Origin of the sequence: Streptomyces sp. NPDC032161, assembly GCF_040636995.1 — a bacterium.
In the GTDB taxonomy this organism is placed as follows: domain Bacteria; phylum Actinomycetota; class Actinomycetes; order Streptomycetales; family Streptomycetaceae; genus Streptomyces.
In genome coordinates this window covers 114,446-345,131 of record NZ_JBEZVN010000003.1, presented here as the reverse complement: position 1 = coordinate 345,131, position 230,686 = coordinate 114,446, and the positions used below count along the sequence as shown (strand labels likewise).

Genomic DNA, 230,686 nt, shown 5'->3' with positions numbered 1-230,686 from the left:
GGATCACCTCGGCCTCGATCTCACCGGCGGCCCGCTCGCCGGGACCCGCACGTCCGACGCCGGGACCCGGGTGCCCGGTCCCGGGAGCCGCACGTGCGGCGATCCGACGCGCACGTCCGACCGGACCCGTGCGCCCGCAGGGACCCGCGGCTCCCGGGGGGCCGGGATGCCCGCTGGGCGGTGCCGCTCCGGTGAACCACCCGCCCCTCACGGAAACGGAGCCACCCGACCATGAAAGACAGCAGCGGCCGGCTCGCGGTGACCGGCGCCGTCCACATCTGGCACGGCCGTGCGCCGCACACCCCGGACCCCGCCGACCTGGCCGTGCTCGACGACGAGGAACTCCGGCTCGTCCACAGCAGACGTGCCACCGTACGCTCCCACTACGCCCACGCGCACGCCTCGCTGCGCCGGGTCCTGGCCGATCACTACCTCGGCGGGCCGCCCGAGGCGATCCGGTTCGGACGGCATCCCTGCCCGCGCTGCGAGGACGGGAGGCACGGCCGCCCCCGGGTCCTCTCGCCCGCCACCGGAATGGAGTTCAGCCTTTCCCGCTCGGGGCCGTACTGGGCCCTCGCCGTGACCGCCGCCGGACACATCGGGCTCGACATCGAGAGCCGGGGCGACCTCGACGCGGACGCCCTGTCCGGCCTGGTGCTCTCCGGTCTCGTGCTCTCCGGCGGCGAGCGCGACCGGATCCGGGCCGCCGGACACGGCGACGCCCGGCGGGAACTCTTCCTCCGCGCCTGGACGCGCAAGGAGGCCGTGCTGAAGGCGGTCGGCGTCGGCATCGCCACCGACCTCAGCCGCCTGGACGTGCGCGTCGCCGAGCAGGGACCGGTACGCGTCGAGCACATCGAGCGCGACGACCGCTCCCACTGGCTCGTCGACGAACCGGAACTGGCCCCCGGACTCGTCGCCGCACTCGCCAGACGGGCGGACCGGCCCGGCCCCGTCGTCGTGCGGGGCGTCCCCTTCCGGCGGACGGGGAACGAGGTCCACGGCGCCATGGCCGTACCCGGGCCGAGCGGTGGCGGGAGCCCCCGATGACCCGGGAGAGTCCCTTCCGGCGGTTCCTGCCGCGCCCCGGGCCCGCATGCGGCTCCACTGCTTTCCGCACGCCGGGGGAGCCGCCAGCACCTTCCACGGCTGGGCGCGGCTGCTGCCGGAGTCGGTCGAGCTGGTCGCCGTCCAGTACCCCGGGCGGCAGGACCGCCACGACGACCCGGCGCCCGGTTCGCTCACCGGACTCGCGGAGGAGATCGTGGCGGACATCGACACGCCCTTCGACCGGCCCACCGTGTTCTTCGGGCACAGCATGGGCGCCGTCGTGGCTTTCGAGGCGGCCCGCCGTCTCCGGCCGCGCTTCCCCTCGCCGCCGGCCGCGCTCCTCGTCTCCGCATGCAAGGCACCCGGCGAACGCGGACCCCGCGGCCTGACGTTCGAGGAGGACGAGGTGCGGGCGTACCTCCGTGAACTCGGGGGCGAGGGCGCCCGGGCCCTGGAGGCCGACGAGGAACTGTGGCAGATCGCCTACCCCGTGCTCTCCGGGGACCTGCGGCTGATCGAGAAGTACCGCTACGCGCCGGGCGCCCCGCGTGGCCGACGGCTGCCGGGACGGCGAACCCGTCTCGCGACCGACCCGCTCGGCCGCCTCGACACCCTGGACATGCTGCCCGTCGAGGAGCGCGACGCCCTCGCGCGCCGGAACCGCACACCCGCTCCCGAGGTGACCGCATCCGTCCCGGAGCTGTTCGCACGGCGGGCCGCGGCCGTGCCGCACGCCACCGCCCTGGTCGCCGGCGACGCCACTCGTACCTTCGCCGGACTCGACGAGCACGCAGGGCGGTTGGCCCGTCGGCTGCGCGCACTCGGCACCGGTCCCGAGTCCGTGGTCGGGGTCCTGCTCGACCGCGATCTCGACCTCCCGGCCGCACTCCTCGCCGTGTGGCGGGCCGGTGGCGCCTACCTGCCGCTGGACCCGTCCTTCCCGCCCGACCGCATCGGGCGGGTGCTGGCGGACGCCGGTGCGGACGTCCTCGTCACCCGGGCGTCGCACCGCGAACGGATCGCCCCGGTCTTCACCGGACGGTTCGTGGTCACGGACGAGGAGCCGCTTGCGGAACCGGAGTCGGAACCGGCCCCGGAACCGGCTCCCGCGCCGGACCTGGACGGGCTGGCCTACGTCATCTACACCTCCGGTTCGACCGGCCGCCCCAAGGGCGCGCAGATCACCACCGGGGCCTCGCCAACCACGTCCGCTGGGCGGTCGAGGAACTCGCGTCCCGGGGCACCGGCGGCGGCGCGGTGTTCTCCTCGGTCGCCTTCGACCTGGTCGTGCCGAACCTGTGGGCGCCGCTGCTCGCCGGCCGGCCGATGCGGCTGCTGCCGCAGGACCTGGGCCTGGCCGAACTCGGCGAACTCCTCGCGGCGGGGGCCCCGTACTCCTTCCTGAAACTGACGCCCGGTCATCTGGAGATCCTCGCGAGCCGGCCCGCGCCCGAGCGGACGGCCGGACTCGCCGAACGCGTCGTGGTGGCGGGAGAGGCCCTGCCGGTGCGGCAGGCCGACCGGTGGGCCCGGGACCTGGGCCCCGGACGGCTGATCAACGAGTACGGGCCCACCGAGGCGTCCGTCGGCACCACCATCCACCCCGTGACGGCCCCGGTCACCGGCGAATCGGTGCCCATCGGACGGCCGCTGCCCGGGGTCACGGCCCATGTCCTCGACGACCGGATGCGCCTCGTGCCCGTGGGCGTCGTCGGCGAGCTGTACGTCGGCGGCACCGGTGTCGCGCGCGGCTACGGGGGCCGCCCCGACCTCACCGCCGAGTGCTTCGTACCCGATCCGTACGGCCCCGCGGGCGCCCGGCTCCACCGCACCGGCGACCTCGTGCGGCTGCTGCCCGGCGGGGACGTCGACTTCGTCGGCAGGCGCGACGGGCAGGTGAAGATCCGCGGCCACCGTGTGGAGACCGGCGAGATCAAGAGCATGCTCGACGACCATCCGGCCGTACGGGACTCGGTCGTGATCACCGTCGACGACGCCTCCGGCCGCGCGAGCCTGGCCGCCTACTGGGTGCCGGTCCCCGGAGCCGGGGACCCCGGCGAGCTGAGGGAGACGCTCGTCGCGCACTGCGCCGCGCGGCTGCCCGACCACATGGTCCCGTCGGCGCTCGCACCGATCGCCTCCGTCCTGCTGAACGCCAACGGCAAGCTGGACCGAGCCGCCCTGCCGCACCCGGACCGGGAGGCCCCGGACGAGGCGGTCGCCCCGCGCGGCGTCGTCGAGGAACGCATCGCGGAGATCTTCGAGGACCTCCTCGGCGGTCCGGCCGACTCCCACAGCCACTTCTTCCGGGAAGGCGGCAACTCGATCCTCGCCATCCGGCTCATCGCCGAGATCCAGCAGACCTTCGACATCGACTTCCCGACCCGGGCCGTCTTCGAAGGAAGCACCGTGGCCGAACTGGCACAGGTGGTCGAGGCGGAGGTGCGTGCCGAGATCGACCGGATGTCGCAGGAAGACCTGGAGACCTGGCATCCCTCGCCTGCGCACTCCGCGGCCGAGGACGAGCGCCCGCTGACCGGACCCGCCCGCCGCAGCAGCACCCGTCGCGGCCGTCCGTGTGCCGGCGTGGAGGCGGACGACGACCCCGGCCCGGCCGCGCGCCGTGCGCGGGCCTCGGATTCCCGCGTCCGGGAAGTCTCCGCGGGCGCAGGCCGGTAGCTCCGGCCCGTTCGTCGTCGGCCCGTGCACGGCGACCTCCGCACGGGCCGTGATTCCCTTCTTCCTCTTCTCTCCCCGAACTCGCCCGGCGCCGTCCGGCAGGCCGTGCGGGGCGCTGACGCATGCGCGCGATCGGGCGTTGTCAGTGGTCGCAACTATGTTCAGCAGTGTCCCGCCGACGTGGCGCGGAAAACCCCTTGGTGCATAGGAGATGGTGCGTTGTCAGTTCGGGAGAGGTCGAGCACGGCACGGGTCATACCGCCCGCCCGGCCGCGCAAGCTCGCCAAGGTTCCGTTCGTCGAGCTGGCCGACGGACGCTTGCAGGGCGTGGTGTCCAGCGGCTCGGACATCGCACGGGTCTATGTCTCGTCGGTCGCCGTCGGCACGTTCGCGTTCACCTGCAGCACCAACAACAACCGCCCCTGCGGCGGTGCGCGCGGCTCGTTCTGCAAACACATCGGGTCCCTGATCACCGAGGCGGTGCTTCAGTACGGCGCCGAGCGCGTCGCCCGCTACCTGAAGGCCGAGACGGGGGACGGGGAGCCGAGCGCGCAGACCATCACCGCGGGCATGACCGCGACGCGTCCGCCGCAGGGGGACACCGCGGCCGCCGCGTCCGTCTTCAGCCGGTTCCTGCGCCACCTGGCGTACCTGGAACTCGCCCCCACCACCGCGCCGTTGCCGGAGATGCAGTGGTTCCCGCCGACCAGGGCGGTGGCGTGATGCGTGCCGATCTGCTCGCCGAGACCATCACCGGGCTCGACGAAGCCCTTGCGGCCGTCGACGCCTTCGACCGGGTCCTCGTCACCGGGCTGCTCCGCCCGCAGCCCGCCCAGGCCACCGGCCTGGCGGAGCTGGCGAACGCCGTCGCGGGGACGCCGCTCGCCGCCCGGACCGCCGAGGCGGCGGAGAAGGCGGCGGCCGGAGCCGCCGGGGAGGACCACTTCATCGCCCTCGCCGCCGCCCGGACCGCACTCCTGGGCTCCGTCCACGACGCACTGATGACCCGCGTCGAGGAGGCGACCGGCCGTACCCGCGCCGAGGAGACCGTCGCCCCGGCCGACGGACAGCACGCGGCGAACCTGCTCGCCGCCGCCCGTTCGTGGCTGTCCGACCTGGCGCGTACCGGATGGCAGGGCATCGACCACGAGGTGGTCTCCGGGGCGGCCCAGGTCGTCTCCGCCATGCTCCCGGATCCGGCCCTGCGCCGCCCGGCGACGCTCCTCGACGGCTTCGCCGCCGAACTCGCCGCGTCCTGCCCGGGTGCCACCCTGGAACACATCCCGGAACGCCGCTGGGCCGACCTGTGGTCCCGTGCCCTGCTGCTGACGCTGCCCGGTGTGGCCGAGGCACCCGTGAGCGGTACGGCCACAGGCCGCCTCCTGCCCCTCGGCGTCGACCTCCAGGAGCACCCGACCGCCGCGCAGGCCCAGGTCCACGCGGTGTTCGAGCCCGCCGACGGCACCGCACCGCGCCTCGTGCGTGCCGCCGTCGCCGTACCCAAGCCCGACACCGTCGTCGGTGCCGGTGTGTGGCAGCTGCTGCGCCCGCACCTCTCGCTCCTGGCAGCCGCGGGCGAGGGCCGCTCGATGGACCTCACCGACATGCCCGTCACGGCCGAGGGCGACCTGATATGGAGCGACGAGCACGCCCGCCCGGGCGAGCCCGCCGACGTCTTCGCCACCGCCCGCGTCGCCCTGCCCACCGCCGCCGATCCGGTGACCACGCCGCTGGACCGGCACCCGGTGCGCATCGCCGTGCCCGTCTTCCTGGAGGGCTACACCGCCGGGAAGGGCGACGACGGGGCCCTGACGTTCACCGTCGCGGGGCACCCCCTTGCCGTCGACACCGACCGCATCCCGGCCGCCGGACCGCTGACCCCGGAGGCCGTGGCGGCGTCCGGCGCGTGCGTCGGACTGCTGCGCTGGGACGACGGATCGTTCAGCGTCCAGCCCCTGGCCGTCGAGACGACCGTGCGGAAGAAGACCGTCGCGCTCCACGCCGGGGGATGGGCCGGGGGTACGGCCGACAAGGCGGGCGCCAAGGCCGAGAAGGCCGCCACCGACGCCACGTCGGTGCTGCGGGAGCGAGCCGGAAGGCTGTTGCGGAAATGACCGGACGGACTCCCGGGACACGAGAACCCGACGACATGACCGGGGCGGAAGGCGACGAGACCCCCGCCGTGGACACCGACACGCCCCTTGCGACCCGACCGGGCGGCGGAGCCGCGACGCGAGCCGGGGACAGCTCTGCGGCGGACCCCGGCGGGACATCCGCGGCGGACCCCGGCGGGACATCCGCGGCGGACCCCGACGGAGATCCGGTGGCGAACCCGTACGACAACCGTCGCCAAGTCCTGTACTGGCGGCTCCTCGCCCGCCTCTTCGACCACGAGGAGCAGCCCACGCTGGAATCGGCGAGCCTCGCCGTCGTCGAGGACATCGGTCTGCCGTCCGCGCTGCTGGACCCGCAGGCATCCGTCGACTCGGTGGTGCAGCGCCACCCCGGTCTGGCCGACGAGCTCGACGGCCTGATGGCCCCCGTACCGGACGGCGCGGACGACGCCCCGGCCGAGGACGAGGACGTACGCGACCGGGCCGCCGAGGTACGGCGCGCGGCACTGGTGTCGAAGGTGCTGCTCAACGTCTTCGCCACCGGTTCCGGCACGGTCACCGCCGGACAGCTGGCGCGCTGGCAGTCCGACGCGGGCTGGCTGGAGCGCGCCCTCGGCTGCAGGCCCGGTGAACTGCGCGGTGGACGCGGCGGCGGCCGTACCGGCGGAGGCGTCGCGGGAGCCGGCGTCAGCCCCACCGGCACCGGCGCCCGGGGCACGAACCCCGACCTCAGCCGGCTCATCCCGGCCATCGGCCCGGAGCTGGGCGCACTCGAGGCGGACCTCGTCAAACGGATGCACCTGCGCGAGGTGCTCGCCGACCCCGCGCTCGCCGCCCAGCTCACCCCGAGCATGTCGCTGATCGAGCAACTGCTGCGGGACAAGAACAACCTCTCCGGCGTGGCCCTGGCCAATGCCAAGGCCCTGATCCGCCGCTTCGTCGACGAGGTCGCCGAGGTGCTGCGCACCCAGGTGGAGAAGGCGACGGTCGGAGCCCTGGACCGCTCCATCCCGCCCAAGCGCGTCTTCCGCAATCTCGACCTCGACCGCACGATCTGGAAGAACCTCACCAACTGGAGCCCCGAGGAGGAGCGGCTCTACGTCGACCGTCTCTACTACCGGCACACCGTCCGCAAGACGACGCCCCAGCGGCTGATCGTCGTCGTGGACCAGTCCGGCTCCATGGTCGACTCCATGGTCAACTGCACCATCCTGGCGTCCATCTTCGCCGGGCTGCCGAAGGTGGACGTCCACCTGATCGCGTACGACACACAGGCCCTCGACCTCACCCCCTGGGTGCACGACCCGTTCGAGACCCTGCTGCGCACCAACCTCGGCGGCGGCACGGACGGCACGGTCGCCATGGCCCTGGCCCAGCCGAAGATCGCCGAGCCCCGCAACACGGTCGTGGTGTGGATCTCGGACTTCTACGAATGGCGAAGCGAGCCGCTGTTCGAGAGCATGACCGCCATTCACCGCTCGGGCGCCAAGTTCATCCCGGTCGGCTCGGTGACCAGCTCCGGCCGCGCCAGCGTCAACCCCTGGTTCCGGGAGCGCTTCAAGGACCTCGGCACGCCGGTGATCTCCGGTCACATCCGCAAACTCGTCCACGAGCTCAAGACGTTCCTCACCTAGGTCCACCGAATCGACCGAATCGACCGACTCCAGGAACCGTCGAACGCGCCGGATCCACCGACTACGCCGGATCCACCGACTACGCCGGATCCGCAGAACCCGGCAACTTGCCAAGTCGCCAAGTTGCCAAGCCTGCCGAACATCATTGAGAAAGGCCCTGACATGTCCGACCTGTTGCGCGCCCCCGCCGAGATCAAGTACGCCGAGGAGCTGGACTGGCTGGAGTCCATCGACGACAACCCCAAGCCGTTCTCCTGGCGGTTGTCCCCGAAGATGGTCCGCCTGTTCATCCTGGGTTCCGAGCGCGCCGACGGCCTGGACCGGGAGATCTCCCAGAAGTGGTTCGGTGACCGCAGCTTCGTCGAGCGCTCCATCGTCACCCTGGCCTCCGACCGCGGCCTGCTGCTCATCGGCGATCCCGGCACCGGCAAGAGCTGGCTGGCCGAGCTGCTGTCCGCCGCGATCAGCCGCAACTCCACCCTGGTCGTGCAGGGCACCGCCGGCACCACCGAGGACCACATCAAGTACTCCTGGAACGTGTCCATGGTCATCGCCAAGGGCCAGTCCCGGGAGTCGATGATCCCCTCACCGATCATGACCGCGATGGAGACCGGCGCGATCGGCCGCTTCGAGGAGCTCACCCGTTCCACCAGCGACGTCCAGGACGCGCTGATCTCGATCCTCTCCGAGAAGTACATCTCGGTCCCCGAACTGGACAGCGACGGCATCGTCTTCGCCAAGCCCGGCTTCTCGATCATCGCCACCGCCAACAGCCGCGACCGGGGCGTCAACGACCTGTCCTCGGCGCTCAAGCGCCGCTTCAACTTCGTACGCATCCCCGTGGTGACGAACAAGAAGAGCGAGGCGGAGATCGTCCGCTTCCGCACCGAGGAACTGCTGCGCCGTCACCAGATAGAGCTGGACGTCCCGCCGACGCTGCTGGACGTGCTGCTGCAGAGCTTCGCGGATCTGCGCGCCTCGTCGGCGGCGGCCGGCAGCGACGACGAGAAGCTGGAGTCCGCGCTGTCCACCGCCGAACAGATCGGTGTGCTGGAGGACGCGATCCTGCACAGCAACTTCTTCGGCGAGCGCTCCCTGACCGCTCGTGCCCTGGCCTCCTCGCTCGTCGGGTCGCTGGCCCGGCGCGAGCCCGAGGACCTCGCCATCCTCAACAAGTACCTGCACGGCGTCGTCGAGCCCCGCAGCAAGGAGGAAGGCGGATCCTGGCCGGAGTTCCTGGAGGGCGGCCGCGACGCGATCGCCACCCTGTCATGAGCGCCGCCCACGAGGGGACCTTCGCGACACTGCGCACGCAGCTCCAGGAAGCCGCCGCGACGTTCGCCGACGGACCCGACGCCCTCGAAGGAATCCTCCTCGGCATCGTCGACGACGTCGACCGCGCGGTGCGCGAGCCGCTGGAGGTCTTCCCCGTCTGCCACCACTCACCCGCCTCGGCGACCGCGATGGCCCGCCGCCTGCGCGAGAAGCAGCCCAAGGTCGTCTACCTGGAGCTGTGCGAGGACATGACACCGCTGCTGACCGAGCTGCGCAACTGCCGCCTCCCGGTCGCGGTCCAGGCGTTCGCGACCGAGGTCGACGGCTTCCCCGCCGAGTGGTCCCCGCTGTCGGTCGTCGCTCCGATCACCGAGGCGTCGGCCGAGTACCAGGCGATCGCCTATGCCCTGGACACCCCCGGTGTCGAACTCGTCCTCGTCGACCGTTCCTCGGACCACGTCTTCCAGTGGGACCCGCGCGGCACGCGGACCGAGCATCCCGCCGACACGGACGCACCGCCGCCCACCGAGGAGGAGGCCGCGCTCCACGGCGACGCGGTCGGCGTGGAACTGGGCGACCTGCGCCCGCGCTTCGCCGAACTGGAGGAACACCTGCTGCGCCACGGCAAGGTGCGGCACTGGTCGGAGTGGTGGCACCAGTACGTCGAACTGCCGCTCGGCGACCGGGGCAGCGACCACGACACCTACCGCCAGGTCATGCTGCTGATCGGCAGCCTCTTCCGGCGCCTGGCACCCGGCGACTCCGACCGGGTGCGCGTGGACGAGGACCGTGAACGCCACATGTGGACCAGGATGCGTGAGCACCTGGCCGCGACCGGCACCGATCCCGCCGAATGCCTCTATGTCTGCGGCGCCTTCCACGCGGTCAGCCGCGTCGCGGAGTTCGGCGTCCACGGCACCGACACCTTCGAGATCGGCCCGCGCACCGCCACCACGTGGCAGTACGGGCTGATCCCGTCCAGCCACGCGGCGATCGAGGCGCAGTTCGGCCTCGCCGCGGGCTCGGTGTCGATCGCGGCGACGGTCTGGGCCAAGAACCTCAAGCGCACCGGCGTCAAGCCGTACCGCCTGGCAGGCCAGAACGGTACGAAGAAGGCGAAGCCCAAGAAGACCGCGGCCCCGGCGGCCCCCGCACCGACGGCGGCGGTCCCGGCCTCCGACAAGCTGACCGGATTCCTCCGGCGGCCACCCGTCCTGGACCGCCTGGACGAGGCCGAACTGCTCGGCTGGTCCGTGGAGATCGTGCGCGCCGCCCGCCGCAACGGCTACCTCGCCTCCACCGCCGATGCCATCGCGGTGTTCGAGACGTCGATCCTGCTGGCCGGGATGCGCGACCGGGCCAGGCCCACGCCGTACGACTTCCAGGACGCGGCGGTCACCTGCATCGAGAAGGACACCGTGCCGGGCCGGCGCGACGTGCGCCGCCTCGTCGAGATCATGATGGGTGGCGACCGTGTCGGACAGGTCGGCTACGACGCGCTGCCGCCCCTGGCACGCGACGTGCACGACCGGCTCGCGCCGCTGAACCTGAAACTCCAGCAACGCGGCGTACAGAGGGCGTTGCTGAACATCGCCGCACAGCCCGAACTGGAGCGGTGCTCCGATGTGCTGTGGATGCTGCGCCGCCTGATGCCGCACGGCGCCGCCCGGCCGATCATGGGCGAGCGGCGGCTCGGCGAACGTCCGATCCAGGAATCGTGGGACCTGGCGCTCGGCACCCACCAGCGGGCCCTCATCGAGCTCGGCTACGAGGGCGTCAGCCTCGAACAGGTCCTGGAACAGCGCCTGCGCCGCACGGCGTACGACCCGCAGGCCACCGCGGCGACCGTCCTCGCGACCGTCGAGGACGCGACCCTGTACCTGCGCAGCCGCCGCCTTGCCGACGAGCTGGGCACCCGTGCCCTGGAGGTGCTCTCCGCCGAACGCAGCGTCGACGACGCACCGGAGGTGCTGCGCCGGGTACGCGGGCTGCTGGCGTACTACCGCACCAGTGAGCCGGTGCTGCCGCCGTGGATCGAGTCCTTCGTCAAGGCGGGCTACGCGCACTACTGCACCCTGCTGCCCACGGCGTTCACCGACGACGACGCCACCGTCCGTCAGGTGGCGGCGATGCTGGGCTTCCTGTTCAGCATGGAGAGCCTGGCCCTGTCCCTGGGGTGCGACCGGGCCCAGCTGGAGCTGGCGGTCGCCCAGTCGCACCCGGAGGACCCGTCGAAGACGGCACTGTTGTGGGCGGCCCGGAACCACCTCGGGCTCCTCTCCCGCGCCGAGCTGCGGGCACGCTGCGACGAGCTGCTCGCCAACCCCCTGGTGGTGCCCGCCTATCCGCGCTACCTCAGCGGCTTCGTGCACGCCCTGGAGCCCGTCCCGGGCCTCACCGACTTCGTCGTGGAGGCGGTGTCGAACGCGTTCGGACGGCTGCCGGACCCGGTGCTGCTGCCCTGGCTGCCGACCCTGATCAGCACGTTGCGGACGAGCGGTACGGAGCTGGCCCCGCTGCTGATCCGCGAGGCCGGACGGATCTTCCCCGGCCGGCTCGCGGCCCTGGACGAGTGGGTCCCGCCGTGGCGGGCCCACCCGGAGCCGGAAGCCGTACGTCCGGTACGGGGCACGGCCGCGGCCCGGGGCGTCGCGCTGCTCGCCGCCCACCCCGCGACCTGCGATGCGGTGGCGAACCTGCTGGGCTGCGACGGGAGCTGGGAGACGGCGGAGACCGGCCCGTCGGGTGCGGCACTGGTCGGCCGTCACCCGGACACGGCGGTGGCGCTGGAGGCCCTGCTGGCGGGTGCGTGACGGCGGAAGGGCCCGAGATCGCCGGGGGACGTCCACCGGGCGGGGGAGGAGCGGGGTCCATGTCCCGGGCAACCGGGGCATGCGCGGGCTCCGCTCCCGGCCGGCCGCGATGTGGTCGAGCGCTGCTTGGCGCGGTTGAAGCAGTTCCGGGCCGCCGCGATCCGGTTCGACAAGCTCGCCGCCCGCTACTGTGCCGGTGTGGTCATCGCGTCCATAATCCTCTGGCCGAGGGACACCGGGAGCTGAGCGAACCGCAGCCGAGCGGGGCAGCGAGTACGTGCCCCGACACCGCTCCGGAGCTCCCGACCGCGGCCGTCAACATGCCTCTGCGGTGGGGAGGGTGTTCCCCTGGCTGCGGGTCAGCCGCCAGATCTGATCCTCGCCGGTCCCGGCCGGGGCGAGGCGCTCGGCAGGGCGGCGGAGGTGTTCGGTGAACCCGAGCCGGGCCGGGACGGCACCGCTGGCGCGGTTGGCCGGGTCGTGGACGACCTCGACGTAATCGACGCCGGAAAGGCGGAAGGCCTGGTCAACCAAGGCGCGGGCGGCCCGAGTGGCCAGGCCACGGCCGGTGGCGGCAGGGTGCAGCCAGTAGCCGATCTCACGGCCGTTGTCCGTGGTCTCCCCGCGCCGGAACAGCACGCAGGCGCCGACGATCGCCCCGTCAACCGTGATCGCGTAGGTGAACGCCTCGCCGCCGGCCCAAAGCTCCAGGCGGCGGGCCAGGAAATCGGTGGTCCTGGCCAGGCTGTGCTCAGCGACCCAGGGCATCCACGGGCGCAGGTGCTCCAGCGACTCCTCAATGACCCGGAAGAACTCCGGAAGGTCCGCCTCGCCGCTGAAGCGACGCAGCGTTAGGTCGCCCAGTTCGATCACCTGCTGTGGGAGGTCCATGCCAGGAGGATCGTGTGCGGGCACTACCGCCAGCAACAGGATTTCGAAAGCGTCAGTTGCCCTGGAGGCCGTGGCTACGGCTGCAAGGGTGGTTGGGTGGGCGTGGGTGCCCCACCTGGGGCGGGATGGGCTGCCCGGGTGTCGGTGATCGGCTCGGTCCGGCCGCCCCTCTTGGACGCTACGGCGCAGACAGCGAAGGTCACCCCGAGCAGACCGAAGATGATCGCCAGGTCACCTTTCGCCTGCATGTCCGCCTGCCGCGCCGCAACCTCCCTCTCCCAGAAGGCCGCATCTTTCTGCATGGTCGACTGGTGCTCAAAGAAACATTTGAAGAAGAGCTGATCGGGCGGGGTATCCGCCTTGATGTCGCAATCGGCGTCCTCGAAGAGATCTATCTTGCTGCTGTATTCGTCCAGCGGCTGGTCGGGCACCTTCGAGGCCACATCCAGTGCGACCGCCGACAAGATCACCGCCGTGATCATGCTGAGCATCGCCAATACGATACAAAATACGGTTCCGGCACTGCGCCCTTGGGATGACATGGCAGGGAGACTAACGGCAGGCATGAACCGCCGTCAGCCCAAGGGCCGTCCTTTACCGCCCGGCGCCCCCCCCCGGCGCGCTCCGGCCCGCCCCGGGGTTGGGGGGGCGTCCGCATACGCCCAGTATGCGGACGCCCCTCCGCCTTGCGATGCACCGCATCCGACGCCGCGCGCTGATCCACCAGGGATTACGGGAGAGCCCTTAGTACTCCAGTGCTCCAGTGCGGTTTCGTGATTTATCCAGCGGGTTCGTCGGCGGTTCGTCGTCGGTAGTGGCTGCGTCGGGCTGTTGCATGGTGGCGTCTGCGCCAGATGGACCAGTTCAGCAGCTTGGCCACGGTCATGGCCGGTGGGTCGAAGACGGCGGCGAGGAGGCGGCGGGTCTCCGGGACGGTCAGCGTGATCGGATGGCTGCTTCGGGCGGGCTGGTGCGTATCGGCGGGCCGTTGCGGTGCAGCGTCGGCGGCGAGGGCGGTCAGGAAGGTTCAGGGCGAGCGTGGCGAGCGTGATGTGCCGCTGCCAGGCCGTGGCGGGCAGGCGGTCGGCGAGGGTGTCCGCGCGGACAAGGGTGCGGCCGTGGTTGATCCTGACCCGCATCGAGCAGACGACGGTCATCACGTAGCCGACGCCGCGTGCTTCGAGGGCGGTCGGAGCCGGCCTGCCTTTCGGGCCGTCTCTCCCGCCATGCAGCCCTGAGGCAACTTCACGGCCCGTCCCCGGAACTCCGGGGTCATTCCAGGACGTTGACGTCCCCGGCGGTCCGGTCGGCGGTGGGGAGCGGGCGGTGGCCTTCGTCCCAGTGGTTGGACCAGGAGCACAAGCCGCAGGCGTACCGCCCGTCCAGCCCGTACACCTGGGCGTCGCAGCCCCGGCAGCGGGTGGTGGTGATCTCGGGGATTATCGCGACGGTCGGGGTGACGGAGGACCAGCCGCACTGGTTGGAACAGGTCCACGAGCCGTCGGGTCCCTGAGTCGCCGCCGCGCCGCAGTTTCCGCACGTCATGTATGGCCTCCGGGTTCTATGGCCTCCGGTACGGCCCCGTCGACCGGGGAGGACCCGGAGGGCGGCGCCGACTCCAGTGTGCCAGTGGACCGTTCCGCCGGGACAGCCCCGGCGGAACGGTCGGCCTGGCCGTCAGGCGGCGCCGAAGTCGCCGGCCTTCACGCCGGCCACGAAGGATGTGAACGCCTCCGCGGAGGCGCTCAGCACCGGACCGCCCGGGACCTTGGAGTCACGGACGGGGACGATGCCGCGCGAGGCGGCGAGGTTGGCGGCGACTTCGATGCAGGCGCCGCCGTTCTCGCTGTACGAGGACTTGAACCAACGGGGGGAGGGGGTGGTCACGGGGTTCCCTTTCGCAACTGGTTGATCACGGCCACGGATTCCGCCTGGGACATCGCTTCTGCCTGCAACTGATGGTATGCGGTCAGCAGCGGCACCACGGAGGGGCTTTCCCGCTCAAGCCGCCCTCGCTGCGCGGACTCCGCATAGGAGAGAAGGGCGCGGTTCTCCATCGTCAAGATGTACAAGGGCAAGCTGAGTGGGCGGCGGTCGCCCATGGTGAACGGCGCGACTTGGAGCACCGTGTTCGGCAGCGCGGCGAACTCGACCAGGCGAGCCAACTGCGCTTCCATGACTGCGGTGTTGCCCACGGGCCTTCTGAGGCAACTTTCGTCGAGTACCACGAACAGCAACGGTGGGGGCGTCCGGTCGAGGACCGCCTGACGGGAAGCCACGACTGCGTTTCGTTCGTCTCCCTGCTCGGGGGTGATCGCGCCCCGCTCGACCGCGCGAGCGGTGAGCGCCGATGCGTACTCCAGCGTCTGGAGTATCCCCGGAATGACACCGACCTCGTAGAGCCTGATCTCAGCGGCGCGTGCTTCATGGGTGACGTACTCCGGGAACCCCTCCAGCAGAGACGTCTGTCGGACGGCCCGGCTCTGGCGTTCGAGTCTGTCGCCGGTGCCGAACACTCGGTCAGCGGTTGCGGCGAACCGGCGGGTTGGAGGGCGGCGACCAGTTTCTACGGCGGAAATGTGCGTCCCGGAGCACCCCATGCGATGGCCCAGTTCGTCCTGCGTCCAGCCGCGCTTGTCGCGCAGGGTGCGTAAACGCTGGCCGAACGGCCGCGACCGGCGATTCCTCGGGGTCCAGCTCTTTGCGGTTCACCATCGAGACATCCAACTCTCTGAGCATTTCTTGCAAGTTGAAGACCGGCTGACTGTAGGTCACGCTGGGGCGCCTTGGTAGTGGGATCACTACGGAGAGGAGTGGCCCGTGTCCGTGAAGAACGGTGCCCCGAACGAACCAGAACCCCCGCCCCTCCCGGCCCCCGGCTCGCTCATGATGGACGTTTCGCAGGACCGTGTCGGCGAGTTCCGGGGCGAGTGGTGCGGCCGGTGGTCGCTGCGGCCCCTCGGTGGTGGAGTCGAGTGGACCGTCGCGCCCGAGGACGTGAGGCCGGCCGACCCGATAGAGCGGCTGCGTGCCGAGTTGGCCCGTGCCAACCGTCGTAGCCGCGGTGAGCTGCTGTGACGCGGCCGTTCCTCGCCGCGGCGTACGCGGGTGACTGCCGGACGGCCGCCCAATCCGGCGGGGCGTGTGTTTCGTCGCCCCGGCTCGCGCCGTGCCCGTTGCGGGTGAGGCCCCGGAAACCGAACGGTCCGGGCCCGGAGCCGGGCACCCCGTGGATTCCCCCGTACGTGTGAGGCCCATGCCTCTGCCCGTGCCCGATGCTGCCCGTGCCCGATGCGGCCTGTGCCCGATGCGGCCACTGAACGGCGTGCCTGGGCGTGTCATCCCTTTCAACGCTTCTTCCATCCATCCGCAGATTCCCCGCAGACCCCGCCGGTCGGCAGGAAGGAAGTCCGATGCCTCTCATGACGCCATACGTCGCGACACGCTCCACCGAACAGTCCGTGGGGGTACCGGAGTTGACGATCGAGTTCGCCTCCGGTGGGCCCCGGATCGCCTACCGCAGACCGCGTCCGGGGGACCGGGACCATCACGGGAATCTCTGGGTGCGCATGTCGGAGTCCACGGGCGGGCGCGTCCTGTACGACTGCATGAACGTGCCGCGGCAGCGTGCCTGCATGGAGAACCTGCTGTGCCAGGTCTGTGGCGGTCCCGCCGACCGGAACAAACAGGGCTGGTTGTTCCTCGACTGGAGGCGCCCGGACTCGCCCCCGACCCGGCCCGAGAGGTCCCTCACCTCCATGCCGCCCCTGTGCGCCGAACACGCCCGTGTCTCCGTCCGCCAGTGCCCGTTCCTCCGCAAGGCGGACTACGCCGTGCTGCGGGTGCGCAAACCCCAGCTCTACGGGGTCTCGGGCGCCGTCTACCAGCTCACCGACACCGGCTGGCGCGCCTCCGACAACGACGTACTCGCCCCCTACAGCCAACCCCGCCTCCCCGGCATGCTCGCCTCCCGTCTCCACCGCCGACTACGCGGCGTCACCGTCACCCGACTCCCCTGACCCGCCATCCGCGTCCACCGCCCCGGGGGAGAGTCGGCATGCCCGGTCCGTCAGTGTGCGGCGGCAGACCTTGCCGGTGGGACCGAGCGGCATGACGGGGACGTGGAGGAACCGCTCGGGCAGTTTGCGTTTCTCCAGACCTCTGTGCAGCAGGAAGGCGTTGAGATCGGTGAGGTCGGGGACGGGGGCGCCCGGTACGGGGCGCACGCAGACGCAGAGCCGTTCGCCCAGGTCCGGGTCGGGGACCGGGACGCAGACCGCCTCGGCGACGTCCGGGTGGTGGGCGAGTTCGCTCTCGACCTCGGCGGGGCTGATGTTGAGGCCGCCGCGGATCACCACGTTCCTGAGGCGGCCCAGGACGTACAGGCGCCCGTCGGGACCGATCCGGCCGAGGTCACCCGTGCGCACCCATCCGTCCGGGGTCCGGTAGCGGGCGTCGAGTTCGGGGCCGGCCAGGTAACAGAGCGGGGTCATGGGGCCCTTGGCCTGGATCTCGCCCGAGGCGCCCGGCGGCACAGGTGCGCCGTCGGCGCCGGTGATACGGATGTCCGCGACCGCCGGGTCCGGCCTCCCCACGCACCCGTCGTCGGTGCCGGGTGACCAGACCGTATGGCAGTTGACGCCGTCCGAGGAGCCGTACACGGTCAGCACCGGCCGTCCGAAACGCTCCGCGCACGCCCGCGCGGTGCCGTGCGGCAGTGCGGCACCGCTGGAGACGAGGGCCCGCAGCCCCGGGAGGTCCCCGGCCTCCGCCGGGCAGCCCTCGGTGAGGCGGCGCAGCATCGTCGGCACCCCGAACACATGGGTGGGGCGGTGGACGGTGAGCGCCCGCAGCGCCTCGGGCACCGAGAACGCCGGCAGGACGACGAGCGTGCCGCCGAGCCCGACGAGAGTGACGACACCGCACGACCCGAAGGAGGAACCGAGGGGTACGAGGACCAGATGGCGGCGCTCCGTCGCGTCCGGGTCGAGCGCCCTGAGGTAGGAGGCCCGGCCGCCGGCCATCGCCTGGTGGGAGTAGGCCACCATCTTCGGCGCGGTCTCGGTGCCGGAGGAGACGAGGACGCGGGCGGGCGCGTACGGGTCCACCGGGGCGGGCCGCCAGGAGTGCCGGGCCCGTTCGCCCAGCCAGCGGGTGCCGGTCATCTCGCGTTCGGTGCCGAACGCCACGTCGAGCAGCGGCAGTTGCGCGCACACGGCGACGTCCTCGGGGTCGGCGAGCACGGCGGCCCGCGCGCGGGAGCGCCCCAGCAGGGCCAGGGTGTCCCGGCTGCCGCCGCCCGGCGGGTACGGGAGGGCGACTGCCCCGATCGCGTACACGGCGAGTTCGGCGGCGATCGCGTCCCTGCCACCGGGCAGCCGCAACGCCACGATGTCCCCAGCCCCGAGCCCCGCCTCCGTGAACAGGGCGGCGATACGGCGGACTTCGGCGTCCAGCTCGGCGTAGTCGTGGCCGCCGCCGGCCGGGTCGCCGCTCTCCACGAGCGCCCGCCGCCGGGGGTGGCGGCGCACCTGCTCCCGGAACAGGCTGTAGAGGTCGAGGTCCGGGCACAGCCCCGCCTCGGCCCAGGCACGGCGTTCGGCGCGCGGTACGAGGTCGGGTACGGCCAGACCGGCCCGGGAGGCCCACACACCGTCGCGGCGGGCCCCTGGAACGGTCACGGGAGCGGTGAGCGTGCGGGCCGCGGCTTCCCGCACCGCGCCCGTCACGAGAACGTCCAGGGGCTGCGCACCGTCGCGTATCCACCGGGCGGGGCCGGGACGACGGCGTCCCGGAAGGCGGGGTCGGCGGGGAGGGCGCTCAGATCGGTGCGGACCTCGGTGGCGCCGAGCCCGGCCGAGCGCAGCCGCTCCCGCCACTCCCCGGTCGTTCGACTGCCGAAGCGCCCGGCGACGGCCCCCGGAGCGGCGTGCGCCGTCCCGGTGACCCGGGCGAGCGCGGCCAGGTCGGCGCGGGCCCGTTCGCCCAGGTACAGATGGCCGTCCGCCGTCCGCAACGGCAGTTCCAACGGCGACCACGCCGCGCGGCGTACGGGCGGACGCGGCACCAGGGCGGCGGCGGAGAGCAACGAGGTCTCGGCACGGACGCCGCTCCCGGTTCTCGCCCGCCGCAGGAGCCCGGCCACGACCGCGTGGGCGCAGACGAGACCGCCGAGGACGTCGGTCAGCGTCATGAGCGACGGCGCGGGCGGCTCCCCGGCCGGGCGCAGGGCGGCGGCGAGGCCGCTGCGGGCCTGGGCGAGGTAGTCGGTACCGATCGGGGTGTGCTCGGGCGGGTAGGCGTCCCCGAAACCGGATGCGCCCACGTACACCAGGTCCGGTCGCACCCGCCGCAGCCCCTCGTCGTCGAGACCGAGGCGCACATCGCGTCCGGGCGCCCAGTTGTGCACGAACGCGTCGGCGTCCGCGACGAGTTCGCACAGCACCGCACGGCCCTCGGCGGTACGCAGGTCGGCCTCGACGACGGCCTTGTCCGCGTTGAGCGCCGCATAGCGGGCGGAACAGCCGTCGGCCAGCGGCGGCAGCCCCCGCATCGGGTCGCCGCCCGGAGGTTCGACGCGAATCACCTCGGCGCCCAGCAGTTCCAGTACGTGCCCGGCGAGCGGGCCCTGGACCCGGCGGGTGGACTCGACGACCCGTATGCCGCTGAGCGGGAGCGCGCCCGGCGACGCGGGCCCGCCGCCCGGCCGGGGGACGCACGCACCGCCCGGTGCCGGTACGAGCCGTACGGGCTCCGGCAGTCCGGGCGGCACCGGGTCGTCGGACAGTGCGACCAGGCTGACGCCGCACGCCCGCGCGGCCGCGTGAAGGGCGTCGAGCGGGGCGGTACGGGCGGCCTCCCGCAGTTCCCCCGGCAGTACGCAGACGGCGGTCGCGAACCGCTGCTGGAACGGCGACCAGCCGCGCCCCGCCACCCGTGCGCTGATCCCGAGCCGCGCCCAGAACTGCCGCCACGCCTCGGGATCGAGGGTCTCCAGCTCGAAGGCCGCGCCCTCCGCCGACACGAGCGTCGCACCGCCGACGGCCGCGCCGGACGGAACGGGGATCCGTGGAGCGGCGGCCTCGTCCGGTGGGGCCGTGGCCTCGGCGAGGTACTGACAGAGTGCGAGCAGCGCCCCCTGCGCCGCGGAGGTCCGTACCTCGCGCAGCTCCAGCCCTCGGTGCCGGGCGAGCAGTACGGCGGACACGCCCTGGGCGGTGAGCACACCGGCCACGGTGGCGGCGTAGTCCACGGCGAGCGGGAGCGGCCCGCCGCCCGCCCTGCCGTGGACGTGCATGATCCCGCAGGCCGCCTGGACGGCGCCCTCCCCGTCGAGATCCTCGGCCACGGGCCCGGCCCAGTCGGCCGTACGGCGCACGGCGCGCGGTCCGGCGACCCCGGTGTCCCGGGTGTCTCCGGTGTCCTGGGCGTCTCCCGTGTCCCCGATGGTGTCGCGCAGCAGCCGTGCCGCCACCTCGCCGACGACCGACGGGGCGGCCGGAAGGGTGACGGGTGCGGGGGAGGGCGCGGAGAAGGCGATGCTCATCGGGGAGTTCCTCCGGGCTTCCGGCCCTGTGTCGAGTACAGGACGCTGGACGCCGCACGGAAGCCCGGATCGGTCATCAGCTCCCGAATACGGTCGAGTTGATGATCAGTCATCCCCTGGGCGAGGAGCCGGTCGCGCAGGTGATGCGTGTGGTGGAGCTGGAGTTGGAGGCTGGCCGATCCGGCGTGCCGCACCTCGACGTACGGGCGGACGTCGACCGCGACGAGCCCGGCCTCCCGCAGTGCCGCGGGGACGCGCCGGCCCCAGTGGGGGTCGCCCCCCGCGGCGCGCAGGGCGGCGGACTTGGCCGCGAGGAAGGCGGTGTAGAGCTGTTCGGACTCCGCGTCGGGGGCGAGCAGCGGGGGCTCGTAGGAGGTGTCGAACTCGTCGATCTGGAGCACCCCGCCGGGTCGCAGCGCACGCACGAGCCGGTCGAGCACCGCGCGCCGCTCCGGCAGGTGCTGGAGGACCAGGCGGGCCACCACGAGGTCGTAGTGGTTCTCGGGGAGCGGGTCGCGCACGATGTCGTGTGCGCGCACCTCCAGGTGCGGGGCGGGGGAGATGTGGCGCGGGTCGAGGTCGGTGGCGAGCACGGAGCCGCCGGGGCCGACGCGTCCGGCGAGCCAGCGGGCGACGCTGCCGCCGCCCGCGCCGACCTCCAGGCACGTCCAGCCCGGACCGACACCGGTGGCGGCGAGCCGGGGCAGGGTCACGGGGTCGTAGGCGGCGGCGAGGCAGCGGTGCTGCTCCGTGCTGTGCGGGGTGGCGTTGTCGAAGGCGTACCCGGGGTCGGGCCGGACCTGTTCCGGGGCCGCGGGCCGGGCCGATCCCGGATCGGGCGAGATGTGCTCCGGCCCGGGCTGGGCGGGGGTGGGGCGGGCGGCCGTCGGCTGCGGCACGGTGTTCTCCTCCGATGGGACTGGGACTCGATGGGGCTGGGACTCGATGGGGCTGGGGCTCGGTGGTGTGTCAGGTGGTGGTGGGGCTTGGCGCGGTGCGTGGTGAGCGGCGATCACACCCCGACAGGGGGATCACGAACCGGGCCCAAGCGGGACCGGATCGGGCCCGGGACGGACAGGGCCGGGCCCAGGGGGGACCCGGGTGCCGGGACAGAAAGGCCGAGCCCCGGACGGGCGGGCGTCAGGTCCAGCGGCCGGTGCCGCAGGTGTCGGAGTCGCCCGTGAGCTGCCGCAGCAGGGCGGCGCGCCGCACCTTCCCGGTCCCGGTGCGCGGCACCTCGTCCCAGGTGAGCACGACGGGATCGGCAAGCGGCGGGAGTCCGTCCGCCGCGGTCTTCCAGCGCGACGGGTCGAGGCACCCGTCCCGGGTGACGACGACGGGCAGCGGATCCTTGTCGTCCGGGCGGCCGAGGACGACGCATTCCAGCGCCTCGGGAAGCCGTTCCTCCAGCCGGTCCTCGGTCTCCAGACAGCTGATCCGGCCGGGGTTGTCGACCTCGCGGTCGAGCAGACGGACACTGCCGTCGCGGCGCAGCAGCCCGATGTCACCGGTGTTCCACCAGCCCTGGTGCTGCTTGTCGGCCCAGCGGTCCTCCTCGCCGACGTAGCCGAGGGCGAGGGCGGCGGTCCGGGCCTGGAGGAGCCCGGTCCGGCCGCGTGGCAAGGGCAGTTGGGTGCGCGGGTCGACCACGCGCAGCCGGGTCTTGACGGGGATGGGGCGGCCCAGGTCGCGGGCGGTGTCGGTACGCTCGCCGTCCCCCGGGGAACGGCGGGTGTGGAAGCGGAAGGTGAGCGGGCCCGTCTCGGTCTGGCCCCAGCCCTGCATCCACACCGGGTTCCGGCGCCGACTGGCCGCCAGGTAGGCGCGGATCGTGGGCGGGTGCACGGCGTCGTAGGTGCTGATGAAGAGGCGTACCCGCCGGAAGGCGTTGTCCAGGCGGCTGGTGAGTTCCTGGAGACGGACGTACGTGCTCGGCAGCGCCTCGGCGATGGTGGGCGGGTGTGCGCGCAGCAGCGGGTCGGCGGCGTCGGGGTCCGCCCCGGACAGCAGGACCATGGCCTCGGGGGCGCGCGAGAAGGCGACGCCCGTCCAGCAGAAGGTGCGCCCGTGCGCGTAGGAACCGGCGTGCAGCAGGGTGTCGTCACGGCGTACGCCGATGCCAGGGTAGGGGACGGCCTCGAAGCGGGCGAGCTTGCGGATGATCGTGCGCGTGGAGTGCACGACGAGCTTCGGCACCCCGGTGGTACCGGAGGTGTGGTTGATGACGAGCGGCTCGTCGTCGTGGCGGCGGCGGTGCACCGCCGGCCCCGGAGCGACATCGGCCAGCGGAACGGCGCGTGGTGCGGCCTCGTCCACGGTGAGCGTGGTGCCGACGAGGGAGGTGAGGTCGTTCCCGGTGGCCCGGCAGCGCTCCAGCAGTGCGGCGGAGGTGACGAGCACGGCCGGTTCGAGCCGGGCGAGGAGCGTGGCCAGGACCGCCGGTTCGAGCTGTCCGGAGAGCTGGGCGGGTACGGCCCCGGCGCGTACCGCCGCGCAGGCGAGGAGGTCGTAGTCCCAGTGGTTCTCCTTGACGACGGCCACGCGGTCGCCCGGGCGGGCCCCGGCTGCGGCGAGCCGTGCCGCCGTGGTGGCGACCAGGTCCGCGAGGGCGGGGACGGTCCAGCGGGTGCCGTCCTCGGGCGCGAGGTCCAAGGGCCGGTCGAGGTGGACGACGGTGGTGTGGCCGCGCTCCGCGGCCTCGTCGAAGAGCACACCCATGTCGTACGGTTTCACCGGGCAGTCTCCAACTGTCGTTCGGAATGGGTTCGTCGGGTGCCGAGGCGGCTGAGGACGCGGGAGGCCGCGAGGCTCCCGGAGCGTACGGCCCCTTCGGAGGCGGGCCGCAGCATCACCCAGTCACCGGCGTACTCCACGGGGCGCGTGCGGCGGCGCATGAAGCGTTCCCGCAGATGCAGCGCGCGCGGGGTGGCCTCCGGCAGAGCGTGCGGGAAGGCATGCACGAAGCTGTGCCGGGTGGCGCGGCCGAGTCCGGGCACATAGCGCTCGGCGGCGGCGATCAGCCGGTCCTTCGTCTCCGCCTCGGGGCACTCGGCCAGTCCCGGTACGGTCCCCGGGGCGGCCATGAGGGTGAGCAGCCCCCGGCCGTGCGGGGCGCGGCCGGGGTGTTTGACGTGGTCGGCGATGACGGCGGTCAGGACGTCCTCCTCGACGGCGGGGGTCAGCAGGAGATAGAGCGGGCGGCCGTCGGCGGTGGGGGCGAGGGGCCGGTCCAGCAGACAGCTGACCTTGAGCGCGGAGCTGAAGGTGCAGGCGCCGAGGAACTCGGCCTCGTCCGGCGGCGCTTCGGGCCGGAGCGCGGCGGCGAGCGGGGCCGGTACGGCGAGAACGGCGGCCCGGGCGGTCACCTCGCCGCCGTCGAGACGCAGCCGGGCCCCGTCCTCGGTCTGGACGACCTCGTGCACGGCGCGGCCGGTCTCGACCTCGACGGTGTCGGCGAGCCGCCGGGTGAGCAGGTCCATGCCGTCGAGGTAGGTGCGCCAGCCGGAGGGCGGACCGACCTCGGCGAGCAGGCTCAGCATCGGGGCGGCGGCGGAGCGGGCGGTGTCCCAGCCGAAGCAGCAGCCGACGAGCGGCTGGAGCAGGTAGTCGTGCAGATCGGGGTGGTAACGCCCGGCCACGGCGCGGACGGTGGCGGCGCCGACAGGGGTGTCGTGCGGCCGGTCCCCGTCGTAGCGGCGGCGGTCGCGGGCGATCCGGCCGAGCAGCCGGACGAGGTCGAGGCGGGCGGCCGGGCCGAGCCCCGCACCGCCGTCGACGAGGGCGGCGGGCCCGCCGACCCCGGGCCGGGCCCGGCCCTCGCGCCACACCGCGACCTCGCCGCCGATGCGGGGCACCTCGTCGTGGCGGACACCGAGACGGTCGAGGAGTTCCCAGGTGGCGCGGTAGCCCCGGGACGGGACCTGCTCGGCGCCCCGGTCGACGGTCCAGCCGTCGTGGCGGAAGCTGCGCATCCGGCCGCCGACCTCGCGGTGGCTCTCGTAGACGCGCACGCTCAGCCCGGCACGGCTCAGCTCGTGGGCGGCGGTGAGCCCGGCGGGACCGGCGCCGACGACGGCCACGTCCAGGTCGGGGGAGACGGGCCGGCTCATGCGGCCCCTGCCCCGACGAGGAGGTTCGCCACGACGAGGAGGACGACGCCCAGCCGGTGCACGCGGAAGCCGATGCGTCGCGCGGCCATGATGTTGTCGGCACGGAAGCCGGTGAGGTACTGCCGCAGCCGCAGGCACCCGGCCGGGAGCATGACGAGCGCGAACCACCAGGGGGCGATCCCGGTCGCCGAGGCGGCGACGCTGAGCAGGTACTCGGCGGCGGACAGGGCACCGATGAAGAGGGCGTTGCCGCGCGGCGAGACGAGGACCGCGACCGTGGGACGGCCCACGGCACGGTCGCCCTCGATGTCGTTGGTGTTGGAGTACACCCCGAACATGAGCGGCCCGAAGCCGAAGAGCACGCCCTGCACGAACAGGAAACCGCTGAACTCCCCGGTGAGCAGTCCGTACTGGGCGATGACGAGCACGAGCCCCAGGGCGGCGAGGAACGCCTCCTGGAAGCCGTGGTAACTGATCTTCAGCCCGTAGGAGTACTGGAGGGAGACGACGTAGAGCAGGCCCAGCAGGATCAGTGCCCACAGCGGGCGGTGCGGGGCGAGGGCGACGGTGAGCGCCCACACGACCGCCCCGGCCAGCGCGCAGACCCAGGCGAAACGGAGCGCCTCGCGCTCGCTGAGGGTCCCGGCGACGAGGGGCTTGCGCAGTTTGTTGCGGAGCGGGTCGTCGGGGCCGTAGTTGGCGATGTCGCTCCCGTCGCGGAAGCCGGTCACGTCGTCCAGCGCGACCATCGCCATGATGACGAGCACCTGCCCGAGCAGGAAAAGGACGAGCGTGGCGACGGACCGTCCGTCGAGACCGGGGCTCAGGGGCAGCAGCACGGCGGCGAGGACCACCGGGGTGCTCAGGTAGTAGTCGAACACGTCGAGCTTGCCCAGCCTGCGGTAACTGCGCAGCTTGCTCTCCGGCCGGGACGCGGCGGGCACTGCCCCGGCGCCGGCCGTGACGCTCTGTGTCATGGGTTCTTCTCGGTCCTTCGTGTCGTGTCGTGCCGTGTTGTTGTTGTGCCGTGTCGTTGTGCTGTGTTGTGTTGCATTGCCGTGTCGTTCGCCGTCGGCCCGCGGGTGACGGCGGACCAGCGGCGGATGTGCACAGGCATGTCCGGTACGGGACCGGGCGGATCCGGTTCGGGCCGGTGCTTGCCGGTTCGAGCCGAGCCGTGGTGCGGTCGGAACCCGGGCCGGGGCCCGGTGCCGGAGGCCCGTGGGCCTCCGGCACCGGTCTCAGCGTCCGGCCGCGAAGGCGCACACGCTGTCGGCGACGTGCTCCACCTCGGCGTCGCTCAGCAGGTGGTGCACCGGCAGCGACAGCGCGCGGGCGGCGGCGGCCCGGGCCCGGGGCCACTGTTCGCCGACGGGCGCGTACCGGGCGAAGGCGGCCTGCTCGGGCAGCGGCAACGGGTAGTAGACGTGGGTGGCGACCCCGGCGCGGTCGAGGTGGGCGCGCAACGCGTCCCGTTCCTCGACCAGCAGGGTGTAGACGTAGTAGCAGCGGCCGTCGCGGCCCGCCGGAGGCGGAACGATTCCCTGCCCGGCGAGCGGGGCGAAGCGCTCGGTGTAGTAGTCGGCGATCCGGGCACGCCGTTCGAGGCGCTCGGGGAAACCGTCGAACCGGTGCAGCTGGAAGGCCGCCTGTACCTCGTCGAAGCGGCTGTTGCGGCCGACGAGGTGGTGCACGAAGCGCTGCCGTCCGTCCTGCCCGTGGTTGCGCAGCATCCGTATCCGCGCGGCCAGCCGCGGATCACGGGTCACCACGGCGCCGCCCTCGCCCGGCATCCCGCAGGACTTCACCTGCACGAAGGAGAAGACTCCGGCATCGCCCCACAGCCCCGCGGGGGTGGAGCCGAGCACGGCCCCCTGGGCGACGGCCGAGTCCTCCACGAGCCGCAGCCCGTGGCGTCGGGCGAGGGCGGTGAAGCGCGGCATGTCCGCCATGACCGAGAACATGTGGGCCGGCATCAGCGCGGCGGTCCGGGGGCCGATGCGGCGCTCCACGTCGTCGGGGTCGACGACCATGGTGTGCGGGTCGATGTCCGCGAAGACCGGGGTGCCCCCGACGTTGACGACGGCGGCGGCCAGTGGGGCGCACCCGAAGGCGGGAACCACGACCTCGTCCCCGGCGCGCACCTCCATCGCGGTGAGGACGAGTTCGAGCGCGGAGGTGCCGCTGCCGCAGAGCACCACGTCGGGCGCGCCGAGGGAATCGCGCAGCACCCGTTCGAACTCCTCGGTGCGGGAGCCGAGGATGAAGCGCTGGGAGGGATCCAGGGCCACCTCGCGGAAAAGACCGATCAGTTCCTTCCGGTCGGCTTCGAAGAGCTTCCGGGGGAAGAACTCGACGCGGACCGGAGGCACATGGGCGGCGCCGACGGCCCCGACCCCGGCCCGGTCGCCCGCGTCCGCGCCGTCCGCGGCTGCGTCGTCGGCGTCCGGCGCTGCGGGGAGCGTGTCCGCGGTCTCCGTACGTCCCGCGGTCTTCGTACCTTCCGCCGTCTCTTTACGTCCTGCGGCCTCCGTACGTTCCGCGGCCGACACGTCGTCCGCCTCGACGCCCGCCTCGCCACGCACCTCTTCGGTAGTCCCGCGCCGGGTGTGCGGGACCTCCGGGGCGCGCGGGTTCTTGGGGGCCTGCCGTACGTAGAAATCGGCGACCGCCTGGCACACCCGGTCGATCTCCTCGGTGCCGAGGTCCGGGTACAGCGGCAGCGCCACGGCCCGTCCGGCGGCGGCCTCCGCGTGCGGGAACCGCCGGTCGCGGCAGTCGAGCTCGGCGAAGGCGGGCTGCCGGGGCAGGGGCACCGGGTAGTAGACCTCGGTCCCGATCCCGTGGGCGTCGAGATGGGCGACGAGGTCGTCACGGCGCTCGGCCTCGATCAGATAGACGTAGAAGACGTCGCGGTCGCCCCGCTCGGGCCGGGCGGTGGACCGGGGCAGCCGCAGCACACCGGGGATGTCGCGCAACCGCTCGGTGTAGCGGGCCGCCAGGGCTGCGCGGCGGGCGATGTCCTCCTCCAGCGTGGTCGACTTCGCCAGCAGGACGGCGGCCTGCACGTCGTCCATCTTGCTGTTCACCCCGGGCCGACTGCTCTGCGTGGCGATCGCCGGGAAGTTGTCGAGGGTGTGGCCGGCCCGTCCGTGGTGACGCAACGCGTCGACCGTGTAGGCAAGTTCGGGGTCGTCGGTGAGGACGGCCCCGGCGTCGCCGAGAGCGCCGAGGGTCTTGCTGGGGAAGAACGAGAGCACCCCGCCCGCCCCGAAGAGCCCGGCGTGCCGGCCGCCCCGCCGCATCCCGATCGCCTCGGCGCTGTCCTCCACGACCGTGAGCCCATGGGCCCGCGCCACTTCGCCGATCGCCGCCATGTCCGCCATCGTGTGGAAGAGATGCACGGGCATGACGAAACGGCAGGCCGGGGTGACCGCCTCGGCCAGGGCGCGCGGATCCATGGCGTAGGTGGCGGGGTCGATGTCCACGAAGCGGGGGACACCGCCCGCGAGGACCACGGAGGAGGCGGTAGCGAAGAACGAGTACGCGGGCACCAGCACCTCGTCGCCGGGGCGCAGCCCGCAGGCGCGCAGCAACAGCACGAGCGCGTCCGTACCGCTGTTCACGGCGATCGCGTACCGGGCCCCGGTGAGGGCGGACAGTGCCTTTTCCCATTCCGCGACCTGAGCGCCGTGGGAGAATTTCCCACTGTCGAACACGCACTCAAGATTCTGTTCGACCAGCGGCCACAGCCGTTGGAATCCCCTCGCCTGGGAGAAGAACGGGACGGGTGACGAGGACCCTCCGGGGTCCGGTGCTCCGCCCCGAATCCCTTGCCCTGCAAGGCTGTTGATCTCCAAACCCGCCCCCACCCTGACGTCCTTCCGATCCGCGGTGCACGTGGGATCAGCGTGGCCGAAGGGGAAACCCGACCGGTAGCGGAAACCCTTCCGCTTCACACTTTGCGGTGTTCATTTCCCACTTGGCTTGACGTCGGCGCGATGGTGTCGAAAAGGTCCGTGTAGAAATCCGTGCAGAAACACGCCGGGGACACCGGAGCATGTGCGTTCCGGCTGCCGGGAGCCCGTTCCGCTCCTTCGTCACCACCCCGTGCGACGGGCGCAGGACCATGGCAGCGCGCCGACACCGACTCCGACATCACACAGAACGACGGGCGGTCGCGCCGCCATGCCCGCCCCCTTCATTCGTTCCTTCCTTCCGTTCTTCCCTCCTCGAAGGAGCCACCTTGTTACAGCCCCTGGTCGTAGGACTCGGCCGCTCGGGAGCCGGACTGCACCTCAAGGCGCTCCGGAACCTGGCACGGTCCGGACAGATCCGGCTGGGACCGGTGATCGGCTGCGACCCGCGCCCCGACCTCGCGCGCGATCTGTCGGGCGTGGTCCTCACCACCTCACCGGAACAGGCCCTGCGCCATGTGCACGACCCGCGGACGACGGTCGCCCACGTGTGCACCCCGCCGCACGACCGGCTGCCGCTGGTGCGCGAACTGGCGGACCACGGGGTGAGACACCTGCTGATCGAGAAACCGATCGCCACCACCCGGGACGAGCTCTCCGACCTGCTCCGGCTGCGCGAGCGAGCGGACCTCCGACTGACGGCCGTCACCCACTGGCTGGCCGCCGAACTCACCACGCGGCTGCGCCGACTGGTGACGGAACAGCCCTACGGCCCCCTGCGGCGGCTCACCATCGACCAGGACAAACCGCGCTTCACCCGGTCGCTCGCCTCGGGCTCCCACCGCACCGCCCTGGAAGTGGAGATCCCGCACGCGCTCGCCCTCGCCGTACACCTCTGCGGTCCGGCCAAGGTCGTACGGGCCTCCTGCACCGAACTGCGCACCGACCACGAGGCGCGCCCGCACCTCGGCGGAGCACGGGTCGAACTGCACCACACCGACGGCGTCCGCACCAGACTGCGCTCGGACCTGACCTCGCCCGTCCGCCGCCGCAGCGCGGAGCTGGAGTTCCGGGACGCGACCGTCGTCGCGCACTACCCGGTCGGCGAGGACGACGACCACGCCCAGCTCCAACTTCCCGGCCGCGCGCCCCAGATCTTCCGCGACGACGCCCTCCTCGCCTTCTTCCACGCCGCCTACCAGGACTTCGCCACCGAGGATTCCCCCGGTTCTGCGCACGGGCACTTCGCCACCACCGCGGAAGCGGCCCGTCTCGTCTGCGAGGCGAAGGCCCTGCTATGACACACCGCCCCGCCACCCCCGACCCTTCGGTCCGTACGACCGCCGGCCCTCCGGCCGGCACGGCCCCCGCCCCCTCGGACCGCACGGCTTGCGAGCCGCTCGGACCGGTGGGCCGCCCGGTCCTGGCCGGCCTCACCGACGAGGCCGCCGCGAGCCTGGACGGCCAGCTCGCCGTCGTACGGACACTCGGCTGGACCGCGGTCGAAATCCGCTCCGTCGACGGCGTCCCCCTGGCCGAGCTCCCCCGCGACGCGGCAGGCACCATGGCCCGGCGCCTCGCCGAGTCCGGCACCCGAGTGGTCTGCCTCGCCTCCCGCATCGGCAACTGGGCCCGCCCCATCACCTCCGACTTCGCGCTGGACCTCGACGAACTGCGCGTCCTGGAGGAGTACGCGGACCTCCTCGACTGCCACCGCGTCAGAGTGATGTCGTACCCCAACGACGGGCTGTCGGAAGCGGAATGGGGCCGCAGGGCCGTCGAACGGCTGCGCCGCCTCACGAACCGCGCCGAGTCGGCCGGACTCACACTGCTCCACGAGAACTGCGCCGGCTGGGCGGGCGACGACGCGGAACGCGCCCTGCGTCTGCTGGAGGAGGTGGACAGCCCCGCCCTGCGCCTGCTATTCGACATCGGCAACGGAGTCCCGTACGGCTACCGGGCCGCCGGACTGCTGCGCCCGCTCCTGCCGTACGTGGACCACGTCCACGTCAAGGACGCCGTGCGCGACGCGGCGGGAGGCATCGCCTACACGCTGCCCGGCGACGGCGATGCCGAAGTCCGCACCTGTCTGCGGATGCTCGCGGAGGCCGGTTACGACGGCGCGTACTCCATCGAACCCCACCTCGCCGTGCGCCCCCACGAGGGCCTGGCACGGCCGGGCGAGGACGCGGCGGACCTCTTCGTCCGGGCGGGACGCCGCCTGGCGGAACTCCTGGACGCCCCGGCGGTACGCACCGCGGCGGACGACGCCCCGGCGGAGCACGGCCTCGGCGGGGGGACCCCGTGAACACACCCCTTCCGCCCTCGCCCCTCCTGCACGCGAGCGACCACGAACTCCTCCTGCGTCTGCTGGACCTGCCCACGGCCGGCCCCCTGGAAGGCCCGCTCGAAGGCTCCGTGGACGGCGGCACCGCAATCAGCGGCACCACGGTCGGCACCGACGGCGAACACCCCCTGCGCACCGCGCAGGAGCTCTACGCCGGGGCCGCCGCGCCCTGCGGGCTGCGCGTCGTGCAACACGCTCCCGCCGATCCGAGCTGGCTGGAACGCCCAGGCGTCCCCGTGGTGGTACGGGAGGCGGCCAGCGCGGACCCCGGCTTCCTCACCGCCCAGCCCAGCCTGTTGCTGCGCCTGGGGCCCCGGCTGCCGCCCGCCCGCACCGTCATGTTCAACGTGCACCTCGACACCGTGGCCGGCACCGAGCCGGTCCGCTTCGACGGCCGCCGATTCCACGGCCGGGGGGCCGTCGACGCCAAGGGACCCGCGGTGGCCCTGCTCGCCGGGATCCGGGCCGCTGCCGCCGCGCACCCGGCGCTCGGCCGGGACATGGCCGTCCTCGTGCAGGCCGTGGCGGGCGAGGAGGGCGGGGCGATGGGCACCTACGGCACCCGCCCGCTGATCGCCGCCGGTCACTACGGACGGATCAACGTCTTCTGCGAGCCGACCGGGCTGCGCTCCCTGCCCCGCGCGACCGCCGCCATGACGGCACGCATCACCGTCGAGGGCGAGGACGCCGTCGACGACCGGCCCGAGGCCGGACACAACGCCACCGTCCTGCTCGGCCACCTCGCCCAGCACCTGGCCCAGCGCCTCGACGGCGCCGTCCCCGGCACCCGCGTCTGCGTGGCCGGGCTGCACACCGGCGAACGCCACAACCGCGTCTACGGCACCGGCACCCTCCTCCTCAACCTCTCCTACGGCACCGGAGCCGACGGCGCACGGCTCGCCGCCGCCCTCACCGACGCCCTCGCCTCCGGACTGACCGCGTTCACCGAACGCTTCGGCGCCACCCACGCGTTCGCCCGCACCGCCGAGGACGCCACCCGGCTCGTCCGGTTGCGCTGGGACAAACGGGACCTGCCGGCCCTGCGCAACGGCGACCCGTGGGCCGAGGCACTGCTGAGCGCGGCCGGAGCCCTCCCCACACCCCCCGACGACCCCGGCTTCACCTGCGACGCGATCTGGGCGAGCGGGCTGCCCGGCACCCACACCACGGTCCTCGGCCCCGGCTCCCTGGACGCCAACCACGCACACGCACAAGGGGAGTTCATCGACCTCGACGACCTGGAGCACTTCGCCCGGATTGTCGCCCGCCTCCTGGGCGCCTTCGCCGAGGAGTCCGCCCGGCCCGATCCCGTCAACGCCCTCGTTCCCACCCAGGGGAACGTTCACCCGAAAGGCAGTACCACCGCGTGATGACCACCACCGTCCGTCAGGCCGGGGCGCCCTCCGTCCTCGTCGCCCACGAACGGCTGCTCGACGCCCTCACCGGCCTCTTCACCCGCCACGGCCTCCCCGCCGCCCGCGCCCGCACCGCCGCCGAGGCGCTCTGCCACGGCGAGTTGAGCGGATTTCCCTCGCACGGACTGTTCAACCTCGCCCGGCTCTACCTCCCGCTGCTGGAGTCCGGACGCTGCGACCCGCGCGCCGAACCCACCACCGTGACCGACCTCGGCGCCTGCGCCGTCATCGACCACCGGCGCGCCCTCGGGCTGTGGGCGGCGGCCGAGGCGATGGACGACGCCGTGGCGCGGGCCCGGAAGCACGGCATCGGACTCGTCGCCGTACGCGGCGGCACCCACTTCGGATGCGCCGGCTTCCACGCGGGGCGTGCCGCGGCGGCCGGAATGGTGGGCCTCGTGGCGAGCAACTGCGGAGGCCAACGGCTCGTCCCGGCCCCCCGCGGGGCGCTGCCGCTGCTCGGCACCAACCCCCTCGCCGTGGCCGCCCCCGCCCTCCCCGGCCACCCCTTCGTCCTCGACATGAGCACCACGGCCGTACCCACCGGCCGGCTCCGCCTCGCGGCACGGCACGAGGAACCGTTGCCGCCCGGATGGCTGGAGGACGAGCACGGCACCCCCGTCACCGACCCCGGAGCCTACGACCGGGGCGAGGCCCGGCTGCGCTGGCTCGGCGGGGCCCCGGAGACCGGAGCGTACAAGGGCTTCGGCCTCGCCCTGGCTGTCGAGGTGCTCGCCGCGGGGCTCTCCGGAAGCGCCACCGGGCCCGCCCCGCAGGCCCTGGCGGACGACGAGGAGTCGCGGGGGACCGACGACGGCATCGGCTTCCTGCTGCTCGCCGTCGACCCCGGACGGCTGCGCCCCGGCGACGGCTTCGCGGAGGCGATGCGGGAACTCTTCGGGACCGTCAACGCGAGCCCGCCCGCTCCCGGAACCGACGAGGAGGTCCGCTACCCGGGCTGGCGGGAGGCCGAACGGGCGCTCCACCGACGGCGCGAGGGCGTTCCGTTGCCCGCCTGGCTCCACGAGGAACTCACCGGCCTGGGCCTGTTCTACGCGGGGCACCCCCTGTCCGATTCCCCCCGTTCCCGGAACGCGGGGGGCGACCGCCCGTGACGGCCACCCGCGCGGCCCTCGGGGTGATCGGCCTCGGTGCCATCTCCCGTTACTACCTGGCCGCCCTGGAGCACTCCCCGCACTGGCGGCTCGCCGCGGTCTGCGACGCCCGCCCCGGCGTGCTGCGCCGGCACGGCGACGCGGTGCCCGGCTGGACCGACGCGGCCGCGATGCTGCGCGAGACCCCCCTCGACGGTGTGGTGGTCGCCGTCCCGAACGACGCCCACGCCGAGGTGTGCCGGGCGGCACTCACCGCGGGCGTACCGGTCTGCGTCGAGAAGCCGCTCGCCCTCACGGCCGCGCAGGGACGCGAACTCACCCGTCTGGCAGCCGAGTTCGAAACCCCGCTGCTGACCGCCTTCCACCGTCGTCACAACGACGCCTTCCTGGACCTGCGATCCGCCGTCACGGCCGCGGGCTCGCCCGTGCGCACGGTCCGGGTGCGCTACCTGGAACGCATCGAGGAACACACCCGAGGCGAGTCCTGGTACCTGGAGCCCGAACGGTGCGGTGGCGGCTGCGTCGCCGACAACGGGCCCAACGCCTTCGACCTCGTACGCCAACTGCTCGGCGACGTCGCACTGACGCACTCCTTCGTCGGCCGGGACGCCGCCGGGACGGACCGCACGGCCCACCTGCGGCTGCGGGCGGACGACGGAGCGGAGGCGGAGGTGCTGCTGGACTGGTCGTACCCGGGGGAGGCCAAGGACGTCACGGTGACTCTCGCGGACGGGCGCGCGCTCCACGCCGACCTGCTCGCCGGTCATCCGGGCTTCAAGGGTTCACTGTGGCACGAGTACGAACGGATCCTCGTGGAGTTCGCCGGACTCCGCACCACCACGAACAGGACCGGCACCGCCGACGGAACGGAAGGCGGAACCGGTGACGGCGCCGGGGGCGGCCTCGCCTGTCTCGACCTCGTCGCCGCGGCGTACGCGCGCGAGGCGGCCCGCCCGGACGCACCGCTCGTGCCGGAGCCGTCCCGGCGACCGGACAACAGCGAGGCCAGGGAGGCCCACGAATCCAGGGAGTCCAGGACATGAGGAACACCGTCGAGGACGGCCCCAAGAGGGCCGTGCGCGCCACCCTGGTCAAGGTGTTGCTGCACAGCCGTACGGACCGGGGCATGAGCCTGCTGGAGTGGGCCGGCCGCTGCGTGCGCGTCGGCGAGGTGCACGAGCTGGTGGTGACGGACCAGTGGGACCCGGTCGCGGGGGCCACGATCGACCGCGTCGGCTTCCTCGGCTTCGCCGAGATGGAGTGCGGCGGGGTGGTGGACCGCGGGGACGTGCTGCGGATCGGCGACATCGAGGTGGGGCCGGTGCTCGGCTTCGACGGCTGCCACTTCCCGAACCACTACAACATCCTGGTCCACAACCCCGTTCTGCTGACCGGGGCTTCGCTCGACCTGCGCCCGGAGTCCCCGGTCGTCTTCGGCGGGCAGCAGGCAGCGGCGGAGGGTGCGAAGGACTGAGAGGGGAAGGCCCAGGAGACCCGCGTCCGGGAGAGGCCGCCGGGAGATGCCGGGGCCGGTGGCCGGACGAGGAGTCCGGCCACCGGCCCCGGCCTGTGATGGACCGGACTCAGCCCAGCAGCTCGACGTCGAGGCGCCCGTAGTGGTACTCACGCACCACGCGCAGCAGCTCGTCCTCGCTCAGCTGTCCGTCACCGTTCGCGTCGATCTTGCTGAAGGTCTCGGCGGCCTCGGTACGCGGCAGACCGATCCCGGTGAGCCACGCCTCGAACTCGGTGGCGTTGAGCGATCCGTCGCCATCGCTGTCGGAGAGGGTGACGAGGGCCTTCACCACCGGCGAGAGGGCGCGGTTGAACGCCGCCTCACCCTCGGTGAACAGCAGCTGCTCGGTGGCCTGCAGGAAGCCCTGCTCGGAGATGCCCTCCTTGGCGCTGCTCCCGGACTGCTCGGCGAGGTGGGTGTAGAGGGCCTCGAAGGCGTTGTGCAGCGCCCGCACCCCGGGGGAGTCCGGCGTCGCGCCGAATCCGGAGACGATGCGGGCGGCCTCCTGCCGGAAGTCCTCCAGCTCCAGCAGGCCGTTGCCGTCCACGTCCCAGCGGGCGAAACGCTTGCGCAGCCGGTCCTTGGCCAGGGCATTGGTCATGTCTGTACTCCTTCTCATGTTTCTCGTTATCCGCGGTACCGCGTTGGCTGCGGTACCGCGTTGTCCGCGGCATCGCGGTGAAGAACCGGGTCCCGGTCATCGGCACACCGGGGAACGGGACCCGGCCGCGCACGCCGGACCGGCGTGCGAGCAGGGGGCCACCGCCCGGTACGGGGGCGGGGCACGGAATCCGGAACGCGCGCATGCGCGGGCCGGGTTCAGAGCGGGGTGACGAGCCGCCCGGCGAGCGCTCCCCGGGTGTCGAAGACGGGGCGGCCGCAGCGGCTCAACGCCTGGGGGTCGTAGCAGGCATGGGGCTGCAGGAGGACGACGAGGTCGGCGGTGCCGAGCGCCTCCTCCAGGTCGGTGGACCGGGGCAGTGGGGCGTCGCCCACGTGGAAGTGCTCCACGTACGGGTCGTGGTAGCCGACCTGGACCCCGGTCTCCAGCAGCCGGGCCGCGATGGCCCGGGCAGGTGTCTCGCGGGTGTCGGCCACGTCCGGTTTGTAGGTGACGCCGAGGAGCAGCACTCTGGCTCCCTCGGCCTTGACGCCATGGGTGTCGAGCAGTTCGAGCACCCGCCCGGCGACATGTCCGGGCATGGCGTCGAGCACTTCCCGGGCGGCGGCGAGCAAGCGGAAGGAGAAGCCCTGCCGCTCGGCCTCGACGGCGAGATAACGGGGATCGACAGGGATGCAGTGGCCGCCCACGCCCGGCCCGGGGGTGAAGCGGCCGAAACCGAAGGGTTTTGTCCCGGCGCAGTGCAGTACGTCCCAGACATCGATCCCGGCACGGCGGCAGTAGAGCGCCACCTCGTCGATCAGGGCGATATTGACATAACGGTAGGTATTTTCCAGAAGCTTGGCCATCTCGGCCTCGCGCACACCTTTTGCGAGGACGAGGTTGCGAATGAATCCGGAATAGAAAGCGACCGCGCGTCTCGCGCATTCAGGGGTGTATCCGCCGACTATTTTCGGCGTGTTCTCCACTCCCCATTCACGATTTCCGGGGTCAATGCGCTGAGGGGAGTAGGCGAGATGGAAATCCTGACCTGCGACAAGTCCGCTCCCCCTTTCCAGCAGTGGTTTGACGATGCCTTCCGTGGTGCCCGGATGGCTGGTGGACTCCAGGACCACGAGGTTTCCGGGAGCGAGGGCGCGGCCCACTTCCGCGGCGGCCTCCTCGATCGCCGAGAGGTCCGGCCCGCCGTCCGAGGTGAGTCCCGTGGGCACGCAGATGACCACCGTGCGCGCGCCGCTCAGGACGCCGGGGTCGGCCGTGGCGCGAAAGCCGCGCTCCAGCATCCCCGCGACCTCGTCGTCCGCGACGCCGCCGACATGCGAACGACCGGAGCCGAGACCGGACACGACTCGGCCGGAGACATCGAGCCCGACGGCCCGGATCCCGGCGGCGCAGGCGGCGCGGGCGAGCGGCAGCCCGACGTGCCCGAGCCCGACGACCACCAGCTCGGCGGGCCGGCCCCCCGGCGCCGGTAACGGCGTCTGCCGTGGCAGCCGGGCCGAGGGGGCCGCGGATGCGGCCTGTGCCGAGTCCTCCATCAGCCGGAGAAGCTGCCGCTGCCGGGCACGACATGGGCGCCGTGCCCCGGTTGCACGACCAGCCCGGGCGTCAGGCAGAGCGGGTCGCCGTGCACGGTCACCGGACGGTCGCTCCGGTTCACCAGCACATGGGAATCGACCGGGAGTTTGTGACAGCCCCGGGGATTCTCGTACACGGTCACCGGAGAGACCTCGGTGCGGAAAACTGCGACCTCACCACCGCTCGCGGGAGCGGCATGAGCCGCCGGTACGAATACGGAAAGCGCACCCGCGGTGGCGAGTACGGTTGCGACCCCGAAGCGATGCAATTTCCAACCTCCTGTAGCAGTGCGCACGAAGAGTTCGTGGACACTGGATATTTTGGGGCTCGCAGAAGGCTTTCACGGCCGCCGCAGGGGGATATGCACACGTATGGGTGACGGAATCCGGCAGCGACATCGGGCGGGAACGGCAGCCGCTACGCTCCGCTCCTTTTTGTCGTCCGGGCAGGCTTGTCGCCCGGGTGCCGGCCGAAGCCCGCCCATCGCTCTCGACAAGGAACGCCCTCATCCTTGAAGTCACCGACTGTCACTTGTGGTGATGACCCTTCGCATAGGGAGGAAACGTCATGAAACGCCGGATCGCTTCCGTCCTGAGCGCCGCGGTGCTCGCGGTCGGAGTCCTGGGCGCCGGTGCGCCATCGGCCGGTGCCGTGCCCGGAGGCTGCTCCTACGCTTCGTCGACCTACCGCCCGACCCTGCGGTACGGCAACACGGGGGTGGGAGTGAAGCAGGCCCAGTGTCTGTCGAACGTCTGGGGCGGCGTGCCGAAGCTGTCCGTCGACGGCACCTTCGGCAGCCGGACACTCACCAAGATCAAGTGGATCCAGGGATGCCACGGCCTGACCAAGGACGGCATCATCGGCCCCAAGACCTGGAACGTTCTCTACACCCCGGCTCCCGACTGCTACGACCCCTACCCGGGATAGACCCTCCCGTGGGCCGTACGTGTTGAACGTCGTCCCGCATCTCGTGAACGTTGTCCCGTACGCCTTGAACCGTGCTGTCGCGGCCGGTGGTACGGGCCGTCAGCGCCAGTCCGACGAGGCACTGGACGACCGCGAGCGCGATCAGTACGGCGAGCGGGGCGTCCCATCGGCCGGTGACCGAACGCAGCAGGCCGATGCCCAAGGGTCCGGCCGAGGCCACGAGATAGCCGGTGCTCTGCGCGAACGTCGACAGTGCCGCCGTCTCCTGCGCGCTGCGCCCGCCGGTCGTGATGACGGCCAGGACCAGTGGGAAGGCGCTCAGCCCCACCCCTGCCAGGACCGCCCAGAGCGCGGGGGCGGCGAGCGGGGCGAGAGCCAGCCCCAGGCAGCCGGCCACCAGCGAGGCGCCGACGAGGACGAACGCCGCCCGGAGCCGGCCGGCGCCGCGAGTGAGGGGCATCAGCGCGAATGTCGCGGGGATGCCGACGGCGAGGGTCAGACCCAGCATGGTGCCGGCCCGGGCGGAGCCGAGGCCCTGGTCCGCCAGCATGCTCGGAAGCCAGCCGATCACCGCGTAGCTGCTCAGGGACTGGAGTGCGAAGTACGCGGTGATCAGCATCCCCTGGCGGGTGCGGCCCATGCTCCACGCCGAGACCCGCTCGGTGGGGGTCCGGGCCTCCGCCGCGGGCTCCGGGGAACGCGGGCGGGCGGCCCAGACGGCCAGGGCGAGCAGTGCGGGCAGGGTCCACGCCGCCAGCCCCAGCGACGGCGAGCCGGCGAGGCCGGCGACCGGCACCGCCGCCGCGGCGGCCACGGACGAGCCGAGCGCCATCGCGACGGTGTACACCCCGGTCAGCCACGCCACCCGGTCGGGAAAGCGGTCCCGCACCACCGCGGGCAGCAGGACGTTGCACAGCGCCAGCCCCGCCGCACCGAGCAGGGTGCCGGTCAGCAGGGCCGCCGCGCCGGGCACGGCGCGCACGGCGAGTCCCGCGCACAGAGCCGTCAGCGCGAGCAGGACCGCCCGCTCGGTGCCCACGCGCCGGGCCAGCATGGCGCTGGTCGCGCCGACCGCCGCGAAGCACAGCGTCGGCAGCGTCGGCACCAGCGAGGCGACCACCGGGCCGAACCCGTCCTGGGCCCGCAGTTGTTCGAGGAGCGCCGAGGCGCTGCTGATCGCGAGACGGAGATTGAAGGCGATCAGCACGATGCCGACACCGGTCAGCCAGGCGGCACGGGCCGGGGAGGGGCGGGCGCGGACGTGACGGGGAGAGGGGTGAGTCGAAGGCATCTGCCAAACATAAAACGTCTGACCTTTGACGTCCAACCTTTTCCGATAGGCTGGCCGGGAGCCCGTACGGCGCCCCTGACACACGGAAGGCCCTGTTTCCATGGCCCTGGCCTCAGCTCGACGAACCGCGTTGGTGACCGATGTCATCGCAAGCCTGCGGGCCGAGATCACCTCCGGCCGCTGGCCGGTCGGCTCCCGCATCCCGCCCGAGCCCGTGCTCATCGAGCAGCTCGGCGTCGCCCGCGGCACCCTTCGCGAGGGCGTCCGTGCCCTCGCCCACGCGGGCCTTCTCCAGGTGCGGCAGGGCGACGGGACGTACGTCCGCGCCACCAGCGAACTCTCCGGCGCCATCCAGCGCCTCGACACGGAACTGACCGAGGTCCTGGAGGTCCGCCAGGCGCTGGACACACAGGCCGCCCGGCTGGCCGCCTCCCGCATGACCCCCGCCGCCCTCGACGACCTCGCCGCGCTGCTCGCCCGTCGCGCCGACGCCTGGGAGGACCGCGACCGCGACGCATGGCTGGACGCCGACCACGCCTTCCATCAGGCCGTCGCCGACACCACCGGCAACTCCCTGCTCAGCGACCTCTATGCCGCACTCGGACCGGCCCTGCGCCGGGCCATGACCTCCCACTGGTCGGACGACGGCTTCGACGGCGCGGACCCCCGCGGCCACGAGGACCTTCTGGAGGCGCTGGGCGCCGCCGATCCCGAACGCGCCGCCGCCAGCGCGACCGCCAACATCGATGCCACCGCACACTGGCACGACGCGTCCACACCGCCGCCCGGCGAACGAGACCGCGGATGAACAACGGCGGCCGGCCGCTCGTACGGACGGGGCAGCCTCTCCCGCACCGGTCCCGCACCGGTCCCGCACCGGGCGCGAGTCGTCGGGCACGAGCGGCAGGCGCGAGCGGCCGGCGCGCGTCGCAGCAACAGGACCTGAAAAAGCCTTCAGAACGGCCCCGACGGGCGTCGTAAGGTTGGCCCGGGCCATCGGCGACGGACCGCCAGGGACCTGATGGAGGACGCGTGCGCATAGCCATCACATCCGAGGACGGTGATTCCGGAGCCCTGCGCGAACTGCGCCGCTGGCTGTCCGAGGAGCCCGAACTCCGCGGACGGATCCGCGCGCACACGCCGGGGCCCCGCGGCCCGACACCATGGGGCTGGAGGCCGACGCGCTGCTCGCGCTGCTGGCACCCGGCGGCGTGGCGGCGGTCTTCGCCGGAGCGCTCGTCGCCTGGGTACAGACCCGCCGCGGCGACCAGACCGTCACCCTCACCCGGCCCGACGGGACCACGGTCACCGTCTCCACCACCCGCCTCAAAGGGCTGAACGCGGAGCAGAACGCCCGGTTCGTGAGAGAGCTGGCCGCTTCCCTGGACACGCCCCCGACCACGAATATCCGCCCCCGCCCGGCCCCGGACCGCCGACGACGAACCACCGGTTCCGCCCCGCCTGCCGTGACACGGGGAGCCGCCGGGACCAACGGCGCCAACGGGACCGATGACACCGCCGCGACCGCCGGCCCGGCGGGGCTCGCCGCGTCCGGCGCCCACGCCGTCCTGATCGGCAGTCACAGCCACGTACCCGGTTCCGAACTGCCCGATCTGCCCGCGGTCGCCACCACGCTCGACGACCTGGAGGCGGCCCTGCGGGACGTCTGCGGATTCGACCCCGAGCGAGTCGTCCGCGTCCCCGCCGACGCCGGCACCGAGGAGGTGATCGGCACGATCGAGCGCGTGGCGCGCCGTGCGACCGGCGCCGTGTTCCTCTGCTACGTCGGACACGGACCGCTGGGCCCCGGCGACGAGCTCCACCTCGCCACACACGCCACCCGCTCCCCGGAACAGATCTCCCGCGCCGTGCCCTACCACACGGTGCAGGGCCTGCTGGGCGAGTGCGCGGGCGGCGGCATCGTCGTACTCGACTGCTGCTGCTCCGGGCGGGCCGACGTCCCCTCCGGCAGCGGTGCACCCTACGGAGGCGGCGACAGCGGACTCGGAACCGCGGGCCGCTCCCGGGCCGCGCATCGTTCTGGGGCTGCGAGCCGACCACTACGGCAGCTGCCTCGCGCATCCTCCGCTCGTACGCGTACTGGAATGCCGTTCCTCGCGCACGCGCTGCGCGAGACCTGGCGAAGACGCAGCGGTACGACCCTGACGCTGGCCGGCTACCAGGCCACCGGCGGCATCTGGCACTCCATCAGCACGACGACCGAGCGCCTCTACCAGGACCTCGACCCCGGCGGGGCGGGACGCCCTGCGCGAACTGCTGCTGCGCATGGTCCATGTGACCGCCGACGGCGGCGACACCCTCGTACGGCGGAAGGTCGCCCCCGACGCCCTGCTGGACGGATTCTCGCCGCAGCGACGGCGCATCGTCGGCACCATCCGGGACCGTCTCGCCGAGGCCCGGCTGATCACCGTCGACGAGGACGGCGCGCAACTCTCCCACGAATCACTGTTGCGGTCCTGGCCCCGGCTGCGGCACTGGATCGACGAGGACCGCAGCGGCCTGATCGTGCGTCAGCGGCTCTCCGAGGCCGCGCGCGCCTGGGAGTCCGCGGGCCGCGCCCCGGGATTCCACCACCGGGGCAGCCTCCTGGAGGCCGCGCGAACTGGTGCGCGAGGAACGGCTCAGACACCGCCGACTGCCCCGGCTCGACGAGGAGTTCCTCGCTGCCAGCACCGAGGCCGACCGCGCCGAACGGGCCCGCGAAGCGCGCCGCACCCTGCGCCTGAAACAGGCATTCGGCGCGGTCGCGATCGCTCTCGTCCTGGCCCTCGTCGGCGGTGCCTTCGCCCTCCACCAGCAGGGTGTGGCGAAGGCGGAACGCAAGGCCGCCACGTACCGGGCCCTGGTCGCCGAGGCCACGGCCCGGCGCGCCGCCCAGCCCCGGCTCGCCCTGAGACTCGCCATGGCCGCGCACGCGTTGGACGCCACCGCCGAGACCCGGGCGGCAGTGACGGACACCCTCGTATCCAGAGCCGCCTGGCCGGCAGCTCCGCCCACGACGAACGGCAACCGCTGCTGAGCCCCGGCGACCAGATCCAACGGGTTTGAGCTGGCGGAGGTCTTGAGGGCTTTACACCGCCGGTTCCTCGCGTCCACCTTCCCGTCTCGCTTGCCGGACCCACACCGTCCGGTCGTACCGGTGCGTCCCGTCGTTGTCGGGGCTGCTCTCCACCAAACCCGGTCGTCCCATCGGGCCCGGCTGCCCCCAGCCTCTACCGCTCCGCTGCGACGGAACGGCGGCGCGGGTCTTGCATCCGCACACGGATCACAGCGCCTCGTGGCGCACGGTCTTTCACCTCCACTCGAACCAACAGCGCCTCACGGCGCAAACAGAAGCTGAGCCAGAACCATTTTTCGTGAACATTCCCAAGCCCGTCGACCTCCAGCTGCTGCCCAGAGTGCCGGACAAAGCTGCTGCTGAAAGTGAGGAAAGCCACACCCCGACATGGTCCCCCACGTCCGCTAAGGTCGGCTTAGACCCGCCCTGAACTGGGATTTTGCGTCGGCCGCAGCGATGTGACCGCCGCGGGTCCAGCCTTTCCTGGAGATTGCATGACCGATCTAGCATTTCGCTCCGCAGGGCAACTCGCCGCCGCCGTCGCGGCGAAGGAGGTGTCGAGCGTCGAGCTGCTCGACCACTACCTCGCCCGGGTGGAGCGGTTCGGCCCCCAGGTGAACGCCGTCGTAGCCCGGGACGAGGAGGGGGCGAGGGCCGCGGCGCTGGAGGCCGACCGCGCGGTCGCCGACGGCGAGCCGCTCGGCCCCCTGCACGGGGTCCCCGTGACGATCAAGGACAGTCTCGAGGTCGCGGGCATGCGGACCACCGGGGGTTCGACCCGCTGGGGACACCATGTCTCGACGCGGGACGCCGAGTCGGTCGCGCGGCTCAAGGGCGCGGGAGCGATCGTCTTCGGCAAGTCCAACATGCCGCCCGACGCCCGGGACTGGCAGACCTACAACGAGATCTACGGGACCACGAACAACCCGTGGGACCCGACCCGCGGTCCCGGCGGTTCGTCCGGCGGGTCCGCCGCGGCGGTCGCCGCGGGGCTGACCGGCCTGGAGCTCGGCGGTGACACGGCGGGTTCGATCCGGGTGCCCGCCCACTTCTGCGGCGTCTACGGGCTGCGCCCGTCGTTCGGGATCGTGCCGAGGTACGGGAGCGTCTCGGGACACGCTCCCGGGACACTGGCGGATTTCGACATGGCGGTACTCGGCCCGCTCGGCAGGCACGCCGACGACCTCGACCTCGGTCTCGACGTGCTCGCGGGAGCGGACCACGACCGCGCCCCGGCCTGGCGGCTGGAGCTGCCCGCAGCCAGGGCGAGCACGCTTCGGGAGTTCCGGGTCGCGGCATGGCTCGACGACCCGTTCTGCCCTGTCGACAGCGAGCTGGTCGCGATCATGCAGGCGGCGCTGGAAGCGGTACGGGCCGCAGGCGCCACCGTGGTCGAGGACAAGGGGCCGGTCGGCCTCGACGAGACGATGGACCTCTACCAGCCGTTGCTGATGGCCCAGAGCGGGCTGGTCGAGCCGGACGAGTCCTATGCCCGGCTCGTGGAGCTCGCCGCGACGGAGGGGGCCACGAGCGGGTTCGCGTCGGACCTGACGCTCCGCTTCCGTGACTGGCACGCGCTCGACGAACGTCGGCAGCACTCCCGCCGCCGCTGGGCGGAGTTCTTCCGCGACGTCGACGTGCTCCTCTGCCCGGTGAGCCCCACGGCCGCCTTCCCCCACGACCAGCAACCCGACCCCGGCTGGTCGGTCCGGACACTGCGGGTCGACGGCACCGACCGGCCGTACCGCGAGATGCTCACGTGGATGGCGCCCTCGTCGGTCAACCATCTGCCCGCGGCGGTGGCGCCCGTCGGGGCGACCCGGGAGGGGCTTCCGGTCGGCATCCAGGTGATCGCGCCCTATCTGCACGACCGCACCGCGGTCCGGTTCGTGCAGTGCCTCGCGGAGGTGATCGGCGGGTTCCGCCGTCCGCCGGGCTTCTGAGCGCCGCCGCCGGGCCGCCGGGCTTCTGAACGCCGTCACGGGTCGGCGGGTCTCCCGAGCGTCGCCGGGCCGGCGGCCCGCGGCGTGGCGGCCGGGCGGCCCGGTCACCGCGCCGTCGGCGCGGCTCGATCCGGCCTCCGCCCTGTCCGCGACGCGCCCGCCGATTCCCGCGGCCGACTCGCGCAGTCGAAGGCCGCGGGAGTCGGCCGTCGTCAGGCGCGGTGCCGGCCTCCGTCGTGGATCGACGACATCAGCAGTCGGTGGGTCTCGCCGTCGGCTGCCACGACGAGTCCGCGCCCCGCCCGGCCGACCGGGGCGCCGTCGATCCCGGTGACCACACAGCCGGCGGCCCGGCACAGGGCGATGCCGGCGGCGAAGTGGACGCTCTCGGAAAGGTCCCCGCCGTCGGTCACGTAGGCGGCGCGCTTCCCGGCGGCGACCCAGGTCAGTGCCAGCGTCGTGGACACGACGCGGGGCCGGAACCGCTCCACGAACCCGGGCTCGGCCAGCAGGTCCACGGCCCGGAATCCGGGCGCGTTGGGGAACGGCGGGTCCAGATTGACGTCCACGAGGCGGGTGGCGGCCGTGGGCACCAGTCGCGTGTCGACACCGTCGCGCCGCACCCGGGCGGTCTCACCGTCGGTGAGGAAGACCTCGCCGCCGAAGGGGTCGGCCACCGCCGCCGCACCACCCCGCAGCGCCACGTTGACGGCCACCACCATGGTGCCGGCGGCGTAGTTCAGCGTGCCGCACAACGGATCCACCAGCCACTGACGCGCGGCGTCGGACGCGCCCCGCCGCCCGCCCTCCTCCCCGAGCACCGCGTCGTCCGGCCGGGCGGCACGGATGACATCGAGGATCGCCTGTTCGGCCGCCACGTCGGCGGCCGTGGCGAAGTCCCCGGCGCCCTTGTCGACGCGGGCGAGCCGTCGGCCGTACATGCCCCGCACCACGTCCGCGCCGGCCCGGGCGGCGGCCGCCGCGACCCCGCGATCGTCAAGGTCCGCATATGAGTTGACCATGTCGCGCAGCATAGCGACGGCGATCCGGAGTCCTGCCCGAGCCGACCCGGCCCCCGACCGCACGCCGATCCAGTGGAGGATCCATTCCGTACGCTTGCGTAGTTCAGAGGCTGCCGATTTGTGCAGATTGCTGTTGCCCTGTTCTGTCAGGGCCACTTGCGGGGCATGACCCACGGCTCGCCCCTGTCGGCATTCCGTACCACAGCGAACGCGGTCGCACGACTGGCCCGGTCATCCCGGAGCCCGAGCGACCCCGCCGGCGGCGGCGATCCCCCGGCATTCGGGCGGACGACGCCACTTTCGAAACACGCTCCAGCGGGAGCCGACCGGTTCGGCCCGGTTGCTGAGGCTGAACTCGTGGTTAAGGGGTGCCCCGTAATCCCTGGTGGATCAGCGTGCGGCGTCGGATGCGGTGCATCGCAAGGCGGAGGGACGTTCGCATACTGGATGTATGTGGACGTTCCGACAACGCAGCGAGGTGCCGTAGCCGTCGTCGTGCGCCCCCAGGGATCACGGGCCAGCCCGTAGGGGCGACGGCCAGGCGTCACGCGAGGCCCGCCCATGCGTCGGCTCCGAAGGCGCCCTTCACGTCGGAGGCGATGGTGGTGGCGTCCACCCTGGCTCGCAGGGCGTACACGGTCGTCTTCCGCGCGCTGCGGACGCTGAGGTGGACCGGGTTGTCGCCCGGATGGTCCGCGAGGATGCGCTTCAGTTCTCTGACGGTCCGTTCGGTGATCCGGTGGGCGGGGAGGGCGAGCCGCACAGGGGGGTTCCCCCCATGCTCGGCGGAGGACACGTCCAGGACCGCCAGTTCCCTGCCGAAGATGTTCAGGGTTCCGTCCCGGTCTTCGATCCTGCCCTTGACGGAGATGACGTCGTCTTCGACCAGTGCGTGTTGCACGAGCTGGTAGGCGGCGGGAAAGAAGAGGACCTCGATGCCGGCATCACGGTCCGCGAGGTTCACGATGGCCCAGGCGTTGCCCTGCTTGGTCATCTTGAGCTGGATGCCGCTGATCAGTCCGGCGAGCTGTACATCCCCGGTGGTACGGCCGGAGGCGAGCAGTTCGGCGATGGAACAGTCCCGTGCCCTGGAGAGGATGTGCTCGGCACCGTCCAGCGGGTGGGCCGAGACATAGAGGCCGAGCATGTCGCGTTCGGCCGCCAGGAGTTGCCTGCGGGGCCACTCCGATTCGTCGACGGGGAAGTCGAGGCCGAAAGCCGGCGGTTCGCCGATCTCTTCGCCGCTCAGGCCGGCGAAGAGATCGTCCTGTCCGAAGCTCGCCGCTTTCTTGACGGGGACGATCGCGTCGATGGCGTCCTCGTGAATGGCAGTGAGCCCCTTGCGGGAACGCTCCAGGGAATCGAAGGTGCCGGACTTGATCAACGACTCCACAGCCCGTTTGTTCAGTGCGGGCAGGTCGGCCTTGTCGAGAAAGTCGGAGAAGGAAGTGAATTTCCCATTCCGGCGGCGCGCGTCGACGATGGCCTCGATGACGTTGTCGCCGACGTTGCGCACGGACCGCAGCCCGAACCGTACGTCGTCGCCGACGGCGGTGAACTCGGCGACGGACTCGTTCACGTCGGGCTGGAGAACGCGGACGCCGTTCTTGCGGGCGTCGGCGAGGTAGATCGCGGCTTTGTCCTTGTCGTCGCCGACCGAGGTGAGCAGGGCGGCCATATACTCGGCCGGGTAGTTGGCCTTGAGGTAGGCGGTCCAGTAGGAGACGAGGCCGTAGCCGGCGGTGTGGGACTTGTTGAACGCGTAGCCGGAGAACGGGAGCATGACGTCCCACAGGGCCTTGATGGCCTCCTCGCCGTACCCGTTGCCCCGCATGCCGTCGTGGAACTTGTCCCACTCCGCGGCCAGCACCTCCGGTTTCTTCTTGCCCATCGCACGGCGCAGCAGGTCGGCGCCGCCGAGGGTGTATCCGGCCAGCTCCCGGGCGATGGCCATGATCTGCTCCTGGTAGACGAGCAGATGGAAGGTGTTGCCGAGGATCGGCTCCAGTGCTTCGCGCAGTTCGGGGTGGATCGGGGTGATCTCCTGGCGACCGGTCTTGCGGTGCGCGTAGTTGGTGTGCGCGTTGGCCGCCATGGGGCCCGGCCGGTAGAGGGCGTTGACCGCGGCGATGTCCTCGAACCGGGTGGGTTCCATCTGCTTCAGCAGTACGCGCATGCCGCCGCCGTCGAGTTGGAAGACACCGAATGTGTTGCCATCGGCCAGCAGCCGGTACGTCTTGGCGTCGTCCAGGGGGATCACGACGGTGGACGGGTCGCCGTCCAGGGGATCCACGGTGGCCAGGCTGATGCCCCGGTTCTCGCGGATGTTCTCGATCGCCTGGTCGATGACCCCCAGGTTCCGCAGCCCCAGGAAGTCCATCTTGATCAGGCCCATGGCTTCGCAGGACGGGTAGTCGAAGCCGGTGATCTTCACGCCGTCCGAGGCACGCATGTGCAGGGGGATGCGATCGGTGAGCTTCGTCTTGGAGAGGATCACCGCCGCGGCGTGCACACCGGTGCCGCGGGTGAGGCCCTCCACCCCGCGGGCTGTGTCGATGACTCGCTTCACATCCGGCTCGTTGTGGTACATCTGCCGGATCTCGCCGGCCTCGCCGTACCGCTCGTGGGAGGGGTCGAAGACGGCAGCCAGTGGGGCGGGCTTGCCGTTCTGATCCGGCGGGAGGGCCTTGGTGATCCGCTCGCCGTGGGCATAGGGGTAGCCGAGGATGCGTGAGGAATCCTTGATCGCGTTCTTGGCCTTGATCTTGCCGAACGTGTTCACCATGGCGGTGTACTCCCCTCCGTACTTCTCGGTGACGTAGCGGACCATCCGGTCGCGCTGTCGGTCGTCGAAGTCCAGGTCTACATCCGGCGGGTTGATGCGTTCGGGGTTCAGGAACCGTTCGAAGAGAAGGCCGTGCTCCAGGGGGCAGAGCTCGGTGATGCGGGTGGCGTAGGCGACGATCGAGCCGGTGCACGAACCCCGGCCGGGGCCGAGGGGGATCTTGCTGTCCCGGGCGTGTCGGCAGATGTCCGCCACGACGAGGAAGTAGGAGCTGAATCCCATGGGACCGATGACCGCCATCTCGGTCTCGAAGCGGTCCATGATGTGCTGGGGGATCGGGGCCCCGTAGCGCATGGCCAGCCCCTTGAGGACTTCCTTGCGAAGCCACGACTCCTGCGTTTCGCCTTCGGGTACGTCCGGGAACTGCGGCATCTCGTCGACGTGGTCGAAGACCTCGTCGTAGGACTCGATGCGCTCGGCGATCAGCAGGGTGTTGTCGCAGGCTTCCGGAAGCTCCGAGAACAGGCTGCGCATCTCGGCGGCGCTCCTGAGGTAGTAGCCGGAGCCGTTGAACCGAAAGCGGCCCGGGTCGTCCTTGTTCCTGCCGACACCGATGCACAGCAGGCTGTCGTGAGCGTCGGCCTGGTCCTCGGTGACGTAGTGCGCGTCATTGGTGGCCAGGAGGGGAAGCTTCAGTTCCCCGGCCAGACGCATCAGTCCCCCACGGACCTCGCGCTCGATGCTCAGGCCATGGTCCATCAGCTCCAGGAAGTAGTTCTCGCGGCCGAAGATCTCCTGGTAGGCCGCGGCAGCGGCCTTCGCCTCGTCATACTGGTTCAGTCGCAGGCGGGTCTGGACCTCCCCGGAGGGGCAGCCGGTGGTGGCGATGATGTCGTCGGGCCGTTCCGCGATCAACTCCCGGTCCATACGGGGTTTTCCGGCAGGGAACTGGCCCTCGTAGCTGGCCTGCGTGCTGAGCCGGAACAGGTTCCGCAGGCCCCGTCCGTTGCGCGCCCACATGGTCATGTGAGTGAAGCGGCCGCCACCGGAGACATCCTTCGACCCCTCACCGTCCGCGCTCGTGGCGCGACGGCCTCCTGGCCCCCAGAACTCCTGTTTCCGGACGAGCCGAGAGGAAGGCGCCACGTACGCCTCGATGCCGATGATCGGCCTGATCTCCTCGAAACCCTTCGCGACCTGCGCGAACTCATAGGCGCCGAACATGTTGCCGTGGTCGCTCATGGCGATTGCGGGCATCCCCTGCCTGGCCACCTCGGCGAACATCGGCTTCAGCTTCTGCGCGCCGTCCAGCATCGAGTATTCGGTGTGATTGTGCAGGTGAACGAAGGTATTCGGCATGTGCGGGGCACCTCCGGGATGAGTAGGAAGCCCCCGTCCCGGCCAAGGCGCGATGGGGGACCTTTTTGGTGGTCTGCCGTAGCGGCATCGGTGGACGGGCGGACGGATCGAACCGTCGCGGTGCGGTCACGCCGATGGGGCGGCCAACGTGCCGCACCGCCCGGGTACGTGATCAGGCCGAACCCTTGAGGTCAGGCCCGGCAGCCACCCGGCTGCCGGGTAGCGCGCCTTCCGTCGTGCTGCCTGCCAAACCACATATTGACCAGAGACATCAAAGCGAGCGTGGCGTAACGGAATCAAACAACTATTTCGCCGCTCAGAATCAACGATTGGTTGTCTGCCTAGGATGGTCGGCATGGACCTCACCGCCGTGCGCACCTTCGTCGCTGCTGCGGAAGCGGGGCAGTTCCAAGAAGCCGCCGCCAACTTGTCGATCACCCCGCAGGCCGTTTCCAAGCGCATCGCCGTGCTGGAGAAGGACCTCGGTGTGCAGCTGTTCAGCCGTACGGCCCGCGGAGCCCGGCTCACCATCGACGGGCAGGCGTTCCTGCCCTACGCCCGGGCCCTCCTCCAAGCCGAGGAACGGGCAGCTGCTTCCGTGCGGCCGGGGCGCCGGGCATTGCGCGTCGACGTGATCGGCCGCCGGCTCTCATTGGCGGGCCTGTTGCGCGACTTCCATCGCGTCTATCCCGAGACCGATCTCGATGTCGTGACCCTGTTCGACTCCGACACGGCCATCGCCGCCGTCCGGTCCGGGATGATCGACGCGACGTTCCGCGCCGTGACCATGCCGGGCCGACGGCTGCCCGATGGTCTCGAGGCCGCACCGGTCTTCGATGAACCGCTGTATCTGTTCACCGGACCGGCTCACGAGTTCGCCGCCGCCCACGAGATCGCTCCCGCCCAGCTCGCCGGGCGCCGGATCTGGATGCCCGGCAACATGCCCGGCACCGAGTGGGCCGCCTACTACGACGAACTCGCCGCCGCTTTCGGTCTCACCATCGACTCGATCGGCCCCGACTTCGGCATTGAACCGCTCCTCGACACGATCGCGGACTCCTCGACACTGGCGACCTTCGTCAGCAAGCACACCCCGCTGGTCTGGCCCGCCGGCTACGACTTGCGGCGCATCCCCCTGCACGGTCCGACCCCGGTCTACCCGCACTCGCTGATCTGGCGTACCGACAATCCGCACCCCGCACTCACCGCACTGCGCAACCACCTCACGTCCGCATACCCAGGCCGCCCCGACAGCGGGATCTGGCTGCCGAAGTGGGCTCAGCATGCTCAACGGCTGTCCCGTAATCCCTGACGGGCGCCCGACGGCACTGCGGCACCGCGTTGGAGGTGCGGCGGCTGGGGGCCGAACTCCGTGAGGCCCGGGAGCTGCGCGTCGCGGCCGAGGACCGGTGCAATCTGCTCGAACGCCAGCTGGAAGCCGTCGAGAAGTCCGCCGCCTCGCTGCCCGCCGCCACCGCGCCCCACGACATGCCCAAGATCCTCGTCGTCGACGACGAGCCGGGCAACCTCCTGGCGATGACCGCCGTCCTCGCGACGCTCGACCAGGAGCTCGTCACCGTCGCCTCCGGCAGGGAGGCGCTCAAGGCACTGCTCGACCACGACGACTTCGCGGTCATCTCATGGACGTGCGATGCCGGAGATGGACGGCTACGAGACGTGCGCCCGCATCAAGCGCCGTCCCCGGAACCGGGACGTCCCCATCATCTTCCTCACCGCGATGGGCGTGGACCCGGAGCACTCCGCCCGCGGATAGGCGGCCGGTGCCGTCGACTACATCAGCAAGCCCTTCGATCCCTGAAGCCCTTCGATCCCTGGGCCCTGCGCGCCAAGGTCGCCGTGTTCATGTCCATCTACCTGGAACGCCGCGCCCAGCAGGGATCCGTCGTCCAGCAGGGATCCGTCGTCCAGCAGTGACGCGTCGCGCGTGGTCCCGTGCGCGTGCCTCGTCGCGGGGCGGGGCACGTGGTCTGCTCGCGGCCCCCGTCTCTCAGGCGTCGTCGCCTTCCGTCGTCGGCCCGGGCACTGTTCGGCGCCGGTTCCAGCGGGGCAGGCGGCGTGGCCGGTCGCGGATCTGCGGGGGCGGTGCCGTACGCGTCCGCCGGGCCTCGTCGGTGACGCAGAACAGGCAACGGGGTCCGCCGGGCGCCGCGGGGTCGAGCGGGGCCCCGGGGTGCCGGGGGCAACGGGAGACCGTACGGGGACGGGACAGTTCGCGGGCGATGATGAACGCCCCGTGCACCAGATCGGCGGTGAGCGCGAGGTCCTGTGCCGAGGAGCGGTAGTGCAGTTCGAAGACGACCTCGTTGATCTGCCGCATTCGAGCGAGCAGGGCCTCGTGGGCGTAGGGCGGTGGCGGGATCTCGTACCGGTTCACCGCGGTCGCCGTTCCGCTCCGGGCCCTGGGGTCGCCCGCGCGGCGGTTGGTGTTGCACAACAGGCACGGCCCCCACCCCTCGGGCGGTGCCGGATCCACCGGCCCGTTCGGGTGGGTCGAGCAGTTCGTCGTGTTCCGTGACGGGGCGAGGTTCCGGGCGGTGACGAACAGTTTGTACAGGGAGTCGGCGATGGCGTCGTACTCGGTGGGGTCTCCGCGTCCGGGGATGGTACGGATGCGGTCGTCCGTGCTCGGGAGTCTGGAGCGAAGTTCGCCGAGCAGGAAGGGCAGTTTCGTCGGGATGCGGTACGCGGAGTGCTGCGGAGTGTCCACGGCGGCAGACGACCGCAGCAGGCCGGTACCGCACCAGCGGGGGCCGGGGCACGTCACCCGCAGGAGGGGCACGTTCAACCCTTCCGGGGGCTTCGCCCTTCGGCGTTGACGCGCTCTCAGACCGCGACCGCGCAGTTGACGGAGCTGTTGGCGCCCAGGACGCTGACGATGCCCGTCGTGAGGTCGCCGGTGAAGCGCGTGAAGACACCGGCCGGGCGACCGGAGAACAGGAGCGGGCCGAGGACGGGGACGACCTCCATGTCGTACGGCTCGTCCACACCGTCGGAGACCACCGCCAGCCCGCACGTCCGCGGCTCCACGAAGTCCTGCACCACGCTGGTGCCCGCTTCGGCGGCCTCGGCCACCGCCGCCTCCCACGCGCCCTGGTCCGTGTCCCGGCCGATGACGACCTGCTTACCGCTCATGCCGATGCCCGCCTTCAGCACCAGCGACTCGCGGTGGTCCACCGCGTACCGCACCAGGTCCACCTCGCACCCGCCCCTCGTCGTCCGCCGGTCCGAGAGGATCCTGGTCCACGGCAGATAGGTGTCCACCAGGGCGCGCTCGGCCGCGCTCATCCACGGCCGGCCCTCCGACAGCATCCCCAGGGTCAGCTTGCTGGACAGGAAGGTGGAGGTCTGGGTGCCCACCAGCAGACAGCCGTGGTCCAGCGCCTCCTGCACGGGGGCGGTGTCGATGCCGAGTTCCGCCCAGTCCGGGATCGTGAAGTCCCGCAGCCCCACCGGATGACGCAGATGCGGCGGACAGTCCCACGCCTCGTGCAGGTCCTCGGGCTCGAAGAACCGCGCCGTGAGCCCGAGGCTGTTGAAATGGGCGATCTGGAGGTCGAAGTACCGTGTGGAGCCGCCCTGGTCGCGGGCGCTGCCCAGAACGGCCACGCGCGGCGCCACCCCCAGCTCAGCGCACAGCGTCCGGAACATCTCGGTACGCACGGTGTACGGGTCGTGGGAGGCGAACGGGAGGCGACCGCCGGCGTCGGTGTGGAGCGCGCGCCAGACGTCGAGATGGCCGTGCACCTCCACCGGGCCGCCGAGCGCCCCACTGACGTTGAACTCGAGGAATTGCGGCCCGTCCGGCCCGATCACGACGTCCGGGCGGGCCACGCAGTCCGCGTACCGCTCCTCGGTGAACCGGTCGGCCACGAACAGCTGATGCTCATTGTCCGGCATGCGGTACGCCGCCAGCCGTCCCCGCGTGGTGGGCGCACTCTCCAGCGCGGCCCGGCGCACCAGGTCCAGCAGGGCCGCGGTGACCCGGAACAGCTCGGCGTACGAGGAACGGGGCAGCGCGAACGGGGCGGCGGGCAGGAGCGGTTGATAGGGGAGCCCGATGTCCCGCATCTCGCCGCGCAGCAGCTCCCGGACGGTCCGGGCACTGGCCGCGGGCCGCAGCCGCGTCTCGCCGAACCACGGGTGACCGGCCGACGCCGAAGGGCCCGCCTCCTGGAGCACGCTCATCCGTCTTTCTCCCTTTCTCCTGGACAACTAGTGCCACTCCCGGCACTAGTCTCTGTACGGGGGCGTTGCCGTCCTCGCGGTGCCGCCGTCCCGGCGGTGCCCGCGCCCGCCAGGCAGACGGACCGCACACGGGAGACCACCGCATGACACTGCGCCACGTCGGGGACAACGAGTACGTCGAGGAACACGGCGGGGACTACGAGGACTTCGAGCCCGGGATGGTCATCCGGCACTGGCCGGGACGGACCATCACCGAGACCGACAACACCTGGCTGACGCTGCTGACGATGAACCAGCACCCGCTGCACTTCGACCGGGCCTACGGGGAGGGCGCCGAGTACGGGCGGGTGCTGGTCAACAGCGGGATCACCCTGTGCCTGATCGGCGGCATGACCGTGCAGGCGCTGTCCGCGCGGGCCGTGGCCAACCTCGGCTGGGACCGGGTCCGGCTCAAGGACCCCGTGTACGTGGGCGACACCCTGTACGCGACCAGCAGGATCCTGGACAAGCGGCTGTCCCGGTCCCGGCCCGGACAGGGCATCGTCACGGTCGAGACGACCGGCACCAAGTCCACCGGCGAGACCGTCATCGTCTTCGAGCGCTCCTTCATGGTGCGCTGCCGCGAGGCCGGCTGACGTCACCGGCCGGCCGCCGCGAACAGGGCCGCCGCCGCGGCCGTGTCCTCGATGGCCAGGCCGACGCTCCGGAACACCGACGTCCGGGCGTCCGCCACCGCCGCCGCGCCGACCAGCTCGCCCAGTTCGCGCAGCGCCCCGGGGACGGTCAGCCCGGCGGCCAGGGCGGCGCGCACCTCGCCCGCCTCCGCGCGGGCGGCGGCCCGTTCCTCGACGACGACCAGCGCGTCGGCGAGCAGCGCCGGGTCCACCTCCAGGGCGTCCTCGTGGGTGCCGCCGATCACGTTGAGATGGGCCCCGGGGGCCACCCATCCGGCCTCCACCAGCGGTGTCCGGCCCGCGGTGGAGGTCGTCGTGCAGATCAGGGCGGCGTCGGTGACGGCCTCCTCCGCCGTGTCGCACACGGTGACCCGCAGCCTCTCCTCCGAGGCGTCGCGGACCCGTCGGGCGAACCTTTCGGTCCGCTCACGGGTCCGGGAGAACACCCGGACCGTACGCACCGGGCGCACCGCGCACATCGCCCGCACCATCGCGCGCGCCTGCACCCCGGCGCCGAGCACCGCCAGGTCGGCGGCGTCCTCGGGGGCGCAGAGGCGGGTGGCCAGGGCGGCGACCGCGCCGGTGCGGACGGCGGTGAGCGCGGCGCCGTCCAGCAGGGCGGTGATCCGGCCGGTGTCCAGGTCGGTCAGCGCGACGACGCCGTGGATCAGCGGCAGTCCGCGGTCGGGGTTGCCCGGCGTCAGTGTGGTGATCTTGACGCTGCCCACGCCGTGGCGTTCCCAGACCGACGTCGCGGCCAGCAGCTCCCGTCCGTCGCCGTGCGGGACGACGGTGCGCGGCGGGGACGACGTACGGCCCGCGGACAGGTCGCCGAAGGCATCGGCCAGCGTGTCGACGATCCGCAGCAGTACCTCGGTCCCCGCCATGTCGGCGGCCGCGAGGAACACCGGCCCGCTCACGCGGCCGCCCCCCGGGCGCCCAGCTCGGCCACCACGTCCGCGATCATGTCCTCCTGTCCGGCGATGGCCTGCCGTCTGCCGAGTTCGAAGAACACGTCGCGAGGGTCGACACCGGCTCGCCGCGACTGTTCCAGCACCTGGTGCTTGAACCCGGAGAACACCCCGGCCAGTCCGCTGACGATGCTCAGCGCGTCGGTGACCGGGGGAGCGGGCATGAGTTCCCGTTCCGCGTACCCGGCGGCGTCCAGCAGCGCGTACAGATCGATGCCGGTGGTGAAACCGGTGCGCTCCAGGACCGGCACCAGCACCTCCAGCCGCGTGTTGCCCGCACCGGCTCCGAAGCCGCGCGCACAGCCGTCGATGATCCCGGCGCCCGCTCGGGCCGCCGCGACCGAGTTCGCCACCGCCATGCCGAGGTTGTCGTGCCCGTGGAAGATCACCGGGACGTCGACCGCGGCACGGATCGCGCCGATCCGCTCGGTGACGTCGTCCGGCAGGAAGTGGCCCGCGGAGTCCATGATGCCCACCGCCCGCGCCCCGTGGCCGACCGCGCGTGCCGCGTGCTCGGCGAGTTCGGCGGGCGAGGCCATATGACTCATCATCAGGACGCAGTGGGCCTCGGCGTCCTGCTCGGCCAGGAAGCCCAGATGGCGTTCGGCGAGCGAGGTCTCCGTGCAGTGCACCCCCACCCGCAGCACGTCGGCACCGTGTCGCAGGGCTCTGCGCAGGTCCTCGGAGGTGCCCCAGCCGGGCAGCAGGAACACCGCCATCCGGCTGTTGGGCAGCGCCTCCCGCACGGTGGACAGCATCAGGTCGTCGCCGACGGCGGCCCGGCCGACCTGGAGGGAGGAGGCCCCCAGGCCGTTGCCGTGCCCCACCTCCACCACCGGCACCCCGGCCGCGTCCGCGGCCTCGGCGTAGCCGCGCAGCGCCGCCACGCCGAGCCGGTGGCGCACGGCGTGCTGGCCGTCGCGCAGCGTGGGGTCGTGGATCACCACGGGGTTCACCGGTCCACCTCCTGCCGGGCGGCCGACGCGAGCCGGACCGCGTGCTGTTCGGCGACCAGGACCGCGGCCGCGTCGATGATGTCCAGGTTTCCCGCGTACGGGGGCAGCACGGAGCTGTCGGCGGTGACCTCCAGGGACACGGCGACCACACCGTCGTGCACGTCGCAGCCGAGCACCCGGTAGCCCGGCGCGAATCCCCGTACCCGCTCCGCCGCCTCGTCGACCACGGCCCGTACCTCCCCGGCGCCGGCCCCGGGTGCCACCGCGTGGACGGTGGTGCGGAACGTCGCGGGCGGCACGGCCGGGCTGATGTTGAGGATCGCCTTGGTGTCGGGGACGCCGGTGAACGCGGTCAGTGCCTGCGAGGTCGTCGCGACGTACTCGTCGAGGTTGAGCCGGGTGGCCCGTCCGGCGATGGAACTCGCGACGGTCGAGACGACCTCGATGTACGTCACGTCGAACCGTTCGGCGAGGGCGTGCGCGAGCGGCACCGACGCCTGCCCGCCGCAGCTGATCAGGCTGACGTTGCCCTCGGGCGGCGACTGGACGCCCGTCACGGTGGGCACCACCATCCGCCCGGTCCTGCTCGGCGTCAGGTCGATCAGCAGCGTGCCGAGCGGTCGCAGCCGCCGCCAGTGCTCGGCGTGCGCCGACGCGCTGGTGGCGTCGAACACCACGTCGAACGGGCGGGGCGCGGCGAGGATCGCGTCGATCCCGCCGGCGGTGGTCGGGCAGCCGAGCCGGGCGGCGTGCCGCAGGCCCGCCGACTCCGGGTCGCGCCCGGCCACCAGGGCGCACTCCAGCACGGCCGAGCCGCAGATCTTGGAGACCAGGTCCTGGCCGATGGCGCCGGTGCCGATGACGGCGACGGAGAGGGGCGGGACACCGTCCGGTCGTGCCCCGGTGACGGAGGTTCCAGCTGCGGTTCCGGTGCCTGCGGCGGTGGCGGTCATCGGCCGGTCCCCGCGTCCGTGGCACGGTCCGCGAACCGCGTCCGCCAGGCGTCCCCGAGCGCCACCGTCGTACGGGCGAGGCGGGCGAACGGAGGCCCGACCATGGAACCGTCCAGCACCGCGATGCCGCCGTTGGCGGCCCGGACCGCCTCGGTGACCCGCCGGGCCCGGCGCAGCTCGTCCGGGTCGGGACGCAACGCCCGGTTGATCGTGTCCAGTTCGCCGGGGTGCACGGTCACCTTGCCGTGGAAGCCCAGCTCGCGCACCCGGTCGATCTCGGCGGCCAGCACGTCCGGCTCGGCGAGGCGGAAGTTGGCGGTGTCGACGCAGGCGGTGCCGTACCGGGCACAGGCCAGGGCCATCGCCTGCCGGGCCGCGAGCATCCCGGCCCAGGTGATCTCGACGCCCAGGGTCGCGGCCAGGTCGGCCGAGCCGAGGACCAGCCCGTCGGCGGCCCGCGCGATCGCGTCGACGGCGGCGACGGCGGCCGGGGTCTCCACCGTCACGTAGATCTCCGGGCACGCCCCGGCCGAGGCGAGGGTGTCCCGCAGCAGCCGCACCTCGACCGCGGAGTCCACCATGGTCATCACGACGATCCCGGGCCGGACGGTGGACTCGGCGAGCAGCACGAGGTCGTGCACCGCCTCCAGCGTGCCCAGTCGGTTGATCCGCACTCCGACGTTCGCGGGGTGCGGCGCCTTCTCCAGGGCCGCCCGGCACACCCGCCGCGCCGCCGCCTTCTCCGGCGCGGGGACGGCGTCCTCCAGGTCGATCACGTGCACGTCCGCGTCGTACGACCAGGCCTTCACGACCCGGTCCAGGGACAGCGCGGGCGTGTAGAGGATGCTGCGCGGGATGGCTCTCGCGGTGTCCGTCATCTGCCGTCCTTTCCGGGCACGGGAGCCGCCGGCCGGGCGCCCACCTCGATGAGGGCCGCGCACAACGCGCGGATCTGCTCCTCGGTCTGTCCGGCGCGCATCATCACGCGCAGCCCCGCCGTACCGCGGGCGACGATCGGGAAGAACACGGGCGAGACGTAGAAGCCGGCCTCGAAGACCCGCCGTCCGGCCTCGATCACCGTCTCGTCGCTCATCGGCACGAGGCGGATCGGATAGGTGCCGCCGGACTGGTCGGTGTGGATCAGCGAGTCGAAGAGACCGATGTTGGCGTGGAGCCGGTTCTGCAGCGTGGTCAGTTCGGCGGTGCGGTGGATCTCGGCGGAGGCGAGACCGGCCCCGACCGCGGCCGTGTTCAGCAGCTGCGAGTAGTTCAGGGCGCCGCCGAAGCGCTCGATGACCCGCAGCGTCTCCTTGTCGTACCCGTCGAGCACGATGGCCGCGCCGCTGGTGCCGAACGCCTTGTTCAGGGTCACCACGGTGATGGTGCGCTCGTCCAGCACCGGGCTGTGCGTACGGACGTGGCCCACGCCCCGTTCCCCGTACGCCGACAGCGAGTGTGAGTCGTCGTAGTAGACCAACAGGCCGTACCTGTCCTGGAGTTCGGCCAGTTCCTTGACCGGGGCGTAGCCGCCGAGGCTGTCGCTGCCGTCGCAGACGTAGGCGACCCGGGCGTACTTCCTGCACTTGTCCTCGATGAAGTCGAGGTCGTGGTGGGGCGAGGTGACGACCTCGGTCTCGTCGGCGCAGACCGGCTTGACGTTCGCCATCGACACATGGGCGTTCTTGTCGAAGACCATCAGCGGCCGGGTGCCGTCGCCCAGATGGCCGGAGGCGATCAGCGGCAGCAGGCCGAAGGTGGCGGTGCTGGCGGCGATCGAGCACACGACATGGGCGCCGAAGAGTTCGCCCAGCGAGTCCTCCAGCTCCAGCATCGCGGGTATCTGCACCCGGCTGCGGGCGATGCAGTGGTCCAGGACGCCGTAGCGGCGCAGCGCCTCGATGCCGCCCTCGACCACTCGGGGATGGGAGTCCAGGTCGAGGTAGGAGCAGCAGCTGAAGTTGACGAACTCGTGGCCCTCTCCGATGAATTCGTGCCCGGGCGCGGTGCGCAGTACACCGCCGTCGAGGTCGGCCACGATGCCGGCCAGCCCGTTGCGTTCCGACATGTCCCAGAACGCGTTGCCGATGCCGATCAGCTTGTCGTTGTTGCGGTAGCGGTGGGTGGGAGTGATCGTGATGCGCTCGGTCATGACGCCGCCCGGGCAGGTTCGTAGTTGTAGACGCCTTTGAGCTTGCGGAAGACGGCCGTGTAGAGCGCCACGCCGAGCACGTACGGCCGGCGCAGGATCTTCGGGTCGCGCAGCCAGAAGTTCACGTTGATGTTCATCTCGTCCAGCGACTCGGCCTGGTGCCACCAGCCGAGCGGAAGATAGAGCATCTGCCCCGGTTCCAGGACGAGTTCGCGGCGCTGGGCCAGCTTGGCGGCGAGCTTCGGGTAGCGCGCCCGGTCCACGTCGTCGAAGTCGAAGACCTGCGACTTGTCGCCGAAACCGTGCTTGAGCGAGCGCGGGTAGTACTCGCGGAAACCCGGGGGCGCCAGGACGAACCGCTTGCGGCCCTCCAGGGCCACGTTGAAGTTCTCCAGCTCGTCGAAGTGGCTCTGGGTGAACACCCCGCGATGGCTGATCCACAGGTTGGCCGCGTTGAGCGAGCGCTGGTACGCGAACAGCTTCGCGGCGTCGAAGCCAAGGATCGCGTCGACGTCGGAGGGCCGGTTGCGGATGTTCGACACGACCCGGTTCCAGGTGCTCGCGTCGTTCTGGTAGCGGTCGTCGGCGAAGAACTCGGAGAGCCGGATCTCCCGGGTGGTCCAACGCTCGGGGTTCTGCTTGTCGCTGGGCTCGGTGAAGAGGGTCACCGGAAGATGCCCGAGGCGCTCGGCGACCCCGTCCCTGCCGAGGCCCTGGACGCTGTCCGGCAGGGTGATCACGACGGGGACGTCGGCCCGGATGAGCGCGTCCCGCCCGAAGGCCATGAACTCGTCGAACGAGAGCCGGGGCACGGGCAGGCCCCCGGGCCCGGACCGCGTCGGGACAGGATCCTGTGGTTCCACGATCTTCCCTCTCTGCTCATTGTTCCTGCACCACCGGTTCCGAGGCGGATCCCTCGGCCGGCCTTCCGGCACGCAGCACCGGCTGCCCCACGAGACTCAGCACCAGGGCGACGGCCCCGCCGCCGACCCCGGCCCACACCCCGGCGGCGAACCCGAACACCTCGGTCAGCCGCCCGCCCGCCGCCGTACCCAGGGCGATGCTGAGGGCACCGGCGCTGGTGAGCCAGGAGAACCCCTCCGACAGCGCCCCCCTGGGGCACACCGACTCCAGCAGCGTGCTGCCCGCGATCAGCCCGGGGGAGATCGCGACGCCCGCGAGCACGGCGAGGAAGCACATCACGAGGGAGGAAGGGGCGAACGCCAGCGGAACCACGCCCAGCGTCAGCACACAGCACGTCACCGACAGCAGACGGGCCTGCGAAAGCCGCCAGTTCACCGCGCCGTACACCGCGCCCGCGATCAGGCTGCCCACCGAGATCAGGGCCAGGAACACCCCGCCGAGACCGGGCGCCGACTGCTCCCGCCCGAACGCGATCATCGTGACGTCGATCGCGCCGAACTGGAACCCCATCCCCGCGTAACACAGCATCAGGACCCACACGCCGGGCACCGCGATGGCGCGCTCGGGCCGCCGGCCAGGGGCGGCCGGCTCCGGCCTCGGCTCGGACCGGCCGTGCAGCGCCACGGCGACGGAACCGGTCAGGGTCAGCAGCGCGCAGGCGATCAGCCCGGCCGCGGGGTGCACCGCCGAGGCCAGTACCGTGACCAGCAGCGGTCCGATCAGGAAGATCGTGTCGTCCAGCATCGACTCCAGCGCGTACGCCGTGCGCAGCAGCTTCTGGTCGACCATCACCGCCCACCGCGCGCGCATGAACGAGGTGAACGACACCGAGGTGCAGCCCGTGGCCACCGCCGCGAGGATCATCAGCACCAGCGGCGCCCCGCACACGATGGCGACGGTCAGTGCCGCGATCCCCGCCATGTGCGCCGCCGCCGCGGTGAGCAGCACCCGCCGCTGACCGACCCGGTCGGCGGTCCGCCCGAGCGCCGGGCTGACCACGCCCTGGGCCAGCAGCATGGCCGCCGCCACCGCCCCCGCCTCGGCCAGCGAACCGGTCACCGCCGAGACGAACATGAGACAGCTGATGGACCGCATGGCGATCGGCAGCCGCCCGACCACGCCCCACGCCGCCAGCGTCGCGGCGTCGGGCGACCGCAGTAATCGGAAATAGGAACCCAAGCCGGAAGAGGATTCCGAAACACCTGCGGACACAATGCTCCTGTCGGCGTGAAAGAGGCCGTCCTGGGAAACGCGGAGATCCCGATCAGGAAGAGACCGTTCTGGGCAGACGTGACGATCCCGGTCCGGAGGACGGAAAATTCAGTCCCGGCACATCAAGGAAATTGACAGATCCCGCACATGGCTGCTTCGACCCCCGCGCCCCCCTGGCCCGCCGTAGCGACCAGCTGATACTAGGATGGGCCCTACTCGGTGTCAACGCCCTTGATCTTCCAACGATTTGAGAGATCCGGGGGCCGGGCGATTTCCTCGTCCCGAATTCTCCCGAAATTCTTCCGATTGGTTGTGGACGGGGCGCGGCACGAGACGGATATTGATCTTCCCCATACGATGGCTGCCGACCGCGTATGAACGCCGACCGCGTATGTGACGGGGAAGGCAGTGGGAGGGGCAGGAATTCGTGACCGAATCGATTCAGGAGGCAGTCGTGGCCGAGCGTACGTCCGGGAACCAGGAGGAACCGCCGACCCCGGAAGGCGCCGAGGACGAGCGGGCCGCCGAGGCCGTGAAACTGCGGAAGAACGGTCTGGAGCCGCAGGTGAGCGACGAACTCGCCGCGAACATGACCCGGGGCTGGGCCGACACCGAACGGCACGACCTGGAGCCGGTCCCGCAGGCCGCGCACACCGCCCGCCGCCGCGCCGACCTCTCGGCCCTTTTCCCCGGCGAGCGCCTGGTGATCCCCGCGGGCAACCTGAAGGTCCGCGCCAACGACACCTACTACCGCTTCCGGCCCTCGTCCGACTACGCCTACCTGACCGGCGACCAGACCGAGAACGGCGTGCTGGTCCTGGAACCCCGCGCGGACGGCGGCCACGAGGCGACCGCCTATCTGCTGCCCCGCTCGGACCGGGAGAACGGTGAGTTCTGGCTGTCCGACCGAGGGGAACTGTGGGACGGCCGGCGCAACAGCCTCACCGAGAACGAACAACTCCTCGGCCTGCCCTGCGCGGACGTCCGCACGCTGCCGGACCGCCTGGAGGAGGCCACCGGCCCCGTCCGCGTACTGCGCGGCCACGACACCGGCGTCGAGTCCGCCCTGACCGACAAGGTGACGGCCGAGCGGGACGAGGAGCTCCGGGTCCTCCTCTCCGAGATGCGCCGGGTCAAGGACGACTTCGAGATCGCCGACCTGCGCTTCGCCTGCGAGGCCACCGCCCGCGGCTTCGAGGACGTCGTGAAGGTCCTCGACAAGGCCAAGGCCACGAGCGAGCGCTACATCGAGGGAACGTTCTTCCTGCGCGCCCGCGTCGAGGGCAACGACGTCGGCTACGCCTCGATCTGCGCGTCCGGCCCGCACGCCACCACCATCCACTGGGTCCGCAACGACGGCCGGGTCCGTTCCGGCGACCTGCTGCTGCTCGACGCCGGGGTGGAGACGCGCAACCTCTACACCGCCGACATCACCCGCACCCTCCCGGTCGGCGGCAGGTTCACGCCGCTCCAGCGGAAGATCTACGACGCGGTGTACGAAGCCCAGACGGCGGGCATCGCCGCCGTCGGTCCCGGCGCCGCCTACCGCGACTTCCACGACGCCGCCCAGCGCGTACTCGCCGAGCACCTGGTCGCCTGGGGACTGCTCGGCGACCTGTCCGTGGACAAGGTCCTCGAACTCGGCCTCCAGCGCCGCTGGACGATGCACGGCACCGGCCACATGCTCGGCATCGACGTCCACGACTGCGCCGCAGCCCGCACCGAGCTGTACGTCAGCGGCACGCTGGAGCCCGGCATCGTGCTCACCGTCGAACCCGGCCTCTACTTCCAGGCCGACGACCTGACCGTCCCCGAGGAGTACCGGGGCATCGGCGTCCGCATCGAGGACGACATCCTCGTCACCGAGGACGGCAACGAGAACCTCTCCGCCACCCTGCCCCGGCAGGCGGACGAGGTCGAGGCATGGATGACCCGCCTCCTGGCCTGACCCACTGGACCCCGGATCCCTTCGCCCCGGCCCCGCACCCCGACGCGCGGGCCCGGGACGAAGGGCCGGGGCACCCGACGCGCCGGACCGCGCCGCGGCCCCCTCAGCCCGTCTCCCACGCGGCGTCGACCCTGTCGTGCAGGGCGAGGAAGAGGTTGGTGATGACGGCGGGCGAGTTCATCGGGGAACCGAGCAGTTCCTCGGACTTGCGCAGCCGGTAGCGCACCGTGTTGGGGTGCAGGTAGAGCCGTTCCGCCGCGGCCCGGACGTCGAGCCCGCAGCCGAGGTACGCGACGACGGTGTCGACGAGGTCGTCGTGGGCGAGCAGCCGGTCGAGCTGCTGGTGCGCCTTGGCGGCCACAGCGGCGTCGTCGCGGCTCGCCAGCAGCCAGGTGGCCAGGTCGACGTCCTCGAACCGCAGGACCGACCCCGGCTGTCCGGTCCGCCCGGCGACGCCCTCCCCGGCACGGGCGTGCCGTCGGCGCAGCGCCACCCGGAGAGCGCGCTCGGCGTCCCTGGTCCGGGCGCGGGCGAGGTGGAGGTCCTCGAACGGCTCGCTCAGTCCGACGTGGTGGGTGCGGGCCGCTTCCCGCAGCCAGTGGTCGAGGACGACCCGGTCACCGGCGAGGCCGCTGAATCCGCCCGCCTCGTCGGCTTCCAGAACGAGCGGCAGACCGCAGGTCTGGGCCGTCTCCAGAAGGACGTCCCGGGGGTCGGGGAGCACGGGTGCCGGGCCGTCGCCGCGCGGGAGCGCCGTACCGGCCTTCGGGGCGGCCACGAACGCGCGCATCGTCCGGTCCCGCTCGAAACGGAAAGGGCGCAGCCGGTCCCAGATCCGGGCGGCCGTGTCCGGGGTCATGCCCGCACGGATCGTACGCAGGATCTCGGCGGCCTCGGTCACGGACTGGGCCATCGTCAGGGCGCGCAGTCCCCGCATCGCTCCCAGGAGCTTCTGGGTCGCGTCCAGGATGGGCTGGCCGAGTTCGTCGACGACCTGCTCGCGGCGCGAGGCGATGGCGATCCAGTACCCGACGCCGCGCAGGGCGACCGGACGCGCCGCGACGTGCCAGCGCCCCACGGTGAAGCCGTGCCGGCCGCCATGGCTGCTTCCGGCGCGCACCGCGCTCCAGATGAGCATCGTGGGGCCCTGGCCGGTGGACTCGACCACCCGCCCGGACTCCTCGTACAGAATGGCCGAGCCATGCGTGAGCGCACCGATCCGGTGCACCAGGGCCTTGATCGGCTGGTCCGCCGACAGCGCCTCCAGCAGGTCCTCCTGGATGCGCAGGCGCTGGCGCAGCAGATGGGCGTCCGAGGACAGCTCGGCCTCGTAGACGTACTGCTCCACCTGTAGGAACGGCACCGACGGGTCCACCGTGAGCAGATTCAGTCCGGCGGCCTCGGCGGCCCGGCGCAGGGCGTCCGGCACGTCCTGGAAATGGACGCCGACGCCGAAGAGGAGCGCCGCGGCCCGGCGTTGGACGAGCTCCTCGACCAGCGTCCGCTGCTGCCGTTCGGCATCCGGCAGACCCACGAACCTCAGGCCCGTGGTGAGCATGAGCCAGTCCTGGCGCAGCCACTTCCCGGCGCCCTCGATCTCGACCGAGTGCGCACCCCGGACCCGGCGGTCGAGATCGCCCTCGCCGACGAGCTTCAGACCGAGATGACGCTCCGCGAGCAGTCCTCGCACCGTGATGTTCCGGGCCCGTGACACGCACGCAGCGAACCAAATTTTGTACTGCGGCACAACCCCCGGCCCATCGGTTTGGAGGAGAGCACATCGACTGGGCGCCGATGGTTCCCCATCCTGTTCTCCACTCCGCAATCGCGGCGCCCACCACCTCAGGAGCACTTGTGCCACAGCCAAAACTTCGTGTGGCCGTCGATGTCGGCGGCACGTTCACCGATGTATGCGTCTTCGACGAGCAGGCGCACGCGACCCGCGTGACCAAGGTGCCGTCCACACCCGCGGACCCGATGCGCGCGGTCGTCGCCGGGGTCGAGCGGGCCGGGATCGACCTCGCGGACGTCGGCCTCTTCTCGCACGGGACGACCGTCGCGACCAACGCGCTGATCACCCGCCGCTTCCCGGCGGCCGCGATGGTGACGACGCGGGGCTTCCGGGACGTGCTGGAGATCCGGGACGGCACCAAGGACGACCTCTGGGACGCCTACTCCGACATCGCGCGCCCCTATATCCGGCGCCGCGACCGCTTCGAGGTGGCCGAGCGGATCGATGCCGAGGGCCGCGTCGTCACCCCGCTCGACGAGGAGGAGGCCCGCGGGCTGGCCCGGTTGCTGGCCCGGCGCGGCGTGACCACGGTCGCGGTGTGCTTCGTCAACTCCTACGCCAACAGCGCCCACGAACTGCGGATGGCGCAGATCCTCGCCGAGGAGCTGCCCGGGGCGAGCGTGTCCACCTCGGCGGCGGTCCTGCCGGAGATCTTCGAGTACAAGCGGTTCAACACCACCGTCGCGAACGCCGTGCTCGCCCCGCTGGTCACCGGCTACGTCGACCGGCTGGCCGACCACCTGCGCCGGGGCGGCTACGAGGGCGACCTGCTCCTGCTGCACTCGGGCGGCGGCTCGATGACCCCGCGGATGGTGGGCCGGTTCCCCGTGCGCCTGGCGGCCTCGGGCATCGCGGCCGGTGCCATCGCCGCCCGGCACGTCGCCGCGCAGTGCGGCCACCCGAACGCGATCGGGCTGGACATGGGCGGCACCAGCACCGACATCTGCCTGGTGCACGAGGGGGAGTTGCGCACCACCAAGGAGTGGTCCGTCGAGTACGGCTACCCGATCATCTTCCCCAGCATCGAGGTGCTCACCATCGGTGCCGGGGGCGGCTCCCTGGCCTGGATCGACGAGGCGGACTCGCTGCGCAACGGCCCGCAGTCGGCCGGCGCGACCCCGGGCCCCGCCTGCTACGCCACGGGCGGCGAGGAGGCCACCAACACCGACGCCAACCTCGTCCTGGGCAGGCTCGGCACCAGCCTCGCGGGAGGCGCCAAGTCGCTGCGGCCCGAACTGGCGGAGAAGGCCGTCGCGAAGATCGCCGAACCGCTGGGGCTCCCGCTCGCCGAGGCGGCCGGGGCGATCGTCGAGGTCGCCAACGCCAACATGGCCGACGCGGTCCGGCTGGTCTCGATCCGGCGGGGCCTGGACCCCCGCGACTTCGCGCTCGTCGCGTTCGGCGGCGCGGGCGCCCTGCACGGTGCCGAGGTCGCCCGCGAGCTCAGCATCCCGACCGTGATCGTCCCGCCGAACCCGGGCGTCACCTCCGCGCTCGGCTGCCTGCTCGTCGACATCCGGCACGACCTGTCCGCGATGTTCTCCTGCCTGGCGCACCAGGCCGACACCGAGGAGTTCGAACGCGCCTTCCAGGAACTGGAACGGGAGGCGTCGCAGCGCCTCGCCCACGAAGGCGTCGCGCCCGAGCACGCGGTGCTGGAGCGCAACGCCTCGATGCGCTACCAGGGCCAGTGGCGCTCGCTCGTCGTGCCCTGCGGCACGGGGCCCGGCGCCCTCGCCGAGGCGGTGGAGCGCTTCCACGAGGAGCACGAGCGCGAGTTCGCGTTCCGCCGGGACGACACCCCGGTCGAGATCTACCAGCTCGGCCTGCGGGCGACCGGGGTCACGCCGAAGCCCGCGTTCGCCCCCCACGACCCCGTCGAGGGCCCGGCCCCCGAACCGGCGTCCACCCGGCAGGTCTGGTTCCCAGGCACCGGCTGGGCCGAGACCGGCATCCACCGCCGCGACGACCTCCCGGCCGGTACCCGCCTCCAGGGCCCCGTGATCGTCGAGCAACTGGACTCCACCGTCGTCGTCCCGCCCCGCGCCGAGGCCGAGATCGACGCCTGGCTCAACATCCGCATCCACCTCCAGGAGGCCTGACGTGAGCACCCCCGAGCACCCCCCGCGCGAGCGGACGCTCGACCCGGTCACCTTCGAGGTCCTGAAGAACGCCTTCACCACCTCGGTCGACCTGATGAGCGAGCAGATCCTGCGGACCTGCTACTCCTTCGTCATCTACTGCCGGGACTTCTCCTCCGCGCTGTGCGACGCACGGGGCAACACCGTCATGCAGGGCAGCCAGGACATCGCCGTGCACGTCGGCACCCTGCACTTCCAGTGCAAGGCGGTCATCGAGTACTTCGGCGAGGACATCCACCCCGGCGACGTCTTCGCCATCAACGACCCCTACCGCGGCGGCACCCACTTCAACGACATCAGCTTCATCCGGCCCGTCTTCGCCGGCGACGAGATCATCGGCTTCGCCCAGAACAAGGGCCACTGGGCCGATGTCGGCGGCACCGTCCCCGGCTCGTTCGACGTCACCGCGACGGAGCACTTCGGCGAGGGCCTGCGCATCCCGCCGCTCAAGATCTGGGACCGCGGCGACTTCCGCCACGACGTCGCCCAGCTGATCGTGCAGAACACCCGCTCCCCGTTCGTCGGCCTCGGCGACCTGCACGCGCAGTCCGAGGCGACCGCGGTGTGCGAGCGCGAGCTCCTGCGCCTCGTCGACCGCTACGGCCGGGACACCGTCGTCGCGGCGATGGCCGAGGTCCAGGACTACGTCGAGGACCTGGTGCGCGGCAAGGTGAGCGAACTGCCCGACGGGACCTGGGAGGCCGTCGACCACCTCGACGCCGACCCCGGCGCCGACGAGGCCCTCGTACCGATCCGGGTGAGGATGACGATCGAGGGCGGCACGGTCAGCTACGACCTGTCCGGCAGCGCCCCCGCCGTCGCGACCTTCCTCAACAGCGGCTACGGCGCCACGTATTCGGCGCTCTACGCGGGCACCAAGACCTTCTTCCCCGACGTGCCGCTGAACTCCGGCTTCTACCGCGTGGTGCTCGGCGACCTCGGCCCCGAGGGGACGGTCGTGAACGCCGGGTGGCCGATCGCGGTCACCGGATTCTGTTCGGGAGCCTACGAGAAGCTGATGAACGCGATCATCGAGATCTGGTCGCGGATCCTGCCCGAGCGGGCCATGGCCTGCTCGTTCAACCTCGAATACCTCCTCGTCGGCGGGCGCGACGGCCGGACCGAGGAGCGGCCGTACTTCATGTGGTACGACTGGATGGCCGGCGGCTGGGGCGGCCGCCGCACGAAGGACGGCTCCAACGCCACGTCCCCGGTGTTCGGACCGGGCCTCGCGGTGCAGCCGCTGGAAGGCCAGGAACGCCTGTCCCCCGTGCTGACCACCACGCACGGCATCACCACCGACTCCGGCGGCCCGGGGAAGTACCGCGGCGGCTGCGGCGTGGACAAGGGCGGCCTGCTCACCGACGCCGAGAAGACCGTCATGTCGTACTGCTGCGACCGCGCCCGCTCCATCACCTGGGGCATCGAGGGCGGTCTGCCGTCCGTCCCGCACGGCGTCTGGCTCAACAAGGGCACCGAGGAGGAACGCTTCCTCGGCAGCGTCTTCTCCAACGTCACCGTCGAGTCCGGCGACACCTTCACCCGCCCCTCGGCCGGTGGCGGAGGATACGGCGACCCGCTCGAACGCGACCCCCGCCTCGTCGTCGAGGACGTCATCGACGGCTACGTCTCCCTCGAACGCGCGGCCAAGGACTACGGCGTGGTGATCCGGCCGGTACGCCCGGAGCTCGACGAGTACGAACTCGACCAGGAGGCCACCGCCGCCCTGCGCGCCGAGATCGCCGCCGCCCGCGCCGGCTGGCTCGCCCAGGACCCCGAGGAACTCGCCGAGCGCTACCGCGCCGGTGAGGTGGACATGCTCGACATGATCCGCCGCTACGGAGTCATCGTGGACTGGGGCACCGGCGAACTGCTCCGGGAGACGACCGACCAGTTCCGCCGCACCCTGCGGGACCGCGCGCTCGCCCACTGGGCCTGATCCGCCCCCACACCCCGGGCGCCTCCCCGCCCGGAACACCCCGTCGGCGCTCTCCCCGGAGCGCCGACGGGGCACGGCCCGGTCAGGCGGGCCGGTGACGGCCGGTCTGCGCGATGTGCTACCTCTGACCTCGCGGAGACCGGCCCGGGCCGTGTCGTCGTACCGCCCTCGTCCGGCCGGAGGCGGTTCGACGCGGGCGCTCGCGGCCTCGCACCACCGGACGACCGACCGAACGGAGACGAACAGCGTGGGCGTACCCCTCGCCTGGCTGCTGCGGCGCCAGGAACTGCGCCTGAAGGTGCTGGCCGGACACGACGACCTGGACCGCGAGGTCGAGTGGGCGCACAGCATCGAGCTCGCCGACCCCGTGCCGTGGCTCGGTGGCGGAGAACTCGTGCTCACCACCGGACTGCGGCTCCCGGACTCGGCCGAGGCCCGCGGGCACTACACCCGGCAGCTGGCGAACGCCGGGGTGGCCGCCGTCGGTTTCGGCATCGGCCTGTCGCACGCGCGAGTGCCCGACGCCCTCGTCGAGGCCGCGGAGGAGGCCGGGCTGCCCCTGCTCGAAGTGCCCCTGCCCACACCCTTCGCGGCGGTCACCAAGGCGGTCATGGAGCGGATCGCCGAGCAGCAGTACGAGGGCGTGGTCCAGGCATCCCGGATCCAGCCCCGGATGACCCGGGCCGCACTGCACGGCGGCGCCCAGGCCGTCGTGCGGGAGCTGGCCGTCTCCACCACGACGTCCGTCCTCTTCCTGGACCACGACGGCGCCGCACGGGCCTCCCACCCGCCCGGTGCGAGCGCACCGGAACCCTGGGGCCTCGCCGGAGCGTGCCCGGCGGACCAGGCGGCGGCGGCGGTGAGCACCGGCCCCGACGGGGTGGTGGCGGTGCAGCAGGTACGCGTGGGGCCCCGGGTGCACGGGCGCCTGGTCCTGACCGCGCGGCGGCCCCTCACGACGGTCGACCACCTGCTCCTCGGGCACGCCGCGTCGCTGATCGCCCTGGAGGCGGAGAAGCCTCTGCGGCTGCGGGACGAACAGAGCCGCGTGAACAGCATGTTCCTGCGGATGCTGCTGGACGGCACGGTTCCCGCGACGGCCTGCGCCGACCACCTCACCGAGTCGGGCTTCCCGCTCCGGGACGGCGTCCGCGTCCTGGCGCTGCGGGGCGGGGACCCGCGGCGCGACCTGAAGTGGGCGGGGGAGGAGCTGGCCCGGCGCGGCCTGCCCCTGTTCGGCGCCGTGCACGAGGGGTGCGCGGTGGTGCTGCTGCCCGGCGCCCATACCGAGACGGCGCGCGCCCTCGCGGACGGTGCGCCCTCCCGGCCGCGCTCGCGCGCCTGCGCCGGGCTGAGCGACGTACACGATCCGGGGGACGGCCCGGCGGCGTTGCGCGAGGCCATGAACGCGGCGTCGGCGGCGTGGGCGCGAGGCCGCCCCGATCTCGTCGCCTTCGAGTCGCTGGCCGGACGGACGCTGATCGCCGACCCCGGGACGAGAGCGGCGCTCCAGGCACTCGCCGAGGCCCGGCTCGGCCCGCTCGCCGCCCACGACGCCCGGCGCGGCACCGAACTGGTCGCCTCGCTGAGGGTGTTCCTCGAACACAACGGGCAGTGGGAGGGGGCCGCCGCGGTCCTGGGCGTGCACCGGCACACCCTGCGCGGACGCCTGGAACGGATCCGGAGCCTCCTCGGCGTCGACCTCGACGCGGCCCACGTCCGGGCCGAGCTCCTGCTGGCGCTGTCGGTCTGAGGGCCGTCCGTCGTCCCCGGCGGGCGCCCGACGACGGCCGCGGCACCTCGCCGTGTTGTCGGAACGCCCGCATGCATCCGGTGTGCGGGCGCCCCTCCGTCTTGCGCCGCACCACGTCCGACGCCGCGCGCCGATCCGTCACGGATGACGGGACAGCCCTCGGCAGGAGCCGGCCTCCCCGGCCGACGACGGCGCCGGGCGGGGCGGGCCCGCCCGGCGGAGAGACCGCGGCAGGAAGCCGGTCACACGACGGACGCGGCCTCCGCGGCGACGGCCTCGCCGAGCAGGGACAGCCCTTCCACCAGCAGGTCGTCGGGGATCGACAGCGGCGGCAGGAACCGCAGCACGTTGCCGTAGCTGCCCGCGGTCAGCACCATCAGCCCCTCCGCGTGGCAGCGCCGGGCGATCCGGGCGGCGAGATCGGGCGCCGGGAGCCGGTCGCCGAACGGTTCCACCAGCTCGATCGCGGCCATCGCGCCCCGGCCGCGCACATCCCCGATCACCGGGTGCGCGTCACGCAGCGCGTCGAGCCGCCCGAGCATGGTGTCACCGATCGCGAGCGCCCGTTCCAGCAGGTCATGGGCCTCGATCTCGGCGAAGACCCCGAGCGCGGCCTCGCAGGCCACCGGATTGCCGCTGAAGGTGCCGCCCAGCCCGCCGGCCGGCACCGCGTCCATCAGCTCCGCCCGGCCGGTCACCGCGCCCAGCGGCAGACCACCCGCGAGGCCCTTCGCGGTGGTGATCAGATCGGGCCGGACGCCCTCGTGCTCGCAGGCGAACATGCGCCCGGTGCGGGCGATGCCGCTCTGGACCTCGTCGGCGATCAGCAGGATGCCGCGAGCCCGGCAGATCTCGGCGACCCGGGGGAGGAACCCGGGCGCCGGCACGATGAACCCGCCCTCGCCCTGGATCGGCTCGACGAGGACCGCGGCCGCGTTGTCCGCTCCCACCTGCCGGTCCAGCAGGTCCTCCAGGGCGTCTGCGGCCTCCTCGGCACAGCCGGCCGGGCCGGAGGGCCAGCGGTACGGGTACGCCATCGGGGCGCGGTGGACCTCGGGCGCGAAGGGACCGAAACCCTGCTTGTAGGGCTTGTTCTTGGCGGTGAGGCTCATGGTGAGCAGCGTGCGCCCGTGGAATGCGTGGTCGAAGACGACGACGCCGGGCCGTCCGGTGGCCGCCCGCGCGATCTTGACGGCGTTCTCCACGGCCTCGGCACCGGAGTTCACCAGGAGGGTGCGCTTCTCACCGGGCACGGGCGCGTACTCGTTGAGCTTCGCGCACACGTCGAGGTACGACTCGTACGGGTTGACGAGGAAACAGGTGTGGGTGAAGCGGCGCAGCTGGGCGGCGGCGCGTTCCGCCACGGCCGGGGCGGAGCTGCCCACCGTCGTGACGGCGATGCCGCTGCCGAAGTCGATGAAGGAGTTGCCGTCCGCGTCGACGATCACTCCGCCTCCGGCGGCCTCCACGAAGACGGGCAGCGTCGAGCCGACCCCGGCCGGGACCAGGGTGCGCTGACGGGCCAGCAGCTCGCGCGAGCGCGGGCCGGGGATCTCGCCGGTGATCCGTCGTACCTGCGTGAGACCGGGACCGCCGACCGGTCGGGAAGCACGGGGCATGGAAGGTCCTCCGAGGGACTGCGGGGATGGGGGCACCGAGCCAAACACCGCCCCGGCGACCGCGGCCATGGACGAAACGGCGTGCCGGAGCCCTCGGGTACGGGACATCCCGTCCAGTGCGGTGGCGCCCACGCGGTCCCCAGAATCGTCCTCACCGCCCGGGGCCCCGACGGACGGCGCGCACGGCCCCGGGGACACGAGCCCGTGGGCCGACCGCGGACGCGCCCACGGGTGCGCACGGGAGTCATGGACGCGTACGGAGTCACGAGAGGAAGGCCGATGCGGCACAGTGCAGGCAGCAGCGTGGCGGCGGGCGGAGTCCCGAGGCCGGCCCGGACCCTGCGTCACCTGGTCGCGGGGCGGTGGCGGCCCGGCGACGGCGACGAACTCGTCGACACCAGCCCGGCACGCCCCCACGAGACGGTGGCGACCGGGCGGCTCGCCCGCGAGCACGACCTCGACGAGGCCGTCGCCGCCGCCCGCGACGCCTTCCCCCGCTGGGCGGCCACCCCGCACCACGTACGCGGCCGGATCCTCGACCGGGCCGCCGACGTCATCGACGCGCACGCCGAGCGGTGGGGCGAGGAACTGTCCTGGGAGGAGGGCAAGACCCGGGCCGAGGGGATCGGCGAGGTGCGTCGCGCCGCCGAGATCCTCCGCTACTACGCGAGCGAGGCCTCGCGTCCCGTGGGCGAGGTGTTCGCCTCGCCCCGGCCCGGCGAGCAGATCCAGGTGATCCACCGCCCGGTCGGAGTGGTCGCGGCCGTCACCCCGTTCAACTTCCCCATCGCGATCCCGGCCTGGAAGATCGCCCCCGCTCTCGGCTACGGCAACACCGTCGTGTGGAAGCCCGCGAGCACCGTTCCGCTGCTCGCGGTGCGGCTGGCCGAGGCCCTGGTCGAGGCCGGGCTGCCGGAGGGCGTGCTGTCGCTGCTCATCGGCGACGGGGACCTGGGGGGCCGACTCGTCGAGCACCCCGGGGTGGACGCGGTGACGTTCACCGGATCGACATCGGTCGGCCGGGACCTGATCGCCGCCTGCGGCCGGCTGGCCCGGCCCGTGCAGACCGAGATGGGCGGCAAGAACGCGGCGGTCGTCCTCGCCGACGCCGACCTCGACCTGGCCGCGACCGAGGTGCTCGCCGGGGCCTTCCGTTCCACCGGCCAGAAGTGCACCGCCACCTCCCGGCTCGTCGTCGCGGAGCCCGTCGCCGACGCCTTTCTCGCCCGGCTCACCGAGCGGGCCGCCGCCCTGCGGGTCGGCGACCCCCTCGACCCGGACACCGGGATGGGCCCGGTGATCTCCCTGCGGGCCAGGGACGGGATCCAGCGGGCCGTGAGCGAGGCCGCCGCACGCCCCGGCGTCGACGTCCTCACCGGCGGCCGTCCGTACGACGACGACCGCACGACCGGAGCGTTCCTCCCGCCCACCGTCGTCGAACTGGCCGGGGACGACCCGCTGTGGCGCGAGGAACTGTTCGGCCCCGTCCTCGCCGTGCGCCGCGCCCGCGACACCGCCGAAGCGCTCGCCCTGGCCGACGACAGCGACTTCGGCCTGTCGGCCGCCGTCTTCACCGACGACCTGCGCGCCGTGACCGCCGCCGTGCAGCGGATCGACGTCGGCATCCTGCACATCAACTCCGAGACGGCCGGCGCCGATCCGCACGTCCCGTTCGGCGGCGCGAAGCAGAGCGCGTACGGACCCAAGGAACAGGGCCGCGCGGCACGCGAGTTCTTCACCCGCACCACGACCGTGTACCTGCGAAGCTCCGGAGGGCCGACACCGTGACCACCCCCTCCGGGCTGCCGCTGAGCGGCGTCCTCGTGGCCGACTTCGGCCGCGTCCTCGCCGCCCCCTACGCCACCATGCTCCTCGCCGACCTCGGCGCCGACGTCGTCAAGGTCGAGCACCCCGCCGCCGGCGACGACACCCGGGCGTGGGGCCCGCCCCACGCCCACGGCCAGGCCACCTACTTCCTGTCCGTCAACCGCAACAAGCGCTCGGTCGCGCTCGACCTGCGCGACGCGACCGACCGGCGCCGCGCCGCCGAACTCGCGCGCCGCGCCGACGTGCTGTTCGAGAACTTCCGGCCCGGAACGATGCAGAAGCACGGGCTCGGCTACGACCGGGTCCGGGCATCCAACCCCGGCATCGTCTACTGCTCGATCACCGGCTTCGGCGCCGGGCCCGGCGCCGCCCTGCCCGGGTACGACCTGCTGATCCAGGCCGTCGGCGGACTGATGAGCGTCACCGGCCCCGCCCCCGGGCAGCCGGTGAAGACCGGCGTCGCACTCGTCGACGTGCTCACCGGGCTGCACGCCACGACCGGCGTGCTCGCCGCGCTGCGCCACCGCGACGCGACCGGCCAGGGGCAGCACGTCGAGGTCGACCTGCTCTCCACCCTGCTGTCGAGCCTGGTCAACCAGTCCGCCGGATACACCCTCGCGGGGCAGGTGCCCGGCATCCTGGGCAACCGGCACCCGTCCATCGCGCCCTACGAGGTCTACCCGACCAAGGACGGGCCGCTCGTCGTCGCCGTCGGCAACGACCGCCAGTTCGCGGCCCTGTGCCAGGGTCTCGGCGCCCCGCACCTCGCCGACGACCCCCGCTTCGCCACCAACCCCGACCGCGTCGCCCACATCGACCAACTGACCCGGGAACTCGGCGAGTTGCTCGCCGCCCGCACCGCGGCCGAATGGTTCGAACACCTCACGCCCCTGGGCGTGCCCTGCGGCCCCGTCAACGACCTCGCCCAGGCCTTCGACCTCGCCGAACGCCTCGGGCTCGCGCCCCGGGCCACGGTCACCGGCGACGACGGCGCCCCCATGGACCTCGTCGCCAACCCGATCTCCCTGTCCCGCACCCCGCCCCGCCACGACCGCCGCCCGCCCCGGCTGGGCGAGCACACCGGCGAGATCACCGACTGGCTGGACACCCCCGACCCCACCCACCCAAGGAGCACACGATGAGCGCCACCAAGCCGATGAAGGACCCCCTCGACCTGCTCGACTTCTCCTCCGCCCTCACCGAGGAGGAACGCGAGATCCAGTCCACCGTCGCCAGGTTCCTCGCCGACCGGGTCCGCCCGCACATCGCCGAATGGTTCGAGAACGCGCACTTCGCCCGCGAACTCGCTCCCGAACTCGGCAAGCTCGGCGTGCTGGGCATGCACCTCGACGGCTACGGCTGCGCGGGCACCAACGCCGTCAGTTACGGCCTGGCCTGCCTGGAGCTCGAAGCCGCCGACTCCGGCTTCCGCAGCTTCGTCTCGGTGCAGGGCTCGCTGTCCATGTACTCCATCTGGAAGTGGGGTTCGGAGGACCAGAAGCGGGAATGGCTGCCCCGGCTCGCCGCCGGTGAGGCGATCGGCTGCTTCGGGCTGACCGAACCCGACTTCGGCAGCAACCCCGCCGCCATGCGGACCAAGGCCGTCCGGGACGGCGGCGACTGGATCCTCGACGGCTCCAAGATGTGGATCACCAACGGCGGCATCGCCGACGTCGCCACCGTCTGGGCGCAGACCGAGGACGGCGTCCGGGGCTTCCTCGTCCCCCGCGGCACCCCCGGCTTCACCACCCAGGACATCAAGCAGAAGATGTCCCTGCGCGCCTCCATCACCTCCGAGCTGTACTTCGACAATGTCCGGCTGCCCGATTCCGCCCGTCTCCCCCTCGCCCAGGGCCTGCGCGGACCGCTGTCCTGCCTCGACGAGGCCCGCTTCGGCATCCTCTTCGGTGCCGTCGGCGCCGCCCGCGACAGCCTCCGGACGGCCCTCGACTACGCCGACGCGCGCGTGCAGTTCGACCGGCCCATCAGCGGCTTCCAGCTCACCCAGAAGAAGCTCGCCGACATGAGCGTCTCCCTGGGCAACGCCGCCCTCCTCGCCCTGCACCTGGGCCGCCTGAAGGACCAGGACCGCATCCGCCCCGAACAGATCAGCGTGGGCAAGCTGAACAACGTGCGCGAGGCCCTCGCCATCGCCCGCGAATGCCGGACCGTCCTCGGCGCCAACGGCATCTCCCTGGAGTACTCGCCGCTGCGCCACGCCAACAACCTGGAGTCGGTGCTCACCTACGAGGGCACCAGCGAGATCCACACCCTGGTCATCGGTCAGGCCCTCACCGGCCAGGCCGCCTACCGCTGACCCGCCCCGCACGCCGGTTCCGGGCGCGCCGACCGCACGCCCGCGCCCGGAACCGGCGCTGCCGTCACTTGACGAGACGGACGGAGTTGTACGGGGTGCAGTCGTAGTCGGCGTACGTGCCCGCCCGCTGGTGCCCGCCGCTGTTCAAGCCGTCGGCGTCGTAGCAGTTGCGGGCGGTCGCGCCCCCGGTAGCTTCCCCCTTGTCGAAGCCGCGGTCCCGGTCCGGACCGCGGCCCTTCGTCCATCCGCGCCACCCCGGCCGCCCGGCTCCGCTGCGAACTCGCCGCGCAGTTCGGCCCGCGCACCCCGCCCCCGTGGGTCCGCCGCCTCGCCGAGGGCGACCACTCCGCCCGGCAGGACCTTCAGGAGGCCCTGGCCACGTACTTCCACGAACTGATCGCACCACAACTGCCGCTGATCGGCGAGACGTTCCACCTCGCCCGCGCACAGAACGGCCGGGACGTCCTGGAGGGCGGTGTCGAACGGCTGTTGCGCAGACTGGCGCCGTGCATCCGCTGGGCGTCCCCGACGCTGACCGCCGACTACCCGCTCGACCGTGACCTGCATCTGCGCGGCCGGGGCATCACCCTGGTCCCTTCGTTCTTCTGCGCGAAGGCCCCGGTGACACTCATCGACCCGGACCTTCCCCCCGTGCTGGTGCACCCTGTCGGCCACCTCCCCCGTCGCCCGGGGATCCCGAGGGCCTGGCCGAACTGCTGGGGCGGACGCGCGCCACGGCCCTCCGGGCGCTGAACCCGCCCTGCTCGACGGGTGAACTCGCCCTCCGCACGGGCGTGTCCATCGGCACCGCGAGCAAGCACGCCTCCGTGCTGCGCCGGGCGGGGCTCATCACCAGTACGCGGCGGGGCTGCATGGTGCTGCACGCGCTGACGCCGCTCGGCCGCGCCCTGGCCCGACGCCGCTGAGCCCGTTCCCCCGACCGGCCACGAGCCGGTCGGTCCGCCGCGAGCATCCGGGGAAGATCCGTTCGCTATGCCATCAAGTTTTCGTTAGAGGCTATCACGAAAGCTCTTGACCTTTTGGTTCGTGCCTGGCTATAACTTCCAACGAACGCGCAGGCATCCAAGGGCTGTTGTCGAAGTGCCGTCGCACGGCAGGCGACGCCCGCCGAACAACCGACAAGGGGAACACCATGTCCACCGTCCGCGGCACCGGCATCCGCGCCACCCTGCTCACCGTCCCACTGGCCTTCGGTCTTCTCGGCGCCACGGCCGCGCCGGCCGGGGCGACCCCCCACCACTCCGGCGACTCCCTCACCTGCCGAGGGCAGGGCGTCGACCCCGGCGCGCGGGTCCGCCACCGGACCGAGACCCTGATCCACGCGCCGTTGCGCACCATCTGGAAGCTGCAGACGGACGTGGAGCGCTGGCCGTCCTGGCAGGACTCCGTCCAGACCGTGGAACGCCTCGACCACGGCCCGTTCCGGAAGGGCTCGGCGTTCCGGTGGACGACCCCGGTGCCGCCCAACCCCGCGACTCCGGCGACCGAGTTGGAGATCACCTCGACCGTCGAGCAGCTCAGGCGCGGCTCCTGCATCCGCTGGACCGGCCCCGCGGTCGGTGAGGGACTGCGCATCGACGGCATCCACGTATGGAACTTCACCGAGGTCAGGGGCGGCGTCCGCGTGAGCACCGAGGAGACCCACACCGGTCCCGAGGTCGATGCGAACGTCCCCGCCGCGACCGAGATCCTGCGCCAGGGGCTCGAAGCGTGGCTGCGCGAACTGAAGGCCGCCGCCGAAGCCCGCACCCGTTGAGATGACGGGAACGGCGGCCCCGCCGCGTCATCTTCACCCGACGGGGCCCAGCAGGCCGCCGAGGAAGCGTCCGGTGTGGGACCCGGGGTGGAGCGCGATCTGTTCCGGAGTGCCTTCGGCGATCACCCGGCCTCCGCGGTGGCCGCCCTCGGGTCCCATGTCGACGATCCAGTCGGCCGTCTTGATGACGTCGAGGTTGTGTTCGATGACGACGACCGTGTTGCCGCCGTCGACCAGACGCTGAAGTGCCGTCAGCAGCCGTTCGACATCGGCCGTGTGGAGACCGGTGGTGGGTTCGTCCAGGATGTAGAAGGTGCGTCCGCGCGTGCGGCGCTGGAGTTCCGCGGCGAGTTTCACGCGTTGTGCCTCGCCGCCGGAGAGGGTGGTGGCCGGTTGCCCGAGCTTGACGTAGCCGAGCCCGACGTCGTGCAGGGTCCGCAGGTGGCGGGAGATGATCTGGTGGCCGCCGAAGAAGTCCAGGCTCTCGGCGACGGTCATGGCGAGGACGTCGGCGATGGAGCGGCCCTTGTAGTGGACGTCGAGGGTCTCCCGGTTGTACTGCGCGCCCCGGCAGACCTCGCAGGGGACGTAGACGTCCGGGAGGAAGTTCATCTCCACCTTGATGGTGCCGTCGCCGTAGCAGTGCTCGCAGCGGCCGCCCTTGATGTTGAAGGAGAACCGGCCGGGCCGGTAGCCACGCACCTTCGCCTCGGGGGTCTGGGCGAACAGCTTGCGCAGATGGTCGAAGACACCGGTGTAGGTGGCGGGGTTGGAACGGGGGCTGCGGCCGATGGGCGACTGGTCGACCTGGACGACCTTGTCCATGCGGTCGGTGCCGGTGATGGTGCGGTGCCGTCCCGGGACCCGGTGGGCACGGTGGATCCGCTGGGCCAGGGCGGTGTGCAGGATGTCGTTGACGAGAGTGGACTTGCCGGAGCCGGAGACGCCGGTGACCGCGGTGAACAGGCCGAGGGGGAAGGCCACGGTGACGTCGCGGAGGTTGTGCTCGGAGGCTTCGTGCACGGTCAGCGCGTGTCCGTCCACCGGCGTCCGCCGCTGCTCGGGGACGGGGATCGCGCGCCGTCCGGAGAGGTAGGCGCCGGTGACCGAGCCGGGGTGCGCGCGCAGTTCCCGCACGGTTCCCGAACAGACGACGCGGCCTCCTTCGGTGCCCGCTCCGGGACCGATGTCCACCACCCAGTCGGCGACCTTCAGGGTCTCCTCGTCGTGCTCGACGACGATGACGGTGTTGCCGCGGTCGCGCAGCCGTTGGAGGCTCTCGATGAGACGCCGGTTGTCCCGCTGGTGCAACCCGATGGAGGGCTCGTCGAGCACGTAGAGCACCCCGGTCAGCCCGGCTCCGATCTGGGTGGCGAGCCGGATGCGCTGCGCCTCTCCGCCCGACAGGCTCGCCGCGGGCCGGTCCAGGGAGAGGTAGTCGAGCCCGACGTCCAGGAGGAATCGCAGGCGTTCGCGGATCTCGGCCAGGACGGCTTCGGCGATGCGGCGCTCGCCGTCGGACAGCCGCAGGTCCTGGACGAAGGCGGCGAGCCGGTCGAGGGGCAGCGCGGTGGCGTCGGCGATGTTCCGGCCGCCGACGGTGACGGCCAGGACCCCCGGGGCGAGCCGGCCGCCGCCGCAGGCCGGGCAGGGCACCTCGCGCATGTAGCCGGCGAAGCGGTCCTGGCCGGTGCCCGTCTCCCTCCCCTCGGCGTGGCGGCGCTCGATGTGAGGGATGACGCCTTCGTAGCGGGTGGTGTAGGAGCGTTCGCGCCCCAGACGGTTGCGGTGCGTGACGCGGAGGCGTCGGCCGGAACCGTGCAGGACGAGCTCTCGCACGGAGGCGGGCAGTCGGCGCCAAGGGGTGTCGGTGCTGAAGCCGGCATCCGCGGCGAGGGCGTCGAGGAGACGGGTGAAGTAGTCGGCGCCGCTGGTGTTCGTCCACGGGGCGATGGCGCCCTGGGCCAGTGATCTGGTGTCGTCGGGGACGACGAGCGAGACGTCTACGTCCCTGCGGAAGCCGAGGCCGGTACAGGCGGGGCACGCGCCCCAGGGCGCGTTGAAGGAGAACAGCCGGGGCTCCAGCGATTCCAGGCCGATGTCGTGGGAGCGCGGGCAGGCCATCTTCTCCGAGAACGCCACCTCACGGTCGGCGCCGTCGCGGTCCACGAACTCCACGTGCAGGACGCCGCCGCCCAGGCCCAGAGCGGCCTCCACGGAATCGGTCAGCCGTCGGCGCACGCCCGGCCGCACGGAGACCCGGTCCACGACGACGTCGATGGAATGCCGCCTGCGTTTGTCGAGCGCGGGCGGTGCGGCCAGTCCGAGGACCTCACCGTCCACCCTGACCCTGCTGAACCCGTCGGCACTCAGCCGCCGGAAGACCTCGGCGTGTTCGCCCTTGCGGTCGTGGACGACCGGAGCGAGGACCTGGAAGCGTGTGCCCGGCTCCTCCGAGAGCAACCGGTCGACGATGCGCTGCGGCGTCTGCCGACTGACCGGCTCCCCGCATTCGGGGCAGTGAGGGCGGCCGATGCGGGCGTAGAGCAGACGCAGGTGGTCGTAGATCTCGGTGATCGTCCCCACCGTGGAGCGCGGGTTGCGCGAGGTCGACTTCTGATCGATCGCGATGGCCGGGGAGAGTCCCTCGACGGAATCCACATCAGGCTTGTCGAGCTGCCCGAGGAACTGGCGCGCGTAGGCCGACAACGACTCGACGTAGCGTCGCTGCCCCTCGGCGAAAATCGTGTCGAATGCCAGGCTCGATTTCCCGGATCCCGAGACGCCGGTGAACACGGTCAAAGAGTCCCGGGGGATTTCCACTGAAACGTCGCGGAGATTGTGCTGGCGCGCACCTTTGACGACGAGACGGTTTCTCAACGGGGAACCTCAGACGTTGATCCGGCGGCTGCGGCGGAATGCGTGGCGGCGAGTGGTACCGGCCCCCGCGCACCGTCACGTTAACACCCCGAATCTGCTGCTGAAGGTCCCTGCTGAGTGCACTGGGCATGTACAGATACTCACACTTGACAACAGGGGCAATGGTGTGGACCTCGGAATTTCCGTCGCGGAAATGATTTCCTCAAGGCGCCGTCGAATCCCTTGATTCGTCGAGGAAAGTGTGGGCAAGGAAGCCGCTGAATGGCATGCCCGGCCGATCGCCCGTCTCCGGTACCCGAGGTGCGGGCGGGGCGGGCCCGCGGCTCGGGTCATCGAGCGCCGGCCGCCCCGTGCCGTCGGTCAGCGGTGGCGCAGTGCGGTGAGTGTCGCGGCGAGATCGGCCGCACGGGGGCGGTTGTGCGGCAACTTGGCCAACAGGACGGCCATGCCACAGGTGTTGGTGAGCGCGGAGAAGACGAGGCCGCCCGCGATGCCCGCCGAGAGAAGCTGGAAGGCCGGGTGCACCAGCAGGCCGAGGAGCAGGCCCAGAAGCACCACCGTCCCCGCCGTGAAGCGCACTTGGCGCTCCATGCTCCACTTGGCGCGGGTGTCACAGGCGACGGGCCGTTGCAGGTCGTGCCCTGCGGCGGCCCACGCGCTGGTGCCGCCGGAGAGGGTGGCCGCCGGGATGCCCTGCTCGGCCAGGAGTTCGCAGGCGCCTTCCGAACGGGCGCCGGAAGCGCACACCACGAGGACGTCGCCGCGCTCCGTCGCACGCCGGATCTCGGGCAGCGCGCGCCGGATCTGGTCCAGGGGGATGTTGAGCGAGTCGGGCAGGTGGCCGGAGACGTACTCACCGGGGGTGCGGACGTCGATGACGGTGAGCTCGTGCAGCCGGGCGTGGGCCTGGTCGGCGTCGAGAGCGATGGGGGCGTTCATGGCAGATGTGTTCCTTGATGTCGCCGCCGCCCCGAACCGGGACGCGCGGTACCCCTGGGGGTATTTTTCAGTGTTCTGCGGGGACGGAGGCAGTCGATTCCGTCATCGTCGGAGGGAATCCCGCTCGGACGGCCGGACTCCCGGGCAGGCGGTCATCACACCATCGCGTCCACCAGCATGAAGCCGGCCACCGCCAGCAGGACCAGGGCGAACACCCGTTGAAGGGCGTGCCCGGACAGCTTCGCCGACAGGCGTCTGCCGTCCCAGGCGCCCAGGATCGCCGCGCCGGTGAACGGTGCTATGACGGCCCAGTCCAGGCCGTCGGCCGTACCGGCGCGCATCGCCAGGGCGGCCAGGGAGTTGACGGTGATGACGAGCAGGCTGGTGCCCACGGCCGCCCGCATCCGCATGCCGAGGACGTTCACCAACGCGGGGACGGCGAGGAAGCCGCCGCCCACGCCGAGCACACCGGTGACCGCGCCGAGTCCGGCGCCGGCGGCCGCCGCCCGGCCCGGCCGTGCGCCGGTGGCGCCTTCCGGGGACGGGCGCGGTCTGAGCATGCGGACCGCGGCGGCGGCCGCGATCACGGCGAACGCCGCGGTCAGTACGGCCTCCGGCAGGCGTCCGGCGAGTGCGCCGCCCAGCACGGCCGGGCCGATCCCGGCCGCCGCGAAGAGCAGCCCGGTGCGCCAGCGGACGTTTCCGTCGCGGGCGTGGGCGGACAGGGCGGTGGCCGAGGTGACGGCGACGATGACCAGGCTGGCCGTGGTCGCCGCGACGGGGGTGAAGCCGAGCAGGTAGATCAGGGCGGGGACGGCCAGGACGCTGCCGCCGCCCCCGAGCGCCCCGAGCGCCAGGCCGATGACGGCCCCGGAGACCAGGGCGAGTATCACCGCGCTCACAGGGAGGTCCCGTCCCCGCCCCGCGAGTCCCGGCCCTGCGAGTCCCCGCCCGGCGGCCTGCCCATGTCCTGCGAGTCCCCGCCCGGCGGTCCGTCCTCGACCGGGAGGCTTGTTGCGACCGGGAAGCCCGCCTCGGCCCACTCACGCATGCCGCCGATGACGTCGACGGCCTCGACGCCGCGGGCCCGGAGCAGTTCGGCGGCCTGCCGGGAGCGATTTCCCGACCGGCAGATCACGACGACCGGTCGCTCCCGCGCCTCTGCGGGCAGTGCGGCATCGGCGGTCAGCATCGCGAGGGGCAGGTGCACGGCGCCGGGGGCGTGACCGGCCTGCCATTCGTGGGGTTCGCGTACGTCGAGCAGTACGCAGGTTCCGCGGGCTGCGGAGGCCGCGGTGCTTCCGGCCGCTCGCGCGTGCCCGGTGCGTGCGGCGGCCTCCTGCGCGGTCACCCGTTCCGGGCCGCTCCGGTCGCGTCCGAAGAGGCTCATCGTGGTTCTCGCTCCTGTTCGTTCTCTGGGGTGCGTTGATCGTCTGGGCACGTTGATCCGCGACGGCCGTCGTCAGTGCGTGCGGATCGTGAGCCCGGCCTGCTCGGCCGCGTCGAAGGGGTCGTCGACGGCGACGACGTCCCGGCCCGCGGCGTCGAGCAGGGAGGCGGCGATGGCGGCGCGCATGCCTCCGGCGCAGTGGACCCACACCTGTCCCGCGGGGATCTCGTGGAGGCGGCGGTGCAGGAGGTGGACGGGGATGTGGACCGAGCCCGCCACATGGCCCGCCGCCCGTTCGGACTCCCGGCGGACGTCCAGTACGACGATGCCGTCCCCGGGGTGCTCCGCGAGATCGGCGAACGTGGCTCGCGGGAAGGAGGCCGGGGCCTCGCCCTGCCGCACCCACCCCGACGGTTGTCCGGTGGCCGCGGCGGCCGGGCGGTCGATGCCGACCCGCGCCAGTTCGCGCTGGGCGGTGGCGAGCTGCTCCGCGGATTCGGCGAGCAGGGTCACCGGCTTGCCCCACGGGATCAGCCAGGCCAGGTGGGTGGCGAGCTGCCCCTCGGCCTCGAAGTTGAACGAACCGGCGACATGGCCTTCGGCGAACGCGACCCGGTTGCGCAGGTCCACCACCCACTCACCGGCGGCGAGCCGGGCGGCGATCTCGTCGGCGTCCGCCAGGGCGGGCGGGGTCAGGTCGACCGGGGCGGGGCCCGCGGCGTTGGCCGGTCCCATGTGGGCGTAGTACGCGGGGATGTCGTCCAGGCCGGCCAGCAGATCGGCGACGAAGGTCTCCACGTCACGGGTGAGCGCCTCGTTCGACGCCTTCTCCTTGCCGATCGTGGTGGACTCGCCCGCCGCCTGCCGTGACGAACAGAAGCTGCCGAAGCCGTGGGTCGGCAGCACCGCCGCGTCGTCCGGCAGCTCGTCCGCCAGACGATGTGCGGAGGCGTGCTGCGCCCGCGCGAGGCGCTCCGTCAGCCGCGGCTCGACCAGGTCGGGCCTGCCCACGGTGCCGATCAGCAGCGAACCGCCGGTGAACACCATGACGGCCTTGCCGTTCTCTTCGAGCACGTACGAGGTGTGGTGCGGGGTGTGGCCGGGCGTCGCCAGCGCGCGCAGCGCCAGGCCGGCCTCGGCGTCGATCTCGCTGCGGTCGCCGTCGTGCACGGGCACGCGGTCGTAGGAGACACGGGCCCCGGCGGGGACGAGGTAGGCCGCGCCGGTGAGCCGGGCCAGCTCCAGACCGCCGGTGACGTAGTCGTTGTGGAGGTGCGTCTCGACGACGTGGGATATCCGCACCCCGCGCCGCGCGGCCGCCGCGATCACCTGGTCGATGTCACGGGGCGGGTCGACCACCACGGCCGTCCGCTCGCCGCCCGCCAGGTAGCTGCGGTTGCCGAGCCCTGCCACCTCGATCGTGTCGACGAAGAACATGGGCACTCCCTTCCAGTGATTGCATTTACCCCCCGGGGTATATGCCGACGATAGCATGATACCCCCGGGGGTATTTTTCGGGGCGGGGAGAGCCCGTGCGCGTCGAGACCGAGTGCATCGCGTACGGCCGAGTCGCGACCGGGCTCGGACCGCCGAGCGCGTCGAGAGGGCCGCCCGCACCGACCGCGAATCGGTGATCCCGCGCTCGGCTCGGCATCGCGGTCGTCCCGCTCGCGGAGCCGGTCCCGGAGCCGGTCGTGCAGGTCGTCGGTGGAACGACACAAGGGCTCCTGGTACCGCAGCCGGCCCGGACAACCGCTGCATCCGCCAGGAGTCCCGCCGCGTCACCCGCCCGGCCGGGCGACCTCCTCAGGTACCCCCGAGCCGTTCATGGAGTTCTTCGGCAAAACGCGTCCGGTAGACGCCGTGGACGATGGTCCCGGGAGACTGGTAGCCCCTGTGCTCCGGGTCCGAGACCTCCCCGTCCCACGGCACTACGCGGTCCGGAAGCAGTGGCGCACGGCCCAGATACATCTGCGCGGCCTCTTCCAACCGCACTTCCCCCGCGATCACCGAACTCCATAGCCCGCAGCCCTGCCCGACCACCCACATGCACAGATCTTCGGTGCTGTCCTCGGACCAGACGTCCCCGTCCACGCTCACGCCTTCCGAGAAGTCGGCCAGCGAATCCGCCGCGGACTCGTACGCGAGCGCGAAGGTTTCAAGGACCTTCCGCGGCTGGGACTCCAACCACGATTCCAGGGCGGACAGACGCGGTCGTGTCGCTTCCAGGACTTCCCAGAACCAATCAGGAACATGATCCGGTCCCATTTCGGCTCCCGTGTCGATGGCTGCGGTACCCGCCCGACCGTACAGCGGGGCGGAGACCCCTGGGCACTCCCGGACTTCACCGTGGGTGTGCCACCGGACCTCTTCCGGTCCGGCCGGGCATCTCAAGTCCCGCGCGCCCCGGGCGATCGAGCGCGCCGACCGTATCGATCCCACTGACATGGCCTCACCGCGGCGCTCGCGGTCGAAGCGCTCGGTCACAACACCGACCACGCAGACCTCGACGGGAATGCCCGATTCTGGCCGCGACGGGGCGGCCCGGACGGAGCCGTTCCCACGACGAGGGGGCGAAAGTGCTTCTTGCGGTTCACGGGTGGTCGCGCATCCTCACCTGTTGAGGAACTCCGCACACCGGTACGGGCCCAGCGCGGCGCCCTCGGACGTGCGCCGGGCCGAGGTGGCACGGCGCTTGCCCTCGTGCCCCCCGACCGTACGGTTCACAGGGGCCCGAAGCGGTAGCCGAAGCCCCGCACCGTCTGTATGTACCGGGGCTTGGCCGGTACCTCCTCGATCTTGGCCCGCAGCCTGCCGACCGCCGCGTCCACCAGCCGGGAGTCGCCCAGGAAGCTGTGGTCCCAGACGGATTCGAGGAGCTGTTCGCGGCTGAGGACCCGGCCCGGGGAGGCCGACAGCTCCAGCAGCAGCCGCAGTTCGGTGGGCGGGAGCGGGACGGGGGTGCCGTCCCTGGTGACGGTCAGTCCGGCGCGGTCGATCGTCAGACCGGGCAGATCGGCGTCCTGCCCCTGCCGTGCCGACGGTTCCGCACGGCGCAGCGCGGCCCGGATACGGGCCTGCAGCACGGGCGCGGTGACGGGCTTGACGACGTAGTCGTCGGCGCCGGCCTCCAGCCCGGTCACGATGTCCTCGTCGTTGCCGCGCGCGGTCAGCATGATGACCGGCAGGGTCGCCGATGCACCGCACCGGACGCCGCAGGCCCCGCTCTTCGGGCGGACGACGCTACTTTCGAAACACGCCCTAGTCCGGAACGGGGGCGGACCCGCAGGTCGGGGGCATTGTTACGTTCCCATCATGTGGCCATGGACGGCCCATCATCCGTGGCGGCGAGCGTGGGACGCATGAACTTCCTCACCAGGACGAACCCCCGAGTCATCACCGTCCGCCTGCGCCTGGCCGCCTTTGTGGCCGTGCCGGTGCTCGCGCTCTCCGTCGCCTGCGGCGGGGGCGACGGCGCCGGCGGGACGAAGAAGGACGACACCATCGCCGACGTACCGGAAGCGCCGGCCGAGAGCGCCGCGAAGGACGAGAAGAGCCGGGGCGGGCAGGCCGCGGGCAAGAGCGAGTTCTACGACGCCCAGATGAAGTACGTCCAGTGCATGCGCGCCAAGGGCGGCTACAAGGACTTCCCCGACCCCAGGCTCAGCGGGCACCTCGACTGGGACAAGATCAACGAGATCGGTGCCCAGCCCCACCGCAACGAAGGAATCAAGGGCGGCAAGGGGGGCGCCTGCGTCGACGAGTTCCGGGCCGCCATGGCGGCCGAGCCCCAGCGGGACCAGCAGAAGGACTACGAGTCGATGCTCGCGCACGCCAAATGCATGCGGGACAACGGCGTCTCCAAGTTCACCAATCCGACCATGAGCGGCGGCCACGCCCAGCCGGGCGGCGACCCCAACCCGGCGTCGCCGTCCTTCGACCCGAACTCGCCGACGTACAAGAAGGCCCGTGAGGCGTGCAGGTCGAAGCTGCTCGACGGTCTGGACGGCATGCAGTGAAGCGCCGCACCCTCTCGATCACACTCGGCGCCGTGCTCGTCGCCGCTGTCGCCGGGGGCTTCCTGCTCCCCCTCGACGGAGGCGACGCGGGCGCCTCCGGCGGGAGCGGCGACCTGCCGCCCGCCACCGCGACCGTCGTACGCACCGACCTCGTGCAGTCCAAGACGGTCGACGGCAAGCTCGACTTCGCCCAGCGCCGCGCGGTCAAGTCCGCCGTCGAGGGCACCGTCACGGTGGCAGCTTCCGAAGGGAAGACACTGACCATGGGACAGGCCCTGTACGAACTGAACGACAAGCCCGTCACCCTTCTCTACGGGCCGGTCCCGATGTTCCGCGAGGTGAAGGTCGGCGACCGCGGCACCGACGTACTCCAACTGGAGTGCGCTCTAAGCGACTTGGGGTACGGGGCGAACCTGTACATCGACACGCGGTACGACACGGACACCGAGGCCGCCGTCAAACGGTGGCAGAAGTCCCTGAACCGTGACACCACCGGCAGGGTCGGTCAGGGCGACGTCGTCTTCCAGCCCGGCCCGGTCAAGGTGGTCTCCGCCGACGCGGCGCTCGCCGACCGGGTGGGTCCGGACACGCCGGTCCTGACGATCGCCTCCACCAAGCCCGTCGTACGGGCGCAACTCGACCAGACCGACGGCGCGCTCACCGCGCGCGGGACCAGGGTCGAGGTCACCCTGCCGAGCGGGAAGACCGTGTCCGGCGACGTCGCAGGGACGGTACGCCCGGAGGACTCCGCGGCCGGGGGCGGTGCCGGCGCGCAGGAGGGCATCACCGTCGAGGTCGTCCTGGACGGCGGGGTGAAAGCCGCGTCCGGCGAGGACACCTCGGTGCCGGCGAGCGTGAAGTTCGTCAGCGAGGCGCGCAAGGGGGTCCTCGCGGTCCCCGTCGAGGCGGTCGTCGCGCTGCGGGGAGAGAACGGCGGCTACGGCCTCCAGGTCGTCCGGGGCACCACTTCGACGATGGTGCGGGTGGAGACGGGCATGACCGCCGACGGGCTGATCGAGGTCGGCGGACCGGACGTGCGCGAGGGACTGAAGGTCGGAGTGGCGAAGTCATGACATGGAACCCGGTGATCGAACTGCGCGATGCCGGCAAGGCGTACCCCGGTGGCGTCCACGCGCTGCGTGGAGTGAACCTCACCGTCGAAGAAGGAGAAATGGTCGCCGTGGTCGGCCCGTCCGGCTCCGGCAAGTCCACGATGCTCAACTTCATGGGCACTCTCGACAAGCCCACCACGGGCACCGTCCGGGTCGCCGGATACGACGTGTCCGAACTCTCCGACTCCCGGCTCTCCGCGCTGCGCGCCCGCCACATCGGCTTCGTGTTCCAGCACTTCCACCTGGCGGCGGGGCGCGACGCGGTGGACAACGTCGCCGACGGGCTGCTGTACGCGGGCGTACCGCTGGGCCAACGGCGTGCGCGTGCCCGGGAGGCGCTGGCCAAGGTGCGGCTGGACCACCGCAGCGCACACACGCCGAACGAGCTGTCGGGCGGCGAGAAACAGCGTGTGGCCATCGCCCGCGCCCTGGTGGGAAACCCTCGGTTGCTGCTGGCGGACGAGCCGACCGGGGCGCTGGACACCGCGTCCGGCGAGATCGTCATGGAGTTGCTGCACGAGCTGAACGCGTCCGGCACCACCGTCTGCGTGATCACTCACGACAACGAGATCGCGGACGCGCTGCCGCGCCGGGTCCGGTTCAGGGACGGCGAGATCGTCGCGGACTCGCGTCCCGGCACGCGGCCCGGCGCGCGTGCCGACACAGGACCCGCCGTGCGTTCCGGCGCGGATCCCGGCGCTCGCTCCGGCGCGGGACCGGCCACCCGCTCCGGCGCGGAGCCCACCGCACGCTCCGGCGCGGGATCCGGCCCAGGACCCGCCTCCCGTACGGAAGAAGAGGCCGGTCGGTGAAGAACGACCTCAGACCGTCCCGCCTCCCTCTCAGCGACCTCGTGCGCGTCGGCGCGTTCGGCCTTCGCGCGCGCCGTGCGCGTGTGGTGCTCTCGGCGCTCGGCATCGCCATCGGCATCGCGACGATGGTCGCGGTCGTCGGTCTGTCCGAGTCGAGCCGTGCGGACCTGATGGCCCGGCTCGACCGCCTCGGCACCAACCTCCTCACCGCCGAGGCGGGCAAGGACGCCATGGGACAGGCGGTCAAGCTCCCCAAGAACGCGGTGGCGATGGTCGAGCGCGTCGGCCCGGTGCTGCACGCCACGGCCACCGCCGACGTCGACGCCCGGATCCGCCGCAGCGACGTCGTCCCCGCGGAACGCACCGCCGGCGTCACCACGCAGGCGGCCCGCCTCGACCTGCTGTCCACGCTCGGCGGGGAGGTGGACAAGGGCGCCTGGCTGGACCCGGCCGGTGAGCGCCTCCCGACGACGGTTCTCGGGGCGGTGGCGGCCGAGCGCCTCGGCATCACCCGCACCGGCGAGACGATCATGATGAACGACATCCGCGTCGTGGTCGTCGGCATCCTCAAGCCTCTCGAACTCGTGCCCACCCTGGACCGGGTGGCGATGGTCGGATTCCCCGCCGCCGAGCGCCACTTCGGCTTCGACGGCCACCCCACCACCATTTTCGAGCGCTCCACGGACGCCTCGGTGGAGGACGTGCGGGCGGTCCTGGCCCGCACCATCAGCCCCGGGGACGAGGCGGGCGTCAAGGTCTCGCGCCCCTCGGACGCGCTGGCCGCCAAGGCCGCCACCGACGAAGGACTGACGACCCTGATGCTCGGCCTGGGCGCGGTGGCCCTCCTGGTGGGCGGCGTGGGCGTGGCGAACACCATGGTCATCTCCGTCCTGGAGCGCCGCCAGGAGATCGGTCTGCGCCGTTCGCTGGGCGCGACCCGCAGCGCGATCCGGCTCCAGTTCCTGACGGAGTCGCTGCTGTTGTCGGCGCTGGGCGGCGTGACGGGCGCGCTGCTGGGAGCGGCGGCGACGTACGGCTTCGCGCGGGTCCAGGAGTGGACCGCGGTGGTTCCGCCCTGGTCCCTGGCGGGTGGTCTGGCCGCCACCCTCCTGATCGGCGTGGTCGCGGGCCTCTATCCGGCGATCCGCGCCTCCCGCCTCCACCCGACGGTGGCCCTGCACGCGACGTGAGGCAGCGGCGTACGGGGTGAGGGGGAGCGGTGCACGGGGGGCCCGGGTGGGACGGTGCGCCGTGCACGACTCCCGGCGGGGAGTGGTGCACGGGACACCCTGGCGGGGCGTGGTGCACGGGACACCCCGGCGGGACGGCGCCCGTACACCATGACGGGGCGGTGCCCGGTACAACCGCCCGCCGCCGGGCGTGGAGGCGCGGCGACCGTCGTGCGCCGGTCCACGGCGGCGCAGCCACCCCCGATTCCCCCGCCCCTGGGCCCACGGGCGGGATCCGCCGGCGCGCGGGCCGGGAGGTCAGCCGACGAGGGCCTCCCAGGTCCTGGGCCCCGCCAGGCCGTCCGCGCTCAGGCGGTTGAGGCTCTGGTACGCGCGTACGGCGGAGTCGGTCGCCGCCCCGAAGCCGCCGTCGACGGCGAGCCCCGCACCGTGCTTGTTCAGTACCGTCTGAAGGGCGCGCACATGCGATCCCGAGCTGCCCCGCCGGAGCGCGTAGACCAGGACCGGCCAGGTCCTGGGACCGACCTGACCGTCCGCCACCAGGCCCTTGGAGGACTGGAACTTCTTGACGGCCTTGACCGACACCGTTCCGTAGGCGCCGTCGGCGCTCAGCGCCGTGCCGCGCCGGGTCATCAGATACTGGACGGCCCGGACGGTCGCTCCCGCGGCTCCGGGGTCGATGGCGGGCCAGCCGCCGCCCAGACGCACACCGCGCGCGGAGAGGAACGTGACGGGGTTGGTCGTGGACCCGAGCCCTCCCGTGTGGGTCTCGAAATGCAGGTGAGGGCCGGTCGCGTTGCCCGTGGCACCCATGTCGGCGATGCGCTGACCGACGGCGACCTTGGCGCCGAGGGCCACCCGGAACGCACTGAGATGCCCGTAGTAGGTGTACCGATCGCCGCCGTGCGCGATGACCAGGCCCTTGCCGGTGCGCCCGGTGAGGACGCCGGTGCCGCGCCGTACCACGGTTCCGGCCGCGGCGGCGTAGACGGCCGTCCCCGTCGAGTTGGTGACGTCCTGGCCGGCATGCGGGTAACCGCCGCGCGGCGCACCGTAGTTCCCGGCCGCGGGGAAGCGGCCCCGGGCGGGGTTGCACCACTTGCCGTCCTTGAGCGTCGCCGCCGAGGCCGAGGGGGTCAGGCCCGGCAGGCCCGCCACCATCACCCCGAGTCCGGCCCCGGTACCGAGCAGCAGCTTTCTGCGTGACAGTGCCGTGAACCGCTGGTTCCCCCTCTCGCCGGACGCGCCGTCGGCCGGACCGCATTGCTCGCACATGTCCTGTCCTCCTGGAGTTCTCGTCGGCTCTACGCGCGTTGCGTTGGCGAGAGCATGCCAGAGGTGCGGGTGGTGCTCCAGGGACCAGGGGCCCAGCGCCGGATACGCCGACGGCGGCTCGTGTCGCGCCATCCGGTTCCCGTCCAGGTGAGGTGAACTCGCGCTGTTCCGCGTACCGTTCAGCTGCGCGGCGCGGTCTGCGGCCGGATGACCCGGGGGACGTCCCCCGGGGCGGGTCAGGCGCCGCGCCGGACCGGGCCGACGAGCGTGCCGGCGGCCACCTCCAGCGCTCCTTCGGCGACGGACGTGCCCGGGATCTCCCCGTCCGGGGCGCGGAGCGTGAACGACGCCTCGTCCGCGGCGGTGCTGCGGGCGTCGTCGGGAACCTGGATGTCGAAGTGCACCGGGTGCCCGGGGCCGAAGGTCACCACGGCGGACTGCTCGCCGTACTGGCCGGCGGTGAGCCCGACGTCCGAACCGCGGTACGAGAAGCGCACATCGGTGGGTGAACCGGCCAGTCGGCAGGAGTCGTAGCCGCGCGGCGCGGTCAGCGTCACGCGGTAGTGGCTGTGCCCCGAGCCGGCCGGCGCCTCGGTGATCTTCGCGGTGTGGTTGGCCGGCCGGCAGGCCGAAGGGGCGTCCTCGCCGGCCGTGGCGGGCGACGCCTGTACGACTCCGGCACCGGCGGCACCCGTCAGTACGGTGGCGGCGACGGTGACGGCGAACTTCCGGTTCCTGCGCATCCTGAACACTCCTTGCCTTGATCAATGGCCCCACGGGTGCGCCTCGTCGGACGTCGGAACCGTGATCGACACGGCTCCTGCCCTCGGCCTTCGCGCTCCTGCCCCTCGGCCCTCGCGGAAAATGTCCCAGGACCGACACGGCCGCGTGGCCGGGCGCGCGTAACCCCATGCGTCAGGGTGAGAAGGATGACCCGTCGGGCTGACCTCCATGGAGGCGACGGGATGTGTCGCATCGTCGGGGCAGGGCGGGGTTCACGGGCGCTGCTTGACCCTCACGTTGCGTGAGGCTGGAGGGTGGGGTGCATGAGCGACTACTACAACGCGTTCGAGATGAGTCCCGTGCCCGACCCCGGCCCGGATGCGGTTCCGCCGGAGCCGTTCCGCGGCATCTATGGAATGCCCGCGTTCGTGACGATCCCCACGAGCGATCTGGCGGCGTCGCTGGACTTCTGGATTCGTGGGCTCGGGTTCTTCGAGCTGTTCAGCATCCCCGGAAGGCTCGTGCATCTGCGCCGGTGGGCGTTCCAGGACGTACTTCTCGTCACGGCGGAGAGCGTTCCGGAGCGGGCACCAGCGATGAGCTTCAGTTTCGCGGGCGTGCTCAGCCAGGTCGATCCCCTTGCCGAGGCCTGTCGTGCGTTGCGCCCGAACTCGGTCGACGGTCCGCGGGACACTCCCTGGAACACCCGCGACGTGGAGGTGATCACCCCCGAGAACGCACGGATCGTCTTCACCGCGGCGAAGCCCTTTGACCCGACCAGTCAGGAGGCGCGGAACCTTGAAGCCATCGGGATCACCCCACCGGACGTCGTCCGCGGCGACAATGAGGAGCATGCCTGATGCCACTGACACCGATGGCCTGACCGTCGGCCAGGTCTCGAAGCGTCTGGGCGTGACAGTCCGCGCGCTGCACCACTGGGACGAGACGGGTCTGGCGCGACCGTCGCTGCGCACGGCTGCCGGTTACCGGCTCTACACCGCTGGTGATCTGGAACGCCTGCACCGCATCGTCGTCTACCGCGAGATCGGTCTCGGCCTGGACAGGATCCGGGACGTCCTGGACGACTCGACCGCAGACGTGCCCGGCGCGTTGCGCGCGCAGCGCACCCAGGTTGCTGAACGGATCGAACGACTCCAGCAGCTCAGCGCCGGACTGGATCGGATGATCGAGGCCCACGAGCGCGGTCTGTTGCTGACCGTCGAGCAGCAGGCCGCGATCTTCGGCCCCCAGTGGAACCCGGACTGGCCCGCCCAAGCCCGTCAGCGCTACGGAGACACGACGCAATGGCGGCAGTACGCCGAGCGCTCGGCCTCTCGCGGTCCGGAGGAATGGCAGGTCGTCGCCGACGCCGTGGCCGATCTCGACCGTGCCCTCGCGGATGCGATGGACGCCGGCGTCACACCTGGAAGCCCGGAGGCCGATCGACTCGTCGAGTGGCACCGCGAAGTCTTTGCTTCGTACTTTCCCCTCACCAGGCAGATGCAGGTCTGCCTCGGCCGCATGTATGAGGCCGATCCGGCATTCGCTGCCCACTACGACGGCATCCGCGCCGGCCTCGCCACGTGGTTCCGTCGAATCATCGACGCCGACGCGCGCGCCCACGGCATCGACCCCGACACCGCGACCTGGCAGTAGGGCGCGGTTCCGGAAGCCCGCATCCGTCCGGCCCGGACGGATGGGGGCGCGCCACCACCTGTACACCTCGTACACGGTCCTGGCCGTGACCGACGAAGCCCTCGCCGCCCAGCCGTCCATCAAGGACCCCGACATGGCCGGGGACACCGTGGCCGGTCTGCTCGGGCAGGCGGCGGAACAAGGGCGCCTGCGGCCCGGCGTGGACCCCCGTGCGGCGGCGGCCGGGCTGCTCGCCATGTCCGCCGGGCTCGGCACCCGAGTCCTCGTCGGCCGGCGCAGCGCGGAGTCGGCCGCCGGGGTGCTCGCCCACCACCTGGACCAAATCTTCCTGCCCGGGCCCGCCGAAGCCTCCTGAGGAGCCGCCCCTGCCCCGGCCCCCGGAGCCCGCCCGACTCGGTCGAGGCGGTGCCGTTGAACGTGCGCCGTCGGGACGAGAGGGCTGCCGACGGCCCGGGGACTTACCGGGCTCCGCCTGCCCCGACGACCGAGGGCCGACTGTCGGACACGTCGGAACGGCCCGTCGCCACCGGAGCGCCGTTCGGCGAGCCGCGTGGATCGACTTCCTTGCCGGCGCCACCACGCGGAACAGAAGTGGCTTGCAGGCAGGAGAAGTTGATCCGGCTCCACCCCGCGCTCATAGTGATGTGCGGATGTCGGACGCCGGGTGTCGGACAGGGGTCGGCGGGAGGATGCGGGATGAGTTTCCGGCTGGCGGCGTACGCCGTGTGCATCGAGGACGGGCGGGTGCTGCTCGCCCGTCATGTACCACCGGAGGGCGAGAGCAACTGGACTCTTCCGGGCGGCGGGGTCGAGCACGGGGAGGATCCGTTCGATGCGGTGATCCGGGAGGTCGCCGAGGAGACCGGCTGCGCCGCGGTGGTCGATCGTCTGCTGGGCGTGGACTCGCGAGTGGTTCCCGCGGCCGTCGCCCGTGTTGGGGTCGAGCACCAGAACGTCGGCGTCTTCTACCGGGTCCGTATCACCGGCGGCCGACTCCGGCCTGAGCCGAACGGCGAAATCGCCGAGTCGGTCTGGACCGCGATCGACGACGTCCCTTGCCTGCGCCGGTCATCGCTCGTGGACATCGGACTCGCTCTGGCCCGGACCCTTCCGGCGACCGGCCACGTCGCGCCCGTCCCGGTCGGCGGCCTGGTCCAGCACTGAGGCATGACGAACATCTGCCGGTCGTCGAGATCGGCCGAGGGGAGGCCCACCGTCGGATCGCCGCGTTCCTGGGTGCCGAAGCCGCGGACGCCGTGCTCGACCTGACGGGTGGCGACGTCAACGACGAGCTGCTCGAGGTACGCGACACCTCTTCCCGGATCACCGGTGCCCCGCCAGGACGGTCCGGCAGCGGGCCTCGGAGAACGCCGGCGCCTTCCGCAGAACGTACGGTCCCGGGCCCGTCGGCCGTACCCCGACGGCGGGGTGGCGGTCATCGGGGCCGGGGGTGACCGTGCGGGCCCTCGCCGTCCGGGGAGCGGGGCGGGAACGCGAGCACGCGCACGATCGGACCGGACACCGAGCCGAATGCCGTTCCGGGCGGATGTCGGGGGCTGATTCGCGGTGTCGGTCCGATGTCGGCGGCTTGTCGGCGGGGCCTGACACCTTTTCGGAGACGGCCGGCCGGAGCTCACCGGCCGGCCCCGATCCCGAGGAGCCACCATGGGCACCGCCGTCACGATCATCGGCGCCGGACTCGGCGGACTCACACTGGCCCGGGTCCTGCAGGTCCACGGAATCCCGGTCACGGTCTACGAGGCCGAGTCCTCCCCGACGGCACGCACGCAGGGCGGAATGCTCGACCTCCACGACTACAACGGGCAGCTCGCGCTCAGGGCGGCCGGCCTGATGGACGAGTTCCACGCCATCGTCCTGGAGGGCCGCCAGGCGATGCGGGTGCTCGACACCGACGGGACCGTCCTGCTCGACAAGGCCGACGACGGCACGGGCGGACGTCCCGAGGTGCAGCGCGGCGAGCTGCGGCAGATCCTGCTCGACTCGCTCCCGGCCGGCACCGTTCGGTGGGGGCACAAGGTCAGCAGTACCCGCGCCCTCGGCGAGAGGCGCCACGAGGTGATGTTCGCCGACGGCACCACCGTCGCCGCGGGACTGCTGGTCGGCGCGGACGGCGCGTGGTCACGGGTCCGGCCGCTGCTCTCCGCCGCCGTACCCGAGTACGCCGGCACGTCGTTCGTCGAGACCTACCTGTTCGACGCCGACACCCGGCACCCGGCCGCCGCGAAAGCGGTCGGCGGCGGGTCGATGATCGCGCCCGCTCCGGGCAGGGAGATCTTCGCCCACCGGGAGAGCGGCGACACCCTGCACACCTACGTGGTGCTGTCCAAACCGCAGGACTGGTTCGCCGCCATCGATTTCACCGATGCCGCCGCGGCAACCGCGCGGATAGCGCAGCAGTTCGACGGCTGGGCGCCGGAACTCACCGCGCTGATCACCGACGGCGACACCGCGCCGGTCCTGCGCCCCCACTACGTCCTGCCGACCGGGCACCGGTGGGACCGGGTGCCGGGGGTGACCCAGCTCGGCGACGCCGCCCACCTCGCGGCCCCGAACGGCGAAGGAGCCAACCTGGCCATGCTCGACGGCGCCGAACTCGGCAAGGCCCTTGCCGCGCACCCCGAAGACACCGAGGCCGCGCTCGCCGAGTACGAGCAGGCCATGTTCCCCCGCAGCACCGCGGTCGCCGCCTTTGACGGTGCCGAGGTCCCCGGGATCGACTCCGACGACAACACGGCCCACAGGCTGATCGACATGTTCACCGAGACGGGACGATGAGCCACTGGAGCGGCCCGGCCCGGCCCGGCCCGGCCCCGGCAAGGGCGATCTCAGCGGCGTCACGGGGCAGTTGCCGACGCCGCGACCGCACAGGTCCACCAGGTCGGTGAACTGTCGCCGGCGCGGGCCGAGCTGTCCCGTAGGCCCTGACGGGCGCCCGACGACAGCTGCGGCACCTCGCCGCGTTGTCGGAGGCACCCGCATACGTCCCGTACGCGCACACCCCTCCGCCTTGCGGTGCACCACATCCGACGCCGCGCACCGATCCGTCATGGATCGCACTGATCCGTCGTGGACTACGGCGACAGCCTTTAGGCTCTCGGCATGAACGACGCCGAACTCGCCTCGCTCCTGGCCGGATGTGCGCGCTGCCCGTACCCCGGAGCATGGCAGGACTCCCCATTTACGGAGCGCACGGTCGACGGTGCGCGGTATGCCCTGGTCGCGGTCGATCCAGGACTGAGCGCGCTCGGGGTCCGGCGTGATGACGGCTCGCTGTGGGGCTTGCCGGAGGACGGCGTTCCGCATCTGGTGAACTCCGGTGTCGAGGCGTTCGTCGCCTTCAACCGCGCGTACGAGGAGGCCGCGGCCGAGGCCGCCGCGTACGAGGGGCCCGGCGACGGTCCCGACGACGCCGAGGCCGTCGACCTGGCCGAGGAGGCCGCCGACGCGCTCACCGAAGCGTTGGTGGAACGATTCGGGACACTTGATGCCGAGGCCGTTGCCGACGAGAACTCCTTCTGGTGCGTCGCCGCCGAGGAACTGGGCTACGGCATGAGCGTGTGACCGCACAGAGCACGTGTTGCCGCGCAGAACATGAAGTCCTCGCCCCCGGGCCCCTGTTGGCGGCGGCGGCCTCCCGCTCGCCGAGCGGTGTAGGACATGCGGGACCGTCAGTGTCCTTCGCTGCCTGAACGGCGACCTTCTCGGTCCGGGGAGTCGACGACCTTCGCCAGTTCGTCGGCGGAATCGGACGCCAGACGGTAGAACCCCTGGAGGCTGATCGCGCTCCAGTCGCCCGTCCACGACGTACTTCAGGCCGCGGGTCCGACCTCGGCGGTTGCGCCAGGTGAGTCGTTCCAGAAGCTCACCGGGTATCGGCCGGTCGAAGCGCACAGGCGTCGCGTCCACGTGCACCGCGGTGGCGCCGCAACCGCTGGCGCCGAGCACGGACCAGTCGGCGTGTCCGGGAAACGCCGGGTCCTGCCATGTCGCGGGAGCGGATCCGCGGCAGGCGCGCCGCTCCAGGTCGATCACCCGCATCCGGCTCACCACGAACACCTCGCGCCGGTTGACGTGCAGCGCGTACACCTCGTCCCCGGCGCGGGCACCCGACCAGGCAGGAAGGGAGGTGTGGATCCCGCTGAAGGCGACCGGCGGCCGTTCGCCCACCCGGCCCTCCTTGCGCAGGGCACGGCACGTGGCTTGGGTCCACAGGACGGTGAAGGCATCCGACATGCCGTGATCGTACGAACGAGGACCGACAACCTCACCGGACCGCCGGTCATCGATGACCATCCGCTCCGCACGGAGCGTCACGGGGCGCACCCGTTCGACGGGCCTCGGCCGCACCTTCCGGCCCGGGAGGCGGGCCGGGCATCTGACCGTATTGCACCGTATTGTTTAATTGTTGACGTGAATGCGCCGCGCGAGGCTCGCACACCTCACTCCACGGCACGACTTGTCACGAGGTGTGAGCGGAAAATGAACGAAGGAGCCAGTTCGAAGTGAAGGCCGCACGCTACTACGACCGTGGTGACATCCGTATCGAGGACGTCCCGGAGCCCACTGTCCGGCCCGGCACCGTGGGCATCGACGTCGCGTACTGCGGGATCTGCGGTACCGACCTGCACGAGTACCTCGACGGACCGATCTTCGTCCCGCCGGCCGGCCACCCGCACCCGGTCTCGGGCGAGTCCGCGCCCGTGACGCTCGGCCACGAGATGTCCGGCGTCGTGTACGAGGTGGGCGAAGGCGTCGAGGGCTTGAAGCCGGGCGACCGCGTCGTCGTCGAGCCCTACATCCTGCGCCCCGAGGTCGACACCAGCGAGAACAACCCGACCTATCACATCTCGCCCGACATGAACTTCATCGGGCTGGGCGGCCGCGGCGGCGGGCTCGCGGAGAAGATCGTCGTCGAGCGCCGGTGGGTCCACCCGGTCGGTGACGTCCCGCTGGACCAAGCCGCCCTCATCGAGCCGCTGTCGGTGGCGTACCACGCGTTCGAGCGCTCAGGCGCGAAGGCGGGCGACTTCGCCCTCGTCGGCGGCGCCGGTCCCATCGGACTCCTCACCTGCGCGGTGCTCAAGGCGATGGGTGTCGAGGTCGCGGTCAGCGAGCTCAGCTCGCTGCGTCGGCAGAAGGCGCTGGACGCCAAGGTCGCCGACCACGTCATCGACCCCGCCACCACCGACGTCGCCGAGGAGGTCCGGCGCCTCACCGGCGGCAAGGGCGCGGACGTCGCGTTCGAGGCCACGTCCGTCAACGTCGTCCTCGACACCCTGTTCGACGCGGTCAGGCCGGGCGGTGTCATCACCGTCATCTCGATCTGGGGCAAGCCGGCCTCGATCGACATGCAGAAGCTCGTCCTCAAGGAGGTCGACCTGCGCGGCACGATCGCCTACGTCAACTCCCACCCGCAGACCATCAGGCTGGTGCAGGAGGGGCGCGTCGACCTGGCGCCGTTCATCACCAAGACGATCGGCCTGGACGACCTCGTCGCCGACGGTTTCGAGACCCTGATCCACCACAACGAGACGGCCGTCAAGATCCTGGTGGACCCCAACCTCTGACCGGCCGTCGGACCGGCCACGGGTTACCGGGGCTCGTTCGTCACCGCGTCACCGCCTGCGGCGAGCGTGGCCGCCGCAGGCGGAACAGGTTCTTCAACAGCACCGGGATGCCGTCGCCCCGAGAACACCGGAATCGCGAGCACCGGGATCACGCGGGTCCCGTATCGCGCGGAAGCAGCAGGGCCGAGCCCGCGTGGAGCGTGATGCGCACCGGTGCGAAGACGGTGGCGTCCACCGACGACTCGCCGGTGCCGGTGCCGCGGGCGTAGCGCGGATGGGCGCCTCCGCTGATCTGCCAGCGTATGCGGTGGCCGACGCGGAAGCGATGGGCCGTGGAACTCATCGACACGATGGTGCGTGAGGGCGCCTGCCCGGTCGGCGAGGCCGCCTGCCCGGTCGTCGAAGACGCTTCTTCGGCTGTCGTGGACGCCTCTTCCGCAGTCGAAGGCGTCTCCTCGGTCGTCCGGAGCCGGCCGAGCCCGTCGCAGACGTTGACGGAGCGGCCTTGTGGGTCGACGTCGCACAAGCGGGTGAAGACGTCGGCGTGGCCGGTGTCCGTGGAGACGCTCAGCAGTGCGGAGACCGGTCCGAGGACGTCCACGGGCTCGGTCAACGGGGGAGTGGTGAAGGTCAGGACGTCGTCCCGGGCTTCCAGGGCGCGGTTGTCGCGCGGACCGGCGGTGCGGGAGAGCAGCGGGCCGCCGAGGGACGGGGTGGGGTCGGCCGGGTCGTAGCGGAACGTCGTCAGCGGCGTGGAGTCCGTGGGCGCCTGCGGGGTGAGCTGCCCGTCGGGGCCGGGATACCACGAGGTGGCGGCCGCGGCCGGCGGCCAGTCGTCGAGGTCCCGCCAGGTGTCGTCGCCGCCGAGGTGCACGCGCACCGCGGTGGGACGCCGGCCGGAGGGGTCGGCGTACAGATGGGAGCGCAGCCACGCGAGGCTCTCGGCGAACACCTCGGGCCAGCCCTGCTGCAGGGCGGAGGTGTGGGTCCAGGGGCCGACGAGCAGGGCGGTCTCGCATCCGGCCCGACGCAGCCGTTCGTACTGCTCGAAGGTCTGGTCGACCAGCGCGTCGTGCCACCCGGTGATCAGGCTCGTGGGCACGTCGAGCCGCTCGGCCGCCTCGGCCGGGGAAGCGCCGCGCCAGTACGGGTCGGTGGCGTCCGGGTGTGTCATCACGTCGTCCAGCCAGGGCACTTCGCCCCCGAGGGCGGACGCGTACGACCCGCGCAGCGGCTGCGCGGTGGTGACGGCGCGCAGGCGGCGCTGGAGACGCAGTGTCGCCCTCAGGAACGGTGCCATGCCCTGGTGCTGGTAGGTCATGCCCACCCCGACGGCGAGGGCGTTCTCCAGGCGCAGCACACCGTCCGCGTGGAACAGGGCGTAGGGATCGTGCAGGCCCACCTGCACCACCATCGCCTTCAGTTCCGGCGGTGGATCCAGGGCGAGGGCCCATTGCACGTAACCCAGGTAACTGGGACCGACGGTTCCCAGCGATCCGTCGAACCAGGGCTGTTCGCGCAGCCAGGACACCGTGGCCAGGCCGTCGGCGGCCTCGTTGCGCCACAGGTCGAACACGCCGCCCGAGCCGCCGGTGCCGCGGCAGCTCTGCAGGACCACGTGAAAGCCCTGTTCGGCGAAGAGCAGGCCGTACATGGGGGACCACGGCAGGCCCCGGCCGTAAGGGGAGCGGACCAGGAGGGTGGGGAAGTCGCCCTCCGCGCACGGGAAGTAGTGGTCGGTGATCAACGGGCTGCCGTCGGCGGCGGGCACCACCAGTCCGGGCTCCCATCCGACGTCGTGCCGTTTCGCCGGGAGACCTCGCCAGGTCGCCCTCATCATCCGCGAGGACAGCGGCGGCTTTCCGGCGGGTCGTACCCGGGCCGGTCCGGTCGTGGCGTCGGGCGTGCGTGACGGCATCGATCCCCTCCTTTATTACGTACGTTGTACGAGAATAGAGGATGCTTGGATGCCTTGCACAAGGACCCACCTGTCTCGACGACAACCACGACAAGCAGGAAGAGGAGCGCGAGAACGTGCCCCGTGACGGAGGATCCGGCGCCGCAGGCATCGATCCCGAACAGCTCTGGCTGCGTCCCGACGAGCCGCGCAGGGGCCGCAGACCCTCCTTCAGCCGCGAGGCGATCACGGCGGCGGCCGTCGCCCTTGCGGACGCGGAAGGAATCGAAGCGGTCACCATGCGGCGGGTCGCCGCCGAGGTCGGAGCGGGCGTCATGTCGCTCTACAGCTACGCCCCCGACAAGGAGACGCTGCTGGAGCTGATGGTCGATCATGTCAGCGGCGAACTGACGGTCACGGGCCCGCCCACCGGCGACTGGCGTGCCGACCTGAAGACCGTCGCCCACCTGCAGCGCGCCCACATGCTGCGCCATCCCTGGCTGCCCGCCGCTCTGACGACCCGTCGCGTTCCGGGCCCCAACACACTGGCCTTCCTGGAACACGCGCTCGCCGCCCTCCGGCCCACCGGACTGGACGGTGCGGCGAAGCTGGAGGTCTTCGCCCAGCTCACCGCGTTCGTGGCCGGGCACGTCGGCCACGAGGTCGCGCAGGCCGCTGTCTCAGGGTCCCCGGACCGGGCCGCGGCCGAGATGCGCTACCTGGCCGCCATCGCCGCGGACGGCCGTCACCCGGAGCTCGCCGAGGCCCTGTCCGCCCCCGGACGGTCCCTCACCGCCGAAGCCACCTTCACCCGGTTCCTCAACCGGCTGATCGACGGCCTCGAGACCGGCTGAGTCCGCTCTGCCCGTTCCCGTGAACGTCGCGCCGGTTCTCATGAGCGTCGCGCCCGTCCGCACGTACGAGGCCGAGAAGGCGTCCCCGTACCCATGAGCCGCCGCCCCATGAGGCCGCCGCGCGGGCGATCCCGCCCTGACCGGTCCGGACGTGCCACGTGCCCCGAGGAGACTTGACGACGTCCTCGGGGCCGGCCGCCGACCGTACGCGCCGGAACAGGCGCCACAGGTGCCGCGTGCCCGCGGGCGACTACGGGTGCTACAGGCGTTCCTGGACCCACGAGGAGCAGCGGACACCCGAGACGCAGACCTTCCATTCCAGAGTCGCGTCAGGCCAGTTGTAGGGGAGGTACTCGTCCGTCCAGGTGCCGTTGCCCTTGTCGTTCACGACCTCGTCCCAGTAGGTGTCCACGTGCCAGCTGATGAACACGCTGTGACCGTCGCGTTCGGTGTCGCCCACACCGAACATGAGTTTCGCCGGGTCGAAGTAGCCGTAGGCGCCCGTGATGACCCGGTTCTGGGCCGAAGCCGGTGACGTCACCCCCACGGCCATCGCGAGCGCCACCGCCGGGACGGCGAGGAGCCGGGCGAGACGTCTCGCCGAGGTCATCCCCCGGTGGGCGCACGACGAGTCGGTAGCGGTGTCGGTCCGGTTGGTGTGTCGCATGATTCCTCCTGTTGTCCCGGCCCGCCGGCCGGTCCGGCGAACGGCCCGGCTGTGGCCGTCGACCGGTTCGGGGACGGGTGGCCGTGCCGCCTGATGGGTGCTCACATCGTCACGGCGGCCCGGGGACGGAACTTGGCGCTGCGCGCCGTACTACTTGGCGGGGCGTGCCGTGGAGGGAACGTCGGCGGACGCGGCTCGGTGCCGGAAGGCGCGGGGGCTGAGCCCGTACGCCGCCCGGAAGGCGCGGCTGAACTCGGCGGGTGCCGGGAACCCCCAGCGGGCCGCGAGGACGGCGATCGGGTATTCGGTCAGCCGTGGGTCCGCGAGGTCGGCGTGGCAGCGTTCCAGGCGGCGGCGACGGATCGAGGCCGCCACGGTCTCCTGCCGGTCGCGGAAGAGCCGGTGGAGCGAGCGCAGGGACATGTGGTGGTGCGCCGCGACATGGGCGGGGGTCAGGTCCGCGCTCCCGAGGTTGCGCTCCATGTAGGAGTCGATCCGTGCGCGCAGGACCTGTCGGACGGACTCCGGCGATTGAGGATGCCGGGCGTCGGCGTGCTCGGCGAGGAACGCGGCGGCGAGATCGACCGCGATCGTTCCGAGCCGAAGACGCTCGCCCGCGCCGAGATCGGCCGCCCGGTCCCGGACGGTGGTCAGGTACTGGCGGAGGACCTGCCCCGTCACCCCGTCCGCGGCGAGCCGCCGGGACAGGACCCGGTCGGCCCGGCCCGCGGGCAACGGAAGCGCGTCCCTGGGTATCCGCAGCAATGTGACGCGGCCCTGCCCGCGCTCATCCGGAACGCAGGCGTCCAACGGGTGGGAGGTGTCGAAGAGGACCAGGCTGCCGGTGTCGACCTCGGCCTCGTTGCCGCACTGGCTGACGCCCATGGGGCTGCCGCAGATCAGGGCGAGCTGGTACGTCTCGGGATCACCGCGCCTGATGTGCCGCGGTGTCCGTGTGGCATGGAGCGACTCGAAGACGAGATGTGTGAGCTGTACGGAGCCGAGCTCCACCGCGGCGACATGGGCTTCGAAGCCGTGGGCATGGACACTGCTGAGGGAGAAGGGGGCGATGTTCTCCCGTACCAGTTCCACGTACCAGTCGAACCTGTCACCCCGCGGCAGCTCACCGCTCGACATCGAGACCAGGGAGCCGGTACCGGTACCCCTGCCGCCCGCCGGTCCCCGTTCCTCTGGCATGACCACCATCATGAGCGTGACGCTCGGGGTGCGACAAGAAGCGGTGTTCGGCCGGGGGATCCGGGGCCCTCGGCAACCGCCGTGTGCGGTTGCCGAGAGGAACGGAGCGTCCTGGGAGGCGGCGCCCGGCGACGGGCCCGGAGCCCTGACGGTCCACGGGTGAAGCCGGGCCCGTTGTTGTGCTCGTCGCTGGAATCGTCTCCGGATTCGTCGCCGGGCCCTTCGTCAGCTCCAGTAGACCAGCGGGCGGTCAGGTCCGGTGGAGCCTATGAACGCGGCCATGCCGACCCGGTGTCCGGTGGGGCTGGAGGTGACCGCGTGCAGCATTGCCGAGCTGAAGACGATGAGGTCGCCGGGGCGGGGGTGGAACCGGAGTGCGGGTGGCTCGACGGTGTCGGGGGAAAGCCCTTCGACGTCCAGGATCACCTTGCTCTCCTCGGCGGTGGGTTCGCGGAGCCAGAGCAGCAACTCACCCCCGTCGTCGGGTACTTCGAGGTAGACGTTGGCGGTGAGCTGTTCCACGAGCCCGGCGGCCTCGGGGGCGTCGGTCTCCTGCTCCAGGCGGTCGTTGTGCGGCAGCAGTTGCGAGACGCCGGGCTGGAAGACACGGAGCGCGCCGACGAAGCAGGCCCGGTCCCGCAGGCGCAGCAGGTTGGCACCGGCGGGCCAGAGTTCCTGGAGCAGCAACCGCAGATGGTCGATGGGCGACAGCTGCGGCAGGAACATCGAACGGATGTCGTGGATGGCCGGTACCGCGCCGTCGTTGTACTGCCGGATGAGTTCCGGGTCGAAGGCGGTGTCCACGTGGGGCATGTGCACCCGGCCCACGGAACTGGACAGTTCCTTGTGGTACGAGCCGAGGGCCCTGTGGCGCAGTGTGCGCTCGGCCGCCTGCCGGGCGAAGTCGGCCGGGTAGAAGCCCGGTACGTGGATCGCGGCGATCTCGCGGGCGGCGAGCCGGAGCAGGCTCTCGGCGGTGAGGGCCGTGGCGGTCTCCGGCCGGGGGCGCGTGGTGGTCGTCTGCATGTGGGCTCCTCGCTGAAGGTGGTGGGAGAGGGGCTGGCGGCGGGGCGGGGTCAGTCCCAGCAGACGGCGTCGAGCCACCAGTCCTGCACGGTCCGCAGCGCGCCCGGCAGGTCGTGGGCGTCGGGGAGCGCGAAGATCAGCTGGGCGACGCTGTCGTTGGCGGAGCGCGGGCCCGGGTAGTGACGGCCCTGGACGCCGCTGGTGCGGTACCGGACGGCGCCGGGGAGCGGGCAGTGCTCGGGGATCCGGCGCAGGGTCCCCGCGCGGGGCAGGAACCAGCCGTGCCCGTGCGCCGGGCCCGGCTCGTGCCATCGGACCTGGTCCGAGCGGCCGGCCTGGCCCAGGAGAGCGGCCTGGTAGAGGTTGAGGCCGAACGAGAGCTCGTGCACCTCGACGATGCCCGCGCCGCCCGCGCGGCAGGCGATCTCGCAGAGGACGATCTCGTCGTCGGGGGTGTGGAACAGCTCGGCGTGGAAGGGCAGGACGCCCGGGGCGGCGGGCAGTGCGGCCACCACCTCGGCGGTCGCGTCGACCAGCCGGCGGCACAGCGGGTCGTCGGCGGGGAGCATGCCGCTGACCAGGGGAGCGGACGTGTGGTAGTTGGCCCACTGGGTGTTGAGGTAGAGGGCGGGCCATCCGTGGAGCAGGACGCCGTCGGCCATGACGCCGTTGACGTGGTAGACCTCGCCCTTGATCCAGGCCTCCGCCAGCATGGCGGACGGTTCGCCCTCGCCCGCCCACTCCTCGAGGAACCGGCGCAGCGCGGGGCGGTCGGCGAGCACCGACATGCCCACCGCGCCACCGCCGGTGAGGCGCTTGACGACGAGGGGGAACCCGTGTGCGTCGGCGAAGTCGAGGAGGCCCGACGCATCGGTGACGTACCGCATGGGGGCGACCGGGATGCCGCCCGCGGCCGCCGTCGCCTTCATGGTGTGCTTGTGGGTGAACGCGAGGGCGCTCTCCTCGTCCTGGCCCGGCAGACCGAACGCGCGGCGCAGGCGGGCGGCACGCACCAGGTCGCCTTCGGCGACGGTCAGGATCCGTCGGACGTCGTACGCGCGGCACAGCTCCGCGAGCCGTTCGGTGGCGGCCGGGCCGTCGTAGTCGTCGGCGATCTCCAGATGGCGCACCGAGCGTGCGACGGCGTCGGCGTCCCGGCCGGTCAGGGCGGAGGGGTCGGTGAAGACCACCAGTTCGTCGGCCGCGTCCGGGAACCACTGCGGCAGCCGGTCGAGGAGGGGGCGGCGGTTGACGAGCAGCATGGTCATGGGCGCTCCCCGGAGGAGGTGCCGCGGAGGGTGCCGCGGACACCGTCGTCCGTGCAGGAGACCAGGCCCGGGGTGCCGAGCGCGGCGGCGAATTCGGCCATGGCAGGGCCGATCAGCCGGTCGCCGGAGGTCGGCCGGATCTCCAGGACGTCGGCCGCGCCGTCCTCGATCCGGTACCGGATCACCGCGCCCCCGGTGGCCGTGAACTCCCGCCCGTCGAGCGCGATACGCGCTCCGGGGCCCGGTGCGACGGTGCCCGAATAGGACGGGCGGCGTCGGATGGCGTCGCAGAACGCCTCCTCCACGTGGCGCGGGGCGAGGTCCGCGATGCCGGGGAGCCGCTCCTGCACCGCGCGGTGGAAGAGGTAGACGGGGAATCCGGGCAGGCCGGAGCGGACGCCGAGCCCCCCGCCGGCCCGCGGGTTGAGCTCGGTGGCCCGGAAGCCGTCGGGCGTCAGCAGGCCGTCGACGGTGAAGATGCCGCGGAAGCCGGTGTGTTCGATCAGGTAGCGGCCCGCCCGGTGGACGTGGCGCTCGATCTCCTCGCGGACGCCGGGACCGGGGCGCCACCAGGTGGAGGTGCCGCAGTAGAAGAAGGCGCCGGTGTCGGGGGAGCGCAGCATCGCCTCCTCCGCCGGGTCGAACACCGCGATCCCGTCGTCCATCGCCAGGGCCTGGGTGCTGCACGGCACCCCGGCGACGAACTCCGCGACCCGTACCCGGTGCGTGCGCCCGGCGAACTCCCGCAGCGCGGAGTCGAGTTCGTGGGGGTGCCGGACCCAGCGCAGGGCCCTGCCCGCACCCTGGATGCCGGCGGTGGAGTCCATCGCGAGCACGACGCCGCGCCCCGTGTCGAGCAGCGCCGCCCGCTTCCGCAGCGTCGGGTCGGCCAGGTCGAGGACGGCGTGCCGGGGCGACGGCACGCCGGTGGCGGCCCATAGTTCCTCGATGCGGGTCTTGTCCTCCCAATGGGCCCATTCGGGACGGCGCCAGCCGTGCACCGCCCGGCCGCAGAACTTCTCCACCTCCGTCCAGATGGTCCCGACGGCCAGACAGGAGCCGTCCGGGTCCAGGTCGTCCAGCCAGGCCGCCAGATCGCCCGGCGGCTCCCGCAGCCAGGCGTCGAACTCGTGTCGCTCCACGGGGGTGCCGGGACCGGCCATGCTCCACCGCGGCACGCCCGGCAGCGCGCCGGGGGCCGGCGGGGTGCCCGACACCACGGCCGCCACGGTGGCCCCGCAGGTGGCCAGTTCGTCGGCGAGCACGAGGGTGCTCGTCGTCACCCGGTGGGCCAGCAGCACCACCCGTCGGCCCCGCCAGAATCCGCGAAGCACCTCGGTGGCATGCGCAATGAGCTCTTTCGGTCCCGCCGTTCCGGGCTGTCCCTTCATATTTCTCGCAATCCTTCCGCCGTCTTCCGTAATCCTTGCGTCATCTGTCATTCTTTACGCGCAACTCGAACTCTGGTAAATTCGACGCCCTGTCCGGCCGGGTCCGGTCGATCGCTGGAACCCGTTTCCCGTAGCGCCCGTTCCATCAAGGGGATGTAATGTCCTTATTCGAGTCGATTCGCACTTCGGGTGATATGCAGGGCGGTACCAGATTTTCCGCCCATGGTCCGCGCAAGATTTCCGTGATAGCCCGTAGGTTCGGGATTCCGCGCGAGGTAGAAGAAACCGTTCGGCTGCTCTCCCTGGTGCTTCCCTTCCGAGTGAACGACTATGTGCTGTCGCAGCTCATCGATTGGAAGAACCTCGACGTCGACCCGATGTTCCAGCTGGTTTTCCCGCAGCGTGGGATGCTTTCCGAATCCGACGAGAAAACCCTTGCAGAGATATCCGGCACGGGGGATCGGAAACGTATCGCCGAGGTCGTGCGCGATATTCGGACACGACTGAACCCGCACCCGGCCCAGCAGCAGGACCTGAATGTTCCGCAGGATTCGCTCGGGCCGATTCCCGGTGTGCAGCACAAATACCGGGAAACCCTGCTCTACTTCCCGTCCAGCGGTCAGACCTGCCACGCCTATTGCACCTACTGCTTTCGGTGGGCCCAGTTCGTGGGCGACCAGGAACTCCGTTTCGCGGCGGCGGACCCGAGCCGGGCGGTGGCGTACCTGCGCAGGCACCCCGACATCACCGATGTGCTGGTGACCGGCGGGGACCCGATGGTGATGTCCAGCGCCCGGCTGCGACAGCACCTGGAGCCCTTCCTGGACGTCGAGAGCGTCCGCACGATCCGCATCGGCACCAAGTCCGTCGCCTACTGGCCGCAGCGCTTCGTGACCGACGACGACGCGGACGAGGCCCTCGCCTTCTTCGAACGGGTGGTGGCCGGCGGCCGGACGCTCGCGGTGATGGCGCACTTCAGCCACGAGGTCGAGATCCGCCCGGACATCGCCCGGCGCGCGCTGTCCCGGATCCGCGACACCGGCGCGGTGATCTACTGCCAGGCCCCGCTGATGGCCCACGTCAACGACGAAGCCGCGGCGTGGGAGAAGCTCTGGCGCGCCGAACTCGCGGCCGGGACGGTGCCGTACTACCTGCTGATGTCGCGGGACACCGGACCGCACGAGTACTTCCGGGTCCCCGTCGACCGCGCCGTGCGGATCTACCAGGACGCCTACCGGCGGCTGCCGGGGCTCGCCCGCACGGTCCGCGGCCCGGTGATGTCCACGACCGCGGGCAAGGTCGTCGTGGACGGCGTGGAGGAGGCTCATGACGGCCGCGCCTTCCGGCTCCGGCTGCTGCAGGCGCGCGACCCCGCGCTGGTCGGGCGGCCGTTCCGGGCCCGGCACTCGGCCACCGCGGCCTGGCTGGACGAGCTTTGCCTGACCGACGACACCCCGCCCGACCTCGCCCGCGCCCTGCTCCCGGACACCGCCACCCACTCCCGGAGGAGCCTGTGATGACCTCCCGGTTCCGGATCGCGCCGAACCTGGCACTCGACGAGAAGGTGGCCCGGCTCCGGGCCGCCGGCACCGCCGTCGTCCACCTCGGCTTCGGGGAGTCGCGGCTCCCGCTCCCCGCCGAGGTCCGCGACCTGCTCGTCGCGGGCACCGACCGCCGCGGCTACGACGCGGTGGCCGGTGCGGAGGACGCACGGGCCGCGGTCGCCGGCTACTTCACCCGGCGCGGCCTGCCGACGGACCCGGACCGGATCGTCCTCGCGCCCGGCAGCAAGCCGCTGCTGATGGCGCTGACCGCGGTGATCGACGGGGACGTGGTGCTCCCCGACCCGTCCTGGGTCACCTACGCCCCCCAGGCCCGGCTGTTCGGCCGCCGCGTCCGGCCGGTCGCCATCCCCGGGGAGCACGGCGGGGTGCCGGACCCCGACCTGCTCGCCGAGACTCTGCGCGCCGCCCGTCGCGCCGGCAGCGCTCCACGGCTGCTCGTGCTGACCCTCCCGGACAATCCGACCGGCACGCTCGCCCCGCCGGAACTGGTGCGGCGGGTGTGCGCGGTGGCCGAACGGGAGGACCTGCTGATCGTCTCCGACGAGATCTACCGGGACCTGCCGCACCGCCCGCAGGAGCCGTTCCTCAGCCCCGCCGAGATCCTGCCGGACCGCACCGTCGTGACGACCGGACTCAGCAAGAGCCTGGCACTGGGCGGCTGGCGGATCGGCGCCGCCCGCTTCCCGGCCGGTGCCGTCGGCGACCGGCTGCGGGACGACGTCCTGGCGGTGGCCAGCGAAGTCTGGTCCACCATGCCGGGGCCCATGCAGGAAGTGGCCGCCGGAGTCTTCGCCGAACCGCCGGTGATCGTCCGTCACCTCCGCGACAGCGCACGGCTGCACGCCACCGTCACCGCGGCGGTGCACCGCATCGTGACGGACGCCGGCGCGCACTGCCGGGCACCGGGCGGCGGCTTCTACCTCTACCCCGACTTCGAACCGGCACGGGCGGTCCTGGCCGCGCGCGGGGTACGCGACGGCGGCGCCCTCCAGGACCATCTGCTGGAGAAACACGGTGTGGCGGTGCTCGCCGGCCACCACTTCGGCGACGCCCCCGAAGCCCTCCGGTTCCGGATCGCCACCAGTCTGCTGTCCGGGGAGACCGACGAGGAGCGCTGGGCGGCGCTGCGGGCCGACGACCCGCTGCGCCTCCCGCACATCGCGGTGGTCCTGGACCGGCTGGCCGAGGCGTTCCAACGGCTGGTGCACCGGCCCTCCCGTCATGCCCAGTAGTGCACGAGGAGGCTGCGCCGCTGTACCGGCCTGCGTACGGGCAGCACCTGGTGCCACGACCGGTCGGAGCGGACCAGCACGGCCGCCGTCCCCAGATGCGGCTCCACCCGGGTGTTCTCGTCGTCCGGGTCGCTGGAGCACAGGATGCTCAGCTCGCCGCCGTCGGCCGCCGACCAGTGCGTCGACAGATAGAGGATCAGGGAGACCAGCTTGTCGGAGCGGTCGGTGTGCGGGCCCAGGAAGCACCCCTCCGTGTAGCAGGAGGCGCGGATCTCCAGCGTGGCGTCGGCGAGCTCCACGCCCGCCGCCCGGGACACCGCCACGGTGAAGCCCGGTGTCCGCAGCTCGTCCACCAGCCCGCGCCAGGCCGGGGTCAACCGGCGGGTGAGGGGCAGCTCCCGGCCCTGGTCGACCAGCGGCGCCGACAGCATGCGGTACTCCTTCTCCGCCCCCGCTCGCGCCGTCCTCAACCGGAGGTGCGCGAGCGGGAATTCCCGCGCGACCGCCAGGGCGGTCCGCGGCGAGTCGAAGCTCTCGGTCACCGTGCCCCAACGGTACGGATCGTCCTGCATCTTCGCGTTCTCGAACGCGGAAAGGCTCAACACCTGCCACTCCCTTCTCCGGTGCGGTCTGTGGGGAGACCTCGTCCGAGGTCCGTGAGGACGGCCTCGGCATCGGCGCGGCTGCGCAGGACGACGACCGGGACGTCGCCGCGGGCGTCGAGGCACGCCGTGATGCCGGGCAGCGTCCGGCGACGGAAGGCCAGGATGAAGCGGGCGAAGGACACCGGGCGGTCGGCGACCCGGCGGCGTCCCGCACCCAGCCGCATGTAGTGGGGGAGCCGGTCCTCGGCCGCTCGGGCGTGGCGCAGCAGCCGGCGCAGATACGCGGCGAGGCACAGCACCGGGGCCCGGTCGATCAGCACCACCGCCTCGGCCCGGGCCAGCCGCTCCGGCAGCGTGGCGGCGTGGTTGCCGTCGACGACCCATTCCTGCCCGGCACTCAGCCGCCGCACCTCCGCACGCCATTCCTCCGGCGGCGTCGCCGACCAGTCCGGCCCGAAGTACAGGTCGTCGAGATGGACGACGGGGAGGCCGGTCAGCGCGGCCAGACGCACGGCGAACGTGGTCTTCCCCGCGCCGGGGCAGCCGATGACCAGCACCCGGCGGGCGGTGGCCAGGGCGGTCGACGACAGGCCCCCGGGCGGCCGCCGGGCGGGGACCGTCATGGCGCCCCCGCCCGCTGTTCGCGGCCCCGGACGAACGCGCCGAGGGCGTCCAGCAGTCCGTCCGTGGTCTCCTTGTCGGCGGTGGAGACCCGCAGGTGGTGGGGGAGTCCGAACCTGGCCAGATGGCGTACCGCGTACCCGCGCGCGGCGAGCCCGGCCACGCACTCGGCCGCCGCCTCCGGGGTCGTGCACCGCACCGGCACGAAGTTTCCCCGGGACCGCTCGGAACTGCCGCCCACGAGCCGCGGCAGCTCGGTTGCGAGCCGCTCCCGCGAGGCGTTCAGCTCCGCGTGGATTCGGGTGAACTCCTCGGTTCGAGAGGCGAGTTCGAGTCCCACCCGCAGGGCGGGGCCGCTCACCGGGTTCGTGACGTTCCAACGCTGGATGTGGTCCGCGACCTCCGGGCTCCCGCAGGCGCACACGGCCAGGCGCGTCCCGGCCAGGCCGTACTCCTTGCTGAACGACCGCACCACGATCACCTGCGGCCACCCGGACACCCGGGTGAACACCCGCTCCGGCGCGTACGCGGCGTACGCCTCGTCGATGATCAGCATGTGACGGTGCGCGGCACAGGCATCGGCCAGCGCCGCCACCTCCTCGGCCGCCCACCACGCTCCGGTGGGACCGTTCGGATTGGAGACCGCGACCAGGGAACCCGGAGGGAGCCGTCGTACCGCGGCCAGGAACTCCGCCGGCGAGAACCCTTCGCCGGGCCGGTAGTCGACGCACTCCACGGCGAACCCCGTCAGGGCCGCGTACGGGAAGATCTGGCCGTAGTTGGGCCGCTGGGTCAGCAGTACCCGGCCCGGCGCGGCGAAGGCGTGCAGCACCGCCCGGTACGCCTGGTCGGAACCGGCGGTGAACAGCAGACCGGCGGCCGGCACTCCGAGGAGCCCGGCGAAGCGGTCCCGTGCCACCGCGTAGTCCGGGTACGAGATCCAGTCCTCGGGCCGCAGCCCGGCGACCGCCTCCGTGAGCAACCGGGCCACGGCGGGGTGGCACATCTCGTTGTTGGACAGGTTCACCCGCGACGTGGTGCTCCGCCGCCAGTGCGGCCGGACTCCGGCGTCGGACGCGGTGAAGTGCTCCCGCAGCCAGTCGGTCATGACCGGCTCCGCCGGGGTATGACCTCGTGCACGGCGGTGACCGGTGCGTCGGGGTCGAACAGGACGCGGTAGTACCGCTCGGCGTCCTCGGGCTCCTCGCCCGGCCGGAACAGCTGGCGGTTGAAGGAGGCGACGCTCGGCTCGTCCATGTCGGCGCGCATGTCGTCGAAGTCGGTGTAGATCGTGGGCCGCACCCGGCCGCCGATCTCGCGGACCGCCTCGATCGTGCGGGCGACGCCGGCGAACGAGGTGCCCGGCAGCCCCAGGATGACGAAGCAGTTGAGTTCGATGCCCGCGGCGCGGCAGGCGTCCGCGGTCTCCCGGAAGCGCTGCTCGGCGACGTGCTTGGCCCGGGGCAGGGCGGCGTGACCGGCCGGCTCCAGCGTTTCGAGGCCCACACTGATCCGGATGCAGCCGGCCGCTCCCATGCGCCGGATCAGTTCCTCGTCGAGGTGGTGCAGGGTGGTGGTGCACTTCCACGGAATGCCGATCCCCGACGCCTCGTACGCGTCACAGAATTCATGCACCCATCGCTTGCGGAGGGTGAAGGTCGGGGCGTACATCGACACATACTCGAACGGCATGGTGCCGGCCATTTCGGAGATGTACGAGATGATCCGGGGAATGGGAACCCGCCGCTCGGCCTTGCCCTCCCTGCCGGGTATTTCGCAGAACGCGCAGTTCACCGGGCAGCCACGGGCAACCGGGACGACCAGTTCCCGACGCTTGGGAATTCCGCAGAACCGCGCGGTGTCGTCGGCGTAGAGCAGGTCGTACGCCTCGTAGGGAATCTCCGTCACGTCCGGCAGCGGGAGTTCGTCGTCCCGCAGCAGGCGCGGAGTGCGGTCCGGCGGGCGCCAGTCGCCGCCCTCCCGGCGCCAGACCGTGTCCGGCAGCGGCTCCCCGGCCAGTTGGGCGCGGACCAGGTCCGCGATGGCGGACTCCGGGTCGCCGGGGCCGACGACGGCGTCCAGGTCGAATCTCCGGAAGAATTCAGGGAGATGCGCACTGAGTCGTCCGAAAGTCACTATCCGGACTTCGGGTGCCAGCGTCCGGGCATAGTGTGTGATACGTTCCAGACTTCCGGTCGAATCAAAGTCGTTGGCCACCGCCAAGATATCCGGCTGCTCCATCAGGAGATCGCCCATCGACTTCCAGGTGACATTCAGAGCTGCCGCATCGACGGCCTTCACGTCGGCCGACGGGAATACGGAGCGCAGATGAGTGGCAACATTGAAGACGGTCAGATGATGTCCGGCATTGAAATAGCTGGGCACCTGCGGCGGCCAGACAACGAGAACCTTCACAGCATTTCTCCCCTCACGTCCGGTCACTTCTTCGACGTCGCGGACGCGGTCGCCGGGCTGCGCCGCGGTCTGCTGCTGAGGACGGGATGGACGCTGCTGGGGTCCTGCCCCGCCCACGGCGCCGCGCCCGCCGCCGACTGGTGGGCCGTCGACCTGCGCAGCAGCCCCGAGCGGGAGCGGCCCGCGCTCGCCCCGGACGGACGGCTGACCCGGATCCCGATCGACGTCCCGGGCGCGGCGGACCTGCTCGCCGGCCGGCCGACCACGGCCGACTACGCCACGCTGTACCGGAACATGTCCGAACACTGCGCCGCGGAGCTGGCCGCCGTCGCCACCGCGGTCGCCGAACGGCTGCCGAGGAGCACCGTGGTGGGCTGCTCCCTCGGCAAGGACCGCACCGGCGTCGCGGTGGCGCTGCTGCTGAGCCTGGTCGGACTGCCCGAGCGGGAAATCCTCGACGCCGACCGCGCCGCCCGCTCCGCCCTCGGCGCCTGCCCGGCGGCGAGTGCGGTGTACGCCCGCAGAAGGAACGTCACCGAGGACGAGTTCGGGCGCCGGCTGGCCGTGGGCACGTCCGCCGTCGGCGCGCTGCTGACCACGGTCGTCGAGCGCCACGGCAGCGCCGAGGGCTTCCTCCGGGCGCATGGTGCGACCTCCCGTACGGTTGACGCCCTGCGCAGGGCTCTGGTCGGCTGAGACGGTCCCGGCGGTCACCCCGCGGAGCCGGCCGGGAGCTCGATCCGCGCGCCCAGCCCCACCAGCCGGGGCACCAACTCCTGGTAGCCCCGGTCCAGATGGGCCAGACCACCCACCACGGTGTCGCCGGGTGCGGCGAGCGCCGCTCCCAGGCACACCGCGGCGGCGCGGGTGTCCTCGGGCGCGAGCGGCTCCCGCGCCGGGTGCAGGGTGGAGGGCGCCACGAGCAGGCGGTGCCCCACCACCTCCATCCGGGCGCCCATGCGCCGCAAATGCTCCGCGTAACCGAACCGTCCCGGCCACACCCGGTCCTCCACCGTCGAGGTACCGGTCGCCCGCAGCAGCAGCATCGCGAGCAGTGGCGTGCTGTCGGTGGAGATCCCCGTCGACTCCGCCACCAGCTCGGCGCCGTCGTACGGGCCGTTCGCCGGCCGTACGGTGATGATCTCGGTACCGAACTCCGGTTCCATACCGAGCAGTTTGAGGAACCTCAGCTCGCGGTGGAGCGCCGCGTGGGTCCGTGAGGTCTCGCCGCAGTCGAGGGTCAGCGTGGAGCCCGTCATGGCGGCGAAGGACGCCCAGGTCACCACCTCGGCGGGATCGGACATCAGGTCGTACTCGGCGGACGGGCCCGCGGTGCCGCCACGCACCAGCCAGCTCGCGTCGCGCTGTTCGACCTCCACGCCGAACCGCCGCAGCATGCTGGCCAGTTCGTGCTGTGCCTCCTTCTCGTGCGGATTGTGGATCAGGCTGGTGCCGGGCGCGGCCGCCGCCATCAGCAGCGCCGTCTTCGTGGCCCCGGACACATGCGGTCCGGCGGGCCGCCGGTCGTCGTCCGACCAGCGCAGGATGTCCACGGTGGCGGGCCGCAGCCGCGACGCCGTGATGCGCAGCAGGCCGTCCCGCCACTCCCAGCGAGCCCCGAAGCTCTCCATCACCTCCAGCATGTGCTTGAGCGGACGGGCCAGTCCCCATTCGAAGCGGCCCAGCCCGTCCCCGCCCGAGCCGTGGAACTCGACCTGGCCCCGCTGTGCCAGTACCGCCGGCAGCAGGTACAGCGAGCCGTGGATCGCCCGGGTGCTGGCCGGAGGCAACTCCGTTCCGCTGATCCGGCCGTCGATCCGCAGCCGCGTGCCGGTGCCGCTCACCGAACCGCCGAGCCCGGTGACCGCCGCGCCGAGTGCCCGGCGTTCGGTCAGCCGTGGGGCGTTCTTGAGGGTGAGCTCGGCGCCCAGCGCCACGGCGGCGGCGAAGCCGAGCACCATGCCATGCTTGTTTCCGGGGACGGAGACCCGGCCGCCGAGCGGACGCCCTCCCGTCACGAACACGTTCCCGGTCTCCGGCCGACCGCCGGGATCCGGCGTCATGTCTGCCCTCCTCGCCTGCAGCCCTGTCGCATCGGGTCAGCTCTCCCGCAGCCAGAACTCCAGTTGCACGGTGAGCCGGGTGACCTCGTCCGTGTCGATCTTCGACACCGCGTGCCACGACGTGTCGCTCGGCGGGAACGCCAGGAGCTGCCCGCCGAGGGGCGGCACGGACTCCACCGGGGTGTCCGCCGACCGGCCCGAGCCGCGGACCTCGAAGTTCCCGCCGCCATCGGCGGGCCACTGCTCGTTGAGGTAGAGGATGGCCGTCAGGGCCTTGGTCGGCTTGTCCTTGTGCAGCGAGATGTAGTCGCCCTTGGTGTAGGTGTAGACGCCGATCTCGGACGGCAGGCCACGCAGGTCGATGTCGGTGGCCCGGCTCAGCCAGTCGAGGAACCAGTCGCTCTCCAGGTCGTCGAGGAGCGCCTTCCAGGAAGGGGACAGGCTGTCGGCGGCCGAGGTGCGGACGTTGTCGTCCACCAGGGTCAGCACGTTCATCCGGTACTGCTTCTCGCGGCGGGTTCCTTCGACCACCGCGCGTCGGCCGGTGTCCGCGGCCGGCCGTTCTCGTTCCAGATCACGCAGCTGCTCCACGGTCAGCAGTTCCGTGGCGAGATGCCAGGTGAAGGGCTCGTAGGAGTGCCGTAGGTCAGCGGTTCGCTTGAGCATCGTCCTCACATTTCCACTGGGCATGGATATCGGAAGGTCTGCTCTGAAACAGGGAAGGGAATGGGGCGGCTCGCGACCAGGCTTTCCACGGTGACGTTCACATTGCTTCCGGTGCCACCGAAAGCCGTGATGCCTGATCGGATCTTTTGCCGGACCGAAGGAAGGATGCCATATGATCCCGCCCCCCGTGCAAGAGTGGTTCGCCTTCTCGGGAATTCGACGGGTCGGCCAGGTGATGATTCCCGGCCATTCCGTCGGCGCCGTCCCCCGCCTCGGACGGGCCGGACCCGACGGGGCATCCGCCCAGTTCAGAGCAGTGTGTGCCGGAATCCCGGGTCTGTGGGACGTGGGTGCGACGGCACGCTCCTTCGTCCGGAAAGCGACTTGATGACTGGCCGAATTGCCGTGCTGAATGGCAGGAATGAGACCATGTCCGCGAGGCCGCTATGCGTTCCCGTGAGTACATCTCTGTTAACGGCACGTCAGGCGGCGAATAGGCGGCGTGTCAGGCGCGGTCGGGACCTGTTACGGTGCCGGGACGCATATGGATGAGAACCACGCATGGGCAGGAGTGTGGGTGGGATGGCCCCCGCCGCGGATCAGGGATTCGACGACATTCAGTACCTCCTCGTCGGCTACAGCGCCGACCTCCTCGCCGACCTCGACGGCCTTCTGCCGGAACGCAGTGTCGCGGTGATCGAGACACCGGAGGTCATCGAGGCCAGAGGCGTCCGCGAACGGATCGGCGCGGTGCGCTGTCTCGCCGACGTCATCGCCGCCCCCACCCAGGACGAGGCCAACGCGGCCCGGCTCGTCTCCGAGATCCCCCGGCCCGCGCGGATCCGCGCCGTGGTCCCCGCCGGCGACTACGGAGTGGTGGCCGCCGCCGCACTCGCCGCCGCCTGGGGACTGCCGGGCGCCGGCCCGGACGCGGCCCCGGTCTTCCGGGACAAGGCCCTGCTGCGCCGCACCGCGGGCACGGCCGGCATCGCCCAGCCCGAATGGCGTGTGGTGACCGGCCCCGAGGAGGTCGCCGAGTTCCGCGCGGGCGGCGACGGCAGCTGCGTTCTCAAACCGACGAACCGTCAGGCCAGCGTGGGAGTACAGATCCTGCCGCCGGACGCGGACACCGCGACCGCGTGGGCGCTGACCGCGGGCGCCGAGGAGCAGATGTTCCGGCCGGGCGAGTCCGGCGGCTCGCGCTACCTGGCCGAGCGACTGTTGCGGGGTCCCGAGGTCAGCGCCGAAGTCCTGGTGCGGGACGGGGAGATCACCTTCTTCAACAGCACCACGAAGGACGTCCTGCCCGGCCGGCACCCGGTCGAGATGGGTCACGTCGTCCCCGGACAGGAGAGCGACGAGGTGGCCGCACGGCTGGCGGCCGGTATGCGCGCGCTGGTCGAGGCGGCGAAGTTCTCCACAGGCGTCCTCCACGGCGAGTGGATCGTCGTCGACGGCGTGCCGCACCTCGTCGAGTGCGCGGCCCGGCTCCCCGGCGACTACATCGTCGAACTGGTCGAGATGGCCTACGACTGGAGCCTGCTGCGCGGCTTCCTCGCGGTCCTCGAAGGACGTCACGCCGATCCCGCGCCGCCCGCCGTGCGCGGGGCCGCCATCCGCTACCTGTCGGCGGAGCCCGGCGAGGTGCGCGAGGTCCGCGGAGCGGAGCGTGCGGGCGCGGTCGACGGGGTGCGCGAGGTGCTGGTCCGCGTGCGCGGCGGCGACACGGTCGAAACCGTCACCAGCTCCTGGAAGCGGCCCGGACACGTCATCGCCACCGGCGCGGACGGCCCCGCGGCCGTCGGGGCGGCCGAGCGCGCCCGGGCCGCGCTCACCATCGAGACCCACCGGCCGGGGTGAGGCGGTGAACTGGCTGCGCGCCTACGTCCCCGAGACCCGGGCCGGCCGGATCTTCGCGCTGAGCGCGTTCGTCGACGCCTCAGGGACGGGTCTCTACCTCGCGGGCTCGGCGATCTTCTTCGTACGGGTGGTCGGTCTCACCAGCACACAGGTAGGGCTGGGCCTCACCCTCGGCATGACGGTCGGCTTCCTGTCCACCGTACCGATGGGCCTGCTCGGCCAGCGGATAGGCGCCAAGCGGCTGCTCGTCCTGCTGCAACTGGCCCGCGGCGCCGGACTGATCGCCCTGGCTTTCTGCACCTCGTTCCCCTGGTTCCTCGCGCTCAGCGCCTACCTGGCCGTCGCGCAGAGCGCCACCGGACCGATGACCCAGGCCGTCATCGGAGCCGCCACCGGGGAGAAGGAGCGGGTCCGGACGATGGCCGTGGTCCGCTCGACCCGCAACCTCGGCTTCTCCCTCGGCGCCCTGAGCGTCGTCCCGCTGCTCGCCGCCCACTCGCCCTGGGCCTACCGGTCCATCGTCCTCGGCAACGCCCTGTCGTTCGCCCTGGCCGCGGTGGTGGTGATGCGACTGACCCTCCCGGCCGCGCCCCGGGTCGAGCGGACCGGGAGCAGGATCGGACTCCTCGCCCACTTCCGGGATTTCCGCTACCTCTCCATGACCGGCCTCAACGGCGTGCTCGTCCTGCACAGCACCCTGCTCTCCGTGGGCATCCCGCTCAGCGTCGTACAGGCCAGCCGCGCCCCCGACGGACTCGTCCCGCTGCTGACCCTGACCAACACCGTCATGGCGGTCGTCCTCCAGGTGCACTTCGCCCGGCGCGCCACCGCCTTCTCCGGGTCGGTCCGGGCACTGCGCTACGGCGGACTGTCCCTGGCCGGCTGCTGCCTGGCGATGGGCCTCACCCAGCACACCGACCGCTGGACGGCGATCGCCCTGCTGTTCGCGGCGATCGTGCTGCTGAGTCTGGGCGAGCTGTGGCAGTCGGCCGGCTCCTGGGAGGTCTCCTACCGCTACGCCCCCCAGGACCAGCGCCCCACCTATCTGTCCATCTTCTTCCTCGGCATCACCGCCGAGTCGATCTTCGGCCCCTTGGTCGTCACCGGCCTCGTGGTCGGCCACGGCCCCTTCGCCTGGCTCTGCCTCGCCGCCGTCCTCGGCCTGGCCACCGCCCTGGTCAGGCCAGTGCTCACCCCTCTCGAACGCCGCCTGACGGCCCCACAGGACGAACGCCCGCTCGCCCACAACTGAGCGGATCCCGGACCCGGTTCGGCACCGTACCGGGGCGCCCGCGGCAGACCGGCCGGCGTACCCGGTCCTCGGAGGGGTTCGTGGTTCGCCGCCGTCGGCGGCGTGCGCGCACCCGCGTCAGCGGGAGGGCCCGATTCCCCAGGCGGCGGCTCGGGCGGCGGCGGCCGCGCGGTTGGGGAGGCCGAGCTTGGCGAGGATGTGCTCGATGTGGGTCCCCACGGTCCGCGGCGTGACGTACAGCCGCTCGGCGATCTCCCGGTTGGTGCGGCCGGCGGTCAGTTCGGCCAGCACCTGGAGCTCCCGGGGCGAGAGCCCGCCGGGCCGCCCCGTGTCCGGGTGTCGCGTGTCCGCCTCGGGGGCGAACGCGGCGACCTCCTCGGGCGGCAGGCCCGCGCGGGGGTCGACGGCCGCGGCGAGGGCCTCGGTGAGCAGGGTGATCACGGCGCGGGCCGGATCGGGCGTGCGGCGCGGCCGGCGGGTGCTGACGTTCAGCATGCCGACGTACCGGCCGTCGGCGGCGAACAGGCACTGGGCCACGCCGTCCTCGATGCCGAGGGGACACAGCACCTCCCGGAAGCCCGGGGACGTCGCCAGGAGTTGCCGGGGCACGTCCCTGAGCCAGAGACCGCCCCGGGCCGGGCTGCGGAGCACGGGGAACACCGGGTCGTGGTGGAGGCGGGACTCGATGTAGGCCGTGGCGTCGTCCGGGTAGCTCCCGGCCAGGGTGGTGTGGCGCCGCCGCAGCGGATCCCACCGGGCGAGGGAGGCGTGGTCGTACTCCATCACCTCCGACAGCGCCGCCAGGACCGTGCCGACGCCGGTCGCGCCGCTCCTGGCGGCCTCACGGACCTGCACCGCCGCGTCCAGGATGTCCGCCGTGCTCCGCTCCGCTGCCATCCTCCAAGGATGATCAAGCGCCCGGAATACGTCAATCGCGAAGGGTGTCGTGCACGACCTGCCCGTCCACGACGGTGAGGACGACGGGCATCTCCGGAATGTCGTGCGGGTCGGCGGTGAGCAGGTCCCCGTCGAGCACGCAGAGGTCGGCGACCTTGCCCGGCTCCAGGGAACCCTTCCAGTCGTCGGCGAAGTCCTGCCAGGCCGCGTCGATGGTGTATGTACGGATCGCCTCGGCCAGGGCGATGCGCTGCTCGGGGCCGCTGACCCGGCCCCCGGCCTTCGACTCGCGCAGCACCATGGTGGCGACGCCCTGGCGCCAGTCCGGGTACGTGACGGGGGCGTCGGACCCGCTCGCGACCCGCACCCCGGCGTCGATGGCATCGCGGTACGGCCATGCGTACGCGGCCCGTTCGGTGCCGACGAACTCCTCCTCCATGTCGGCGACGGTCCACTTGATGGTGGGGTTCATGTTGACGCCGAAGCCGTGCGCGGCCAGTACCTTCATGCTGTGCGCGGTGAGGAAGTCGCCGTGGATGACGTAGTGGCGGGCGTCGGGCCGCGGGTGCTCGGCCATGGCCGCCGCGAAGGCGTCCGCGACCGTGTCTATCGCCCGGTCACCGGTGACGTGGACGCCCAACTGGTGTCCGGCGGCGTGGGCGTGCCGGATCATGGTGCCGATCTCGGCGATCCGTTCGCCGTCGGTCTCGCCGCCGACGCACAGGGAGCCACAGCCACCGCCGACGTACGGTTCGTGCATCCAGGCCGTCTTGTTGGGGACGACGCCGTCGGCGAAGACCTTGACCCCGTGGGTCGCGAAGCGGCGCGGATCGGTGTCGCCGGACTCGCCGAGAGCGGTGAGCGAGCGGGCGAACTCCTCGGCGGTGCTCGCCATTCCGGTGGGCAGGAGCAGGACGCCGACGCGGGCCGTCAGTTCGCCGCCGGCCAGCAGCCGGTGGTAGACGTCGAGGGTCTCCGTGCCGAGCGCGCCCCGCATGATGCCGTCGCCGCCGGGGCCGAGCCCGGGCTCGGTGAAGCTGGTCACGCCGAGCCGGGCCAGCGTGGCGAGGGCCGACCTGATCGCGTCGGTCCGCTCCTGCCGGCTGAGCGGCGGCAGCGCGTTCTGGACGAGGGCCTGGGCCCCCTCGTGGAGCAGCCCGGTCGGCTCCCCGGACTCGTCCACGACGATGGTCCCGCCGGGCGGTGCGACGGTGTGCCGGTCGATCCCGATGAGCTCCAGAGCCTTGGAGTTGACCCAGGTGGCGTGCCCGGAGAAGGAGTACAGGACGACCGGGTGGTCCGGGCTCACGGCGTCGAGGTCGTGCCGCGAGGGCAGCCGCGACGGATCGGCGACGCACTCGTCGAGGTAACCGGTGTCCCAGCCGTGCCCCGTGATCCACTGCCCGCCCGGAACCCGCCCGACGGCCTCCCGCACCGCCCCGGCCACGTCCGCGAGCGAGGACACGGCGGGATGGCCGAGGTCGAGCGAGAGCGGGGGCGTCGCCATGCCGAAGGCGCACGCGTGCAGATGGGAATCGTTGATGCCGGGAAGCAGCGTCGCCCCCCGGAGGTCGACGACGCGGGTGCCGGGTCCGACGAGCGGGGCGACGTCGTCCCGCCCACCGACGGCGGTGATGATCCCACCGGTCACCGCCAGGGCCGAGGCGACGGAGAACTCCGCATCGACCGTGACCACCCGCCCGCCGAGAAACACCAGATCCGCATACGTGCCCACAGAAGGTCCTTTCGAAGAACGGGCGCACCACGGCTGCCCGCGAACGGTCTCCCGAGGACTATGACCGCGCGCCCGCCCCCCGCGCATCGGTCATCCCACCGATACGCGCTCTCGCGGGGGCGGGCCGACGGCCGGCCTTCGTACGGCCGCCTTCGTGGACCGTCCGACGGCACCGCTCGCGGTCACCCGCACGGGCCCCGGGCGGACAGGACCCGCGGTCGGTCGGCGTCCGGCCGCGCGAGGCCGCACGGGCGAGGTCCGCGGGAAGCCTCAAGGGGGCGAAGCAGAATCCCCGGATGCCCAGCCGGGACAGGAGCTTGTTGTCCGCTACGGCGGGAAGCAGGTGGGGCAGGACCTCGGCCTCCGGGTCATGGCGTCGGAGGGTTTCGGTGATCCGCTCGACGAGGTCGCCGTCGAAGGGGGTCTCCAGGGCTTCGAAGTCGACCTCCTGGGGTGCTCGTCGACCATCCACGCGGATCCGTGGTCGCAGTCGCGCCCGTCCCGTCCTCGTTCCGGGCGACCGTGCGCTGCGCACGAGAGAGGCCGCCGCCGCGAACGGCCTGGACGCCGCCCCGATGTCTGGAAGCGGATCACCGCGCTCGCCGTATGAAGCCGGCCGAGCGGACCGGACCACTCCGGCCGCCTGCGGAGCCCCGCCCGGTTTACGCGCCGTCGCCCGGGCAGGCCCGGCTGTGGTGCGCGCTCGAACCCTTGCGGGGCGCGCACCACAGAACCGGTCGGCGGGAGCTCAGCGGCGCAGACGCTGCCGCGTCGCGCCGGTTCCGTCGTGCGCGAGGCAGGTGCGCATGGTGCCTTGAGGTCGGCCCGTCGGGCCTCGGGGTTCTCAAGTGGCGCGAGGACCGCGTAGGCCCGTCCGGCCGGCGAGGCCTTGGCCGGAGCGCGGTAGCGCTCCAACGACATGGTTGTCGAGGAGGGTTGCGAGCTTCACCCGCGCACGCAGGGCACCCGCACCAAGACAAGAACCGCAGATCAGACGGGTTCGAGACGCCAGCGTCAGCCCGTCGACGACCGTTCGCGCACCGCCCGCCTCATGGCGCGAAGCCCTTCCCGGCCGAGCATGAACACCAGCAGCGGCATGAGGATCACGAGCGCGAGCCCGACCAGGGTCAGCATGCCGTACCCCACCCTGTCGCTCGTCACGGAGTGGGTGCTCGCCGTCTCGGGACGTCCCGGCTCGTAGTGGACGCGGACCGTGTCGCCGACGTCCGCGTCGCCGCCTTCCCAGAACCGATAGGACGTCCCGTCGGCCGTGGTGAAACGAATCTCGATCCTCTTGGCGCGGCCCCCCTGGGGCTCGACCACCTTGTCCGTGGCCAGGACGACCCCGTCGACCGACCGCCCACGCGCGGCGACCGCGGAGGCGTCGTCCAGCCCGTCGAGTCCTCCACGGACGAACCCGTACCCGAGAACGGTGAACAACACCGCCAGCGTCGTCACGGCCACCCCGACCGCGGCCTTCCCGGCGACGCGCGCCCCCGCACCGAACCGGCGTGGCCACCGCCGCCCGTTCACCGTCTCCCACCCGTCCCACGAGCCATGGTCTCCCCTGTCGGACCTCGCACCAGGCGGCCTGCGCCGCGCGTGCCCCTGAGGTGTTCTCCCCGCCGAACAGAGCTCTACCCGGGAAATCTCGTGTCTCCCGGCGACCGGCCGTCCCGACGTGACCCCGATGGGACGCCGTCGGCGTCGGCGTCGAGAAAGGCCGGGGCCCGCCCGCGGCCGCGACGATTGAGGCCGAAGGGGTCAACGAGGCGAGCGCAGGCCCGTGATGACCATGTGGATCAGCAGGTCGTAGCTCTCGTCCAGTTTCTCGGGAAGCCCGAACGCGCCTTCGCTCTCCAGGGTCGCGAAGCCGTGGACGACGGCGCGCAGGCATCGGGCCGCGTGGATCGCCGCGGAGTCCTCCATGCCGTAGGCCCGCAGGGTGGCCAGCACGATCCTGATCAGTCGTGCGCCGGCCTCGGCGGTCCGTGGCTCGGGGCTCTGGACGAGTGCCGCGTACCGGTGCGGGTGCGCCGACGCGTAGTCGCGCCATGCCGACATGAGTGCGCGGATCGCCTCGTCGGCGGAGCGTCCGAGCACGGCTTCGCCGACCTGGTCGGCGATCTCGTTGATGATGCGTGCCGACAGGAGGTCACGCAGCTCGGCGAGGTTGCGTACGTGCTTGTAGAGAGACGGGGTGGCCACACCCGCCCGGCCGGCGACCGCCGACAGGGTCAGGGCGGTGGGAGAGCCCTCGTCGATGATCCGTAGCGCGACATCGACCACCGCGTCCGCGGAGAGCGCGGCCCTAGCCACGGACGCCGACCTCGAGGAAGGCCAGGACGGCCGCGGCGACTTCGGCGGGGAACTGGACGTGGGCGTAGTGGCCCGCGCCCTCGATCATTTCGAGGCGACCGAGTCCCGTGGGCATTTCCGCCACGATGCCTTCGCCCTCGGCCCGGGGGTCGGCCCAGTCGGGGTCGAGCGTGCCGCCGATGACCAGAGCGGGGCACCGGATGCCGGCGAGCACCGCACCCGCGTCCGTGGGAGCGGACATCCCCATTCTGCTGACGACCGCCATCCGGCCCGGCCTGCGCAGGTCGGCGTCGAGCGCGGCGACATGGTCGGCGAAGCCGGCGGGCCGGAGGCCCGGGCAGGCATGGTCGAGGTAGCGCTTCCACAGCCCGACGTTGCGCAGGAGCCCGGTACCCATGAGCAGCGCCATGCCCTTGCGGTAGCGGGCATGGGACACCAGAGCACCCAGGTCGATCTTCTGCGCGCGGGTGAACGGGCTGATCTCGACGATGGCGCTGACCAGTTCGGGCTCCCGCGCCGCCGCGATGGTGGCGGCGCCACCGGCGAACGAGTGGCCCACGACGACGGCGGGGCCGCCCAGGTGCCGGACGAGAGCGAGCAGGTCGGCCGCCACATCGGTGCGGGTGTAGGAGGTCCAGCCGGTGCTGGACTCGCCGTGTCCGCGCAGGTCGGTGTTGGCGACGCGGAATCCGGCGTCGGCGAGACGTGCGGCCACCTCGCGGTAGGCCGCCCTGTTGTCACCCATGCCATGGGCGAGCACGATCAGCTGGCCCTCGCCCGTCACGTCGTACGCGATCTGTCCGTCGCCGGTCTTCAGGAATTCAGTCATGCCGTCCTCCACAGGAGCTAATGTCTATAACCAAAAAGCTAACGTCATTAGCCCCCCCTGTCAAACGTAGCCCCGTGCCTGCGGGGAGCCGCCTCCTGGCGGGCGGGGGAGGGTCCGGCTGTGCGCGGCGGGCCGCCCCGCGGAGGCAACGGCCCTTGCCTGGGGCCGATTCGGCGGTGAGTATCGCCGGTCCTTCCGGTCTGGCGGGCATGACATACCCCACACGCGGGAAGTCCAATTTTCAACATGTTTGCCAGTAGCGTCTTTCATGTCCCATTGCGGCCGGGTATCGCCGGGCCGCTGTCGCATGATCTACGGGCCGATCAAGGAGCAGGCCATGGAACAGACCTCCGGGCACCAGGCGGCCACCGAGCCTCGCGCGACGCGGGGCGGGCGGCTGCCGACGGGTGTCACGGCCCTCGCGCCGGTTCCGGCCGTCCGCCGCGGCGAGGACATCGCCGTTCCGGGCCGCGGGGCCGCCGAGTGCTCCGTGACGGGGGTGCGTCGACGGCTGTCGGCCTCATGAGGGGCGTATCGCCGTTGTGGATGAGGCAGGAGCCGAGAGCATGACAGCACACGTCCTCGCGCGAGGTCAGGCCGTCGCCGGGCGGTGGCGGAACGCGGGCCGGGCCTGGTGGTCGCCGCGGGCCTTCCGGTCGGTACGGCCCGCGGCGGTGCGGACCGTCAAGGTCCTGATCGCTGCCCTCCTGGCCTGGCAGGCCGCGTCGTGGTGGCTGCCGGGGGAACAGCGGTACCTCGCCGTGGCCACCGCGCTCGCCATGGTCAGCGCCCCCACCGTCTACCGGTCGGTGACGCAGGCACTGCGCAGCGTGGCGGGGCGGGCGGCCGGTCTGTCGGTGGCCGTGGCCGTCGTGTGGCTGCTCGGCCCGGCCGCGGGGAGCGCGGCCGCCATCCCGGCGATCGCGCTGGTCGTCGCCGGCCGACGGGGGTCGGACGGCCGTCTGCAGGTCGCCTCGACGGCGGTGCTCGCCCTGGCCGCGGCGACGGCCGTTCCCGTGGACCACGTGGTCGAGCTGACCCTGGCGACGCTGACCGGCGCGGTGGCGGGGATCGCGGTGAACGCCCTCATCCTGCCGCCCGTGCACCTGAGCGCGTCCGACTCCGCGGTGCGCGGTCTCGCCGTCGCCATGGGGGAACTGCTCGTCGACATGGGCCGCGGGCTGCGGGAACGGCGGCACGCCGACCGTGCGCACGCCTGGCTGGAACAGGGCAGGCGCCTGGAGGACCTGGCGGTGCGGGCGCACGAGGACGTCCGCGAGAGCCAGGAGAGCCTGCGCTGGAACACGCGGTGCGTCGTCGTACGCGGAGGACGCGAGCCCTCGGGCCACGGCGAGGCGCTGCGCGCCCTGCACCGGATCACCCTCCAGGTCCGAGGCATCGCCCGTACCCTCGCCGACACCGTCGACGACCGGCACACCGGCCACCGTCTGGGGCAGATGTTCCTCGACCGGTACGCGGCGACCCTGGAGACGGCGGGAGGTGCGGTGAAGTGCTTCGCCACGCCCGGGGCGGCTGACGGCTCGGCCGAGGACGACGCACGCGAGCGACTGCGCCGGGCCATCGACGACGCCGCCGCGTGGCACACCGTGATGACCGGCGAGATCAAGCGGGGCGCGCTGACCGAGCCGGCCGCCTGGCACGTGTACGGATCACTGATGACCGACGCCGAACGCCTGCTCGCCGACCTCGACCGCGCGGCCCGCTCCGCCACGACCTCGCAGATCTCCCACCCGTAGGGGAGCGGTGCCGGGCCGCCTGCCGGCACCCGGTTCGGCGAACTCGCGCCCTCCGGGCCCGCCGCCTTCCGAGCGGGATCGCTCATCACGTCACTGCCGCTCCGAGGGCGACCGCGTCGCGCCGGTGGACGCACTCGACGGGCTGGAGCCGGTGTTCGCGCAGAAGGGCGTCCATCTGCTCGAAGCCGACCGGGACGAAGCGGGCGGGCGGCGGCACCTTCGTCCCCGTTCCGGCCGGCAGCGCCCGCTGCCATTCCTGGGTCGCGGGCGTGTCGGCCTCGAAGTTCCTTACGCGGTCGGCGGGTTGTGGCCGATGGGTGTAGGAGTCCAGTCCCCCGCCGGGCGCGACGTGATCTGGTGCCGGCCGCCGCGAACGGCCCTCCGGGGGTCGACAGGAGAATCCCCTGACGCTATTTTCCTTACATGTATAAAAATCCGAGAGGGAGTCCAGGAGCAGTGCTCGCGGCAGCAGCCGTGGGTCAGTTCGTCGTCGCCCTGGACATGTCGGTGGTCAACGTCGCATTGCCCGCGATCCGCGCCGGGCTGGGATTCGCACCGCTCGACTTGTCGTGGGTCGTGCACGTGTACGCGCTCACGTTCGGCGGGTTTCTGCTGCTGGGGGGCCGCGCCTGCGACCTGTACGGCCGACGCCGCCTGTTCGTGCTGGGCCTGGCCGTCTTCGGGCTGTGCTCGCTGGCGGGCGGGTTGGCCCAGGAGCCCTGGCAGCTGATCAGCGCCCGTGCCGGGCAGGGTCTGGGAGCCGCCGCGGCCGCGCCCGCCGGGCTGGCGATGCTCACCACCGCCTTCTCCGAGGGCCCCCGGCGCGTTCGCGCGCTCGGAGTGTGGAGCGCGGTGAACGCCGCGGGCGGCGCGCTCGGTGTACTGGCGGGCGGGCTGCTGACCCAGTACGCGGGTTGGCGCTGGGTCATGCTGATCAACCTGCCCATCGTGGCGGCGGCTCTCGCGCTGGTCTCCGTGGGTGTGCCCGCCGGAACACAACAGGTCCGGCGCGAGCGGTTGGATGCATGGGGCGCCGTCCTGGCGACCGGCGGAGCCGGGCTGCTGGTGTTCGGCGTCGTCCGCACCGACACCCTCGGGTGGGGTTCCCCGTCCACGTTGGTGACCCTCGCTGCCGCGGCCGTGCTGCTGGCCGCCTTCGTCCTCGCCGAGACCCGGGCCCCGGCACCGCTGTTGCGTCTCGGTCTGCTGCGCAGCCGGTGGGTCGCCGGTGCGAACGTGCTGGTGTTCCTGGCCGCCGCCGGACAGTTCACGGCCTTCTATTTCGTGTCCCTCTACATGCAGCAGGTCCTGGGCATGAGCGCCGCCGCCACCGGCGCCGCTTTCCTGCCCTTCTCCATCGGCCTGATCGCGGGCACCGTCGTCGCGACCCGCGTCACCGCGAGGCGCACCCCCCGCGCCCCCTGGTGCCCGGAGCCCTGCTGGCCGCGGCGGGCCTGGCCTGGTTCGCCCTCATCAGCCCTGACGGCAACTTCCTCACCGACGTGCTCGGCCCGTCCCTCGTCACCAGCATCGGGGCCGGACTGGTCCTGGCCCCGGTCGCTGCCGCCGCGACCACCGGCGTCGCCCCGCGCGAGGCCGGCATGGCCTCCGGACTCATGAACAGCTCCCGCCAACTCGGCGGCTGCATCGGCTTGGCCGCCCTGGCCACCGTCGCCGCACACCGCACCGGTACGGCAACCGCCCCCGCGGCGCTCAACGACGGCTACGCGCTGGGCCTGGCCGTCGCCGCCGCTCTCTTCGTCCTCGCGGCGGTCGTGGCGATCGGCGTACTGCCCCGTCAACGCACCGAGACGTCCGACCCCCGCACCACCGCTCCCGCAGAGAACCAGATGGAAGGAACACCTTCATGACGACGACACCCATCTCATCCGTCGACCTGTTCGCATCGGCGCTGCACATCCACCCCGACGGCGATGTCCGAGCCGCCGAACGGCGGATGACGGGCAGCGACTCCGGCGCCTGGCAGATCGCGACGTTCCACGTGGAGACCGACGCCGACGTCCACGCCGACCACTGGGAGATGCACCCGCAGGCCGAGGAGGCGGTGTGCTGTCTGACCGGCGGTGTCCGCGTCTACTTCCGCCCCGACGGGCCCGACGGGCCCGACGGCACCGAGGACATGGCGCAGTTGCGGGCAGGCACCGCCGTGATCGTCCCCCGCGGCCGCTGGCACCGTCTGGAACTGGACGCCCCCAGCGACCTGATGTCGATCACCCTTCGCCACGGCACCCGCCTCGAAAAGCGCACCGACACCCGCTGAGCGGGATGCGGCCCGGCGGCCCCGCCGCCGGGCCACCACAATCCTTGGTGGATCAGCGGGCGGGCCCCTGCCGTCCGAGCAGTGTGTCGCCCTCCGCGCTGCGCCGGTGGCTTCCAACTGCACGCCGACGTCTGAGCCGTGCGCCGTCGGCGTCAGGACCAACTCCTTGTCGGTCAGCTGGATCGTCTCCTCGTAGGCTCCCTTGCGTACGTCGAGCCGACAGCCCGACCGACCGGCGTGCGGATGCAGCGTGTCGAGGAGATGCCCGATCCCGTGTCCGGCCATCTCGCGGGAACGCGCGGCGATGCCCGCCCCCAGGACGGTGCGCATCCCGGTCCACTCGTCGACGACGACGTCCTTCCAGAACTGCCGCATGCCGTTGGCGACCCGTCGGCCGAACTCTCCCGCATCGAGCGCCGACCGCAGGGACGCGGGCATCCGGCCGTTGCCGAAACGTACCGTGGCGACCTGGTGGACGGCGGCCTCCTGGGGCGTCGCGTCCATCATGGCCAACTGCTCGGCGAACGTATGCCCCGCAGGCCCGAAGGACGGCTTCGGCGTGAGCAGGTCCGGCATGTAGGTGAGCCCGCCCGCCCCGTCGGGCCGGCACTGCGCGATCAGGGCTACGTCGGGGTTGCGCAGCGCCCACCGTGCCGCAGCCCCCGGATCACCGAGGAGCGGATGACGGCGCCCGGCCGCCGTGAGCCGCAGCCACATCACCACTTCGTACGCGGGAGACGGCGAAAGCCGGACCCTGCTCAGACTTCCCGCGTCGAGAAGCACAGAGATCACACCTTCGGAGCGTAGGTGCGCCCGCCTCATTCGAAGGGGTTCGAATCACTAACAGGATTGCTTTGAACGGTAGTTGTCTGAGTCGGACACCCGCTCTCCCGTCATCGACTGCAGCCCCGACGAGAGCCAGGTCATCTCCCCCTACTACCACTCGAACTACCCGGTGAAGAACGTGAGGTTCCGAACCTGCGTCGGTGACAAGGCCGGAGGGGTCAACACCCTCCTCTGCTCGCCGTGGTCCTGGTAGCGGACCGGCAGGCCGGCCGGGTGGGGCAGATCCGATCACGCACGGCCGTCCCGCGCGGGGTGCCGACCACGCTGCTCGGGCAGCCGGAGCCGTCCGAGCAGCGTGGTCGGACGGTTCGCGGTTCCCGGGAAGCCGCCCCGGCGGCATCGGGTGCCCGCCGGGGCGGCTCGGGAGCGGAAGGAACGCGGTCCGGGGCGTTCCGCCGCGGTCAGGGGGCCAGACGGTAGGCGCGCAGGACGGTCTGTTCCACGGTGCCGCCGTCGGCGTCGCGCGCCGTGGCCCTCAGGGAGACGAAGGACCCGGAGCCCGGGGTGATGGTGACGCGGTGACCGGTGGCGCCGTCCGAGCTGACCGGGGCGTCCTGCCACGTCACGCCGTCGTCGAAGGAGACCTGCACGGTGAGGCGCTTGGTCCTGGGCGCCGCGGCGCCGGCCTGCCGCTCCACCCGCGCGGTCAGCGTGTGCTTGGCACGGGCGGTCCGGTTGTCGGCGTCGACGGGAGCGATGAAACGTACGACGTCCAGCGGCAGTGCCTCGGTGCGCACCGCACCGCCGGGGCCGGGTGCGACGGCCGCGGAGCGGAAGGTCCACACCGTCTTCACCGTCGTCGACAGTGACGCCCACGGCTCCTTGCGGGTGGCGCGGGCGGTCAGCCGGTAGGTGGCCGCGTCCTGGGGGACGGCGAAGGTGGCCCTGGGGGACTTGCTGGAGCCGAGCCTCTGACCGTCCTTCGTCAGGGTGATGTCCACGGTGTCCTCCAGCCAGTCGGGCATCGGGCCGCCGTAGTGCCCGGGGGCCGCGTCGCTGAACAGCTGCGGTTCCGCGCCGATGGTGCCGTCACTGGCGCGGCCGATCGACGGCGCGCCGTTCTTGACGGGAGCCAGGCCCGGGCCGATGACGGCGGCGTTCCACCGGTCGACGCAGGTGCTGCCGGCCGTGCACGAGACGGTGCCGATCTGCGTGACGGGCAGCGGCAGGTACTCGCCGCCCTCGCCGGCCTGCTGGCTGAAGTACGTCTCGCGCTGCTGGCCGCGCACGGTCATGTACTCGGTGCGTGCCGCGGGCAGCGCGAAGTCCGGTTCGACGATGCTCACTCCGCCCAGACCGGACTCGGTCGGCCAGCTGGACATGCTGCCGGCGGTACCGGGACCCTGCGCGTAGTAGTCGCTCCTGACGGCGGCCAGATCCTCGCGGGCGAGGCGGAACGCCGGGTCGGGGAGCGAGCCCGTGGTGAGCAGCAGCAGGTCGTAACGGTCGGGCAGACGCCCCTTCGGGGCCTGCGCGCCGTGCTGGATGCTGCGGACGTAGAAGCCGAGCGTGCCGCCGGAAACCCGTTCGCCCGGTATGACGTAGAGCCGTCCGGGCCTGCCGAGCAGGGCGCTCTGGTCCGCGCACGTGCTGTCCCCGGGCAGGCGGTAGCAGTATCCGGCCGACAGCGAGTAGGGCTGTGCGTCGCGGTCCGGGACGGCGACGGTGATCGGCTTGCCCTGCCGGGCGTCCACCGTGAACGCGGCGTCGCCGCGTACGTCCAGCTCGGGCTGGAGGAACAACGTCGACGTCGGTGCGGCCTCCCCGGCTCCCGGGGTGACCAGGGTGCCGCCGAGGTTGTAGCGGCCCTCCGGCACGCGGGCGATGGCCGTGCCGCCGTCGAAGGTGAGGCCGAACGTCCGGCCGTCGGCGAGGTTCGTCAACCCTACGGAGGAGAAGCCCTGTTCGCGCGAGCCCGGGCCGAGGGGCGCGCCGTCGCGGTCGACTGCCTTCACCGTGACCTGGCGGTGGACGGCCTCCTTGGTGACCGCGAAGGCCGGTCCGGTCACGACGGTGCCGCTCCCGGCGGTCGCGGTCAGCCGTCCGCTGAAGGAGGTCCCGGCCGCCGCGGCGCCCGGGTCGATGGTGACCGTGGTCCGGGCGGTGCCCCCGGCGGGCACGGTCAGCACGGCCGGCGACACGGTGAACAGACCCTTCGGCCCCGGCTCGTCGGCCCGGCCGGTGGTGCCGGCGGCCACCGTGAGGGAGACCTCCGCCGTGCCGGTGTTGTGGTACGTGACGGTTCGGGTGACCGGTTCGGTGGCCTCGGGGTCGGTGAAGTACACGCCGGTGTCCTCGGCTGCGGCGAACACGCTCTGGGCGGTGGCCCGCGCCACGTCCAGGCGTCCGGCACCCTGCTCGTACGCGCCCTGCCCGGCGATCGGCTTCGCCGAGGAGGTCAGTGCGGCCTTGAGCTGCGGCCCCTTCCAGTCCGGGTGGGCCTGGGCGAGCAGCGCGGCGGCGCCGGCGACGTGCGGCGCGGCCATCGAGGTGCCGGACAGGGCGGTGTAGTGGTCGTTGACCGGGTTGTCGCCGTCGGTGCCTGCCGCGCGGGCCGCCACGATGCCGATGCCCGGCGCCGTCAGATCGGGCTTGACCGCGTGATCGCCCAGGCGCGGCCCCTGGCTCGACAGGTCGGCGAGCGCGTCGTCGCGTTCGACGGCGCCCACGGTCAGCGCGGCGTCGGCCGCACCGGGCGTGCCGACCGTACCGGGGCGTCCGCGGTTGCCGGCCGCCGCGACGAACAGCGTGCCGTGGTCGGCGGAGAGCTTGTCGACGGCCTGCGAGAGGGGGTCGGTCCCGTCGGTGGCGGCGCCGGACAGGCTGATGTTGACGATGGGCGCCCGCGCCGCGGCCCACTCCATGCCCTGGAGGACCCACGACTCCTGCCCGCCGCCGTTGTCGTCCAGCACCTTGCCGACCAGCAGTTCGGCGTCGGGGGCCATGCCCCGGTAGCGGCCGTCGGACGCGGTGCCGTCCCCGGCGACCGTGGAGGCCACGTGCGTGCCGTGACCGTCACCGTCGCCGACGGCACCGCCGACGGCACCGTCGCCCCGCGTGAAGTCCGCCGACTCGGCGATCGAGCCGGAGAAGTCGGGGTGCGTCGGGTCGATGCCGGTGTCCAGCACCGCGACCTTCACGCCCTTTCCGGTCCAGCCGGACTTCCACGCCTGCGGCGCACCGACCTGGGACGTGCTGCGATCCAGGGCGGCGCCGACCTTGCCGTCGAGCCACACCTTGGCCACGCCCGGGGCGAGGGCGTCCGCCGACCGGCGCTTCGACGCGGCGGGTCCCCACTGTTCCCAGAGCTGCGACACCCGCTTCTTGTCGGCCCGCAGCGCGGTGCCGTGCACGCTCGCCAGGGGGCGTACGGCCGCTGCCCCGGCCGGTGGCCGCGGAGCCGCCTTCCCGGCGACCGCCTCGTCGTACATGACGATCAGTGGCAACCGGGGGCTGTGGGCGTCGTCGTACCCCTGGGCCACGAGTCCCGTGATGTCGAACAGCCGCGGGTCCAGGAATCCGGCGCGCAGCGGCGCCACCGCGTCCTGCGGCACCAGCGACACCGAACCCTCGGTGCCCTGCTGGGTGAACGTCATCTCCTCGCGCCCGGGGCCGGGCCGTACGGCGACCACGGAGACCGTGCCGTCGGCGCCGACCCGGGCGGTGACCTCGTCGCCCGTGATGAGCGTCGTCCTCACCACGGAGCCCGCCCCGGACCCCGCCCCGGACGCCGCGGCCGTGCGGGGCGGTGCCGCCCCGGCGGGCGGCACGGCCGCCGTACCGATCAGCAGTGCGCCCAGCACGACGGCGGCCGGCGGGCCTGCTGTACGTATGCCTCGCATACGTGTCCTCTCGATCGCGCGGCCCCGCGGGAGCGTCCGCCCGCATCGCACGGGTGGACGCTCCGGACGCGGGCGCCGCCTTCTCCCATGTCTCGACAGGAACGACGGAGCGGACGGAGCACGGGGATGTCACGGAGCGTCAGAAAAAATAATCCGGAGAGATCTCACGGCCCGTGACATCCCCGGGCCCGGTCCGCTCCGTCGAAGGGGACAGAGACGAACGGAGGGCACGCATTGCGTACCGGTGACCTGGAGGAATTCCGCGGCTTCGCCCAGGAGCAGCTGGTGCACCTGCGCCGCACCGCTTACCTGATGTGCGGTGACTGGCACCACGCCGAGGACATCACGCAGACAGCACTGGCGAAGCTGTACTCGGTGTGGGGGCGGCGGCGCCAGATACGGAACCTGGAGGCGTACGCCCATCGCGTACTGACCCGGGCCTGCGTCGACCACATGCGGCGGCGCTGGCGTCGCGAACAGCCCTCCTGCGTACTGCCCGACCGCGCCGAGCCCTGCGCGGACCCGGCGCTGGGACTTCAGGTACGCGCCGCACTGGCCGTCCTGCCGCCGCGGCAGCGGGCGGTGGTGGTGCTGCGTTACTGGGCCGATCTGGACATCGCCGCGACCGCCGCGGCCATGGGCTGCTCCGTCGGCACGGTCAAGAGCCACACCGCGCGGGCGCTGGACCGCCTGCGTTCCCTCCTGGGGGACGACGCGGACGCCGACACGTTCGGGGTGTTCGCCCCTCCAGCCGATTCCATCCGAAGGAAGGCCGCACTGCGATGAACGACCACGATGTCAAGACCCTTCTGGAGGCCGGGCTCCGTGACGAGCCGCCGCTGCGGACCAGCGTGGACGCGGTGGTCGCGGCCGGACGGCGCGGCCGTGCCCGCCGCCGCGGAGCACTGGCCGGGGCCGGTCTGACCGCGGGGGCGGCCGTGGCCGCCCTGGCCCTGGTCGTGCCCGGCGCGGACCCGGGCACGACCCCGTCGGCCGCCGACCCGCTCGTCGGCCCGCTGGTGCCCGCCGCGGCCGGCAGCGCGGCGCCGCAGAGCCTGCGGCCGGACGCCTTCGGCCCGGGAACCGAGCACACGACCCGGTGGAGCAGCGAGCGGCTCGCCGACACCCTGGTCGGGCTGCTCCCGCCGGGGAAGGCGACCGTCGGGGAGGGGGACTTCCCCGGCCGGACCTACCGTGTGCGGTGGGACGGCGGAACCGGCCCGGTGCAGTTCGTCGGTGGAGCGGAATACACGGCCAAGGGCCCGCAGGTGCCGCTCTGCGCGAGCATCACGATGCCGAAGGTCGCACCGCGGCCCGGCGCACCGGCTCCGCGGGACATCGCCCCGGCGAGCGACTGCCAGGTGGTCCGACTCGCCGACGGCGCACGGGCGGAGACCGTGACGCTGCGGTTGCCCGGGGACGGCCGGCAGTCCTGGTACGTCCGGGTGCTCCGCAAGGACGGCCGGACGGTGACCCTTCAGCAGTGGGCCGGCCGGACGGACACGAAGGGCGCGAGCGCCACGCGGTCCCAGCCGCGGCCGGACACCGCCGCGATGCTGAGGATCGCGAACGATCCCGCCTGGAAGTTCTGACCCGCGGCGGTCCCCGCCCCGGCCGCCCGACGCGGACCGGGGCCGGGCGGGACTCGCGGCCGGTGTCCGCCCATCACTCCGGGCACGGCCACCTCCGCGTCCCGGCCCGCCTACGGCCATCGGCCCCGGCCTCGCAGCCGGGGCCGCTACCCCGGGAACGGGGCGACCGCCCGCCCGCCGGCCAGCGCGTCGAGCCGTCCGGCCGCGTCGTCGTCGAGGAAGAAGAGCGTCATGGCCTGGCCGTTGGGCCGGACATGGAAGCGCCGGCCCCCGTGTTCCAGTTCGTCCATGAGGTAGCCGACCACCATCAGGTCGGCCCAGTCGTCCCTGACCTCGATGGGCCAGTTGACCCGCCGGTCGCCGGCCGTGTACTCGATCCACGCCTCCTCCGCGCCGAGGTCGACATGGTCCCGCAGGTCGGACAGGGCGTCCGGCCGGTCGGCCATCCGGCACAGCTGCCGGGCGATCGCCACGTACGAGCCCCGGCCGCGCACGCACTCGGTGTCGAAGTGCCACGCCCGGTCGCAGAACCACCGCCCCCACGGTTCGGCCTCGACCTCGCAGCCCAGTGCGAACAGCACCAGGTCGAACGGCTGGCGCTCGTACTCCTCCCGCGGCCACGAGTACAGCAACTCGTCCACGGTCCGGTCGGCCGCGAGCGGCAGCCCCAGTTCCGCCAGTCTGTCCAGCTGTTCTTCAAGACGCATGGCCGGGATCGTAACCGCCCCTTCGGACAACGCTCCGAACACCGGGGGACCGGCTGCGCACCCGTGCTCAGTATGTTGGTCCCATGACCGATTCCGTACCGCCCGGCGGCGTTGCTCCTGACGCGGACGAACTGGATGCCCGGTGGGCGGATGCCTGGCGGCCGGAGCAGGTCGCGGAGCGGTTGGGCGGGGTGGATACGCCTTGGTGCGTCGTGGCGGGGTGGGCGTTGGACCTGTTCCGCGGAGAGCAGTCCCGGCCCCACGGTGATCTGGAGATCGCGGTGCCCGAGGCGGGGTTCGCGGAGGTTCGGGACCGCTTCCCCGAGTACGTGTTCGACGCGGTGGGCTCGGGACGGGTCTGGGCGGGAGCAGGCGCCGAGGCGCTCGCGGCCACGCACCAGACCTGGCTGCGGGATCCGGCGAGTGGTCAGTTCCTGTTCGACGTCTTCCGCGAGCCGCACGAGGGCGGGACGTGGATCTGCCGACGGGACGAGAGCCTGCGGCTGCCGTACGACGCGATCACCGAGTTGTCCGCGGACGGCATCCCCTACCTGGTACCGGAGCTGGTGCTGTTGTTCAAAGCGAAGGAGGCACGGCCCAAGGACCACGCGGACTTCGACGGGGTCCTGCCGCTGTTGAGCCGGGCGCGGCGTGACGTTCTCGGCGGGTGGCTGACGCGCGTGCATCCCGGACATCCCTGGCTGGCGGAACTGGCGAGGCGGTGACGCGTGACCGGAGCGCCGTTCGCCGCGAAGCCACCGCCCTCGTCGCCACCCCTGGAACGGTGGTCCTGCGCAGCGCGACCACGGCCCGCAGCACCGGGATCCTCATGGCCTGCCGGGCCAGCACGAGTTTGTCGTCGGCCGTGCTGACGGTGGTGGGCCCGATCCCGCTCGCCCCGGTGTACGTGGTCCGCGTCATCCCGAGGTCCCGGGCGGCGTCGTTCACCTTGGCGACGAACGCCTCCTGACTCCCCGCGTCCCAACGGACCGGCAGCCTCGCCCCGTTGTTGCCGGAAGGGAGCAACAACAGCTCCAGGAGTTGGCGTTGCGTCAGTTCTTGTCCTTCGCGCAGGGGCACGGTGGACTCGCTGAGGGAGAAGGCCTCCTGCGCGGCCTGCTCGTCGACCGTGATCACCGGCCCCGGCTCCCCGTTCCCGAGCAGGTGCTCCTTGAGGACGACGTACGCGGTCATCACCTTCGTCAGACTCGCGATCGGAACCGGCCGCCGACCGCCCTTGCTCCCCAGGCTGCCCAGTCCCTCCACCGCGATGCTCATCTGGCCCTCCCCGGGCCACGGCAGCGAAAGACCGCGCAGGCCCATGGCCGACGAGGACGCGGACACTGGGGCCCTCGTCGGCGCGGCTCCCGGCGAAGCAGCCGCCGACCCCGACGGCGATCAGCACCGCGGCCGCCGGGCACACCCTGCCGACCCGGGGCCGGTTCCGGCGGCGCGCCCCATCGGACCCGGCGCCGCGTATCTCTTGTGCACGCGTCTCGTGCGCACTCACCAGCAACCACCTCTCCAGGACATGTGCGCGACAGGCCACGCACACCCCCTCACCTTCGGCGGGGAGCGCATCCGGGCGGCTGTGGCCGTACATCAGGCGGCGCGCGGCCAGGACGATCCGGCCGACATCGCGTCGTCTCCTGGTCGGCTCCGCGCCCTGAACGAGGCGGTGGCCGCCCGGCGCGCGGTGGGTGTTCGTCCGCTCCTGGCCGTGCGCGTCGTACCAGCCGCAGCTTCACACTGCGCCGACCACCCCTGGGCCACGCCCCACTCCGTCACGACGGCGGTCAAACGGGAAGTCGTCTCCACCGAGGTCAGCCGCTGGAATGCCGCGTGCCGACGGAGCCACTGCGTCAACTCATCCGCCAACTCACGGCTTTCACTCATGCCGGGCACCCTTATGGGCCGTGTCTCGTCCACTCGGACGGTCCCGGCCCGCGTCGGCATGGGCCCGCCGTGTCGCGTCGCCCCGTGACTCTCCTGAACCGGTCATGGAACGGAACGGTGTTGTCGCAGTGCGGCGTCTGATTTCCGCCAGCTTGAGCGGCGGCGGTTCTGAAAGCTCGGTGTGTGAATCCTTCGACCGACCTGATACCGGCGGTGAGCGCGGACATGCTCGTCGCACTCGTCGTCTTCCTGTTCCCGCTCGCGTACAGTCCGGGCCCCGGAAACGCGTTCTTCGCGGCGATCGGCGCGTCGCAGGGGCTGCGCGCCGCCGTTCCGGCGCTCGCCGGGTACCACGTCGCGACGTTCGCTGTGACCACGGTGATCGGGATCGGGATGGGGGTCACCGTCCTCGAGCATCCCGTGCTCGCGACGGTGCTCAGCGCGGTCGGGAGCCTCTACGTGCTGTGGTTGGCGGTGGCGTTCATTCGTGCCGCCCGGGCGAAGGGAGGGGAGGCGACGGACGCCGCACCCGTCGGGAAGCAGCGGATCGGGTTCTGGGCCGGTGCGATCGTCCTGCTGCTGAACCCCAAGGCGTACTACATCATCGCGGTGATGTTCGCGCAGTTCCTCACGCCGTCCGCCGACGAGGACGTCACCGCGGTGCTGGTGATCACGGCCGTCTTCACCGTGAACAACCTCGTCGCCTTCATGGTCTGGGCACTCGGCGGCCGAGCGCTCACCACCCTGTTCCGTAGTGAGCGGTCGAAGAGATGGATCGATTACCTGTTCGCTTCGACTTTGATCGGAGTTGCCGTCTGGATGGCGGCACCGCTGGTCACTTGATCGGAAACACAAGACGCACCGCGGGGTGCGACCGCCCGATCCGCCGAGCGGGCAGACGGCCTCGTCGAAACGGCGATCCGACCCGGCCGTGACAGCGAAGGCGATCCCAGCAGGCCGCGACAGCACACCGGAATTCCTGAACAACTTCCTTTCCTGTCGAGGAATCCAACTCGTCCGTTCCTTCGGCCGACGGGGCGGGAGTGCCGATCGGGCCCGTGCGCCACGCCGGTTCACCGAAGGACGGTTCGCCGGCCCGCCGTACGGGGATCGCGCGGATGCGGGCCCGTCCGCCCGGGGCCCGGAGCCCTCTCCGTGATCAACGACAGGCAGGGGCGTGTGTCAACCTCCCGGCCGCGTGCGGCCGGACCGGACCCGGCGGAGTGAGGAGCGGCGAGGGTGGAGGACCGCCGGGACCGTCAGGGCGCCGAGGGCCGGCGGCGGGGCGGCGGGAGGCAGGCGGGAGACCAGGGCCGTCACCGCGGTCTCGGCGATCGTCGCGGGATGCAGGGTCACGGTGCTCACCGGTGGATCGCTCTCGGCGTAGGCCTGGTCCTCGCTGGCGCAGACGAGGAGGAGGTCGTCGGGGATCCGCAGGCCGTGGCGAGCCGCTGCGGCCAGGACCTGGCGACCGCCGGGATCGTAGACCGTGTAGACCGCGTCGCAGGCGCGGGCGGCGAAGACGGCGTCGAAGCCGTGGCCCGAGGTGTCGTACGGGTCGAAGGTGAGGACCAGCGGAGTCCGGGCGTGTTCGTGGCACCACTGCTGGTAGGAGCGGGTCACGGTCCGGGTGTAGTGCTCGTCGCCGTATCCGGCGTGCAGGGCGATCCGTCGGGCGCCCGAGGCGGTCAGGTGGCCGAGGACCTCGCGGGTGGTGGCGACGTGGTCGTTGTCGACCCAGATGTCCCCGGGCCTCGGATCGACGGGTCGGCCGTCGAAGACGAGTGGGATGCCCCGGGCGCGCAGCGCACGCAGTACCGGGTCGTCCGTGGGGCTGTCGAGGAGCAGCATGCCGTCCACGGTGAGGGTGTGCCAGGGCGTCTCGGCCCCGCAGGTGGCGGGGAGGATGGTCAGGGCGTAGCCGTGGGCGTGCGCGGTGGCCGTGGCAACAGTGAGGAGTTGGGCGAAGTACGGGACATCGAGGAAGTTCCAGGCCGATCCTGCATAGGTGGTGACGGCCACGCCCAGGGTCTTCCCGGCCCGCGGGGTTCGCTGTGCGCCGTAGCCGAGCGTGACGGCCACCTCGCGGACCCGGCGGCGGGTGGAGTCGGCGAGCCGGCCCGTTCCGTTGAGAGCGTGCGAGACGGTGGCGGTGGAGACCTCTGCGGCACGTGCCACATCTGCGAGAGTAGGCCCTGACATGGCGGCATCCTACGGATTCCGTCGTTCCGAACGGGTTCTGGTTACGGCGTTAATCAAAGAGGGTCCGGCCACAGCGAATGCAGCCCAACCCTTGGAGTGGCCATGACTTCTTCTCTCGCCCGGCGGACCGTGCTCGCCGCGGGTGCGGCCGGACTGGTCGGTGCGGCGGCCGGACCCGCCGCGGCCGCCTCGCATCGGAGTGCCGCCGCCCTGATCGTCCACAACGCACAGGTGTTCACCGGACTTCCCGGCGCCCGCCCCGTCGAGGCCGTGGCCGTCGGGCACGACGGCCGGATTCTCGCCACCGGCCGGGGCCGCGACCTGCGCCGCCTCGCCGGACGTGGCACCGAGATCGTCGACGCGCGCGGAGCGACCGTGATGAGCGGCATCCACGACGGCCATGTGCACCCGCTCGGCGCGGGCGAGCGCTCGCTGCGCCCCTCCCTGGACGGCGCCGAGACGACCGCCGAGGAACTCCTCGCGATCCTCACCGGTTTCCTCCAGGACACGTCCGGCCAGGAGCCCGACGGCTGGCTGGTGGTCTCGGACTGGAACCCGATCGGGCTGCTGCCACAGGGCACCCTCCCTCACCACTCCCTGCTCGACGCCCTCCCCACCCGCCGCCCGATCGCCCTCCTCGGGGGCGACGGCCACAACGTCTGGGTCAATGCCCGCGCCCTGGAGATCGCCGGTATCACCGCGACGACCCCCGATCCGGTGGGCGGAAAGATCGTGAAGGGGCCGGACGGGAAGCCCAGCGGGGTGCTCAAGGACGACGCCCAGCCGCTGGTGACCCGCCACATCCCGGAGCCGAGCGAGGCCGATCTGGTCGAGGCCTGCTCCCGGGTCCTCGCCCAGGCGGCGGCCTCCGGGCTGACCACGATGATGGACGCATGGGTCAAGCAGAGCGAGTTGATGACCTATCAGGCACTCGCGAATGCGGGGAAGTTGCCGCAGCGCATTGTCCCCGCGATCAGGATCGAATCGGATCTGGCGAAGGACCCGAAGGCGGCGCTTGCGTATGCGCGCGGGCTGGAGCACGCGTACCGGGACGTACCGGGGCTGCGGTTCGGGACGATCAAGGTGTTCCTCGACGGGGTGATCGAGTACCCGTCACAGACGGCGGCGCTCCTGGCCCCGTATCTGGACGGCTCGGGGAACCCGACGGACAACCGCGGTGAGCTGTACGTCTCCGGAGAGGATTACGGTCGGCTGACGGCGGCCTTCAACCGGGCCGGCTGGCAGATGCATGCTCACGGGCTCGGTGACCGGGCGGTGCGCACCGCGCTCGACGGGTACGCGTACGCCCGGCGCGCGACCGGGGTGCGCGATGCCCGGAACACCATCGCTCACCTCCAGTTGGTGGACCCGGCGGATCTCCGACGGTTCGCCGCACTGGACGTGGTGGCCTGCATGCAGCTCCACTGGGCCGTGCAGGACACGTGGACGATGGACGCGCTCCTGCCGTACATCGGCCCCGAGCGGCACCGGTGGATGTACCCGGCTCGTTCCCTGGAGCGGCATGGGGCCCGGCTCTCGGGCGGTTCGGACTGGCCGGTGGAACCGCTCCAGGTATGGAACCAGATCCGCACGGCGATCGACCGCACGGGCGCGGAGGGCGAGGGGCCGCTGTACCGGGAGCTGGAGGGGGTGAGCCGTACATCGACGCTGCGGATGCACACGCACGGCACGGCACGGCAGCTGCGCATGGACCGGCGGACGGGAACCGTCCGGCCCGGTCTGGAAGCGGATCTGATCGTTCTGGACCGCGATGTGATGAAGTGCCCGGAGGCGGACATCAGCGACACCCGTGTCGAGCTGACGCTGGTGGGAGGCAAGGTCGTCCACGACGCACGCTCTGCGGCCGGCCGGGCCGCCACCGCGCGACTCGACCGGGCCGCCGCCGCGCCCCGCCCGTCGGCGCGCGCGGCGGTGCACGGTGGACGGCACCGGGCCTGCGGCCATGGCGACGACCTGCCGTAGCGGTCCGACCCCGCATCCCTGACCGAACATGCCGGTGGGGCGGCACGGCCCCTCGCATGCCGCCCCACCGGATGACCTGGGCGTTCCGGATCGCGGCCCGGTCCGCCGCGGAGTTCGGTGACCGGCGGCTCCACGCCTGGGTGCTCGTCCGTCGTGGAGGGGGACCCCCGGGGCAGCGTGCCGCCTCAGCGCCAGCGCTCGTGACGGATGTCCGCGGAGGCGTTGGCGAGCTTCGCGATCGAGCGACGGGCGGCGTTGACGGTGACGGTCCGGCGGGCGACACGGGCGAGCGGGAGGTCGCTGGCCGAGTCGGTGTACAGGACCGCTTCCTCGGGGGTGAACCCCAGCGCTCGTACGGCGTCGACCTTTGCTTCGCCCACGTTGTGCGCGGCGAGTCGAGGCCCTCGTGGGGTGAAGTCGAGCCGGGAGGCGGCCAGGGGGATGCCGTGCAGGCCGACCCCGTCCAGAAACGCACGCGCGAGGTTCTCCTCCGAGGCTGTCGCCACGACCGTCGGACCCTCGTCGAGGGCGCGCCGACACCTTGTCACGGCCTGCCCGACCGCTGTCCGGGCCGCCATGGCCCGGCCCGTCGTGGCGGCCAGTTCCTCGTACTGGCCGCGGGTCATTCCGCGCAGCGCCAAGGCTACGATCGCCCGGTTCATCGCGGGCCTCAGCGCGCCGTCCGGTGGTGCGGCCGAGGCGAGCAAGAACGGTGGGATCGCGGCGGCGAACCGGGTAGGACGAGCTGCCAGACGGGCTCTGACCAGTGACGACAACGTGTCGTCACTGGTCAGGACGCCGTCGAGGTCGAAGATCGAGGTGATGTTCTCGGTCGGGTTCACTGTGGGAGGGGGTCGGCTTTCGTCTCGACGAGAAGGACTGCGACAGCGAGCACGCCCACCTCGGCGACCGTCGTAACGGGGAGGACGTCGCGGAAGCCGTCGCCGTGGACAGCGCTCATCGGGTCGAAGCCGGCGTCGATGCGGCCGAAGATCTCGCGCGCCCGCGCTGCTGCGTCGGCACTTTCGGCGGCTCCGTCGGCGGACCCGGCCGTCGTGTCGGCGGCGAAGACCTGGTTCCCGACGCGGAAGGCCCGGGAGCACCCGAGCACGGGCTCGCGGGAGGACTCCGAGAGATGTTCCCGCGCCGGGACATGGGGTCCCTCGGTTTCGGTGGAGAGCTGGAGCCGTCCCTTACGACCTGGGGACCGATAGGGAGCTGGCTCGCGCCGCCCTGCGACTCCGCTTGCGGTGTTGTCGTCGGTCGTCGGTCGTCGATGCGCCGCATCGACTCCCTCCTCCGCCTTGCGATCGAAGCCGCATGACGACGCTCCCTGATCCACTCCCCATCGCTCCCCAGGTCGTTACTCCGGCACGGGGCGGCTGCAGTGGTTCGGTCGGTCATGGAAGACCGGTTGCGGCGTCTCGATCTTGTCATGACGCGTCGCCGCTCCGATGCCCGAACATGTGGAAAGTTGACTGTTTCCGTCTGTGATTGTGAACGCGGTGGCAGGAGAGAGTCAAGAGGAGGTCCAGGCGGGGGCGTCGGTGGATCGTCCGCACGACCGCGGTGGAACGGCCGGATTCCTCGTGCTGCTCCTCGGGCGCGTGCGCCCCCCGGCACGCCGGAGGCGAGGGATCTGCTGACGCTGGGAGATATGCCGACGCTGGGGGATGTGCCGACGCTGAAGGAAGCGGTTGGCTGCCCCGTCCTCGGGCCGCGACGGTTCTTCGGGCCACGACTCCTCGGGCCACGACTCCTCAGGCCACGACGATGTTGTCGCCCGCCGCGTCGAGGGCGTCGCTCAGGTCGTCCGGGCAGGGGCTGTCGGTGATGAGGGTGTCGAAGCCGTCGAGCTCGCAGACGCGGTGGGCGGCCGTGCGTCCGAACTTGCTGGAATCGGCGAGTACGTAGCGGTGGGACGCGTTGGCGAGCATGGCGCGCTTCGTCGCGACTTCGTCGAGGTGGAAGTCGGTCAGGCCGTAGGAGGCGATGCCTCCGGAGCCCAGGAAGACCGCGTCCGCGCGCAGGTTGTCGAAGAACTCGACGGTCTGGGCGTTGGAGCAGACCAGGTCGCCTCCGCGCAGCCGCCCGCCGCTGACCAGGACCTCGACGCGCGGGCGGGAGCTGACTTCGGCGGCCACGAGCAGGGACGGGGTGGCGATGACGCCGACGTGGTCGGCGGGCAGGGCGCGGGCCACCTCCAGAGCCGTGGTGCCGACATCGATGACGACCGTCTGGTTGGGTTCGATCAGGGCCGCTGCGGCTCGGCCGATGGCCTGCTTCTCGGCGAGGAAGGCGCCCCTGCGCTCATTGAAGGATGCCTCCTCCCCGACGGGGGACTGGACGGCGGTGGCCCCTCCGTGGACGCGTGCCAGCTCGCCGCGGCGCTCAAGGAGGGCGAGGTCCCTGCGGATCGTCTCGTGGGAGACGCTCAGCAGGCTGGTCAGGTCGTCCGTCGTGATGAATCTGAGCCGGGCGATCTCGGCGACGATCCTGCGGTGACGCTCGGCTGCTAGCACGTCCGACCCTCTCTGATTGACTGTTTCTGTGGAACCCTGACTGCATTCTAGGGCTCATGTGATGTCCGGAACGCATCGCCGACGGCCTCAAATTTCTGTTTTCTCTGCAGCTCAAGGCGGTTTCTGCTAAGCGATCAGCGGTGGCTTCCCAGGTCGGGAGCGTGAACCCTTGACGGCAAACGGGCAAGGGTCCACACTCTCAGCAGTCAATAGTCCACACAAACGGTCACGAGGGACTGTTGACAGGTATCGAGGTGGCGCGGACCGCGCCCTTGCAGCCGTCCCCGCGGACGGGCTCCAGCGCATCCCTGTGGGGCGCGCGCCTTGATACCGACCGCATCCGGTTCTTCCACCACCCACTGGCTTCCGCGGCGACGGCGGGGCACTCTGAAGCAGGGAACGAGGTCATGGCCAAATCAGAAGCAGGTGCTCAGGCGCCAAGAACGGCTGAGGTGCAGCAGGGCGAGCCGAACCAGGTGATGGCGCGGGAGCTGGGCTGGTACGCCTCGTTCTCCGTGGCGTTCGGGTTCGTGTCGATCGCGACAGGGATCTTCACGGCCTACGGCTCGGTGCTCGCCACCTCCGGCCCGCGCGGCATCTGGGCCTGGCCGATCTCCGTGATCGGCCAGCTCTGCATCGCCCTCGTCTTCGGGGCGCTGGCGGCGCGCATCCCGATCAGCGGCTACTCCTACCAGTGGGTGTCGCGGATCGTCGGACCCGTGTGGGGCTGGATCATGGGCTGGATCTCGTTCGCCTTCCTCGGGGTCGTCGTGGTCGCCGTGGACTACACGATCGCCTCCACGATTCTCCCCGAGCTGTTCCAGTACATCGGCACGACACAGAACGCCTGGGTCATCACGGCGGGCGTCGTGCTGCTGCAGGCCCTGCTGGTCGCCGCCTCCACGCGCATCACGCACAAGGTCAACAGCGCGGCGGTGACGGCGCAGCTCATCGGCATGATCGCACTGACGGTGCTGCTGTTCGCAGTGGGCTACTTCACCGGCAAGCTGGACTTCGCCCACCTGTTCGACACCGGGACGATCCCGGAGAGCGGCTACTACGGTCTGGGCGGCGGAACCCACGCCGGCCCCTTCGCCCTGGCGTTCCTGCTCGGCGCGTTCACCATCGTCGGATTCGAGTCCGCGGCAAACCTGGCGGAGGAGACGAAGAACCCCGCCCGCGTCATCCCCAAGGCGATGGTCCAGGCCGTCCTGTCCCTGGGTGTCCTCGGCTTCCTCTTCCTGGTCGCCGTGACCGCCGCCGTCGGCCAGGTCGACGGCGCCGCCGAGTCGGCCACCCCGGTGGCCACCGTGATCACCGCCGTGCTCGGGTCCGTGGTGGGGAAGATCCTCCTGGTCCTCGTCGTGGTCTCGATCTTCTCCTGCGGACTGGTGATCACCCTCAGCGGAACCCGCCTGGTCTACGCGATGTCCAGGGACGAGCGCTTCCCCGGATGGCGTCTGCTCAAGCGCATCCACCCCCGGACGGCGACGCCGCTGAACGCCACCGTGTTCATGATGCTCATCGCGCAGATCGTCCTCGCGGTCTTCTCGCGTTCCACCGACGCACTGTTCCAGCTGTTCTCCGCCGCCACCCTGCTGCCCGCCGTCATCTACGCCGGCACGGTCGCGATGTACGCGGCCAAGCGCTCCTCCCTGCCGCCGTCGCGCGGCTTCTCCCTGGGACGGTGGGAGGTCCCGGTCCTGCTTCTGGCCGCGGTCTGGCTCGTGTACGAGCTGCTCATCTTCCGGGACGCTTCCTTCCGCGGCCCCTGGGCCTACGTCCTGGTGCTGTGCGGGATCGGCGCCGTCTACCTGGTGGCGCTCATCGCCCGGCGCGGACGTGCCGCCCTGACGATGCCGGACATGGCTGACGTCGACCGCGCCCTGGACAGCGCCACCGCACCCTCCGCAGCCAGTACGGAAGGGGCCCTGCGATGACCACGATCCTCGCCATCGACCAGGGCACCTCGGGCACCAAAGCCATCGTCGTCGACGCCGAGGACGGAACGGTCGCCATAGCCGAGGAGACCATCCGCCCCGCCTACCTGCCCGGGGGAGGCGTCGAACAGAATCCGTACGAACTGCTCGACTCCGTCCTCACCGCCGGCCGCCGGGCCGTGAGCATGGCCGGCCGGCCCATCGACGGCGTGGCCCTGGCCAACCAGGGAGAGACCGTCCTGGCCTGGGACGAGGCCACGGGAACGCCGCTGTCCCCGGCGATCGTCTGGCAGGACAGCCGGGCGGAGAGCATCTGCGCCGAGCTGGCCGAGCACCGCGAGGACATCGCGCGGCGTACCGGTCTCGTTCTCGACCCCTACTTCTCCGCGCCCAAGATGGCGTGGCTGCGCCGCAACCTCACCCGTGACGGGGTGGTGACCACCACCGACACCTGGCTCGTGCACCACCTGACGGGCGAGTTCGTCACCGACGCCTCCACCGCCAGCCGTTCGCTGATCTTCGACCTGGACGGCGCGGCGTGGGACGGGCATCTCGCCGATCTGTTCTCCCTCGGCGACGAGCGGCTGCCGCGCATCGTCGGCAGCGACGAGGTGGTCGGTACCACGCGCGCCTTCGGAGCGGAGACGCCGGTGGCCGGCCTGATCGTCGACCAGCAGGCCGCCCTGGTCGCCGAGGCATGCCTGGAGCAGGGCACGGCCAAGTGCACCTACGGCACGGGCGCGTTCCTGCTGGCGAACACGGGACCGGTCCCCGTGCGCTCCAGCGCGGGCCTGACGACGTCGGTGGCCTGGCAGGCCGCGGGGCAGACCCGGTACTGCCTGGACGGTCAGGTCTACACCGTGGCCTCGGCCGTGCGCTGGCTGCAGGACCTCGGTCTCCTTCAGTCCGCCACCGAGCTCGACGCGCTGGCCGCGGAGGACAGCGAGGGCGTCCTGTGCGTCCCGGCGTTCGCCGGACTCGCCGCTCCGTGGTGGGCTTCCGAGGCCACGGCCTCCCTCACCGGCCTGACGCTGGCCACCCGCCGCGAGCACCTCGTCCTGGCCGTGCTCCAGGGCATAGCCGCCCAGGTCACCGAGCTGACGGCCCTCGTCGGCCGCGATCTCGACCGGCCCCTGGACCGGCTGCGCGCCGACGGCGGACTGACCAACTCCGCCGCCCTCATGCAGGCCCAGGCCGACATCGCCCAGCTCCCCGTCGACATCTACCCCAACGCGCACGCCACCCCCCTCGGCGCCGCCGCGCTCGCCCGCTGTGCGCTCGACCCCGGCATCAGCCTCGAAGAGGCCGTCGGCGACTGGCAGCCGGCGGCCGTCTACGAACCCCGCTGGTCCGAGGACCGGGCCGAGGAGTTCCGCACCACATGGGCGCAGGCCGCCGAGGCCCGCGCCACCAAGGGAGAACACTCATGACCCCCACCCCCCACCGTTCTCACCCCGGAGTCTTCGACATCGTGGTGATCGGAGGAGGCATCGTCGGCTCGGCCATCGCCCGCGAGCTGTCGGGCCACGACGTCTCCGTGGCGCTGCTCGAAGCCCGCGACGACGTCGGAGACGGAACCAGCAAAGCCAACACCGCCATCCTGCACACCGGCTTCGACGCCAAACCGGGCACGCTGGAGTCCCGGCTCGTGGCTCGCGGCTACCACCTGCTGAGCGATTACGCCAAGGTCACCGGAATCCCCGTCGAGCACACCGGCGCCGTGCTGGTGGCCTGGAACCAGGAAGAGCTCGACGCCCTGCCCGCCCTGAAGGAGAAGGCCGAGGCCAACGGATACGAGCACTGCCGCATCGTCGACGCGGACGAGGTGTACCAGGTCCTGCCCGATCTCGGCGAGGGTGTGCTCGGCGGCCTGACCGTTCCCGACGAGTCCATCATCTGCACCTGGACCACCAACCTCGCCCTGGCCACGGACGCCAGGCAACGCGGGACCACGATCCTGCTCGAACACGCCGTGACCGGCGTCGACGTGGGCGACGACGCGACGACGCTGCACACCGCCCAGGGCGACGTGCGAGCCCGCTGGGTCGTCAACGCGGCGGGCCTCGGCGCCGACACGATCGACCGGCTCTTCGGCCACGACCGCTTCACCGTCACCCCCCGCCGCGGCGAGCTGTTCGTGTTCGACAAGCTGGCACGGCCCAAGGCCGGCAAGATCGTCCTGCCGGTGCCCTCCTCCCGCGGCAAGGGCGTGCTCATATCCCCGACGATCTACGGCAACGTCATGCTCGGCCCCACCGCCGAGGACCTCACCGACCGCACCGACACCGCCACGTCCGAGGACGGCTACGACTTCCTCCTCAGCAAGGGCGCGCGGCTGATGCCGAGCCTGCTCGACGAGGAGGTCACCGCCAGCTACGCCGGACTGCGCGCCGCGATCGACCGCGACGACTACCTCATCGAAGCCACCCCCGAACAGCGGTACCTCCTTGTGGGCGGCATCCGCTCCACCGGCCTGACGGCTGGCATCGCCATCGCCGAGCACGTCACCGGGCTCCTGACGGAAGCCGGACTCGGGCTCCGCTGCCGCAGCGACCTGCCTGCCCCGCCCCGGATGCCGAACATCGGCGAAGCCACCACACGCCCCTACCAGGACGCCGACCTCATCGCCGAGGACGCCGCCTACGGCACCATCGTCTGCTTCTGCGAACGGGTCACCGAGGGCGAGATCCGGGACGCCTGCCACGCCCCGGTGCCCGCGCGCAGTCCGGAAGGGCTGCGCCGACGCACCCGGGCCATGAACGGCCGCTGCCAGGGCTTCTTCTGCGGCGCGGCCGTCGCCGCCCTGCGTACCCGGCACCAGACCAACGACGGCTGCTGCAGCCAGCACAAGGACAACCGATGACCCACCAGCTGCCCCTCATCGAGCCCGATGTCCTCATCATCGGAGGCGGTCCCGCAGGGCTCACCGCCGCCGCCGAACTCGCCGACCGCGGTGCCGGGCGGGTCCTGGTCGTCGACCGGGAGAAGCAGGCCGGCGGCATTCCCCGGCACAGCGACCACACCGGATACGGCCTGCGAGACCTGCGTCGCGTGATGACCGGCCCCGCCTACGCCCGTCACCTGACCGACCGGGCCGCGCGGTCCGGTGCGGAGATCCGCACCAGCACCATGGTCACCGGCTGGTCCGACCAGCGCACCGTCGACGTCACCAGCCCCGAGGGCCGCTACCAGATCCGTGCCCGGGCCATCGTCCTGGCGACCGGCGCCCGCGAACGGCCCCGCACCGCACGCCGCATCCCCGGAGATCGCCCCCACGGGGTCTACACCACCGGCCAACTCCAAAACCTCGTCCACCTCCACCACCAGCCCGTCGGCGAGCGGGCCGTCATCGTCGGTGGCGAACTGGTCAGCTGGTCCGCGGCCATGACCCTCCGTGAAGCCGGCTGCACCCCCGCGCTCATGATCAGCAAGTACCCGAAGGCGGAGTCCTACGGCGCCTTCAACGCCGCCGGCCGCACCGTTCTCCGCGTTCCGGTCGCCACCCGCTGCCGGGTCACCCGGGTCCTGGGCAAGGGCCGCTGCGAGGCTGTCGAGGTCGAGCACCTCGACACGGGCAGGCGCCGAACCGTCGAATGCGACACCGTCGTCTTCACCGGCGACTGGATCCCCGACCACGAACTCGTGCGTTCCGCGGGCATCACCCTCGACGAAAGCACCCTCGGCCCCCTCACGGACACCGCGCTGCGCACCAGCCGGCCCGGAGTCTTCGCGGTCGGCAACATGCTCCACCCCGTCGACACCGCCGACGTGGCCGCCCTCGACGGCAAGCACGTCGCCCAGCAGGTCATCGACCACCTGGACGGGAGGGGCGAGCCGACCGAGGGGGTCCGCCTGATCGCCGACGCCCCGTTCCGCTGGATCGCACCGCAGATCCTCCGCCCCGGCGATCCGGCTCCGGCCCGCGAGCGGCTCCTGCTCTGGACGGACGAGTTCGTCCGCTTCCCCAAGGTGACGATCCGTCAGGACGGCCGCGTCGTCACCCGCCGCACCCTCGCCTGGCCCGCGGCCCCCGGCCGGGTCTTCCGTATCCCGTCCTCGGTCCTCGACGGGATCTCCCACGCCGGAGGTCCCGTCCACATCACCATGTAGCCTCTCGCGCCACGAGTTCGCGGTGGTGCCCCGCATCCGTCGGCCACCATCGCGGACTCACTCCGCCTTCAGGAGCGTGAGACCTTTCCGGCGCCCTGCGGGGGTGTGCCTCCCGGCCGATCCGTTCGCCGACGACGAGCGTGGCGGCGGCACGCCCCGCCCAGCCACTTCGGCCGTGTGCACCACCGTTTCCAGACCCCCCACGTGAGCACCTGGTGGGTCGCCGGCGTGGTCATCGTCCGGTACCTCGGTGTCAGCCTGATCAGCGCCAACGCGCTGCTCGACTCGCTGACCGCGCTGTCGTTGCTCATCGCGTTCTACTACGCGCTCACCGGCGTGGCCCGCGCGGTCTACTACCGCCGCCTGTTCGAGAGCCTTCGTGATTTCGTCCTGATCGGCGTCGGCCCGCTGATCGGGGCCGCCATGCTGACCCGGCTGCTCGTGGAATCGGTCATCGGCATGTCCGACCCCGAGAACTCGTACAGCGGGAACACCTGGCTCTCGCTGGGCCCGCCGCTCGTCATCGGTATCGGCATCGCGGTCGCCGGAGTGGTCACACGCTCGCACGGCGCCTGTTCCCCGCCACCTTCTGGGCGGAGCGCCCAAGCATGGCCGGGCCGGAGTCCCTCCGTGCCACCGTGACGCCGCACGCAACCGCACCCGTCCCCGCAGCCGTTGCTCACGAAGGAGTGGACGCATGACGCCCACGGCGGGAACCGCCGTTCGGCGGGGTCGTCACCGGGCTGCCGGGCCCGGTGACGACCGCGGCGGCCGATACGGTCGGCCGCCTGCTCCCGGCAGCGCGGATCCGCGCCGTCGACACGACGGAACCGCCCCCGCACGCCCCGCAGTCTCCCGTGCCGGGCGGCTAGCGGCCCGCACGAGGAGCCGGCGGAGGATGCAGGAGCGCCGCGCACGGATCGACGGCCGACCGTGAGGCGTGCGGGCCCTGATGCGGCGAAGTGGTCGGTCCCTGATGCGGCGACGTGGTGAGGCGTGGTGGTCGACCGGCTGCGGCGCGGATACGTTGATCGCATGGACCAGGGTGACCATCCACTCCTCAGCTCGTCGTTCGGGGCGGCGGCGGCCGCATACGCCGAGCACCGCCCGGACTACGCGCAGGCCGCGGTGCGCTGGGCGCTTGAGCGCGCGCCGGGCCCGCGAGTGCTCGACCTGGGCGCCGGAACCGGCAAGCTCACCGCCACGCTGGTCGCGCAGGGCGCCGACGTCGTCGCGGTCGAACCCGACCCTGCGACGCTGACCGAGCTGCACGGCTCGTTGCCGACCGTCCGTGCCCTGCCGGGTAGTGCCGAGGCCATTCCGTTGCCGGATGCGTCCGTCGATGCCGTGCTGGCCGGCAATGCCATGCACTGGTTCGCCATGGCCGTCGCGGGACCCGAGATTGCCAGGGTCCTCGCACCCGGCGGTGTCCTGGCGGGTCTGTGGAACGTCATGGACGACCGGGTCGGCTGGGTGGCCGGGCTCGCGCGGGTCAGCGGGAGCGCGGCCATCGGCCCGCGTGACACGCCCACCGGTTGGCGTGCCGAGACGGCCGGCATGCGCCTTCCCGGGACGGGCGCGGCCGCCCGGTTCGGCTCACCACGACGGGCCGAGTTCCCGCACGAGCAGCGCCGCACCGCCGACTCCCTCGTCGCGACCCTCGCGACGCGCGCGGGGATGCTGGTCATGCCGGAACGGGAGCGAGAGGCCGCACTGGGCCGGATCCGCGCCTACCTCGCCGGTCGACCGGAGACCGCCGACGGCGAGTTCGCCCTCCCGATGCTGACCTGCGTGCTGCGCGTCCGGAGGCTGTGACGGACATCGATGATCGACGACGAGCCGCACGCGGTGCTCCCCCTTCAGTGGCGGTAATTCGATTACGTCGGCGAGCGTAGTCGACGCCGGAACGGGTCGATGCGCCAATCTGCGCCACGGTCGATGGGGTGGGGCGAGAGGTCGGATCCGCGTCGGGCCTCTTGGAACGCGGTGAGCAATGGGGCGAGTTGCGGCCAATACCCCGTCAATACCATTGCGCGGGGCGCGGACCATGGCCGCGATCGGTGGCACGGTGGGCTCGGCCGCCCGGGACCAGGCGGCCAGAGGCCGGGCAGCGGGCGGGGCGAAGGCATGGAGGAGCGAGCCCCGCCGTCGGCAGCCCTGCCCCAACCTCACCTGGACAAGGACGCGGACTCGCGGACCGCCCTCCGGCGGGGCCCATGAGTGAACGGTCCTTCCGCGCGCCCCGGCACACCCGCCCTGTGGTTCGCACATGCGGCTCTCCGTCGACGACGCCGCCCGGAAGGGCGGCAAGGGCAGCCGGGACTGCCCGTGATGCTGCCTCGACGGCTCTCTCGTGGGCGCGCTGCCCGATGGAGGCTCGGACGCGACGTTCGAACCACCGGTGAAGGGCCACCGCCGTGCACGCTCGTGACAGCGCGCCCGAGAACGACGAGGCCAGGACTCCGGAGCGACAGGCGGAGCGGGGCGGGGAGCGGCGGACTCCGCAGCCCGCGGGGCGTGGCGGCCGTACGCTCGACGCTCGATCCGTCCAGCGGTTGCAGCGCGGGGCGGGCAATGCCGCCGTGTCACGGCTGCTGGCTGCGCAGCGTCCGTCGCGGTCACCGGTACGCCGGGGGCCGGCGGGCCCGCAGGGTCTCGGGGGCCCGGGGAATCAGGCGCCGGGCGGCCCCCCTGCTCAAGGGTCTACGTATGGCGGGTCGGCGTCGGACCGGCAGGAAGCCGTTCCCGCGACCTCGCCCGGCGCTTCCCCGGGGATGGGCGATTTCGGCGCGGAGGAGGGGGCGGCCCACGCCTCCGAAGCGCGCCCCGCCGAGTCTCGTGCCGTCATGAGGCCGCCGACCGACGAGAAGGCGGCGCGGCCGGACCGGCCGCGGACGGCCGAGGAGCCCGTCCTGCCCGCACGGCTCCCGGACGGTGGTGCCGCGGCCGCCTCGGCCACCGCGGACGCGCGCAAGGGCGAACTGGAGTCGGCCCGCAAGGGAAAGCGGCCGGGCTCGTCACTGCTGAAGGAACGTCGCGCGGCGGACGCGAAGGCCACGGAGAGCGGCCGGGGACGGCGGGGGGAGTCGGGGCCGGACCCGGACCGCGTACCGGCGCACGGCAGATCCCAAGGACAGCAGCAGGAAGGGCAGTCGGGGCAGGATCCCGGCAGGCCGGACCGGAGAGGCCAGGAAGGCGGAGGCGGCGACGGGGGCGGGTTCGGCTTCGTGGAGCTGGAGGTGGAGCCGCTGCTGCCACCGCTGTGGGGGCAGTCCCCCCAGGAGCACGAGGCGGAGGTACAGGACTACAAGCAGGGGCTGGCGCGGGACCGGAGGGCCGGGAAGGAGCAGGTTGCCGCGTTCGTCGGCGGTCGCCGGGCGAAATCGGGCCAACTGGCGGCGCTCGGCCCCCAGCTGACCGGGCAGGTCAACGGTGCCAAGGCGACGGCGCTGGCGGAGATCAGGTCTGCCGAGACCTCCGGTGCGGAGGCGGTGCGGGCGGCCGTGCGCACTGCCAGGGCGAGTGTGCAGGCGCAGGCGCGGGCAGCCCGTGGCCAGGTGGAGGCCCGTCACGCGGCGACGGTCGCGGCGATGGGGACAGCGGCCTCGGGCGCGCGGACCGCGATGGACGGCGGAGCCCGTACGGCGGACCAGGCCGTCACCGGCAAGCAGAACGACCAGCTGTCGGCGCTCGGAGACCTCTACACCCGTACGGAACAACGGATCCGGGACGCCGCCGCGCACGCGGGGGACCTGGCGGTCGGCGAGGCCAGGAAACGGGCCGAGCAGTACCGCGCCAAGATGATCCACCGCGACGACAATTTCTGGGACGGTCCGCTGACCGACAACCGCTGCAAGGCAAGGGCGGATGCCGCCAAGGCGGTCGGCGACGGGTACAAGGAGCAACTGCCCAAGGCCGCGGACGAGCCCATCGGCGACATACGAAAAGGCCGGCCGGACGCCGAGAACACGGTCCGCAAGATCTCCGACGACGTCCGCAAGAGTCTGGACTCGGTGCTGAAGCAGAGTCAGCAGGGCCTGGCCGATGCGCACCGGCAGTCGGCCGGGAGTGCCGACGACGCCAAGGCGGGTGCGCTCCAGGGGATCGGCCGGGCGGTGAGTTCCGCCGAGGCGGGTCTGGCCCGGTTGGAGACGTCGCAACTGGCGGCGATCCGTGCGCAGGCGGCGCAGCAGCGGCAGGCCGCCGAACGTCAGGCCGCCGGAGTCAACGCCGCCATCGGCCGGAGCCTGGCCGCGGCGCGGGCAGGGCTGGACCGGAGCCTGCGGGAGTTCGTACGGATCCTCGGCACGGACGAGGCGCCCGATCCCGACCAGCTCGAAGAGGTGTTACGGGACACCGGCGACCGGTTCGACGAGCGGTTGGAGGGGACGGCCGACGGGCTGCGGGCGCGGGCCGCGCAGGCCGGGCGGTCGCTGGCGGCGCTGGGGGAGCGTACGGCGTCGGGGATTTCGCAGACCTCCTCCGCCGCGGCGCGGTCCGCGCAGCAGACCGCGACATCCACCGGGCAGACGCTGACCACCACCGCCACGCGGACGGCGAGTGGGCTGCGGCAGGTCCAGCAGTACTTCGCCGAGATCGCCAAGACCATGCGGAGCGGTCACGAGGACGCCGACAAGCAGGTACTGCAGGGGCTCGACAAGGCGTACACCGAACTCTCCGGCAAGTTCAAGGAGGGGGCGGACGGGCAGGTCGAGGCCGTCGCGGAAGGCCTGGAAAAGGCGGCCACGGGAACGGGGAAGGACGAGATCCACCCGAAGATCACCGAGGAGGCGGACAAGGCAGCCGCCAAGGTCAAGCCGCGCTGGGTGTCCGTCCTCGTCGTCGTCCTGGTCATCGTCGTCGTCATCGCGCTGACGCTGGTGCTCGGGCCCTTGATCATCGGGCCGATCGGGGCGCTGGCCGGGGCGATGGGGGCGAGTGCCGCCGCCGCGGGGGTGATCGGAACGGTCGTCGGCGGAGCCATCGTGGGGGCGGTGGCGGGGGCCGTGGGCCAAGTGGTGAGCAACGTCTGTTACGGCCTGCCACCGCTGGAGGGGGTCGGGAAGGCGGCCCTCTTCGGGGCGATCGGCGGAGCGATCGGTGGCGGAGTGTCGGCGGCCGTCGCCAGGACCGCGCTGAGTACGGGGGTCCGCGTCGGTATCGAGATGACGGTCGAGGCGGGGGTCGAGGTCGGCCTCGGCGCAGCGGACGCCGCCATCACCGGCCAGAGCTACACCTTGCAGGACGCGCTGATCGGCGTGGCCACGTCGGTGGCGGTCACCGGCGTGATGGCCCATCCGCGCGTGCGCGCCATGACCGAACGGGTCTCCACGAGCGTGACGGCCGGTCTGGGAAGGCTCGGCATCAAAGTCCCCGAGCTCCCCACGGATGTCAAAGCCCCCGACGCGCCCGACGCCCCCGAAGTCAACGTCCCCAAGGCGCCCGACGCCGACGTGCCCGACGCCCCGGCCGGGCTCAGGCCGGACGGCTCGGGCCCGGCACCCGGCGGCGCCCCCGGAGCCAAGCCCGATGTCGACGGTCCCGGTCCCAGGCCCGGCGGTGACGCCGGCGGCAGCCCGCAGCCGGGCCGCGGCCCCGACGGTGCCACCTCCTGGGACGGCTCCAGCCTCGACCCCACCGGGGGCAAGGGCAGTGCGGACGGCCCCGTGCGCCCTCGCGACCAGGCCGACATCGAAGCGGAACTCCGCAGCGTGCTCGGCCCGTTGGGCGACCGGGTCGACGTCAGGATCGACCCCGAACTCCCCGGCCGCACCGTCCGCGTCCACTACGACATGGACGACAACGGCCTGATCACCAACGTCCGCATGGCCGTCGGCCCCTCCGCCACCCCCACCGACATCCGCCTCCACGCCCCCACCGCCCGCACGATGATGCGCTACGGAGGCCTCTCCGGCCGCGTACGCCAACTCCTGCGCCAGGTGACCGAATGGGTCGGCATCCACGGCTCCCCGCCCGTCGGCTCGATGGCCTGGGAGGCCCGCCTCGAACTCCGCAAGCTCCCCGCCGTCATCGCCGACCGCGCCCGCACCTACGCCGATGCCGACCCCGCCGCCCGCTCCGAACTCGAAGCCGAACTCAGTTTCCTCATCCAGCAGGTCAACGCCCACGCCAACACCCTCAAGGAATGGAATCTGGACCCCGGGCGAGGCTATGTCGCCGCGGACAGCGAGGGGTTGAAGGCAGCCAGGAACCTCGGCTACACCGAAGCGGACCTGCCGGACGGCCATGTCTGGCGCCAGCCCAAGGACAGACCGCTGGAACTCGTCCAGAACGATCCCTCGACAAAGAAGCACTGGTTCATCCCGCCCACCGACGAGAATCCGCTCGGCAGCATCGTCGACCAGAAGCCGGAGACCGCCGCCAACCCCAAGCCGCGGTTCGATGCCGACCCGTCCATCACGCGGGAGGACGCGTTCGACAAGCTGGGCGGCAATGACGAGAGCAAGCCGTTGGGCAAGTTCATCAAGGTCCTCAAGGACAATGGAGTCATCGGCTCGGAGGCCGATTTCATCGCGAAGATGCCGGATCCGGCGGGTCGCCTCTACGACGACGTGCGGCATGTCGCGAAAATAGACTTCGCGAAACAGCTGGCCGAAAAGGTCGGAAGTCACGCCGATCTTCTGCGTATCAGCAAGGAGCTGCACGGATCCGACCGCGGACCCCTGGGTGAGGCCTGGTACGAGAAGAATCACGCGCCCGACGGAAACTCCCAGGTCGTGATCCCCAAGGACGCCGTCGACGGTGTCACCCTGGAAAAACCTCGACGGCTCGACCTCGTCGAGGACGACACCATCGTGGAGATCAAGAACATCTCCAAGTACGACAAGGAAATAGAAGGTCAGATCAATGACCTGATCAAGATACCCGGGAAAGACATATCGGTGGGTGGAGAAAGGCGGCCGATCAATCTGGTACGGGTGGCCTTCCTGGATCCGCAGGGAGTGCACAGCAACGCATCCTGGCTCTTCAAGTTCCTCAAGGCCAACGGAGAAGCGGACCTCGAAATCCAAGTGTTCAACACCCGCGGGGATCCCAGGGTGCTCACCCCGGAGGACTGGAGGTCCTTGGACTTCAGTACTGCGGCGGGGCGTGACTTCAAGGCATGGTTGGACGGCAGGACGGCCGAGGCAACGGGAGGCGGACAGTAGATGCTGGGAAGGATCACGGTGGCGCTGGAGACCCCGGACGCGACCGCGGCGGCGCACGCCCTGTGGGAGCAGCGGCTGTGGGGAGACGCGCAGGCACCGCGTGAGGTCGATGTCGACTCCCGCGGCGCACGCCCCTCGCCGGACTGGATCGAGCGTTTCGCGGGCACGGGGGACACCGTCGCCGCGTACTTCGACGAGGCCGCCGAGCACCACCTCGTCGTGCGCGCCGACGGATACGTCGACGCCGCCTTCGACTTCAAGGGCGGCCCGGCCGAGGTGGTCGGGCTGCTGAGCGGGCTGCCCTTCCGCGTCGCTTCGTTCAAGACACTCCATGCGCAATGGCGTACTCGCGGCCCGCTGTTCTACCGGGCACCCGGCTTCGGCGGACATCACCTCCGGCACGGCTGGGCCTGCGCCTTCCAGGGCCCCGGGCACCGCCTTCTGGTCTCCCGCCGCTGGCTGGACCAGGACTGCTGGCGGCTGCACCACGGACCGAACGACACCACCCTCGTGCAGTTCCACGATCTCGACCTCGACGCGTCGGCCGCACTCCAGCAGGCGAAACCGGCACACCTGCGTATGGGCATCACGGACGAGGGGGGCTACCTGCAGGAGCCGTACGTCTACGACAAGGACATCCGTGGCTTCTACGACGCGGAACGCCGGGTGCTGGAAGTCGTCGTCCTCGGGCGGACCGTGTCGCCGGTCGAGATGCGCGACGCCTGCGCGGTGCGACGTGATCAGGCGCTCGGTCCCGACCAACCGGTCGACAACGTGGCCTTCGTCTTCATGGACCCCGACGAGGCACGCGCCCATCTGCCCCGGCTCTGGCCGTACGAGTTGGAGTGCTGGACCATCGTCGACGAGGTCAAGACCCGACTGGACACCGAAGAGCCGCCCGAAGGAGCGAATACCTGAGATGAGTTCCGACACGGATGGTGCGGAGACGGCGGATCGCCTTCTGAAGTCGTTGCGCGCGTTGATGGCCGCATCCGCGGCCCAGGGGAGTGATGCCCGGCGCGTGCGGGAGGAGGCGCTCGCCGCCATCGGTGAGTGGTCGGGCACGGCCGGTGCGGCGGGAGGGGATGTCGATGTCTCGCACATCCTGCGGGGGATCACCGCCGGGGACCGGGAACTGCTCGGGAACGCCCTGCGGGTGATCGACGCGTGGGTGCGGGAGCCGGGGGAGAAGAGCGGGAAGCGGGTGGATGACGTGATCGCGCGGGTGCGGCGGGAGTTGGGTCCGCTGATCGCGCGGGACCGGGAGGCGGAGGAGGCGGCGGAGCGGGAACGGCTGGGGAACGAGATACGGGGGGCCATTTCCCGGCGGCTCCGGGAGGCCGGGGCCGTGCGGTCGGATGACGAGTAGCTGACGGCTCGCGTTCCGGAGCTCATGGGACGGTGGTTCCGGAGGGCGGTAACCGGCGGCGAGCCCGTCCGCGAGGCTCGTTCCGCGAGTTCCACGCCCGCCACGGGGCGGCTCCTCGACGGGGAGCAGGCACCTGTGCCCGGCTGTTGGACGGCCCGGGACCGCTCGACTCGGGCGGCTGCCACGTCCACGCCCTCGTCGGCGCCAGGCCGCGCCGACGACGCACGAGGGGGGCGGGACCCCGGGAGGTCCCGCCCGTCTTCAATGGGTCATGTGGCGATGGGCCGTGCGACCGGGCTCAGAAACGGTCCGGGGCACGCTCCGGGAGCGGAGACCCGGGGAGCACGTCCCGCTTCTGGTTCTTCCGACCCTCCGCGTTCGAGTCGGCGGTCGCCTCGCAGGTCACGTCCTTCGCCGGGAGCTTTCCGTTGAGCAGGTAGCCGGTGACCGTACCGTCCGTGCACGCGTTGCCGTTCGGGTAGACGCCGTGGCCCTCGCCGCCGAGGACGGTGACCATTTTCGAGCCCTTCAGGGTGGCGTGCAGGGCCTGACCGCTGGGCAGCGGGGTCTGCGAGTCCCACTCGTTCTGGACGACCAGGGAGCCGACCTTGTTGTTCACCCTGGTCGCCGGTTCCACGGACTTGTCCCAGAACGCACAGGGCTTGATGCTGGACGCGAAGTCACCGAAGAGCGGGTAGCGGCCCTTGTCCTCGATGGCGTCCTGCCGGTAGCTCTCAGGATCGCGGGACCACGCGGCCGAGTTGTCGCCGCACACCACGGCCCAGAAGCTCGCCGTCATGTTGTCGGACGGCACCTCGGCGGCATCGGCGGCGGCGCCCGCGGTTCCGGCCTGCTCGGATCCGGTGAACGCCGCGAGCTTCTTCGCGGAGGCGGGCTGGCCGGCCGCGGCCTTCTTCAGCTCCACGACCCCCTCGGTGGCGTACTCCGGGCTGAAGACCGCCCCGCGCATACCGCTTCGGATGTCATCACCGGTGGTCGGCTGCCCGTCCACCTCGATGGGCTCCTCGTCGGCCTGCGCGACCAGGTCCCAGAAGGTCCGCTCGACCTCCTTCGAGGTGTCGCCGAGGTCGTACTTCTCCGAACGCTCGGCGGCCCACTCGGTCCACCGGTCGAACGCGGGCTCGGCGCCCTCCGCCCACCACTGGATCATCCCGCGCCAGGCGCGCGCCGGATCGACCGCGCTGTCCAGCACGAACCGGTCGGCCCGGCCCGGGAAGAGCTGGGTGTAGACGGCGCCCAGGTAGGTGCCGTACGAGTAGCCCACGTACGAGATCTTCTTCTCACCCAGGATCGCCCGGAGCAGATCCATGTCGCGCGCGGTGTTGCGCGTGGTGATGTGCGGGAGCGTGTCGCCCGCCTTCTCCCTGCACTTGTTCGCGACCGTGCGGGCCCAGGCGACGTCCTTGTCGAACGTCGCCTCCTTGTACGGCCGCAGCCAGTCCTCCTCCTCCGGCTTCATGTCGCAGGAAACCGGGCTGCTCCGTCCCACACCGCGCGGGTCGAAGCCGATGAGGTCGTACTTCTGCCGTGCGGACTCGGGGAGCATCTCCTGCATGCTCAGCGGCATGTAGAGCCCCTGTCCTCCCGGGCCGCCGGGGTTGGAGAACAGGACACCGTGCCGCTTGTCGGGCGCGGTGCTCCTGATCCGGGATATGGCTAAGTCGATCCGCTTGCCCCTGGGAACCCGGTAGTCCAGCGGGACCTTGATCGTGGCGCACTCGATCTCCGCCGGAGCGTCGGCTTCGCACCGCTTCCACTGCGGCTTCTGCTTCACGTACTGGTCCAGCGCGCCTGTGGCCGCGGACGAGGAGGCGGTCGACGGAGTGGAGGCCGTGGCGGCGGTGGCCGTCGAGGTGGCGAGCGCGGGAGCCAGCGTGGCCGTGACACTCACGGCCAACAGGGGCGCGAGACGACGTCTGCGCACGATATCGATCCTTCCGGTCGTATGTTCGGACAGGAAGGATCCTTCAGGAATCGGTCACGCATGCGGATCCCCCGCCGGGCTGCACCTCCCCTCCACCCTGGGAATGACACAACAACCTTGTGTGGTCCTCGAGTTGTAGGGGACGGACCGCCTTCGGTGACGTGGCGAACAGCGCCGCCCGTCGAGAACGAACCTGGAACGCATCGACGCCCGCCTACTGCCGCGTGCGCCGCCAGAACGTCGCGGACCCCCTCCTGCGCCGCCTCAACGCGGGCGGTGGGGCACGGGTGGAGATGCACCCGCTGAACCAGTCCCAGGTTCCGCGCCCGCTCCAGCGGGTGGTCGAGTACTGCACGCTGAACGTCCGCCGCTGGGACCGGACAGCCGGCTCCCGGGCCGTGTCTTCGAAGTGCCGCCTGCCGTGCGACGCCTGGCGCACACGCTCGTGGCGTTGTCGGACGCGTGCTCGTACGTCCGGTACGAGGGCGAGCCTCCGCCCTGCGATCGCACTCACCAGACGCCGCATGGCCCGGCCTCCGGCCGAACGACGGCACTTCGAAGACACGTCCTGGGCCGCGGGCGGCCACCAGGGTCTCGACAGCGTGTGGACCGCCGACGCCCTTGCGGACCTCGGATCCCAGCGGGGCCGGTACGTCGCCAACCGCGGCTTCGCCGCCTGCCTCCCCGGGTCCGGTCCGTCACCCCGAGCCCACCGCCAGGGGCGGCGGACCGGGGGCAGGCGGCGCTGGGTCGGCGGCCGCATCAGCGTGCCGGCGGCTCCGACGGCTCGTCCGTCACGGCTCGGCGGCGGTGGTAGACGACGTCCGCGAGCTCGTCACGGCCGTAGGCGGACGCATTGCTCAGGTGCCCGTCGAACGGGCCGACCTTCGTCACCGTGCGGCCGCCGCGAAAGACGATCTGGAGGCCGTGCTCCCGCTCCCAGGCGCAGGACGACCCGATCGAGAGGCACACCTGCCGATCGCCGGACCAGTCCCGTTCGATCGTCACCTCCCAGCCGAACTCGACGTGGTCCCATACGTCGTCGGGTCCGTCGATGGCCACGACGCGGTCGATGCCGACCTCGGCCAGCCTCGACCGGACGTCCTGGTAGTAGGCGAAGACGGATGGCGCCGCCGCGCGCAACGTCGAGGCGTCGAGGGCGAGGAACGCGTCGATCGCGGTGTGGAAGTCCTCCTGTGCGTCATCGTCGTCGTAACCGACCACGACGAACTGGCACTCCGCGTCGCCCAGTACCGGCACGGTGACCGGATCGCTCACATAGGAATCGTCATCGTCCTCGACGATCCCGAGACCGGGTATCTCCATGGAGATCACACTATGGGCTGACCCGTAATCCCTGACGGGCGCCCGACGACAACTGCGGCACCTCGTCGCCCTCGCACCCGACGGCAGCCATGAGGCGCGGGAAGGCACGCTGACCATGACGGACGCGCTCGACCGGCCGTCCCGTGACTCGGACCTGCACGTTCCCGCATGGCTCGGCAAGCCGTTCCTCCTGCCCATCCACGGCGTCGTCACGGCCGGTGCCGGTGTCGTGCTCATCGGAGTGACTGAGCGAACGGAATGGCGCACCGACCGGGACCCGAAGATCCAGGTCGTGCGCAAGCTCGCCCGCAAGTCCGGCGCGCATCTGCCCGCCGCCGACGGCGTGTTCGCCGAGCTCGCCGCGCCGACCGGGTCGGAGTACTGGGCCGCGGACGGCGTACATCCGCCGTCGCCCGGTCACGCCGCACTCGCGGCGGCCTGGCTGCGCCTGGTCGTGTGACCGGGCCTCGCGATCACCCGCGAAACCGGCGTTCGCGAGGAGCTTCGCCGCTCGGGACCGCCTCGGTCGGCCTGCCCTGCTCGGCCTGCCTGGTCGGGCCGCCCCGGGCGGGCAGCAGGAGCCCGGGCCGGATGAGCCGGCTGACGGCGATTTCCCGCGCGACGGTCCCGTTGCACTCGGCAGTCCTCGCTCAGGCCCGGCCTTGGGCAGCGGGCGGCTCGTTGGGTCAGCAGCCCCCGAACCGCCGTGCCGATTCCTGGACGTGCGCCAGCCTGCGGAGGCTGAGCAGCACCGGTTCGTACAGCACGGTCAGGGCGACGGCCGCCTCGATCTGCCCGGCCGCCGTGGGCTGTTCCTCCACCGCGTCCAGGTCTGCGACGGCGAGCTCGGCGGCGATGCGGCCGTACGGCAGCAGGTGCGCGGTGTCGCAGGGGTAGCCGAGGCGGACGAGCGCGGCGACGGAGGCGACGAGCGTGCCGAGGGCGGGGGAGGGTTCGTCGTGCATGCCGTGCCAGCCCAACTGCTGCAACAACGCGTCCACCGAGCGTCGCGCGATCCCGGTCGCCTCGTCGTCCTCGGTGGGCCCCGGTTCGTGCGGCAGCGCCCAGGTGGCCGCGCCGAGCCGCATGTGGTGGTCCAGCGACGTGTCCTCCGCGGCGTCGATCACCTCCCGCGCGACGGTCACCGGCACCTTGCCGATCTGGATCAGCGCCCGCACCAGACGCAGCCGGCGCAGGTGCTCCTCGTCGTAGGCGGCCTGGGTGGCGGTGACCCGGTGGCCGGGCTGGAGCAGCCCTTCCCGCAGGTAGTACTTGATCGTCGAGGTGGACACCCCGCTGCGCTCACTCAGTTCGGCCAGTCGCATCCTCTTGCACCCTCCATCGGATACTGTCACTATCCAAACATGGATAGTGACGCTATTCAATAGGAAGCAGGGAGCGCGCATGGGTACGGCACCGATAGCGGGGCGGGTCACGGCGGCGGCCGAGGGCGACGTGGTGGTCTTCCTCATCGGGATGCGGATCAACCGGTGGCGGTCGGTGCGCCACTGGCTGCCCACTTTCACGGCCATGCCGCGCATGCTCAGGGAACTCGCGTGCGAGGAGGGCAGCGGGCTGCTGGGATACCGGGGGTACACGGCCGGGCTGCGCACCCACACGGTCGTCCAGTACTGGGAGTCGCGCGAGAAGCTGCTCGCTTATGCCTCGGCCCCGGAACGGCAGCACCACCCCGCCTGGGCGGCGTTCAACCGCCGTGCGCGGAGCGCTGCGGGGAGTGTCGGCATCTGGCACGAGACGTACATCGTGCCGGCGGGCTCGTACGAGGCGATCTACCACGCCATGCCGCCGACCGGGCTCGGCGAAGCCCACGGGGTCGAGCCGGTCGGGCGGCGGGGCGAGCGGGCCGCGGAGCGGCTCACGGGCTAGACCGTCCAACTCCTGTGCTGCGGCGGCCCTGTGTGACGACGCAGGGCGGGAAGGGGCCGACCGGATTCGAACCGGCGTCCTCCCACACGCGGCGAAGGCGCGACGACCACTGCGCTACGAGCCCCATCCCGTCGGCGATCATACGAGTCACCCGCGGTCCACTGCCCTTGAAGGGCCGACCGACGCTCCACGACGTCCCGACCGTCGCTCCGGCCCCGGTGCGGCCGGGCGTGGACGTGTTCGGGGACGTCCCGGATACGGCGGGTCCACGGGCGACGCAGAGGCCGGCCCGGCGGGTTCGGCCCTCCCGTGTCGCCGGCAGCCGCAACTGGGAGGTGTCGTCGAAGCGCCGCACGGCAGGCGGCACTTCGACGACACGGCCCAGTGCCGCATCGGGCAACGCTCGCTGTGTCAGCGGGGAGGGCTATCCTCTGCCGGTCAATCGCGTTCCACCAGCAGGAGGTTTGAGAGCCTGATGACTGTGTCGTCCCGTGACTCGATGCTGGAGCTGCTCTCGGCCGACGGCCCGGATCCGGACCATGCCGAGGCGATGATGCTCTACGGCAGGCTGGTCGGAACCTGGAACATCAGCAACCGATACCGGTACCCCGACGGGCAGTGGCGTACCGCAGCGGGTGAGTGGCGCTTCGGCTGGGCCTTGGGCGGCCGGGTGGTGCAGGACGTGCTCTTCTGCCCGGAGTTCCACGGTCGGTATCCCGGCACCACCATCCGCATGTACGACATCACGACCGGGTTGTGGCAGATCACGTGGATCTCACCGAAGCTTCCGTCGTACTTTTCCCAGATCGGCCGGCCTGACGGCGCCGGTGGGATGATCCAGGAGGGTACCGACTCCGAGGGCAGTCGCTCGCGGTGGACGTTCACCGACGTCACGGCGACCTCGTTCCGCTGGCAGGGGTTCAGTGCCGCACCCGACGGCGAGTTCGAGTTGTTCCAGGAGATGCACGCGACACGCGGATAGCGCAGCATCCGCGACGGCGCCGGCCACCGCAGCACCTTCGCCCCCCACCTCGTCAGCACCTTCGACCTCCACCTCGTCACCGAGTCCGCACCCACCTCCGCCGGTGCCGCCCGGCTCGTCGCAGCCGCTGTTCGCCGTACCACCGCGGACCGGGTGTACGAGGAATGCGGAGCCCGCCCCACCAGCCCTGCACCATGTGGGGCGACACCGGCCGCAGCCTGTGTCCCGGACCTGCGTGCAGGTCGAGCGGCACCCGCCGCCCGGCGCCGGGTCGCCGAGGCCCACGCCCACGTTCAGCGCCGGGTCGCCGAGCCCATGGACGAGGACCTCGCCTGTCCTCCACGTCACCTGCACCACCTGCGGCACCACCCCTTCGACCGCCGCGCCCTGTGCGGCACCGTTGCGGACCCTGATGTGACGTATGCCTCGTCCCGCGGGCGTGTTCTCCGACGTGCCGCTGTAACGATCGCCCCGTTCGGTCCACTCCCCAACGACAGAACACACCAGGAGGGACAGGAGGTGCGGCAGTGCCCGACAACGACGCGGATCGTTTCACCGCCATCTATGACGGCTGTCGGCAACGCGTGTGGGCCTACGTGGTCAGCCGTGCGGGACGACAGGTCGCCGACGAGGTGGTGAACGAGACGTTCACCGTGGCCTGGCGCAAGCTGGACGCTCGCCACGGTCATGAGCCGTCCGCGGGCGACGCGCACGGCTCGCGCCACCGCCCGGCCGCGGCGGGTGGGCCGCCCTCTCCTCTCGGGTCTCGCCCTGGCCACGGCGACGGCTGTGGCGGCCGTGGTGATCACTCGCACCGCGCCGGAGAAGCCAGGAACCGCGCCCTCCACGACATCGGGCTCCGGCAGCCAGGTCCTTCTCGCTGCCGCCTCCCACGTCAGTCGGCAACAGGCCGGCTCCGGCACCTACTGGTACGTGGAGGAGCACTCCGGTCACTTCCAGAAGGTCCCCGGCAGGATCCACTCCCGCAGCCGGGGACGCTGCGGCTCCTGAAGCCCCGAGACTTCCCGCGACTCCGGAGGACTCCTACCGGGCCTTCGCCAGCGCTCTTGCCGCTGGTAACGGCCAGGCCCTGTGCGCGTTGCGTCGGGTTGCGTGTCCGGTGCGGGGGCGGGAGCGGGGCACACAGGGGGCGCCCCGCTCCCGCTCCCGCGAACCGGATGTCCCGGGCGGCCGGCGTGAAGTGGTACGACGGCCCCCGCGCACGCCCGCGGACCGGACCGGAGCACACCGGGCGAGGCCCGGGAACACCGCGCGTCGGGCAAGGCCGTCGACGCGGAGGCGCCCCCGGATCAGCCGGCCCGACGTGGGCGCGGAGTGAAGACGACCGGGGCGTGGGTCCGGGCCACCAGGGCACGGAGGTCCTCCAGTGTGCCGGTGAGGGCGCCTGCCGTCCGCGCCTGCACCAGCACGTTGCCGAGCGCGGTGGCCTCGACGGGACCGGCCAGCACCTTGCGGCCCGACCGGTCGGCCAGACGTTGGCACAGCAGCACGTTGAGCGAGCCACCGCCGACGACGTGGATCCGGTCGATCCGCTCACCGGACAGCTCCTGGGTGCGCTCGACGGCGTCGGTGAACGCCTGCGCGAGACTCTCCACGACAGCACGGACCAGGGACGGCCGGTCCGTGGGCGCCGACAGCCCGCGCTCGTCGTACCACTGCGCGATGCGCACCGGCAGGTCGCCGGGGGCGAGGAACCGCGGGTCCTGGACGTCGAACACCTCGACACCCCCGGGGAGCCGGGCGGCCGCGGCCAGCAGATCGGTGAGCGACACCGGTCCGCCGTCCCGCGCCCACCAGCGCATGCTCTCGCTGAGCAGCCACAGACCCATGACGTTGGTGAGGAAGCGGATCCGGCCGTCCACACCGCCCTCGTTGGTGAAGTTCGCCGCGCGCGCCGCCTCGGTGAGCACCGGCTCGGCGAGTTCCACGCCGACCAGCCCCCAGGTGCCGCAGGAGATGTACGCCGCGCCGGGCCCGGTCATCGGCACACCCACCACGGCCGAGGCCGTGTCATGGGAGCCCACCGTCGTGACCGGCAGCTCGGGCAGATCGAGCGCGCGGGCGAGGTCACCCCGCAGTGCGCCGATCCTCGTGCCCGGGTCGACCAGTTCGCCGAGCACCCGCTGCGGCAGCCCGAGCCGGTCGGCCAGCTCGCGGTCCCACTCACCGGTGCGGACATCGAGCAGCCCGGTGGTGGACGCGTTGGTCCGCTCGGTCGCCTCCGCACCGGTCAGCCACCGGCCGAGCAGGTCCGGCACCAGCAGCATGCGGTCGGCGAGTTCGGCCCACGGGTCGGCGGCCAGTTGGTACACCGTGTTGAACGGCAGGAACTGCAGGCCGTTGCGGGCGAACAACTCGGCGTGCGGCAGCGCCGCGTGCACCCGCTCGACACCCGTCGCCCCGCGCACCTCGTCGCGGTAGTGGAACGGAACACCGAGCAGCCGGCCGTCCCGGAACAGACCGTAGTCCACCGCCCAGGAGTCGATGGCGACACCGGCCAGCCCGCCGCCGGTCCGATGCGCCCGCTGGAGGCCGGCCAGCGCCTGGCGGTACAGCTCCAGCAGATTCCAGTGCAGCCCGTCGGAGGTGCGCACCGGATCGTTGGGGAACCGGTGCACCTCATCGAGGTGGAGCAGGCCGGGGCCCGCCTCGGCGGCGATCACCCGTCCGGAGGTCGCGCCGAGGTCGACCGCCGCGACCCGCACCGAGGTCATCGGAGGAAGCCCGCTGCCACGCCCGCGTCGACGGGCACGTGCAGACCGGTGGTGTGGGTCATGTCCGGACCGCAGAGCACGAAGACCGCGTTGGCGACGTGCTCCGGCAGGACCTCCCGCTTGAGCAGCGTGCGCTGGGCGTAGAACTTGCCCAGGTCCTGCTCCTCCACGCCGTACACCGCCGCCCGCTTGGCGCCCCAGCCGCCGGCGAAGATGCCGGAGCCCTGGACCACGCCGTCGGGGTTGACGCCGTTGACCCGGATGCCGTGCTGCCCGAGTTCGGCCGCCAGCAGCCGGACCTGGTGCGCCTGGTCGGCCTTGGCCGCGGAGTAGGCGATGTTGTTGGGCCCGGCGAAGACCGAGTTCTTCGAGGAGATGTAGACGACGTCTCCGCCCATCCCCTGGTCGATCAGCACCTTCGCGGCCGCCTTCGAAACCAGGAACGAGCCCTTGGCCATCACGTCGTGCTGAAGGTCCCAGTCCCGCTCGGTGGTCTCCAGCAGCGACTTCGACAGCGACAGACCCGCGTTGTTCACGACCAGATCGAGGCCGCCGAAGGCGAGTACCGCCGCGTCGGTCATCGCCCGCACGGCCGCCTCGTCGGAGACGTCCGCGGCCACCCCGACGGCGACGTCCGGGCCGCCGATCTCCGCCGCGGCGGCCTCGGCCTTCGCCAGGTCGAGGTCGGCGATCACCACGCAGGCGCCCTCCGCGGCGAGCCGCTTCGCGGTCGCCTTGCCGATGCCGGAGGCGGCGCCCGTGACCAGTGCGATCCGGGTGGCGAGCGGCTTGGGCTCCGGCATGCGCCGCAGCTTCGCCTCCTCCAGCGCCCAGTACTCGATACGGAACTTCTCGGCCTCGTCGATGGGGGAGTACGTCGACAGGCCCTCGGCGCCGCGCATGACGTTGATCGCGTTCACATAGAACTCGCCGGCCACCCGGGCGGTCTGCTTGTCCTTGCCGAAGCTGAACATGCCGATGCCCGGTACGAGCACGATCAGCGGGTCCGCGCCGCGGATCGCGGGCGAGTCCTCGGTGGCGTGCCGCTCGTAGTAGGACCGGTAGTCCGCGCGGTAGGCGACGTGCAGCTCCTTGAGCCGCGCGATCGACTCCTCCACCGAGGCGGTCGCCGGCAGGTCGAGGACCAGTGGCTCGACCTTGGTACGCAGGAAGTGGTCGGGACAGCTGGTGCCCAGCTTCGCCAGTCGCGGGTGCTCCGCGTGGGCCAGGAAGTCGAGAACCACGTCGGAGTCGGTGAAGTGGCCGACCATCGGCCGGTCCTGCGAGGCGATTCCCCGGATGGCCGGGGCGAGCGCCGCGGCCTTCGCCCGGCGCTCGTCGTCCGGCAGGGCGCCGTACCCGTCCAGTGCCGGTCCGAAGGGCTCGGGCCTGCCGTGCTCGGCGATGTACGCGGCCGCGGTGTTGATGATCCACAGCGAGTTGCGCTCGGACTCCTCCGAACTGTCGCCCCAGGCGGTGATGCCGTGGCCACCGAGCACCACCCCGATCGCCTGCGGGTTGTCCCGCCGGACCCGGGCGATGTCGAGACCGAGTTGGAATCCGGGGCGACGCCAGGGCACCCAGACGACCCGGTCGCCGAAGATCTTCCCGGTGAGCTCCTCGCCGTCGGCGGCGGTGGCGATCGCGATGCCGGAGTCGGGGTGCAGGTGGTCGATGTGCGCCGCGTCGACGAGGCCGTGCATGGCGGTGTCGATCGACGGGGCAGCACCCCCCTTGCCGTGCAGGCAGTAGTCGAACGCGGCGGCCATCTCGTCCTCGCGCTCGACACCGGGGTAGACGCCGACGAGTGCGCGCATCCGGTCCAGGCGCAGCACTGCCAGCCCGGATCCGGTCAGTGTGCCGAGGTCGCCGCCGGACCCCTTCACCCACAGCAGCTCGACCGGCTCACCGGTGACCGGATCGTTCTCGGTGCCCTTGGCGGAGGTGTTGCCGCCGGCGTAATTGGTGTTCCTCGGGTCGCTGCCGAGCCGGTTCGAGCGGCTGATCAGTGCCTCGACGACGGTGTTGTTCACGTCAGTTCCATCCTGCCTGGCGACCGCCGACCCGGTCCGCCTCGATCTGCTGCTGGTAGCCGGAGGCGAGGTAGGCCCGCATCGGGTCGGCCGGGAGGCCGCGGGATTCGCGCCAGTCGGCGAGGTCACGTCGTACGTCGGTGTAGAACGCGTCGGTGAAGATCTCGTGGGCGAGCAGGACGTCGCCTGCGGTGCGCGCCGCGTCGAGCGCCTCGGTGTCGAGGAGCAGCGCGCGGGCGGTCATCTCCTGCACGTTGAGCACGGACCGGATCTGTCCCGGGATCCGCTGCTCGATGTTGTGACACTGGTCGAGCATGAGCGCGACGTCCGAGCCGGGCCCGTAGCCGCCGCCCCGGACGACCTCGACGAGGATCCGGAACAGCTGGAAGGGATCGGCTGCGCCGACGATCAGGTCGTCGTCGGCGTAGAAGCGGCTGTTGAAGTCGAACGAGCCGAGCTTCCCGAGCCGCAGGAGCTGGGCGACGATGAACTCGATGTTCGTGCCCGGCGCGTGGTGCCCGGTGTCGAGGCAGACCACCGCCCGCTCGCCGAGGGCGACGCAGTGCGCGTACGACGTGCCCCAGTCCGGCACGTCGGTGTGGTAGAACGCCGGCTCGAAGAACTTGTACTCCAGCACCAGCCGCTGGTCGCCGGAGAGTTGGGCATAGATGTCCGCCAGCCCTTCGGCCAGCCATTCCTGGCGTGCCCGGATGTCCCCCTGGCCGGGGTAGTTGGTGCCGTCGGCGAGCCAGATCTTGAGGTCGCGGGAGCCGGTCTCGTTCATCACCTCGATACAGGCGAGGTGATGGTCGACCGCCTTGCGGCGCACCTTCGGGTCGGAGTGGGTGAGACTGCCGAGCTTGAAGTCGTCGTCCTGGAAGGTGTTGCTGTTGATCGTGCCGAGCGCGACGCCCTGCTCCTCGGCGTGGGCGCGGAGCGCGCCGAAGTCGTCGACCGTGTCCCACGGGATGTGCAGTGCCACCGTGGGGGCGAGTCCGGTGAACCGGTGGACGGTCGCGGCGTCGGCGATCTTCTCCCGGACGGTGCGTGGCGTGCCGGGGGCGCCGAAGACCTTGAAGCGGGTGCCGGAGTTTCCGAAGGCCCAGGAGGGAAGCTCGATCGCGAGCTGGGACAGGCGCGGTGTGACGTCGGCGAAATCGACCATGTCATCTTCCTTGCGAGAGGTTATGAATCGATTCAAACACGCCCCCTATACTGATCGCAAGCGTTTGGTCAGGAGGGGGTCGTGACGGTTTCTGCCGAATCGGTGCGCATCGGCGATGTCGCGCGCCATGCGGGCGTGTCCGTCGGGACGGTGTCGAACGTCCTCAACCGGCCGCACATCGTCGCCGAACGGACGCGGTCCCGTGTGGAGGACGCCATCCGTCGGCTCGGCTTCGTCCCCAACGCATCCGCCCGCCAGCTGCGCGAGGGCGCCTCCCGGACGGCGGGTGTCCTCGTCCTCGACATCGCGAACCCCTTCTTCACCGAGATGGCGCGCGGCGCCGAGGACCGGCTCGTCGAGGCCGGGCTCACCATGGTCCTCAGCAGTTCGGACGCCGACCCGGCACGTGAGCGCAGGATCCTCGAACAGTTCGCGCAGCAGCGCCTCCAGGGTGTGATGCTCACCCCGTCACGAGGCACCCGCGACAACATCGGCATCCTCGTCGACCACGGCACGCGTGTCGTGCTCCTCGACCACCAGCCCAAGGGCAGGGACCTCGACGCCGTGGCGGGGGACGACGTGGAGGGGGCGCGCGCCGCGGTGGAGCATCTGCTCGGCCTCGGGCACACGCGGATCGGCTTCATCAACGGGTCGCACGACATCCAGCAGTGCCGCGACCGGCGCGCCGGCGCCCGAGCGGCGGTCGAGGCCGCGGGCGGCGACCCGGAATCGGACCTCGTCGAGGTGCGGATCGAGTCGCTCGACTCGTCCCGCGGCTACGAGGCCATGCGTGAACTTCTCGCGACGGATGTGACGGCCGTCTTCTGCGTCAACGACCTCGTCGCGCTCGGCGCGCTGCGCCGGGCCCGCGAATCCGGCATCGCCGTTCCGGGACGGCTGTCCGTCGTCGGCTACGACGACGTGTCCTTCGCCGGTGAGCTCGCCGTACCGCTCACATCGGTCCGACAGCCGATGTACCGGATGGGCTGGGAGGCGGCCGGTCTCCTGCTCGGGTCGGGCGAGCCCAGGCAGGTGGTCTTCTCGCCCGAACTGGTCGTGCGCGAGTCCACGGCCGCGGTTTCCCCGGACCGCGGGCCGAGCGCGGACACGGAGTCCAGGTAGCCGGTCTCCACGACGTCCTCCGTACGACCTGAAGGTATGGCCGACGACGTCCAGCCTGTGTCGGTGTGTCGGTGCGCGGAGGGGGCTCGTCCACGCGCGGTGTACGTGGGCGGCTGCGGGTTCCCGGTGTACGCGGACGGCTCCGGCGGGGCGGTGCGCGGGCAGGCCGGGCGTCACGAGCCGGGCGGGGGGCAGCAGGGCGCGGCCCGGGTCCCGTCCCGGGCTGACGCCCATATACCACGGCTCCGCTCACAATGCCATGGCCGCGGCTCGCGGATCGAAGGCGGTGGCTGCTTCTGGCCACCGGAGTGGGGCCGGACGAGCCGGGCGGGGCACCGCAGGGCGCGCCCGGGTGTGGCCGTACCCTCGTCATCGCCCGGTGGTTCCGCTGTGTGCCCGCACGCTCAACGGTGCTGACGGTGTCTCCGGTACGTTCCCCCGCCCACCCTCTCCACCGGGCGCGCCGCACCTCACTCGGTGGCGAGCGGTGTCGATCAACTCAAAGCCGCAGGTGAGAGCGGTGCGGGGCGGTCGATCGCGAGCTCCTTCAGCGGCGAGCCCGTCGTCGTGCGGCCCAGGGGTGCGCAGCGGCGCCAGGCGTCGCAGATGGCCGGAGAGCCGATCGAATCACGACAGCCCCGAGGTTCGCAGGCCCTGAGAAATGTGGCCGAAACCTCTTGTGGATCGATTCATAAGCCGTTTACCTTTCGATTGAGTCGATTCAATCTGCGGATTCGACCATCAACAGTTCGAAGGGGAACCGTTATGGCCCTGCCAGTCGCCGGTACCGCAAAGATGCCCAACCCGTGGTGGGTGGGCATCGTCTCGGGGATGGCCTCGTACATCGACGCCGCAGCAATCGTGTCGAACGGCATCGCGCTCGTCATCTACCAGGACTCGATCGGCCTGAGCGGCAGCGAGTTCGGCTGGCTCTCGGGAGTCCTCACCTTCTGCATCGCGATCGGTGCCCTCGTCGGTGGCAGGCTGGGTGACGCCATCGGCCGCCGGACCGTCTTCACCGCGACGATGGCGATGATCGCCGTCGGCTCCGGAATGATGGTCTTCGGAACGGCCTTCCCGATCCTGCTGACGGGTGTCGTGCTCGTGGGGCTCGGCACGGGTGCCGACCTGCCGGTCTCGCTCGCCACGATCTCCGAGGCGGCGACCGACAAGAACCGGGGCGCCCTGCTGGGCCTGTCCAATCTGCTCTGGGGCATCGGCATCCTCGCGACGACCCTCATCGCGTCCTTCGCCAGCCACCTCGGTCGGCTCGGCGGGCAGATCATGTACGGCCACATCGTCGTCGTCGCCCTGCTCCTCCTGCTGCTCAGGCTCGGGATTCCCGAGTCGCCGTACTGGCTCAAGGCCCGTGACGAGCGCCGCCGCGGGATCGCGACGAACCGCGCCGAGCGTGTGCACTTCGCCGAACTCTTCAAGACCCCCTATGCCAAGCCGTTCATCGCGCTGCTCGTCTTCTACTGTCTGACCAACCTCGCGGCCAGCACGGGCGGGATGTTCGGCACGTACATAGCGGTCAACGTCGTCGGGATCAGCGTCGAACTCAACTCGCGGCTCGGGCTGCTGACCTTCCCGCTCGGCCTCATCGGCGGCGCGCTGTTCATGAAGCTGGTCGGGACCCGCCACCGGATGACCCTCTTCGGGATCGGCGCGGTCCTGTTCGTCTCCGCCTACGCCATCCCCGCCGTCTTCGGGTTCAGCCTGACCACCCTCGTTCTGACGATGACGCTCAGCATCGCCGGCGGCTCGCTCGCCTTCGAAGGGATCATGAAGGTCTGGACGCAGGAGTCGTTCCCGACGATGCTGCGGTCCACCGCCCAGGGCACCATCATCGCGGCCTCCCGGGTCTTCGCCGCCACCCTGGCGATCTTCACGCCGGCGCTCGTCGAGTACAACCCGCGCCTGACCTACACCGGTCTGTTCCTCACCGTCGCCGTCGGCCTCGGGGTCGCCTGGCTCACCTTCCGGAACCAGGCGCGCAACGAGTTCGACACCGAGGGCGAGACCGACGCGGACCGTGCCGCAGACCCCGACCGCGCCGACCGGCCGGTCAGCCCGCCGTACGTCTGACCGGACCAGTCCGCTCCGCCCCGCGACCACGCCAGCACCCCGAACCGGAGTCACCACCGTGCTCGACACCGCCATGATGATCACCGCCGGCAGCGACCGCGTCGCCGCAGTCGTCCTCCACCGGACCGTCACTCTCGACGGTCCCCGTGCGCAGGTGGCCGAGGCCCGGCTGTGGGCGACCGCCCACGGTGTCTACGAGGCGCGCGTCGACGGACGTCCGGTCTCCGACTCCGTTCTCAACCCGGGCTGGACGGCCTACGAATGGCGGTTGCAGGTTCAGGAGTTCGACGTGACCCCCCTTCTGCGCGGTACGGACGGCGCCGCGCAGAAGGGGGAGCGGCCCCCGGCGGCCGAAGACGACCGGGTCGACCTCTCGGTGCTTCTCGGCAATGGCTGGTGGCGCGGCGATCTCTGCTTCGAGGGCGCGAACGCCAACTACGGCGAGGACATCGGCTTCGTCGGCGAGCTCAGGATCACCTTCGCCGACGGGCACGTGCAGTCGGTTCCGACGAATTCCTCATGGTCGGCGCGCACGAGCGAGATCGTCGAGAACAGCCTCTACAACGGCGAGCGGATCGATGCGCGGCTCCGCGGCACCGGTGAACCGCTCCGGGTCCGTGAGATCGGCTTCGACCGCTCGTCCCTCGTCCCTCAGGTCGGCCCGCTCGCGACACGGCACGAGGTGCTGCGGCCACAGCGGGTGTGGACCTCACCGCAGGGCAGGACCCTCGTCGACTTCGGCCAGAACCTCGTCGGCTGGATCCGACTGCGCGCCGAGGGACCGGCCGGCACGGAAATCGTGGTCCGGCACGCCGAGGTCCTCGAGAACGACGAACTCGGCACCCGGCCGCTTCGTGCCGCCAGAGCCACCGACACCTTCGTGCTCTCCGGCGGCGCCGACGAGTTCGAACCGTCCCTCACGTTCCACGGGTTCCGCTACGCCGAGGTCACCGGACATCCGGGGGAGCTCGCACCGGACGCCATCGAGGCGGTCGTCGTCCACTCGGACATGGCACGCATCGGCACCTTCGCGTGCTCGCACGACCTCGTCAACCGGCTCGTCGAGAACTCGGTGTGGGGCCAGAGGGGCAACTTCCTCCATGTCCCGACCGACTGTCCGCAACGGGACGAGCGGCTCGGCTGGACCGGCGACATCGCCGCCTATGCCGCCACGGCGTCCTTCCAGTTCGACACGTCCGGCTTCCTCCACCGATGGCTGCTCGACCTCGCCGAGGAGACCCGTCACTCCGGAGCCGACGGCGTCCCGCACGTCGTTCCCGACGCACTCAAACACGCGCACTTCCCTCGGGCGGAGATGTTCGACCGCTGGAACGGGCCCACCGCCGTCTGGGGCGACGCTGCGGTCTGGGTCCCCCAGGCGCTCTGGGAAGCCTACGGAGACCGCGAGCGGCTCGCGGCGCACTATCCGGGCATGGTGCTCCACCTGGAGTCGGTTCTTCCGCGCATCTCGGAGAACGGCCTGTGGGACGAGGGATTCCAGTTCGGCGACTGGCTCGACCCGGACGCCTCGCCGCACGAGCCGTGGGCCGCCAAGGCCGACGCCGGCGTCGTCGCCACCGCGTGTCTCTACCGCTCGGCGTCCTTCGCCGCCGAGACCGCGCGCGTCATCGGCGAGGAGGCCGACGCCGCCCGCTGGGAGGAGCTGGCCCGCCGCACCAAGGAGGCGTTCCGGCGGCACTACGTCGAGGAGACCGGCCGCATCCGCTCCGACTGCGCGACGGTCTACGCCCTGGCGATCTGCTTCGGCCTGCTCGACGGCGGGGCCCGAGCGGCCGCCGGTGACCGGCTCGCCGAGGTCGTCCGCGAGCGGGACTACCTCGTCACCACGGGGTTCGCCGGTACACCCTTCGTCACCTGGGCCCTGTCCGGGACGGGCCACGTCGACGACGCCTACCGGCTCCTGCTGGAGACGGGATGTCCGTCCTGGCTGTATCCCGTGACGATGGGCGCGACAACGATCTGGGAGCGGTGGGATTCGATGCTCGCCGACGGCTCGATCAACCCGGGGGAGATGACGAGCTTCAACCACTACGCCCTCGGTGCCGTCGCCGACTGGCTCTACAAGGTCGTCGCCGGGATCCAGCCCGCCGCGCCGGGATACGCGCGTGTCCGACTCGCCCCGACGCCCGGAGCCGGACTCGACTGGGCGGGCGGCAGCCTGGAGACGCCGCACGGCCGGGTCGAGTCCCACTGGCGCCGAGTGCGGGACGAGGTCGAGATCCGTGTCGTGGTTCCGGAGGGTGTCGAGGCCGAGGTGATCCTCCCGGACGGTTCCAGGACGACCGTCGTCGGCGGGCAGCACTCCTTCCGCTCGGGGCAGGCACGGGCGGGCTCGCCGATGTCGCCGGTCCGGACGGTACGTTCGTCTTGACCAGGCACGCGCGGACCTCGCTCCACTTCGCCGGTGAAGGCGACTGCCGCCCCGTGGCCCTGCTGGTCACGCCGGGCTTGTGGCACTGTGCCCGCCCGGCCTTCTCCTCCGCGTCCGGCTGGTGTCGGCCACGCGTGGTGGGGCGGCGGGCGCGGTGCGCGGGCGGCCCGGGAAGGCCGCCGCCCAGTGTCCGCCCAGTACCTTCGAAGCGGGATGCGCGAAGGAGGGAAAGCGGTGGTCAGACAGCGGGCCGCACGGGACAGGCCGTCTCGGCGGCCAGGCGTCGCAGGGCGGCTTCGGCCAGCAGGACGAGGGAGAGCACCGCGATCGCGGGCTGCAGGGGCGCCCAGTAACTCAGCGCGCCCGAGGCCCCCAACAGGAGCAGGACCACCTTGTTGCAGACGGGGCAGCCGACGGCGAGGAAGGACAGCACCGCGCCGACCGACCCGAGCGAACGCCCGGTTGCGTCGTCACGGCGCGAGACGGGCCGGGTTCGTACATAGGTGGCGAACACCACGGCCGACAGCACGCCGGCGAGGACGAGCACCGGGTAGTTCCACCACACCGGTGGCACCGAGCGGGAGAACAGCGGGGTCGGGATGAGGGCGGTGGGCACACCCAGGACCAGGACGGCCACTGGCGTGGCCGCCGCCAGAACGGCATATCGGCGACGGGGCCAGCAGCGCAGGGCGGCCCACGCCGCACGGGGGGAGCGGGAGACGGACAACGAACGACTCTTCCGGTTGAACGGGGTGACAGGGACGCGCGGAAACAACGCGCGGGTCTACACCCGCCGTACGGAGAGTTCGGTGAGGTCGGGAGGAGACGGTCTCGGCCCGAGGTACCGGACCCCCGCGTGCCCGGGGCCCCGCACCGGAGGTGTCATGTCATCGGTCTGCGCCGGCAGAGCACGCTCGAACAGCGCACCGAACCGCAGGTGCTCCTGCTTCGGCTGAACCTTCTTCAGGCACGACGCCTTTCCTTCGGAGACAGGTGCGTCGTGACCGGCGTCGTCCAGCGTCTCGTGACGTGGCGCCATGTGCAGGTCGGCAGCCGTCGAGGAAAGCGTCGCCCGGAACGCGGGCGGGGAGGCGGTCGTGGCGCAGAACAGCGCGGCCAGCAGCGTCAGCAGCGCGAGGGCGGCTCCCATGGCACCGTGCCGCTTGCGATGCATCGCCGCTCCCCGTCCCTCGGTCTCGACACCATAGCCCAGGTACCCCCGGGCGTATCGACGCCCCGGATGGGCGGCCGGGCGGCCCGTGTTCCTTGCGCCCGCGGCAGTGCCTCGACCCGGGCCGGCCGGCCGACGACCGCCGGGACGATTCCTCGCTCGGCCTGGAGTTCTGCGATCCCTTGCCGACGCCCAGCCCGAGGAGAAGCCGATCCCGCCGGTGTCGACCACGTGCGGGCCCCTCCACGCGGTCCACAGGACGGAGAGTTCTTCCAGCCCGGCGAAGCCGGTGCTCAAGTCCCGTCGTCAACGGCCCGTCGATGCCTCGGACCCGGTGACGCCCCCGGATCGCCGGCAGCAGGAGGGGGAGACGTGCGGCCCCGAAGTCCGGAGGCCGTCCACAACAGGGCCACGAAGCGGCGATGGGGGACCAGTGGCGGTCGTCCCGGAGCTCCCGGGACGACCGCCACCGTTCGTCGGTACGGGCACTACTTTTCGAGCACGGTGGTGCGTGTCAGCGGAAGGTGCCGCGTCTCCCGGAAGGAGAAGAGCACCACCAGCGCGGACACCAGCCCCAGCCCCATCAGGTAGAAGCCGGGCGCCAGAGGAGTGCCGCCGAGGGACACCAGACCGGTTGCGACGAAGGGTGCGGTGCCGCCGAAGAGGACGTACGCGGCGGTGTAGCCGATGGCCGAACCGCTCGCCCGGAGCTGGCCGGGGAACATCTCGACCATCGCGGGCACATTGGAGGTACCGATCACCGCGACCAGCGCGGCCAGCAGCGCCGTGCCGACGATCGCGCCCGTCAGCCCCTCACCGATCAGCCAGAATGCGGGCAAGGTGGCCACGGTGAAGCCGCCGCACGCGATGAGCAGCATCGGCTTGCGGCCGAACCGGTCGCTGGCAGCGGCCATCAGCGGGCATGCCAGGCTGTACACGAGCATCGCCACCATGCTGGTCAGCATGGCCTGCGACTTGGTGTACCCGACCTCTTCGGACATGTAGGCGATCATGTAGCTGCTCATCAGGTAATACCCGACGGCGTTGGTGATGCTGTAGCCGAAGAGCGTCATCACCTGCCGTCGGCAGACCCGCCATGCCTCGCGCAGCGGCGCCTTCTGCACCACGTCGTCCTTCTCCAGCGCCCGGAAGACCGGAGTGTCCTGGATACGGCTGCGCAGATACAGGCCGATGAGGCCGAGCGGCCCGGCGAGCAGGAACGGAACGCGCCAGCCCCAGCTGTTCAGCGCCGCTTCGTCGAGCAAGGAGGTGATCAGCAGGCCGGTCGACGCACCGGCGACGGAGGCCAGTCCGACGGTGAGCGGCACCACGCTGGCATAGCGGGCCCTGCGCCCCTCGGGGGCGTACTCCATGATGAACGCCGAGGCCCCGGTGTACTCGCCACCCGTGGAGAAGCCCTGCATGGCCCTCAGCAGGAAGAGCAGGACCGGGGCTGCGATGCCGAGCGTCGCGTAGCTGGGCAGCAGACCGATGAGCAGGGTCGAACCGCTCATGCACAGCACGCTCAGCGCGAGCATGCGGTTGCGCCCGATGCGGTCGCCGTAGCGGCCGAAGAACGCGGCGCCGAGAGGGCGGGCGATGAAGCCGCCGGCGAAGACGGCCCAGGTGGCGAGGAGCGCCGCGGTCTTGTCGTACTGGGGGAAGAAGAGCCCGGCGATGGTCGCGGACATGATGGCGTACGCCCCCGAGTCGAACCACTCCACGAAGTTGCCGATGGCCGTCGCCGTGGCCACCTTGCGGCGCACGCCCGGGGTGACGGCGGTTTCGGGCTCCACGGGTCTCGCCGACCGGGGTGCGGACACCGCAGCACTGGTGTCGGTCGTCATGTCCGTCCGTCCTTCCGGGATGGTGCCGCGACGTCGGGCCCGGCAGGGCTCAGGTCTCGGGCGCGAAGAGCAGCTCGCTGGATCTTTCCGGTGGCTGATCGAGGCAGTTCTTCGACGAACTCGATCAGGCGCGGATAGGCGAAACGGGAGTGGGCGGCGCGGGCGAAGCGGGTGATGGCCTGTGCCAGGGCCTCGTCCGGTTCGTAGCCGGGGTTGAGCTCGATCCAGGCCTTGACGGCCTGCCCACGAACCGGGTCGGGGACGCCGACCACTCCGGCGTCGGCGACCGCGGGGTGACCGCGCAGCACGGCCTCCACTTCGTACGGCCCCACACGGTAGCCGGACGTCTTGATGACGTCGTCGGTCCGGCCGAGGAACCAGAAGTACCCGTCCTCGTCCATGACGGCCTGGTCCTTCGTGCGGTACCACGTGCCCCCGAACGCCTCGGCCGATGCCTCGGGGCGATTCCAGTAGCCCAGCGGGAACTGCGGGTTGGATCCGGCGCGCAAACAGATCTCGCCGGGCTGTCCGACCGGCACCTCGTGGTCGTCGGAGTCCAGCAGCGCCACGTCCCAGCCGGGAAGAGGGCGGCCCATCGAACCGGGCTTGACCGGCACACCGGGGAAATTGCCGAGCAGCGGATACGACTCCGTGGACCCGTAGTAGTCCAGCAGGGTGACGCCGAACTGAGCACGGAACCACTCGATGAGGTCTGGGGTGAGCGGCTCGTTCGAAGAGCACACCACCCGCAGCGACTGGGGACGACGACTGCCCGCATCCGGGACGTCCTGCATCATTTTACGGAGGAATGTTGGGTTGACCAGGGCCGTTGTCACCTTGTTACGGGACATGGCCGCCAGCAGCCCGGCGGGGTCGAAGCCGCCGGCCGGCCGGTACACGAGGTGCACGGCGCCCGCACGGAGCGGGCCCATCAGTTTGGCCATGGACCAGGCCCAGTCACCGGCTCCGTAGAACACGTCGCCCGGTCGCAGATCGTGGCAGTAACGGAATTCGTTGTGCCCGAGCAGGGTGCGGTGGGCATGCACAATGCCCTTGGCGGCACCTGTGGTGCCCGAGGTGTAGAAGATCAGCGCCGGGTCGTCCGGGGCGGTGTCGGCCGTGGTGTACACCGGGGGCAGCGCGCTGATGGCCGGGTCGTCGACGTTCACGACTGTGCCACCGAAACCGGCGGCGCGGTCGACGGCGGAGGTCTCGGTGATCAGAACGGTGGCGCCGGAATCGGCCAGCCGGTAGCGAATGGGGTCGTCGGCCCACAGCAGCGACATCGTCACCAGGACGGCGCCGGTGCGCAGCACACCGAGGTACGTCGCCGGGGTGTCGGGGCGCTGGGGGAGCAGCACTGCCACCCGGTCGCCCTTGCGTACCCCGAGCGCGTGCAGATGGGCGGCGATCTGCCGGGAGCGGTCCTGGATCTGCTGCCAGACGACCTCTTCGCGGTGACCGGTGTGGTCCTCGAAGACGAGCGCGAGCCGGTCGCCGGGATGGCGGTCGGCGACGTCGGCGGCCATGTTGTAGCGCTCGGGGACGGTCCACCGGTGCTCTTCGACGAGACGGCGGTAGGCACCTTCGCCGTCGGAGGCCGCGCCGGTGTGCGGCGTGACGCTGGTGGTCATTGAGGGTTTCTCTCCTGAGGACGAGGGGGCGGGGCGCGGATGCGGCGGACTCAGCGGCGGCGGCCGGCCAGGAAGCGGGCCATCTCGCGCTGGGGCTCGCCCGTGGCATACGCGGCGGTGTGCACCTTCTTGGCTGTCTCGATCGCGTCGTCGAGGTCCGCGTCGTCCAGTTCGCGCAGCCGCCCCTTCGTGAGCGCGACCGCGCCGGGCGGGAGTTCGGCCAGGCGGGCTGCCTCGGCCAGTGCTTCCGACTTGACCTCGTCCTGTGCGACGAGACGTGTGAGGAGACCGAGCCGCTCGGCCTCGGTGCCGTCGACGAGGCGGCCACCGAGCGCGAACTCGGCGGTCTTCGCCCGGCCGAGGATGCCCCGCATCGCCCAGATGCCGGTGATGCTGGGGATGCCGGACAGCACTTCCGGCTGCCCCATCCGGACCGCGGCGTGGCCGATGCGGAAGTCGGCGAGCAGTGCGAACTGGAAGCCCGAGCCCGCCGCGACGCCGTTGACGGCGGCGACGACCGGCTTGTCCAGGCTGCGTACGACGCGGAAAAGCCGGCCGAAGTCGTCGATCCATGCCTCGGCGGCCGCGTGGTCGTCGGGGTCGATCGCCGCGGTCTCGGCGAGGTCCTGACCGGCGCAGAACGCGCGGCCGGCGCCGGTGAGAACGACCGCGCGGCACTGCTCGTCCGCCCGCAGCGCGTCGAGTGCCGCGACCAGTCGGCTCCGCATCCCGCCGGTCCAGGCGTTGAGCTTGTCGGGGCGGTTGAGGGTGACCTCGGCGACGTAGACATCGGCGGTCGTGGCCGTCACCGGGTGCCGGGTGACGACGACGGTGCTCTTCTCGGTCATGAGGGCATGCCTTTCTCGGGATGGGCAGGGGGGAAGGAGGTGATGGAGCCGAAGGGAAGCGGGGTTACGGGCGGATGTCCGTGAGCGGGCGTCCCGTGAGCAGTCATGCAAACAGGCGGGGATGTGAGCTGGCCAACACCAATCGGGACTGGCGGTGATATCGGAGCGATATGGTCCGCTCATGGAGCTCCGCCACCTGCGCTACTTCGCCGTCCTTGCCGAGGAACTGCATTTCGGCCGTGCGGCGGAACGCCTGCACATGGCCCAGCCGCCTCTGTCGCAGCGCATCCGCGACCTGGAGCGCGAACTCGGGGTACGGCTCTTCGACCGGACGCGGCACCGCGTCCAGCTGACCGAGGCCGGGGCACTGCTCCTCGAGCATGTGCGGCCGGTACTCGCCGGGGTGGACACCGCGCGCGAGGCGATGCGCAGGATCCGGCCCGGCGAGGCAGGCGTGCTGCGGGTCGGCGTACCGCCGGACACCGGCCCGACGGTGCTGCGGAATCTCACCGTCGGCTTCGCCGACCGGGTGCCCGATGTGCTGCTCGACCTCCATGAGCTCACCACGGACGAGCAGTTGGCCCGGCTGCGCGAGGGCGAACTGGACGCGGGGGTGGTCCGGCACCCGTCGGACACGGTGGGCCTGGAATCGGGTCCCGTGGTGCGGCGCGAACTGGGCGTCGTGCTGCGGTCGGACCATGCCGCGGCAACGGGTGGCGGTGCGGTCCGGCTGAGGGACCTCGACGGGACGCCACTGGTGATCTTCCCGCGTGCGATGGCGCCGCGCCTCTACGACCACATGCTCACCATCTGCCGGGACGAGGGATTCCTGCCCGGATCGATCAGACACGCGCGCAACCCCCACTTCGTGCACGGGCTGGTACTCGCGGGTCGCGGCGTCCACCTCAACGAGGCCCCGGTCACCCCGCTCATCGACGGTCTGGTGTGGCGTCCGCTGGAGGGGGCGCCGCTTGCGTGGCTGACCTCGGTGGTATGGGTGCCGAGCCGGGACAACGAAGTGATCGCGTCGTTCGCCGAAGCGGTCTCGGAAAGCCTTTCCGGAGCCGACGCCTGAGCGGCCCGTCGCGCGGCGAGCACGGCCGGCCACAGGGGAAGGCGTCCGACTGCACCCAGCGCGAGTGCATCGACGACGGCTCGCATTCGGCCGTTCCACGCAGCTGGTTCTGGCGGACCGCCCGACGGGAGAGCGGAGCCCCGGGCGCGCACATGGTGCAGAGACGAGATCCTTCACGCGCCCCGGTCCGTGTGGAAGAGGTTCACGCCGGGCTGTGCCTGCACGACGGACGCATCCGGCTCAGTGTCCCCGGGCGCCGTGCCCGGAGGCGGCCCGCCGGCCCGGCGGGGCCGCCGTCACTTCCGTCCGGCCGCCGTCACGATCGATGGTGGGCCGGTGCGGCTTCCACCTTGGTGATCAACCCCTGGGGCGGGCCTGCTCGCCGTCGGCGGGTGTTTGCGCCCTGGCCCGGTAGGCGCGCTTCTTGACGAGGGCGCCGCAGGTCTTCATCGAGCACCAGCGGCGGGCGCCCGCGCGGGAGGTGTCGACGAACGGTGTGCCGCACGCGGGGTTTCCGCAGATGCGGACGCGTGTGCGGTGTTCCGAGTGGCAGAGCTCGATCAGATCCCGCGCGACCATGGAGAGCACCGCCGCGATCCCGTCCCCGTGCCGACGCACGGAAGCCGCGTCGGCCGAGAGTTCGGGCACCGAAGTGGGCTCGGCGGCCGCTCCGTTGCCAGCGCGATGTCCTCGTGGACGGGTGGGGCTTCGTCCGCCAGGGCCCGGCCCGTGCGCTGGATCGCCTCGCGTAGGCGCCCTGCCCAGCGTCTGGTGCACCGTGCCCGGCTTGTCACGGGCCGGGCGAAGGCGGAGTGGCCGGGGACGAAGTTGATGTGGTCGTGCTGGAGCAGGGGAGAGACGGGCGAGCGGCTCGTCGGTGGCGGGGCGTCCGTCGGCGGCCAACCGCTTGACCGCTGCATCGATGTCAGGAGCCGCCCGCGGCCGCGGTGGCACCCTGGAGGATCAGGCCGGCCACGGCGTCGGGGCGGGCGATGAGGGACACGTGGCAGGAGTCGATCTCCTGCGTGTGGGAGTGGGCCCGTTCGGCCTCGAAGCGCTCCTGCCGCGGGTTGATGGTCATGTCCTGCCGTCCCACCAGGGCCCAGGACGGAATCTCCTTCCAGGCCGCGACCCTGGCCCTCTCGGAGAACGCGGTCGTGGACGCCGGGCGCTGGGTGACGCCCAACAGGTTCGCCTGGTTCTCCGGCAGGCAGTTGGCGAAGACGGGGTGGACCTTGTCCGGCTTGAGGTACAGGTCGGTGCCGTCGGCGTCGGCCGTCCGATACGGCACGGAGTGTGTGGCGGTGCCCAGGGCACTGGGGAAGCGGGCGGACAGCGACATACCGCTCTCACCGACGTCGGGCATCAGCGCGTTGATGTAGATCAGGGATTTGACCTGGGGGTTTCCCGCCGCGGCAGTACTGATGACGGCACCGCCGTAGGAGTGACCGGCCAGTACGATCGGGCCTTTGATCGTCTTGAGGACGGAGGCGATGTACGCGGAATCGCCGTACAGGCCGCGCAGCGGATTGGCCGGGGCCATCACGGTGTAGCCGCGGCGCTGCAGCCGCTCGATCACCCCGTTCCAGCTGGAGCTGTCCGCGAAGGCGCCGTGGACCAGGACGACGGTCGGCTTGGCGGCGTTCGTATCACCGTTCGCTGCTACCGGCGCCGTGCTCAGCGCGCACAGGGCGGTGACCGCGCACCCTGCCGTCGCCACGCGCAGCGTTCTGCTTCGGAGCAGTGAGCCGTGTATCGCGGGTGCTGTCATGTCGACCTCGCTCTCGATGGGGGCCTACGGCACCTCAGCGTCCACGCGGTGGACCGAACGGGCCCGGCAACGGCGTCCGGGCGGGTGACTTCGGCGTGGCACCGGAGTGGCATCCCGCGTCAGCCGTGGTCGCCCGGCCGGTCCCAGGTTGCCGCGCCTGTGGGCTGCCGGGCCCGCATCGTCTTTCCCCGCCTGCCCCAGGCCGCGTCTTCAGCGTGCCGCCTGCCGTGCGACGGCACTTTGAACACACGGCCCGGCGGGTGCCCCAGCCGTCGGCGAGGCCGGCGATGACGAACAGGCCTCGTCCGCCCTGATCGACGCTCCGGCCAGTCCTCGCCCACGCAGATGTCGGCGCTCGACGCCTCCGTGAAGCGCGACCTCGCGGGGCCGTCGGATCCGCCGGTGCCCTCGCGATCACCGCCGGGCCTCCCGCACCGCACCTCGATGCGCGGTTCTGGCTGGTCGGAGCACAGGGGGCTTCCTGCAAATGAAATTGCGATGTACGGTTCTGCAACCACGCTTGCAGCGCGCTGCGTCTCGTACCAGGAGCACGAACTGTGTCCGCATTGCAGAACCACCACCCCGCCGACGGCGACGGCCAGTGGCTGGGCGACGCCCTGCCCGATGTGCCGCTGTCCAAGGCCCAGGCCCGGGTCGTCGACGTCATCGTCCGCAATCCGCAGCTGGCCTCGTACGCGGAGATCGCGGAGATCGCCGAGCGGGCGGACGTGAACAGTTCGACGGTGGTGCGGGCAGCCCAGACGCTGGGCTACCGGGGCTGGCCGGATCTGCAACGCGAGTTGCGGGCCCGCTACTTGGTGCACATCTCCACCGAGGAGACCCTGACCGAACACGGCGAGCACCGCAGCCCGCTGCACGACGCGCTCACGCACGACATCGAGAATCTGCGCCAGACCCTGGAGAGCAACTCCGCCGCCGACGCGGAGGCGGCCATCGCCACGCTGGCCTCGGCCCGGTCGATCCTGGTGGTCGGGGTCGGCTCCTTCGCCGGTCCGGCCAGTGTCATGGCGCACCTCGGCTCCACCATGGGCTACCCCATCACGCTGGAGCACCGGGCCGGCGTCCATCTGGCGACCGCCGTCAACTGCCTCGGTCCGGGTGACGTGCTCGTGGTCGTCAACATGTGGCGGTCCACGAAACAGATCATCGTCGCAGCCGACGCGGCCCGTGCGGCGGGCGCCACGGTGGTGGCGATCACCGACATGCGGCGCGGCCGGCTCGCCACCTCCATCGCCCACCATCTGCTGATCGTGCCGTCGGAGGGCATCTCCTTCTTCCAGTCCGTCACGGCCGCCACCTCGGTGGTCTACGGACTCCTCGCCGGCATGCAGACGGCTCACCCCGAGCGCACCCGCGCCGCCATCCGCCGCACCCAGCAACTCTGGAAGGACCTGGACGTCTACCTCGACTGAACCGCTCGCCCTCCGTCGCATCGCGTGGACGTCCGATCCGGTCCGCGCGGTCGGCGAAGTCCCGAAGCACGGCCCGTATCGGGCGGCGCGCCCCACCGGACCGCGCCGCCGGACCGCACACGCTCCCTCGCCGCCCGACGGTGCCGCCTTCGGAGCGCCGGTGGCCTGCGCGCTTGTCACCACACCTCTTCCACCGCCCGCGAGTGAGCGCCGGCCGCCCCGGCCGCCCCTTCCCAAGGCCCGCCGGGGCCCCCACCTGAACACCGTCTTTCCCCCGGGCCGGCGAGGCCCGTCCCCCCCCGGCCTCGCTCGTGTCCGTACGCACGTCCCCTCATGACAGGAGCACTGATGAGCAAGCACATCGCCGTCGTCGGCCTCGGCTCGATGGGCGGTGCCATGGCCACCACCCTGCTGCGGGCGGGGTGGCGGGTGCGCGGATTCGACCCGTCGCCCGCCGCCCGGTCCGCCGCCGCGCAGGTGGGTGTGGAGACCGTCGAGGACCTCGACCAGTTGGCCGGCACGCCCTATGCGGTCCTGTCGCTGCCCTCGGCACGCGTGGTCGAGGCGACCGTGCCCGCTCTGCTGGCGCGGCCGGGCACGCTCGCCATCGTCGACACCACGACCTCGGAGCCGGGCACGTCCGCCGAGTGCGCGGCCCTCGCGGCGGACCAGGGCGCGGCCTTCGTGGACGCACCCGTCTCGGGCGGCCGCGACGGCGCGGCCGATGGCCGGCTCTCCGCGTTCGTCGGTGCCGACCCCGACGCGCTCGACGCGGCCCGGCCCGTCCTGGACGCACTCACCGGCGGCCAGTACCGCCACCTCGGCGCCCCCGGCTCCGGAAACGTGGTCAAGCTCCTCAACAACGCCCTTGCGGCGGTCAACCTGGTCGCGGTCGGCGAGGCCCTCGCCGTGGCGAAGGCGTACGGCGTCGATCCCTCCTCCGCCGCGGCGGGCATCAGCGGCGCGTCCGGCGCCAGCAAGGCGTCCGCGGCCATGTACCCGGACTGGGTGCTCACCGGCACCTACGACTCCGGTTTCGCCCTGGGACTCATGGCCCGGGACGCCGCACTCGCCGTGGAGACCGCCGGGCAGCGCGGTGAGACCCCGCAGCTGCTGGCCGCCGCCAGCCGGGTCTGGCAGGAGGCCCTGGCCGCGCTCGGCCCCGGCGCCGACTTCACCGAGATCGCCCGCACCGTAGCCCCCTCCCTCACCTCCGAAGGAGCCACCGCAGCATGAGCACCACCACCTTCCCGACGGACCTGAGCACGTCCGGCGCCGTCACCGCCCGCGCCGCCCTCGACGCCGCTTTCCCGCAGGGCCTGGGCTCGTTCGTCGACGGCCGGGTCGTCACCGGCCGCGGCGAGACCGTGCACCTCACCGCCGCCGCGACCGGCGAGGGCTTCGCCGACTACGCCGACGCCGGCGCCGAAGGCGCCGACTCCGTGCTGGCCTCCGCCGTCCGCGGGGCCGAGGTCTGGGCCGCGACCGACCCGTTCGAACGGGCCGCGATCCTGCGTGAGGTCTCCCGGACCATCGGCGAGCACACCGAGGAACTCGCCCTCCTCGAATCCGCCACCACGGGCAAGCCCGTCCGCGACACCCGCGCCGAGGCCGCCAAGGTCGCCGAGATGTTCGGCTACTACGCGGGCTGGGCGGACAAGCTGCTGGGCCACACGATCCCCGTCCCGGGCAACTGGCACACCTACACCGAGCGGGTCCCCTGGGGCGTCGTGGTGGCCGTCACCCCGTGGAACGCGCCGCTGTTCACGGGCGGCTGGAACTCGGCCGCACCGCTCGCGGCCGGCAACGCCGTCGTCGTCAAGCCCAGCGAGTTCACCCCGGCCTCCACCCTGCGGCTGGCCCAGCTGGCCCACCGGGCGGGGCTGCCGGACGGCGTGTTCAACGTCGCCACCGGCCTCGGTGCCACCGTCGGCGCCGCCCTCACCTCCGACTCCCGGGTCGGCAAGGTGTCCTTCATCGGCTCGGTCGCCACCGGCCGCCGGGTGGCGGTCGCCGCCGCGGGCGCCGGTATCCCGACCGTCCTCGAACTCGGCGGCAAGAGCGCCAACATCGTCTTCGCCGACGCCGACCTGGACCGGGCGGCCGACGGCGCCGTGTCGGCCGTCTTCTCCGGTGCGGGCCAGTCGTGCGTGGCCGGATCCAGGCTGCTGGTGGAGCGTTCCGTGCACGAGGAGTTCATCGCACGCGTGGCCGAGCGGGCGTCCCGGCTGCGGCTGGGCGACCCCCTCGACCCCACCACCGAGGTCGGCCCCATCATCACCCGGCCCCAGTTCGGCACGGTCACCTCGCTGATCGAGGCCGGGCTCGCGGGCGGCGCCCGCCGGGTGACCGGCACACGGCTGCCCGACCGGCTCACCGACTCGGCGCTGGCGAGCGGACACTGGGTACTGCCCACCCTGTTGGACGGGGTCACGCCCGCCAACCCGCTGGAGACCACCGAGGTCTTCGGACCGGTGGTCGGCGCCGACGCCTTCGACAGCGAGGCGGAGGCCATCGCCCGCGCCAACGCCACGAACTTCGGCCTGGCCGGGGCGGTCTGGACCCAGGACGTCGCCCGCGCCCACCACGTGGCGCGCGCCGTGAAATCCGGCACCTTCTGGATCAACGCCTACAAGACCATCCACGTCGCGGTGCCCTTCGGCGGCTTCGGGGACTCCGGACACGGCCGCTCCTCCGGCCCCGGAGTGCTGGACGAGTACACGCAGACCAAGGCCGTCTGGACGCCCACCCGGGCGGCCGGCGCCCCGTTCCCCTCACTGAGCTACTAGGAGGCACCCGTGGCCACGAAGAATCCCGCCGACTCCGGCAGCCGGCTCAAGTCCGACACCTCCACGGGAGTGTCGGACTGGCAGGACCGCGTGCTCGAGCTGGCACGCGCCCTGCACGCACGTCCCGAAACCGCCTTCCAGGAAACCGAGTCCGCCGCGGCGATCACCGAGCTGCTCACCGAGGGCGGGTTCACGGTCGAGCGCGGCACGGGCGGTCTGCCGACCGCGTTCACCGCCACCGCGGGCAGCGGCGAGCTGACGGTCGCGCTCTGCGTCGAGTACGACGCACTGCCCGAGGTCGGTCATGCCTGCGGCCACAACCTCATCGCCGGCGCCTCGGTGGCCGCCGCACTGGCCCTGGCCCCGTACGCCGACGAACTCGGCATCACGCTGAAGGCGATAGGCACCCCGGCCGAGGAGCACGGCGGCGGCAAGGCGCTGCTGCTGGAGGCCGGCGCGTTCGACGGGGTGGGCCTGGCCCTGATGGTCCACCCGGTGCAGGACGGGGTCGGCTACAACCCCGCAGGGAGCACCGCGCAGGCGGTCGGCCGGTACCGGGCCGTGTTCCGGGGACGTGCGGCGCACGCCGCGGCCGCACCCCACCAGGGCGTGAACGCCGCCGACGCCGCCACGCTCTCCCAGGTGGCCGTCGGTCTGCTGCGCCAGCAGCTGCCGGGCGACCAGCGGGTGGCGCTGTTCGTCTCCGAAGGCGGCGTCGCCACCAACATCATCCCCGAGCGGGCCGTCGTCGACTTCGAGTGCCGGGCGTTCACCCTGCCCGAGTACGAGGCGCTGCTGGAGCGTGTCCGGCGGTGTTTCGAGGGCGCGGCACTGGCGACCGGCGCCGAGCTGACCGTCGAGGCCACCGAGCCGCTCTACGAACCCCTCGTGCAGGACGACGCGCTGGCGGGCTTCTGGACGTCGGCCATGGCCGCCTTCGGGCGGGACGTCACCTCCGGCGACCGGCTCGCCGGCGGTTCGACCGACATGGGCAACATCAGCCAGGTCATCCCCAGCCTGCATCCGTGGCTGAGCATTCCGGGAGCCGACGCGCCCATCCACTCCCACGCCTTCGCGGCCGTCGCCGACACACCCCTGGCGTACGACATGATGTTCGAGGCGGCCCGTGCGCTCGCCTGGACCGTCGTCGACGCGGCGGGCCATGCCGAGCACCGGCCCCGTTTCATCGCCGCGGCCTACCGCCGTGACGTCCGTGAGGAGGCGGTGGCGAGATGAGCAACCTCACCGCCGCGGCCGAGGACCGCGTCGCCGGGTCGCGTCAGACCCTGCCGATCGCCGCCCTCGCCCTGGTCATCGCCCTGGTCGTGCAGGCCCTCGGGCAGCTCGACATCGACCTGGGCGTCGGCTCCGTCATCGTCTTCCCCATGGTGTGGGGCCTGATCCTGGGCCTGCTGGTGTCGGTCCAGAAGGTCCGCCCCCTCGGCATCCGTCTCCAGAAGGTGGCGTCCGCGCTCGTCGGCGTGGCCGTGATGCTCCTGGTCGCCCGGCTCGCCTTCAACATCGGCCCCAGCCTGCCGACGCTCGTCAAGGCCGGGCCCGCGCTGCTGCTCCAGGAGATCGGCCATCTGCTGGGCACGGTGGCCGTCGCCCTGCCGCTCGCCGTCGCACTGCGCCTGGGCAAGGCCACGGTCGGAGCCACCTTCTCGCTGGACCGCGAGCCGTCTTTCGCGATGGTCTCGGAGAAGTACGGGCCGGACTCCGACCAGTACCGCGGGGTCCTGGCCATGTACGTGTTCGGCACGATGTTCGGAGCGGTGTTCATCACGCTCCTGACCTCGCTGGTGGCGAACTGGAACATCTTCGACCCCCTGGCCCTCGCCATGGGCGCCGGCGTCGGCTCGGGCTCGATGATGGCCGCGTCCTCGGCCAGCATCGTGGCCGCGTACCCGGGGCACGAGGAGGCCATCCTCGGCATGGCGGCGGTGTCGAACCTCATCACCACCATCCTCGGGGTCTACGTGGGCATCTACGTGGCACTGCCGTTGGCGGACCGGTTCTACCGCTTCCTCACCCGCCGTCAGCGCGCCCGCACGCCGGAGACGACGACGCCCGACGCCCCCTCCGCCCCGGACGGCCCGACGGACGAAGCCGCCGCGAACCGCGCCTTCCGGGAGGAAGTCGTCGCCGCCTCGGGCGAGATCAGGATCCCGCTCTGGCTGTCGCTCGGTGTCCTGACGGTGCTCGGCCTCGGCACCGCCTCGGTCGCGGCCGGCGCGATCGGCTGGAAGATCGTCGGTGGCTACGCCGTGCTGCTGGGCCTGGTGCTGCTCGGTCTGTTCCTCGCCAAGGTCAGCCGGAAGATCTCCGCGATCGTGTGGATCACCACGGTGGGCGCGTACGTGTCCAGCCCGTGGTTCTTCGCCTCCGGCAGCCTCAACACTCTGGTCGGCTCGGTGGACTTCCTGTCCATCGCCACGATCATGCTGACCCTCGCGGGACTGTCGCTGGGCAAGGATCTGCCGTTGCTGCGCCGCATCGGCTGGAAGATCATCCCGGTCGGGCTCGTCGCGATCACCGCTTCGTTCCTGCTCTCGGCAGTGATCGCCGAGTTCACCCTCGGCGCGTGGGGCTGATTCCCCCTCCACGCCGCAGGCATGACCGCGCGACGGCTCCGCCACCAGCGCCGCCGGCTTCCCGGCCGAGACCGTCCGCACGAACACGGTGCGGCGCGGATGGAGGAAGCATGAGCGCGTTCGACCTGGCGGAGCCGCTCGCCGTGGTGACCGGGGCCCGGTGCGGCATCGGGCGGGCGAGGGCGCGTGTGTCGGTCCGGGCCGGTGCCGACGCGATCGGTGTCGGCGCCGACCCGGAGAAGGGGAGCGGCGATGTCGATCGGGACACGCTCGCCGCCGGACAGGTCGTTCGAGGCGATCCGTACGGACTTCGCCGGTCCGGCGGCGGTACGTGAACCGGCGCGGGACCCCGGCGGGGCGGGCACGCCCCGCCGACATCCTGATCAACCACGCCGGTACGATCCGCCGCGCCCCGGCCGCCGAGCACTCCGACGCCGACCGGGACCATGTGCTCCGGACCGGTCCCACCGCGTGGGCCGACCGGCACGCCGGTGGCGGCGGCGACCCGATCCCCCTGCGCAACCTCTACGGGCGCGGAGCGCACCTGCGGCGCGGGCGGCGGTGGGTCCTTCGGCGGCTGTGCCGGACCCGGCCCGGACGATGCGCCGGCGCCATGCCGGACGCTCTGCGCGACAGCACTGCATCCCCGGGCTTCATGAGGCCGCTGTCCCGCTTCTCCGGCCCGGTACCCTTTCGGAGTGACGCAGCGACCCATGTCGGACGAGCGGCGGCGAGCGAATCAGGGGCCGAAGGCTGCCGCCTGCAACCGGGCCGCCTTGGCCGCCGCTGCCCGAGAGATCTATGCGGAGCTCGGCCTGGACGCCCCCCTGTCCGCGATTGCCCGCCGGGCCGGAGTAGGGCAGGGCGTCCTGTACCGGCACTTTCCTGACCGGGCCGCTGTGGCGTCCGCAGTTCTGGAGGAGAACGTTCGGCAGGTCGAGCAAGCAGCCGCCGCCGAGGACGCTACTTTCGTCGCAGCCCTGGGCGTGCTGACATGGCACATAACGGAGTCGGCGGCTTTCATCAGTCTCCTGCACCACCCGGATGCGGAAGTTGGCCACTCCAGCCTTCGCGCGCTGTCCGAACGCGTCGAGCGCGTCTTGCGGGATCTCCTGCCGAAGGGCCATCGGCTGGGTGCCGCGAACGACCTCATGCTGGCTGTTGCCATGGTCTCCGGTGCGGCCACCGGCCCTTCCCGTGAAGAGCGGGAGCGCAGGGCGCTCGCTGCCTGGCGGCTGCTCGACATCGAGGTGGGGCCGGTGCGGCCGTTCGCCGAGTGAGGGGCGGGACCGTCAGCCACCGTTGGACTGCCGGATCCCCTTCGCCAGCGCGTCGAAGGTGTACGGATACCCGCCGGCGGGTCCGCTGACGGTCATGTACGCCGTGGTCGTGCCGGGCTTGATCGCCACGTTCGTCGCCGACTTGAGGCCTTCGACGCGGCCTGGGATCTCGACCGTCGCCTAGCGCTCACCGTACTGGTCGTAGACAACCATCGCAGGCCGTCCGTGCAGCGCCTGGTAGATGTTGCCGTCAGCATCCACGGCGATGGAGTCCGTCTGGGCGATCCCGCCGTCGACGCGGACAGCGGTGTGCCGGGAAGCCACCGATCCGTGGTCGTCAAGGCTCAGGTAGGAGATGCGGTTCTCCGTGAGTTCGCTGATCCACAGCCCACGATGGTCCACGTCGAACGAGATTCCGTTCGGCGAGGCCAGCCCGTCGGCCACGACGGCGGTCTTCCTGCCGTCACGGTCGATTCGCATGTGGCCACTCTTTCTGTCCGTTGTGTGCGGAGGTCGGTGTCGGGCGCGGGGCGGCGCGTAGTCGGCCGCGGCCATGCCGTGCATGGTCGCGGCACATCCACAACCCAACCGGACAACACTGTCCGGTTATTGCTACCGTAACTCACGGCCGCACGAACGACCATGACTGTCACGGCAGTTGGTTGTGCCTGCGGCCCGGCCGCAGCCCGCAGAACGACACGATCGAGGCCCCCGCATGGCACCCCCGCCAGAACCGACCCTCACTGAGCTGAGGCAGCGCTACCGCATCGAGCGTGAACGGCGCGTACGCCCCGACGGAGCCCGTCAGTACCGCGGCACCGACGCCGAGTTCGGTTACTGCGGCGTCGATCCGTACGTGGGAGAGGTGGTCGAGCGCCAACCGGTGCATGACACCGTCGATGTCGCCGTTGTCGGTGGCGGATTCGGTGGCCTTCTCGCCGGGGCGCGCATACGGCAACAGGGTGTGGAACGCGTCCGGATCATCGAGAAGGGCGGCGACTTCGGGGGTACCTGGTACTGGAACCGGTATCCGGGGATCCACTGTGACATCGAGTCGCACGTATATCTGCCGCTGCTCGACGAGACGGGGTACGTACCGGAGTGGAAGTACGCCCCTGGCGAGGAGATCCGCCGCCACGCGGTGCGTGTCGCCCAGCACTTCGACCTCTACCCGGACGCCCTGTTCTCCACCGCGGTCACCTCGCTGCGGTGGGACGAAGCATCCGAGAAGTGGATCGTGACCACTGATCGGGGCGATGCCTTCCGGGCCACGTATGTCGTGACCTCCACCGGAACCCTTTCCGAGCCGAAGCTTCCAGGGATTCCCGGCATCGAGGACTTCAAGGGTCGTACGCTCCATACATCGCGGTGGGACTATGCCTACACCGGCGGCGGTCCGGACGGCGGGCTGATCCGTCTTTCGGACAAGCGAGTGGGAGTTGTCGGTACCGGCGCAACCGGTGTCCAGGTCATACCGATGCTGGCCGAGGACGCCGGACACGTGTACGTCTTCCAGCGCACGCCCTCCAGCGTCGACGTGCGGGACAACCGCCCCACCACTGCTGCGGACGTGAGTGCCGACCACGAGGGCTGGGCACGGGAACGCCGCGACAACTTTCTGCGCATCGTGTCAGGCGAGGAGGCCGAGCGGGATCTCGTTGCGGACGGCTGGACCTCGTCAGCAGGTCTTCTGGAGAAGCTTCTGCCGAGTTTCCGCCGCTGCGGCGACCGTGAGTCCTTCGAGAGCGCCTACGAGGCCGCCGACGCCGCGAAGATGAACGAGCTGCGCGCCCGTGTCGAGCGGATCGTCGCCGACCAGGACACCGCGGAGAAGCTCAAGCCGTGGTACCGGTACGCGTGCAAGCGCCCCACCTTCTCCGACCTCTACTACCCCGCGTTCAACCGGGACAACGTCACCCTGGTCGACACCGCAGACACACACGGCATCGAGCGCGTCACCGAGAACGGCGTGATGGTCGGCGACACCACGTACGAACTCGACTGCCTGATCTTCGCCACCGGCTTCTCCGTCGGAGTCTCGGGCATCCGCTCGGGCAAGCTTCCCGCCTATGGCCGGGACGGTGTCCAGCTGCTGGACGCGTGGGCGCAGCACGGACCCCGCACCCTGCACGGCTTCACCAGCAACGGCTTCCCCAACCTGATCCAGATGGGATCCCTGCAGAACGCCAGCAGCGTCAACTTCACGCACATCCTGGACGAGCAGGCCGTGCACGCCGCTGCCCTCGTCGCGGCTGCCGAAGCCCAGGGCGCCCTCATCGAGCCGTCGCACGAGGCCGAGGACGCCTGGCGCGCAACCCTGGCCAAGGACGCACCCGACCACGAGTGGTTCCACGCCGAGTGCACCCCCGGCTACTACAACGGCGAAGGCCGCGGCAGGCCGAACGGCCCGAGCGCCTACCCTTACGGCGCCTTCGCGTTCCACGAGCTGCTGAAGCGATGGCGTGAGGAGTCCATGGCCGAGGTCCTCCGGCCCAGAGCCTCTCGGGAAGCCTGACACCGACGCGGAGTTCGCCTCTGTGTTCCGGTGACTGGAACGCCGGGCATCCTTGGGCCGGGTGGGCCGGGCGGGCAGCCTGCGGCGACATGCTGACAGCGGGATGGGATGCGGCCGAGAAGTACCCTTTCGGCCAGGAGAGGTGCGAGGTGCGCCAGGGCCGGACACGATGGCCGCCCGAGGAGGACCGGATACTGCAGGCGCTGGGACTGGGCCCGGCCGAAGAGGTCATCTACACGACGCTGCTGGCCTGCCCGGCGGCCTCTGCGCAGGAACTCGCCCGGCGGAGCGGTCTCGACGAGGCCGAGACCGACGCATCCTGCTCGACCTGACGGCACGCGGCCTGGCGGCGGTCGCCACCGAGTCCGCAGCGGCCGACTCCGACGGTTGCGAGGTCGACCTCCAGCCCGCCCGCTACCGGCTCACACCGCCCTCGGTGGCCCTGGCCCCGCTCCTTGTCGCGCAGCGCAACGCGCTGTACCAGGACGAGACCGCGTTCTCGATGCTGACCGAGCAGTACCGCACGGCCAACGCCCAGACCGCGGGTGGTGTCATGGAAGTGGTCGTCGGTGTGGAACAGGTCGCCCGCCGATTCCATCAACTGCGGTGCGGCGCCCAGCGGGAACTGCTCGCCTTCCTGGTGGGCGCGCCCATCGCGGTGCCGCGCGAGGAAGACGGTGGAGCGACGGATGCGCCGTCTGATGGATCTCGCCGGAGTGGAGTCGCGCCTGCAGTTCGGGTGGCACGCCGCACGTGCGGGCTGGCTCTGACCTTTTCCTCGGGCCGAAGGCCGAGGTGTTCCCCGTCCGTCACGGTGCCCCGTCCGTCGGCGGGGCCACCCTGCGCGAACGACCCGCCGACTCCCCATATGTCTCCCCATTCACCGCCGACGATCCCGTGTTCCGGAGTGTCGGAACTCGCCCAGTACTCACGTAGTTGATGCATCGAGGAGCTTCCACGGAGGCCGGGAACCCGACGTCTTCTCGCGCGCCCTGCCGATTCTCTTTCCGGCGTACGACCTGCCTGTGGACGGTCTGAACACACTGCCGGCGCAGGGCGGCATCAGGGCGAGCCTGTCGGCCGAGGGCCATGCCGGGTACACCCCGGGCACGATCAAGTCGGCCTCGCTGTCGTGCTCCTACGACGGCGGCACCACCTGGACCCAGGCGCCGACCGAGCGGCGGGACGACGCCTGGACGGCCGTCCTCGACCACACCGGCGCCTCCGGCAAGCAGGTCATGCTGAAGGCCGCCCTCACCGACGCCGACGGCAACGCGGTCACCCAGACCATCACCCGCGCCTACGACGTTCGGTAACCACGCGGTTCGGCCGGGTGGGTCCCCAGAGCAAGGGCCCGCCCGGCCACGCGGTCGTCCACACCGGTGGCGGGTCCGCGAGGGCCTCGCCGAGGCGGTCGGCCGGACAGGCCGCCGTCTCGTGCCAGTTCCGGCGAGCCGTCGCCTCGACCGTCCGGAAGCTGCTTCACCGGAACCGAGGGCGGCTTCAGCCGAGACGACGGTGGATCGACTTGAAGGTGACGTACTGCGCCAGCCCTTCGATGCCGTACTCCACCCCCAGCCCGGAGTCGTGTCGTCCGCCGAAGGGCGCGTTGTGGTTGGAGGCGAAGAAGTTCACACCGACGGATCCGGTGTCCATGCGCTCCGCGACCGCCTGTGCGGCCGCGGGATCGGCGGAGAAGACGACACCACCGAGTCCGAAGCGCGTGTCGTTGGCGAGGGCGACGGCCTCGTCGAGGTCGTCGTAGCGCAGGATGCTCACCACGGGCCCGAAGATCTCCTCCCGGGCGACGTGCATGTCGGGTGTGACATCGGCGAACACCGTCGGCTCGATGAACCACCCCTGGTCCGTGTCCGCGGGGCGTCCGCCGGTGGTGGCGCGGGCTCCCTCCGCGTGCGCGGAGTCGAGATGGCCGCGCACGACGTCGTACTGCGCCTGCGACGCCATCGGCCCGAACACGGTGTCCTCGTCGAACGGGTCGCCCTGCGGTGCGCTCGCGACCACGCGCGTGACCATGTCGACCACCTCGTCGTAGCGGGACGAGGGGGCCAGGATGCGGGTGGAGATGTAGCAGGTCTGCCCGGTGTTGCGCAGGCAGGTGCGGATCAGTGCCGGGGCCGTCCGCTCCAGGTCGGCGTCCTCCAGGACGATCGCCGAGGACTTGCCGCCCAGTTCGAGGGTGACCGGGCGGAGCAGCTCCCCGCAGGCGGCCGCGATCCGGCGCCCGACCGGGGTCGATCCGGTGAAGGCGACCTTGGCGGTCAGCGGGTGGCGGACCAGCCGGTCGCCGACCTCGCCGCCGCCGGTGACGAGGTTGACCACCCCGGCCGGGACTCCGGCCGCGGCGCAGGCCTCGACGACGAACCGGATCGAGAGCGACGTGCCGGGCGCGGGCTTCATGACCACCGTGCAGCCGGCGAGCAGGGCGGGCGCCAGCTTGACCACCATCAGGTTGATCGGGAAGTTCCACGGTGCGATCAGCACGCACGGGCCCACGGGATCCTTGCGCACGACGGACTCGGCGCCTCCCGCCGGGAACGGCCTGACGTCCTCGTCCTCCAGCCAGGACGCCAGCCCGGCGACGTGCCGCAGGATGGCGGCGGCGTTCGCCGCGGCGCCCCGGGTCTCACCGATCGGCGAGCCGTTCTCGAGTGTGTTCGTCACGGCCGTCTCGGCGGCACGGGCCTCGACCTCGTCGGCGATCCGGCGCAGCAGTGCTGCCCGCTCCGACGGCGTGGTGCGGGCCCACGGCCCCGTGCGGAAGGCCCGGTCGGCAGCGGCGAGGGCGGCTTCGACGTCCTCGGCGGAACAGTCGGGGACGGTGCCCCACTCGCGGCCCGTGGCCGGGTCGATCTGTGGCAGGCGGGTTGCGGCGGTCGAGCGGACCCAGGCGCCGTCGACGTAGTAGTCGTCGGTATGGGTCCACCGTGGCACGGGCCGGGCCGGGGACGGCAGGGTGCCGGTGACGGTCACCTGATCACCTCCGTCTTCAACAGGGCGCGGGAGCGCTCCAGTTCGGCCGTGGCCATGGCGATGGCCGGGGCGGTGAGCAGCTCGGGGACGATCTCCGCCTCCAGCCGGTCGCTGTAGACGGCGGGGTCCATGCGGAACCAGCCGGACGCCAGCGCGATTCCGGCGTGGTCGAACCTCCACAGCCGGTCGGCGTCGCGGACCAGGGCGTCCTCCAGCGAGTAGGCCTCCTGCCGGGTGTCGTGGCCGTCGATGATGTCGCAGACCTGGCGCACGAACTCCTCGTCGTAGCCCAGCGGGGGCAGCACCTCGCGGGCGATGGCGCAGCCCTGCCGCTCGTGCTCGAAGCGGATCTCCGCCTTGCGCCAGTCGCCCGAGAACCCCTCGGAGAGGATGCGGTCCTCGTCGACCCTGCCCCATCCGGTGTCGTGGAGTTGTATGGCCACCCGCACCAGCAGCCGGTCGGCCTCGGGGAAGGCGTCGCACAGCCGCTCGGCGTAGGCGAGCGAGATCGGCAGATGGATGTCGTTGCCGCGGGTGCGGGTCTCCGGAACGACCGCCTTCCAGATGGGGTCGAGGTCTTCGCCGGGAGCCGGGGTCAGTGAGATGGGTGAGATGTCGACCGGCCCCGACCCAGGGATCGGGCGCGCGGCGGGCAGGGTGGTGGGCATGGGGGAGCCCCTCCTCAGTCGGCATCGACCGGAGCGGTCGGCCGGACGGTCACGGATTTGAGTGGCACGGACGGGTCGGTGGCAGCCCCGAACGGGATGGACAGGCCCTTGGCGAGGGCGTTGCGGACCGCCATGAAGTCCATCGGGTGGTTGACGCAGTCCGCGGCGATGACGCGGTCGCCGCGGTAGTACAGCACGCTGTGCCTGCCGCGCTCGGCGTCGGCGCGGATCAGGGTGCGGTCGTGGCCGGTGGACAGCCCGGCGATCTGGAGCTTGATCTCGCCCTGGTTGGACCAGAACCACGGAATACCGGCGTATTCCTCCTGACGGCCGGTGACCGCGTACGCCGCCACCTTGGCCTGCTCGATGGCGTTGTTGACGCTCTCGAACCGGACCCGGTCGCCCTCGGGCGCGCCGGGCACCGGATTGGGCAGGTTCGCGCAGTCGCCGACCGCCACGGTGACCCCGTCGGAGGCTCGTGCGGAGGCGTCGACGCGGACGCCGTTGTCACAGATCAGACCGATCGACTCGGCCAGCTCGGTGTTGGGGATCACACCGACGCCGACCAGCACCAGGTCGGCGGGCACGACGCGGCCGTCCGCGAGCTCCACGCCGCCGACCCGGTCGCCGCGCGGAACGATCCGGCGGACGGCGGCGCCCAGCACGATGTCGATACCGGCGGTGCGGTGGTGGTCGAGCAGATACGCCGAGGTCTCCTTGCCGACGGCGCGCGCGACCAGCCGTGGCGCCGCCTCCAGCAAGGTGACGGTGCGTCCCATCTTGTTCAGCGACGCGGCGGCCTCGATGCCGATGAATCCGCCGCCGATCACCACCACGTCGCGCACGTCCGGCACCCGGGCCTTCAGCTCCAGGGCGTCGTCGGCGTTGCGCAGGTAGAGCACGCCGGGCAGGTCCACGCCATCGAGCAGCAGCCTGCGCGGTCGCGCGCCGACGGCGAGGGCGAGGCGGTCGAAGGCGAACCGGGCGCCGGACATGGAGTGGGCCGTGCCCGAGCCGTCGTCGCGCTTGTCGATCCGGATGATCCGTTCGTTCTTCACCACGTCGATGCGCTGCTCGACCCAGTAGTCCTGGGTGCGGAACATGAGCGACTCGTTGGTGATCCCGCCCTGCAGCCACTCCTTGGACAGGGCGGGCCGCTGGTAGGGGCGATGGTTCTCGTCACCGAGCAGCGTGATCGGTTCCTCGTGGCCGAGCGCGCGCAGCGACGTAGCCAGGGAGACGCCGGCCTGCGAGGAGCCGATGATGAGCAGTCCGTCGGTCATGACCCCTCACACCTGGGTGGCGGGGGTGGTCACCCGCAGGTCCATGCCGTCGGCCACCCTGAGCTGGCAGGACAGGCGGGAGTTCGGGCGCCGGTCCTCCGCGGTGCCCCAGAGCATCTCGTCCTCCATCTCACCCATCGGCGGCAGCGAGGCGAGATCGGCCTCTTCGACGTAGACGTGGCAGGTCGCACACGACAGTGAGCCGCCGCACTCCGCGACGATGCCGGGAACGCCGTTGCGGACGGCGGTCTCCATGACCGAGTCGCCGATGTCGGCGTCCACGGTGCGGCAGTCCCCGGCGGTGTCGGTGTAGGTGACCTTCGGCATGGTTTCTCCTCCTGGTGGTCGAGGTCAGATGAACTGGCGGCCGCCGTCGACGACCAGGGTCTGCCCGGTGACGAAGGCGCTGTCGGGGCCCGCGAGGTAGAGCGCGGCGCCGACGACGTCCTCCGGCCGGCTGGCCCGCCGCAGCGCGCCGCGGTCGACGCCGTAGGACTCGGCGTCCTCGATCAGGCCGCGGCTGGCCTCGGTGAGAGTGAAGCCCGGTGCGATCGCGTTGACGGTGATCGAGCGCCGCCCGAGCTCCTTGGCCATCACCCGGGTCAGGGCGATCACGCCGCCCTTGGAGGCGACGTAGTGTGCCCAGTTCTCCGAACCGCTGTAGACCGTGGCGGAGGAGAGGTTGACGACCCGTCCACCCTCGGGCAGGTGCGGGCTCACTGCCCGGGTCATCAGCCAGGGGCCCTTGAGGTTGACCGCCATCACCAGGTCCCACTCCGCCGGGTCGATCCGCTCCAGCGGGGACCGGGTGACGGTGCCGTAGACGGCGGCGTTGTTGACCAGTACGTCGATCGCGCCGCCGCCGAACTCCGCGACCCGGGCGGCGGCCGCCACGGTGCTCGCCGGGTCGGTGACGTCGACCCGGCCGTGCCAGGCGTCGGCGCCGGCGGCCTCGACCAGGCGCGCGGTCTCCTCGGCCCCGTCCGGGTCGAGGTCGGCGACCGCGACCCGGTAGCCGCGGCCGGCGAAGCCGAGGGCGAAGGCGCGGCCCAGACCGCCCGCCGCACCGGTCACCAGGACGGTGCGGGCGGGCGACTCGTGCTCGGGGAGCGTCATGGTGTTCAGCTCTCCAGGATCTCGACGCGGCCGGTGTTGCCGTCGACGCGGAGGCGCTGTCCGGTGCGGATCGTGGCGGACGCCGAACCGGTGCCCGTCACGGCGGGCAGACCGTACTCGCGGCAGACGATCGCGGCGTGGCTCATCATGCCGCCGATGTCGGTGACGGTCGCCTTGATCCTGCCGAAGATCGGCCCCCAGGACGGCGCGGTGATCGTGGCGACGAGGATCTCGCCCTCCTGGACCTCGCCCAGCTGGTCGGCGGAGGTGACCACGCGGGCGATGCCCTCGACCACGCCCGGGGACGCGGCCATGCCGTTGATCGCCCCGTCGGCGGCGGCCTCGTCGCCGTCCAGCCACTGCTGCACCTGCTCGGTGGTGATGCCGTAGAGCATCATCGTGAACGGCTCGGTGATCTGCTCCGGCGGCGTGTTGAGCGCGGGCTGCGGGCGCCGGGTGGACAGCGCGTCGATGATCCGGCGACGTCGCTCGATCTCGGCCGGCCAGTAGTGCGGGCCGGTCGAATCGGCCCCGACCGCCCAGCCGGTGACCAGGTCGAAGATCGCGTCGCGGACCTCGTTGCGGTTGAGGTAGAGCATGTCGGCGGGGTCGGCCCAGAAACCGGCCCCGACGAAGACCCGGGCCAGCTCGCGCACCTTGCGCCAGAACACGCCCATCGTCCAGTGCTCGATGTAGAAGTTGTGGTTCTCCACATACGGGTACGCGGTGGCCGCGAGCCCGCGCTTGGCGTCGAACTGCTCACGCAGCTCGCCCTCGAGCGCGTCGCGGTACTCCTCGACGATCCGCTCCTTCTCGGCGGCCAGCTGCTCGACCGGGCGCATGATCTCCTGGCCCTCGTCGACGCGGCGGATGTAGTCCTTGATGTAGCCGAGCGGTATCTCCTGGTGCTCAAGCCAGTACTTGTCGTGGCCGTAGAAGCCGTTGCCGACGGTGAAGTTGAACCACGGGTCCTGGGCCGCCCGGTAGGCCGCGACCCACTCGTCGCCGCCCGCCTCGCGGACCGCCCGCAGGGTGCCCTCGACGTCGTCCGGGTTCTCGAAGGCCGACTGGAGCCCCGACCGGACGGCCATGACCGCGAGCCGCTTGAGCTCGTCGTCGGGCCGGAACAGCTCCATGTCGACGCCCTGCACCATCTTGGCGATGGCCTGGTCGGGGATGCCCGGGAAGGCTTCCTTGCAGAAGCCGAAGAAGTCGAGGTAGGCGAGGTATCCGAGGTTCAGGAACTCGAAGTGGTACTGCCAGTTGCGGTAGAGCAGCGCGATCAGACGGTCGTAGTTCTCCATCAGCGTCTGGGAGCCGTCCATCGCCTTGCCGGAGACGATGTCGTCGAACGGCACCATCGCGGGCAGCGCCTCGAAGCGCAGCTCCTCCATCTCGTCGATGGTGGCGCGGACCTTGGTGCGCCAGGCCTCCAGCAGGCTGTCCCAGTTCTGGAAGTAGTGGCCGGCGCGACGTTCGAACTCCGGTACCCGGGCCGGGATCTCCTCCGGCGGCACGGCCACGGGGCTCATGTAGAGGTAGCCCAGGTGGATCTTGAACTCGATGCCGTTGGCCGGCGGGATGAGCAGGTGCCTGGTGTTGTACTGCCCGAGGCACTTGACCGCGAACTCGCCACCGATGGTCTCGAACGGCTTGAACACGGTGGGCCAGTGCTGGCTGTCGCAGAACCAGAACTTGTCGTCGCCGCCCGGCGCGTTGTCGAAGACGAGGTTGTAGGGGTAGAGCTGCTCCCAGCCCTCGGCTCCCTCGGGCACCTCGATCTCGGATGGCTTCGGGAAGGACTTCATGGTCTGTTCGGTGGTCACGCTCGGATCCTTTGCGGGAGCGGCTCAGCGGCCGGTGAGGGAGGAGGTGATCCCGGCCATGGAGAAGCCGGGTGTGCGCGTGATCGTGGAGGTCGGACCGCTGGGCGGCGTCGCCGCCGCGGCGGGCGTCGGCGCGAGGGCAGGCGCCGTGGCGGTCGATGCCGCAGCGATTGCGGAGGCGGGGAGCGAGAGCGCCGGGATCGATGTCGCGGAGGCCGGGGGCGCGGCGGTCCGGCGACCGGAGTGAACCGTCTCCGGACGGGACTGCAGCAACAGCAGGTTCTCCCCGTCGGGCAGATCGGCGTCGATGGCCCACTCGATGTCCTGCGGGGTGCCGTAGTGCTTCTCGGCCCGCTTGGCCATGACCGCGACCGCGCGCAGCTCGGCGTCGGACAGGCAGCGGACCGCGCGGCGCTCCGGCTCGACCTCTCGCTCGACCAGCCGGCCGGGCTGCGGGTCGGGCACCAGCTCGGCATGCTTGTCGCCGATGTGCTCGCGGACCACGGTGAGCATGATCTTGTCGAGCAGGATGTTGTCAGGGGTCACCTGTCCCGAGACGACCATCTCGCCGACCCCCCAGGAGGCGTCCACGACGACCTTGGAACGGTCGCCGTTCGAGGGGTCCAGGGTCATCGCGACACCGGCGGTGCGGGCGTTCACCATCTTCTGCACCGCGACCGCCATCGACAGATCGTCCTCGGGAATGCCCTTGCGCAGACGGTAGGTGATGGCGCGGCTGGTGTAGAGCGAGGCCCAGCAACGCCGGACGTGCTCACTGACCGCTTCGTAGCCGGTGAGCCACAGGTACGTGTCCTGCTGGCCGGCGAAGCTGGCCTCGGGCAGGTCCTCGGCCGTGGCGGACGAGCGGACCGCGACCGGCACCCCGGCCTCGAACCGTGACATCAGCTGCTCGTAGGCCTCGCCCAGGACGCCGTGCATGTCCTCGGGCACTTCGCGCGACTCGATCGCGTCCCGGATCCGCGCCGAGATCCGGTCGACGCACTCGACGTCGTCGGAGTCGATCTCGGCGAGGCGGGCGCGGATCTCGTCGCGCAGCCCGCTGCCGTCGACGAAGCGGTCGAAGGCGGCGGTGGTCACCGCGAAGCCGGGCGGCACCGGCATCCCCGCCGAGGTCATCGAGACCAGTGAGGCGCACTTGCCGCCGAGCAGTTCGAGCGAGGGCTCGTGCCCGCCGTCGAAGAAGACGATGAACTCACTCACGGGTCAGTCCTCCCAGGTGACGGGAACCGCGGCAGGGGCGCGGAAGGAGAGGTTGCGGCCGAAGCGGACGTCCGCGCCGTCGGCGAGGCGCAGAGCCGGTGCGAGGCGCGCGACCTCCTCCAGCGCGATCTTCGCCTGCAACTTGGCGAGCATGTTGCCCAGGCAGTAGTGGATCCCGTAGCCGAACGACAGGTGCTCGCGGGCGTTGGGGCGGCCGATGTCGAAGGACTCGCCGTCCTCGAACCGGGACGCGTCGCGGTTGGCGGAGCCCATGAGCAGCAGGATGTCGGCGCCCTTCGGGATCGCCACGCCGCCGATCTCGGTGTCGCGCAGCGCCCGTCGGCGCCAGCCGACGATGGACGGGCTGTAGCGCAGCACCTCGTCCACGGCGGCCGGGATACGCGCCGGGTCGTCGACCACGGCCCGCCACTGCTCGGGGTGGGAGAGCAGCACACGCAGCGCGTTGGAGATCAGGGTGGTGGTCGTCTCGTGGCCGGCGAAGAGGAGCGAGTAGCAGACCGAGGCGATCTCGTGGTCGCTGATCGGGTCGCCCTCGGCCTGCATCCTGACCATGTCGCCGACCAGGCTGTCCGGTGCGCTCTCGTGCGCCTCGGCGACCAGGCGCCGGCACTCGGCCCAGTACTCGACCAGGTTGCGGGCGTGCGGCGCCTGCTCCTCGTCGGTCAGGTCGCCCCAGGTCATCGCCGCGCGCGAGTCCGACCAGCGCTTGAAGGTGTCGATCATGCCGACGTCCGCGCCGATCAGGGTGAGGATGGTGATCGTGGGGACGTCGTAGGCGAGGTCCCGGAGCAGGTCGCCGCGGCGCTCCGGCCGGGCCAGCATCGCCTGGAGCAGCCGCACCACGTTGGCACGGATCCGGGGTTCGAGCACCTTGAACCGGCGCGGCGTGAACGCCTTCGCGGCCACCTTGCGGATCCGGGTGTGCTCCGGGGGGACCCGGGCGGAGAGGCCGGAGTAGGCGGTGAAGCCGCCCTCCTCCATGATCTGCCGGGCCTGTCGTCCTCGCTCGCGCACCGGGGCCTGGGCGTTCTCGGAGGAGAAGGTCTCCCAGTCCTCGAAGACGGCTTTGATGTCGTCGTAACGGCTCACGACCCAGTAGCCGATCCGCTCGTCGAACATCACCGGTTCCTGTGCACGCAGGGCCGCGTACGACGGGAACGGGTCGTCCTGTTCGAATGGTTCGTAGCCGTGGTGGACCGGACATGCCGGGGCAGTCCCGGCCGGGCTCCGAGTCGACGCCATTCCGCCTCCTGAGATGTGTGTCGTGTCGTGTGACGACCGCTTCATGGTGTCCTCGGCCACAGGGGCCGTCCAGGCGCAGCTTCCGTTGGACGGAAGCGGCTGTGTCCCGGATCAGCGGGGTTGCGGGGTGGCGCGGCGCGGTCGCAGGACCGGGGCAGGCTGCGGCCGCGCCGCGGCGGCCTCGATGCGCCGCGCGACGCCCCGCAGGGTCGGCAGGTGACGGGTCATGACGGCCCCTTGGCTCGACAGCATCACCAGGCCGATCGCGGCAGGATGCGGCTCCAGGCGGACCGGCACCGCGATCGAGCAGGAGCCCTCGCGGACCTCTTCCTGGGTGGTGGCGTAGCCCTCGTCGCGCACCTTGCGCAACTCGGCCGCGAGCCGGCCCGGGTTGACGTGCGTGTGCCGGGTCGGGGCCTCCAGGCGGTGCGCGAGATACGCCTCGCGCACCCACTCCTCCTCGTAGGCCAGCAGCACCTTGCCGACCGCCGTGGCGTGCAGCGGCAGCCGGCCGCCGACGCGCGAGGCCCGTGGAACCCGGGTCGATCCGTAGATCCGGTCGATGTAGAGCGCCTCGTCCCCGTCGCGGACGGCGAGGTGCGCGGTCTCGTGGGTGAGCGAGAACAGGTCCTGCAGGTGGGGACGGGCGGTGTCGCGCAGGTGGCGGCCGGCGTTCTGGGCGACCCCCCACAGGCGCAGGCCGACGATGTAGCGGCCGCGGTCGTCCCGTTCGAGGGCGCCCCACTCGACGAGTTCCGCGACGAGCCGGTGGGCGGTGGGCAGCGGCACGTCGGCGTACTTGGCCAGCTCGCTGAGCGACAGCGCGTGCTGACCGCCCTCGAAGGCGCCGAGCAGCGCGAGCACCTTGGTGGTCACGGTGCGGCCGTCACTGCGCACGGCGCCCTCCTCGGTCGCGGTGGGACGTCACGGTGATGACGCCACGGTGATCACATTGTCACGTGCGACGACACATGCCCCCCGCGAGCCCGTGTCGCGCGCCCGGCCCACGGCCGTCGGCCCGACGCGCTCGTGCGCGCAGCCGTCGGCCCCGCGTCGTCAGCCCAGCGCGACCCGTTGGGGAGTGCTGTCGATCCCCGCGACGGCGGCCAGGGCTCGGGCCATGGCGCGGGCCGTGTCGGTGAACAGGTGGTCGTGGACCCGGCTGCCGATCAGGACCAGCGCCTGTTCCCGGGTGAGCCCGAACCAGTCCATGATCGTGTCGATGCCGTGCGGTGTGAGCCGCCACAGCTTGTCGGCGTCCTTGACCAGCGAGTCGTTGAGCGACAGGGCGGCGGTGCGTGAGTCGTGACCGTCGACGATCTCGACGATCTCCGCGGTCCGGACCGGGTCGCGGCCGAGACGGGTGAGGATGTCCGCGGCGATGGCGGCGCCCTCCTTCTCGTGCCGCAGGACCAGGTCGGGCCGCCCGCCCCCGGGCCGGATCGCCTCCAGCACCTCCTCCTCCGGCACTCGCGACCAGCCGGTGTCGTGGAGGACGATCGCGGGCAGTACGACGTCGCGGTCCGCCTCGGGGTGCAGGTCGCACAGGGCGCGGGCGAGGCCGTAGGAGTAGGCGGTGTGACCGTCGTTGCCGCGTACGCGCAGGTGATCGACGGCCAGCCGCCACACGGCGTCGTCCTCCGTCCGCCAGCCGGCCGTGCCGGGGACGCCGGCGGCGTCGGGCAGATGGCCGGTGACGTCCTCGCCGAGCTGGTTGGTGACCGGGTGGAGGCGGGGCAGGGTCATGGTCAACGCCCTCCCGGCCAGCCGGTGTAGGCCTCGGCGAGGTACGTCGACCCCGCGGCCGATCCGGTCACCGAGGCCAGCTCGCCCTCCTGGCGCCGCACGTCGAAGGGGGTCGCGTCCGGCAGTGTGTGCAGCATCGTCGTCATCCAGTAGGAGAAGTGCTGGGCCTTCCACACCCGGTGCAGCGCCCGCTCGCCGTAGCTCGCCAACGGGGCCGGGTCGTCGGTGGCCAGCGCCCGCTCCAGCTCCCCGGCCAGCACCCTGACATCGGCGAGCGCGAGATTGAGCCCCTTGGCGCCGGTCGGCGGGACCGTGTGCGCGGCGTCGCCCGCGAGGACGAGGCGGCCGTGGTGCATCGGCTCCTGGACGAAGCTGCGGAACGGCAGCACGGTCCGCGAGGTGATCGGCCCCTCCTTGAGCGCGTGGCCGTTGGAGCCCAGGCGTGCCTGCAGCTCCGCCCAGATCCGGTCGTCGGACCAGGCGTCCGCGTCCTCGGCCGGATCGCACTGGAAGTACATCCGCTGCAGTGTCTCGGTGCGCTGGCTGATCAGTGCGAAGCCGCGGGGCGAGTGGTTGTAGATGAGTTCCGGTGCGCTCGGCGGTGCCTCGGTGAGGATGCCGAACCAGGCGAAGGGGTACTCGCGGAAGTACTGGCGCCGCTCGGCCTCCGGCACCATCCGGCGGCACAGGCTCCGCGAGCCGTCGGCACCGACCAGGAACTCGGTTCGGATCTCGTGAGCGGCCCCGTCGACGTCGGTGAACCGCATGACCGGCGCCGAGAGGAGGTTGTCGACCGAGACGTCGGTGACGCCGAAGCGTACGTCGCCGCCGTCGCGTTCGCGGGCGTCGGCGAGGTCGGTGAAGACGTCCTGCTGGGGGTAGAGGTACGTCGAGGCGCCGACCAGGCCGCGGAAGTCGATCCGGTGGCTGCCGCCGCCGAAGGCCATCTCGATGCCGTCGTGCCGGTAGCCGTCACGGTGCACACGGTCGGAGACACCGGTGCCGACCAGCAGGTCCACGGACTCCTGTTCGAGGATCCCGGCGCGGTGGGTCCGCTCGATCTCCTCGCGGCTGCGCAGGTCGATCGCGACGGATTCGATTCCGGCCCGCGCGAGCAGGTGGGAGAGCATGAGCCCGGCGGGACCGGCACCGACGATGCCGACCCGGGTGCGGGAGTGGATGGGCGGGAATGACATACGGCTCATTGTTCGGCGCTCCTGTCCGCCCCGGCCACGGCCGACTTCCGTCCAGCGGAAGTCGCTGTGGTGGAGGCCACTCGGGTCCGGCCGGGCGGCGGGTCCGCGGGGCCGGCGGCGGTACCGACGGCCCCGCGGGCGGGGATGGTTCGGCTCATGGGCGCGGGTCTCCTTCGAGTTCTTCGAGTACGCCGTTGGCCACGGCGAAGGCCGAGTTGGCCGCCGGGACGCCGCAGTAGATCGCGGCCTGCAGCAGCACCTCGCCGATCTCCGCCGCGGACAGGCCGTTGGCGCGGGCCGCGCGGACGTGCATGGCCAGTTCCTCGTGGTGGCCGAGCGCGACCAGGGCGGTGAGGGTGATGCAGCTGCGGGTGCGCCGGTCCAGCCCCGGACGGGTCCAGATCTCGCCCCAGGCGTACCGGGTGATCAGATCCTGGAACGGCTCGGTGAACGCGGTGGTGCCGGCCACTGCCCGGTCCACGTGCGCGTCGCCGAGGACGGCGCGGCGCACCCGCATACCGGCGGCGTGGGTCTCCTCGCGTGCCGCTCCCGCCGTGTCCGGGGCCGGGCCGAGGTGGGCGAGCAGCGCGGCGAGCACGCGCTGCGGCTGTTCGGCGGGGGCGAGGTGGGCGGCCCCGGGGATCTCCACCAGGGTCGCGCCGGGAATGCCGTCGGCGAGTTCCCGGGCCTTGACCGGCGGGGTGGCCAGGTCCTCGCGTCCGCCCACGACGAGCGTGGGCACGCCGATCCGCCCCAGCTCGGCGCGCAGGTCGAATCCGGCCAGGGCGTCGCAGCAGGCGGCGTAGCCCTCCCGGTCGCAGGTCCGTTGGTCCTCGACCAGGGCGGCGGCGGTCGGCGTCCCGGTGAAGACCGGGGTGAACCAGCGGGCGGGCGCGTCGGCGACGAGCCGGGCCAGCCCCTCCGTGCGCACCAGCGCGGCCCGCGCCTGCCAGGCCGCCGGCTCGGCGAAGCGGGCCGCGGAGCAGACGACCGTCAGCGATGCCACCCGCTCGGGGTGGTGGACGGCCAGCCAGGTGCCGATCGCACCGCCGAGCGAGACCCCCGCGTAGGCGAACCGTTCGACGCCGAGCGCGTCGGCGAGGGCGAGCACCAGCGCGCCGAGGTCGGCCACGGCGGTGTGCCCGGGTTCGAGGTCCGCCAGCACGGAAGCGGGCGTGCCGCCGTGGCCCGGGAGGTCCCAGCGGATCACCCGGTGTCGCCGCGACAGCGCCGGGACGAGTGCCTCCCACAGCTTCAGGGAGGTGCCCAGGGACGGGCCGAGGAACAGCGGGGGAGCGTTGTCGCACCCGTCGATGCGGTGGTGGAGCAGCGTGGTCGACGCCTGCGGTGACGTCATGGCAGGTCCTCGGAGCAGTCGTGGTGGTGGTGCCCCGGGCCGCGGCGCAGGGCTCGGTCGGTGAGCGGCGCGGCGGCGCCGAGGTAGCCGGTCGGGTCGAGCAGGTCCCGCAGCCGCTTCGGGGCGAGCAGGCCGGCGAGTGCCGGATCCTCCTCCAGCGCCTCGTCCAGGCCCAGGCCCGCGGCTGCGGCGGCCCGAGAGGCACGGGTGAGCAGGCTGCGCGCCTCGGTCCGGCCGACCAGCGGTTCGAAGGCGGCGACGAGGCGCTCGGAGACGATCAGCCCTTCCGTCAGTTCGAGGTGGGCGCGCATCCGGTAGTCGGCCACCCGCAGTCCGGAGACCATTCCGGCGGCGTCCCGGGCCGCTCCGCCGACCAGGCGCAGGGCTTCGCGCAGGGTTTCCCACTCGGCGTGCCAGGCACCGGCCGGCCGCTCGTCCTCGGCGGCCATGGAGCCGAGGAGCACCGCTGCGAGCTGCGGCAGGCGGCGCGCGGCGGCGGCGATGAGCGTGGCCCGGACCGGGTTGGACTTGTGCGGCATGGCCGACGAGCCGCCGCCGCTGCCTTCCGCGACCTCGGCGATCTCCGTGCGGGAGAGCACCAGCACATCGGCGGCGATCTTGCCGAGCGCGCCGCCGACCAGGGCCAGCGCCGCGCCCAGGTCCGCGACGGGCATGCGCAGCACGTGCCACGGCAGCAGCGGCTCGGCGAGCCCCAGCTGCCGCGCGTACCGGGCGGAGAGCGGCAGCGCCTGTTCCCCGAAGGCCGCCAGCGTGCCTGCGGCGCCGCCCAGTTGGGCGGGCAGCGGGACGGCGGCGAGCCGGTCCCTGGCGTCGAGGACCAGGTGTCGCCAGCCGGCTGCCTTCAGTCCGAAGGTGGTCGGTACGGCGTGCTGGGTGAGCGTGCGGCCGGGCATCGGTGTGTCGCGGTGCGCGGCGGCGAGCCCGGCCAGCGTCGCGGCGGCACGGTCCAGGTCGGCCAGGATCAGCCGCCGGGCGCGGGCGGCCACCAGCATCAGTGCGGAGTCGAGGATGTCCTGGCTGGTCGCGCCTCTGTGGATGTGGTCGGCGGCGCTCGGGACGGCCGCGGTGAGGTCCGCGACCAGCGGGATCACCGGATTGCCCCCGCCCCCGGCCCGCAGCGCGAGCGAGCGGGCGTCGAAGTGCTCGGCGCGCGCGGCCGCGGTGACGGCGTCGGCGGCCTCGGTGGGCGCGAGGCCGAGTTGGGCCTGCGCCCGCGTCAGTGCCGCCTCGGCGTCGAGCATGGCCTGGAGGAAGCCGTGGTCGCCGGTCGCGGCCTCGACCGGCGAACCGGCCCGGCCGGGCGCCAGCAGGCCGACGTCGGCGGGCATGTCAGCGGAAGTCAAGGAAGACCGTCTCCTCTCCCGGGCCTCCTTGCAGGCGGATGTCGAAGCGGTGGACACCGTCGCGTTCCCGCACCGCCAGCAGCGTCGCGCGCCGGTCGGCCGACAGACCGCGGAGCAGCGCGTCGTCCTCGTGGCCCGGCAGATAGGCGCGGGTGTGCAGATGGTGCAGCAGGCCGCGGGCGAAGACCACGACACCGAGGTAGGGCGCGTCGGCGGGCGGCGGAAGCGTGCGCAGCGTGTAGTGGCCGTCGGTGTCCACGACGACGCGGCCGAAGCCGGTGAAGTCCACCCCGTGACGGCCGAGGACCGCGCCGGTGACGGGGTCGCGGCGCATCGAGCCCGGCGCACCGGCCCGTGAACCCTCCGGGCTCGCCTGCCAGAACTCCAGCAGCGCGTCGGGGACGGGCCGCCCCTCGCCGTCCAGCACATGTCCGTGCAGGGTCACGGCCCGCGGGTCGCCGACCGGTGCGACGTCCCCGCCGCCCGCGAACGGCAGGGCGTACCCGAAGAAGGGGCCCACGGTCTGAGAGGGCGTGACGCCCCTCGTGGTCGTCCGGGTGCTCACGTGACTGCTCACCTGTCCTCGTCCTCCTGCTGCTCGGTCCAGGTGGCCCCGGGGCCGTCGAGGACGATGTCGAAGCGGTAGCCCAGCGACCATTCGGGCCTGGACAGGTCGTGGACGTATGCGGCGACCAGCCGCTCGCGGGCCGCCGGGTCGGTGATGGACTGGTAGATCGGGTCGTGGGCGAAGAGCGGGTCTCCCGGGAAGTACATCTGGGTGATCAGGCGCTGGGTGAACGCGGTGCCGAAGAGCGAGAAGTGGATGTGCGCCGGACGCCAGGCGTTGAGGTGGTTGCGCCACGGGTACGCGCCCGGCTTGACGGTGGTGAACGCGTAGCCGCCCTGATCATCCGTCAGGCAGCGTCCGACACCGGTGAAGTTGGGGTCCAGCGGTGCCGGGTGCTGGTCGCGCTGGTGGGCGTAGCGACCGGAGGCGTTGGCCTGCCAGATCTCCACGAGCTGGCCGCGCACGGGGCGTCCGTCGCGGTCGAGCACCCGGCCGGTGACGGTGATGCGCTCGCCCAGCGGCTCGCCGGAGTGCCGGCGGGTCAGATCACTGTCCAGTGTGGTCACGTCGGTGTGCCCGAAGACCGGGCCGGTCAGCTCGACGGCCTCCGGGTCCTCGACCGCGACCAGCGGCTGGGTGGGGTGACGCAGCAGTGTGCTGCGGTAGGGGGCGTACGAACGGGACGGGTGGGCGCCGCCGTCCGGTCGGACCGCCGCCATCTCGGCGTCGATCAGGCTCTGCTCGATGAGTTGGCTCATCTCCCTTGTCCTTTCTACGGGTTCAGCGCTCGAGTACGAGGGCGAGGCCCTGCCCGACGCCGATGCACAGCGTGGCGAGCCCGGTGCCCGAGCCGTGGGCGGCGAGCTGGTGGGCGACGGAGCCGACGAGGCGGGCACCGGAGGCTCCGAGAGGGTGGCCGACGGCGATCGCGCCGCCGCGCGGGTTGACCTTGGCCGGGTCCAGCTCGGGCAGTTCCGCGAGGCAGCCCAGGGCCTGGGCGGCGAACGCCTCGTTCAGCTCCACGGTGAGCAGGTCGTCGAAGCCGAGCCCGGCCCGCTCCAGGGCGCGGCGGCCGGCCTCGACCGGTCCGAGGCCGAACCACTGGGGTTCGATCGCGCCGACCGCGCCCGCGCGGATCCGTGCCAGCGGTTCGCGGCCGAGTCCGGCCAGCGCGTGCTCGCCGACCAGGAGCAGGGCCGCGGCGCCGTCGTTGAGCGGGGAGGCGTTCCCGGCGGTCACCGTGCCCTCGGGGAGGAAGGCGGGCTTCAGGCGTGCCATCGACTCGGGCGTGCCGCCGTCGCGGACGCACTCGTCGCGCGGCAGGTCCACCCCGTCGACCGGGACGATCTCGGCGTCGAGCAGGCCGTCCCGCCAGGCGCGCGACGCCTTCTCGTGGCTGGCGAGCGCGAAGAGGTCCTGCTCCTCGCGGCTGATCGCGTGCTTGGCGGCGATCAGCTCGGCACTCTCGCCGAGCGGTATGGTCCACTCGGTCGGCATGAGCCGGTTGACCATCCGCCAGCCGAGCGTGGTCGAGTGGAGCTCCTGGTGCCCGGCGGGGAAGCCGCGCTCGGGCTTGGGCAGCACCCACGGGGCTCGGCTCATGGACTCCACGCCGCCGGCGACGACGATGTCCGCGTCGCCGACGCGGATGGCGCGCACCGCCTGGATCACCGCCTCCAGGCCGGAGCCGCAGAGCCGGTTGACGGTCACGCCGGGCACACCGACGGGCAGTCCGGCCAGCAGCACGGCCATCCGGGCGACGTTGCGGTTCTCCTCGCCCGCGCCGTTGGCGTTGCCGAGCACGACGTCGCCGATCCGGGTGGGGTCCAGCTGCGGGGTGCGTGCCAGCAGTGCCGCGATCACGCGGGCGGCCAGGTCGTCCGGACGGACGCCCGACAGGGCCCCGGCGTACCTGCCGAACGGGGTGCGCACGGCGTCGACCACGTAGACGTCAGTGATCCGCTCGGACATGCTCACGGCTCCTTCGGGTGCAGTACCTCGGCGGCGGTGCGCTCCCGCAGCTTGTCGGCCGTGACGCCCGGGGCGAGCTCGACCAGGCGCAGTCCGTCCTCGGTGACGTCGAGGACGCCGAGGTCGGTGATGACGCGGTCGACGCAGCGGCGGCCGGTCAGCGGCAGGGTGCAGTCGGCGACGATCTTCGCGCTGCCGTCCTTGGCGGTGTGTTCCATCACGACGACGACCTTGCGGGCGCCGTGGACCAGGTCCATCGCGCCGCCCATGCCCTTGATCATCTTGCCCGGGACGGCCCAGTTCGCCAGGTCCCCGCGGGCGGAGACCTGCATCGCGCCCAGCACCGCGACGTCGATGTGACCGCCGCGGATCATGCCGAAGGAGAGGGCGGAGTCGAAGAAGGACGCGCCGGGGACGACGGTGACGGTCTCCTTGCCCGCGTTGATCAGGTCGGGGTCGACCCGGTCCTCGGTCGGGTAGGGGCCGACGCCGAGGATGCCGTTCTCGGACTGCAGTACCACGTCGACGCCCTCGGGCAGGTGGTTCGGGATCAGCGTCGGCAGGCCGATGCCGAGGTTGACGTAGGCGCCGTCGGGCAGTTCACGGGCGGCTCGGGCGGCCATCTCGTCTCGGGTCCAGCTCATCGGGCCGTCGCTCCCGTCTCGCTCACGGTCTTCTTCTCGATCCCCTTGGCCGCGGCCTGCCGCGGCGTCAGCTCCACCACCCGCTGCACGAAGACGCCGGGCAGATGCACCTCGTCCGGGTGGATCGCGCCGGGCTCGACCAGTTCCTCCACCTCGGCGATCGTGATCCGGCCGGCCATCGCGGCGAGCGGGTTGAAGTTGCGCGAGGTCTTGCCGAAGACGAGGTTGCCGTGGCGGTCGCCCTTCGCGGCGCGCACCAGCGCGAAGTCGGTCGTGATGCCGCGCTCCAGGACGTGGGCGCGGCCGTCGTACTCGCGTACCTCCTTGGCGGGCGAGGCCACCGCCACGCTGCCGTCCGCGTGGTAGCGCCACGGCAGTCCGCCCTCGGCGACCAGGGTGCCGACGCCGGCGGGGGTGAAAAAGGCGGGGATGCCCGCGCCCCCCGCCCGCAGCCGCTCGGCCAGCGTGCCCTGCGGAGTGAGCTCCAGCTCCAGCTCACCGGAGAGGTAGCGGCGGGAGAACTCCTTGTTGTCACCCACGTACGAGCCGGTGACCCGGACGATCCGGTCGGCCGCGAGCAGGATGCCCAGCCCGCCGCCGTCCACGCCGCAGTTGTTGGAGACCACGCTCAGGCCCCCGGTGCCCTGCTGGTGCAGGGCCCGGATGAGGACGTCCGGGACGCCGCTCAGCCCGAAGCCGCCTACGGCCAGCGAGGAGCCGTGACCGATGTCGGCCACGGCCTCGTCGGCCGATCGCATCACCTTGTCCATGTCTTCGCCCTTGTCCTCGTCGGCCTCGCCGCGGCCTGCCCGTACGCGGCCGTGTTCGCCTGATGAACTATTCTTCATCTGCTGTGGTGCAGCGAGTTTCGATGCAGTCATCGCGCCTGTCAAGGCCCCGTCCCCGATCGGTGCGTCCGAAGGGCGCCGAACGGAGGTACGGTTCGGATTCGAGGAGGGACCATGCCGCCGACCACCGCCGACTCGTCCGTCGGGCCGCTCGAACGCGGGCTCGCCGTCCTGCGCGCGCTCGCCCAGGCCCCCCGGGCACGGTTGCGGCCCAGCGAACTGGTCACCCTGACCGGCCTGACCCGGTCCCCCGTGGACCGGATCGCGACCACCCTGGTCCGGCTCGGGTACCTGCGCGAGGACGACAGGGAACTGGTGCTCGCACCCCGGCTGATGGAGCTCGGCCTCGCCTATCTGCACAGCAGCGGCATCCCCGAGGCGCTCGGGCCGCTGGCCGAAGCGCTCGCCGACGAGCTGGACGAGTCCGTCTCACTGGCCGTCCCCGACGGCGACGCGGTGCGCTTCGTCGTGCAGAGCAACCGCCGACGCACGCTCTCCGTCTCCTTCCGCGTCGGCGACGCGCTGCCCGCCGAGCGCTGCGCCCCCGGCGAACTCTTCGCCGCCGACTGGGACGCTCAGCAGTACACGGAGTGGCAGGCCCGGGCCCAGGCCGACCCGCACGACGCGGGCTTCCCGGCCGTGCCGCCTCCCCGACCGCTCCGGGCCCGGCCGACCGAGGCGGAGCTGCGCGCCCGCGTGGCCGAGGCGCGCGAGAACGGCTGGGTGCTCGACGACCAGCGGATCGAACCCGGCCTGGTCGCCGTCGCCGTCCCCGTGCGCGACCAGGAGGGGCGCGTGGTCTGCGCGTTGAGCGTCGTCAGCCACACCAGCCGCCATTCGGCGGAGGGGCTGCGCGACTTCGCCCTGGACCGGATGCGGAACACGGCCGAGCGGATGAGCCGCGCCCTCACCGAACTCGACGTCGGGCCACCGGCCCGGACGCCGGACCGGGACCACTCCCTGGACGCCAAGAGGGAGTTGGGGCCGGAGTACCTGCAATCACTGGCCCGAGGCCTGTCCGTGCTGGCCGTTCTCGACCGCCCGGCCGGAATGACGCTCTCCGCCGTGGCCGAGGCCACCGCCCTGCCCCGAGCCACGGCCCGGCGCTCACTGCTGACACTGGAGCAGCTCGGTTACGTCGCCATCGACGCGGACGGCCGCCGGTTCACTCCGCTGCCCCGGGTGCTCGACCTCGGCTACTCGCCCCTGTCCGCACTCTCGCTCGCGGAGTTGGCGCAGCCCCACCTGACCACGCTGGTCCGTGAGTTGCACGAGTCCGCCTCGGTCGCCGTGCTGGACGGCGACGACGTGCGCTACATCGCCCGCGCCGCGGCCGGGCGGATCATGAGCGTAGCGATCACGGTCGGTACGCGCTTTCCCGCGCACGCGACCTCACTCGGCCGGGTGCTGCTCGCCGGACTCCCGAACGAGCGCCGCGCCCAATGGCTGCGCAACCCACACCTCAAGCCGTTCACCGATCACACCGTCACCCGTGCGGACCGCCTCACCGCCGTCCTGGAGCAGGCAGCACACGACGGCTTCGCGCTGGTGGACCAGGAGCTGGAGGAGGGCCTGCGCTCGATCGCCGTCCCACTCCTGGGACGCGACGGGCAGGTGATCGCCGCGGCCAACGTCTCGCTCCACGCCGGCCGCACCTCCGCCGACGAGGCCCTCAGGACCGTGCTGCCCGCCCTGCGCGCCGCGGCCGAGCGGATCAGCGCCGACGTCGCCCTGGTCTCCGACGTGCATCCGCTGCCATTCGCCTGAGCCCGACCCTGTCGCGGATCTCGGCCGCCGTCGTGTCGGCCGGCGGCCCGACAGGAACGCGGGCGCGGGACGCCGTCCCCCCTCACCTCGGTTCCCGCGCCTGACGAGGATGTCGCCGGTTTCCTTCTGCTCACGGTCGGCGGCCGAGGGCGCAGCCGCTTCGGCCCCCTCGACCGTGACGAACGGTCAGGACGAAACGGCTGCCGCCGATCCGCAGCCCGCCGCCGAACGGGCCCGTGCCCGGGGCGGACCGATGCCGGCACGCGGTACGCCTGGAACGCCCCGGTGAATTCGTGGCGAGGCGATGAAGGCGTTGTGCCCGGTCGCTGCCTCGGTTCGCGAGAACCGAGGCGGCGACCGGGCGGGTCGGTCCGCAGGTGGGCGCGTCGGGGCTGTCCGGGCGCGGCGCGGTTCCGCGGCGGAGGGCCACGGTGGTACGGCAGCCGGTGATCCGGCGCCGACGATCGCGCCGTCGGACTCCCGGACACCGCGCGGTGTCCGGGACTGCCGGACAGTCGGCCGCGATCAGCCGGTGATCGCGTTCAGCAAGGGCAGATATCCTTCGCTGTGCCCGGCCTTGTTGGGGTGGTATGACTCGTTGATCTTGTCCCACTCCAGGCTTGTCACCCAGGCCTGACCCTTGGAGCAGATCGTGTGCGGGTCGAACGCGGTACGCGGGTCGAGGAAGGTGAACCCGGCCTTTCCGGCTTCGGACGCCAGAACCGAGTCGAGGGTGTCGGACCCCGAATTGAGTGCCGTCCGCTCGCGGTCGCTCAGCCCGAGAATGCCGCACGTGCCGCCGATCGTGTAAAGGCGGGGGTAGCCCACGACCACGACCTTGGCGTTCGGTGCCTTTGCCCGAATCGACGCGTACGTGCTCGCCAGAGCGCCCGGCAGACTGCTGGTCGCGGCGGCCTTCGCGGCCTCCACTCCGGCAATGCAGTCCTTGTCGTCGATGGTGAGGATGCAGTTCTTCAGCACCTCGACGAAGCCGACGTCGTTGCCGCCCACGTGCACCGTCACCAGTGTGGTGTCCGCGGTGAGCTGCGGAACCTGTTGGCTTGTCAGATCCGCAGTGGTCGCGCCGGAGCACGACGCCTCGACGAAGGAGTACGAGGGGTGCTGTTGGGCCCACAGCCGAGGGTACGTCGACGGGCCTCGACGACACGGGTCGTCAGGGTTGTCGTATTCGCGTGTGCCGGGCGCGACGGCATACGAGTCGCCGAGTGCCACATACTTGCCGGCGGCAGTCGGTTCTGCGTCGGCGGCGTACGCACCCGGGGCCGCGAGGCAAACGGCAGCCAGCGCGAGGGAGAGCGACGCGAGGCACGTGCGAGCTCTTGACGAGCGCATGTTTCACTCCTGGAGTGTGTGAGGTTGCTGGGAGACCGGCCGGAGCAGGCGGAGCGCCGGTGCAGTGTGGTGAACGGGGGTGAGCCCCGGCGGGCGCAGGAATCCGATCGGTTGGAGCACTTGAGGAGCGTCAGCCCTGGACTTCTGCGATCAGGGCGAGGGCTTTCGCCTCGCTCTCGTCGTACCGGTCCGGGAACGCCGATCGCTGCACGCTCTGGGCCAGTTCGCCTGCTGTGAAGCCGGGGTTGTCGGCGTCGTTCGGAATGGCCTGATCCAGGAACGCGTTGGTGGCGTGCACCGGGTCCATGCACTCTTCCGGGGTGCCCCAGCCCTGACTCGGGCGCTGCTGGAAGACGCCGAGCGAGTCGCGGTCGCCACAGGCCAGGTTGTTCATGTGGGACTCCACCCAGCCCGTCTCGAACGCGGCGAGCAGCACCTTGTCGGTGACGCCGCGCTCGACCGCTGCCCGGTACACGGTCAGGGTGATGTCCGGGTCACGGTCTGCCGGAACGGCGCAGCGGGAGTCGAGGAGTTCGGCGTTCGCGTGGTGACGGGGGGTGTCGGCGGCATCTGCGGAAGCGACCCCCGCGGTCACGTTCCCCGCGAGCAGAACCCCCGCTGCCAGGCCGATCGCCGCGCGCGTGAATGACTTGGGTAACCTTGAACTCGACTTTTTGGGCAGGCTGGACATTGAAATGTCTCCTTCTGGCTCCCGCCTCAAAGCAGCCGAAGTGGAAGCCATTTTCGTGGGGGGTACGCCAATTTGGCGGAGGGACCGTATCTCGACTGGCGTGTACGCGTCAATGCGAAAGGTTGTCGAGGGTATTCGATCAGTCGGGGATGGCGGTTTTCCTACCCTCGGCTTCCGTCGGGCCGGATCCGGTGATCTACGAATGGAATAGTCGCGCAGCCTCCGCCTTCATCGATATGGGCGCGTCGGGCGGGGCTGGCGGATTCCCGCGTCGCAGGCATCCGTGGCGCGTCGGGTGCCAGGCGTCGATCCCGCGTTTGCGGGGTGCTGGTGTCATATGCGATGAGTTCGTATTCACGCGGACCAAGCATGTGCATTCGTAAGGGTATGTTCAGGCGATTTCGGAAATTTTGTTGCTTAATTCGTTTCGGGATCGGGTCGACTCGTGTCAATGGGTGTTGTTTGCTCGGCGGGCCCTGGTAATTCGATCCGTTGATGTCAAGCTGTAACCGAAGAGGCGGAGTGGATTCTCGTACTCCGTAGTACGATCGCGTCTGCCCGCTCTCGAACGCCTTACCCCCCACCCTCCCGAGGCGCTTGATTCGTCGGCGGTTCGCTCTTCTTTCGAGGTCGAGTCAGGCCTGCGCGTATTTATGCGTCTCGTAAAGAGAGTGGCTGGCGTCGTTCCTGGACATTCGATCTCGCGCGCCTCCTCGTCCCCTGGAGTTTTTCATGTGCACGCCTGGTGCCGGCACTGATGGTGGCATGTCCACGACGGCGGACGTCGTCCTCGCAGTGCATCCGTTCGGTGTCGCGTCGGCACGGTTCACCGCGGCCGCCGCGCGCGCCGGCGGACTGGGAGTACTCGACCTGACGGGCGATGTCCGGTCCGCACGTGAGCAGTTGGGCCTGGCCACCGAGTGGGCGCGCTGCGGGTTCGGCGTACGACTCGGAGAAGGGAGCGGCATCCTCGCGTCGGACCTTCCTGCCTGTGTCCACACCGTGGTTCTCGTCGCCGGGGCGACGGTGAACGCTGCCGACTTCCCCGGGCGACGTGTGCTGGCCGAAGCGACCTCCGGCGCTCAGGCGCGCGCCGCCGCGGCGGCCGGGGCACACGGACTGATCGCCCGCGGCCATGAAGCCGGCGGCCTGGTGGGCGAACTGAGCACGTTCGTGCTGCTGCAGCAACTGCTCGCGGACGCGTCCCACCGGCTGCCGGTGTGGGCCTGCGGCGGAATCGGCGCGCACACTGCGGCGGCAGCGGTCGCCGGTGGCGCCTGCGGTGTGGTCCTCGACACCCAGACCGCGCTGCTCGCGGAGGCGGAACTCCCCGCGGAGATCACCAGCGCGCTCGTCGGACTCGACGGCTCGGAGACCGTGGTCGAGGACGGTCTGCGCGTGCTGCGACGACGTACCCCCGGCCCGGACGGCATCGCAGCCCCCCTGGAGATCGGCCAGGACGCGTTCCTGGCGGTCCGTTTCCAACGGGCCTGGGGCACGCTGGGCGCAGCGATACGCGGCATACGCGGGGCGGTGGGCGACACGCTTGCCGAGGACGTGCCCGTGCTCGGGCCGGACAGCACGGGCAGCCGTGCTTTCGGTACTCGGCTCCCGGTTGTCCAGGGGCCGATGACACGGGTGAGCGACCAGGCCGCGTTCGCCGCCTCCGTGGCCGCCGAGGGCGCCTTGCCGTTCATCGCGCTCGCCGTGTCCGACGGGCAGCGGACGCGCGCGCTGCTGGAGGAGACCCGCAGCACCCTGGGCGAGGAGCCTTGGGGTGTCGGAGTCCTCGGCTTCGCCGACGAGGCCATCAGGGACGCGCAATTAAAGGTCATCCGGGAGGTCTGCCCCTCGCACGCCATCATCGCCGGTGGACGTCCCGCGCAGGCGGTGGCCTTTGAAGAAGTCGGCATCTCGACCTTTCTGCACGTGCCTTCGCCCGGGCTGCTGGGCCAGTTCCTCGAATCCGGTGCACGCAAGTTCGTCTTCGAAGGCTCCGAGTGCGGTGGCCACGTCGGACCCCGGGCCAGTTTTCCGCTGTGGCAGGCGCAGCTCGACGTGGTGGACGACTTCCTCGCGGCTGCCGGGGAGGACGCCGCCGCCGAACTCCAACTGCTGTTCGCCGGCGGCGTGCACGACGAGCGGTCCGCCGCCATGGTCGCCGCCATGACCGCCCCCTTGGCCGCGCGGGGTGCCGCGATCGGAGTCCTCATGGGCACCGCCTACCTCTTCACGGAGGAGGCCGTGGCGGCGGGCGCGGTACAGCCGCTCTTCCAGCAGCAGATGGTCGACGCCGAGCGCACCGAACTGCTGGAAACCGCACCCGGTCATGCCACTCGCTGTGTCCGCAGCCCCTTCACGGACGAGTTCGCGGCCCGCAAGGAACAACTGCGGGCCAGTGACGTGCCCAGTCGAGAGGCATGGGAGCGGCTGGAACAACTCAACGTCGGCCGACTGAGGTTGGCGAGCAAGGGCATCGAACGTGTCGGTGACGAACTGCGCGAGGTCGACGAGGACCGACAGCGCTGCGAGGGCATGTTCATGGCCGGGCAGGTCGCCGTCCTCCGGTCGGAGGTCACCACCGTCACCGCGCTGCACACCGCGGTGACCACCGGCGCGCAGACCTTTCTCGACCGACGCAGGGCTGCACTCGACACCGGCTCGGACGAGCCGGCCGCCGCACCCGAACCACTGGACGTCGCCATCGTAGGGATGGCCTGCGTGTTCCCCGAGGCGCCCGACCTGGAGTCCTTCTGGGGGAACGTGCTGTCGGGCACCGATGCCATCACCGAGGTGCCCACCTCGCGCTGGGACCCCTCCCTCTACTACGCCGAGGACGGGGCGGGAGAACACACCCCCTCGCGCTGGGGCGGCTTCCTGCCCGAGATCCCCTTCGAACCCCTGGACTACGGCATCCCGCCCGCCTCCTTGTCGAGCATCGAACCGGTCCAACTGCTGGCCCTCGACGTGGCGCGACGCGCGCTCGCCGACGCCGGTTACGCCGACCGCCCCTTTCAGCGGGACCGTGCCTCCGTGGTGTTCGGGGCCGAGGCGGGAAGCGACCTGTCGAACACCATGACGCTCCGAACGGTCCTGCCCGCCTACGTCGGACAGCTTCCACCCGCGCTGGATGCCCAGCTGCCGCGCCTGACCGAGGACTCCTTCCCCGGTGTCCTCGCCAACGTCATCGCCGGGCGGATCGCCAACCGCCTCGATCTCGGAGGGGCCAACTACACAGTCGACGCCGCCTGTGCCTCCTCCCTCGCCGCGGTCGACGTGGCCTGCAAGGAACTGACGGTCGGCACCAGCGACATGGTGCTGTGCGGCGGCGCCGACCTGCACAACGGCATCAACGACTACCTGCTCTTCGCCTCCGCGCACGCACTGTCCCCCTCCGGCCGTTCCGCGCCCTTCGACCGTTCCGGCGACGGCATCGCACTCGGCGAGGGCGTGGCCTGCGTGGTCCTCAAGCGACGTGCCGACGCCGAACGGGACGGCGACCGGATCTACGCCGTCGTCAAGGGCGTCGGCAGCTCCAGCGACGGCCGGGCCCTCGGCCTCACCGCGCCGCGCGCGGACGGTCAGCGCAGGGCACTCACGCGGGCCTACCGGAACGCCGGGATCTCACCGGCCGAGGTCGGCGTGGTCGAGGCTCACGGCACCGGCACCGTCGTCGGCGACCGCACCGAGCTGAGCGCCCTGACCGCGGTCTTCACCGAGGCCGGAGCAGACCCCGGCGGCTGTGCCCTCGGCTCGGTGAAGTCCCAGATCGGCCACACCAAGTGTGCGGCGGGCCTCGCCGGACTGGTCAAGACCACGCTCGCCCTGCATCACGGTGTCAAGCCCCCGACGCTGCACCTGCGACAGCCGAACCCGGCCTGGGACGAACGCACCAGCCCCTTCGCCTTCCACACCCGGGCCAGGCCCTGGCCCGCGCCGCCCACCGAACGTGTCGCCGGTGTCAGCGCCTTCGGCTTCGGCGGAACCAACTTCCACGTCGTTCTGCGCGCCCACGGCGACGGCGCCCCGCCCACCCACGCCCGCGACGAGTGGCCCGCCGAACTGTTCACCTTCCGCGGCGCCGACCGGGAAGCCGCCGCCAAGGCCGCCCGCGAACTTCTCGCCCTCGCCGAGTCCGACCACACCGCGCACCGGTCGCCGCGCCTGCGCGACCTCGCCCTGGCCGCCTCCCGGCGCGCCGACCTCGCGGCCGTGCGCGGCCTGCCCACCCACATCGCCGTACTGGCCTCCTCCGTGCCGGAGCTGACGGCAGCGCTTCGCCGGGCCGTCGACGGCGAGCACGCTCCCGACGACGGCATCCATCTCGCGGACGGCACCGAGCCGGGCGAGATCGCCTTCCTCTTCCCCGGGCAGGGCAGCCAGCGACCTGGCATGCTCGCCGACCTGTTCGTCTCCTTCCCCGAACTCCAGCGCTTCCTTCGCCTCGACGCATCCGTCGCAGCGGCCCTCTTCCCACCCGCCCGCTTCGACGAGGCCGGTCGCCAGGCCCTGGCCGAGCGGGTCACCGACACCCGTGTCGCCCAGCCGGCCCTCGGCATCACGGGACTCGCCGCCCACCATCTGCTCGGCCGTGTCGGTGTCCGCCCGGCGATGGCGGCCGGACACAGCTACGGCGAACTCGCCGCCCTCGCCGCGGCCGGCGTCCTCGGCCCCGAGGAACTGTTGTGGTGCAGCAGGGCGCGTGCCGAATCCGTCCTCGCCGCCTGCGGCGACGACCCCGGCACCATGGCCGCGGTCGCCGCCCCGGCACCGGAGACGGCCGCCGCCCTGGAGAAGGCGGGCGTAGCCGGTTCCGTCGTCGTCGCCAACCACAACTCACCCCGACAGACGGTGATATCAGGCCCCACCGACGACGTGGAGAAAGCCGTGGAGCGGCTGCGCGCGCAGGGGCTGAAGGCGAAACGGATCGCCGTGGCCTGCGCCTTCCACAGCACCCTGGTCGCCACCGCCGGAGGCACCTTCGCGGCGATGCTGGCCTCGGTACCGCTGGAGACACCGTCCATCCGGGTGTGGTCCAACCGCACTGCCGCGGTCTATCCCACCACTCCCGAGGCGATACGCGCCGAACTCGCCGCCCAGATCGGATCGCCGGTCCGCTTCGTCGAGCAGATCGAGGGCATGTACGAGGCAGGTGCCCGAATCTTCGTCGAAGCGGGACCCGGCGCGGTGCTGACCAGGCAGGTCACCGAAATCCTCGGCAACCGCCCGCACCGCACCGTCACCTTGGAGGCCCGGCGCGGCACGGGCCTGACCGGATTCCTTGCCGCGCTCGCCGAACTCGCCGTCGCCGGGGCCGACGTACGCACCGGTTGGCTGTTCGAGGGCCGCGACGCCGTCGATGCGGCCCAGGCTCCCCGCCGCAGGCGCGCGGGCTGGACCATCGACGGCCACCTCGTCCGCACCTCCGACGGCGCCATCCCCACCACAGCCCTGCACCCCGCCCAGCGCATCCCGGAGGCACTTGTGACCACTCGTTCCGGCAGAGACGGAGAGCATGGAAACGTGCTCCGCACCGAACCCGCCCATGGCGCGTCGGGGACCGGCGGCGATGCCCTCATCAGTGAATTCCTGCGCACCAGCCGGGACATGATCGCCGCTCAGCGCGACGTCCTGCTGAGCTACCTCGCCGCCGCCCCCGGTGCCCGGACCGGACCGGAGCCCGTGGAGTACGCACCCCGTGAGCTGAACGGTGCGATTCTCCCCGCGACTGCGGCACCCGCCGACGAGGCCGTCCCGGAGCCCACCGCGCCGCAGCCCGCGCCGGACCCGGCGCCGACCGAGCTGACCATGGACGCGGTCCTCGCGGCCGTCCTGGACGTGATAGGCGAACGAACCGGCTATCCGGCCGACATGATCGAACCCGATCTGGATCTGGAGGCCGACCTGAGTGTCGACTCCATCAAGCGCGCCGAGATCGTCGGCCGGCTCGCTCGACGGCTCCGGCTGCCCGCCACCGACGACGCCGCCACGGAGGAGCTGACCAGGGCGCGCACCGCGGCGGGCATCGCCGAACTGATCGTCACCGCGCGGCAGGACGACACTCCACCGCCCGAGCCCCCCGCCTCCGAGCCCGCCACGACGGGACCGGCCGCACCACCCGCTGACGCCGAAGCAGTCGTCACGGCCCCCGAACGGCTGGTGATGTCGGAATACGACCTCGCGCCCGCCCCCCTGGAGCCCACCGAACTCGCCGGACGGACATTCCTGGTCATCGGCGAGGGCCCGCTCGCGGTGGCCGTCGCCGAGCGGCTCGACTCCTGCGGTGCCCGGACGGTGACCGCCCCCGGAATCCCTGAGGGCGACCACTTCGACGGCCTGATCCACCTCGCCTCCCCGGACGGCGGTCCGGCCCACGAGCCGGTGCTGCCCGGCGCCGTTCCCCTCTACCAGTCCGCCCTGGCCGCCGGGCCACGCTGGCTGCTGGTCGCCGGCGCCTCCGAGGGCCTGCGCGGCCTGTTCCGCTCACTGTCCAGGGAGTACCCGCAGACCATCGCCCGCGTCATCGAACAGCCTGCCGGAGCAGACCCGTCCGTCGCGGCCGACGCGATCGTCGCGGAGCTGACCTCCACCGACCGCGAGCCGGTCGTGCTGCGCACGGGGAACACCCGGCGCGGGCTGCGGATGACCGAGACCGACCGCGGCGTCCTGGGCAGCACCGGCGCCGGCCCCTCCGACGACGGCGCCGCCGAGGCTGCGGCTCTCGGCCTCGACAACGAGTCGGTGGTACTCCTCGTCGGCGGGGCGCGTGGCATCACTGCCAGGTTCGCCACCGTCCTCGCCACCGCTGCCCGCTGCCGCCTGGAACTCTTCGGCCGCACGCCCCTGCCCGCCCTGGACGAAACCCCGGCGACGGCCGCCACCACCGAAGCCGAGCTGCGGGCCGAGCTGATCGCGGACGGCATGAGAGCCCCGGCTCAGGTCGAAAGGGAGATCGGAAGGATCCAGGCCGAGCACGAGGTCCGCGACACCGTCCACCGACTCACCCGGCTGGGCAGCCGTGTGCGCTACCACTGCGTGGATGTGCTCGACACCGAGGCCGTGTACCGCGCGGTGAAGGACGTGCACGCCGAACACGGCAGACTCGACGCGGTCGTCTACGCGGCCGGTGTGATCGAGGACAAGCTGTTCGCCGAGAAGTCCCCGGAGTCCTTCCACCGGGTCTTCGGCACCAAGACCGACGGCGCCAGGACTCTGCTCGACGCCGTCGACGGACTCTCGCACGGCCCCCGCCTCGCCGTGCTGTTCGGCAGCATCGCGGCCACCCTGGGCAACCGCGGCCAGACCGACTATGCCGCCGCCAACGACGCCCTCGAAGCCATCGGCCGCGCCTGGGGCGACCGGAGCGACCGCCGCGGGCTGACGGTCCACTGGGGCCCGTGGGCGCCCACCGGCACCAACAACGGCATGGTCACGCCGGAACTGATGCGCACCTACGCAGCACGCGGGATCCGCCTCATCGATCCCGACGAGGGCGCCATGAGCCTGCTGCGCGAACTGGCGTGGGGCCCGCAGGAGAGCGCCGCCGTCGTCTACACCGCCTCGGGGTGGTGACCGCCGCGATGGCCAGGGCCTGCCCGATCGCCATCGTCGGTATGGCCGCGCTCTTCCCGGGAGCGCCCGACCTCGACACGTACTGGCACAACCTCGTCCACGGCGTCGACGCGATCACCGACGTCCCCGCGGCCCGCTGGGACGCCGTGTACTACGCCCCGGACGCTGGACGCCGTGCCGACCGCGTCTACTGCCGCCGCGGAGGCTTCATCGACGACCTCGCCCACGTCGACGTCACCGCGTTCGGCATCATGCCCGCCTCCGTGCGGGCCACCGAGCCCGACCAACTGATCGCACTGCGGGTGGCGTCCCAGGCGGTCCGCGACGCGGGCGGCGCCGACCGGCTCTTCGCCGACCGGCGCCGCACCGGAGTCATCCTGGGCCGCGGCGGATACCTCACCCCCGGCCTGGTCCGCCTCGACCAGCGGGTGCGCACCGCCGGCCAGCTCGTGCGTACACTGCGGGAACTCCTGCCGGACCTCGGAGAACAGCGCCTCGATGAGGTGCGCCGCGCCTTCACCGACCAACTGGGCCCCGAGGCACCGGAGTCGGCCATCGGGCTCGTGCCCAACCTGGCCGCCTCCCGGCTGGCCAACCGACTGGACCTGCGGGGCCCGGCCTATACGGTGGACGCCGCGTGCGCCTCCTCGCTCATCGCGGTCGACCATGCGGCCCGCGAGCTGGAGAGCGGCCGGTGCGACGTCGTCCTGGCCGGGGGAGTCCACCACTGCCACGACATCACGCTGTGGAGCGTGTTCTCACAACTCGGTGCCCTGTCCCGGAGCGAGCGCATCCGGCCGTTCCACCGGGACGCCGACGGGGTGCTCATCGGCGAGGGCACCGGCGTCGTGGTGCTCAAACGGCTCGCCGACGCCGACCGCGACGGCGACCGGATCTACGCCGTGATCACCGGCACCGGCGTCGCGGGCGACGGCCGCACCGGCAGTCTGTTCAGCCCGGACTCCGCGGGCCAGGCCGAGGCGATCCGCGAGGCATGGCGCAGTGCCGGCCGGGACCCCGCCGAGCCCGGTTCCGTCGGGCTGCTCGAAGCCCACGGCACCGCCACCCCGGCGGGCGACACCGCCGAGCTGGAGACGGTCGCCGCGGTCTTCGGCCCGCCGGGCGACGCGCCCCGCGGTGTGATCGGTTCGGTGAAGTCCATGATCGGTCACACCATGCCCGCCGCGGGGATCGCCGGGCTCATCAAGGCCGCACTCGCCGTGCACCATGGCGTCCTCCCGCCGACCCTGCACTGCGACGACCCGCATCCGGCACTCGCCCGCACCCGCTTCACCACCGTGGACGCCGCGGTGCCGTGGGTGACCGACACCCACGGCCCCGTACGCCGTGCCGCGGTCAACGCCTTCGGCTTCGGCGGCATCAACGCCCATGTCGTCCTGGAACAGCCCGCCTCCGTCGCCGCTCCGTCCGTCACCTGCGGACCCACGGCCTCGGTGCGCGAGCCCGAACGGGTGCTGCGGCTGTCGGCCGCGTCACCCGCCGAACTGGCCCGCCTGCTCGACCGCGATGACGCAACCCTGCTCGCCACCGCCGCGGACGAGACCGGGCCCGAGCCCGTCGGCCCGGTCCGGCTCGGCGTGGTGGACCCGACGGCCAAGCGGCTGGCGCTGGCCCGCAAGGCGGTCGACCGGGGCCGGCCATGGCGAGGCAAGAACGACCTGTGGTTCGTTCCCGAGCCGCTGCTGGGCGACGCCGGCGGCCGTCTCGCCTTCGTCTTTCCCGGCCTCGAAGCCGACTTCGACACCAACTGCGACGACGTGGCACGCCACTTCGGCCTCCCGTGGTCGCTTTCCGGTACCGACGTCACGGTCGGTGACATCGGCCGTCAGGGCACCGGTGTATTCCAACTCGGCCGCCTCCTGCACGCCGCACTGGAGCGGATGGACATCGTGCCCGACGCGCTCGCCGGACACAGCCTCGGCGAGTGGACCGCCATGGCCGCCGCCGGGATCCACGCCCAAGAGGAGGTCGATGCGTTCCTGACCACGTTCGATCCGGACGCACTGCGCGTGCCGGGCCTGGCCTTCGCGGTGATCGGCGCGCCCGCGGATCGCGTCATGGAAGCCCTCGACGGCCAGACGCAGGTCGTGCTCTCGCACGACAACGCCCCTCACCAGTCCATCGTCTGCGGCCCTTCGGACGCGGTCGAAGCATTCGTCGGGCTCTTCCGCGAACGGGGTGCGATCTCGCAGGTCCTGCCGTTCCGGTCGGGCTTCCACACCCCCATGCTGCGGCCCTATCTGG

General features: G+C 71.8%; 184 protein-coding genes, 1 tRNA gene and 13 pseudogenes (2 of these 198 cut by a window edge). 98 read left to right on the top strand and 100 right to left on the bottom strand.

Annotation, left to right across the window (positions count from 1 at the left end):
• The 10 genes and pseudogenes from AB0E67_RS11885 to AB0E67_RS11840 form a co-directional block, all read left to right on the top strand.
• Positions 1 to 235, top strand: the final stretch of a protein-coding gene (locus AB0E67_RS11885) for a hypothetical protein (RefSeq protein WP_362024371.1). It extends 1,103 nt beyond the left edge of the window; 235 of the gene's 1,338 nt are visible here — the last part of the coding sequence; its start codon lies beyond the left edge, outside the window; its stop codon occupies positions 233 to 235.
• Positions 232 to 1,050, top strand: a complete 819-nt coding sequence (locus tag AB0E67_RS11880; protein WP_362024368.1) for a 4'-phosphopantetheinyl transferase superfamily protein — start codon at positions 232 to 234, stop codon at positions 1,048 to 1,050. Before AB0E67_RS11885 ends, AB0E67_RS11880 begins: the two co-directional genes overlap by 4 nt.
• A 46-nt stretch (positions 1,051 to 1,096) precedes the next feature.
• Positions 1,097 to 2,745, top strand: a pseudogene (locus AB0E67_RS11875) (alpha/beta fold hydrolase); the annotation flags it as partial.
• Positions 2,737 to 3,729 (top strand): phosphopantetheine-binding protein, encoded by a 993-nt coding sequence (locus tag AB0E67_RS11870; protein ID WP_362024661.1) that lies wholly within the window; start codon positions 2,737 to 2,739, stop codon positions 3,727 to 3,729. The pseudogene AB0E67_RS11875 and the gene AB0E67_RS11870, both read left to right, overlap by 9 nt.
• A gap of 219 nt (positions 3,730 to 3,948) precedes the next feature.
• Complete coding sequence (locus AB0E67_RS11865; RefSeq protein WP_362024366.1) at positions 3,949 to 4,452, top strand: hypothetical protein; 504 nt, start codon at positions 3,949 to 3,951, stop codon at positions 4,450 to 4,452.
• Positions 4,422 to 5,843 (top strand): hypothetical protein, encoded by a 1,422-nt coding sequence (locus tag AB0E67_RS11860; RefSeq protein ID WP_362024363.1) that lies wholly within the window; start codon positions 4,422 to 4,424, stop codon positions 5,841 to 5,843. Before AB0E67_RS11865 ends, AB0E67_RS11860 begins: the two co-directional genes overlap by 31 nt.
• Positions 5,844 to 6,052: 209 nt before the next feature.
• Positions 6,053 to 7,477, top strand: a complete 1,425-nt coding sequence (locus tag AB0E67_RS11855) for a VWA domain-containing protein (RefSeq protein ID WP_362024360.1) — start codon at positions 6,053 to 6,055, stop codon at positions 7,475 to 7,477.
• A gap of 162 nt (positions 7,478 to 7,639) precedes the next feature.
• Positions 7,640 to 8,752 carry an AAA family ATPase gene (locus AB0E67_RS11850; RefSeq protein ID WP_362024357.1) on the top strand — a complete coding sequence of 371 codons (1,113 nt, stop codon included), beginning with the start codon at positions 7,640 to 7,642 and terminating at the stop codon, positions 8,750 to 8,752.
• Complete coding sequence (locus AB0E67_RS11845; protein ID WP_362024355.1) at positions 8,749 to 11,565, top strand: hypothetical protein; 2,817 nt, start codon at positions 8,749 to 8,751, stop codon at positions 11,563 to 11,565. The genes AB0E67_RS11850 and AB0E67_RS11845 overlap by 4 nt, the downstream gene beginning before the upstream one ends.
• Positions 11,566 to 11,670: 105 nt before the next feature.
• A pseudogene (locus AB0E67_RS11840) lies at positions 11,671 to 11,811 on the top strand (IS5/IS1182 family transposase); the annotation flags it as partial.
• A gap of 69 nt (positions 11,812 to 11,880) precedes the next feature.
• On the opposite strand, the gene AB0E67_RS11835 reads toward AB0E67_RS11840, so the two are convergent.
• The 5 genes and pseudogenes from AB0E67_RS11835 to AB0E67_RS11815 all read right to left on the bottom strand — a co-directional run bounded on the left by AB0E67_RS11835 (position 11,881) and on the right by AB0E67_RS11815 (position 15,171).
• Positions 11,881 to 12,456, bottom strand: coding sequence for a GNAT family N-acetyltransferase (locus AB0E67_RS11835; RefSeq protein WP_362024352.1), 576 nt, complete (start codon positions 12,454 to 12,456; stop codon positions 11,881 to 11,883).
• Positions 12,457 to 12,530: 74 nt separating this feature from the next.
• Positions 12,531 to 12,947: a hypothetical protein gene (locus AB0E67_RS11830; protein ID WP_362024350.1), complete on the bottom strand. Its 417-nt coding sequence runs from the start codon at positions 12,945 to 12,947 to the stop codon at positions 12,531 to 12,533.
• Positions 12,948 to 13,728: 781 nt separating this feature from the next.
• Positions 13,729 to 14,001: a hypothetical protein gene (locus AB0E67_RS11825; RefSeq protein ID WP_362024347.1), complete on the bottom strand. Its 273-nt coding sequence runs from the start codon at positions 13,999 to 14,001 to the stop codon at positions 13,729 to 13,731.
• Between the two features lie 132 nt (positions 14,002 to 14,133).
• Entirely contained in the window at positions 14,134 to 14,343 is a 210-nt protein-coding gene (locus AB0E67_RS11820; RefSeq protein ID WP_362024344.1) for a DUF397 domain-containing protein, read from the bottom strand.
• Positions 14,340 to 15,171, bottom strand: a pseudogene (locus tag AB0E67_RS11815) (helix-turn-helix transcriptional regulator). The gene AB0E67_RS11820 and the pseudogene AB0E67_RS11815 overlap by 4 nt, the downstream one beginning before the upstream one ends.
• A gap of 105 nt (positions 15,172 to 15,276) precedes the next feature.
• Between AB0E67_RS11815 and AB0E67_RS11810 the strand changes: the two are divergent.
• Positions 15,277 to 15,534 carry a hypothetical protein gene (locus tag AB0E67_RS11810; RefSeq protein ID WP_362024341.1) on the top strand — a complete coding sequence of 86 codons (258 nt, stop codon included), beginning with the start codon at positions 15,277 to 15,279 and terminating at the stop codon, positions 15,532 to 15,534.
• A 335-nt stretch (positions 15,535 to 15,869) separates the two neighbouring features.
• A complete protein-coding gene (locus AB0E67_RS11805; protein ID WP_362024338.1) occupies positions 15,870 to 16,475 on the top strand; it encodes a hypothetical protein in 606 nt (201 codons plus the stop codon).
• On the opposite strand, the gene AB0E67_RS11800 is transcribed toward AB0E67_RS11805, so the two are convergent.
• From AB0E67_RS11800 to AB0E67_RS11770, 7 genes are all read right to left on the bottom strand, one after another.
• Positions 16,443 to 18,137 carry a class I adenylate-forming enzyme family protein gene (locus AB0E67_RS11800; RefSeq protein WP_362024335.1) on the bottom strand — a complete coding sequence of 565 codons (1,695 nt, stop codon included), beginning with the start codon at positions 18,135 to 18,137 and terminating at the stop codon, positions 16,443 to 16,445. The two genes, AB0E67_RS11805 and AB0E67_RS11800, sit on opposite strands and share 33 nt — an antisense overlap.
• Before the next feature lie 44 nt (positions 18,138 to 18,181).
• A complete protein-coding gene (locus AB0E67_RS11795) occupies positions 18,182 to 20,002 on the bottom strand; it encodes a CoA transferase (RefSeq protein ID WP_362024332.1) in 1,821 nt (606 codons plus the stop codon).
• A complete protein-coding gene (locus AB0E67_RS11790; protein ID WP_362024329.1) occupies positions 19,999 to 20,901 on the bottom strand; it encodes a methyltransferase in 903 nt (300 codons plus the stop codon). The genes AB0E67_RS11795 and AB0E67_RS11790 overlap by 4 nt, the downstream gene beginning before the upstream one ends.
• 241 nt (positions 20,902 to 21,142) lie before the next feature.
• On the bottom strand, positions 21,143 to 22,735 hold the full coding sequence (locus tag AB0E67_RS11785) for a class I adenylate-forming enzyme family protein (protein WP_362024327.1): 1,593 nt from the start codon (positions 22,733 to 22,735) through the stop codon (positions 21,143 to 21,145).
• Entirely contained in the window at positions 22,732 to 24,111 is a 1,380-nt protein-coding gene (locus tag AB0E67_RS11780) for an FAD-dependent oxidoreductase (protein ID WP_362024324.1), read from the bottom strand. Before AB0E67_RS11780 ends, AB0E67_RS11785 begins: the two co-directional genes overlap by 4 nt.
• Entirely contained in the window at positions 24,108 to 25,088 is a 981-nt protein-coding gene (locus tag AB0E67_RS11775; RefSeq protein WP_362024321.1) for a UbiA family prenyltransferase, read from the bottom strand. Before AB0E67_RS11775 ends, AB0E67_RS11780 begins: the two co-directional genes overlap by 4 nt.
• Positions 25,089 to 25,352: 264 nt before the next feature.
• A complete protein-coding gene (locus AB0E67_RS11770; RefSeq protein WP_362024318.1) occupies positions 25,353 to 27,983 on the bottom strand; it encodes a DegT/DnrJ/EryC1/StrS family aminotransferase in 2,631 nt (876 codons plus the stop codon).
• Positions 27,984 to 28,357: 374 nt separating this feature from the next.
• Here AB0E67_RS11770 and AB0E67_RS11765 point away from each other — a divergent pair, with 374 nt between their 5' ends.
• The 6 genes from AB0E67_RS11765 to AB0E67_RS11740 are packed head-to-tail and all read left to right on the top strand — an operon-like array spanning position 28,358 to position 34,379.
• A complete protein-coding gene (locus AB0E67_RS11765) occupies positions 28,358 to 29,329 on the top strand; it encodes a Gfo/Idh/MocA family oxidoreductase (protein ID WP_362024315.1) in 972 nt (323 codons plus the stop codon).
• Positions 29,326 to 30,336, top strand: a complete 1,011-nt coding sequence (locus tag AB0E67_RS11760; protein ID WP_362024312.1) for a sugar phosphate isomerase/epimerase family protein — start codon at positions 29,326 to 29,328, stop codon at positions 30,334 to 30,336. Before AB0E67_RS11765 ends, AB0E67_RS11760 begins: the two co-directional genes overlap by 4 nt.
• Positions 30,333 to 31,745, top strand: coding sequence for a M20/M25/M40 family metallo-hydrolase (locus AB0E67_RS11755; RefSeq protein ID WP_362024309.1), 1,413 nt, complete (start codon positions 30,333 to 30,335; stop codon positions 31,743 to 31,745). Before AB0E67_RS11760 ends, AB0E67_RS11755 begins: the two co-directional genes overlap by 4 nt.
• A complete protein-coding gene (locus AB0E67_RS11750; RefSeq protein ID WP_362024306.1) occupies positions 31,745 to 32,905 on the top strand; it encodes an Ldh family oxidoreductase in 1,161 nt (386 codons plus the stop codon). Before AB0E67_RS11755 ends, AB0E67_RS11750 begins: the two co-directional genes overlap by 1 nt.
• Entirely contained in the window at positions 32,902 to 33,948 is a 1,047-nt protein-coding gene (locus AB0E67_RS11745; protein ID WP_362024303.1) for a Gfo/Idh/MocA family oxidoreductase, read from the top strand. The genes AB0E67_RS11750 and AB0E67_RS11745 overlap by 4 nt, the downstream gene beginning before the upstream one ends.
• Positions 33,945 to 34,379 (top strand): hypothetical protein, encoded by a 435-nt coding sequence (locus tag AB0E67_RS11740; protein WP_362024300.1) that lies wholly within the window; start codon positions 33,945 to 33,947, stop codon positions 34,377 to 34,379. Before AB0E67_RS11745 ends, AB0E67_RS11740 begins: the two co-directional genes overlap by 4 nt.
• A 109-nt stretch (positions 34,380 to 34,488) precedes the next feature.
• Here AB0E67_RS11740 and AB0E67_RS11735 read toward each other — a convergent pair whose 3' ends face one another.
• From AB0E67_RS11735 to AB0E67_RS11725, 3 genes are all read right to left on the bottom strand, one after another.
• Positions 34,489 to 35,022 (bottom strand): EF-hand domain-containing protein, encoded by a 534-nt coding sequence (locus AB0E67_RS11735; RefSeq protein ID WP_362024297.1) that lies wholly within the window; start codon positions 35,020 to 35,022, stop codon positions 34,489 to 34,491.
• A 218-nt stretch (positions 35,023 to 35,240) separates the two neighbouring features.
• Entirely contained in the window at positions 35,241 to 36,581 is a 1,341-nt protein-coding gene (locus AB0E67_RS11730) for a nucleotide sugar dehydrogenase (protein WP_362024294.1), read from the bottom strand.
• On the bottom strand, positions 36,581 to 36,763 hold the full coding sequence (locus tag AB0E67_RS11725) for a hypothetical protein (protein WP_362024291.1): 183 nt from the start codon (positions 36,761 to 36,763) through the stop codon (positions 36,581 to 36,583). Before AB0E67_RS11725 ends, AB0E67_RS11730 begins: the two co-directional genes overlap by 1 nt.
• Before the next feature lie 425 nt (positions 36,764 to 37,188).
• Between AB0E67_RS11725 and AB0E67_RS11720 the strand changes: the two genes are divergently transcribed.
• Positions 37,189 to 37,548, top strand: coding sequence for a peptidoglycan-binding domain-containing protein (locus AB0E67_RS11720; protein WP_362024288.1), 360 nt, complete (start codon positions 37,189 to 37,191; stop codon positions 37,546 to 37,548).
• Here the strand turns inward: AB0E67_RS11720 and AB0E67_RS11715 are convergent.
• Complete coding sequence (locus AB0E67_RS11715) at positions 37,478 to 38,839, bottom strand: MFS transporter (protein ID WP_362024285.1); 1,362 nt, start codon at positions 38,837 to 38,839, stop codon at positions 37,478 to 37,480. The two genes, AB0E67_RS11720 and AB0E67_RS11715, sit on opposite strands and share 71 nt — an antisense overlap.
• Before the next feature lie 100 nt (positions 38,840 to 38,939).
• On the opposite strand from AB0E67_RS11715, the gene AB0E67_RS11710 reads away from it, so the two are divergent.
• The 5 genes and pseudogenes from AB0E67_RS11710 (at position 38,940) to AB0E67_RS11690 (ending at position 43,861) form a co-directional block, all read left to right on the top strand.
• Positions 38,940 to 39,647 carry an FCD domain-containing protein gene (locus AB0E67_RS11710; protein ID WP_362024282.1) on the top strand — a complete coding sequence of 236 codons (708 nt, stop codon included), beginning with the start codon at positions 38,940 to 38,942 and terminating at the stop codon, positions 39,645 to 39,647.
• Positions 39,648 to 39,871: 224 nt separating this feature from the next.
• Positions 39,872 to 41,079: pseudogene (locus AB0E67_RS11705) on the top strand (hypothetical protein); the annotation flags it as partial.
• A 25-nt stretch (positions 41,080 to 41,104) separates the two neighbouring features.
• A pseudogene (locus tag AB0E67_RS11700) lies at positions 41,105 to 41,410 on the top strand (hypothetical protein); the annotation flags it as partial.
• Between the two features lie 55 nt (positions 41,411 to 41,465).
• A complete protein-coding gene (locus AB0E67_RS11695) occupies positions 41,466 to 41,879 on the top strand; it encodes a hypothetical protein (RefSeq protein WP_362024279.1) in 414 nt (137 codons plus the stop codon).
• A 533-nt stretch (positions 41,880 to 42,412) separates the two neighbouring features.
• Positions 42,413 to 43,861, top strand: a complete 1,449-nt coding sequence (locus AB0E67_RS11690; protein ID WP_362024276.1) for an amidase — start codon at positions 42,413 to 42,415, stop codon at positions 43,859 to 43,861.
• Positions 43,862 to 44,073: 212 nt separating this feature from the next.
• Here the strand turns inward: AB0E67_RS11690 and AB0E67_RS11685 are convergent, their stop codons facing one another.
• A complete protein-coding gene (locus AB0E67_RS11685) occupies positions 44,074 to 44,883 on the bottom strand; it encodes an inositol monophosphatase family protein (protein ID WP_362024273.1) in 810 nt (269 codons plus the stop codon).
• Positions 44,884 to 45,427: 544 nt separating this feature from the next.
• Positions 45,428 to 49,027, bottom strand: coding sequence for a DNA polymerase III subunit alpha (gene dnaE, locus AB0E67_RS11680; protein WP_362024270.1), 3,600 nt, complete (start codon positions 49,025 to 49,027; stop codon positions 45,428 to 45,430).
• Between the two features lie 355 nt (positions 49,028 to 49,382).
• Here dnaE and AB0E67_RS11675 point away from each other — a divergent pair, with 355 nt between their 5' ends.
• Both AB0E67_RS11675 and AB0E67_RS11670 read left to right on the top strand, forming a co-directional pair.
• Positions 49,383 to 50,339 carry a LysR family transcriptional regulator gene (locus AB0E67_RS11675; protein WP_362024267.1) on the top strand — a complete coding sequence of 319 codons (957 nt, stop codon included), beginning with the start codon at positions 49,383 to 49,385 and terminating at the stop codon, positions 50,337 to 50,339.
• A gap of 32 nt (positions 50,340 to 50,371) precedes the next feature.
• Positions 50,372 to 50,962: pseudogene (locus AB0E67_RS11670) on the top strand (response regulator); the annotation flags it as partial.
• 73 nt (positions 50,963 to 51,035) lie between these two features.
• On the opposite strand, the gene AB0E67_RS11665 reads toward AB0E67_RS11670, so the two are convergent.
• A complete protein-coding gene (locus AB0E67_RS11665) occupies positions 51,036 to 51,755 on the bottom strand; it encodes a hypothetical protein (protein WP_362024265.1) in 720 nt (239 codons plus the stop codon).
• Between the two features lie 116 nt (positions 51,756 to 51,871).
• Positions 51,872 to 53,233: a hypothetical protein gene (locus AB0E67_RS11660; RefSeq protein ID WP_362024262.1), complete on the bottom strand. Its 1,362-nt coding sequence runs from the start codon at positions 53,231 to 53,233 to the stop codon at positions 51,872 to 51,874.
• Positions 53,234 to 53,376: 143 nt separating this feature from the next.
• Between AB0E67_RS11660 and AB0E67_RS11655 the strand changes: the two genes are divergently transcribed.
• Positions 53,377 to 53,868 carry a MaoC family dehydratase gene (locus AB0E67_RS11655; RefSeq protein WP_073783918.1) on the top strand — a complete coding sequence of 164 codons (492 nt, stop codon included), beginning with the start codon at positions 53,377 to 53,379 and terminating at the stop codon, positions 53,866 to 53,868.
• Positions 53,869 to 53,870: 2 nt separating this feature from the next.
• Here the strand turns inward: AB0E67_RS11655 and AB0E67_RS11650 are convergent, their stop codons facing one another.
• The 7 genes from AB0E67_RS11650 to AB0E67_RS11620 form a co-directional block, all read right to left on the bottom strand.
• On the bottom strand, positions 53,871 to 54,827 hold the full coding sequence (locus AB0E67_RS11650; protein ID WP_362024259.1) for an ornithine cyclodeaminase family protein: 957 nt from the start codon (positions 54,825 to 54,827) through the stop codon (positions 53,871 to 53,873).
• Positions 54,824 to 55,834, bottom strand: coding sequence for a 4-hydroxy-2-oxovalerate aldolase (gene dmpG / locus AB0E67_RS11645; protein WP_362024256.1), 1,011 nt, complete (start codon positions 55,832 to 55,834; stop codon positions 54,824 to 54,826). The genes AB0E67_RS11650 and dmpG overlap by 4 nt, the downstream gene beginning before the upstream one ends.
• The gene (locus AB0E67_RS11640; RefSeq protein WP_362024253.1) at positions 55,831 to 56,787 is read right to left on the bottom strand and encodes an acetaldehyde dehydrogenase (acetylating); all 957 of its coding nucleotides are present in this window, start codon (positions 56,785 to 56,787) and stop codon (positions 55,831 to 55,833) included. The genes dmpG and AB0E67_RS11640 overlap by 4 nt, the downstream gene beginning before the upstream one ends.
• Positions 56,784 to 57,665, bottom strand: coding sequence for an aldolase/citrate lyase family protein (locus AB0E67_RS11635; protein WP_362024250.1), 882 nt, complete (start codon positions 57,663 to 57,665; stop codon positions 56,784 to 56,786). Before AB0E67_RS11635 ends, AB0E67_RS11640 begins: the two co-directional genes overlap by 4 nt.
• A complete protein-coding gene (locus AB0E67_RS11630; RefSeq protein WP_362024247.1) occupies positions 57,662 to 58,936 on the bottom strand; it encodes an aminotransferase class I/II-fold pyridoxal phosphate-dependent enzyme in 1,275 nt (424 codons plus the stop codon). Before AB0E67_RS11630 ends, AB0E67_RS11635 begins: the two co-directional genes overlap by 4 nt.
• Positions 58,933 to 59,754, bottom strand: a complete 822-nt coding sequence (locus tag AB0E67_RS11625) for a cupin-like domain-containing protein (protein WP_362024658.1) — start codon at positions 59,752 to 59,754, stop codon at positions 58,933 to 58,935. The genes AB0E67_RS11630 and AB0E67_RS11625 overlap by 4 nt, the downstream gene beginning before the upstream one ends.
• A gap of 61 nt (positions 59,755 to 59,815) precedes the next feature.
• Complete coding sequence (locus AB0E67_RS11620; protein ID WP_362024244.1) at positions 59,816 to 61,039, bottom strand: MFS transporter; 1,224 nt, start codon at positions 61,037 to 61,039, stop codon at positions 59,816 to 59,818.
• A 565-nt stretch (positions 61,040 to 61,604) separates the two neighbouring features.
• On the opposite strand from AB0E67_RS11620, the gene AB0E67_RS11615 reads away from it, so the two are divergent.
• The gene (locus AB0E67_RS11615; RefSeq protein WP_362024656.1) at positions 61,605 to 63,020 is read left to right on the top strand and encodes an aminopeptidase P family protein; all 1,416 of its coding nucleotides are present in this window, start codon (positions 61,605 to 61,607) and stop codon (positions 63,018 to 63,020) included.
• Between the two features lie 103 nt (positions 63,021 to 63,123).
• Here AB0E67_RS11615 and AB0E67_RS11610 read toward each other — a convergent pair whose 3' ends face one another.
• Positions 63,124 to 64,734, bottom strand: coding sequence for a PucR family transcriptional regulator (locus AB0E67_RS11610; protein WP_362024242.1), 1,611 nt, complete (start codon positions 64,732 to 64,734; stop codon positions 63,124 to 63,126).
• A gap of 140 nt (positions 64,735 to 64,874) precedes the next feature.
• Here AB0E67_RS11610 and AB0E67_RS11605 point away from each other — a divergent pair, with 140 nt between their 5' ends.
• The 3 genes from AB0E67_RS11605 (at position 64,875) to AB0E67_RS11595 (ending at position 70,645) form a co-directional block, all read left to right on the top strand.
• Complete coding sequence (locus AB0E67_RS11605; protein ID WP_362024239.1) at positions 64,875 to 66,914, top strand: hydantoinase/oxoprolinase family protein; 2,040 nt, start codon at positions 64,875 to 64,877, stop codon at positions 66,912 to 66,914.
• A gap of 1 nt (position 66,915) precedes the next feature.
• Positions 66,916 to 68,892: a hydantoinase B/oxoprolinase family protein gene (locus AB0E67_RS11600; RefSeq protein ID WP_362024237.1), complete on the top strand. Its 1,977-nt coding sequence runs from the start codon at positions 66,916 to 66,918 to the stop codon at positions 68,890 to 68,892.
• Between the two features lie 247 nt (positions 68,893 to 69,139).
• Entirely contained in the window at positions 69,140 to 70,645 is a 1,506-nt protein-coding gene (locus tag AB0E67_RS11595; protein ID WP_362024234.1) for a PucR family transcriptional regulator, read from the top strand.
• Positions 70,646 to 70,887: 242 nt separating this feature from the next.
• Here AB0E67_RS11595 and gabT read toward each other — a convergent pair whose 3' ends face one another.
• Complete coding sequence (gene gabT / locus AB0E67_RS11590) at positions 70,888 to 72,264, bottom strand: 4-aminobutyrate--2-oxoglutarate transaminase (RefSeq protein WP_362024231.1); 1,377 nt, start codon at positions 72,262 to 72,264, stop codon at positions 70,888 to 70,890.
• Positions 72,265 to 72,543: 279 nt separating this feature from the next.
• Here gabT and AB0E67_RS11585 point away from each other — a divergent pair, with 279 nt between their 5' ends.
• The 6 genes from AB0E67_RS11585 to AB0E67_RS11560 all read left to right on the top strand — a co-directional run bounded on the left by AB0E67_RS11585 (position 72,544) and on the right by AB0E67_RS11560 (position 78,185).
• Complete coding sequence (locus AB0E67_RS11585) at positions 72,544 to 74,052, top strand: aldehyde dehydrogenase family protein (RefSeq protein ID WP_362024228.1); 1,509 nt, start codon at positions 72,544 to 72,546, stop codon at positions 74,050 to 74,052.
• A complete protein-coding gene (locus AB0E67_RS11580; RefSeq protein ID WP_362024225.1) occupies positions 74,049 to 75,233 on the top strand; it encodes a CoA transferase in 1,185 nt (394 codons plus the stop codon). The genes AB0E67_RS11585 and AB0E67_RS11580 overlap by 4 nt, the downstream gene beginning before the upstream one ends.
• Entirely contained in the window at positions 75,230 to 76,408 is a 1,179-nt protein-coding gene (locus AB0E67_RS11575; RefSeq protein WP_362024223.1) for an acyl-CoA dehydrogenase family protein, read from the top strand. Before AB0E67_RS11580 ends, AB0E67_RS11575 begins: the two co-directional genes overlap by 4 nt.
• A 489-nt stretch (positions 76,409 to 76,897) precedes the next feature.
• Positions 76,898 to 77,161, top strand: a complete 264-nt coding sequence (locus tag AB0E67_RS11570; RefSeq protein WP_362024220.1) for a hypothetical protein — start codon at positions 76,898 to 76,900, stop codon at positions 77,159 to 77,161.
• A gap of 41 nt (positions 77,162 to 77,202) precedes the next feature.
• A complete protein-coding gene (locus tag AB0E67_RS11565) occupies positions 77,203 to 77,334 on the top strand; it encodes a hypothetical protein (RefSeq protein WP_362024217.1) in 132 nt (43 codons plus the stop codon).
• Positions 77,335 to 77,561: 227 nt separating this feature from the next.
• Positions 77,562 to 78,185, top strand: a complete 624-nt coding sequence (locus AB0E67_RS11560) for an SRPBCC family protein (protein ID WP_362024214.1) — start codon at positions 77,562 to 77,564, stop codon at positions 78,183 to 78,185.
• Positions 78,186 to 78,218: 33 nt separating this feature from the next.
• On the opposite strand, the gene uvrA is transcribed toward AB0E67_RS11560, so the two are convergent.
• The 7 genes and pseudogenes from uvrA to AB0E67_RS11525 form a co-directional block, all read right to left on the bottom strand.
• On the bottom strand, positions 78,219 to 81,065 hold the full coding sequence (uvrA, locus tag AB0E67_RS11555; protein WP_362024211.1) for an excinuclease ABC subunit UvrA: 2,847 nt from the start codon (positions 81,063 to 81,065) through the stop codon (positions 78,219 to 78,221).
• A gap of 360 nt (positions 81,066 to 81,425) precedes the next feature.
• Positions 81,426 to 82,004 carry a rhodanese-like domain-containing protein gene (locus tag AB0E67_RS11550; RefSeq protein ID WP_362024208.1) on the bottom strand — a complete coding sequence of 193 codons (579 nt, stop codon included), beginning with the start codon at positions 82,002 to 82,004 and terminating at the stop codon, positions 81,426 to 81,428.
• Positions 82,005 to 82,159: 155 nt separating this feature from the next.
• Positions 82,160 to 82,906, bottom strand: coding sequence for a sulfite exporter TauE/SafE family protein (locus AB0E67_RS11545; protein ID WP_362024207.1), 747 nt, complete (start codon positions 82,904 to 82,906; stop codon positions 82,160 to 82,162).
• Entirely contained in the window at positions 82,903 to 83,394 is a 492-nt protein-coding gene (locus AB0E67_RS11540) for a rhodanese-like domain-containing protein (RefSeq protein WP_362024204.1), read from the bottom strand. The genes AB0E67_RS11545 and AB0E67_RS11540 overlap by 4 nt, the downstream gene beginning before the upstream one ends.
• Before the next feature lie 72 nt (positions 83,395 to 83,466).
• Positions 83,467 to 84,831, bottom strand: coding sequence for an MBL fold metallo-hydrolase (locus tag AB0E67_RS11535; protein ID WP_362024201.1), 1,365 nt, complete (start codon positions 84,829 to 84,831; stop codon positions 83,467 to 83,469).
• A 369-nt stretch (positions 84,832 to 85,200) separates the two neighbouring features.
• Entirely contained in the window at positions 85,201 to 85,881 is a 681-nt protein-coding gene (locus AB0E67_RS11530; RefSeq protein ID WP_362024199.1) for a hypothetical protein, read from the bottom strand.
• 236 nt (positions 85,882 to 86,117) lie between these two features.
• Positions 86,118 to 86,591, bottom strand: a pseudogene (locus AB0E67_RS11525) (response regulator transcription factor); the annotation flags it as partial.
• Positions 86,592 to 86,756: 165 nt separating this feature from the next.
• On the opposite strand from AB0E67_RS11525, the gene AB0E67_RS11520 reads away from it, so the two are divergent.
• Genes AB0E67_RS11520 through AB0E67_RS11505 form a run of 4 tightly spaced genes read left to right on the top strand, consistent with a single transcriptional unit; the run spans position 86,757 to position 90,527 of the window.
• Positions 86,757 to 87,413, top strand: a complete 657-nt coding sequence (locus tag AB0E67_RS11520; protein WP_362024653.1) for a hypothetical protein — start codon at positions 86,757 to 86,759, stop codon at positions 87,411 to 87,413.
• Positions 87,410 to 88,486 carry a peptidoglycan-binding domain-containing protein gene (locus AB0E67_RS11515; RefSeq protein ID WP_362024196.1) on the top strand — a complete coding sequence of 359 codons (1,077 nt, stop codon included), beginning with the start codon at positions 87,410 to 87,412 and terminating at the stop codon, positions 88,484 to 88,486. Before AB0E67_RS11520 ends, AB0E67_RS11515 begins: the two co-directional genes overlap by 4 nt.
• The gene (locus AB0E67_RS11510) at positions 88,483 to 89,337 is read left to right on the top strand and encodes an ABC transporter ATP-binding protein (RefSeq protein ID WP_362024193.1); all 855 of its coding nucleotides are present in this window, start codon (positions 88,483 to 88,485) and stop codon (positions 89,335 to 89,337) included. Before AB0E67_RS11515 ends, AB0E67_RS11510 begins: the two co-directional genes overlap by 4 nt.
• The gene (locus AB0E67_RS11505) at positions 89,334 to 90,527 is read left to right on the top strand and encodes an ABC transporter permease (protein ID WP_362024192.1); all 1,194 of its coding nucleotides are present in this window, start codon (positions 89,334 to 89,336) and stop codon (positions 90,525 to 90,527) included. Before AB0E67_RS11510 ends, AB0E67_RS11505 begins: the two co-directional genes overlap by 4 nt.
• A gap of 297 nt (positions 90,528 to 90,824) precedes the next feature.
• Here AB0E67_RS11505 and AB0E67_RS11500 read toward each other — a convergent pair whose 3' ends face one another.
• Together AB0E67_RS11500 and AB0E67_RS11495 are read right to left on the bottom strand one after the other, a co-directional pair.
• Positions 90,825 to 91,688: a peptidoglycan-binding protein gene (locus AB0E67_RS11500; protein WP_362024650.1), complete on the bottom strand. Its 864-nt coding sequence runs from the start codon at positions 91,686 to 91,688 to the stop codon at positions 90,825 to 90,827.
• A gap of 350 nt (positions 91,689 to 92,038) precedes the next feature.
• On the bottom strand, positions 92,039 to 92,545 hold the full coding sequence (locus AB0E67_RS11495) for a DUF4232 domain-containing protein (protein ID WP_362024189.1): 507 nt from the start codon (positions 92,543 to 92,545) through the stop codon (positions 92,039 to 92,041).
• A gap of 303 nt (positions 92,546 to 92,848) precedes the next feature.
• On the opposite strand from AB0E67_RS11495, the gene AB0E67_RS11490 reads away from it, so the two are divergent.
• From AB0E67_RS11490 to AB0E67_RS11455, 8 genes and pseudogenes are all read left to right on the top strand, one after another.
• Positions 92,849 to 93,385, top strand: a complete 537-nt coding sequence (locus tag AB0E67_RS11490; RefSeq protein ID WP_362024186.1) for a VOC family protein — start codon at positions 92,849 to 92,851, stop codon at positions 93,383 to 93,385.
• Positions 93,378 to 94,181: a MerR family transcriptional regulator gene (locus tag AB0E67_RS11485; RefSeq protein ID WP_362024183.1), complete on the top strand. Its 804-nt coding sequence runs from the start codon at positions 93,378 to 93,380 to the stop codon at positions 94,179 to 94,181. The genes AB0E67_RS11490 and AB0E67_RS11485 overlap by 8 nt, the downstream gene beginning before the upstream one ends.
• Positions 94,182 to 94,221: 40 nt before the next feature.
• Entirely contained in the window at positions 94,222 to 94,536 is a 315-nt protein-coding gene (locus AB0E67_RS11480) for a TetR family transcriptional regulator C-terminal domain-containing protein (RefSeq protein ID WP_362024181.1), read from the top strand.
• A gap of 341 nt (positions 94,537 to 94,877) precedes the next feature.
• Positions 94,878 to 95,345 carry an NUDIX hydrolase gene (locus tag AB0E67_RS11475; RefSeq protein WP_362024178.1) on the top strand — a complete coding sequence of 156 codons (468 nt, stop codon included), beginning with the start codon at positions 94,878 to 94,880 and terminating at the stop codon, positions 95,343 to 95,345.
• A 29-nt stretch (positions 95,346 to 95,374) separates the two neighbouring features.
• Positions 95,375 to 95,565, top strand: a pseudogene (locus AB0E67_RS11470) (capsule biosynthesis protein CapD); the annotation flags it as partial.
• Between the two features lie 281 nt (positions 95,566 to 95,846).
• Positions 95,847 to 96,977 (top strand): NAD(P)/FAD-dependent oxidoreductase, encoded by a 1,131-nt coding sequence (locus AB0E67_RS11465; RefSeq protein WP_362024175.1) that lies wholly within the window; start codon positions 95,847 to 95,849, stop codon positions 96,975 to 96,977.
• Between the two features lie 324 nt (positions 96,978 to 97,301).
• A complete protein-coding gene (locus AB0E67_RS11460; protein WP_362024172.1) occupies positions 97,302 to 97,763 on the top strand; it encodes an SUKH-4 family immunity protein in 462 nt (153 codons plus the stop codon).
• Positions 97,764 to 98,704: 941 nt separating this feature from the next.
• Positions 98,705 to 99,769 (top strand): 2,3-butanediol dehydrogenase, encoded by a 1,065-nt coding sequence (locus tag AB0E67_RS11455; protein WP_362024169.1) that lies wholly within the window; start codon positions 98,705 to 98,707, stop codon positions 99,767 to 99,769.
• A 148-nt stretch (positions 99,770 to 99,917) separates the two neighbouring features.
• Here the strand turns inward: AB0E67_RS11455 and AB0E67_RS11450 are convergent, their stop codons facing one another.
• Positions 99,918 to 101,606 carry a CocE/NonD family hydrolase gene (locus AB0E67_RS11450; RefSeq protein ID WP_362024647.1) on the bottom strand — a complete coding sequence of 563 codons (1,689 nt, stop codon included), beginning with the start codon at positions 101,604 to 101,606 and terminating at the stop codon, positions 99,918 to 99,920.
• Between the two features lie 197 nt (positions 101,607 to 101,803).
• Between AB0E67_RS11450 and AB0E67_RS11445 the strand changes: the two genes are divergently transcribed.
• Positions 101,804 to 102,520 carry a TetR/AcrR family transcriptional regulator C-terminal domain-containing protein gene (locus tag AB0E67_RS11445; RefSeq protein WP_362024645.1) on the top strand — a complete coding sequence of 239 codons (717 nt, stop codon included), beginning with the start codon at positions 101,804 to 101,806 and terminating at the stop codon, positions 102,518 to 102,520.
• A gap of 259 nt (positions 102,521 to 102,779) precedes the next feature.
• Here the strand turns inward: AB0E67_RS11445 and AB0E67_RS11440 are convergent, their stop codons facing one another.
• From AB0E67_RS11440 to AB0E67_RS11420, 5 genes are all read right to left on the bottom strand, one after another.
• A complete protein-coding gene (locus AB0E67_RS11440; RefSeq protein WP_362024166.1) occupies positions 102,780 to 103,187 on the bottom strand; it encodes a hypothetical protein in 408 nt (135 codons plus the stop codon).
• 150 nt (positions 103,188 to 103,337) lie between these two features.
• On the bottom strand, positions 103,338 to 104,384 hold the full coding sequence (locus AB0E67_RS11435) for a helix-turn-helix domain-containing protein (RefSeq protein WP_362024163.1): 1,047 nt from the start codon (positions 104,382 to 104,384) through the stop codon (positions 103,338 to 103,340).
• 225 nt (positions 104,385 to 104,609) lie between these two features.
• Positions 104,610 to 105,410, bottom strand: coding sequence for a 2OG-Fe(II) oxygenase (locus tag AB0E67_RS11430; RefSeq protein ID WP_362024160.1), 801 nt, complete (start codon positions 105,408 to 105,410; stop codon positions 104,610 to 104,612).
• Between the two features lie 50 nt (positions 105,411 to 105,460).
• The gene (locus tag AB0E67_RS11425; protein ID WP_362024157.1) at positions 105,461 to 106,678 is read right to left on the bottom strand and encodes a hypothetical protein; all 1,218 of its coding nucleotides are present in this window, start codon (positions 106,676 to 106,678) and stop codon (positions 105,461 to 105,463) included.
• The gene (locus tag AB0E67_RS11420) at positions 106,675 to 108,069 is read right to left on the bottom strand and encodes a hypothetical protein (RefSeq protein WP_362024155.1); all 1,395 of its coding nucleotides are present in this window, start codon (positions 108,067 to 108,069) and stop codon (positions 106,675 to 106,677) included. The genes AB0E67_RS11425 and AB0E67_RS11420 overlap by 4 nt, the downstream gene beginning before the upstream one ends.
• A gap of 158 nt (positions 108,070 to 108,227) precedes the next feature.
• Between AB0E67_RS11420 and AB0E67_RS11415 the strand changes: the two genes are divergently transcribed.
• Entirely contained in the window at positions 108,228 to 109,586 is a 1,359-nt protein-coding gene (locus AB0E67_RS11415; RefSeq protein WP_362024152.1) for a lysine 2,3-aminomutase, read from the top strand.
• Positions 109,586 to 110,866: a pyridoxal phosphate-dependent aminotransferase gene (locus AB0E67_RS11410; RefSeq protein ID WP_362024149.1), complete on the top strand. Its 1,281-nt coding sequence runs from the start codon at positions 109,586 to 109,588 to the stop codon at positions 110,864 to 110,866. The genes AB0E67_RS11415 and AB0E67_RS11410 overlap by 1 nt, the downstream gene beginning before the upstream one ends.
• On the opposite strand, the gene AB0E67_RS11405 is transcribed toward AB0E67_RS11410, so the two are convergent.
• The 4 genes from AB0E67_RS11405 to AB0E67_RS11390 are packed head-to-tail and all read right to left on the bottom strand — an operon-like array spanning position 110,854 to position 114,228.
• A complete protein-coding gene (locus AB0E67_RS11405; protein ID WP_362024146.1) occupies positions 110,854 to 111,471 on the bottom strand; it encodes a 2OG-Fe(II) oxygenase in 618 nt (205 codons plus the stop codon). The two genes, AB0E67_RS11410 and AB0E67_RS11405, sit on opposite strands and share 13 nt — an antisense overlap.
• Positions 111,465 to 112,094 carry a hypothetical protein gene (locus AB0E67_RS11400; protein WP_362024143.1) on the bottom strand — a complete coding sequence of 210 codons (630 nt, stop codon included), beginning with the start codon at positions 112,092 to 112,094 and terminating at the stop codon, positions 111,465 to 111,467. The genes AB0E67_RS11405 and AB0E67_RS11400 overlap by 7 nt, the downstream gene beginning before the upstream one ends.
• Positions 112,091 to 113,200: an aminotransferase class I/II-fold pyridoxal phosphate-dependent enzyme gene (locus AB0E67_RS11395; RefSeq protein WP_362024140.1), complete on the bottom strand. Its 1,110-nt coding sequence runs from the start codon at positions 113,198 to 113,200 to the stop codon at positions 112,091 to 112,093. Before AB0E67_RS11395 ends, AB0E67_RS11400 begins: the two co-directional genes overlap by 4 nt.
• Positions 113,197 to 114,228, bottom strand: a complete 1,032-nt coding sequence (locus AB0E67_RS11390) for a radical SAM protein (protein ID WP_362024137.1) — start codon at positions 114,226 to 114,228, stop codon at positions 113,197 to 113,199. The genes AB0E67_RS11395 and AB0E67_RS11390 overlap by 4 nt, the downstream gene beginning before the upstream one ends.
• A gap of 192 nt (positions 114,229 to 114,420) precedes the next feature.
• Between AB0E67_RS11390 and AB0E67_RS11385 the strand changes: the two genes are divergently transcribed.
• A complete protein-coding gene (locus AB0E67_RS11385) occupies positions 114,421 to 115,203 on the top strand; it encodes a tyrosine-protein phosphatase (RefSeq protein ID WP_362024134.1) in 783 nt (260 codons plus the stop codon).
• 14 nt (positions 115,204 to 115,217) lie between these two features.
• On the opposite strand, the gene AB0E67_RS11380 is transcribed toward AB0E67_RS11385, so the two are convergent.
• Positions 115,218 to 116,570 (bottom strand): hypothetical protein, encoded by a 1,353-nt coding sequence (locus tag AB0E67_RS11380; RefSeq protein ID WP_362024132.1) that lies wholly within the window; start codon positions 116,568 to 116,570, stop codon positions 115,218 to 115,220.
• Positions 116,571 to 116,606: 36 nt separating this feature from the next.
• Positions 116,607 to 117,236, bottom strand: coding sequence for a 2OG-Fe(II) oxygenase (locus AB0E67_RS11375; RefSeq protein WP_362024129.1), 630 nt, complete (start codon positions 117,234 to 117,236; stop codon positions 116,607 to 116,609).
• A gap of 582 nt (positions 117,237 to 117,818) precedes the next feature.
• Between AB0E67_RS11375 and AB0E67_RS11370 the strand changes: the two genes are divergently transcribed.
• Both AB0E67_RS11370 and AB0E67_RS11365 read left to right on the top strand, forming a co-directional pair.
• Complete coding sequence (locus AB0E67_RS11370) at positions 117,819 to 119,096, top strand: ATP-grasp domain-containing protein (protein WP_362024126.1); 1,278 nt, start codon at positions 117,819 to 117,821, stop codon at positions 119,094 to 119,096.
• A 4-nt stretch (positions 119,097 to 119,100) separates the two neighbouring features.
• Positions 119,101 to 120,348 carry an MFS transporter gene (locus tag AB0E67_RS11365; protein WP_362024123.1) on the top strand — a complete coding sequence of 416 codons (1,248 nt, stop codon included), beginning with the start codon at positions 119,101 to 119,103 and terminating at the stop codon, positions 120,346 to 120,348.
• Positions 120,349 to 120,465: 117 nt separating this feature from the next.
• On the opposite strand, the gene AB0E67_RS11360 is transcribed toward AB0E67_RS11365, so the two are convergent.
• The 6 genes from AB0E67_RS11360 to AB0E67_RS11335 form a co-directional block, all read right to left on the bottom strand.
• Complete coding sequence (locus tag AB0E67_RS11360) at positions 120,466 to 121,245, bottom strand: LuxR C-terminal-related transcriptional regulator (protein WP_362024121.1); 780 nt, start codon at positions 121,243 to 121,245, stop codon at positions 120,466 to 120,468.
• 31 nt (positions 121,246 to 121,276) lie between these two features.
• Positions 121,277 to 122,980 (bottom strand): amidohydrolase, encoded by a 1,704-nt coding sequence (locus AB0E67_RS11355; RefSeq protein ID WP_362024118.1) that lies wholly within the window; start codon positions 122,978 to 122,980, stop codon positions 121,277 to 121,279.
• 58 nt (positions 122,981 to 123,038) lie between these two features.
• A complete protein-coding gene (locus AB0E67_RS11350; protein WP_362024115.1) occupies positions 123,039 to 123,452 on the bottom strand; it encodes a hypothetical protein in 414 nt (137 codons plus the stop codon).
• 542 nt (positions 123,453 to 123,994) lie between these two features.
• A complete protein-coding gene (locus AB0E67_RS11345) occupies positions 123,995 to 124,438 on the bottom strand; it encodes a DUF3592 domain-containing protein (RefSeq protein WP_362024112.1) in 444 nt (147 codons plus the stop codon).
• A 306-nt stretch (positions 124,439 to 124,744) separates the two neighbouring features.
• Positions 124,745 to 125,299, bottom strand: a complete 555-nt coding sequence (locus AB0E67_RS11340; RefSeq protein ID WP_362024110.1) for a WHG domain-containing protein — start codon at positions 125,297 to 125,299, stop codon at positions 124,745 to 124,747.
• Positions 125,292 to 126,128 (bottom strand): alpha/beta hydrolase, encoded by an 837-nt coding sequence (locus AB0E67_RS11335; RefSeq protein WP_362024108.1) that lies wholly within the window; start codon positions 126,126 to 126,128, stop codon positions 125,292 to 125,294. The genes AB0E67_RS11340 and AB0E67_RS11335 overlap by 8 nt, the downstream gene beginning before the upstream one ends.
• A gap of 337 nt (positions 126,129 to 126,465) precedes the next feature.
• On the opposite strand from AB0E67_RS11335, the gene AB0E67_RS11330 reads away from it, so the two are divergent.
• Both AB0E67_RS11330 and AB0E67_RS11325 read left to right on the top strand, forming a co-directional pair.
• The gene (locus AB0E67_RS11330) at positions 126,466 to 126,654 is read left to right on the top strand and encodes a hypothetical protein (protein WP_362024105.1); all 189 of its coding nucleotides are present in this window, start codon (positions 126,466 to 126,468) and stop codon (positions 126,652 to 126,654) included.
• A 40-nt stretch (positions 126,655 to 126,694) separates the two neighbouring features.
• A complete protein-coding gene (locus tag AB0E67_RS11325) occupies positions 126,695 to 127,885 on the top strand; it encodes a hypothetical protein (protein WP_362024102.1) in 1,191 nt (396 codons plus the stop codon).
• 85 nt (positions 127,886 to 127,970) lie between these two features.
• Here the strand turns inward: AB0E67_RS11325 and AB0E67_RS11320 are convergent, their stop codons facing one another.
• Positions 127,971 to 128,216, bottom strand: coding sequence for a hypothetical protein (locus AB0E67_RS11320; RefSeq protein WP_362024642.1), 246 nt, complete (start codon positions 128,214 to 128,216; stop codon positions 127,971 to 127,973).
• Between the two features lie 92 nt (positions 128,217 to 128,308).
• Between AB0E67_RS11320 and AB0E67_RS11315 the strand changes: the two are divergent.
• The 4 genes and pseudogenes from AB0E67_RS11315 (at position 128,309) to AB0E67_RS11300 (ending at position 131,205) form a co-directional block, all read left to right on the top strand.
• Positions 128,309 to 129,756, top strand: a pseudogene (locus AB0E67_RS11315) (MFS transporter).
• Positions 129,753 to 130,166 carry a cupin gene (locus AB0E67_RS11310; protein ID WP_362024099.1) on the top strand — a complete coding sequence of 138 codons (414 nt, stop codon included), beginning with the start codon at positions 129,753 to 129,755 and terminating at the stop codon, positions 130,164 to 130,166. Before AB0E67_RS11315 ends, AB0E67_RS11310 begins: the two are co-directional and overlap by 4 nt.
• A 304-nt stretch (positions 130,167 to 130,470) precedes the next feature.
• The gene (locus tag AB0E67_RS11305; protein WP_362024096.1) at positions 130,471 to 130,746 is read left to right on the top strand and encodes a hypothetical protein; all 276 of its coding nucleotides are present in this window, start codon (positions 130,471 to 130,473) and stop codon (positions 130,744 to 130,746) included.
• A gap of 285 nt (positions 130,747 to 131,031) precedes the next feature.
• Positions 131,032 to 131,205, top strand: a complete 174-nt coding sequence (locus AB0E67_RS11300; RefSeq protein ID WP_362024093.1) for a hypothetical protein — start codon at positions 131,032 to 131,034, stop codon at positions 131,203 to 131,205.
• A gap of 208 nt (positions 131,206 to 131,413) precedes the next feature.
• Here the strand turns inward: AB0E67_RS11300 and AB0E67_RS11295 are convergent, their stop codons facing one another.
• On the bottom strand, positions 131,414 to 134,854 hold the full coding sequence (locus AB0E67_RS11295) for a S8 family serine peptidase (protein WP_362024091.1): 3,441 nt from the start codon (positions 134,852 to 134,854) through the stop codon (positions 131,414 to 131,416).
• Between the two features lie 234 nt (positions 134,855 to 135,088).
• Here AB0E67_RS11295 and AB0E67_RS11290 point away from each other — a divergent pair, with 234 nt between their 5' ends.
• Together AB0E67_RS11290 and AB0E67_RS11285 are read left to right on the top strand one after the other, a co-directional pair.
• Positions 135,089 to 135,640 carry a SigE family RNA polymerase sigma factor gene (locus AB0E67_RS11290; protein WP_362024088.1) on the top strand — a complete coding sequence of 184 codons (552 nt, stop codon included), beginning with the start codon at positions 135,089 to 135,091 and terminating at the stop codon, positions 135,638 to 135,640.
• A complete protein-coding gene (locus AB0E67_RS11285) occupies positions 135,637 to 136,446 on the top strand; it encodes a hypothetical protein (protein WP_362024085.1) in 810 nt (269 codons plus the stop codon). The genes AB0E67_RS11290 and AB0E67_RS11285 overlap by 4 nt, the downstream gene beginning before the upstream one ends.
• A 146-nt stretch (positions 136,447 to 136,592) precedes the next feature.
• Here the strand turns inward: AB0E67_RS11285 and AB0E67_RS11280 are convergent, their stop codons facing one another.
• On the bottom strand, positions 136,593 to 137,153 hold the full coding sequence (locus AB0E67_RS11280; RefSeq protein WP_362024082.1) for a hypothetical protein: 561 nt from the start codon (positions 137,151 to 137,153) through the stop codon (positions 136,593 to 136,595).
• An 83-nt stretch (positions 137,154 to 137,236) separates the two neighbouring features.
• Here AB0E67_RS11280 and AB0E67_RS11275 point away from each other — a divergent pair, with 83 nt between their 5' ends.
• Together AB0E67_RS11275 and AB0E67_RS11270 are read left to right on the top strand one after the other, a co-directional pair.
• The gene (locus tag AB0E67_RS11275; protein ID WP_362024079.1) at positions 137,237 to 137,878 is read left to right on the top strand and encodes a hypothetical protein; all 642 of its coding nucleotides are present in this window, start codon (positions 137,237 to 137,239) and stop codon (positions 137,876 to 137,878) included.
• Positions 137,875 to 138,123 carry a hypothetical protein gene (locus AB0E67_RS11270; protein WP_362024671.1) on the top strand — a complete coding sequence of 83 codons (249 nt, stop codon included), beginning with the start codon at positions 137,875 to 137,877 and terminating at the stop codon, positions 138,121 to 138,123. The genes AB0E67_RS11275 and AB0E67_RS11270 overlap by 4 nt, the downstream gene beginning before the upstream one ends.
• On the opposite strand, the pseudogene AB0E67_RS11265 reads toward AB0E67_RS11270, so the two are convergent.
• Positions 138,036 to 138,347, bottom strand: a pseudogene (locus tag AB0E67_RS11265) (D-alanyl-D-alanine carboxypeptidase); the annotation flags it as partial. The gene AB0E67_RS11270 and the pseudogene AB0E67_RS11265 sit on opposite strands and share 88 nt — an antisense overlap.
• Before the next feature lie 885 nt (positions 138,348 to 139,232).
• On the opposite strand from AB0E67_RS11265, the gene AB0E67_RS11260 reads away from it, so the two are divergent.
• Positions 139,233 to 139,892 carry a LysE family translocator gene (locus AB0E67_RS11260; RefSeq protein WP_362024076.1) on the top strand — a complete coding sequence of 220 codons (660 nt, stop codon included), beginning with the start codon at positions 139,233 to 139,235 and terminating at the stop codon, positions 139,890 to 139,892.
• Positions 139,893 to 140,231: 339 nt separating this feature from the next.
• On the opposite strand, the gene AB0E67_RS11255 is transcribed toward AB0E67_RS11260, so the two are convergent.
• Positions 140,232 to 141,227: a LacI family DNA-binding transcriptional regulator gene (locus tag AB0E67_RS11255; protein WP_362024073.1), complete on the bottom strand. Its 996-nt coding sequence runs from the start codon at positions 141,225 to 141,227 to the stop codon at positions 140,232 to 140,234.
• 126 nt (positions 141,228 to 141,353) lie between these two features.
• Between AB0E67_RS11255 and AB0E67_RS11250 the strand changes: the two genes are divergently transcribed.
• The gene (locus AB0E67_RS11250) at positions 141,354 to 143,234 is read left to right on the top strand and encodes an amidohydrolase (protein ID WP_362024071.1); all 1,881 of its coding nucleotides are present in this window, start codon (positions 141,354 to 141,356) and stop codon (positions 143,232 to 143,234) included.
• 185 nt (positions 143,235 to 143,419) lie between these two features.
• Here the strand turns inward: AB0E67_RS11250 and AB0E67_RS11245 are convergent, their stop codons facing one another.
• The 3 genes from AB0E67_RS11245 to AB0E67_RS11235 all read right to left on the bottom strand — a co-directional run bounded on the left by AB0E67_RS11245 (position 143,420) and on the right by AB0E67_RS11235 (position 145,756).
• Positions 143,420 to 144,076, bottom strand: a complete 657-nt coding sequence (locus AB0E67_RS11245) for an HAD family hydrolase (protein ID WP_362024068.1) — start codon at positions 144,074 to 144,076, stop codon at positions 143,420 to 143,422.
• Positions 144,073 to 144,576, bottom strand: a complete 504-nt coding sequence (locus tag AB0E67_RS11240) for a hypothetical protein (RefSeq protein ID WP_362024065.1) — start codon at positions 144,574 to 144,576, stop codon at positions 144,073 to 144,075. Before AB0E67_RS11240 ends, AB0E67_RS11245 begins: the two co-directional genes overlap by 4 nt.
• A 418-nt stretch (positions 144,577 to 144,994) precedes the next feature.
• Positions 144,995 to 145,756 (bottom strand): DeoR/GlpR family DNA-binding transcription regulator, encoded by a 762-nt coding sequence (locus AB0E67_RS11235; RefSeq protein ID WP_362024062.1) that lies wholly within the window; start codon positions 145,754 to 145,756, stop codon positions 144,995 to 144,997.
• Between the two features lie 407 nt (positions 145,757 to 146,163).
• On the opposite strand from AB0E67_RS11235, the gene AB0E67_RS11230 reads away from it, so the two are divergent.
• The 9 genes and pseudogenes from AB0E67_RS11230 (at position 146,164) to AB0E67_RS11190 (ending at position 160,344) form a co-directional block, all read left to right on the top strand.
• Entirely contained in the window at positions 146,164 to 147,696 is a 1,533-nt protein-coding gene (locus tag AB0E67_RS11230; RefSeq protein ID WP_362024059.1) for an amino acid permease, read from the top strand.
• Positions 147,693 to 149,126, top strand: a complete 1,434-nt coding sequence (locus AB0E67_RS11225; protein ID WP_362024056.1) for an FGGY family carbohydrate kinase — start codon at positions 147,693 to 147,695, stop codon at positions 149,124 to 149,126. Before AB0E67_RS11230 ends, AB0E67_RS11225 begins: the two co-directional genes overlap by 4 nt.
• The gene (locus AB0E67_RS11220) at positions 149,123 to 150,559 is read left to right on the top strand and encodes an NAD(P)/FAD-dependent oxidoreductase (protein WP_362024053.1); all 1,437 of its coding nucleotides are present in this window, start codon (positions 149,123 to 149,125) and stop codon (positions 150,557 to 150,559) included. The genes AB0E67_RS11225 and AB0E67_RS11220 overlap by 4 nt, the downstream gene beginning before the upstream one ends.
• The gene (locus AB0E67_RS11215; protein ID WP_362024050.1) at positions 150,556 to 151,806 is read left to right on the top strand and encodes an FAD-dependent oxidoreductase; all 1,251 of its coding nucleotides are present in this window, start codon (positions 150,556 to 150,558) and stop codon (positions 151,804 to 151,806) included. Before AB0E67_RS11220 ends, AB0E67_RS11215 begins: the two co-directional genes overlap by 4 nt.
• A 144-nt stretch (positions 151,807 to 151,950) precedes the next feature.
• A pseudogene (locus tag AB0E67_RS11210) lies at positions 151,951 to 152,507 on the top strand (APC family permease); the annotation flags it as partial.
• 334 nt (positions 152,508 to 152,841) lie between these two features.
• A complete protein-coding gene (locus AB0E67_RS11205; protein ID WP_362024047.1) occupies positions 152,842 to 153,621 on the top strand; it encodes a class I SAM-dependent methyltransferase in 780 nt (259 codons plus the stop codon).
• Positions 153,622 to 154,652: 1,031 nt separating this feature from the next.
• Positions 154,653 to 158,975 carry a hypothetical protein gene (locus AB0E67_RS11200; protein ID WP_362024044.1) on the top strand — a complete coding sequence of 1,441 codons (4,323 nt, stop codon included), beginning with the start codon at positions 154,653 to 154,655 and terminating at the stop codon, positions 158,973 to 158,975.
• Positions 158,976 to 159,893, top strand: coding sequence for a hypothetical protein (locus tag AB0E67_RS11195; RefSeq protein WP_362024042.1), 918 nt, complete (start codon positions 158,976 to 158,978; stop codon positions 159,891 to 159,893). It abuts the gene before it with no gap.
• A 1-nt stretch (position 159,894) separates the two neighbouring features.
• Positions 159,895 to 160,344 carry a hypothetical protein gene (locus AB0E67_RS11190; RefSeq protein WP_362024039.1) on the top strand — a complete coding sequence of 150 codons (450 nt, stop codon included), beginning with the start codon at positions 159,895 to 159,897 and terminating at the stop codon, positions 160,342 to 160,344.
• A gap of 298 nt (positions 160,345 to 160,642) precedes the next feature.
• Here AB0E67_RS11190 and AB0E67_RS11185 read toward each other — a convergent pair whose 3' ends face one another.
• Positions 160,643 to 162,289 carry an alpha/beta hydrolase gene (locus AB0E67_RS11185; protein WP_362024036.1) on the bottom strand — a complete coding sequence of 549 codons (1,647 nt, stop codon included), beginning with the start codon at positions 162,287 to 162,289 and terminating at the stop codon, positions 160,643 to 160,645.
• 202 nt (positions 162,290 to 162,491) lie between these two features.
• Here AB0E67_RS11185 and AB0E67_RS11180 point away from each other — a divergent pair.
• Positions 162,492 to 162,669: pseudogene (locus tag AB0E67_RS11180) on the top strand (transcriptional regulator); the annotation flags it as partial.
• 382 nt (positions 162,670 to 163,051) lie between these two features.
• On the opposite strand, the gene AB0E67_RS11175 reads toward AB0E67_RS11180, so the two are convergent.
• The gene (locus AB0E67_RS11175; RefSeq protein WP_362024033.1) at positions 163,052 to 163,615 is read right to left on the bottom strand and encodes a hypothetical protein; all 564 of its coding nucleotides are present in this window, start codon (positions 163,613 to 163,615) and stop codon (positions 163,052 to 163,054) included.
• A 115-nt stretch (positions 163,616 to 163,730) separates the two neighbouring features.
• Here AB0E67_RS11175 and AB0E67_RS11170 point away from each other — a divergent pair, with 115 nt between their 5' ends.
• Positions 163,731 to 164,075: a hypothetical protein gene (locus tag AB0E67_RS11170; RefSeq protein WP_362024030.1), complete on the top strand. Its 345-nt coding sequence runs from the start codon at positions 163,731 to 163,733 to the stop codon at positions 164,073 to 164,075.
• Between the two features lie 226 nt (positions 164,076 to 164,301).
• On the opposite strand, the gene AB0E67_RS11165 is transcribed toward AB0E67_RS11170, so the two are convergent.
• Positions 164,302 to 164,940, bottom strand: a complete 639-nt coding sequence (locus AB0E67_RS11165) for a MerR family transcriptional regulator (RefSeq protein WP_362024028.1) — start codon at positions 164,938 to 164,940, stop codon at positions 164,302 to 164,304.
• A gap of 79 nt (positions 164,941 to 165,019) precedes the next feature.
• On the opposite strand from AB0E67_RS11165, the gene AB0E67_RS11160 reads away from it, so the two are divergent.
• Positions 165,020 to 165,502, top strand: a complete 483-nt coding sequence (locus AB0E67_RS11160) for a DUF4188 domain-containing protein (protein ID WP_362024026.1) — start codon at positions 165,020 to 165,022, stop codon at positions 165,500 to 165,502.
• Positions 165,503 to 165,553: 51 nt separating this feature from the next.
• Here the strand turns inward: AB0E67_RS11160 and AB0E67_RS11155 are convergent.
• Positions 165,554 to 165,627 (bottom strand) — tRNA-Thr (locus tag AB0E67_RS11155).
• A 350-nt stretch (positions 165,628 to 165,977) separates the two neighbouring features.
• Here AB0E67_RS11155 and AB0E67_RS11150 point away from each other — a divergent pair.
• Both AB0E67_RS11150 and AB0E67_RS11145 read left to right on the top strand, forming a co-directional pair.
• Positions 165,978 to 166,484 (top strand): hypothetical protein, encoded by a 507-nt coding sequence (locus tag AB0E67_RS11150; protein WP_073783757.1) that lies wholly within the window; start codon positions 165,978 to 165,980, stop codon positions 166,482 to 166,484.
• Between the two features lie 687 nt (positions 166,485 to 167,171).
• Positions 167,172 to 167,495 carry a hypothetical protein gene (locus AB0E67_RS11145; protein ID WP_362024023.1) on the top strand — a complete coding sequence of 108 codons (324 nt, stop codon included), beginning with the start codon at positions 167,172 to 167,174 and terminating at the stop codon, positions 167,493 to 167,495.
• A gap of 299 nt (positions 167,496 to 167,794) precedes the next feature.
• Here AB0E67_RS11145 and AB0E67_RS11140 read toward each other — a convergent pair whose 3' ends face one another.
• Genes AB0E67_RS11140 through rhaI form a run of 3 tightly spaced genes read right to left on the bottom strand, consistent with a single transcriptional unit; the run spans position 167,795 to position 172,417 of the window.
• Positions 167,795 to 169,219 (bottom strand): rhamnulokinase family protein, encoded by a 1,425-nt coding sequence (locus AB0E67_RS11140; RefSeq protein ID WP_362024020.1) that lies wholly within the window; start codon positions 169,217 to 169,219, stop codon positions 167,795 to 167,797.
• Entirely contained in the window at positions 169,216 to 171,252 is a 2,037-nt protein-coding gene (locus AB0E67_RS11135) for a bifunctional aldolase/short-chain dehydrogenase (RefSeq protein ID WP_362024017.1), read from the bottom strand. The genes AB0E67_RS11140 and AB0E67_RS11135 overlap by 4 nt, the downstream gene beginning before the upstream one ends.
• Before the next feature lies 1 nt (position 171,253).
• Positions 171,254 to 172,417, bottom strand: a complete 1,164-nt coding sequence (gene rhaI / locus AB0E67_RS11130; protein ID WP_362024014.1) for an L-rhamnose isomerase — start codon at positions 172,415 to 172,417, stop codon at positions 171,254 to 171,256.
• 81 nt (positions 172,418 to 172,498) lie between these two features.
• Here rhaI and AB0E67_RS11125 point away from each other — a divergent pair, with 81 nt between their 5' ends.
• The 3 genes from AB0E67_RS11125 (at position 172,499) to AB0E67_RS11115 (ending at position 178,019) form a co-directional block, all read left to right on the top strand.
• Positions 172,499 to 173,539, top strand: a complete 1,041-nt coding sequence (locus AB0E67_RS11125; protein WP_362024011.1) for a LacI family DNA-binding transcriptional regulator — start codon at positions 172,499 to 172,501, stop codon at positions 173,537 to 173,539.
• A gap of 765 nt (positions 173,540 to 174,304) precedes the next feature.
• A complete protein-coding gene (locus tag AB0E67_RS11120; protein ID WP_362024009.1) occupies positions 174,305 to 175,627 on the top strand; it encodes an MFS transporter in 1,323 nt (440 codons plus the stop codon).
• Between the two features lie 58 nt (positions 175,628 to 175,685).
• Positions 175,686 to 178,019 carry a family 78 glycoside hydrolase catalytic domain gene (locus AB0E67_RS11115; protein WP_362024006.1) on the top strand — a complete coding sequence of 778 codons (2,334 nt, stop codon included), beginning with the start codon at positions 175,686 to 175,688 and terminating at the stop codon, positions 178,017 to 178,019.
• 238 nt (positions 178,020 to 178,257) lie between these two features.
• On the opposite strand, the gene AB0E67_RS11110 is transcribed toward AB0E67_RS11115, so the two are convergent.
• From AB0E67_RS11110 to AB0E67_RS11090, 5 genes are all read right to left on the bottom strand, one after another.
• Complete coding sequence (locus AB0E67_RS11110) at positions 178,258 to 178,746, bottom strand: hypothetical protein (protein ID WP_362024003.1); 489 nt, start codon at positions 178,744 to 178,746, stop codon at positions 178,258 to 178,260.
• Positions 178,747 to 178,803: 57 nt separating this feature from the next.
• Complete coding sequence (locus tag AB0E67_RS11105; RefSeq protein ID WP_362024000.1) at positions 178,804 to 179,193, bottom strand: hypothetical protein; 390 nt, start codon at positions 179,191 to 179,193, stop codon at positions 178,804 to 178,806.
• A gap of 485 nt (positions 179,194 to 179,678) precedes the next feature.
• The gene (locus tag AB0E67_RS11100) at positions 179,679 to 181,037 is read right to left on the bottom strand and encodes an MFS transporter (protein ID WP_362023998.1); all 1,359 of its coding nucleotides are present in this window, start codon (positions 181,035 to 181,037) and stop codon (positions 179,679 to 179,681) included.
• Complete coding sequence (locus AB0E67_RS11095; RefSeq protein WP_362023996.1) at positions 181,034 to 182,671, bottom strand: AMP-binding protein; 1,638 nt, start codon at positions 182,669 to 182,671, stop codon at positions 181,034 to 181,036. Before AB0E67_RS11095 ends, AB0E67_RS11100 begins: the two co-directional genes overlap by 4 nt.
• Positions 182,672 to 182,721: 50 nt before the next feature.
• Positions 182,722 to 183,519, bottom strand: a complete 798-nt coding sequence (locus AB0E67_RS11090; protein ID WP_362023994.1) for an enoyl-CoA hydratase/isomerase family protein — start codon at positions 183,517 to 183,519, stop codon at positions 182,722 to 182,724.
• A 181-nt stretch (positions 183,520 to 183,700) separates the two neighbouring features.
• Between AB0E67_RS11090 and AB0E67_RS11085 the strand changes: the two genes are divergently transcribed.
• Positions 183,701 to 184,594: a LysR substrate-binding domain-containing protein gene (locus AB0E67_RS11085; protein WP_362023992.1), complete on the top strand. Its 894-nt coding sequence runs from the start codon at positions 183,701 to 183,703 to the stop codon at positions 184,592 to 184,594.
• A gap of 357 nt (positions 184,595 to 184,951) precedes the next feature.
• Here AB0E67_RS11085 and AB0E67_RS11080 read toward each other — a convergent pair whose 3' ends face one another.
• Both AB0E67_RS11080 and AB0E67_RS11075 read right to left on the bottom strand, forming a co-directional pair.
• Entirely contained in the window at positions 184,952 to 185,242 is a 291-nt protein-coding gene (locus tag AB0E67_RS11080; RefSeq protein WP_362023989.1) for a CGNR zinc finger domain-containing protein, read from the bottom strand.
• A gap of 277 nt (positions 185,243 to 185,519) precedes the next feature.
• Positions 185,520 to 186,314 carry an alpha/beta hydrolase gene (locus AB0E67_RS11075; RefSeq protein ID WP_362023987.1) on the bottom strand — a complete coding sequence of 265 codons (795 nt, stop codon included), beginning with the start codon at positions 186,312 to 186,314 and terminating at the stop codon, positions 185,520 to 185,522.
• 608 nt (positions 186,315 to 186,922) lie between these two features.
• Here AB0E67_RS11075 and AB0E67_RS11070 point away from each other — a divergent pair.
• The 7 genes from AB0E67_RS11070 (at position 186,923) to AB0E67_RS11040 (ending at position 194,461) form a co-directional block, all read left to right on the top strand.
• Entirely contained in the window at positions 186,923 to 187,798 is an 876-nt protein-coding gene (locus tag AB0E67_RS11070; RefSeq protein ID WP_362023981.1) for a MurR/RpiR family transcriptional regulator, read from the top strand.
• Between the two features lie 348 nt (positions 187,799 to 188,146).
• The gene (locus AB0E67_RS11065) at positions 188,147 to 189,034 is read left to right on the top strand and encodes an NAD(P)-dependent oxidoreductase (protein WP_362023978.1); all 888 of its coding nucleotides are present in this window, start codon (positions 188,147 to 188,149) and stop codon (positions 189,032 to 189,034) included.
• On the top strand, positions 189,031 to 190,587 hold the full coding sequence (locus AB0E67_RS11060; protein WP_362023976.1) for an aldehyde dehydrogenase family protein: 1,557 nt from the start codon (positions 189,031 to 189,033) through the stop codon (positions 190,585 to 190,587). Before AB0E67_RS11065 ends, AB0E67_RS11060 begins: the two co-directional genes overlap by 4 nt.
• A gap of 9 nt (positions 190,588 to 190,596) precedes the next feature.
• Positions 190,597 to 191,823 carry an amidohydrolase gene (locus AB0E67_RS11055; protein ID WP_362023974.1) on the top strand — a complete coding sequence of 409 codons (1,227 nt, stop codon included), beginning with the start codon at positions 190,597 to 190,599 and terminating at the stop codon, positions 191,821 to 191,823.
• Positions 191,820 to 193,181 carry a DUF3100 domain-containing protein gene (locus tag AB0E67_RS11050; protein ID WP_362023971.1) on the top strand — a complete coding sequence of 454 codons (1,362 nt, stop codon included), beginning with the start codon at positions 191,820 to 191,822 and terminating at the stop codon, positions 193,179 to 193,181. Before AB0E67_RS11055 ends, AB0E67_RS11050 begins: the two co-directional genes overlap by 4 nt.
• A 110-nt stretch (positions 193,182 to 193,291) precedes the next feature.
• The gene (locus AB0E67_RS11045; RefSeq protein ID WP_362023969.1) at positions 193,292 to 193,516 is read left to right on the top strand and encodes a hypothetical protein; all 225 of its coding nucleotides are present in this window, start codon (positions 193,292 to 193,294) and stop codon (positions 193,514 to 193,516) included.
• Positions 193,517 to 193,879: 363 nt separating this feature from the next.
• The gene (locus tag AB0E67_RS11040) at positions 193,880 to 194,461 is read left to right on the top strand and encodes a helix-turn-helix domain-containing protein (protein WP_362023966.1); all 582 of its coding nucleotides are present in this window, start codon (positions 193,880 to 193,882) and stop codon (positions 194,459 to 194,461) included.
• A 12-nt stretch (positions 194,462 to 194,473) separates the two neighbouring features.
• Here AB0E67_RS11040 and AB0E67_RS11035 read toward each other — a convergent pair.
• Positions 194,474 to 194,941: pseudogene (locus AB0E67_RS11035) on the bottom strand (SMP-30/gluconolactonase/LRE family protein); the annotation flags it as partial.
• 235 nt (positions 194,942 to 195,176) lie between these two features.
• On the opposite strand from AB0E67_RS11035, the gene AB0E67_RS11030 reads away from it, so the two are divergent.
• Together AB0E67_RS11030 and AB0E67_RS11025 are read left to right on the top strand one after the other, a co-directional pair.
• Positions 195,177 to 196,976, top strand: a complete 1,800-nt coding sequence (locus tag AB0E67_RS11030) for an NAD(P)/FAD-dependent oxidoreductase (RefSeq protein WP_362023963.1) — start codon at positions 195,177 to 195,179, stop codon at positions 196,974 to 196,976.
• Between the two features lie 89 nt (positions 196,977 to 197,065).
• A complete protein-coding gene (locus tag AB0E67_RS11025) occupies positions 197,066 to 197,308 on the top strand; it encodes a hypothetical protein (RefSeq protein WP_362023962.1) in 243 nt (80 codons plus the stop codon).
• Positions 197,309 to 197,390: 82 nt separating this feature from the next.
• Here the strand turns inward: AB0E67_RS11025 and AB0E67_RS11020 are convergent, their stop codons facing one another.
• Positions 197,391 to 197,531, bottom strand: a complete 141-nt coding sequence (locus AB0E67_RS11020) for a hypothetical protein (protein WP_362023960.1) — start codon at positions 197,529 to 197,531, stop codon at positions 197,391 to 197,393.
• Between the two features lie 470 nt (positions 197,532 to 198,001).
• Between AB0E67_RS11020 and AB0E67_RS11015 the strand changes: the two genes are divergently transcribed.
• On the top strand, positions 198,002 to 198,292 hold the full coding sequence (locus AB0E67_RS11015; protein WP_362023957.1) for a hypothetical protein: 291 nt from the start codon (positions 198,002 to 198,004) through the stop codon (positions 198,290 to 198,292).
• Between the two features lie 187 nt (positions 198,293 to 198,479).
• Here AB0E67_RS11015 and AB0E67_RS11010 read toward each other — a convergent pair whose 3' ends face one another.
• From AB0E67_RS11010 to AB0E67_RS10925, 18 genes are all read right to left on the bottom strand, one after another.
• Complete coding sequence (locus tag AB0E67_RS11010) at positions 198,480 to 199,967, bottom strand: aldehyde dehydrogenase family protein (protein WP_362023954.1); 1,488 nt, start codon at positions 199,965 to 199,967, stop codon at positions 198,480 to 198,482.
• Complete coding sequence (locus AB0E67_RS11005) at positions 199,964 to 200,635, bottom strand: HD domain-containing protein (protein ID WP_362023952.1); 672 nt, start codon at positions 200,633 to 200,635, stop codon at positions 199,964 to 199,966. The genes AB0E67_RS11010 and AB0E67_RS11005 overlap by 4 nt, the downstream gene beginning before the upstream one ends.
• Positions 200,636 to 200,649: 14 nt before the next feature.
• On the bottom strand, positions 200,650 to 201,918 hold the full coding sequence (locus AB0E67_RS11000) for an FAD-dependent oxidoreductase (protein ID WP_362023949.1): 1,269 nt from the start codon (positions 201,916 to 201,918) through the stop codon (positions 200,650 to 200,652).
• 6 nt (positions 201,919 to 201,924) lie between these two features.
• A complete protein-coding gene (locus AB0E67_RS10995) occupies positions 201,925 to 202,245 on the bottom strand; it encodes a 2Fe-2S iron-sulfur cluster-binding protein (RefSeq protein WP_362023947.1) in 321 nt (106 codons plus the stop codon).
• Between the two features lie 24 nt (positions 202,246 to 202,269).
• On the bottom strand, positions 202,270 to 203,034 hold the full coding sequence (locus AB0E67_RS10990; RefSeq protein ID WP_362023944.1) for an SDR family oxidoreductase: 765 nt from the start codon (positions 203,032 to 203,034) through the stop codon (positions 202,270 to 202,272).
• A 5-nt stretch (positions 203,035 to 203,039) separates the two neighbouring features.
• On the bottom strand, positions 203,040 to 204,860 hold the full coding sequence (locus AB0E67_RS10985) for a PEP-utilizing enzyme (RefSeq protein ID WP_362023941.1): 1,821 nt from the start codon (positions 204,858 to 204,860) through the stop codon (positions 203,040 to 203,042).
• Positions 204,861 to 204,884: 24 nt separating this feature from the next.
• Positions 204,885 to 206,081: a PEP/pyruvate-binding domain-containing protein gene (locus AB0E67_RS10980; protein WP_362023938.1), complete on the bottom strand. Its 1,197-nt coding sequence runs from the start codon at positions 206,079 to 206,081 to the stop codon at positions 204,885 to 204,887.
• 3 nt (positions 206,082 to 206,084) lie between these two features.
• The gene (locus AB0E67_RS10975) at positions 206,085 to 207,344 is read right to left on the bottom strand and encodes a cytochrome P450 (RefSeq protein ID WP_362023936.1); all 1,260 of its coding nucleotides are present in this window, start codon (positions 207,342 to 207,344) and stop codon (positions 206,085 to 206,087) included.
• Positions 207,345 to 207,455: 111 nt separating this feature from the next.
• A complete protein-coding gene (locus tag AB0E67_RS10970) occupies positions 207,456 to 208,241 on the bottom strand; it encodes an IclR family transcriptional regulator (protein ID WP_362023933.1) in 786 nt (261 codons plus the stop codon).
• Positions 208,242 to 208,400: 159 nt separating this feature from the next.
• The gene (locus tag AB0E67_RS10965) at positions 208,401 to 209,090 is read right to left on the bottom strand and encodes an HD domain-containing protein (protein WP_362023930.1); all 690 of its coding nucleotides are present in this window, start codon (positions 209,088 to 209,090) and stop codon (positions 208,401 to 208,403) included.
• Between the two features lie 2 nt (positions 209,091 to 209,092).
• Complete coding sequence (locus AB0E67_RS10960; protein ID WP_362023928.1) at positions 209,093 to 210,286, bottom strand: 4-hydroxybenzoate 3-monooxygenase; 1,194 nt, start codon at positions 210,284 to 210,286, stop codon at positions 209,093 to 209,095.
• A 154-nt stretch (positions 210,287 to 210,440) separates the two neighbouring features.
• Entirely contained in the window at positions 210,441 to 211,643 is a 1,203-nt protein-coding gene (gene pcaD, locus AB0E67_RS10955) for a 3-oxoadipate enol-lactonase (RefSeq protein ID WP_362023925.1), read from the bottom strand.
• A complete protein-coding gene (gene pcaB / locus AB0E67_RS10950) occupies positions 211,640 to 213,007 on the bottom strand; it encodes a 3-carboxy-cis,cis-muconate cycloisomerase (RefSeq protein ID WP_362023922.1) in 1,368 nt (455 codons plus the stop codon). Before pcaB ends, pcaD begins: the two co-directional genes overlap by 4 nt.
• Positions 212,994 to 213,584: a protocatechuate 3,4-dioxygenase subunit alpha gene (gene pcaG / locus AB0E67_RS10945; RefSeq protein ID WP_362023919.1), complete on the bottom strand. Its 591-nt coding sequence runs from the start codon at positions 213,582 to 213,584 to the stop codon at positions 212,994 to 212,996. The genes pcaB and pcaG overlap by 14 nt, the downstream gene beginning before the upstream one ends.
• Positions 213,581 to 214,294, bottom strand: a complete 714-nt coding sequence (pcaH, locus tag AB0E67_RS10940) for a protocatechuate 3,4-dioxygenase subunit beta (protein ID WP_362024640.1) — start codon at positions 214,292 to 214,294, stop codon at positions 213,581 to 213,583. Before pcaH ends, pcaG begins: the two co-directional genes overlap by 4 nt.
• A gap of 61 nt (positions 214,295 to 214,355) precedes the next feature.
• Complete coding sequence (locus AB0E67_RS10935; protein WP_362023916.1) at positions 214,356 to 215,546, bottom strand: thiolase family protein; 1,191 nt, start codon at positions 215,544 to 215,546, stop codon at positions 214,356 to 214,358.
• Between the two features lie 2 nt (positions 215,547 to 215,548).
• The gene (locus AB0E67_RS10930; protein ID WP_362023914.1) at positions 215,549 to 216,190 is read right to left on the bottom strand and encodes a CoA transferase subunit B; all 642 of its coding nucleotides are present in this window, start codon (positions 216,188 to 216,190) and stop codon (positions 215,549 to 215,551) included.
• The gene (locus AB0E67_RS10925) at positions 216,187 to 216,960 is read right to left on the bottom strand and encodes a CoA transferase subunit A (RefSeq protein WP_362024637.1); all 774 of its coding nucleotides are present in this window, start codon (positions 216,958 to 216,960) and stop codon (positions 216,187 to 216,189) included. The genes AB0E67_RS10930 and AB0E67_RS10925 overlap by 4 nt, the downstream gene beginning before the upstream one ends.
• Positions 216,961 to 217,152: 192 nt before the next feature.
• Between AB0E67_RS10925 and AB0E67_RS10920 the strand changes: the two genes are divergently transcribed.
• Positions 217,153 to 218,805 (top strand): IclR family transcriptional regulator C-terminal domain-containing protein, encoded by a 1,653-nt coding sequence (locus tag AB0E67_RS10920; RefSeq protein WP_362023911.1) that lies wholly within the window; start codon positions 217,153 to 217,155, stop codon positions 218,803 to 218,805.
• A gap of 525 nt (positions 218,806 to 219,330) precedes the next feature.
• On the opposite strand, the gene AB0E67_RS10915 is transcribed toward AB0E67_RS10920, so the two are convergent.
• Positions 219,331 to 220,158: an SGNH/GDSL hydrolase family protein gene (locus AB0E67_RS10915; RefSeq protein ID WP_362023909.1), complete on the bottom strand. Its 828-nt coding sequence runs from the start codon at positions 220,156 to 220,158 to the stop codon at positions 219,331 to 219,333.
• A 130-nt stretch (positions 220,159 to 220,288) separates the two neighbouring features.
• Positions 220,289 to 220,849, bottom strand: a complete 561-nt coding sequence (locus AB0E67_RS10910) for a hypothetical protein (protein ID WP_362023908.1) — start codon at positions 220,847 to 220,849, stop codon at positions 220,289 to 220,291.
• 765 nt (positions 220,850 to 221,614) lie between these two features.
• Here AB0E67_RS10910 and AB0E67_RS10905 point away from each other — a divergent pair.
• Positions 221,615 to 228,421 (top strand): SDR family oxidoreductase, encoded by a 6,807-nt coding sequence (locus tag AB0E67_RS10905; protein ID WP_362023905.1) that lies wholly within the window; start codon positions 221,615 to 221,617, stop codon positions 228,419 to 228,421.
• A gap of 8 nt (positions 228,422 to 228,429) precedes the next feature.
• Positions 228,430 to 230,686, top strand: the 5' portion of a protein-coding gene (locus AB0E67_RS10900) for a beta-ketoacyl synthase N-terminal-like domain-containing protein (protein ID WP_362024634.1). It continues 2,252 nt past the right edge of the window; only the first 2,257 of its 4,509 coding nucleotides appear in the window; its start codon is at positions 228,430 to 228,432; its stop codon lies off the right edge, out of view.

Excerpts from the sequence above, each read along its gene's own strand:
- AB0E67_RS11880 (WP_362024368.1), top strand. The coding sequence starts at position 232 with ATGAAAGACAGCAGCGGCCGGCTCGCGGTGACCGGCGCCGTCCACATC.
- AB0E67_RS11870 (WP_362024661.1), top strand. The coding sequence starts at position 2,737 with ATGCGCCTCGTGCCCGTGGGCGTCGTCGGCGAGCTGTACGTCGGCGGC.
- AB0E67_RS11850 (WP_362024357.1), top strand. The coding sequence starts at position 7,640 with ATGTCCGACCTGTTGCGCGCCCCCGCCGAGATCAAGTACGCCGAGGAG.
- AB0E67_RS11845 (WP_362024355.1), top strand. The coding sequence starts at position 8,749 with ATGAGCGCCGCCCACGAGGGGACCTTCGCGACACTGCGCACGCAGCTC.
- AB0E67_RS11835 (WP_362024352.1), bottom strand. The coding sequence starts at position 12,456 with ATGGACCTCCCACAGCAGGTGATCGAACTGGGCGACCTAACGCTGCGT.
- AB0E67_RS11830 (WP_362024350.1), bottom strand. The coding sequence starts at position 12,947 with ATGCTCAGCATGATCACGGCGGTGATCTTGTCGGCGGTCGCACTGGAT.
- AB0E67_RS11825 (WP_362024347.1), bottom strand. The coding sequence starts at position 14,001 with ATGACGTGCGGAAACTGCGGCGCGGCGGCGACTCAGGGACCCGACGGC.
- AB0E67_RS11805 (WP_362024338.1), top strand. The coding sequence starts at position 15,870 with ATGCCTCTCATGACGCCATACGTCGCGACACGCTCCACCGAACAGTCC.
- AB0E67_RS11795 (WP_362024332.1), bottom strand. The coding sequence starts at position 20,002 with ATGAGCATCGCCTTCTCCGCGCCCTCCCCCGCACCCGTCACCCTTCCG.
- AB0E67_RS11780 (WP_362024324.1), bottom strand. The coding sequence starts at position 24,111 with ATGAGCCGGCCCGTCTCCCCCGACCTGGACGTGGCCGTCGTCGGCGCC.
- AB0E67_RS11775 (WP_362024321.1), bottom strand. The coding sequence starts at position 25,088 with ATGACACAGAGCGTCACGGCCGGCGCCGGGGCAGTGCCCGCCGCGTCC.
- AB0E67_RS11760 (WP_362024312.1), top strand. The coding sequence starts at position 29,326 with ATGACACACCGCCCCGCCACCCCCGACCCTTCGGTCCGTACGACCGCC.
- AB0E67_RS11750 (WP_362024306.1), top strand. The coding sequence starts at position 31,745 with ATGACCACCACCGTCCGTCAGGCCGGGGCGCCCTCCGTCCTCGTCGCC.
- AB0E67_RS11740 (WP_362024300.1), top strand. The coding sequence starts at position 33,945 with ATGAGGAACACCGTCGAGGACGGCCCCAAGAGGGCCGTGCGCGCCACC.
- AB0E67_RS11735 (WP_362024297.1), bottom strand. The coding sequence starts at position 35,022 with ATGACCAATGCCCTGGCCAAGGACCGGCTGCGCAAGCGTTTCGCCCGC.
- AB0E67_RS11730 (WP_362024294.1), bottom strand. The coding sequence starts at position 36,581 with ATGGAGGACTCGGCACAGGCCGCATCCGCGGCCCCCTCGGCCCGGCTG.
- AB0E67_RS11720 (WP_362024288.1), top strand. The coding sequence starts at position 37,189 with ATGAAACGCCGGATCGCTTCCGTCCTGAGCGCCGCGGTGCTCGCGGTC.
- AB0E67_RS11715 (WP_362024285.1), bottom strand. The coding sequence starts at position 38,839 with ATGCCTTCGACTCACCCCTCTCCCCGTCACGTCCGCGCCCGCCCCTCC.
- AB0E67_RS11710 (WP_362024282.1), top strand. The coding sequence starts at position 38,940 with ATGGCCCTGGCCTCAGCTCGACGAACCGCGTTGGTGACCGATGTCATC.
- AB0E67_RS11690 (WP_362024276.1), top strand. The coding sequence starts at position 42,413 with ATGACCGATCTAGCATTTCGCTCCGCAGGGCAACTCGCCGCCGCCGTC.
- AB0E67_RS11685 (WP_362024273.1), bottom strand. The coding sequence starts at position 44,883 with ATGGTCAACTCATATGCGGACCTTGACGATCGCGGGGTCGCGGCGGCC.
- dnaE (WP_362024270.1), bottom strand. The coding sequence starts at position 49,027 with ATGCCGAATACCTTCGTTCACCTGCACAATCACACCGAATACTCGATG.
- AB0E67_RS11675 (WP_362024267.1), top strand. The coding sequence starts at position 49,383 with ATGGACCTCACCGCCGTGCGCACCTTCGTCGCTGCTGCGGAAGCGGGG.
- AB0E67_RS11660 (WP_362024262.1), bottom strand. The coding sequence starts at position 53,233 with ATGAGCGTGCTCCAGGAGGCGGGCCCTTCGGCGTCGGCCGGTCACCCG.
- AB0E67_RS11655 (WP_073783918.1), top strand. The coding sequence starts at position 53,377 with ATGACACTGCGCCACGTCGGGGACAACGAGTACGTCGAGGAACACGGC.
- AB0E67_RS11640 (WP_362024253.1), bottom strand. The coding sequence starts at position 56,787 with ATGACCGCCACCGCCGCAGGCACCGGAACCGCAGCTGGAACCTCCGTC.
- AB0E67_RS11635 (WP_362024250.1), bottom strand. The coding sequence starts at position 57,665 with ATGACGGACACCGCGAGAGCCATCCCGCGCAGCATCCTCTACACGCCC.
- AB0E67_RS11630 (WP_362024247.1), bottom strand. The coding sequence starts at position 58,936 with ATGACCGAGCGCATCACGATCACTCCCACCCACCGCTACCGCAACAAC.
- gabT (WP_362024231.1), bottom strand. The coding sequence starts at position 72,264 with ATGCCCCGTGCTTCCCGACCGGTCGGCGGTCCCGGTCTCACGCAGGTA.
- AB0E67_RS11585 (WP_362024228.1), top strand. The coding sequence starts at position 72,544 with ATGCGGCACAGTGCAGGCAGCAGCGTGGCGGCGGGCGGAGTCCCGAGG.
- AB0E67_RS11575 (WP_362024223.1), top strand. The coding sequence starts at position 75,230 with ATGAGCGCCACCAAGCCGATGAAGGACCCCCTCGACCTGCTCGACTTC.
- AB0E67_RS11560 (WP_362024214.1), top strand. The coding sequence starts at position 77,562 with ATGTCCACCGTCCGCGGCACCGGCATCCGCGCCACCCTGCTCACCGTC.
- AB0E67_RS11550 (WP_362024208.1), bottom strand. The coding sequence starts at position 82,004 with ATGAACGCCCCCATCGCTCTCGACGCCGACCAGGCCCACGCCCGGCTG.
- AB0E67_RS11540 (WP_362024204.1), bottom strand. The coding sequence starts at position 83,394 with ATGAGCCTCTTCGGACGCGACCGGAGCGGCCCGGAACGGGTGACCGCG.
- AB0E67_RS11535 (WP_362024201.1), bottom strand. The coding sequence starts at position 84,831 with ATGTTCTTCGTCGACACGATCGAGGTGGCAGGGCTCGGCAACCGCAGC.
- AB0E67_RS11520 (WP_362024653.1), top strand. The coding sequence starts at position 86,757 with ATGAACTTCCTCACCAGGACGAACCCCCGAGTCATCACCGTCCGCCTG.
- AB0E67_RS11510 (WP_362024193.1), top strand. The coding sequence starts at position 88,483 with ATGACATGGAACCCGGTGATCGAACTGCGCGATGCCGGCAAGGCGTAC.
- AB0E67_RS11500 (WP_362024650.1), bottom strand. The coding sequence starts at position 91,688 with ATGGTGGCGGGCCTGCCGGGCCTGACCCCCTCGGCCTCGGCGGCGACG.
- AB0E67_RS11495 (WP_362024189.1), bottom strand. The coding sequence starts at position 92,545 with ATGCGCAGGAACCGGAAGTTCGCCGTCACCGTCGCCGCCACCGTACTG.
- AB0E67_RS11490 (WP_362024186.1), top strand. The coding sequence starts at position 92,849 with ATGAGCGACTACTACAACGCGTTCGAGATGAGTCCCGTGCCCGACCCC.
- AB0E67_RS11485 (WP_362024183.1), top strand. The coding sequence starts at position 93,378 with ATGCCTGATGCCACTGACACCGATGGCCTGACCGTCGGCCAGGTCTCG.
- AB0E67_RS11480 (WP_362024181.1), top strand. The coding sequence starts at position 94,222 with ATGGGGGCGCGCCACCACCTGTACACCTCGTACACGGTCCTGGCCGTG.
- AB0E67_RS11475 (WP_362024178.1), top strand. The coding sequence starts at position 94,878 with ATGAGTTTCCGGCTGGCGGCGTACGCCGTGTGCATCGAGGACGGGCGG.
- AB0E67_RS11465 (WP_362024175.1), top strand. The coding sequence starts at position 95,847 with ATGGGCACCGCCGTCACGATCATCGGCGCCGGACTCGGCGGACTCACA.
- AB0E67_RS11460 (WP_362024172.1), top strand. The coding sequence starts at position 97,302 with ATGAACGACGCCGAACTCGCCTCGCTCCTGGCCGGATGTGCGCGCTGC.
- AB0E67_RS11450 (WP_362024647.1), bottom strand. The coding sequence starts at position 101,606 with ATGAGGGCGACCTGGCGAGGTCTCCCGGCGAAACGGCACGACGTCGGA.
- AB0E67_RS11440 (WP_362024166.1), bottom strand. The coding sequence starts at position 103,187 with ATGCGACACACCAACCGGACCGACACCGCTACCGACTCGTCGTGCGCC.
- AB0E67_RS11435 (WP_362024163.1), bottom strand. The coding sequence starts at position 104,384 with ATGCCAGAGGAACGGGGACCGGCGGGCGGCAGGGGTACCGGTACCGGC.
- AB0E67_RS11430 (WP_362024160.1), bottom strand. The coding sequence starts at position 105,410 with ATGCAGACGACCACCACGCGCCCCCGGCCGGAGACCGCCACGGCCCTC.
- AB0E67_RS11425 (WP_362024157.1), bottom strand. The coding sequence starts at position 106,678 with ATGACCATGCTGCTCGTCAACCGCCGCCCCCTCCTCGACCGGCTGCCG.
- AB0E67_RS11420 (WP_362024155.1), bottom strand. The coding sequence starts at position 108,069 with ATGAAGGGACAGCCCGGAACGGCGGGACCGAAAGAGCTCATTGCGCAT.
- AB0E67_RS11415 (WP_362024152.1), top strand. The coding sequence starts at position 108,228 with ATGTCCTTATTCGAGTCGATTCGCACTTCGGGTGATATGCAGGGCGGT.
- AB0E67_RS11410 (WP_362024149.1), top strand. The coding sequence starts at position 109,586 with ATGACCTCCCGGTTCCGGATCGCGCCGAACCTGGCACTCGACGAGAAG.
- AB0E67_RS11400 (WP_362024143.1), bottom strand. The coding sequence starts at position 112,094 with ATGACGGTCCCCGCCCGGCGGCCGCCCGGGGGCCTGTCGTCGACCGCC.
- AB0E67_RS11395 (WP_362024140.1), bottom strand. The coding sequence starts at position 113,200 with ATGACCGACTGGCTGCGGGAGCACTTCACCGCGTCCGACGCCGGAGTC.
- AB0E67_RS11385 (WP_362024134.1), top strand. The coding sequence starts at position 114,421 with ATGAGTGGCAACATTGAAGACGGTCAGATGATGTCCGGCATTGAAATA.
- AB0E67_RS11380 (WP_362024132.1), bottom strand. The coding sequence starts at position 116,570 with ATGACGCCGGATCCCGGCGGTCGGCCGGAGACCGGGAACGTGTTCGTG.
- AB0E67_RS11375 (WP_362024129.1), bottom strand. The coding sequence starts at position 117,236 with ATGCTCAAGCGAACCGCTGACCTACGGCACTCCTACGAGCCCTTCACC.
- AB0E67_RS11370 (WP_362024126.1), top strand. The coding sequence starts at position 117,819 with ATGGCCCCCGCCGCGGATCAGGGATTCGACGACATTCAGTACCTCCTC.
- AB0E67_RS11360 (WP_362024121.1), bottom strand. The coding sequence starts at position 121,245 with ATGGCAGCGGAGCGGAGCACGGCGGACATCCTGGACGCGGCGGTGCAG.
- AB0E67_RS11335 (WP_362024108.1), bottom strand. The coding sequence starts at position 126,128 with ATGACTGAATTCCTGAAGACCGGCGACGGACAGATCGCGTACGACGTG.
- AB0E67_RS11330 (WP_362024105.1), top strand. The coding sequence starts at position 126,466 with ATGGAACAGACCTCCGGGCACCAGGCGGCCACCGAGCCTCGCGCGACG.
- AB0E67_RS11325 (WP_362024102.1), top strand. The coding sequence starts at position 126,695 with ATGACAGCACACGTCCTCGCGCGAGGTCAGGCCGTCGCCGGGCGGTGG.
- AB0E67_RS11310 (WP_362024099.1), top strand. The coding sequence starts at position 129,753 with ATGACGACGACACCCATCTCATCCGTCGACCTGTTCGCATCGGCGCTG.
- AB0E67_RS11305 (WP_362024096.1), top strand. The coding sequence starts at position 130,471 with ATGCCCGCCCCCAGGACGGTGCGCATCCCGGTCCACTCGTCGACGACG.
- AB0E67_RS11295 (WP_362024091.1), bottom strand. The coding sequence starts at position 134,854 with ATGCGAGGCATACGTACAGCAGGCCCGCCGGCCGCCGTCGTGCTGGGC.
- AB0E67_RS11285 (WP_362024085.1), top strand. The coding sequence starts at position 135,637 with ATGAACGACCACGATGTCAAGACCCTTCTGGAGGCCGGGCTCCGTGAC.
- AB0E67_RS11280 (WP_362024082.1), bottom strand. The coding sequence starts at position 137,153 with ATGCGTCTTGAAGAACAGCTGGACAGACTGGCGGAACTGGGGCTGCCG.
- AB0E67_RS11275 (WP_362024079.1), top strand. The coding sequence starts at position 137,237 with ATGACCGATTCCGTACCGCCCGGCGGCGTTGCTCCTGACGCGGACGAA.
- AB0E67_RS11250 (WP_362024071.1), top strand. The coding sequence starts at position 141,354 with ATGACTTCTTCTCTCGCCCGGCGGACCGTGCTCGCCGCGGGTGCGGCC.
- AB0E67_RS11230 (WP_362024059.1), top strand. The coding sequence starts at position 146,164 with ATGGCCAAATCAGAAGCAGGTGCTCAGGCGCCAAGAACGGCTGAGGTG.
- AB0E67_RS11225 (WP_362024056.1), top strand. The coding sequence starts at position 147,693 with ATGACCACGATCCTCGCCATCGACCAGGGCACCTCGGGCACCAAAGCC.
- AB0E67_RS11220 (WP_362024053.1), top strand. The coding sequence starts at position 149,123 with ATGACCCCCACCCCCCACCGTTCTCACCCCGGAGTCTTCGACATCGTG.
- AB0E67_RS11215 (WP_362024050.1), top strand. The coding sequence starts at position 150,556 with ATGACCCACCAGCTGCCCCTCATCGAGCCCGATGTCCTCATCATCGGA.
- AB0E67_RS11205 (WP_362024047.1), top strand. The coding sequence starts at position 152,842 with ATGGACCAGGGTGACCATCCACTCCTCAGCTCGTCGTTCGGGGCGGCG.
- AB0E67_RS11200 (WP_362024044.1), top strand. The coding sequence starts at position 154,653 with ATGAGGCCGCCGACCGACGAGAAGGCGGCGCGGCCGGACCGGCCGCGG.
- AB0E67_RS11195 (WP_362024042.1), top strand. The coding sequence starts at position 158,976 with ATGCTGGGAAGGATCACGGTGGCGCTGGAGACCCCGGACGCGACCGCG.
- AB0E67_RS11190 (WP_362024039.1), top strand. The coding sequence starts at position 159,895 with ATGAGTTCCGACACGGATGGTGCGGAGACGGCGGATCGCCTTCTGAAG.
- AB0E67_RS11175 (WP_362024033.1), bottom strand. The coding sequence starts at position 163,615 with ATGGAGATACCCGGTCTCGGGATCGTCGAGGACGATGACGATTCCTAT.
- AB0E67_RS11170 (WP_362024030.1), top strand. The coding sequence starts at position 163,731 with ATGACGGACGCGCTCGACCGGCCGTCCCGTGACTCGGACCTGCACGTT.
- AB0E67_RS11165 (WP_362024028.1), bottom strand. The coding sequence starts at position 164,940 with ATGCGACTGGCCGAACTGAGTGAGCGCAGCGGGGTGTCCACCTCGACG.
- AB0E67_RS11160 (WP_362024026.1), top strand. The coding sequence starts at position 165,020 with ATGGGTACGGCACCGATAGCGGGGCGGGTCACGGCGGCGGCCGAGGGC.
- AB0E67_RS11150 (WP_073783757.1), top strand. The coding sequence starts at position 165,978 with ATGACTGTGTCGTCCCGTGACTCGATGCTGGAGCTGCTCTCGGCCGAC.
- AB0E67_RS11145 (WP_362024023.1), top strand. The coding sequence starts at position 167,172 with ATGAGCCGTCCGCGGGCGACGCGCACGGCTCGCGCCACCGCCCGGCCG.
- AB0E67_RS11140 (WP_362024020.1), bottom strand. The coding sequence starts at position 169,219 with ATGACCTCGGTGCGGGTCGCGGCGGTCGACCTCGGCGCGACCTCCGGA.
- rhaI (WP_362024014.1), bottom strand. The coding sequence starts at position 172,417 with ATGGTCGATTTCGCCGACGTCACACCGCGCCTGTCCCAGCTCGCGATC.
- AB0E67_RS11120 (WP_362024009.1), top strand. The coding sequence starts at position 174,305 with ATGGCCCTGCCAGTCGCCGGTACCGCAAAGATGCCCAACCCGTGGTGG.
- AB0E67_RS11105 (WP_362024000.1), bottom strand. The coding sequence starts at position 179,193 with ATGCATCGCAAGCGGCACGGTGCCATGGGAGCCGCCCTCGCGCTGCTG.
- AB0E67_RS11100 (WP_362023998.1), bottom strand. The coding sequence starts at position 181,037 with ATGACGACCGACACCAGTGCTGCGGTGTCCGCACCCCGGTCGGCGAGA.
- AB0E67_RS11095 (WP_362023996.1), bottom strand. The coding sequence starts at position 182,671 with ATGACCACCAGCGTCACGCCGCACACCGGCGCGGCCTCCGACGGCGAA.
- AB0E67_RS11090 (WP_362023994.1), bottom strand. The coding sequence starts at position 183,519 with ATGACCGAGAAGAGCACCGTCGTCGTCACCCGGCACCCGGTGACGGCC.
- AB0E67_RS11085 (WP_362023992.1), top strand. The coding sequence starts at position 183,701 with ATGGAGCTCCGCCACCTGCGCTACTTCGCCGTCCTTGCCGAGGAACTG.
- AB0E67_RS11065 (WP_362023978.1), top strand. The coding sequence starts at position 188,147 with ATGAGCAAGCACATCGCCGTCGTCGGCCTCGGCTCGATGGGCGGTGCC.
- AB0E67_RS11060 (WP_362023976.1), top strand. The coding sequence starts at position 189,031 with ATGAGCACCACCACCTTCCCGACGGACCTGAGCACGTCCGGCGCCGTC.
- AB0E67_RS11050 (WP_362023971.1), top strand. The coding sequence starts at position 191,820 with ATGAGCAACCTCACCGCCGCGGCCGAGGACCGCGTCGCCGGGTCGCGT.
- AB0E67_RS11045 (WP_362023969.1), top strand. The coding sequence starts at position 193,292 with ATGAGCGCGTTCGACCTGGCGGAGCCGCTCGCCGTGGTGACCGGGGCC.
- AB0E67_RS11030 (WP_362023963.1), top strand. The coding sequence starts at position 195,177 with ATGGCACCCCCGCCAGAACCGACCCTCACTGAGCTGAGGCAGCGCTAC.
- AB0E67_RS11025 (WP_362023962.1), top strand. The coding sequence starts at position 197,066 with ATGCTGACAGCGGGATGGGATGCGGCCGAGAAGTACCCTTTCGGCCAG.
- AB0E67_RS11020 (WP_362023960.1), bottom strand. The coding sequence starts at position 197,531 with ATGACACCACCCGCGGTCTGGGCGTTGGCCGTGCGGTACTGCTCGGTC.
- AB0E67_RS11005 (WP_362023952.1), bottom strand. The coding sequence starts at position 200,635 with ATGCCCACCACCCTGCCCGCCGCGCGCCCGATCCCTGGGTCGGGGCCG.
- AB0E67_RS11000 (WP_362023949.1), bottom strand. The coding sequence starts at position 201,918 with ATGACCGACGGACTGCTCATCATCGGCTCCTCGCAGGCCGGCGTCTCC.
- AB0E67_RS10995 (WP_362023947.1), bottom strand. The coding sequence starts at position 202,245 with ATGCCGAAGGTCACCTACACCGACACCGCCGGGGACTGCCGCACCGTG.
- AB0E67_RS10990 (WP_362023944.1), bottom strand. The coding sequence starts at position 203,034 with ATGACGCTCCCCGAGCACGAGTCGCCCGCCCGCACCGTCCTGGTGACC.
- AB0E67_RS10975 (WP_362023936.1), bottom strand. The coding sequence starts at position 207,344 with ATGGCGTCGACTCGGAGCCCGGCCGGGACTGCCCCGGCATGTCCGGTC.
- AB0E67_RS10965 (WP_362023930.1), bottom strand. The coding sequence starts at position 209,090 with ATGACCCTGCCCCGCCTCCACCCGGTCACCAACCAGCTCGGCGAGGAC.
- AB0E67_RS10960 (WP_362023928.1), bottom strand. The coding sequence starts at position 210,286 with ATGTCATTCCCGCCCATCCACTCCCGCACCCGGGTCGGCATCGTCGGT.
- pcaD (WP_362023925.1), bottom strand. The coding sequence starts at position 211,643 with ATGACGTCACCGCAGGCGTCGACCACGCTGCTCCACCACCGCATCGAC.
- pcaH (WP_362024640.1), bottom strand. The coding sequence starts at position 214,294 with ATGGCGGCGGTCCGACCGGACGGCGGCGCCCACCCGTCCCGTTCGTAC.
- AB0E67_RS10935 (WP_362023916.1), bottom strand. The coding sequence starts at position 215,546 with ATGTCCGAGCGGATCACTGACGTCTACGTGGTCGACGCCGTGCGCACC.
- AB0E67_RS10930 (WP_362023914.1), bottom strand. The coding sequence starts at position 216,190 with ATGAGCTGGACCCGAGACGAGATGGCCGCCCGAGCCGCCCGTGAACTG.
- AB0E67_RS10925 (WP_362024637.1), bottom strand. The coding sequence starts at position 216,960 with ATGGACAAGGTGATGCGATCGGCCGACGAGGCCGTGGCCGACATCGGT.
- AB0E67_RS10920 (WP_362023911.1), top strand. The coding sequence starts at position 217,153 with ATGCCGCCGACCACCGCCGACTCGTCCGTCGGGCCGCTCGAACGCGGG.
- AB0E67_RS10915 (WP_362023909.1), bottom strand. The coding sequence starts at position 220,158 with ATGCGCTCGTCAAGAGCTCGCACGTGCCTCGCGTCGCTCTCCCTCGCG.
- AB0E67_RS10910 (WP_362023908.1), bottom strand. The coding sequence starts at position 220,849 with ATGTCCAGCCTGCCCAAAAAGTCGAGTTCAAGGTTACCCAAGTCATTC.
- AB0E67_RS10905 (WP_362023905.1), top strand. The coding sequence starts at position 221,615 with ATGTCCACGACGGCGGACGTCGTCCTCGCAGTGCATCCGTTCGGTGTC.